We start from the raw sequence: 214,586 nt of genomic DNA, 5'->3' as shown, positions 1-214,586 counted from the left end.
CCTAAACAAGACCAGTCAAAGAAACAGAATAAGATTTTTCACGCAGACACAGCACATACAGACGTATTGTCCTCTGCATGTTTCAACGGACACTTCAGTGTACAAAAATGAGGCTGTGTTATGGACGATCATTCCCTGCACCGGCGATCACCGCACGGGTGAAAATGATCGTGACGACGGATCATATCGCAAAAGCGGGACAAGATCCTCATCCTTTTACACAGTTTTCCGGGTTTTTATCCACAGGGGCTGTCAGCCCGTCCGGAGCGGGATTCAGGCCGGAGTATAACGAATCCCGGCAGGAGAATACAGCGGGAAGATCCCGTTTGGGGATAAGTTTTGGTGAATTATCCTCAGGCAGAAAATCAGTGGTCCGGATCGGGGTATCGATCGAATATTCACAGATCGCTGATCGATCCTTGCGCTTTGCCGGGGAGTCCGTATAATCTTGCACCCTGTGCGTGTTATCTGTGTCTTGATGCAGTAATGTGTACAGGCAGGTTATGGGTAAATGCAATTATGTGCAGAAATCTGTGTTATCGCGCCATCTTTGATTGACGGACAGGCCCGGATTTTATTACAATCTCGCATCTTTCCATATTGATGTTGCGATAAGGCGCAGAGGTCAGCCACTTTCCGTGATGGCCCTTTCAGCAGAAAGATGTGAATCCGACGCTGAATTTACTGTTTGCCGATGCGTTTACTGAATCAGTAATAATTTAAAGTTTAGGTAGAAACCGCTATGAAACGCACTTTTCAACCGTCCGTACTGAAGCGTAACCGTTCCCATGGTTTCCGCGCTCGTATGGCCACTAAAAATGGTCGTCAGGTTCTGGCTCGCCGTCGTGCTAAAGGCCGCGCTCGTCTGACCGTTTCTAAGTAATAAAGCTAACCATCTGACGTGGTTAAGCTCGCTTTTCCGAGGGAGTTACGTTTGTTAACTCCCGAGCATTTCAACTTTGTCTTCCGGCAACCACAACGGGCAAGTACTCCTGAAATAACACTTCTGGGACGCCGTAATGAGCTGGAACATCCCCGCATTGGTCTTACCGTCGCTAAAAAAAACGTGAAACGGGCTCATGAGCGCAACCGCATTAAACGGTTAGCGCGTGAATACTTTCGTCTGCACCAACATGAGTTGCCCGATATGGATTTCGTGCTTCTGGTAAGAAAAGGGGTATCGGAGTTGAGTAATCGCGAGATTACGGAAGCATTGGGTAAGTTATGGCGTCGTCACAGTCGCTTGGCGCACGCTTCCTGATCCTGTTAATCAGAGGTTACCAGCTGGTGATAAGTCCGCTGCTGGGACCGCGTTGCCGCTTCACACCAACCTGTTCGCAATACGGAATTGAGGCATTGCGCAGGTTTGGTATGATAAAAGGCGGTTGGTTAACGGTGAAACGCGTATTAAAATGCCACCCTTTACACGAAGGTGGTGATGATCCTGTCCCACCTAAAAATGATGATAACAGAGAACATTAACGATGGATTCGCAACGTAATCTTCTATTCATCGCTTTGCTACTCGTATCCTTCTTTGCATGGCAGACGTGGGAAAGTGATAAGACACAAGCACTTAACGCGGCTGTTCAGGCAACGCAGCAGACGACAACGCCAAGTGGTGAAAGCAGCGGGCAGAACAAATATATTACGGTCAAAACAGATGTGCTGTCACTGAACATCAATCTGCGCGGCGGTGATATTGATGAAGCTGACCTTTTGGCTTACCCGGCAACCTTAAAATCCGCAGATCCGTTCCGTTTACTGGAAACAACTCCTGAATTTGCTTACCAGGCAATCAGTGGTTTAACCGGTGCGAATGGTCCGGATAACCCGAATAATTACAAAGAACGCCCGCTGTATACCACTGAAAGCGATACTTTTGTGCTGCCGGAAGGTCAGGATGAACTGCGTGTTCCTCTGACTTTTGTTCAGGATGGTGTCACGTATGTGAAAACCTACACCCTGAAGCGCAAAGATTATGCCATCAGTGTTGATTACACCATCAAAAACGACACCTCAGCTCCGCTGGAAATGGCGTTTTTCGGTCAGTTAAAACAGTCTGTGAATTTACCGGAACGTCTTAACAACGGCAGCAGCAACTTTGCGCTGCATACCTACCGTGGTGCGGCGTACTCATCCGAAGAAACCAACTACAAAAAATACAGCTTCAGTGATATCGAAGATAAACCACTGAACATCAACACCAATGTTGGCTGGGTGGCGATGTTACAGCAGTATTTTGCGACAGCGTGGGTTCCTGAGAAAGGGACTACCAATAACTTCTATACGCTGTACAGCGCTAAAACCGGCGATGCATTCATCGGTTATAAGAGTGATGCAATCCGTATCGGGGCAAACAGCGAAGCGAAATATAACGCAACACTGTGGGTCGGACCGGAACTGCAGAACGAAATGGAAGCTGTGGCACCACACCTGGACTTAACCGTGGATTACGGTTGGTTATGGTTTATTTCCCAGCCGCTGTTCAAGTTACTGAAGTTTATCCACAGCTTCATCGGTAACTGGGGCTTCTCCATCATCGTTATCACCTTTATTGTCCGCGGTATCATGTATCCGCTGACCCGTGCGCAATACACCTCTATGGCGAAAATGCGTATGCTTCAGCCGAAGCTGAAAGCAATGCGTGAGCGTATCGGTGATGACAAACAGCGCATGAGTCAGGAAATGATGGCGCTGTACAAAGAAGAGAAAGTGAACCCGCTGGGTGGCTGCTTACCGCTGATTATCCAGATGCCTATCTTCCTGGCGCTGTATTACATGCTGATGGGCTCGGTGGAACTGCGTCACGCACCGTTTATCGGCTGGATCCATGACTTATCCGCACAGGACCCGTACTACATCCTGCCGATTCTGATGGGTGCAACGATGTTTGTGATCCAGAAACTGTCTCCGACAGCGGTCACAGACCCGTTACAGCAGAAGATTTTCACCTTCATGCCGGTGATCTTCACAGTCTTCTTCCTGTGGTTCCCGTCAGGTCTGGTTCTGTACTATATCGTCAGTAACCTGGTGACTATCCTCCAGCAGCAGATTATCTATCGCGGCCTGGAAAAACGCGGTCTTCACAGCCGCGACAAAAAATAAGCCCGTGACCGGCGGGGAATCTCTGCCGGTCTTATAGTATTATTTAAAGGCGGTCATATTGACCGCCTTTATTGTTTATCACACGGTGAGAAAGAGAGAGATGGCCATGAATAACGCTGAAATTCAGAGCACCGATACCATTGTGGCACAGGCAACCCCGCCGGGACGCGGCGGAGTCGGTATTCTGCGTGTGTCCGGCCCGCAGGCGGCACAGGTGGCTCAGATTGTACTGGGGAAACTCCCGAAAGCGCGTTATGCCGATTATCTGCCTTTCCGTGATGAAACCGGCAAAGTTCTGGATCAGGGGATCGCGATTTTCTTCCCCGGCCCGAACTCCTTTACCGGTGAGGATGTGCTGGAGCTCCAGGGACACGGCGGGCCGGTTATCCTCGATTTATTGTTAAAACGTATTCTTCTTATCGATAATATCCGTATCGCCAATCCCGGTGAGTTTTCCGAGCGCGCATTCCTTAATGACAAGCTGGATCTGGCGCAGGCGGAAGCCATCGCCGACCTGATTGATGCCAGTTCTGAACAGGCCGCCCGTTCTGCCATGAATTCATTGCAGGGTGCTTTCTCCGGTGAGGTGCATCAGATGGTGGAAGCACTCACTAATCTGCGGATCTATGTGGAAGCCGCAATCGACTTCCCGGATGAAGAGATCGATTTTCTCTCCGACGGCGTGATTGAAGCCAAACTCGATACCGTGATTGCTGACCTGGAGCGGGTACGCTCTCAGGCACGTCAGGGCAGCCTGCTGCGTGAAGGGATGAAAGTGGTGATTGCGGGTCGCCCGAATGCCGGAAAATCCAGCCTGCTGAATGCCCTGGCCGGACGCGAAGCTGCGATTGTGACTGATATTGCCGGGACCACCCGTGATGTGTTGCGTGAACATATTCATATCGACGGTATGCCGCTGCATATTATCGATACTGCCGGTCTGCGCGAAGCCGGGGATGAAGTTGAGCGGATTGGTATCGAACGTGCCTGGCAGGAAATTGCGCAGGCGGACCGTGTCCTGTTTATGGTGGACGGCACCACGGTGGATGAACAGACCCCGGAGCAAATCTGGCCGGAATTTATGTCTCGCTTACCGGCCGGTATTCCGGTCACCATTATCCGCAATAAAACGGATATCACCGGGGAAATCACCGGCATCACAGAGCGGAACGGTGATACGCTGATTAAACTCTCTGCCCGCGAAGGTCACGGTATTGATTTGCTGCGCGATCACCTGAAAACCACCATGGGATTTGAAGGCAACACCGAAGGTGGATTCCTCGCCCGCCGCCGTCATTTACAGGCACTGAACACCGCCGCAGAGCATCTGATCTCCGGCCACGAGCAGTTAGTGGTTGCCCGCTCCGGTGAATTACTGGCAGAAGAACTGCGCCTCGCCCAGCAGGCACTGAGCGAAATCACCGGGGAATTCACGTCGGACGACTTGCTGGGGCGTATTTTCTCGAGTTTTTGTATCGGGAAGTAAGCTGAAAACTAACACTGATCCGGTTTAACGATTGCCACATTCACTGCCTGTGCCTTACGCCGGGCAGGCAGTGTAATACAGACCAGACAGGTGAAAATCAGTGCAACCCCGGCCCAGCCGGCAGCGGTGAGTTGTTCGCCGACAATAATGGCGGCGAGTGCGGCGGCGACAACCGGTTCCAGTAGTGTAATTGTGGTGGCGGTACTGGCGGGAATACGTGCCAGTGCGTAACCGAAACAGACATAACCCATAAACATCGGCACGCAAGCCATATAAATGCCGACCGCGGCGTTTTGCCACGAATCCAGGAATGGCGCGCCGTAAAGTGCCAACACCGGCATCAGCAGTAACCCCCCGATCCCGAAAATACCGCCCATTGCTGCCCGTGACGGAATGTTGCGCTGCATCAGGCGGCGTGCAGCCCAGGAATAGAGGGCATAAGTAAAGGCGGCGAGTAACCCCAGTATGACGCCGGTCAGTGTGGCAGATGTGTCTGCGGCGGCAATCTGTTCCGTGCCGCCGGAAAGGGAAAGAAGCGCAATACCTGTCAGACCGAGTACAGCGCCGCTCAGCCAGCGCAGTGTCATGCGGGCACCGTCCATGATAATTTCAATGATTGCCGATAAAACCGGTGCTGTTCCGATAGATACCACTGTCCCGATAGTCACCCCGGCCAGTCGCATTGAGCCATAAAAGGCGAGCGGATATACGGCAACAGCAATGGCACCCAATAACAGCAAATGCCATTGCTGCCGGAAAGCGCCGAGGCTGCGGCGGATAGGTGTGATGGCAATCGCAGCCTGGAGCAGCCCGCCGAAACCCATGGCGGCAGCACCGATAGCAATAGCACTGACATCCGGTGCGAAGGTGGCAGAAACCCCGGTGGTTCCCCATAAGAAGGAAGCCAGGATAATGGCTGCAATTCCGGCAAAGTGACCTTTGGGTGTCTGAATCACAGTGCCTCCAGCATGGTTTTTGCCATAGCAGCAGCCTGTAATACCCGTTCACCGTGCTCTTCCAGTCCGGCAAGCACAATTGCACCTTCCAGCAGGAATGTCAGGTGTGTTGTCAGCTGTTCTGCTTTCGCGGTGTCATCCGGCAGCAGCTGATAAAGATTTTTCCGGATAATATCAGCTACTTCAGATTTGTGAGCACACACTTCGCGGCGTTCCTCACTACCGGCCGGAAACTCAGCGGCTGCGTTCAGCAGGCCACATCCCCGAAATCCCCGTTCATAGGCAAACTCAGCATGGTCGTGATAAGCATCAAATATCGCGAGGATCCGCTCTTCCGGAGTTGTTGCCTGTTGCAGGCGGGTGTCATATAACGCCAGCCATTCTTCATGCCGCAGCCGGATGTAAGTGGTCACCAACTCAGCTTTGGAGCTGAAATTGTTATACAGACTTTTTTTGGCGACACCGGCCTTTTTGGTGATCGTATCAATACCGGTTGCCGCAATGCCCTCGTTGTAAAACAAGATGCCTGCGGCTTCCAGTAAACGATCTCTGGCACTGAGCCGGGTCTGTGTTGTGTCGGTGTCTTTCATCCGGAAAATCTCTTGCGATTAAATAGTAGGTATACCAGTATACCTATTAACTTTATATGCACAAGAAATAATCATTGCCGTAAATATATTCAGCTGTTAAACACCGTTGTGACTAAAATCCCTTATTCAGCTGAAAATGTAATGAGAATGTCACTCTTCGCTTTGCACCCGGTGGCGGTGTACCGACAGCAGCAACTCTGATGACAGCATCCATTGCGGCGTTATCCAGTAATTCATAACCGGAAGAGCGGGTAATCGCCGGTGCAAAAGGTTTGCCGTTATCGTCGAGTGAAAATGAGATGGTGCTGATCCCCCGTTGTCCGGCACTGCGGGCCCGGCGGGGGTAATGTTTTTGCTCCTCAATTTTTTGCCGCAGCAGATTAAAGTAATCCTCCTGTGCTTTCCGGTTATCGGCTCCTGCGGTGGCAGAATTTGTCGGGGATACTGCCTGTCCGCCGGATTGCTGAAGTGTTGTTTTATCCTCTCCGGTATCTGCTGTAGTTGTTGTGGTAACAGGTTCTGATTTCTCCGCTTTTTTGTTCACGGCTTTTACTGCCGGTCTTTCTGACGGTGGTTTTGCTGTTTTCACCGGCACTTTCCGGCGGGCGGTTGCCAGTTCTGCCTGTGACGGTGATTCCTGCGGGGGTGGTAATTGTTCCGCTTCCGGTTCTGTTTCCTGATATGCCGGTGCTGCATTCATCTGAATGACAACGGAAGCCACCGGGGTTTGTCCCCGGTTATCAAGTTGATGCAGTTGCGGAGAGGTCACCCGGGGGCTGCTCATGATGAGCAGCCCGGCGACGGAGAAACAAATACCGATTGCGGCAGACGATGTCGTCTGCTGCCATGCTCCGCATTTTTTCCGGTCAAACACGAACGGAGGATGAGGTAATGTTGTTATGCTGTACATAAATCAGAACCTCGCGGAGACATTCAATTTTACAGCCCGGCCTGGTGCCGGCATCATCGAACGGGTGAGCGGGTCGAGGTAATATTCACTGGTCAGGTTGGTGGCGGTCAGTTCCAGAGCAATATCCGGGGTGATTTTATATTTGGCGTAAGCATCCACGGTCAGTACCGAATTCCAGCGCATCGGGTAGTTATTAAAATCGCTGTATTTTCCCGGAACAATACCCATCAGACGTTTCTCCTGGCTGTTTTCCACCGCACTGTGGTAGAGCCAGCGGCTGCCGATTTCTAATGATTCCTGCAATAAACGCCCGCCGAGGTTAAAGGTTACAGAATAATGCGGCTGAATTTGGGTACGCAGGAACCCGCCCGGATAACCCCCGTCAATGCATGACGGGATATCTTTCAGACCTGTCGGGTCCATAAAGGCATGAGATGTTTCATCACAGACTTTATTAGTGAGGTTATAGGTTACACCCAGATCACTGAAGATCCAGCCATGATCATAACGGGCCTGAATTTCAATCCCTTTCAGGATCTGTTTATCCATCTGTGAAAAACGGAAATAGTTATCACGATCAAAGACATTGAGGATATCTGTATGGAAGTAATTCAGCCGGATATCCGCATGACGGTCAGCATGGAGCAGTGATTTTCCGTTAAAAACCACACCGTATTCCCGGGTTACCGCATGTTCCGGTTTATAACGGTAACCGATATGCGGGACAGAGGAACCGGAGAACCCGACAGTATCCTCAAACAGGCTCGGCATACGTACGGTTTCCGCATAGCGGCCATACAGACGCAGATCATCGGTCAGATGAACCGAGGCAGACAGCATCGGTGTCCAGGCGATGGCCTGGCGGCGGGGTTTTTCTTTCCAGGTATGGGTAACGGGTTGCACTTCTCTGTCACCGTGCTGAATAGGATAATTATTATATTCATAGAGATAGGTTTCCTGCCCGGTGTAAGGGTCAATACTCCGTAATGCGGTATCGATATCCGGCCGGTCTTTCTGTTTCAGGCGTCCGTCGCTGGTATCTACCGGCCAGAATTTTTTTTCGCGAACCATCATGCGAACTGCTTTATTGGCCGGGTTATCTCTGTAACGTACTGGCGAAATCGTTTTTCCCCATGTTGCTTGCCTTTCTTCCGGGGTCAGTTCGAACCACATACCCTGCTGCCGTTTTTTATAAGCCTGCGATTCTGTTTCCGTCATATTCCGGAAATAGTTCAGGTAATAACCGGTAACTTCATAGTCTTGTTTACAGTAAGGGTCTTTACGGGCAGCGCACTCGTTGGAGAGATCATCGACACTCCAGTATACGGTTTGTCTGCCGCCGGCACTGAGCGACAGCCAGGAGACCGGCTGCCAGTCCAGACTGACGGATTGCTGATATTCAAAGCGGCGGCCTTTACGGGCGGGAACAGCGAACATAAAGAGTTTATAGTTTTCCAGGCTGGTATTACTGTCCAGATGCTCAAACTGCATATTGGCGGCCAGAGTCACCGACAGTTCCGGGGTAAAAGCAAATTTATTGCTGAAATCCAGCCCGTAACGCTGATTCTGTACATTCAGGGCAGCGGTGTTAATCAGTGTGCCGTCGATTGCCGGGTTGATGGTGCTGATATCCCCTTGTTTATAGCCATCGTCCATGTTTTTCGGGTAGCGCGGCCAGCCGCCGCCGGAGTTGGTATTGCTGGTGGTCAGAGTCGTCCACAGGCGGATATCTGCATCAATATAGGCAAGATGTGCCGGTTGGGATTTCAGGTGAAGATAACCGGCCTGTGCATGCAGGTCAGCCAGCGGCCACTGCGGAATAATATTATCCTCAGCTCGGATCCAGCCCAGCCGTGAAGGCATAATATCGCCGAAATCAGAGCGGGTATCGCGCCAGCTGAGTTGCAGCGCGTGGTCATCATTCAGATACCAGGTATTTTTTATCAGCCAGGATTCCGTTTTTGCCGATGTATTGGGAACTTCATTACCCTTGCGGTAAATACGGGACACAAACGGCATATACGGGTCATAGGTTTTGTCGGATGTTTGCAGAATACCGATATCACTGTCAGACATTTCATCATTATAGTTTTCGCTGTGGCGTTTACCGGCAAAATAGTTTCCCCGGTCACGGTAAGCATAAGCCAGTAACAGATCCATATTTTCCTGACGGGTACCTACTGCCAGACGCCAGGCGTAATCACTGTTATTCAGTGCGGGGGCATTATCCCGGTTTTCCGGGGTTAAGTGGGTGCCGGGGTCGTCAATAATAAGCCAATCGAACTGCATATTATCCACAAGGCGGTAATCTTCCCCGATCCCCAGATTGGGTATCCGGGCTTTGGTGGTGTTACTGCTGTTTTCCAGCATCAGTGCAGCACCAAACTGGTCACCGTTTTTCACCACGTCATTGATGGTGAGTGTTTTCATGGCAACACCGCCGCCTACCGACGTTTTCAGGAGCGGATTAAGGGACGGGCCTTTTTCAATCTCAATTTCACTGATCAGCATCGGGTCGAGGTAATTACGGTTATTGGCACCGTTATAACCCCGGTACACCGTCACGGCCTGTTCGGTGCCATCGATGGTGACCGGTACACGACCCGGCCCCTGTATTCCGCGGATATTGACATCCAGCGCATTACCGTTGCGGGCATCACCGCTGAATACCCCGTTGGCGCCTTTGAGAATATCGGCGGCAGAGGCGCCTTTATAGCGCTCTATTTCTTCTTTGGTGAGGATCAGGGTGGAGACATTTTTGTCATAGATTTTATCTTTGGCGCTGTCAGCAGCAGCCTGTTCATTACGGAGCGTAATGTCGCCCAGTTGCTGATTTTTTTCCTCTGTCGCCAGTCCCGGCAGCGGGATAAATAACACGGGCAGAAGCAGTGTGATTGTTTTATATGGATGACCAGATAATGGTGAATGCGAAGACATAACGATTCCCGGATGATAAAAAATAAATAATCAGAAAGGGTTAAAACAGCCGTTCAAAACGCAGCATGATTTCAGTCTGCCGGTAGGTATAAAGCCACGGTACGGAACTGCGGTTACGGGTGTGGATCAGTGAAAGCTGAGGTGAAATCTGCGCGAATGACGGCGGATAGAGCGCGAGTGTTGTGCTGTACTGTCGGGTGAGATCCTCCCTGGCCTGGCGGTGTAACGGATGTGTGTGGTGATAACGTTTACGGGTGTAAACGGCATGAACAGACTGGGACACAGACGGGTGCCACAGATAGGTCAGGCCGGTATGCAGGGCAGCCGTCCGGTAATGTTTATAGGGATCGTTTTTTTTGTGAACGGTGGTTTCTGCCTGTAAATACAGTGTGGTCGCCGGATGCGGACGCCAGGTTATCTGTGGCATCAGCTGATATTCAGTGCCGTTATGTGAATACAGATAAGGCTGATAACGGTGCTGCCGCAGTGCAGCCAGTCCGCTCAGAGACCACTCCGGGCTGAGTTGCTGATTCAGATACGTTTGTAAACCGTAAGAAGAGGAAAAACGGCGTCCGGCGGAAAAATGCTGCTCCAGCAGCGGGGTCAGTTGCCATAAAGTATGGCGATCCTGATAGTGATAACCCGTTTTAGCGGTCAGCGTTACGGTATTGGCTATCTGATTCGCGGCATCATACCGCGTGGATATCCGGTAGTGCTGCGTCAGAAAATGAGAGCCGGACAGCGGTGTCAGCCTGCGTAAATCCCAGTCGCTGCGCCATTGTAAGACGGCATGGGGGATCTGCGGGATAAGGCTGGCGTAACAGGAACCATCAGGACTGTAGTGCAGGCAGTGTGCTGTCGGCAGCGGGGTCTGATAATAATTATCCGTGTAATGGCTGCCGGCACTGATCATTAATGACCAGCTGAGTGCCCGGGTGAGTTCGGTAATGGTACGGGTAATTTCCGGATAGTGGGGAGAGGTCACCGGCAGGCGCTGACTCAGTTCCCGGAACAAAAGCAAGGCGTTTCCGATCTGACGATCGGCCCGGTAGCTGCGGGCCAGTTCCAGTTGTGCGGCAAAGAAATGAGGTTTCTGTTGCAGAATGGTGTTATATAACCCGATAGCAACCCCCGGGCGCTGATTTAAATAGGCCAGCTTTGCCTGGCTGAAGATAATCAGTAACTGGTCAGCCTGATGTTCCTGCTGATAAACAGATAAGTAATGATAAATCGCTTTGAGGTTATTTTTCTTTAGTGAAAGGTATAAATTCCGTGCAGTATTATTATCTTCTGAATGATTGTTTTTTTGTATAGTTGCAGATGCCGGTAATGAAAAAACAAGTAATAATAAAAAAAAGAATAAATCCGTAAATTAACTTTATCTGCGACGACATATTTATATCCGGTAAACACCGGGAACAGAGAATCTGTTCCCGGTGAAATGTATCAATAATAAATTAAGATTTGGTTCCGCCGAACGCGATATTCTTCGCTTTATCGCTGCTGAATTCAGCATAACCGGCAACCTGCTGTGCATTGTCACCAAAGAAATGCCCGTTGGTTATCCCGCTGACGGTTGTGGTATCAGTACCGGTGGTGCTGACAGATGCGCTACCACCAAAGGCTGAACCACTGACAGTGCCGCTCAGGCTGTAGCTGAGGCCGGTTGAGCTGAGAGAGCCGGTAAAGGTATTGGCATCAAAATCGGTGCTGAATGTACCGCTGATCTGTTCACCGCTGCTGTAGCCGCTGAGTCCTTTAATGCTGTACTGTGCAGTGCCTTCGGATGGCATAGCAGCGGTGATATCTTTCCCTGCGTAATACGCCATATGAGAATCATCGCTGAAATCCGTACCGGAAACCCACTCACCGTAATAAATATCGGCATCTGCTATTTTGGCAAAATTAAAAGAGCCCATATTGCCGTGTGACTGCGGAACAGAGGTGATAACAGAAACTCCGTTATCGTTAGGAACTGCACGGTTTGGCCCCTGCAGCCCGGCAAAGCTGACTTTCATTCCGCCGCGCATGCCGGAATAACCGATTCCCGGTTCTCCGCCCGGTGACGAATGGCCTCGTCCGCTGGATGCTTCTGTTACACCAACAATAATATGAGCGCCATCTGGTGTAGTGGAACTGCCATAGCCCGCATCAGCCTGAGCCTGTACAGCGGAGAATGCGGCACACAGGGTAACCAGTGTCGCCAGCGGGGTTTTCAGGTTAAACATCTTCATAAATTAAACTCCTTATAATTTCATGAATGATCGGGTGAATAAAAAGGTATTTTCCGGCGTGTTTCCGGAAAACAAATAAACGATAAAGGAGAATGAATTTTGTGTAAATGAGAATTATTATCATCCGTTGCAATGGGAATAATTTGATTAGAATGCTAATTAAGTAACGAACTAAAAAATCACTCTTTTTTATTTTTTATGACAGTTTTATTTCAAATATAAGAATGAAAATATGTGATGCACATTCAGAGTTTTTTTGTACGGTAAATCCGGTTATTAATTCATGAAGGAAATTTAAATTCTGATGTTATTTTTTCATTTTATTAATGATTGAATTTCAAAAGCAATAATAATGCATTTAATTAACGGCTGTTATCGCATTTGATTTTGTATTTATGTTTCATACTGTCCGGTATATGAAGGCTAAACAGATAATCTGATGATGAAACACACTCTGACATTTTTGCTGTTAACGGTGCTGATGCTGACCGGCAACCCGGCCGCGGCCGCATGGCCGCAAACCGGAAGAAACGATATTTCTGAGCGTTATGACGTTATTACTCTGACACCTGATATGCCGGTACCCGGCTCAGTCAATAATAATCCTGCAACACAGGGGCTGCGCCTGATCGGGTTACGGCGTGACGGTAACGGGGAGTACACAGAGGTCACCCGCCAGTTTTCCTCCGGCGCGACTAAGCGCATTCATTACAACGGGCGGCAGTACCGGGTCGTCGGGGATGTTTACCGGGCTGATAATCTGTCAGATAGCGGGCAGTGGGATAAAGGGCAGTCTGTGGTGACGGAAGAGTATTACGAAATTCTGGATAAAAACGGAAAGCGGACAGGGAAGGGATTCCGGTTTTCCCGGCGGGACTAAGTGCGGAATTATAAAGCTAACGTTAATTATTTTTAGCTGAAAACCATTAATATATACGCAACAGAGTATGTAAGCGGAGAATCATATGTCGTCAGTCCGGATCCTCAGTGTCGCACAGTGCCATGAGTCACTGCTGAACAGCGCGGAAGCACTGGTTGCGGAACAATGGCCGTTGTTTATGTTAGCCAGTCCGGTCTCCGACCAGTACTGGGATACACTGTATCTTGAGGAAAATCTGCCTTTTCAGCAGGTTGCGGTTGCAACCATTGCCGGAGAAGATCAGGTCGTCGGGCTTCTGAGTGCGATTCCGTTTTATTTTCCGGAAGATGCACCGCTGACTGAGTTGCCGGATGGGGGCTGGGATGCGGTGCTGACCCTGGGGGCAACCGATACCCGGAAACCGACATTTGTATCCGCACTGTCGGTGACCGTTGACCGGGATTTTCGCGGGAGAGGTATCCCGGCACAACTTATCACCGCGCTGAAAGCGGCTGTTGCGCAGGCCGGATTGAAGGGCGTGGTGGTACCGGTACGTCCGACGCTCAAGGCACAGTATCCGTTACAGGATTTCGCGGAATATTGTCAGTGGCAGACGCCGCAGGGTGAGCCGTTTGACCCGTGGATCCGCACGCATGTCCGGCTGGGCGGACAGATTATCAAACCGGCGATGCGTTCGATGGATATCACATCCTCTATTGATAACTGGTCGGAATGGACCAGTATGGCCTTTCCGCACGCCGGTCAGTACATTGTGCCGGGTGCTCTGGTACCGGTTCAGGCCGATCCTGAAACGGACCGGGTCATTTATCATGAGCCGAATCTGTGGATATATCATCCGCTGGCTGAATAGTCAGGGGATCAGGCGTTCCGGGTGGGTATAGATGGTGGCCCGCCCTTTTTTACAGAATCCAACCAGTGTCAGGCGGCAGCGTTTGGCGGTTTCAATCGCCAGCGTGGTTGGTGCGGAAACCGCAAACAAAATTTCCGCGCCGCACTGTGCGCTTTTTTGTACCATCTCATAGCTGGCGCGGCTGGATACCAGTATCACACCGTCTGTCCAGTGTGCTTTTGCCCGCATCCCCAGCAGTTTATCAAGCGCCACATGGCGCCCCACATCCTCACAGCCCCCCAGTAATTTGCCCTGCGGAGAGATCCAGCCTGCGGCGTGGGTGCAGCCGGTCAGTTTTCCTATTTCCTGCACCTGCGGAAGCAGGCTGAGTGCCTCATCAAGGTGACTGAGGGAAAAAGTCTGCGTGAAATCCAGCGGCGGGATCGGACGGAAAATTTCGCTGATTTGCTCGGTACCGCAGATACCGCAGCCGGTACGCCCGGCCATATTACGGCGGCGTTCTTTCAGTCCGGCAAAACGGCGGGCGGATAATTCCACATGGACTTCAAATCCGCCGTGGCAGGCATCAGTGATATCAATCCCGCGGATGTCGGCGGCGGATTCAATAATGCCTTCGGAAAGTGAAAAACCGACAGCAAAATCATCCAGGTTTTTCGGGCTGGCCATCATCACCACATGTGAAATGCCGTTGTACACCAGAGCAACCGGCGTCTCTTCCGCGACCCAGTCATTTTCATTATGCCCGGGTTTGCTTTTTTGTTGCACACTTGTGAGATGCGCACCGCGAATTAGACAATTATGTAACGATTCTATGGAATAAATGTCATCCATCAGATGAATTCCTGCGCTTAATAATACATAATAATAGTATGGGTAAAAGTTTACACCATTCCACCAGGCAATGAACCTGATCGCACGCACCACTGTGCGGATAAAAAGAAAGTTCGCTGTGGCTTATTTTGCAGCGGCATAAGAGCAATGTAATAAGGAGATCTCCATGCAAGTCAGCAGAAGGCAGTTCTTTAAGATCTGCGCTGGCGGTATGGCGGGTACAACGGCAGCGGCTCTGGGTTTTGCCCCGGCGGTCGCTATTGCCGGTTCACGTCAGTATAAGCTTTTGCGCGCACGTGAAACCCGTAATACCTGCACGTACTGTTCCGTCGGCTGCGGGCTGTTAATGTACAGTCTGGGTGACGGGGCAAAAAACGCCAAAGAATCTGTTTTTCACATTGAAGGGGATCCGGATCATCCGGTAAACCGTGGCGCACTGTGCCCGAAAGGCGCAGGTCTGATTGATTTTATCCACAGCGAAAGCCGTCTTAAATATCCTGAAGTCCGCGAGCCGGGCACCAACGAGTGGAAACGTATCTCGTGGAATGAGGCGTTTGATCGTATCGCCCGCCTGATTAAAGATGACCGCGACAGTAACTTTATTGAAAAGAACAGCGATGGCGTCACCGTCAACCGCTGGTTAACCACCGGGATGTTATGCGCATCAGCCGCCAGTAACGAAACCGGATTTGTCACCCAGAAATTTTCCCGCGCCCTCGGCATGCTTGCCGTGGATAACCAGGCGCGTGTCTGACACGGACCTACGGTAGCAAGTCTTGCTCCGACATTTGGTCGCGGTGCCATGACCAACCACTGGGTTGATATTAAAAATGCCAACCTTGTTGTCGTGATGGGCGGAAACGCCGCGGAAGCTCACCCTGTCGGGTTCCGCTGGGCGATGGAAGCCAAAATTCATAACAATGCCAAACTGATCGTCATTGACCCGCGCTTTACCCGTACTGCGGCGGTGGCGGATTTCTATACGCCTATCCGTTCCGGTACCGATATTGCGTTCCTGTCAGGTGTTATTAAATATCTGATGGAAAATGAAAAAATCAACCGTGAGTATGTTGAGGCGTACACCAACGCCAGCCTGATCGTGCGTGAAGATTACGCGTTCGATAACGGTTTGTTCAGCGGCTATGATGCGGAGAAACGTCAGTATGATAAAACAACCTGGAACTACGAACTGGATGAAAGTGGTTTCGCCAGACGCGACACCACATTGCAGCATCCGCGTTGTGTCTGGAATTTACTGAAAGAGCACGTCAGCCGTTATACCCCGGATGTGGTGACCAATATCTGCGGAACGCCGAAAGATGACTTCCTGAAAGTCTGTGAATATATCGGCGAAACCTGCGCGAAAGATAAAACCGCCTCGTTCCTGTATGCACTGGGCTGGACCCAGCATACCGTCGGTGCGCAGAACATCCGTACCATGGCGATGATCCAGCTGTTACTGGGGAATATGGGGATGCTGGGCGGCGGTGTGAACGCACTGCGCGGTCACTCCAATATCCAGGGCTTAACTGACCTGGGTCTGCTGTCGCAGAGCCTGCCGGGTTACCTGACACTGCCGTCTGACAAACAGACGTCGCTGGACAGTTATCTGGCTGCCAACACACCGAAACCAACGGTGCCGGGGCAGGTCAACTACTGGGGTAACTATCCGAAGTTCTTTGTCAGTCTGATGAAAACCTTCTATGGCGACAAAGCACAGAAAGAGAATAACTGGGGCTTTGACTGGCTGCCGAAGTGGGACAAAGGTTACGACGTCCTGCGTTATTTCGACATGATGGATAAAGGGGAAGTCAACGGCTATATCTGCCAGGGCTTTAACCCGTTAGCCTCATTCCCGAACAAAAACAAAGTGGTTAAGGCGCTTTCAAAACTGAAGTTCCTGATCACGGTTGACCCGCTGAATACCGAAACATCGAACTTCTGGCAGAACCACGGCGAGATGAACGATGTTGATCCGGCACAGATTCAGACTACGGTGTTCCGCCTGCCATCCTGCTGCTTTGCGGAAGAGAACGGTTCTATCGTTAACTCCGCCCGCTGGTTACAGTGGCACTGGAAAGGTGCGGATGCCCCGGGCGAAGCGATCAGCGACGGCGAAATCCTCTCCGGTATTTTCCATCGTGTCCGCAAACTGTATGAGTCGGAAGGCGGTAAAGTGCCTGAGCAGGTACTGAACATGACCTGGAACTACTTCGATCGCGATAATCCGACTCCGGAAGAGGTTGCGCAGGAGAGTAACGGTCTGGCGCTGGTCGATCTGAAAGATGCTGACGGCAACGTGATTGTGAAGAAAGGCGAGCAGCTCACCTCCTTTGCTCAGTTGCGTGATGATGGTACCACGGCAAGCGGATGCTGGATTTTTGCCGGCAGCTGGACGCCGCAGGGCAACCAGATGGCACGCCGTGATAACGCTGATCCGACCGGACTGGGTAACACCCTCGGCTGGGCGTGGGCATGGCCGCTGAACCGCCGCGTAATTTATAACCGTGCATCTGCGGACCCGGCGGGTAAACCGTGGGATCCGAAACGCCAGATTCTGGAATGGAACGGCAGCAAGTGGATCGGTATGGATGTGCCGGACTACAGCAACGCCGCGCCGGATTCGGATGTCGGACCGTTTATCATGCAGCCGGAAGGGATGGGCCGCCTGTTTGCTATCGATAAGATGGCGGAAGGGCCGTTCCCTGAGCACTACGAGCCGATTGAAACCCCTCTCGGTACCAACCCGCTTCATCCGGATGTGGTTTCCAACCCGGCTGCCCGTATCTTTAAAGATGACTGGGCGCAGATGGGTAAAGCAGAGGAATTCCCGTATGTCGGTACAACTTACCGGCTGACGGAGCATTTCCACTACTGGACAAAACATGCGCGGTTAAATGCCATTATTCAGCCGCAGCAGTTTATCGAAATCGGTGAGCGTCTCGCGAATGAGAAAGGTATCTCTCAGGGTGATACGGTGAAAGTCAGCTCCAAACGCGGCTATATCAAGGCCAAAGCAGTGGTCACCAAACGCATCCGGACGCTGGATGTGAATGGTCAGAAAGTGGATACCATCGGTATTCCGATTCACTGGGGCTTTGAGGGTGTGGCGGTGAAAGGCTTTATCACCAACACGCTGACACCGTTTGTCGGGGATGCGAACACCCAGACGCCTGAATTTAAAGCCTTCCTGGTTAATGTGGAAAAGGTGTAAGGAGATAAATTATGTCAATGCAATCACAGGACATTATTCGTCGCTCTGCCACCAATTCCCTGACCCCCGCACCTCAGGTGCGGGATTTTAAGGAAGAAGTGGCGAAGCTGATTGACGTGACTACCTGTATCGGCTGTAAAGCCTGTCAGGTAGCCTGTTCGGAGTGGAACGACATCCGTGACAAGATCGGTACCAACGTGGGGGTGTATGACAACCCGCAGGATCTGACCGCCAAGTCATGGACCGTGATGCGTTTTTCCGAAGTGGAAGAAAACGGCAACTTTGAGTGGCTGATCCGTAAAGACGGCTGTATGCACTGTGCGGACCCGGGCTGTCTGAAAGCCTGTCCGGCGGAAGGCGCTATCATTCAGTACGCCAACGGGATTGTCGATTTCCAGTCAGAGCACTGCATCGGCTGCGGTTACTGTATCGCGGGCTGTCCGTTTAACGTGCCGCGTATCAACGAAGAAGATAACCGCGCTTATAAATGCACACTGTGTGTTGACCGCGTGGATGTGGGTCAGGAGCCGGCGTGTGTGAAAACCTGTCCGACCGGGGCGATTCATTTCGGCTCGAAAGAGGATATGCAGGCGCTGGCGGGTGAGCGGGTCACTGAGCTGCAAAGCCGTGGTTACGCCAAAGCCGGTCTGTATGATCCGCAGGGCGTCGGCGGTACGCACGTGATGTATGTGCTGCACCATGCTGATAAACCGCAGTTATATCACGGTCTGCCGGAGAATCCGGAAATCAGTGCGGCGGTGAAATTCTGGAAAGGCGCATGGAAACCACTGGCAGCAGTCGGTTTTGCGGCGACCTTTGCGGCGGCAATCTTCCATTACGTGGGTATCGGCCCGAACCGGGTATCAAAACGCGAGGAAGAAGAGGCCCTGAAAGATATTCAGGATGTTCCGGCAAAGACTGAGCAATCAGCAGGTCAGGAGGAGCAGAAATAATGCAACAGGATGATCGCGAAAAAATTATCCGCCACAAACCCATTGAGCGTGTGAATCACTGGGCTGTGGTCATTTGTTTTCTGTTCACGGCCATCAGCGGGCTCGGGTTTTTCTTCCCGTCGCTTAACTGGTTTATGAACATTCTGGGTACCCCGCAGTTATCACGTCTGCTGCATCCGTTTACCGGTGTGGTGATGTTCTTACTGTTTGTGTTTATGTTCTTCCGTTACTTTAAACACAACTTTATCAACCGTGATGATATCGAGTGGGCGAAGCAGATCGGCAAAATCATGAAAAATGAGGAAGCCGGAGATGTCGGTCAGTATAACCTCGGTCAGAAAGGGGTGTACTGGGCAGCCAGTATCTGCCTGTTCCTGCTGCTGCTGAGCGGTATTGTTATCTGGCGTCCTTATTTTGCGGAGTATTTCTCCATTCCGGTGATCCGCATCGCGCTGCTGGTACACTCAATTTCTGCTATCGGGCTGATTATCACCATTATTGTTCACGCTTATGCGGCAATCTGGGTGAAAGGATCTGTGCGTGCGATGACAGAAGGCTGGGTAACCCGCGGCTGGGCGAAGAAACATCACCCGCGCTGGTACCGTCAGATTGTGGCAAAAGAGCGTGAAGAAGATAAAAAAGGTCAGTGACCGTTTTTAATCTTCTCGTGTGATTATTCAGAAGGCAGGGGTTTCCCCTGCCTTTTCGACATTTTAAGGCAGCCGGTTCATAATAGGGTTTTATTTGCCGGACCGGCTTATCCTCTCCATATCAGAAGAAGAGCAAGATCATGAGTATCCGAATTGTATCCAAAGAAGAGCTGGGACAGGCTCAGAAAAATGAAAAAGGGATTGGCTTTATCCCTGCGGTGCTGTTCCCTAATCTGAAGAATCTGTATCAGCGCCGTGCCGAACGCTTTGATGAGCTGGCCAAAGATAATCCGTTTGCGGATTACCTGGAATTTGCCGCTGAAATCACCCGTGCCCAGCAGAAAGCCCTGTATGACAATCCGCTCAGTATGGATATGGATGCCCTGATGGCTGCGAATATGCCGGGCAAAGCACTGCTCGATTGCCGTACCTTTCAGCGCACTGAACACTGGCGTAAACTGCTGAAAAGCATTATTGCCGAGCTGCTGCCGGTCGCGCCGGATCATGCCCGCCCGACCCTGGAAAACCTGGATAAAGCGTCTGAGAATGAGCTGGAAGATATGGCAACGGCGTTGTTTAATCAGGAGTTTTCTGCTGTTTCACCGGATAAGTCCGTGTTTATCTGGGCTGCATTATCTTTATACTGGGCGCAGATGGCGTCGATGATTCCGGGTAAAGGCCGTGAAGAGCACGGCGAACATCGTCAGTTCTGTCCGGTCTGTGCGGCGATGCCGGTTTCCGGCGTGATCCAGATTGGTACCACACAGGGATTGCGTTATCTGCATTGCGGATTATGTGAAACCGAATGGCATGTGGTCCGGATTAAGTGTACGAACTGCGAACAGACGCGTGATCTGAATTACTGGTCACTGGAAAGTGAACAGGCGGCAGTGAAAGCCGAAAGCTGCGGTGACTGCGGCAGTTATCTGAAAATTATGTCTCAGGAAAAAGACGCGAAAGTGGATACTGTGGCAGACGACCTGGCAACCCTGATCCTGGATGCCCGTATGGAAGAAGAAGGTTTTGCCCGCAGCAGTATTAACCCGTTCCTGTTCCCGAACGAATAAGCCCGGAAGTGAGCCCGCTATGAACGAACGTGCATTATACAGTCAGATACCTGCCATTGACGGGTTATTACATGAAACACCGGTCACCGCGCTGACAGAACAGTACGGCCAGACCTGTATCGTCAGTGTGCTGCGGGAAATGCAGGATGATGCACGTGACGCGATCCGTGAGCGGCAGCAACTGCCGGACTGGCACGATTGCTGGGCAGATGAACTGTCCCGCCGCCTGGACAGCGAGCGGGAGGCACTGCGTCCGGTCATCAACCTGACCGGTACCGTACTGCATACCAATCTCGGCCGTGCCCTCCAGGCGGAAGCGGCTATTGAGGCGGTGACCAATGCCATGCGCTGGCCGGTTACGCTCGAATATTCTCTCGATGATGCCGGACGCGGCCACCGCGACAGCATTGTCGCGGAGCGTCTCTGTCAGCTGACCGGCGCGGAAGCTGCCTGTGTTGTTAATAATAATGCGGCGGCGGTATTACTGGTGCTGGCAACGATGGCGGCCGGACGGGAAGTGATTGTTTCCCGTGGTGAGCTGGTGGAAATCGGCGGCGCTTTCCGTGTGCCGGAAGTGATGAGTCAGGCGGGATGCCGGCTGAGAGAAGTCGGTACCACAAACCGTACTCATCTGCATGACTATAAAAATGCGATCAGCGAGCAGACTGCGCTGCTGATGAAAGTCCACACCAGTAATTATCATATTGAAGGTTTTACGGCTGAAGTTTCCGGACAGGAACTGGCGGAACTCGGCCGGGAACAGAATATCCCGTCAGTGATTGATCTGGGCAGCGGTGCACTGATTGATATGACACTGTGGGGGCTGCCGGAAGAACCGATGCCGCAGCGTTATCTGGCTCAGGGTATTGATATTGTCACTTTTTCCGGCGATAAACTGCTCGGCGGACCGCAGGCGGGCATTATTCTCGGTAAAAAAGCGTGGATTGAGGCAATACAGCGTCATCCGCTCAAACGCGCCCTGCGGGCAGATAAAATGACCCTGGCGGCACTGGATGCCACGCTGCGTCTGTACCGCCGTCCGGAAAAACTGGCGCAGACACTGCCGTCACTGCGTTTGCTGACCCGGTCTGCTGACGATATTTATGATATGGCACAACGGCTTGTGCCGAAAATTCAGGCATATTACGGTGATGAATGGGTGATCCGCGCAGAGCCCTGCTCCTCGCAGATTGGCAGCGGATCACTGCCGGTGGAACGTCTGCCCGGCTGGGCAGTGACGTTTACCCCGCAAAACGGAAAAGGCAGCGCCTTAGCCACCCTGACGCACTCTCACCGTCAGCTGACCATTCCGGTGATCGGACGGGTAAGTGACGGGCGTCTGTGGTGGGATCTGCGTTGCCTTGAAGATGAAAACCGACTTTTACAGGCACTGTTACCATGATTTTTGCTACCGCCGGCCATGTTGACCACGGAAAAACAGCACTTATCCGGGCCGTCACCGGTGTGGATACCACCCATCTGCCGGAAGAAAAAAAAACGCGGAATGACCATCGACCTGGGCTATGCCTACTGGCCGCAGGATGATGATACCGTTATCGGTTTTGTGGATGTGCCGGGCCACGAAAAGTTTCTCGGCAATATGCTGGCGGGCATCGGCGGTATCCGCCATGTGCTGCTGATTATAGCCTGTGATGACGGGGTGATGGCACAAACCCGCGAGCATCTGGCGATTCTGCGCCTGGCGGGACGTCCGCAAATCTCGGTGGTGCTGACCAAAGCGGATCGTGTTCCGGCGGAACGGACTGAAGAAGTCCGGCAGCAAATCACAGAACTGCTGTTATCTGACGGCTGGCCGGAAAGCCCGGTATTTGTCACATCATCCCACAGCGGTGAAGGGCTGGATGCATTGCGGGCACATCTGCGTCTGCACCATCAGCAGCAATCGTCAGACAGCCGGACAGAAAAACGGTTCCGGATGGCGATTGACCGTGTTTTCAGTGTCAAAGGGGCGGGGCTGGTGGTAACCGGTACCGCGCTGGCCGGACGGGTCAGCACCGATGACACATTATGGGTGACCGGCAGTGACAAATCTGTCCGTGTGCGCGGTATTCATGCCCAGAACCGCCCGCAGGAAACAGCACAGGCCGGTGATCGCGTGGCGATCAACCTGAGCGGGGATGTCAGTAAAGAGACGGTTTCCCGTGGTGACTGGCTGCTGAGTGAAAAACCGGTGCAGCCTGCACATCGCATTCTGGCTGAACTTGAAACGGACGAAGGTCTGAAAAGCTGGCAACCGGTGCACATTCACCACGGTGCCAGCCATATTACCGGCCGCGTGTCTCTCCTGAATGACGATAACAGCTATCCGCTGCTGGCGGAAATCACCCTCGATACCCCGCTCTGGCTGGCGGAAGAAGACCGGCTGATTCTGCGCGATATCAGTGCGCAGCGCACAGTAGCGGGGGCACGGGTACTGAATTTATCCTCCCCGCGCCGCGGAAAACGCCGTCCGGAGTTTCTGGCGTGGTTGTCAGAACGGGCAGCAGCACAGGATGACCGGGCGGTTTTATGTTGTGAATTACCGCGCGGAGAGGTATCTCTGCCGGTATTTGCCTGGGCGCGGCAACTGACAGCGGAAAAACTGACGGAATGCACTGATGGTCTGAGTCTGCTGATCAACGATGGTTACGCCCTTTCCGCACAACGGGTTGAAACGGCAAAAGCTGTTCTGCTGGCCACGCTGGAGGATTACCACCAGTCACACAGCGACCAGATGGGCGTCGGGCGTGACAGACTGAAACGGATGGCATTACCGGTGCTTTCTGATGCCATTGTGTTTCCGGTTATTGCACAATTACTGGATGAAAAGCAGATTGTCAGAACCCGCGGCTGGCTGCATCTGCCGGATCACGGGCTGGCGTTTGATCCGGCTCAGAGCGCGCTCTGGCTGAGTGCAGAACCGCTGTTTCAGCAGGAACCGTGGTGGGTGCGGGATCTGGCAGTAAAACTCGGTACCGATGAAACAACCGCCCGTCAGTTTCTGAAAAAAGCCGCGCAGCTTGGTCATATTATGGCGATTGTGCCGGATCGCTATTACCACCGGTCACAACTCACGGAATTTGCGCAGGTGATCCGTGAATATAACCGGTCACATGAAGAAGGTATCGGCGCGGCCCAATTCAGGGATAAATATGGCATGGGGCGTAAGCTGGCTGTACAGATTCTGGAGTTTTTTGACAGGACCGGTTTTACCCGCCGCAGAGGGGACAAACATATTTTGCGGGATGAGGGATTATTTTAATTTTCTTCAAAAAGGATTTCAGGTATGAAGATTGATTTGGAAAAACTCCTCGGTGAGTTTAATAAAAATAAATTTCCAAGCTATTATGTCGGAAAGGCTAAAGCTTATGGATGGGATATAGTATATATCGATATAAAAACTGACGTATTTAATGTCGCACTGGATATCGATATCAGAGGGAATATTTATCTTGTCTTCCGGGATCATGAATCCCGCTGTATTTTTAATGAATTTCTTCATCGTGATTTTGAAGAAAGAGTGATGATTTATAACCAGAAGAGTAATGAGTATGAACTTGGAACAATTCCCGGTCAGGATTTTGATACTCTTTCAATAACGTATGGCGCTATAAGAAATATCATTGAATTTTATAATGATATTTATCAGCATTACCATAATAAAAAACAGCGGAAATCAGCCGGTAATATAGAGTCACTCCTTCGTCAGAAAACAGAAAATGAAACCTGGAATGATGTATACCATTTCTTTAAAGAAAAACGATTATCTGCGCTGGAAACTGTTAAATGGATAAAGGAAAATAACTGTAGCCTCAGCCGGTTTGGCGATGGTGAAATGAAGCTTCTGACAGAAGATGGTGTTTATTTTCAGAAAGCTGATAAAAAACTGACATATGAATTAAGAAGGATATGCTCAGAGAAACATAACACACTGGTATGCATGCCGCATTGTGCTATAGAAGATGGTTTTTGGCATAAGTTCTGGGTTAAATATTGGTTCCGGTGTAAGTTTTTTATTGACCAGCCGGTATATGGCGATTCATTTGTCAGTCGTCCTGAAGGTTTTTATCAGTTTGGTGATGAATTGGTTAATGCCTGGATGGATATATGGAAAGATAAAAATGTCTGCATTGTTACCGGCGATAAATCCCGGCTGGACTGTGAACACTTTATGTTGTCAAATATAAAAAACAAGGAAATCATTCACACTAAGAATACAAATTCTTATGATGATATCGATTTGCTGACAGAACAATGCCTGGAAAAAGAGGATGTTGATGTATTTTTAATCGCATCAGGCCCGGCGGGTACTGTATTATCTGCCCGGCTGGCAGATAATAACAGGATGGCGCTGGATATCGGCCATTTAACGAACAGTTATGATGTGGTCTATGAAGGAAAAGAGAGCCCGGAACAACTGCCTTTTTACTGATAATAAAACAGGCCGCAATTGTGGCCTGTTTTGTACTGTATTTGCTGTCATCAGGCTTTAGTGGCTAAAATGACGCTGGAGGCTTTTATCAGTGCGACAATTTCATTACCTTCATGTAATTCCATTTCATCGCGGCTTTCATTGGTAATAACTGCTGTCAGTGGCAGACCTTTTTCGGTTCTCAGATGAATCGTGCTGTTGACCGCGCCGTTCACCATTTTGCTGATTTTACCGCGGAACTGGTTACGGGCGGAAAAACGCAGACCGCAATCCGGATTTGCCAGGACCACCCACGGCGCTTTAATAATCGCAACAGCTTCTTTTCCTTCGCGGATCCCTAATACGTCACAGCTCTCTTTGGTGATGACGGTTGTCAGAATTTCACCATGCTCAAGTGTTAATTCCACTTCATTATTAACAGCGCCGGCAACAACGCGGGATACTTTACCGGTGAGCTGGTTACGTGCGGAAATTTTCATTGTGTGACCTCTTTCCTTTCAGTGATTAGCCGGAATGGTTAATCTTCCTGTTGTATCACACGATATACGCAGCGGCGAGAACCTGTCAGCAAATATTCGACCCGTTCCACATTTGCATCCAAAACGGTCTGAAACAGTTCGAGTTCAGCACGGCAGAATCCCTGACACATACGGGCGGCAGAGCAGATAGGGCAGTGATTTTCAATAATCAGCCAGCTCCCTTCCGGTTCTTTTTCCCACTGTGCCATATAGCCTTCCTCTGTGCGGATGGCAACGAGGCGGATAATGCGCTCCTCCAGGGTGTCAGCGCCCTGAAGTTTATCAAAATAGTCGCGGCGGGCTTCGTTCTCACGGGCGGTAATAATTTTGCCGATAGCATCCTCACCGAGTTCGCGGCGGATGGTGGTCAGGATTTTGACGGTCAGCTCAGCGTGACAATCCGGAAAGCGTTTGTTGCCCAGCGCGGTCAGATGCCAGCGCTGCACCGGACGGCCGACACCCCGGCATTCGGAATGTGCCTCAACCATGCCGTCCCGGGCCAGCTTGGTAAACTGCTGACGGGCGGCTTCCCCGGTGGTGCCCAGGTGCTCCCCGGCCTCGGATGCCTGCATCGGGCCATGCTTTTTCAGGAGAATAAGCAATTTTTCCCCGACCGATTGTGCGGAACTGAGGTTGCTTTCCAGGTTAGTTCTTGACATATTCTCGTGCCCGGTATCTATTTATCCAAGTTAATTCTTGTTTAATTTATCGTATTCAGCAAAGTATCACAAGACTAAAGGATGGTTCTATGTTGCCTGATGACAGCCGCTGGCGTGATCTCTTTTCAGGGAAAAACGCTGCGATTTCAATCGCTCTCTCGTTCGGTGTTGTTATCCACGCCGTTAATATTTTAATGGCAACCACCATTTTGCCATCTGTGGTTGCCGATATCGGCGGCCTGAATCTGTACGCCTGGAACACCACGTTGTTTGTGGCGGCATCCATTATCGGCTCAGTACTTTCTGCCCGCATGCTGGCCGTATATGGTGCCCGCATCGCCTATCTTCTTTCTGTCATTGCCTTTTTTGCCGGCAGCCTGGCCTGTGCCCTGGCTCCCCGGATGGAAATTATGTTGCTGGGGCGCGCCATTCAGGGCTTCGGCGGCGGTGTTATGTTCGCATTGTCTTATGCCATGATCAATTTAGTGTATGTTCCGGCATTGTGGCCGAGAGCAATGGCACTGATTTCCGGGATGTGGGGAGTTGCCACATTAGTCGGTCCGGCTGTCGGAGGTATTTTTGCCCAGTTAAATGCCTGGCGTTATGCTTTTGGTGTGATGTTGCCGCTGATGGTCGTTTATGGGCTCTTTTTGCTTACGATTATGCCTAAAAAGCAGAATAATGACGGTAACCGGCCACATCTTCCCCTGATCCAGCTGACATTACTGACTGCTGCGGTACTGGTGGTTTCCGCCGGCAGTCTCAGCTCTGATGTATTCCTGAATGTGGGCGGCGTGGTGGTTTCCCTTCTGCTGCTGATTGTACTTGCGGTGATTGAGCAGCGCAGCAGTACCCGGTTATTACCGGAGAATACTTTCCGGCGCGGCAGTCATCATGCCGCGCTGTATGTCACTATCTCTCTGCTGGCTATCGGAATGACCTGTGAAGTGTTCGTACCGTATTTCCTGCAACGTCTGCACGGCCAGTCACCGCTGGCATCCGGTTATATGAGTGCACTGATGGCGCTGGGCTGGACAGTCAGTGAGATCATCAGTGCGGGATGGAAAGGAGCGAAAATGCGGGCGAGTATTCTGCTCGGGCCGATCTTTGTGCTGGCGGGGCTGGTATTGCTGGCGCTGACACTCTCCGTACCGTCCGCCGGAACATGGGCCATTATGTCGCCGATCCTGCTGGGATTATCGCTGGTCGGGTTCGGGATCGGATTCGGCTGGCCGCATCTGCTGACCCGGATTTTACAGGTCGCGGCACCTGCGGATAAAGAGATTGCCGCCGCTTCCATCACCACAGTACAGCTTTTTGCCACGGCACTGGGTGCCGCACTGGCCGGTATGATTGTGAACGTCAATGGTTTCAATGACGGAACACTGACAGGCGTGATGTCTTCAGCCTACTGGCTGATGATGTTACTGGCGATTGCCCCGCTGATTGCGATTTTCACCGCCCGCCGCTGCGCGGCCATTTCTTACGGCTGATTATCCCGTTTCTGATAATAGTGTATGCCGGAATGAGGACTGTATCCCGTTCCGGCCTTTTTTTACACTGACCGGATGTTTTCTGTCAGGGTAATGTCCGTTATGTCTCAGTATCATCTCGAATTTGAAAGGCCAATCATTGAGCTGGAAGAAAAAATCGCTGCATTGCAGTCATTTAAAGAGCGCAGCAGCGATTTGGGGTTTGATCCGGATGATGAAATCGCCTGTCTGCGGAAAAAATGCGAAAAGCTGACGCAGTCGATTTATGCTGATCTCGGCGCATGGGAAATTGTCCGGCTGGCCCGCCACCCGCTGCGGCCCTATACCCTGGATTATATCAGTCTTATTTTTACTGATTTTCAGGCACTTGCCGGTGATCGCGCCTTTGCGGATGATAAAGCTATTGTCGGCGGGCTGGCACGCTTTGAGGGCCGCCCGGTGATGGTTATCGGTCACCAGAAAGGGCGTGATACCAAAGAGAAGTTACTGCGCAATTTTGGTATGCCCTCACCGGAGGGGTACCGCAAAGCACTGCGACTGATGAAAATGGCCGAACGTTTTCATATGCCGGTGCTGATGTTTATTGATTCCGCCGGTGCCTATCCCGGCGTGGGCGCGGAAGAGCGCGGACAGGCGGAGGCGATTGCCCGTAACCTGCTTGAGCTGTCGCGGCTGAAAACCCCGGTTATCTGCACTATCACCGGCGAGGGCTGTTCCGGCGGCGCGCTGGGGATTGGTGTCGGTGATCGTATCAATATGCTGCAATACAGTACCTATGCGGCAATTTCTCCGGAGGGGTGTGCCTCTATCCTGTGGAAAAGTGCGGATAAAGCACCGCTGGCTGCCGAAGCCATGGGGATGACCGCGCCGCGCCTGAAAGCACTGGGTATTATCGATACCATTATTCCCGAACCGGCAGGTGGTGCTCACCGTCACTATCAGCAGGCGGCGGATAATCTGCGTGAGCAGCTGTTGCAGGATCTGGCAGCGTTATCCGCCTTACCGGAAGACGAATTACTGGCGCAGCGCTATCAGAAATTAATGTCTTTCGGCCATTGCTGAAGACAGATTAACCTGTTTGTGATAACAATAGAGCCGGATATCTCTCACAACGGGGACGCTGTCATGGCGGTCGATCTTAATTTGCTGCCGGTTTTTCTGGCTGTGGCGGAACAGGGCAGTTTTACCGGTGCCGCCACCCGGCTGGGGATGCCGTCGTCTAATGTCAGCCGGGCCATCAGACAGCTGGAAACCCAGACCGGCTGCCGTCTTATCGAGCGGACAACACGGCGTATGCGCCTGACGGCACAGGGACAGCAGTTGTATCAGTGCGCCGGAAAAACGGAGTCCATGCTGCGGGAAACCTTTTCACAGATCCGTAATGATGATGTGCTGACCGGCTGTTTCCGGCTGACGGTACCCGGTGAAGGCTGCGGGGAAATGCTGGCGCCGGTGCTGGCCCGTTTTGCCGCACTGCATCCGGATTTGCAGATCCGGTGTGATACCCGGCTGACCCCGGCAGATATTATCAGTGATGATATCGATCTGCTGCTGATCTATCAGCGCGGGGAGATGGCAGACAGCAGTTATCACAGCCGTCTGATTCAGTCATGGTCGTGTGTGGTGGTGGCCGCGCCGTCATTACTGGCCCGGACCGGCGTCCCGGCTTCTGCCGCGGAGCTGACCCGGCTGCCCTGTATTTCCAGCCTGAGTGCCCTGAACGGCCAGCCGTGGGTTTTCCGCAAACCGGACGGCGGATGGCTGACAGTGCGCATCAGCAGCCGCTATCAGGTTAACGGCGCGGCACTGGCCGCCGCCGCCGCCATTGAAGGACTGGGTTTTGCGATTCTGACCGGGCATTTGTGTCAGCAGGCTTTCCGTGACGGCACATTGCAGGCTGTCCGGCTGAATGAAGAACCGGCTCCCATCGAGCTGAGAGCCGTCTATGCCAGCCGCCGTGAATTATCACCTGTTGTCGACAAATTCCTGCATTTTCTCGAAAGTTCGCTGCGGAATCAGACCGAAAATCAGTAGCTGCGGAATACCGTCTGTTTTCCGTCCGCATCATACGCGATCACATCATACGGCTCTTTCATATCCTTATATTCCATGCCGAGGCTGCCGACCGGCATTCCCGGAACAGAAATCCCTTTGGCACTTTCCGGCAGTGTATTAATAGCATCCAGGCTGTCAGCCGGGACGTGGCCAATCACATATTTACCGTTCAGTGTGGCGAGGTGACAGCTCATCAGATTCGCGGAGGCACCGGAATCGAGCATCATTTTCTCCAGCTGTGCCTGCGGAATAATATTGGTTTCCACATCATAACCGGCTTTTTCCACACCCTCCGCCCACTGGCCGCAACAGCCGCAGGTCGGGGATTTATACACGGTGACTGTCCCTTTTGCCGCCATGGCACCGGCAGATAATGTGGTTAATAATAAAGATAACGCCCAAACGGATTTTTTCATCGGTATTTCCTGTAATGAGTCGGATAATAATGATGAGATTAATGGTTTACCTTAGGGGAAGGTCAATACAGGGAACGTATAGTTATACAGAGAAGTGTAAAGGTTCCGGCGCGGGAAATTGCCGGAACCGGGGAATACTATTTTATACGGATAACTATTTTACCGAACGGACCGCGCTGAAGATGAGCAAAAGCCGCCGGAACATCACCGAAAGGATAGACAGTATCGATAACCGGTTTGATTTGATACTGCTCAACCGCGGCACAAAGCCGTTCCAGTGCCCGGCGGTGACCGACCGTGATCCCCTGAAGAGTTGCCTGTTTCAGCATCAGCGGAACGGCAGGCATCACCAGCTCTTCGCTCTGCATAAAACCAATCTGTGCAATGTGTCCGCCCGGCGCGAGTGCCGCCACGGACTGACGCAGATTTTCCCCGCCGATAACTTCCAGAATATGATCTGCGCCGTGACCGCCGGTCAGTGACATTACGGCATCAGCCCATACCGGTGTTGCCCCGGTATCAATAATACGGGTTACACCCAGTGCATTCAGACGGGTGATTTTTTCTGCGGAACGGGTCAGCACAACGGGTTCCGCCCCCATTGCCAGTGCTATCTGTAACCCTGCCAGTGATACACCACCGGTACCCTGGAGTAATACAGTCTGTCCGGGTTGCAGATGCCCGCTCTCTGTCAGGGCAAACCAGGCGGTCAGCCCGGTGATCGGCAGTGTGGAGGCTTCTTCATCTGTCAGTGACGGCGGAACGGCGACCAGCGTTTCCTCATTCAGTACAATATACTCTGCCAGTACGCCGGCCAGCGGGCCGCCGAGTGACATCCCGTGATGTGCCATTTCTGCCGGCGGGGCGTTATCTGTCCACTGTGTCCAGAAATTGCCGATCACCCGTTCACCGGTATGAAACCGGGTGACCTTTTCCCCGGCAGCGACAATCTCTCCGGCCATATCCGAGGCCGGTGTGAACGGCATTTCCGGCAGCTCCGGTAACAATTTTCCGTCGATAACCAGCAGATCGCGGTAGTTCAGGGAGACTGCGGATACGCGGATCAGTACCTCATGATCTCCCGGTACAGGTACCGGGACATCTGCAAGGGTCAGGTTATTCAGTCCGGTGCCGGTCAGTTGCCAGCGTTTCATCATTTTTTGCATAAAAAGCTCCTTTTAATCTGTCCTGCTATTTTATTGGTAACTTTTTTGCGTGTATGCTGATGTTTTGGTGTAGCAATGACTCCTGAAAGTAGACAATTATGGCGAATCTGAATCTGTATTCACAATTGCAAAATATGGCGGCATTCGTGCACACCGTAGAAACCGGCAGCTTTACGGCGGCAGCGGTGCGGATGGGAGTATCCAAATCCGCGACCGGCAAAAGTGTGGCAAAACTGGAGGAACGCCTGGGAGTACGGTTGCTGCACCGGACAACGCGGAGTGTCAGCCTGACGGAAGAAGGGCAGATTTATTATCAGAGCTGTTTATCTGTGCTGGATGAGCTGCATCAGGCGGAATCACTGCTGTCTTCCCGCCGTCAGACAGTTTCCGGAACATTGCGGATCAGTCTGCCGGTCTCCTACGGACGGCTGTATGTGATGCCGGTACTGACACAACTGACAAAATTACATCCGGAATTAAAACTGATAGTCAGCTTTACTGACCGCCGGGTGGATCTGATAGAAGAAAATACGGATATTGCGGTCCGCCTCGGGTATCCGCAGGACAGCACAACACTGGTTGCCCGCCGTCTGGGAACACAGCATGCCGTGATTTGCGCATCACCGGATTATCTTGCCCGTCGTGGTATACCACAGACGGCGGAAGCCCTGGCAGAGCATGATTGTCTGGGATTTATATCCAGGGGGCAGATTCTGCCGTGGCCGGTGATGAACAAAGACGGCACCGTTAACCGGCTGACTATCCGCCCGAAACATATTATCAGTAACGGCGAAGCTTTGCGTGACGCGGCAGCGGACGGAATGGGGATCGCGTATCTGACCACCTGGCTGGCAGCACGGGATATTGAACAGGGGCGGCTGCAGGTACTGCCGGTTGCTACCCCGGAAGATGATGCGCCTGCACCGGTTTTTGCGGTATGGCCGCGCTCACGTGATCTCTCCCCGCGTATCCGCGTAGTGGTGGACGCTTTGCTTGCGGCACACAATCCTGACCCGGAGGTAACAGTATGACTCACCTGACATTACAGATAACAGCAACAGAAACGCGGATTTTTTCTGCGGAGGCTGATGTGCGGCTTCCGCTCGGTGACTGTGTGATGGACGGATTTGTTTTTCAGCATTCGCCGGTGACCGCGTATGAAGCGGAAGTGGCGATTGAACATATTGAAAACCGGATTATCCCGGCACGGGCCGCATTACCGGCAGGCGAGCTTATTTTGCATTGTCCGGACCTGCGGCTAAACTATTTACTTGCCGGTAATAAAACGGATTTCTTATCCACAGAGGAAATAGAACGCGGGTTTAATGAGATCGTGAATGTTATCAGCGGCAGCCCGGTCTCATCAACATCCCTCCCCTCAGATAAGCAGTTCACGGCTTTTTTACTGATTATCCGTGAAATTACGCATCATTGGGGGCTGACAGGGCTGATTCCGGAAATGACCGGAAAAATGATGTGATATAACATGTATACAAAATGACTCTTATCAAAATAAATTATAAAATTTGTACTATTATTTAGTTCCCGTACACCTGTACCGGGAATGACAGGACGACAGAGCTGAACAGATATGAGCATTGCACTGATAAATAAGATTAAATCCGTTTCTTCCCGGTTTTCGGCCGGGTATTTCGGCATGGTTCTGGGGCTTATCGGCACCGGGATGGCGTGGCGCTATGCCGCGGCTGAGCAGGGATATCCGGCATTCATCGGTGAGGTGATTATCGGTGCCGGTTGCGCGGTCTGGCTGGTGCTGATATCCCTGTTTATTATCCGCAGTCTCTGTTTCCCGGAAAAAATGACCGATGAGTTCCGTCATCCGGTAGCCAGTGGGTTTTCCAGCCTGTTACCGGCAACCACCGTACTGGTGGCGATGGGGCTGACGCCTTATTTTCCGCTGTTTTCCACCGGATTATTCGCCCTTGGTGCAGTAGCGCAGCTCTCCTATGCCGCGTGGCTGGTGGGCTCCCAGTGGAAAGGCGAGTACCCGAAAGCAGCAACCACCCCGGTACTTTATCTGCCGACCGTCGCTAATAATTTTATCTGTGCCATGGCGTGTGGTGCGCTCGGGTTTACTGACCTTGGTATTCTCTTTTTCGGCGCCGGGGTGTTCTCCTGGCTGAGCCTGGAACCGGCAATTCTGAAACGTATCCGCAGTGACGGGCTGATGGATGAAAAATCACGTCTCTCTTTCGGTATTCAGCTGGCACCGGCACTGGTGGCATGCAGCGCCTATCTGGCGGTGAATCAGAATCATATTGATTTCTTTGCCAAAATGCTGCTCGGTTACGGGTTATTGCAACTGGTATTTATGATCAGGCTGATCCCCTGGTTTACCCGGCAGGCATTTACCTTATCATTCTGGAGTTTTTCATTCGGCGTATCAGCACTGGCAAAATCCTCTCTGAATATCAGCATGTCTTCAGATAGTGAATTTATCCACCTTCTGGCATTCACTCTGTTTATCTTTTCCAACGCCTTTATTCTGCTGCTGGTGGTGAATTCACTGCGTCTGCTGGTCAGAAAACAAATCACCCGTGCCCGTATCCGCGGGGAAAACTGATATTCAGCCGCCGGTTACCGGCGGTTATCAATTTGATTGTTTATTAATCATCATTCTCATAATGATATCTGCACTGCAAATCACCGGCATCCTGATGTCATCAGTACGAATAGTGAACAATTTCACAAAGTGATCAAAAACTCCGTTATTAATCACATTTTATAACCCTTTTCCCCGTTTATACCCTCTCCTGGTGTGGTTATTGCTTTATCTGTTGATACAGATTGCATGACAGCCGTCTGTTCTCCACAAGAGTCTTAAATAAAAACAGATAGTTATTAACAGAGTCAGATAGTCAAATTCACGTACAGGAGAGAAGAGATGTCTGATCAACAAAACACAGCATCTGATCTTATTTACCAGCTCGAGGATAAACCCCCGTTTTTACAGGCGATTATTGGTGCCGTGACCCATCTGCTGGCAATTTTTGTCCCGATGGTCACACCGGCGCTGATTGTCGGTACTGCCTTACAGTTATCGCCTGAGACCAATGCGTATCTTGTTTCCATGGCCATGATTGCCTCCGGTGTCGGCACCTGGCTGCAGGTAAACCGCTACGGCATGGTCGGCTCGGGGTTATTATCGATTCAGTCCGTTAACTTTTCATTTGTGACAGTGATGATTGCCATCGGAACCAGCATGCGGGCTGATGGTGTTGATGAGGAACTGTTACTGTCCACTATCTTCGGTATCTCGTTTGCCGGTGCGTTCTTAGTTGTGGGATCGTCTTTTATCCTGCCCTATCTGCGCCGGGTGATTACGCCGACAGTCAGCGGTATCGTGGTTCTGATGATCGGGCTGAGTCTGATAAAAGTCGGGATTATTGATTTCGGCGGCGGCTTCTCCGCCAAGTCTTCCGGCACTTTCGGAGATTATCAGAATATCGGTGTCGGGTTACTGGTTCTGCTGGTGGTTATCGGGTTTAACTGCTGCAAAAGTCCGCTGCTGCGCATGGGCGGGATCGCGATCGGGCTGATTGCCGGCTATGTTTGCGCTCTGTTTCTGGGGATGGTCGATTTCAGTCAGATGAGCAAAGCCGCGTTTATCACGATCCCGGTGCCGTTCAAATATGGTTTCTCGTTTAACTTCGCCCATTTCCTGGTCGTCGCCATTATTTATCTGCTCAGTGTGCTGGAAGCGGTTGGTGACCTGACGGCAACCGCACTGGTGTCCGGGCAGAAAATTCAGGGGCCGGAATTCCAGTCCCGTCTGAAAGGCGGGGTAATGGCGGATGGTCTGGTATCTGTGGCGGCATCCGCGATGAGTTCTCTGCCGCTGACCACCTTTGCCCAGAATAACGGGGTCATTCAGATGACCGGAGTGGCTTCCCGCCATGTCGGGAAAATCATTGCGGTTATCCTGGTGATTCTGGGGCTGTTTCCGGGGATCGGCTGGTTTTTTACAACGATTCCGGCACCGGTGCTGGGTGGCGCTATGACACTGATGTTCTCTATGATCGCCATTGCCGGGATACGCATCATTCTGTCGAATGGTTTGCGCCGCCGTGAAACCCTGATTGTGGCGACCTCGCTGGGGCTTGGACTCGGTGTCTCTTATGACCCGGCGGTTTTCCACGTCCTGCCGACATCCCTTTACGCACTGGCAGAAAACCCGATCTGTATGGGTGGTGTGACAGCCATTATTCTGAATTTAATTATTCCGATCAGTAAGGAAACCGAACCGGATGATATTGAAGAATCTGTGAGGGAAGAGGAAGTTTAATTAAAGTCGTCTGACAGCCCGCGTATTTCAGCGGGCTGTCAGTATTATGTATTACTCAATATTCTGGATCTGCTCACGCATCTGCTCAATCAGCACTTTCAGTTCAATGGCGGAACTGGTGATACCGGCATTGATGGATTTTGAGGCGAGGGTGTTCGATTCACGGTTGAATTCCTGCATCATAAAGTCCAGACGGCGGCCGACAGCCTCTTTTTTCTTCAGGATATTATGGGTTTCTTTCACATGCGCATCGAGGCGATCTAACTCTTCCGCCACGTCAATACGCTGTGCCAGCAGGATCAGTTCCTGTTCCAGACGGTTCGGATCCACCTGGATCTGTGCGTCATCCAGTTTGCTTTGCAGGCGCTCACGCTGCCATAACAGGATATCCGGCATCTGTGCGCGGACTTTGCGGACTTCTTCTGTCACACCGTCAAGGCGCTGCTCGATTAAGGTTTTCAGTGCCGCACCTTCACGTTCGCGGGCATCAATAAAGGCCGTGATGGTATCATCGAGTGCTGCCAGCAGTTCTTCACTGATGGTATCCAGATCCTGCTCCTGTGCAGACATCACGCCCGGCCAGCGCAGAATTTCCAGCGGGTTGATTTCCCCTTCGTGACTGTAGTTTTTAACCCAGTTTGCTGCCGCGACCAGCTGTTTTGCCAGCTCTTCATTCATATTCAGCCCGCTTTGCGCGTTGCTGCTCAGGTCAAAACGGAGGTTACACTCCACTTTGCCGCGGGTCAGACGCTGACGCAGACGCTCACGGATCACCGGCTCCAGGCTGCGGAGCTGTTCCGGCAGGCGGATGTAGGTTTCAAGGTAGCGCTGGTTAACAGAGCGGAGTTCCCATGAGGCGGTGCCCCACGGGCGTTTGACTTCCTGACGGGCAAACGCGGTCATACTACGGATCATAATATCTGTCCTGTGATGGATTTATTGCTCTGATTATAGCGCTGTTATGGTGTTAAGGCATAGGCATTCACCGGTTTAAGCCGTATAATGCGCCCCCAACAGTTAACTGAACCGGAGAATCGCTATGAGTCAGTCATCACGTCCCGCTGGCCGGGGAACAGACCAGGTGCGTCCTATTACTATCACCCGTCATTATACCAAACATGCCGAAGGCTCTGTGCTGGTGGAGTTCGGTGACACTAAAGTGTTATGTAATGCCTCCGTTGAAGAAGGTGTGCCGCGTTTCCTGAAAGGTCAGGGACAGGGCTGGATCACTGCCGAATACGGCATGCTGCCGCGTGCGACCAATTCCCGTAATGCCCGCGAAGCTGCCCGTGGCAAACAGACCGGCCGCACAATGGAAATTCAGCGCCTGATCGCGCGTTCGCTGCGCGCTGCGGTTGATCTGACCAAACTGGGCGAATTCACCATCACTCTCGACTGTGATGTTATCCAGGCTGATGGCGGTACCCGTACTGCTGCTATCAGTGGTGCCTGTGTGGCGCTGGCGGATGCGCTGAATCAGATGGTCGCAAAAGGCCAGCTGAAAGCCAGCCCGCTGAAATCCATGGTTGCCGCCGTTTCTGTCGGTATCGTGGACGGCGAGCCGCGTTGTGATCTGGAATATGTCGAGGATTCTGCGGCAGAAACCGATATGAATGTGGTCATGATTGATGACGGACGGATGATTGAAGTCCAGGGCACGGCAGAAGGTGCGCCGTTCAGTCATGATGAGTTGCTGTCGTTACTGGCCCTTGCAAGGGGCGGGCTGGAAACCATTTTTTCCGCCCAGAAGGCGGCATTAGAAAATTAATCAGAAGGCGACGTGATAGTCGCCTTTTTTATGCCTGTGATTCAGGCGCGTTATCCGTAAATCAGAATCAGGAGATCCCGATGAAAGCTTATCAGCGCGAATTTATTGAACTTGCGATGAAAAAACAGGTACTTAAATTTGGTGAATTTACGCTGAAGTCCGGCCGGAAAAGCCCGTATTTCTTTAATGCCGGGTTATTTAATACCGGACGGGATTTGGCGCTGCTCGGACGCTTTTATGCTGCGGCATTGTGTGACAGTGGTGTGCAATATGATGTCCTGTTCGGGCCGGCCTATAAAGGCATTCCGATTGCAACGACGACCGCGGTTGCACTGGCGGAGCATCATGATCTTGATATGCCATACTGTTTTAACCGCAAAGAAGCCAAAGACCACGGGGAAGGCGGAACACTGGTCGGCAGTCCGCTGAATGGCCGGATTGTGGTGGTGGATGACGTGATCACCGCCGGGACAGCAATTCGTGAGTCGATGGAAATCATCAGACAAAATAACGCAACACTTGCTGGTGTAATGCTGAGTCTTGATCGTCAGGAAAAAGGCAAAGGCGAGTTATCGGCGGTTCAGGAAGTGGAACGTGATTACGGTTGTCAGGTATTCTCCATCATCACACTGAATGATTTAATCAGTTATCTGGCGGAAGATCCGCAAATGGATACCTATTTACAGGCTGTACGGGCTTACCGTGAGCAGTACGGTATCGAAATCTGAGCGTAACAGCAGGTAAAAAAAAGCCCTCGCCCAATAAAACGGGCGGGGTGAGTAGTTTAACTAAAAACGGTGTTACTGAAGTTGTGCAAGGATCAGCGGCCAGCGGGCTTCAAATTCCTGTGTCGGCCGGTATTTAAATTCTGAGCGAACAAAACGGGACAGCATACCTTCGCAAAAGGCGAGTAGCTGAGATGCTAACAGGCTTTCGTCATAAGTAAAACCGCTGCCGTCACGGATTCGCTTTTCTTTTAAGACCTGGCGCAACTGAGCTTCGATTCGTTCATACAACTGATTAATTCTGCTCTGTAATTTATCCTGTTCAAACATCAGCGCATGACCGGTCATGATACGGGTCAGGCCCGGATTTTTTTCCGAGAACCCCAAGAGGAGCATCAGAATCAGTTTTATCCGCGAAATGGTTTCTTTCTCATCCTGAAGGATAAGGTTTATCCGCGAAATCAGTGAGTCCTCAATAAATACAATCAGGCTGTCGAACATTTTTGTTTTACTGGAAAAATGACGATAGAGCGCTGCTTCTGAAACCCCTACGCTGGCGGCAAGCTTAGCGGTTGTTATACGCTGACTGCCGTCGCTGGACTCAAGCATCTGCGCAAGCGCCTGCAGGATCTCCTCGCGCCTGTTCTTCTTTTTTGTACTTTCTGCCATGTCAGATAAAACCCCTGCGTTAAAGCAAACACACATCTGCCTGCGGACAGCAGTACAACAGTACCACTGTCAGAAAAGTGACGGAGATAAAACGGCGTTATTAGTATTATTGACGGCCTGAATGGCCAAATCCGCCGGCTCCGCGTTCACTTTCGGTAAATTCTTCAACAATATTGAATTCAGCCTGAACAACAGGAACGATAATCATCTGTGCAATACGTTCGCCCGGTTCAATCGTGAAAGTGGTGTCGCCCCGGTTCCAGACAGATACCATCAGCTGTCCCTGGTAGTCAGAGTCGATTAAGCCCACCAGATTGCCGAGAACCACGCCATGTTTGTGGCCGAGCCCGGAACGCGGCAGCACCATTGCCGCCAGAGACGGGTCTGCAATATGGACGGCAAGACCGGTCGGCAGTAACAGCGTTTGCCCCGGTTTCAGTTCGGTGGCTTCATCCAGGCAGGCACGTAAGTCGAGACCCGCAGAGCCCGGTGTGGCGTAGGCCGGTAACGGAAATTCCCCGCCGATGCGCGGATCAAGAATCTTAATGTCGATTTTTTTGGTCATAGTGTTTCAGTATTTCGTCCAGTAAATGGTGGCTGAGCTCTGATTTGCTCATGTTCGGTAAGCTGATATCGCCGGTATGCCAGTACAGATGCAGGGCGTTGTTGTCACTGTTAAATCCTTGGTTTTCAACAGAAACATCATTGGCGCAAATCATATCGAGCTGCTTTTTCACCAACTTGCCGCGCGCGTATTCTTCCACATTTTGGGTTTCAGCTGCAAATCCAATCACAAACGGACGGTTTTTTTCCAGAGCGCCGACACCGGCGATCACATCCGGGTTTTTCACCATCGTGAAAGTGATTTCGTCGCCCTGTTTTTTAATTTTTTCAGGCGCAACCGCTTTGGCACGGTAATCGGCCACAGCAGCACAGCCGATAAAAATGTCCTGCTGCGGGGCTGTCAGCTGTGCGGCATCATTCATTTCACAGGCACTGCTGACATCAATACGTTTAACACCCGGTGGTGTCGGTAATGTGACAGGCCCGGCTATCAGAGTGACATCCGCACCGCGTGCTGCGGCCGCGGCAGCAATGGCAAAGCCCATTTTACCGGAGCTGTGATTACTGATAAAACGCACCGGGTCGAGTGCTTCGCGTGTCGGCCCTGCGGTGATGGCCAGGCGGATACCGGCCATGTCCTGTTTTTTGCGGAAGTGCTGTTCTGCCCGTGAGACTATCTCTGACGGATCCAGCATGCGTCCCGGGCCGGTGTCACCACATGCCTGGCTGCCGCTGTCCGGCCCCCAGACGGCAAAACCGAGCTGTTCCAGATGCGCGAGGTTCTCCTGAGTGGTCTGCGCTCTGTACATCTGCTGGTTCATGGCCGGTGAAACGGCAATGGCGGCATCTGATGCCAGGCAAATAGTGGTGACCAGGTCATTGGCCATACCGGCACTCAGGCGGGCAATCAGATCAGCGGTGGCGGGCGCGAGAATAATGAGATCTGCCCATTTCCCCAGTTCAATATGGCCCATTGCCGCCTCAGCTGCCGGGTCAAGCACACTTTCCGCAACCGGGAAACCGGAAACGGCCTGAAGTGTGAGCGGGGTGATAAATGCGGTTGCAGCAGGTGTCATAGCGACACGGACAATTGCCCCCCGGTCACGCAGACGGCGGACAATCTCAGGGGCTTTATAGGCTGCGATACCACCACTGATACCCAGAACTATCTGTTTTCCTGTCAGTTCGGACATTGTGTTTTATCCAGTTATTTTTCGGAGACAGGCGATTTTACCACAACACCGCCGTATAGGTAGGGTGCTGTGTATTTATCCAGCTAAATAATGTTTTTTCTTCGGCGTGCCTCGCAAAAATAGGGGGTTTTATGCGGAAAAACAGCCGGAGCTGACATACTTTTTCCGGTAAAACAGGAAAAAAACGGAGAATAAATGGACAACATAACCGGAAATACGGCATTGATGCCGAGAGAGAAACTGATCGCATACGGGGCATCGGTACTGAGTGATTCAGAGTTGCTGGCGATTTTTTTACGTACCGGCACCCGGGATCGGCCGGTCAGGCAGTTTGCTGAGTATCTGCTGGAGGTTTTCGGATCACTTCACCGGTTGCTGACAGCCGGTTATGAGGAATTCAAACCCCTTAACGGGATCGGGGACAGTAAATTTTGTCAGATGCAGGCGATTGTGGAATTGTCCCGGCGCTATTTCAGCAGCCAGTTTCAGGAAACACAATTTCTCAGCAGTGCCTGTACCGTAAAGGCATATCTTAATCAGCGGATGGCCGGGCAGGAGCGGGAAGTGTTTGCTGTGCTTTTTCTCAACAATCAGAACCAGCTTATCCGTTATGAAGAGATGTTTTCCGGTACGGTAAACTGTGTGGAAGTGCATCCCAGAGAGATTTTGCGCCTGGCGCTCAAAGTGAATGCAGTTTCTGTGATTCTGGCGCATAATCACCCCTCCGGTAACGAAAATCCCAGCCGGGCTGACCGTCTGCTGACAAAAAAAATTGTTCAGGCATGTGAGCTGGTGGGGATTAACGTATTGGATCACCTGATTGTCGGGAAATTCAATACGTTTTCGTTTGCAGAACACGAGCTGATCTGAGCAGTTTTTTTCGCAGAAACACACGATCTTTACTGTTCGGGTCTTGAGCGTTTGCGCCGGAAAGCGTATACTACGCCACCTTTGAGGATCTTGGGTTTGGCGAGAAGAGCCTATCTCAGCATATTTTTGCTGGTTGACAGAGCAATTTCCCGGCGAGTCAAAAGTAAGCTGAGATGGGCTCCTAAGCCTGACGAGGCAGCCTCACCCAATACAAAGCTCGAGCTGATTAGATTTTTGGAGAATAGACATGTCCCGAGTCTGCCAAGTTACTGGCAAGCGTCCGATGAGCGGTAACAACCGTTCTCACGCATTAAATGCGACCAAACGTCGTTTTCTGCCGAACCTGCACTCTCACCGTTTCTGGGTTGAGTCTGAAAAACGTTTCGTGACTCTGCGTGTATCTGCTAAAGGTATGCGTATCATTGATAAAAAGGGTATCGAGGCTGTTTTAGCTGATTTACGTACCCGCGGTGAGAAGTACTAAGGAGCTGAAAAATGGCTAAAGGTATTCGCGAAAAGATCAAACTGGTTTCTTCTGAAGGTACAGGTCACTTCTATACCACTACGAAGAACAAACGTACTATGCCTGAAAAACTGGAAATGAAAAAATTCGATCCGGTTGTTCGCAAGCATGTAATGTACAAAGAAGCAAAAATTAAGTAATTTCTGCTTTCTGATTGAAAAAACCCGGCTTCGGCCGGGTTTTTTATTGCCTGTTATCCGGCGGAGGAGAGCTTACAAAGGGTTATCTTTTCATCTGTACTCATTCTTTGAGTCGGATAGTGCAATTTGCTGGTATTTTACAAATTATTGGTGTTTTTACATAAAATGGTATCATTTTTAATGTTAATTAAAGATAAAATCATAGATAAATCGTATACTTATCTTAAATACTGATTGTAAGAGTATTAAAATATTATGATTACTGTATCATTTACGGGTAGTATTGCTTTATCAGAACATACAACGACAAAAGCTGATTTATTTATTATTTTTATATAATTTTTATATGATTACGGAGTTGGTGTGTCAGTGGCCGCCAGAATCTGAATCAGTTTACTTCGCAGACCAAAACGAATGTTGGAATATGATATGAGTAACCCGGTTATTTCGGTCATGATTGCAGTACATAATGCGGAGTCATCAATTCTGGCCGCATTAGAGAGTCTGGATAATGCCCTGAATGAGAATGGTTCTCCGGAGAGGGTTGAAGCGATCATTATTAATGATGGCTCAACAGACAAATCATTAGATATTATCAGTCGTTATCAGCCGCGGAATTTTATTAAAGTTGTTGAAACTGTTGATTTTTCTAATGTCGGTAAAGTCCGGCATTATGCGTATTCATTGTCCCGTGGCGAATATATCACAGCATTAGACAGTGATGATGTACTGAAAAACGGTGCACTGACCCTGGTTATGGATATTATACGGGAGCATCCGTTTGATTTACTGATAACCCGCCTGGATGAACATCATGACCGCAATCCGGTATTAGTGATTGAGGATAAACCGGTTATATCAATCACTCAGGACAGACTGAAAGAATTATATCTGGAACATAAGACGGTTAAAGGCCATTTACTCGGCAGATTTATCCGCCGGGATATCCTGACGGATGATATGTTTCCTGAGATTTTTTGCTATGAAGATGTGGTGATTACCGCAAATGTTATTTGTGCGGCTCAGAATATCCTGATCACTGACACTCAGATCTATTGTTACTATAAGCATCGCGGCAGTTTATCCACAGAGAAAAGTATGAATAAAACCGTCCTTTTCCTGCAGATTGTTTTATCGATGGAAAGTTTTTTCGTTAAAAATTCAAATGAAAAAGTGATGTTTGAAGGGCTGTTTGTTAAAGTCTGTTCTGATTATTTATCACGAAATAATAAACGTAAGCTTCCGCGTTTTGTTATGGAACGGTTCAATGATATCAAAGTATTTCGGTTTTTGTTCAGTTCAAAAGTAAGATTAAGCAGAAAAATAATGTTTTTAAAAATAAAGTCATCGGGAGCATTTTAAATGGTAATGAACAGAGCATTACCAATTATTATTGGTATGTTAATGGCATTCTCGATGGTTATTGCTTCTTTTGCAGATACGTGGTCACGGGATTCTTATTTTATATTGAGTTATTTGTCTGTTATCGTGACAATCTGGCTGGTTTTTTTCAGAAAGATATCACTTTTCCGTGACCGTGCAGCCCTGCTTGTTGCTGCCTCATTTCTGTTGTTTGGTATCTCCCGGGTTGCGTGGTCATTTTTGATGAATGATGACGGGTTGAGTATTTACAAAAGTTATTCTCCGACAGCATCAAGAATTATACTCGGCGCCTTTATCTTTTGTGTTTGTATTTTATTAAAGAATGAACTGAGAAGATTTTTCAGTAATATATATGTATCAGGCGTCATCAAGGTACTGCCGCTTTATATTTTATTGTATGCACTTTATGATATTTTTGTTTTAAATAAAGACAGGGTGGAATTAGATACAAACCGGGCGACAGTTACTGCATATTTGGTCAGCGCAATTTTTTTTGTCAGTCTTCATTTTTGTGCTCAGGTGAAAAATAAATTAAATATTTCATTGTTTTTCACTAATCTGATAGTTTCAAATGCGATCATCATACTGACACAGACCCGTGCGGCGATCGCTGTCTACCTTCTGCTTTCTGTTTTTTATACCGCCATTGTTTTCCGCAAGAGCCTGAGTATTAAAAAGGTTAGTATCGTTGTTGTGCTTCTGCTGATTTTTGCAGGAACATCATATGAGTTCTTATATAAGTCCCGTATTAATGAGGCGATTACGGAAACTCAGGGTTATGATGTGACAAAACCGGGAGGATCACTGGGCGACCGCTATACCATGTGGTACGCTGGGCTGTCTGCGTTTAAGCACGCACCGTTCGGACAATCTTTTCAGGCCCGTAATGACTTTATTTCAGAAAAAATAGCGGCCGGTAATATCAGTGATTCAATAGTGATTTATCTCACCGTACACCTGCACAGTGAGCTGATTGAGGTTCTGTCATTACAGGGGATCATCGGTGGTGTGCTGCTGGTGCTGATTTATCTCTCGCTGTTGTACGCCGGTATCCGGAATAAGAACCTCTTACTGATTATGATTACATTGTGCCTGGGCGGTTATGGCCTGACTGATGTCTTGTTCTTCAGTCGTGAGAGTATTACAGTTTATCTCCTGTGTATTGCCGTGGCGCTGGTGACCGGCGGTAAAGAAGATACCGCAGAGCAGCCACAGCCGATGAATCGCTGAGGAGTTATCTGTGCCTGAATTACCCGAGGTTGAAACCAGCCGGCGCGGCATTGAGCCGCATCTTGTTGGCAATACTATACGTTATGTTGAGGTCCGCAACCGGCGGCTGCGCTGGCCGGTGTCAGAGCAAATTGAGCGTCTGAGTGACCGGCCTGTGCTCAGCGTGCAGCGCCGCGCCAAATATCTGCTGGTCGAACTGCCGGAAGGGTGGATTATCATTCACCTGGGAATGTCCGGCAGCTTACGTATTCTTTTGGAGGAAACGCCGGAAGAGAAACACGATCATGTGGATATGGTGCTGGGTGACGGCAAAATCCTGCGTTATACCGACCCGCGCCGTTTTGGTGCCTGGTTATGGGCAGATGATTTGGCAACCTGTCCGGTGCTGGCCAATCTGGGGCCGGAGCCGCTGAGTGATGATTTTGACGCCGCTTATCTGTTCGCCAAATCCCGCAAACGGAATACACCGGTCAAAAGCTGGCTGATGGATAATAAGATAGTGGTGGGTGTCGGGAATATCTACGCCAATGAATCCCTCTATTTATCCCGTATTCATCCGCTGCGCCCCGCCAAAGATCTGACTGAGGATGAAGTTGTCCGCCTGGTTGCCACCATTAAACAGGTACTGACGGAATCCATTAAACAGGGCGGTACCACGCTGAAGGATTTTTTACAGTCAGATGGTAAACCCGGTTATTTTGCCCAGGAACTGTTTGTGTACGGAAAACAGGGAGAGAACTGCCCGAACTGCGGACAGAAGATAGAAGTGGTGAAAGTCGGTCAGCGGAGCACGTTTTTCTGCCCCGCCTGTCAGCACTGATTACGACTTACCGAGTTTTTGCATCATCGCCTGTGCGACGGACTCCGGCAGAAATGCCGAGACGTCGCCGTCGTGCAGAGCCACATCTTTGATCAGGGATGAGGAAACAAAAGAGAGGTTCTGCGACGGCAGAAGGAAGACACTTTCCAGATCCTGCGCAAAATGGCGGTTCATATTCGCCAGCTGCCATTCATATTCAAAATCAGCAACAGACCTGACACCACGGATCAGCACATTAGCGTTCTGCTTTTTGGCAAAATTTGCCATCAGTTCAGAAAATCCTGTGACTTCCACATTCGGGATGTGCGCACACACATCTTTTGCCAGCGCCACCCGCTCATCGAGAGTAAACATCGGATTTTTACGGCTGCTGTTGGCGATCGCCAGCAGGATGTGATCAAACATTTTTGAGGCGCGCTCAAGAATATCGATATGTCCGCAGGTAATGGGATCAAAAGTGCCGGGATAGATTGCGCGTGTTTTCATGATGCTGACTCATCGTTGTTGCTCAGGGACCACAGGGTGGCATATTTATTAAAGGTATATTGTGCATTCACAAATGCAAGGATAAGCCCCTGTTTACCGTCAAGGAATCCGGCTCTCAGCAGCCAGGTTTTGCAGAATGCACCGGCAGTGTGAGTCAGGACGGAGAGAAAAGAGCAGCGTTTACCGGCCAGATGGCGGGCTTTTGCCCAGTCAGCGGCATAACGCAGCTGTTTTTGCTGAAACTCCGGTAAGTCGCGGCAGGTCAGGTGCAAAACATCACCTTTCAGTGTGATGACATTGGCACCCTGTGTTTCCAGTGATTCATGAACCGCATTACTGTTGTACTGATATTGCTCCCGCGGATATAACCGCAGAACATGATCAGGGTACCAGCCGCTGTGTTTCATAAACCGCCCGAGAAACAGATTACGGCGGGCGAAACGATACACGGTATTTTTCTGTGGTGCGGCAAGTACCTGCTCAACGGCGTGTTTCAGCTCCGGGGTAACCCGTTCATCGGTATCCAGCATCAGGATATAATCCCCGGCGGCATATTGCTGGGCAATCTGCCGCTGGCGGCCGAAGCCCGGCCAGTCCCGGTTTTCATACACCTGCGCGCCGGCATCGCGGGCAATGGTCAGTGTGTCGTCCTGACTGCCGGAATCGAGCACAATGATCTCATCTGCCAGGCCCTGTACGGAGTTCAGGCAATCACCGATAACATCGGCATTGTTTTTGCTGATCATCACAACAGAAAGGCGTTTTTTCTCTGTCATCAGTGGCTCCGCGGCGGCAGATATGGCCCGAGCAATTGCATCAGACGGTGCAGTGCGCCCTGATTTTCATGAAGTACCTCAGCGGCATGACGTCCGCAGTACAGCCGGTAATCCTCATCATTAAGCAGATTACTGACTGCATCACTCAGACTTTGTTCATCCGTAACGGTCAGCAGGGCATCGGCCTGCTGTAATTTACCGCAGATGTTTTTGAAATTGAACGTGTGCGGTCCCATCAGTACCGGCAGTGCGTGTGCAGCGGCTTCCAGCGGATTATGCCCGCCGCGCTCAACCAGGCTGCCGCCGACAAACGCGATATCCGCCAGTCCGTACAGCAGCATCAGTTCGCCCATAGTGTCCCCGACCACGACCTGTGTTTCCGGTGACGGAATGGTATTACTGCTGCGCATCACATAGGTCAGACCGGCTTTTTCGGTCAGTTCCCGAGCTTTGGCAAACCGCTCCGGATGGCGCGGTACCAGGATCAGCAGAAGATTCGGAAAGCGGTTCAGCAGGGTTTTATGAGCACTGAGGATAATTTCTTCCTCGCCTTCATGGGTGCTGGTTGCGATCCAGACCGGGCGGCGGGCGGCCCACTGACGGCGCAGGGTAACGGCTTTGGCGGCCAGTTCCGGCGTGACAGAAATATCGAATTTCAGGCTGCCGGTCACATGCAGTTGCTGGCGGCGCAGCCCGAGTTCAATAAAGCGTTCTCCGTCTTCCTGATTCTGCGCGGCGACCAGCGTGATCCGGTTCAGGATGGTTTTCACGAAACTGCCCGCTTTTTTATAACCGGCAGCCGAGCGTGCAGACAGGCGGGCATTGGCGATCACCAGCGGAATTTTCCGGCGGTGAAGTTCGGTTATCATGTTCGGCCACAGTTCCGTTTCCATTACGATCACCAGTTTCGGCTGAACCGTATTGAAAAACCGTTTCATCGAACCCGGTAAGTCATAAGGCAGATAGACGTGGTAAACATCATCCCCTAATGCTGATAAAACACGCTCTGAACCGGTGGGGGTCATCGTAGTGACAGTGATAGGTAACGTCGGATAATGGTGGCGTAACGCACGGACCAGCGGTACTGCGGCGAGTGTTTCGCCGACAGAAACTGAGTGCAGAATGATGCCGCCGGTGCCGGTTTTCCCTTTACAGAAACCATAACGTTCACCCCAGCGTCTGCGGTAGGCCGGGGAGCGGCGGCTGCGCCATAACAGACGTAACCAGATAAGAGGTTGGATCAGGTAAAGCAGAACCTGGTATACACGCAGTAACATTTTATCAGTTTCGCAGATAAGATTGCGGCAATAGTAGCATAAAACTAACACGAATAGCGCATTAAAAAGCATAAACCCGGTGGTGCCGGGGGCGGAATTACGGTTGTCCGGCACAACACACTGCGCTATCTGTTAATACTGCCGGGAACGATTTATGGTAATCTGTGCCTCAGATATTGATACCTGGTATTCTTTGATTTTTGTCTGATCTTAAATGGAACTCTTATGCAAACAGCATCCGCGCCGGTACAGCGTATTCTGGTAATAAAACTCCGTCATCACGGCGATATGCTGCTGATAACACCAGTGATTAATACACTGAAAGCGAATTACCCGGATGCTGAGGTGGATGTTCTCCTGTATCAGGAAACGGCACCAATGCTCAGCCGTCATCCCGGCATCAGCCATATTTTCGCCATGGACAGAGCCTGGCGTAAAGAAGGAACCTGTAAACGTATCGGGCATGAGTGGCGTTTACTGAAATCCCTGCGTCAGCGCCGTTATGATCTGGTGGTGAATCTGGCCGATCAGTGGTACAGCGCGATCGTGACCCGTTTTACCGGTGCCCGCATCCGTGTCGGGCTGGATTTATGGAAACGGCAGAGTATTTTCTGGAAAAAGTGTTACACCCTGCTGGCAGATACCTCACAGGAATCTGTCACGCATACGGTGGAGCAAAACCTTAACGGATTAACCCCGCTGAATCTGCCGGTGACTGTCAGTCATGTCACGATGGCGTATTCAGAGGAAGACCGGCAGAAGACAGAGCAGCTTTTGCAGCATAAACAGGTGACCGGTGAGTATATTGTGGTGCAGCCGACGTCCCGCTGGTTCTACAAATGCTGGGATGACGACAAAATGAGTGACGTTATCCGCACCCTGGCGGATGAAGGACATCAGATTGTCCTCAGCAGCGGGCCGGATGCGCGTGAAAAAGAGATGGTGGCATCCATCCTGGCGCGGTGTCAGCAGGCAGTGGCAGATGGCCGGATTGTCTCCGTTGCCGGAGAACTGACCCTGCCTCAGCTTGCAGCCCTGATTGATCGCGCAAAACTGTATATCGGCGTGGATTCTGTTCCGATGCATATGGCCGCCGCTCTGAAAACCCCCATGATAGCCCTGTTCGGCCCGACAAAACTGGTGTTCTGGTCGCCGTGGCAGGCAACCGGTGAGATCATTAAAGCATCAGACTACGGCGAACAGCCGGACCCTGATGATGTGGATACCGGGACGGATGAGCGTTACCTGAGTCCGATCCCGGCAGAAGCAGTGATTGCAGCGGCACGGAGATATTTATGAAAGAGATGCGTCTGGCGATTGTCCGTCAGAAATACCGTCCGGACGGCGGCGCGGAGCGTTTTGTATCCCGGGCGCTGGAGGCTCTGGATAATCAAAATCTGGAGCTGAATGTCATCACCCGCTCCTGGCAGGGCGCGGCAGCACCCGGCTGGCACATTCATGTGGTGAATCCGCCGAAATGGGGCCGGATCAGCCGTGAACGGGGATTCGCGAATGCAGCCCGTACCTGCTGGCAAAAAGAAAAATTTGATATTGTGCAGAGCCATGAGCGTATTGCCGGCTGTGATATTTACCGGGCCGGTGATGGTGTGCACCGCCGCTGGCTGTTGCAGCGGGCGCGGGTACTGCCTGCCTGGCGGGCAAAACTGTTATTTGCCTCACCGTACCACCGTTATGTGATGAAGGCGGAGCAGGAGATGTACCATGATCCGCACTTTAAGCAGGTGATTTGTAATTCAGTGATGGTAAAAAAAGAGGTGATGGAAGACTTTGGTTTGTCAGAGTCACAGATAACCGTCATCTATAACGGGATTGATTCTGAGAAATTTCATCCGTTACCGGAAGCTGAGCGCCTTGCGCTGCGGCAGACTTATCAAATCCCGGCAGCGGCAAAATGTCTGGTGTATGTCGGTTCCGGATTTGAACGCAAAGGGCTTGCGGCGGCGATTGCTGCTGTCAGCCGCAATGACGCGTATCTGCTGGTAATCGGTCAGGATAAGGCAGAAAAAAAATATCGTCAGCTGGCCGTGTCTCTGGGGTGTGCTGATCGTATCCGCTTTGCGGGCATGCAGAAACAGACACTGCCGTTTTATCAGATGAGTGACGGGTTGCTGCTGCCGACGCTGTATGATCCGTTCCCGAATGTGGTACCGGAGGCGATGGCCTGCGCACTGCCGGTGATCACCAGCACCACCTGCGGCGGAGCGGAGTTTATCACACAGGGTGAAGAGGGGTTTGTCTGTGATGCGCTCGATATTAACGGGCTGGCAGAGGCGGTATCACAACTCCCTTGTGATCACCTCAGCAGCCGGATGTCGGAATGTGCCCGGCAGCGGGTTTTACCTTATACACCGGCGGCGTTATCACAGCAGCTTATCGATCTTTACGGGCGGGTCCTGGCATAATGAAACAGCATATCTTATTTATTATTGACGGTTTACCGGGCGGCGGCGCTGAACGGGTGGTTCTGAGCCTGAGCCACGGACTGGCTCTGGCCGGTTATGATGTGACGCTGTTATCACTCAGTAATACCCGTGATTATGACATTCCGGAAGGCGTGGATTATCAGGTATCCTCGGACACATACCGGGGATTGTTCCGCCGTCAGACTGAAATCCGGCGTCGCGCCGGAAAGATGGACACTTTTTTATCCGGCCTGTTCGCCCGCAAAGGTAAACCGGTACTGGTGGTGTCCAATCTGCACAAAACCGACCGTATTGTCGCCGCATCACAGGCGCTGGCCGGACTGAATGTCTGGTTCTGTCTTCACGGTATGTTTTCGGCCAGTTATCTGGGTAATAAAACCGGTCTGCGCCGCCGCGTGAAACAGGCGAAAATCCGCAGTGTGTATAACGGACGAAATATTATCGGGGTTTCCGGTGCGGTGTGCCGGGATTTATGTGAAAACGTCGGGGTGACTCCGCAGCAGTGTGTGACTATTTATAACCCGTTTGATGTTGCGGATATTCAGCGCCAGTCGCTGGCTGATAATCCGTATCAGGGGCAGGATTATATGGTGCATCTCGGGCGTTTTCATGAGGTAAAACGGCAGGATAGATTACTGACCGCATTTGCGCTGGCTAATCTGCCGTGCAAGCTGCTGCTGGCGGGGCAGGGCAGTGAGTCGTTTACACAGACACTGAAAAGCCAGGTGGCTGAACTGGGGCTGGAAGACCGGGTGGAATTTATCGGCTTTCAGTCAAAACCGATGCCGATCATCCGTGGTGCGAAAGCGGTGGTTCTGAGTTCTGACAGCGAGGGACTTTCTTCTGTTCTGATCGAATCGCTGATCTGCGGTACACCGGTTGTCAGTACCCGCTGTCCGGGCGGGATCAGTGAAATTATGACCGGTGAACTTACCGCCTGTTTATCCGACCTGACCCCTGTCAGCCTGGCGGAGAAAATCCGCCTGGTTTATGAACATCCGCCGGTGATCACCCCGGAGATGTATCATAAGTTTGAGCAGCAGACGATAGTCAGTCAGTACTGCGACCTGATTCAGCCAGTCCCGTCAACACACGCGTGAGGAGCACAACCATGGCGAAACCCGCTTTTATCATCACCCTTGATACAGAGGGGGATAACCTCTGGGAATCCGGTCCGGCGATCACCACGCAGAATACCCGGTTTTTACCGCGTTTTCAGACACTGTGTGAGAAGTACAGCTTTAAGCCGGTCTGGCTGACCAATTATGAAATGGCAACCGATGATGCCTATATTGAATTTGCGCAGGATGTGATTGCCCGGCAGACCGGAGAGATCGGCATGCATCTGCACGCCTGGAACAGTCCGCCGCTGAAAGCACTGACAGCGGATGATGACCGTTTTCAGCCCTATCTGATTGAGTACCCTGACGATGTGATGAAAGAAAAAATTAATGTCATGACATCGCTGCTGGAAGATAAATTACAGACCAAAATGGTCAGTCACCGAGCAGGCCGCTGGGCATTCAATGAAAAATACGCCCGTTTACTGGCAGAATTTGGTTATCAGACCGATTGTTCCGTGACACCACGGGTGAACTGGGCATATACCCCCGGAGCACCGGCACCCATCGGTAACGGCGGCACCAATTACCTGAACTTTCCGTCTGACGCCTATTTTATGGATCTGAATGATATCCGCCGTGCCGGGGATTCTTCCCTGTTACAGGTGCCGATGAGTGTTCAGTTCCGCCATTCCCCGCTGATGAACGGTCTGAAACAGTTTTACGACAAGTTACGCGGCAAAAAGCGTTCGCCGTCCGTAAACTGGCTGCGGCCGAAAGGCGGGAATCTGGCGCAGATGCAGCAGGTGGTTGATACCTGTCTGGCTCAGGGAAACGATCACATTGAATTTATGCTGCATTCATCTGAGTTTATGCCGGGCGGAAGCCCGACATTCAGGGATGAGGCGGCGATTGACGCACTGTATGATGATCTGGAACAGCTGTTTGCGTATATCGCTCAGCGTGCGGAAGGCATGACGCTGGCGGAGTTTTATCAGCGGAAACTCGCACAGCGTAACGCATCGTAATCTTAACGCGGCATGTGCTCTGCCATTGCGGCGAGCACATCATCCGCACTGACCGATGACAAATCCCCGTCTTTTGCTGTCAGGGCAAACTGTCCTTTACCGTAACCGCCGATAAGTCCCGGATCAGTCGGGCCGTACAGGGTGATATTGGGTTTATCCAGTGCCGCCGTCAGGTGGCTCAGTCCGGTATCCACTGAAATCACGCCTTCCGCACCGGCAATTTCTGCCGCCACACCGGCCAGTGATAATTTCGGTAACACATGCACATGTGTAAATCCGGCAGCCAGACGCTGCGCCCGCTCCTGTTCATGCGGTGCGCCCCATGGCAGACGGATATGCAGACCACTGTCAGACAGCTGTGCAAACAGCGCCCGCCAGTGTGACTCCGGCCAGTGTTTGGCATCGCGGGTGGTGGCGTGCAGGCAGACCAGATACGGCGTGGTCTCTGCCGGTGTGGTGCGGTTATTCAGAAAATGGGCGGCAATCGCATAATCGCCCGGTATCTGCGGTTTTTCATAGCCGAGACTCAGGGAAAAAAGCTGACGGATGCGCTCAACGGCATGCTGTGTCTTACTGACAGCGTGTTTTTCATCATAGAAAAAACTTGCCAGCGGTTCGCGGATACTGTGCCGGTCATAGCCGTGTTTGCGGCCGTGAGCCAGCCGGGTGACCAGCAGGGCACTTTTAATCAGCCCCTGTGCATCAATTACTGCATCATAAGTCTGTGATTGTACGGCTTCGCGGAACTGACGGCGCTCACTGCGGATATCACGGCGGAACCAGTTTTTCCGCCAGCGGCGGATAGCGACCGGGATGACGCGATCAACTGCAGAGTGCCAGCCCGGGATCTGGGCAAACCCCTCTTCAACCACCCAGTCAAAGGTGATATCCGGGAATACCTGCACGGCGTCAGTCAGTGCGGGCAATGTATGCAGCACATCGCCCATCGACGAGGTTTTGACGATTAACACACGGCGCATGGCGGGGAACTCTTCAGCAAATCATCCAGTTCAGACAGAACACGTTCCGGCAGAATATCAATCAGGCTCTGGTGATAGCCCTCATGCGCATCTCCTTTGCGGACTTTGTGATAACCGGTGATCAGGCGGATAACGCGGGCCTTATCTGACAGCGGCGGCGTGAAATCCGGGCTGCTCGGGCCGTATAAGGCGACCAGCGGACGATCCAGTGCGGCGGCCACATGCATCAGACCGGAATCGTTGGTGATAATGGCATGACAACCGGCAATCAGGTTTACCGCCTGCTCCAGCGAGGTTTTTCCGGCCAGATGCAGGCAGTTTTCACGCTGCTCATCACTGAGCATGGCGAGAATATCCTCTCCGGCGGCGTGATCTTTTTCCGAGCCGAACAGGATTATCTGAAAATCACGCTCATCAATCAGTTTCTTCGCTAATTCACCGTAGTGATAATGCGGCCAGCGTTTGGCCGGGCCAAACTCAGCCCCCGGACAAAAACCGATGACCGGGCGGTGATCGCTGATATTAAACGCCGCCATACTTTCGGCGATATCCTCATCCCGCACCACCAGCTTCGGCCACAACAGAGGCTGCGGCAGGGCGGTGGCGGCAGGGACATCCGCTTTATCATATGCGAGGGCAACATAGCGCTGCACCATCAGCGGAAAAGCGGCTTTGTCGAGTTTCCGGTGATCGTTGAGCAGACCATAACGCATCTCGCCCAGCCAGCCGGTACGCACCGGGATCTTCGCAAAAAACGGCACCAGCGCCGATTTTAACGAGTTCGGCAGCACATAAGCACGATCATACTTATTATCACGCAGGGAATGTCCCAGACGGCGGCGCTCGCCGAGAGCCAGAGCGCCGTGGCCGAGTGGCATGGCGATGGCTTCATCCACTTCCGGCATTTTTGCCAGCAGCGGACGGCACCACGCGGGGGCCATCACATCAATTGTTGCCTGCGGATAACGTGTTTTCAGGGTACGGTAAAGGCTTTGTGACATCATCATGTCACCGACCCACGACGGCCCGATCACCAGAATTTTCATGTGCGTTTAATTAATTTCCCTGATTTAACCAAGCCATATATTCACGAACACCTTCGGCGACCGTTTTGAATTCGCCCGGATAACCCGCTGCTCGCAGATTGGTCAGGTCAGCCTGGGTATACGCCTGATAACGGCCTTTCAGTTTTTCCGGGAACGGAATGTAATCGAGAGCACACTGGCGATCAGTGTGGAACCCGGTCACGGCATCGGCGACTGCCTGGAAAGATTCCGCACGGCCGGTACCGCAGTTGAAAATACCGGATTTGGCATTTTTCCAGAACCACAGGTTCACATCCGCCACATCACCCACATAGATGAAATCGCGCAGGAAGTTTTCGCTGCCGGAGAATAATTTCGGGTTTTCGCCGTTTAAAATCTGGTTATTCAGATGGAAAGCGACACTCGCCATGCTGCCTTTATGGCCTTCACGCGGGCCGTACACATTGAAATAACGGAAACCGCAGATCTGAGATTCTGCTTCCGGCAGGATTTCGCGGACATACTGATCAAACAGGAATTTCGAATAACCATACACATTTAATGGTTTTTCGTACTGCCGATCTTCAATAAAGTTATCACTGCGCCCGCCGTAGGTGGCGGCAGAAGAGGCATACAGGAACGGGATCCGGCGATCCAGACAATAATGCAGCAGTTCTTTGGAGTACTGATAGTTATTATCCATCATGTACTTGCCGTCCCACTCGGTCGTGGAAGAACAGGCACCTTCATGGAAAACCGCCTCGACATCTCCGAAATCATCCCCGGCCACAATACCGGCGATAAAATCTTCTTTATCTATGTAATCGGCGATATTCAGATCCACCAGATTGACAAACTTGGTACCGTCTTTCAGGTTATCCACGACTAAAATATCAGTGTAGCCGTCATCATTCAGTGCTTTTACAATATTGCTGCCGATAAATCCGGCGCCGCCGGTGACAATAATCATCACGCATTCCTCTGTTCGGTTCATTTAAGAAAATGAAAAAATCACTGCTTTCATCATAGCATTGATGGGTGTCTGACGTGGATGAAAAAATTGCGGCGGCAGGAAGATCCCATATGCCACCAGGTTGTTTTCCGCCGGTGATCTGTTATACCGTGGATATTATTTATTATGTTATCCGGCCGGACAGTGTCTCCGGACTTTAAAGGAATATGCATGAATACAACCACAGTTTTCCGGTTACCGTTATTATTTGTACTGGCCTATGCTCTTATCCTGAGTGGTTCGCTGATCCTGGTCTCTTATCCGAATATCAGTGCCTATTCCCCTGAATTATCACTGGCAGCCTATTTGTCAAAAATATTTGCATCTCAGCTGATTCAGCTGACCGGGCTTTTCACGCTGACATCCTTATTTTTTTATCATTACCGGATAACACAGCTGAACCGGAAAACCGTGTTGGGTGTTATTGGTCTCACTATTTTTCTGTATGCGGTGAACAGTATTCTCGGCGGACTGAAAATGGAGTGGCTCGGCTATCTGCTGGGGAAAATGCAAAATAATGATCTGGATTTTTCTGATATTGCCCTGATGATGAAAACCACAGATATTTTTCTGTATCTGGCTTCATTTATCTTACTGGGCATAGCAACCCGCCTGGTGGCACATTATTATATTAAAGTCAGCCAGCCGGCGGTTATTCCGGACGGAAAATTGCCGGATATTTATGCATTATTGTTCAGTACCGGGATGGTATACCTGATGTGGATGATCACATTATTCCTGGCGGCACTGATACCGGTCTATTTCCCCGGAGGACTGCCGGACCCGGTATCTGAACATGCTTATACCACGGCGGTGAGTCTGATTATTTCGTGCGCTGTTATTTTTTTCGTTGTCCGTTCCCGTTTCCCGGTTGCGGGAGGCACACTGAAAATCAGGCCGCTGGTCATTTCCGTTCTGCTCAGCACGGTGCTCAGTTTTCTGGCGATGGTGGCCGTCACGGCCGGTACTATTTATATGGTATTAGTCACCGATAATTTCCGGCACTTCGGGGAGACCGGGTTATGGACTATAACGGCGGTCTGTGTCGTGCTGACACTGTGGATAAGCCGTGCTGTCACCGGTGTGATATTCCGCCGGTAACGGGCTGATATAAAAAGGAGTGATACATGCAGGAAGCATCATCCGCGGATAACACATCATTTTTCCGGCTGCCGCTGCTGTTTGTCGTTGTGTTTTTCGCAGCAGAAATGACGTTATTTTTTATTCCGGAGTTTATGGTCAAAACAGCGGCACCATTGTTCAGAGACAGAATTTTATGGGCTCTGAACAGAGTGGTGACCCACCAGGTCTTACTGTTCCCGGTGATTTCTCTTATTTTTTACCGGCAGTGTCTGAACCGGGTGTCCGGAAAAACTGTTATTTTTGTGATAACCGCAGCGCTTCTTTATACCGCAGGAAAGACAGCAGCAGATATCCCGGTAATATCTTTCATATATGATCTTAAAAAGGCGGGAACTCTCACCAATAACGATCAGATATTCTGGTTTCTCTGGTCGGGAAGATATTTGGCTTATATTTTACTGCTCTGCGGATTATCGCTGCTGATTTATTGCCTGCGCCGGTTTTTAACCGGGGATGCTCCCCGTTTTGTGATGACAGCACTCAACACCCGCCGGGTTTATACCGTACTGACAGCCGCCGGAATGACATTCTTATTACAGATGATGCCGCTGTTTATGCAGTTAACCGTCATCAGCCGGGAATGGGCGGTACCGGTGAGCGATAACGCCGGTAATGTGATCCCGGGGTTTATCATTATCGCGGTTATTGCCGTTTTCACATTCAGGCCGGTATTTACTTTTTACGGGGAAAAACTGCATACAGGGCGGTTGCTTGTCCTGATTCTGCTGAACAGCATTATTATGTTCAGCAGTACGTTGATACTGATGGTCTTCTGGCTTATCCCGGTGCTGGAATCATCCATGACATCCGGCGATACGCAGATCATACTGACGGTTGGGCTGGTTATCTCGGTTCTGCTGTCACTGAGTCTCTGCCGCCGGTTCAGCCGGTACTTTTTCCGCAGCTTTCAGGTCAGTGCTGACTGATTCTTTTACCGCAGGCGGTGTTACATCCGGCTGCGGCAGCGCCATACGGATGGAAGACAGGACTTCCGCCACGTTGCCGTTCAGCTGATCTCTTATAACGGCTTCCGCCAGCAGATTGATATAGCGGACGTAAAATTCCCCGCCAATTTCCGCTTTACCCGCGCACTGCTCTGTCATTGGTGTCAGCCACGGTTTTTCCTGCTCTGCGGGTTTAACCGGCACGACCGGTTTCTCCGGCTGTGGTTTCACGGAGGACGGCTTACCGGCATGTGTCAGCATATACCCCGGAGACACCAGCTGAATATCCGGCGGCAGTTGCGGGATAAGCTTATGCAGGGCGCGGACCGTCGACGGATGCGGGTGCCCGATGGCGATCACCGATCCCTGCTTGCGGGCAAGCGCAACGGCGTGGTTCAGTTGTTTGCGGGTTTCTTCCTCTGTCTGCACGTTATCCAGAAAAACCTGGCGGCGCAGCACGCGGACCGGTGTTCCCTGTGCGGCCTGTGTGACTTTGGTGCTGCCGATGGTCACACTGTCGAGAAAGTAAAAACCGGAGCCGGAAAGCGACGTCATCACATGCTGCATGGCGGTCAGATCAGAGGTCATCGCACTGCCCATATGGTTATTCATCCCGGTGGCATACGGCACCCGGGCAATCGCGGCTTTAATCAGGGTATCAATTTCTGCGGCACTCATGGACGGGCGCAGGGTATCGCGTTCCAGCGGTTGCTTGCTGATCGGTGCCATCGGCATATGGATCAGAATTTCACGGCCCTGGCGGTGTGCTTTCTCCGCCATCTCTTTGCCGAACGGGGAGTTCGGCAGGATAGCGATCGAGACCTGCGGCGGCAGTTCCAGGATACGGTTATCATCCTGTTTGCGGTAACCGAAATCATCGATCACAATGGCGAGCTGTGCCGCCGCGGCAGAAAACGTTATCAGTGACGAAGTGATAAAAATTAACGAAGTCAGTAAGATATTTTTGGTTTTCTGCCGGTAAGTCACTGTGTGCTATCTCCCCAGCCAGGGCTGCGGGTTAACCGTCCGTCCCTGGCGCCGGATTTCAAAATAGAGGCCCGGTCTTTCCTGGCCTCCGCTGTTGCCCACCAGTGCAACCGGCTGACCGGCTTTCACCTGATCGCCCACATTCACCAGTGCGCTCTGGTTATATCCGTAAAGGCTCATATCCCCTTTACCATGCTCAACCACCACAACCAGACCATACCCCTGCAGCCAGTCAGCGAGCAGGACACGGCCATCGGCCACGGCTTTTACCTGTGTGCCTTCCGGTGCGCCGATCACCATACCTTTCCAGCGCAGCTCACCGGAGATGCTGTCACCGAACCGGTGCAGCAGCGGACCGCGGACCGGCCAGATCGCCTGACCGGCCGGGCGGCCCAGTCCCCCGGTACGGGACATCAGCGAGCGCTCGTCCTGTGTCGGCGTATAGGTGGAGCCTTTTTTCTTCGCCTGCGCCTGTTTTTCACGGATACGGGCGGCTTCACGGGCTTCGCGTTCCGCACGGGCTTTGGCCTCGCGCTCCGCTTTGGCTATCTTGTTACGCAGCTGGCTTTCGTTTTCCCGCATCACCAGCAAATCTTTCTGATCGGCTTTCAGTGAGCGCTCCAGCTCGGTCAGTGTGGATTTCCGCGCAACCCGGGCACTGTCCAGTTTTTTCTTTTCTGTCTGCTGCTTACCGAGCAGATTTTTCTGCTCTGAACGTTTCTGCTGCTCAGTCTGACGGCGGGCGTGCAGCTGCTGAGTGGTCTCTTCCAGCTCCGCGATGGTTTTTTCCCGCGCGGCACCGATATAGGTGTAATAGGCGAGGATACGCTCATCGCGCTGACCTTCCTCACCTTTGAAAATCAGTTCAACGCCCTGATGGCGTCCCTGACGGAATGCGGCATCGAGTTGTTTTGACAGGAGTTCACGCTGGGCTTTCTGTTTCGAATCTAGCTGTTTGATTTCCGTGCTCAGCGTCGCGATTTCATTCTCGAGCTGTTTCAGGGTTTTCTGAGTGGAATAGAGTTCACGACCGGCAGCAGCGATATCTTTTTCCTGATTTTTCAGCTGGGTTAGCAGACTGGCGCGTTTCCCCTGCTGCTCTTTGACGCTTTTTTCCTTCTCCGCAATATTCAGCTGGAGATTTTTCAGCTCATTTTTACTGGCATCCGCAGTGGTTGTATTGGCGGCAGAAACAGCAAAAGAGACCGGTAACAGCAGTGCTGCCAGCAATGTGCGGACACCGGGAGATACCCGGCGTGAATGTGTGCGGAAAACGTGCTTATGCGCCAATTTATCTGACCCTGCCGTTGCGCCAAAGAAACGATCGTATTTAACTATTCTAAACTACAATTATTCCATGCCATTTAAAGCGTTACCAGTCCTGTTATCCGGGATTTACACTTCGGGACAATCCGGCGGCGGAGATTCACGGTGAATTTGTTGCGTTTGTTTTTTACCTTAACCGTGAATCAATGGTAAATTAACCCCTCTGTCTGACGGAAAAATGAATTTTCGCGGCATACGCCGCAAAATTATGATGAAAACAGCCGTAACCCGGGCAAGACCGGCTGTATTTGAACCGGCACACAGGTATACTTCTGCCCTTTGATCTTTGTTATTAACCAACGGGAGTTATTGTCCCCCATGCTGCAAGAAATTATGCCATTTGTCAGTAAGCACCCTATTATCAGCCTTGTCTGGGTTGCGTTACTGATTTCAGTCATCGTACTGACTGTTAAAGGACTGTTTTCAAAAGTGAAAACGATTCCGCGTTCCACGGCTATCGCACTGATGAATAAAGAAGAAGCGATTGTTGTGGATACCCGTACCCGGGACGATTTCCGCCGTGGTCATATCATTGACGCGGTCAATCTGACACCGTCAGAAATTAAAGACAACAATCTCGGTGAAGTGGAAAAGCACAAAAACCGTCCTGTTATCCTGGTTTCCGCCAACGGTATGGAACTGGTTAAACCGGCTGAAAGCCTGCTCAAAGCGGGTTTTGAACGTGTATTTGTGCTGAAAGACGGCCTCTCCGGCTGGACCGGTGATAACCTGCCGCTTTCCCGCAGCAAAAAGTAATCCGGCAAAGGATGATTGGAACATCCCCTTTGTAACTCACACTCTTTATATGGATATCAAAAGGTAACACTATGTCAGAACAACAAAACACAGAAATGTCTTTCAACATTCAGCGCGTTTACACCAAAGATATTTCTTTTGAAGCGCCGAATGCACCTGCCGTTTTCCAGCAGGAGTGGCAGCCGGAAGTGAAGATGGATCTGGACACCGGTTCAACCAAACTGGCAGATGACGTTTATGAAATCGTTCTGCGCGTCACCGTGACCGCGACCATGGGCGAAGAAACCGCATTTCTGTGTGAAGTTCAGCAGGCCGGTATTTTCACCATCGGTGGTCTGGAAGGAACCCAGCTGGCACACTGCCTGGGTGCATACTGCCCGAATATCCTGTTCCCGTATGCCCGTGAGTGCATCGCCGGTCTGGTCGGCCGTGGTACGTTCCCGCAGCTGAACCTGGCACCGGTTAACTTCGATGCGTTGTTCATGAACTATCTGCAGCAGCAGGAACAGCAGCAGGCTGCGCAGGAAGATACACAGGAAGCATAATGACAGACGCTTCTATGACTGTACTCGGTGCCGGTTCATACGGCACCGCTTTAGCGATCACACTGGCCCGTAACGGGCACCGTGTGGTGCTGTGGGGACATGACCCGGAACATATCCGTCAGCTTGAAGCGGATCGCGCCAACCAGGCATTTCTGCCGGATGTGCCGTTCCCGGATACCCTGATCCCTGAAGCTTCCCTTGAAAAAGCCCTCGCGGCCAGCCGTAATATCCTGCTGGTGGTACCGAGCCATGTGTTCGGGGACGTGCTTAAACGCGTCAAACCGCTGCTGCGGCCGGATGCCCGGATTATCTGGGCGACCAAAGGTCTGGAAGCGGAAACCGGGCGTCTGCTGGGCGAAGTGGTGCGTGAAGTCCTCGGGGATAACATTCCGCTGGCCATGATTTCCGGTCCCTCTTTTGCCAAAGAGCTGGCTGCCGGCCTGCCGACGGCGATTGCTGTCGCGGCGACAGAACCTGCCTTTGCGGATGAGGTTCAGCAGCTTTTCCACTGCGGCAAAAGCTTCCGTGTCTATAAAAACCCGGATTTTATCGGGATTCAGCTCGGCGGTGCCGTGAAAAACGTCATTGCGATTGGTGCGGGGATCTCTGACGGAATGGGGTTTGGTGCTAATGCGCGAACTGCGCTTATCACCCGTGGCCTGGCAGAAATGACCCGCCTGGGTGTGGCATTAGGCGCAGATCCGTCTACCTTTATGGGAATGGCCGGTCTGGGTGACCTGGTGCTGACCTGTACCGACAACCAGTCCCGTAACCGCCGTTTCGGCATGATGATGGGGCAGGGCGTAAGTGTTGATGAAGCACAGGAACGCATCGGCCAGGTCGTGGAAGGATACCGTAATACCAAAGAAGTCCGTGCGCTGGCAGAGCGTGCAGGTGTGGAAATGCCTATCACCGAGCAAATCTATCAAATACTCTACTGCAATAAAGATGTGCTCGAAGCTGCCCGTGCCCTGTTGGGGCGTGCCACCAAAGAAGAAGGTGAGCACTTTTAATCCCGTTTTTTATCCGAAGTCTGTGAGGTAATTATGTCCTACGAAGAACTGGAAGAAGTCTGGAGCTATATAAAGCAGGAAGCACGGGACTTTGCTGATTGCGAGCCGATGCTGGCCAGTTTTTTCCATGCGACATTACTCAAGCATGAAAACCTGGGCAGCGCGCTCAGTTTCATGCTGGCCAATAAACTGGCAACCCCGACCATGCCGGCGATTTCTGTCCGTGAAGTGGTGGAAGATGCCTATCACAACGATCCGCAGATGATTAAATCTGCTGCAATGGATATCAAAGCTGTTCGCCTGCGCGATCCGGCAGTGGATAAATACTCTACGCCTCTGCTCTACCTGAAAGGTTTTCACGCTTTACAGGCTTACCGCATCGCTAACTGGCTGTGGAATCAGAACCGTCGTGCGCTGGCAACGTATCTCCAGAACCAGGTTTCAGTAACATTTGGTGTGGATATCCATCCGGCCGCAAAAATCGGCCACGGCATTATGTTTGACCACGCAACCGGCATTGTCATCGGTGAAACGGCCGTGGTGGAAAACGATGTCTCCATCCTGCAATCCGTTACCCTCGGCGGTACCGGCAAAACCGGCGGCGACCGCCACCCGAAAGTCCGCGAAGGCGTGATGATTGGCGCAGGTGCCAAAATCCTCGGTAATATCGAAATCGGACGCGGTGCCAAAATCGGCGCAGGCTCCGTGGTACTGCACCCGGTTCCGGCACACACTACCGTTGCAGGCGTACCGGCAAAGATAGTTGGTAAACCGGGGTGCGAAAAACCCTCTCTGGATATGGATCAGCACTTTAACGGGTGTGAGGGGATTTAATTTTCTGATTCAGCAGCCAAAAGTAAAAAAGACAGCCAAGGCTGTCTTTTTTGTGTCTGAAATACAGAACATATTAATCCCGCAATAACGCCCCTGCATAATCCAGTTGCCGCCAGGCTTCAAATACAATCACAGCGACGGTATTGGATAAATTCATACTGCGGCTGTCCGGCAGCATCGGCACACGGATTTTCTGATCAACCGGCATATTATCCAGAACATAAGGTGGTAACCCGCGGGTTTCCGGCCCGAACAGCAGATAATCTCCGGCCTGATAGCTGACATTACTGTGACGGGGTGTCCCTTTGGTCGTCAGTGCAAACACCCGGTTGCCGGTCGGCGACTGTGCATTATCAGAACTCAGCCCCTCACTTTCGAGAAAGGCATAATAATCATGGTGATGCTTGATATCAGCAAACTCACTGTAATCCAGCCCGGCCCGGCGCAGGCGTTTATCATCCCAGGTAAATCCCAACGGATGGATCAGATGCAGCCGAAAGCCGGTATTAGCACATAACCGGATTATATTGCCGGTATTGGGTGGTATTTCTGGTTCGAATAAGACGATGTTGAGCATGGTATTTACCATAAATTCTTAAGAAAGAATATTAAGCCATTTTTTGAAAATTTTATTTATATCGAAATCAGTAGCTCTTTCTTTTGAAAGTAAAGAATATTTATGTAGAGAATCAGGATTATTCATGAAAATCTCCATTTTTTTTGAAAATGAATGAATATCTCCATTATTCACAAGAAAACCGTAATCACCATTTTTTAATATTTCACGTGGTCCAGTAGGACAGTCGTAGGATATACATGGCAATCCACATTCCATCGCTTCTACTAATACCATTCCGAACCCTTCAAACCGGGAAGGAAATACAAAAAAAGAGTAATTAGGATAAATATCTTGAATATTATTAACACTACCTTTTAATAAAATATTCTTTTCAAGAGAAAGGCTTTTTATTTTAGAATCTAATTCTTTTTTGCAGCTTCCATCTCCATAAATATCTATAGACCAATCTTTTTTTAGGTCATAAGGAAGAGCATTAAAGCTATCAATTAATAAATCAAAACCTTTCTGATACTCTAAGCGACCAACAGCAATTATTTTTTTTTTGTGACAAATCTGTTGTGCGACTATCTTTAAAACTAGATGGATTTTCAATTTTAACAACATTAGAATGTTTTTTCTTGTAAAAATTAATGTCATTATCAGTTAGTGCAACAATGGTTTTATATTTTTTATATATTAAAGAACGTAGTAAACGAATACTTGATCTATAATAGTGGCTATATACATGTTCTACAACAATACTATTTTTTTTTGATAGTACGTAAGGAAATGCTAAAAAAGCCATAGGAAAACTATTAACGATAAGAGTATAATCTTTGCACTTATATAAATATTTACAAAGAGAAAAACTTGATTTTAAATGTCTTACTAAGCGAGATATACTGCCTGGCTTTCCTGTGTAAGGCTTTTTATTTATATATTTAATACTTATATTTTTGTCTATATCATAATTTATATATTCATTAGATTTGTATAGTGATATTATTTCTATATCAAATCCACTATTATAAAACTTATTAGCTATAATAGTGTTTACTCGTTCTATACCACCAATATAGGTAATATCTGCGATTAAGAATTTTATTTTTTTATTCATAGTACTTATCTTTTTTGTAATGTATGTGATGCTTAACTATTCCATTCAATATATATGTTCCCATAAAGTAAATTCTTGATATAAAGTTAACATCATTGTATCGTAATACGATCCACTGATTATATATCTCTTTTATTTTGTTTGAAGAAAGTGATTTTCCTGATTTTCTATATATTGCATCATTACATAAGTAATTGCACGCAATAATATTATTTTTTTTTGAGAATGCTTAACCAGAAACAATAGTCCTCTTTTTTTCTGTAAGGAAATCGTAATTCACTTATGCAGCTATAATGTAACATTACAGTTAAGCAGCCAATATTACATTTTTTAAGTAAATCTTTATATGAAATATGATTTGGAGATTTCATATGTCCGGTGATTTTTCTATTACTATCACATATAGAATAATTTCCATATGAAAACAAAAGATTATTCTTTTCCATATAGATAAGTTGATTTTTTAGTTTATTTGGTAGCCATAAATCATCACTATCTAAAAATGTAATATAGGATCCCTGTGCAATATCTAAGGCTGAATTTCTTGCACCTGCAGCACCTTTATTTTGTATATTTGATATTAGTTTTATACGAGGATCACTATACTGTTTTATTATCTCAATGCTTTTGTCTGTTGAATGATCATCAGAAATAATCAGCTCAAATTTAGTGAAAGTTTGATTTAGTACGGATTCGATTGAATCTGAGATAGTTGATTCAGCGTTAAAGCAAGGCATTATAATACTAATTTTCGGTGAAGACATATTTTACCTATCAAAAATTGTAGTATAAGGGGTTACCCCTAAACCAGAATTATTAGAGGATAAATTTGTAAAAATTGTCCTTTCATATAATGAAATAAATAAGCCCATAATGAAGAATACAATAAAATAGCGAGTTATTACATTTTTAATAGACATTAATAGTATGGGAATGGATAGAAATGATAAAAAAGAAAAAATATCAGATAGGCGGTTAAATATATGAATCTGTGTGGAAGCAGCATTAGCTAAAATAGAACCCACACTCAAATATATAATAATAGAATAATTCTTATTTAATGAGTATATTTCACGGGAGTATATTACCACTAAAATTGGAACTATGCATTTTATAAGGACACCTAAACCAGTATTTATTTTGGCTTCACCACCAAATTTGGTATTGATATAGTATCCATATTTTGTCATAGCAAAAATATCACTACTCATTATTGTTGTTAGTATATTGGTATTTAGTATTATAATGGAAAATATTATAGTGAATAAAATTAAAAAATTCCTTTTTATAGGAATAAAAGAAAAAAGTGGAAATGCTAAGATAGAAATAACAGAAAAATGGAATGATGAACCAACAATAGTTAATACAGTGAATAAAATAAATCTTTGGCGAGCATAAAGACTTATAGCTACTGCTATAAAGCTAATAGCGATAGCTTGACGAAGTAGTGAGTATGATAATAAATAGAAAGAACATACAAGTACAAGTATACTGATAGCAAAGTATTTCTTACTAATCATTACTGAGCTCAATATAATATTAAAATATATTATAAATCCAGATATTATAAAAATGTATTGGGAGTTTAAATTCAGATAAACCACAATGAAATTTATAATATAATAGCCAAATTCAGTAGTAATGCCTCCATTTCGAGCATGTTCCAGTATACCTATATAGCTGAAGTAATCAGTACCAATACCATATCGAAGTGATGCAGGTATTAGTAATGTTAAAAATATACAAAGGGGAAGGAATATATTTGTTTTTTTCAATATTGAATAAAGAAATGAAAAGAAAAAACTTAGGATTAGTATTGAATTATATATAATATAAGTTGAAAACATTATTCTTCCCTTATTTTTCAAATTTTGATTTTTCAGGGAGTATATGTTTAAAAGCATTTGATAACTCAGATTTGACTAAGTCAAAATCAGGTATGTTCGCATCATTGATTACAATTAACCTATTGTTTTTTTCTTTTATTTTAGAACATATAAAACTACATGTATGAGTATCTAAACCCGTATAGATAGAGCCTTTTATGACATTTTTTGCTATAAAATTACCTTCGGCTAATTGCCAATATCTAAATATGTACTGACTAACATTATCATCTTCTCTGAATCTACTTTTACAAGTTTTATCTAAGAGTTCTTTCTCTTCTTTCCATACTTTTTCGAATGTTGATTTATTAAATGCAGTTGGAAGATGAGTATCTTTGAATCCAACAAATTTAGGCCAAGGTAGTAAAGCAAAGCTACGCAATAAATTTTTACCATAACACAAATTGAACCACTTCAATTTATTGTTTTTTATAACTGTATTTTTGTTAAAATGGTTATTAATTACATTTACACAATTCATTACAATATGCGATATTCCACCGGGTACTATAGGGTTCAGTATAGCGCAGTCTTTGGGGGTATTTTTATGGAAAAAGTAATTACGATCAATCGTGTTGGTTATGAACATATCATCATTAAAATATACAAAATTATCACTTAAATCATTTATTCTATGCAGGTTTAGTTCTATTGTATGAGAATTAAATGTAGGAAGGTATTCTTTTGGAATGTATTCATCATGAGTAACAAAATTTAATTTTGGATGAGATGTATCTAGCCAATCAGGCTTATGTCCACATGTGATAAAATGTATTTTTCTTACCCATGGAGCAAATTTTTCTACACCACGAAACCAATATTTTAATAATTCAAAGTCACGAAATCTAATTTCTTGAGAATCACCTGATGTTATTTTATTTGAGTAGTGTGCATATTGCTTAAGCCAATTTTTATCAGAACCATCGACCCAAATAATAACAAAATCTATATCTAAACTCATTTTTTAAATTACTCAATTAGTATTTTTTATTATGGATATATTTTATAATTCCATGCTGATAAATTACTTTAGGTGGAATCATGAAATTGGAGCCATAGGTTAAAGTCAGGTATCTTTCAACATTATTTGGACATGGATATTCACGCCCTTCAAAAGTAATTGAACTTAATGGGAATATAATTTCAGTAGGGTAATTGTATGCTTTGAGTCCCATGTCACAGCTATAATCATAGCCTTTATTATATGGTGTTTTTTTGCAATAACTAATATAAGCTCTATTTAATAAACTTAACATATTATAGTTTAAAAAAATCTTCCCAAATAAAGATATTGTTTTTTTGTAAATTGTTTTGTTATTATATCTACGTTGATAGTATATTTTATATAAGGTTTTTATTATCGTTCCGAAGAATGAGTATTTAGGGATTTTATCCATAGGAAATATATCAATATACAGGCCAGAGTGAGATGTATTATTGTGGTTGTATTCATTACCATTTTGGTCTGTCCATAATAAAAATGTATTATTAATCCTTAATTTAGATGGGACGGGATGAATCTTGTAGTTTTTATCAGTAATATAGTTTTGTAGAAAATATTTATCTTTATTGAGATCATTATGTGCAATTTTTATAAATAGTTCATAATTTTCTCTTGTCATACAAATATCTATATCTTCATCCCACGCTATGAACTTACCATTTCTTTTAGCACCGAGTAATGTTCCTGAATCAATCCAGTATTCAATGTTATTTTTTTTTACAAATTCTATCTATTTCAATTAGTCCATCAATAATAACTATATGGGCATCTTTTAAAGTTGATAGTTCATTTAATAGTATTGCGTTTTCCACGTTGTTTTTTCCTCCATAAAAAATGGAATATTGATATTCTAATTATTAACGTTATCGTATCGATTGTAATTAGTAATAACATTAGGTTACTGATGGTTAGTAATGAACACATATATAGTATAATAATTAGTAATATATATATCATTGAACTAATTACTACAGTGTAGTTTGGGATGTACGGCTTATCTATTATTGAAAATGCAGAGTAACCATATAAAATTGAAATAGTATTAATGGGAATCATTACAAGGAAGTAATTAAAAATATAAATTGAAGGCTTGTATTCCTCACCAAATATATTAATAAAGAACCAGGGGGATATTATATATCCTATAAAAGCACCTATGATAGATAGAAAAAATAATAATATAACTATCTTCATAAACAATGTATGGTTCTTATTTCTTGCCATGTAAGGATACATGGCATTAGATAATGGTACTACCAAACTAATCGCAGCATTATAAATTTTTTCTGCTACTCCGTAAATCGCGGCACTATATGGGCTAATGAATGTACCTATAATTATACCGTTAGATGTGGTTGATAAATTAACCGCTAGCCTAGAAATAAAAAAGCTAAAACTATCTTTAAAGCTATTTTTAATATCTATTAAACTTATTTTTACTAAGGAATAACCCTCTTTTTTTGTAAATTTAAAATAAAGTAATGTGGTTATAAAATTGCTTACTAGCGTACAAAATAAGATTGAATTGATATTTTTAAAGAAAGGAACAAATATAAATATGAATATAAAGTAGCTAACCTTACTGATAGAAGCAAGTATAGTGATAGACTTCATTTTTTCTATACCAAGGAAAAACCACTGAATCTGAAAGGCGAATGATAGTATTATTAATCCTATAATAATATACGTAAAGTGGTCTATTTGATTAATTTCTTTAGAGATAGATAGATATGTAGTCGTACATAATATTGCGGCAATTGCTAATAGTGATTTTATTAAAATAACAGAGCTCAAATATCTATTTACATTTTTTTTATTATCTCTATTTGTTGAAATATAATATGGACCAGAAAGACCAAAACCAAAATCAGTTAACACATTAGCCATACTATAGGATGATATTAATATTACCAATATTCCGAAAGAATTAACATCTAAAACTCTAGTTAAATAAGGTATTGTAATTAAAGGTAATATTAAGTCTAGGATTTTTATAATGCTAAGAAAAAAAGTATTCTGTATTAGACTATGTTTTACTATTTTTTTAACGGAGAACACAAGAGGTTATCCTAATAATATCATGATAATTTTCTATATTATCCATTTCACCCGCAACACCAGATGAAACTTCATAAGTTTTCATGTTTAATTCATGAATCATAGACATAGGGATATTATCCCAATAGAGTTTTGAATTATTTAGATTTGTTACATCAGTAAATTTTGGTAGCTCAGCCAAAATTTTTGCTGATTCAGCTGGTTTCCAGTAAGAAATGCCTAACAAAGAGGGAGCTGTTGGCTCTCTGATATCGATTCGTTCGATATATCCATTATTACCTAATACAGGAATCCACTCATGTTCAGGTGTTGTGCGTTTTACAGTATAATAAAGGCTATATTCGCTTTTGATAAAAATATTTTTTAGTAGCACAACATCAGCATCAATAACCAGGGTATCATTAAAATAATCGGCTATTTTCAAAAATGAATATATATTATTGTACTTTTCATAGTATTCATTATGCATCAGTGTGCAACCATATTTTTCTTTCAGATATTCAAACTGGTGTGCAAGATAACCGGTAACAATAACTATTTCAGTAATACCAAATTCTGACAGATATTGAATTGTTCTTTCAATATTAGGTATTCCGCCAATAGGTAGAAGAGCTTTATGTGTTTTCTTTGTTATATCACCAAACCGGGAACCAAGACCAGCAGCTAAGATCACAGCATTCATTTTGCTAAAACTTCCTTTGATTGCAGATTTGTAATAAGTGCTCCGGCTATAATAATAGCAGAAAGTACTAATAATAAAGGTGATAACTCGTAACCTAATAATGGGCCAAGAAGAATTGCCCAGGCAGAATAACTAATATTTAGCCCCATTGCTTTTATTGGACCTAATTCACCTATTGCGCGATAATAGAACAGATATGAAAGGGCACCAAAAATTGCAATTACAGCCATTGTCAATATCAGAGAATTACTCAGAATGATATCAGCGACAGCGAGTGCTTCTGTTTTAAAGAATAATGCAATTATCAGGAAGTAAATAACGGATGAGGTTAATTGCCTGAGAAATAATGCAATTTCATAGCTGAGGTTGTTTTTTAAGGCATAAGAACAAATGGTACTTTCCAGTCCCCAGCCAACTGCACAGCCTAGTGAAAATAAAAATCCAAGTAATGATATCTGGTTAAAACTATCAAGGTTTAGGCCAATATATGCAGTGGTAATAATAACCAGTAAAAGCCCCAGGAAATTTAAAAAAGTTGTTTTTACTCTCAGAAATATATAAGCAAACAAGCAACCTAATGCCGGGTAAATAGTGGATATGGTAGCAGCTATTGAAGCATTACTGTAATAGATGCCTAAAATATAACAGCTCATACCGATAGGGCCACCACTGAGAGCAGCAAGGCAGATTATGTAACTATCTCTTTGTTTCAGGGAATTAATTAATTTTTTACTTCTTCCTGATAGTGTTATGAAAGAAAATAACCATAACGATGAGAATAGATCATGAAGGAAGGCAATGCAAATAGAGAAAAGGATAGCGTATTTTAGTGTATCTACAGATGATATATTATAGTCTACCAATATTGTATCAAGCGCCCAGAGGACTCCTGATGCTAAACCAATAATAATAGATTTATTCAGTAGTTGCATATTTTTTCCTATGGAGATTCATTTGTTTTTGACATTTTTCATATCTGTCAATACCGTAGGTTCCAAATAAATTTTCATTTTTTTCTTTGATTAAAGTCCATATTGACCATAGAAAATTTTGGCATGCTTTATAAATTAATATTTTTTCTTTTATAGTTTCTGATTCAGAAGAATATTCGTTTAAATAATGATTTAAAAAAATATTCTCATCGCTATCAGATAAATGTGATTCTTCACAAAGGGCAGCAATATCCCAGATACTGTCATTCATTCCGGAATATTCCCAGTCGATGAGGTAATAACCATTTTCGTTATAGATGAAATTTTCAGGGACGGGGTCATTATGGCAAGGACAAATATGCAAACCTAATTCATTCAATCTTTCTTCTAAATATAAAAAATAAGATTCAGTTTCTGTAAAATCAGGATAGTTGATCTGACTTTTATTTAGGTCGCTCAGGTAACGTTTATATTCTTCAAAAACATTGAAATGATTTTCAAATTTTATATCTGACTGATGTAAAGTACGTAGTAATAATGCTGTATTTTCCAGATTTACATCTTTATTTATTATTTTTGGTGTTAGTGTAACTGCGTTATTTATATATTCAGTTATTTTTATACCATTGTCAGTATTGTAATAATATAACTTAGGGTTTATGCCCAGTTCAGTAGCCAACTCACAGTTAGCCCTCTCATTTCCTCTGTTAATCAAAACATTAGTATTTTCGCCCGGGAGTCTGACAACTGTTTTCGTATTTTGTGTTTCACAATAATAGTTTGTATTTGTCATTCCGCCGATTTTTTCTATTTTGACCGGAGGTTCAGCTATTGCTGAATGTACAATATCTGCAATAGTTGTATGGATATCATCTGCCATAAATAAATGTCAGCCATCATATTTATTAAAAGAATAGCTACCGCACTGGGTTACCGCTCCCAGAGTGCGCTATTGCGAGTTTATCTTACTGATTCTATTGAGGAATCGAGCCAGTAAGAGTTGTAGTGTGTTACGGAGTGCTGATTTTTCAATATCTTGGGAGGTGATTTATACCCAATCAATCAGCGCCGTTTATATTTGCTGCCAAAGGCTAGTCCGATTACCCGGACAGGTCAAGCATGATAACACTCGCGGGTCTTTCATTAAACGAACTTTATCCGGTTTAATCAGGGATTTTTTTTCTTTAAATCTGCTGTTTTTGTGTTAGCAGCAGAAAAAGTGTTACTTTAAGCCATAGCTATGGTTTATTACTTTTTCTAATCGATATATGCATAATCACAGCAGAAATATTTTATTACATCATATTGATGTTACTTGTTATTTCTGCTTAAGAAAGAATAGTTACCGGGGCGGGTTCCCCGGTAACTACAGAGCGTTTCAGCGCGGGTGCAGAGGCAGCCAGATTTCCAGCCTCAGTCCGCCGAGCGGGCTGTCATTGGCAGTAACTTTGCCGTTGTGCTGGCTGATCGCGGTGCTGACAATCGCAAGCCCCAGCCCGGTGCCGCCGGATTCCCGGTCGCGGGCTTCGTCAGTGCGGTAGAACGGCCGGAAGATATGTTCGCGATCTTCCGGGCTGACGCCCGGGCCGTCATCATCCACCACAATGCTGATGCCTTTGGTATCGGCACTGAATGCCACCTGGATGTGCTGGTTTGAGTAACGCAGCGCGTTACGGACAATGTTCTCAAATGCGCTGCCGAGTGCGGACGGGTTGCAGTAAATCGTCCACGGGCCCGGCGGGGAGGTGATCTCCAGCGTTTTATGGCGCTGTTCCGCCTCAAACTTCGCATTGTCGAGAATGTCATCCCACAGCTCATTGGCCTTGATGTTCTGACGCAGCAGCTCGTTTTTGTGCTGGCTGCGGGAGAGCACGAGCAGGTCGTTGATCATACCGTCCAGGCGGTGGGTTTCGGTTTCGATACGTTCCAGTTCTTTACTCTCACCATGACGGCGGCGCAGCAGTGCCGTGGCCAGCTGGAGCCGGGTGAGCGGGGTGCGCAGTTCGTGGGAGATGTCGGATATCAGCCGCTGCTGTGCATTGACCATACGTTCAAGGGCGCTGATCATCTGGTTAAAGCTGTTACCCGCCGCAAGGAACTCCTGTGGCCCAGCTTCCAGTTCCGGATGCTGGCGCAAATTACCTTTGGCAACATCATCCGCTGCGTTTTTCAGTTTTCGTGCCGGTTTTGCCAGGCTCCACGCCAGCCAGAGCAGCAGCGGGGTGCTGATCAGCATCGTGGCGGCCAGTAACAGGAACGGGCGGTCGATCAGGAAGTTGATAAAGTCAGACTGTGCAGTGTTTGCCGGACGGATAAGGTAAAGCTGATAGCGGTCTTCGCCGTCACGAACCTCAAACGGGCCGAGCAGCTCAATGCGGCCGTAACGTTTCTTTTTCGGGTTGTCAGTATTATCTGACTGGCCCATAAAGTTGCGGATGACCTGAGAATCATTGCGGATAGGCCCGATAATCCGGCCTTCGCTGGTAACAATAATCAGGCGCTTGTCCGGCGGTGTCCATTTTACCAGGGCGCGGGTCAGCCGCCGCCACCAGAGCAGGTCATTGGCCGGGTCCTGTGCGAGATCAGATTCAATATGTTGCTGCAGCATCATCCCCTGCCGGTACTCGTTCTCCTGGAGCGGCATCAGCTGCCGGGAGTCGAGTTTCGGTACCATGAGCACCAGTAACAGCACCAGTGCCAGGGTAAACCAGAAGATGGCGAAGATCCGCGCCGTCAGGCTGCTTATCATGTTGCAGATACCATTAAGTAGCCGCGGCCGCGTAAGGTTTTAAACCATGGCAGGCCGTCTGTGCGCTCCGGTAATTTACGGCGCAGGTTGGAAATGTGCATATCAATGGCGCGGTCAAACGGGGTCAGGCGTTTGCCCAGCACTTCCTGGCTTAAGTGTTCACGGCTGACCACCTGGCCGAGATGCTGTGCCAGCAGGTAAAGCAGGGTGAACTCGGTTCCGGTCAGATCCAGTACTTCGTCACCGAAGCTGGCTTCCTGGCGGCCCGGGTTAAGCTGGAGTTTATCCACCATCACCACGGAAGAGTTGCTGCCGCTGTCGCTCTGCTGCTGTTGCTCACTCCAGTTGGAGCGGCGCAGAATCGCGCGTATACGCGCCACCAGCTCGCGATCGTTAAACGGTTTAGGCAGATAGTCATCCGCGCCGAGTTCGAGTCCCAGAACGCGGTCAAGGTCGCTGCCGCGGGCGGTCAGCATAATCACCGGGGTCTGGTAGTTCTGGCGCAGTTCTTTCAGGGTTTCAATCCCGTTTTTGCGCGGCATCATAATGTCGAGCAATAACAAGTCTATGGAATCGTCAAGGAGGGTCAGTGCCTGCTCGCCGTCATGTGCAATGACAACGTTGAACCCTTCCATATCGAGTAATTCTTTTAACAGCGAGGTTAATTCGCGGTCATCATCAACAAGCAGTATTTTATTCATTATTCACGTCCTCCACGTGCAAAATACGACAACAAACGTTTCTATTCCATGACTTTACGTTCTTTTACATGCTCTGACGCATGTTTGCAGCCGGGTGCGTATAGTTAATTCCAACGGGTCAGGTGACGCAGACTCAGAAGTTTAAGGAGTTACTATGGGTAAGATAGCAACAATCACTTTAGCGTCAATGTTTGTGATGCAAAGTGCGCCCGGACTGGCGCAGGATTCGGAAAGTGATAGCTGCGTTGCCCCGGTGCAGAGTCACAGTCAGTATAAAGGTATAACGACATCAGGGGGAGATGGTTATACCTCTATGTTGACCGGTATCCGGTTAACGGAAGAACAACGGATGCAGTTGCGGGATCTGATGCACAATTATCGTGATCAGTTACGGAATGTCCGTAATCTCGCAGAAGATGATATCGCGCTGTATGAGCTGGTAAAGGCCGAAAAGTTTGATGAAACGGCGGTACGTAACCAGCTGGAGAAGGACATGCGCAAGCGGCTGGATTACCAGGTTGAGATGATACGGGTTCACCATCAGATGTATCAGTTACTCAACCCGGAGCAGAAAATGCAGTTGGATGCCAATTTTGAGCCGGAGAGTATCCATACTTCATCCGCCTCATCCGCGCAAAATACGCCGGAATGAATTTGTCAGAAATAATTTGTCAGAAGTCATTTGTCAGAGTAGTGAAGTCAGTAGAGTCGTTAAGTAGCACCCAAGAAGTTTTTCCTTGCCATAGACACCATCCCTGTCTTTTACAGCCCCTCTTGAGGGGCTTTTTTTAGCTGAATTTCAGGGCAATAAGGTTTGCTGCCAACCGGGGTTCTGAAGAAACAGCCAGGGTGAGTGTTAACGTGTCTTTTTCTGATAAGGTTTCAGTAGTGCTGAAATGGGTTACACGTATTCCTTTCATCGTAATATTGTTCTGATAACACGCGGCCTCCTGATTTGTACTGCGTAAAATAAAGTCAGCTTCCGATGTTATCAGGTAATCACCCGGTGACAGTTGCTGAATAGTCATTTTTCCTTTACTGCTGCCCGGCGCGATAAACAAGATGTCATCGGTATCATTTTGGGATTTCAGCAGCTCAGTGAAACGGATATTCGCCATGCTGGCATGTCCCTGATGCGCAATTTTTGAGATTTCAGTGGCATCAGTAAAGCCAATCTCCGAAAAAAAACGACTGATTTTTTCGTTACTGTTCAGCGGGGTGCTTTCTCCGTTGCCGGAGATGTAATGATATGTCATACGTCCGTATTCTTGATCGCCGGAAGGTGGTTGCGGATAACCGGAGTCAGCACAAAACGTGTAACAAAGGCCGATAGTCTTTTTCTGTTCAGTCATGCTGCAATCCGTACCATCTGATGAAGGATAGTGACCGGGCGGAATATAAAATGGTGTTTCGGTCAGCTCTGTATCACTGCCGGACGGAATATAACGTTCTGTGTTTTCTGACCATGTGTATTGTGTCCGTGCTTCAGAGTCACCGTATATCACGGCCGGATGAATATTGTCAGGTATCCGGAAGTAGTGAGAGAGAGTCGTGAGTCCGTGGTGTGTTTCCGGCTTATGAGGCACGGGTTCGGCACTGTTTCCGGCGCACTGCAAAAAACGCAGGAGCGACTTGAAGATACTGCACTTATTAGATTCCGGTTTCGGAGTTGTTTCTGATGTACGGGGAAGGTTTTTAATCTCTGGGATCATAGTGTATTTTCCGGAAGTAAAAACAGGCATTTTACCGGGAGAGCAGGAAAATAATTGCAGAAAACAATTTACGGGTCTGTATTGCTGTGAAAAAAGTGTTTCGGATACGCTAATTATTTTTCGGGTATCCTTAACGGAAGCCTGATTGCGGAAGCGTGATAACAAAGTGCGGGAAATCGCGATTGAAAATTTGTCAGAAATAATTTGTCAGAAATAATTTGTCAGAGTAGTGAAGTCAGCAGAGTCGTTAAGCAGCACCCGGGAAGTTTTTCCTTGCCTTACAGCCCCTCGCGGGGGGCTTTTTTGTCTTCTGAATCCCCGATGTGAAAAAAGATGAAAAAAAAGCGGCCTTGCGGCCGCTGTAAATGAATCACAACGAGAGATTAAAAGTTATAGCGAACGCCGATATTGCCGTGTACAGGCGATTCTGTTTTGTCGCCGTTACGGTAATCAATTTCCGCATATGCCTGAATCTGCGGGGTGAAACGGACAGTTAACCCGCCGCCGGCTTTCAGGCTGTCACCGGAGAAATCCGTATCAAAGGTATTGCGCTGGTTAATAGTCACATCATTATTGCTGATAAACTCATGCTGCCAGGCCAGTGTTGCATAAGGGGTGATAATCACCTGATTGTTCAGGGTGAAATCTTTACCCGCATGCAGGCCGAGCTCTGATTGCAGGGATTGCTGTGCATCAAATTTTGCCTGCATATTATTATTCAGGTGAACTGATTTACTGTCTGCACGCATATAGCTCAGGCGGGCATACGGTTCTGCCCAGAAGGCTTCCGGCAGGTCAAATGAGTAACCGGCTTCAGCGGATGCCCCGTACGCATTCTGAGAATAATCCCCGCGGATGCTGCTGCGGTTAGTGGAAACTGCACGTAACTCATTGTTGAAATGGTTATATTTCAGTACACCATCGATATACCAGCCGTTGTCCGAAAGCCAGGTGGCGTAACCGCCGGCAGTGATACTGTCGATGCTGCTTTCGCCGCCGCGCTGATGTTTCAGTTTGACATCGTTATAGCCGGTAAAGACGCCGAGCCACAATTTGCCGTTTTCCAGCGGAACAGATTTATCCGCACCCAGCTCAAAACCAGCCTGGTTCAGTTTAAAGTGCGTGTGTCCGGTACCTGCACGGGTTCTGTCACCGGTCAGTCGTACCCAGACACCCGCATCGCCCTGATTATCCCGTAATTCACCACGGCGGAACCGCAGGTTGTCGAGTTCATGATTAAAAATCAGCTGTGGCGCGGCCGCCATGGATAACATGGCATCGGTGGATGGCGTGGTTTTGTCGTCCGGTACGACCGGCGGAACCGGTTTTTCCGGTTCGCCCGGTTCACCGGTGCTGTCATCTTTCGGTGCGGCCAGATACCAGATTTTACCGTCCTGTTCATCACGTTCGTACAGCGAGTACATATAGGTACCGCCATCTACCGCATTGATATTGGTGCCGTCAAGGGCGCTCAGACTGAACTGTGCATTGCTGCTCTCGTCTGTGATCAGGTCAAGACGTGATTCATCCGGACGGGTAATTTCAGCCCCGGAATCCTGAATATTCAGTGCATGATCACCACTGCCGTTACGGATGGTGAGGTAATCACCCTGTTGTTCCGCAATCGCCGTGTTCATATGGAATGTCTGGCTGCCGGAGAGATTATCAATGGTCAGGTGGCTGTATCCGGCGTTGACCGGTGCGACAAACCGCACATGCCCCTGTCCGCTGAGAGAACCGGCAAATGCGGCATTCCCGGTATCACCGGTGATCACCAGCAGGGAGCTGTCCGGGCCGGATAAGATAACGTTTTCCGCATAAGCCCCGGCATCCGCAGCCAGTCTGTCTTCCGCACCGGCGGTGAGTTGCACCTGAGACTGCTGATTAACCGTGGTGACGCCGAGGAGCTGAGCCCCTGCTGCCAGCCAGCTTTTGGCACTGTCATTCAGTGTGGTGTCAGTGGCGGAGGAGCCGCTGTAGATACTTTGCACTGAGGTATCATATAATTCGTTATCAATGGCTTGTCCGCCACCTCTGATGATCTGGGCGCCGCCATTTTTTATCTGGTTGAATTCCGCAATACCGGCAGTGGCGGCTGCATCCTGACTGAAAATATATTGCTGTCCGCCGTCAACCGTTGTATTGGTTGCTTTGGAGTCATCAACAACATATTGCCGTGCCCCGGCATTCACCAGTGTATTATCTGCGAAACCACTGTTATGCAGTTGTTGTAATCCGCCGTCATTAATAATGGTGCTGTCGGCAAATCCGCCGGATCTCAGCATCTGGAAGCCGCCGTTATTCACAACCGTATTCAGGGATTTACCGTCCTGCTGGACATATTCATAACCGCCTTCATTAACCAGAGTACCGGTCGATTCTCCGCCCAGGTAAATAAATAATTTTCCGCCGCTGTTGACGGTATTATTTTCAGATTTACCCGTATCATCGGCTTTTCCGGTATTACTGACATAGACGGTTCCGCCGTTGAGTTCGGAATCTTTTAATGTTCCGCCGTCCAGAACACGAACTAAGGCACCACTCTGAATATCAATATTACTGCCGGTTGCAGGTGCTCCCGGATGGTAACCGTTTACTGCAATTTGTGTGGTTTTACTGATCCAGACTTCTGCACCACTCTGAACCTGTGAATTTTCAAAAAGACCGATAACGCTAAGTTTGCTGCCGCTCAGCATTGTGAGATTTTCAGCAATACCGACAAAATCCGATGGCAGCCCTTCTACCATGGCGCCTATTTCGTAACATTCGTCAGCTGTCATTTCACCGGTCAGCGGCGGAGTGCCAGCCAGACCGACATGAAGCTGACCGTCACAAAATGTGGCTGCCGTGACGAATGACGGCACTGATGAACATAGGACTGCAAGAACAGAAAGATGCAGAATCTTCTTTTTTGTTTTCATTAGATTAGTTATTCCCTGGTGTCGGTAAATATAAAGACAGCCATTTCGTCAGTTTGAAATGACAAATTCTTAAGTGGTAATTTTTATTTATGAGAGAAGTATCTTATTTAGGATTTGTTTAAGCAATGGGGGGCAAAATGCATATTTAAGTGAGTTTTTTAATATTCTCAGATGGTGAGGAATAGTAATTCATGCTGTAAATAAAGATAATCTGATGGTTTATTTATTTATTTAGTCAGGATAAAACTCTTTATTTACATATTATATTGGTAAATCAATTATCTAAGCTCCATATTTGATTTGAGCAGGCCAATGAAGATACCCGTGTCACGAGTAATAATGGCGATGTAATAAATATTGGTCAGATATGTCAGAATGTTACTGATACTCTTCGTTTGAAATTCGCCATAAGTTAAATTAAATAATTTCAAAAGTATATTATATAAATTTCTATTGTATTATTTATGTCATAATATGATTTCAGAAATAAATAGTTACTATTTGTTTTTATTAATTACATAATGTACGGGAAATCCGGATATATATTTTCACCCGGATATGATTTTAATTTCAGATCCCGCCTTTGATACCTGATGTTCCTGTTACGCATTATTTGTGAAAAAAATGTTTCAGATACGCTAATTATTTTTTGTTTTTCGGGTATCCTTAACGGGGATGCCGGGTAATATTCCGGTCGCAGAGATTCTGTGTTCCCGGAGTCTCAAAATGACAAAAAAATCCGCAAAAGGTAGGTGCATCCGGCGGAACCTTATCTTACTATAGGATTAGGTGAATCAATTCAGCTATAGGTTACAGCAGTGAATTCCCGAAGCCTGATCGTGGAAGCGTGATAACATGCCGCTCAGGTTTACATATATTACATCTGCAAATCAGAGGTCATCATGAGCAAGAAGATCAAACGAATCGGTGTGCTGACAAGCGGCGGTGATGCGCCGGGCATGAATGCCGCAATCCGCGGTGTTGTCCGCGCGGCGCTGTCAGAAGGGCTGGAGGTTATCGGGATTTATGACGGCTATCTCGGGCTGTATGAAAACCGGATGAAACAGCTCGACCGCTTCAGTGTCTCTGATGTGATCAACCGCGGCGGTACGTTCCTCGGGTCGGCGCGTTTCCCTGAATTCCGTGATGACAAAGTGCGGGAAACCGCGATTGAAAATATGCGCAAAAATGGTATCGACGCGCTGGTGGTTATCGGCGGGGACGGTTCCTATCTCGGTGCCAAAAAACTGACAGAAGCAGGTTTCCCGTGCATCGGCCTGCCGGGCACGATCGATAACGACGTGGCGGGAACCGATTACACCATCGGCTATTTTACCGCGCTGGAAACCGTGGTTGAAGCTATCGACCGCCTGCGTGATACCTCCACATCCCATAAACGTATTTCTATTGTCGAAGTGATGGGGCGCTATTGCGGTGACCTGACACTGTCCGCTGCTATCGCCGGGGGCTGTGAATTTATCGTTCTGCCGCCGAATGAAGTGGAATACAGCAGTGATGAACTGATTGCAGAAATCAAAGCCGGGATTGATAAAGGCAAACGTCATGCGATTGTGGCGATCACCGAACATGTCACCGATGTGTATGAGCTGGCACGGCAGATTGAGGCGACAACACATCACGAAACCCGTGCAACAGTACTGGGGCATATTCAGCGCGGCGGTTCGCCGGTAGCGTATGACCGCATCCTTGCATCCCGTATGGGCGCGTATTCTATTCAGTTACTGCTGGAAGGTTACGGCGGCCGCTGTGTCGGTATCCAGAATGAAAAACTGGTTCATCACGATATTATTGATGCGGTGATGAATATGAAGCGGGTGTTTAAGAAAGACTGGTATGAGACTGCGAAGAAACTCTACTAAAAAATCCTCGTCATCCTTCAGTCCGTGGCCGTGTTGGCTGCGTTTGTCCACCCCGGTCACATACTGGTGTATGTTCCCGGGGATGTCCTCACTTTGCCGCCTTGCCACAGACTGAATGATTCAGAGGATTGCGCGAATTGTCCTTCAGCCTGTGGCGGTGTTGGCTTCATTCATCGCCCGGGTCACATACTGGTGTATGCTCCCCGGACTCTTCATTTTGCCGCCTTGCCACAGACTGAATGATTTAGAGGATTAAGCGAATTGCCTTTCAGCGAGTGACCGCGTTGGCTTTATTCATCGCCCGGGTCATATACTGATGTATGCTCCCGGGGATGTCCTCACTTTGCCGCCTTGCCACAGACTGAATGATTCAGAGGATTGTGCGAATTGTCCTTCAGCCTGTGGCGGTGTTGGCTGCGTTTGTCCACCCCGGTCACATACTGGTGTATGTTCCCGGGGCTCTTAGTATTGCCAGCGTGATATGATACGGTTTGCTGGCTGGTAACATCGGCCGGCAAATTATCCCTTTATATTGGGTGAATAATACACCGATAGGTATATCATGAAAAAGAAACTACTGTATCTAATCAGGTCGCAATTACCTTTCTCTATAAATAAGCTGCCGATGTAAAATTTTTCACCATGAGCAAAGATGATAAGATAAGAACTGCCGATTATAAATACTGATATCAAGTATAATAATTCCAGGAATAACGGTCTCTTCAGAGTGAAGAATACTCTTGCTTTTCGTATCAATAAGAAAATTATAATAGATATTATATAAAATAATATGAGCTTAATCCATCCGAATGGAGCTGTTGATAATGTATTGAAATCAGTCATTTATTTTTTTTGCTTTTGGATAAGTGAAAAGACATAAAAATGCCAACAGAAAGCTGCTGATCCTTATTGTCATTTCATTTCCATAGCGGATAAATAGCCCGCCTGCTGTAAAATCTTTACCTATCCCGAAAATTAAAAAAATATCACGCCTAATCCAATTGATAAATAGGCACCTATTAAGTTAAGCGATTTAATATTTTTCTTTGAAATAATTTTGTTCAGAGCTAAAACAAATAAAATTAAAAAGAAAGATACAAGGTAAAAAAATATTAATTCAATCCATCCAAAAGAAAATAGTTTATTGATATCATTCATTTTTTATTCTCTTTATTTATTTCATATGCGGAATAAAATGTTACGCAGGGTACTTTGGTATGCTTCACTGAATGAATAATCTAATTCGTGTTGGCTCATTCATCACCTGAGTCTGTTGATAAACCGTTTCTCTGCTGTGCATTTTCCGGGCAAATGCCGTGACTGATAATATCACCATAACCTAAATTTTCAAAGACTACAGCCTGGCGACTCAATACCGGATGCATCAGAGTGAAAGGATATGGTCTGCATAGTGACAGATACAAAAAAAGCGGCGATTTCGCCGCTTTTTGCTGTCCGGTGGCCGGGAATTATTTTGCAGCTTTCGCTGCCGCTGCGGCTTTGACGATCACGCCGAAAGCATCTGCTTTCAGTGATGCGCCGCCGACTAATGCACCGTCGATATCCGGCTGAGTGAACAGCTCTGCGGCATTCTTATCATTCACAGAACCGCCGTACTGGATAATAACCTGCTCTGCCACTTTCGCATCTTTCTTCGCGATATGGCTGCGGATAAATTTGTGGACTGCCTGTGCCTGTGCAGGGGTGGCGGATTTGCCGGTGCCGATAGCCCAGATAGGCTCATAGGCAATGACCGCGCCGAGGAAAGCGTCTGCACCCTGAGTGTTCAGAACAGCATCAATCTGGCGTGCGCAGACTTCTTCGGTTTTACCCGCTTCATTTTCCGCTTCGGATTCACCGATACACAGTACCGGGGTCAGACCCAGTTTTTTCAGGACAGCAAATTTCTCTGCCACTAATTCATCACTTTCACCGTGGTAAGTACGGCGTTCGGAGTGGCCGATAATGATGTAGTGTGCGCCGATGTCTTTCAGCATCTCAGGAGATGTTTCGCCGGTGAACGCGCCGGAGAGATTCAGACCGGTATCCTGGGCACCCAGTACAATGGAAGAGCCCGCCAGAACCTGTTTGGCCTGAGAGAGATAAATTGCCGGTGGTGCGATCGCAACATCACACCCGGTGACATTACCGATTTCATGACGCAGAGCGGTGATCAGCTCGTGAACCATTTTACTGCTGCCGTTCAGCTTCCAGTTACCCATGACTAAGGGATGTCGCATTGTATTTCCTCCTGCCGGAATAAGTTAAATGACTTAAGCTTTATTACCATTGTCCGCGCAGAGCGGCGAACAGGCAAACAGAGAGACAGTATAGTGAAACCGGCGCGAAATAGCTTTGCTTTTCGGCCACTGTTACTGTGTCGTATCACTATTAGATAGCGAAAGCTTAATCGGTTCAATAGCGAAAGTTACCCCATTTATCTCATCAACTACCAGAAGATAGCGTAATGCACCGAATTGAGAGGCATAAGTCCCGGTTTTGAAATCCGTTGCCAGTGCTCTGCTCAGGGCGGTATCAATATTGCTTTGATTAAGTGTCGGTTCAAACTGAATAATCAGCGCCTTAATATAGGCCAGCATCAGAGCACGGTTGGCTTTTTCCGCCGTACTGTCAGCGCCCGGCAACAGGGTCAGCTGGAGGCTTTTGATTTTTTCACTGTCGCGTTCGAGAACGGCAGAGGAGTAAATATAAGGGCTGATGCGGGTTGCCGCCCGCAGATAGCTGGCGGTAATGTCGTTTGAGGCCACGACTTTGTATTCCCGTAATGGCAGCGACGGGTTGTTGCGGTTAAACTGTTCGCGCATAACGGGGATGGTGATGCCGAAGGCCGGTGCATCCGCCTGAAGCCAGAGTGTTTCCGGTGAGCAGGGGATGGGGATAAGTACCGCGTCACCTGCCGCAGCCGGTATGGCGGGCAGCAGTGTGCATCCTGCTGTCAGGGCGGTCAGTACGGTTTTTTTGACTGCGTTCATAGCGACTCCCTGTGGTCCGTCTGCAATATAACCAGTGTACACGATTAGGAAAGAGAAATGACACTACAACAATGGGCGTTTTCGTTTCACGGGCGGATCGGCCGCAAAGCATTTTGGGCGGGGATCGGCGTGTGCGGCGCAGTGCTGTTTCTCCTGATGTCATTGCAGGGGCTGTTTCAGTTACCTGTTGAAGTGATTATGGTGCCGGTGCTGGTGGTGATGTATCCCGCCGCCGCGATTTTTACCAAACGCCTGCATGACCGCAACAAGCGCGGCGGCTGGGCGTTAATGCTGGTGATGGCGTGGGCACTTACCACACCGGACTGGAGCCTCGCCGGTGATTTCTGGCAGTGGGGACTGGGGCGTTTTCTGCCGATTTTTATCGTGATGATAATGGTGCTCGACTGCGGTGTGTTTAAAAGCCTTGATGAAGGTAACCGTTTCGGGGAGAGCACGCAGCCGGTGGATAAAATCGACAGCCTCTGAAGCAGAGACAGCGGGAAAACCCGCTGTCACAGGCTCACCAGTATTGCTCGCTGGTGATATGACCGGGCTTGCGGCGCAGGTGTTTGCGCATCTCCCGCTCTGTTTTCAGCAGATTCTGTGTATCTTTTACCATTTCCGGGTTACCGCACAGCATCACATGGCTGTTGCCGGCGGTCAGCGGTAATCCGGCTGCCGCTTCCAGCTCACCGGTGCGGATTAGCGCCGGTACCCGGCCATGCAGTGAGCTTTCCGCATGCTCCCGGCTGACGACCGTCACAATCCGCAGTTTGTCACTCCCGATTTTTTTCTGTAATTCCTGCATCAGCGGCAGATAGCTCAGGTCGGCGGCATAACGCACGGCATGTACCAGCACAATATGACGGAACCGCTCCAGATCCCTGCCGTATTGCAGAATGGATAAAAACGGACCGATGGCGGTGCCGGTGGAGAGCATCCAGAGGGTATCGCAGTCCGGTACCTCATCAAGCACAAAAAATCCGGATGCTTCATCGGTGATGAGCAGTTCATCTCCCGGGGTCAGTGCTGCCAGACGCGGGCTGAGTTTACCGTCGCCGACGGTGACCAGGTAAAATTCAAGATCATCATTATCCGGTGCATTAACATAAGAATAAGCGCGCTGTATGCGTTCACCGCTGATTTCCAGGCCGAGTTTGGCAAATTGTCCCGCGGTAAACGGGCGGACAGGTGCCTGAACATGCAGGCTGAATAAAGTGTCAGTCCAATGTGTGACACGTGTGACACGTCCTGTGATCCAGTTTGACATGCATAACCTCCGTCAGTCGCAGAGTCATCGTTATTAATATGTAAACCAGTGTAATGAGCCGGCGGGGAAAAATGTATCGATTAAATGCGTCAGAGGATCCTGTCGCATGAATACGATAAATCAGGATGAAGTGTACAGTTTAGTTGCCGGAAACAGCATAAAAACGGTCGTTTGGTAACAAAAATAAATGTGTGAACTGTCTCCCAAAATTTTTTTAATTTGCTATTTTATACAGTATCGCAAGTATGACTGATTCCGGCCGTAATTATCACTGCCGGAATTGTGCTGTGCCCTCCCGGTAACAATGTAAAGACTGACAATAAAAATGAAAAAACTGGAAAACTTTCATCTGCTGGTAATGCTGATTGCGCTGATTGCTGTCGGGCAAATGACGCAAACGGTGTATGTGCCGGTAATAACAGATATTGCACTGGATTTCGGTGAACCTGCGGGTGCCGTTCAGAGCGTGATGGCCGCGTATTTATTTACCTATGGCGCATCCCAGCTTATTTACGGGCCGATCTCAGATAAAATCGGCCGTCGTCCGGTGATCCTCACCGGATTATTTATTTATGTACTCTCCACGACCGTCGCGCTGTTTTCGCCGAACCTGACCATGCTGATCATTGCCAGCGGATTACAGGGGCTGGGCACCGGTGTGGCCGGGGTGATGGCGCGGACCATGCCGCGTGATTTATATACCGGGATTTCCCTGCGTTATGCCAACAGCCTGCTGAATATGGGGATTCTGGTCAGCCCGCTGATCGCTCCGATGCTCGGCGGTGCGCTGGCGTTTTTCTTCGGCTGGCGCGCCTGTTATGCGTTTCTGCTGCTGCTCGGCCTGGCAGTGGGCTACAACATGTGGCATAAACTGCCGGAAACCCGTCCGCCGATGAAAGAGAAACCCAAAATGTGGGCCTCTTTCCGTCTGCTGCTGACCAACCGGACATTTGTACCGTATCTGGCGATGCTGATTTGCGGTCTGGCCGGGGTGGCGGTGTTTGAGGCATCCAGCGGCGTGCTGATGCGTGACGGCCTGGGCCTGAGCAGTATGGCGGTGAGTATTCTGTTTATTCTGCCGATTCCTGCGGCATTTTTCGGTGCCTGGTTTGCCGGACGGGACAGTAAATCGTTCAGCTTTCTGGTGTGGTGTGCCGTGATTTGCTGCCTGGCAGCCGGGGCACTGATGTGGATACCCGGGCTGATGGGGGTGATGAATGTCTGGACATTACTGATCCCTGCGGCACTGTTCTTCTTCGGGGCGGGGATGCTGTTCCCGCTGGCAACCACGGCGGCCATGGAGCCGTTCCCGTATCTGGCGGGGGCAGCCGGTGCGCTGGTGGGCGGATTACAGAATGTGGGTTCCGGTGTCGCCACCTGGATTTCGGCGATGATGCCGCAGGGCGGACAAGGCAGTGTCGGTCTGCTGATGCTGGCGGTATCTGTGATTATGATGTTGTGCTGGCTGCCGCTGGCTCACCGGTTGCAGAATCAGCAGCCGATGGCATCCTGAGTCAGACTTCCGATAATAAGAAAACGGGCACCGCGGTGCCCGTTGTTCTGTTTCGCAACAGAGTAGTGATCACTGATGCAGTTTATGTTTTTGCAGAAACTGTACGCCTTTGTCCGGAAAATCAGTAAATAACCCTTCTGCTCCGGCCTGAATATAAATAGCATCAAATAACTGTTCAGTGTTCTCCGCATACGGCGGCAAGGCATCCGTCCGGACAGTAAACGGATGGATCATCAGTTGCGAAGCGTGTGCCTCTTTTGCCATCGGCGTCAGAGTGATGTGGCCCGGTGTGGACTCTTTGCTGATGAGCATATGATAATCAGGCCCGATACCATCAGCATATGCTGCGATTTTACTCATCGCACCGGGAGCCATCATCCAGTCATAGTTATAGTTGACCCATTTGCCTTCCGCATTCTGCTCAAAGGTTTCCTGCCAGTCGGTGTAAGCGATCAGCTGTATCAGCATCAGATCCATCTTCATTTCCGGCATCAGTTCATTTTTGATGCGCTTTAATTCATTCGGATCGAAACACTGAAGAAATACCCCGGAATCTTTAGTCTGGTAGCCGTAGGCTTTCAGCACTTCCAGGGTTTTACGGGTGATATCTTTACCTTCCTGACGGTGGAACCACGGCGCTTTGATTTCCGGGTAAATCCCGGTGTTTTTTCCGGTGGAATGATTCAGACCCTGAATGAACTCAAGTTCTTCCTGGAAGGTATGAATACGGAAATCTGATTTTCCCATCGGAAAACGACCCGGATATTTTTGTACCGCTTTACCGTTTTCGATTTCAAACCCCTCAGTAAATTTCAGGGATTTAATTTCTGCGAGGGTAAAATCGATGGCGTAGTAACGGCCATCCTTACGTGCGCGATCCGGAAAGCGTTTTGCCACATCGGTAACACGGTCGAGATAATGATCATGCAGGACGATGAGTTCATCATCTTTGGTCATCACCAGATCCTGTTCCAGATAATCAGCACCCTGCGCATATGCCATCGCTTTGGCCGGCAGGGTATGTTCCGGCAGATAGCCGCTGGCACCGCGATGTGCAATCACAATCTTATTGTCTGCCGCAAAAGCGGCAGAGCCGCAGAGTATGGCACCCGCGAGGGCACTGACAAGATAAAACTGACGGGATATATTCATCGGTCTGTCTCCGCTTAGGCTTTATTGCGGGCGATTTCATCGTGGTGTTTCTTCTCACCACGCATCACCACAACTAACAGGATCACAGCGAGCACACTGCCGCCAATCATGACACCGAAACCGCCATCCCAGCCGAAATAATCCACAGTAAAGCCGACGATGGCACTTGCTGCCACTGAGCCGCCGAGGTAGCCGAATAACCCGGTGAATCCCGCGGCTGTACCGGCTGCTTTCTTCGGTGCAAGCTCCAGGGCGTGCAGGCCGATCAGCATGACCGGGCCGTAAATCAGAAAGCCGATGGTGATCATACACGCCATATCAATAGCCGGATTTCCCGGCGGGTTGAGCCAGAAGACCACAGTAGCGATAGTCACCAGTGTCATAAAGAACACCCCGGTTGCGCCCCGGTTTCCTCTGAAGACTTTATCTGACATCCAGCCGCACAGCAGCGTGCCCGGTATCCCCGCCCATTCATACAGGAAATAGGCAAAAGAATAGCCTTTGATATCGAAATGTTTGACCTCCTGGAGATAGGTCGGTGACCAGTCCAGCACGCCGTAACGCAGCAGATAAACAAAGACGTTAGCAAAAGCGATGTACCACAGTAATTTATTCGGCAGAATGTACTGCATAAAGATCTGTTTTGCCGTCAGTTCAACTTCGCTGTTCTCTGTATAATCATCAGGATAGTCGTTTTTGTACTCTTCAATTGGCGGCAGGCCACAGGATTGCGGAGTGTCCCGCATCAGGGCAAAGGCGATGATTGCCACCAGGATGGCCGCAAATGCCGGCATATAAAACGCCGCTTTCCAGTCACCGAACCAATACATCCCCAGCAGCATCAGCATCGGCGGTAAGCCGCCGCCGACGTTATGGGCGCAGTTCCAGATTGATACAATCCCGCCGCGTTCTTTCTGTGACCACCAGTGAACCATGGTGCGTCCGCACGGCGGCCAGCCCATCCCCTGGAACCATCCGCAGATAAACAGGAGGATAGCCATCATCCAGACGGAAGAGGTTGCCCAGTCGCAAAAGCCCATGATTAGCATGACAGCGGAGGCAAGGATAAGTCCGGTCGGGAGAAAATAGCGCGGGTTAGCCCGGTCAGAAAACGATCCCATGATAAATTTGGAAAGACCGTAAGCAATGGAGATCGCAGATAATGCCGTACCCAGCTCGCCTCTGGAGAATCCCTGCTCCATCAGGTTGGGGAAGGCTAGGGCAAAATTTTTCCGGACCAGGTAATAAGCGGCATAACCGAAAAAGATACCCATAAAGATTTGCCAGCGCAGACGGCGGTATACCGGATCAATTTGGTCAGCACTGAGCCGCTGAATATGTGGTGCGGGTTTAAACAGGCTTAGCATAGACATCTCCCTCGCTAAGTATTCGTCAGTATTTGATGGCGAAGTTTACCGGAATGGCAGCGGTTACCTTCATGTGTTTTCCTTTGCGCTCACAGAATATTCGTTTTAATTCGTTATTACTGTGAATTTCAGCACAGGCAGTTACATTTTGATTACAGTTAGTGGTTTTTTGTGATCACCAACTGCTTTCCGGGAATTTAGTCTGCGGATAGGTATATTTACCGGGTCGGGCGGTTCTTTGTTCTGATACTTATTGTTATTTTCGCGCATAAAAAACCGCCGGTATTAACCGGCGGCAGAGTGTTAAAACGAAAGGGGAAAGGGAATCAGTTATGATCTTCCCAGTCCTGTGCGCGGGTAACGGCTTTCTTCCAGCCGCTGTAACGGACATTCCGTTCTGTTGTTTCAATGCCCGGACGGAACGTTTTCTCGATGGTGGATTTGGCTTTGATTTCTTCCGGGTCCTGCCAGAATCCGGTGGATAACCCGGCCAGCAGTGCCGCACCCAGTGCAGTACTTTCGCGGATCAGCGGGCGCTCTACGGGCGTGCCCAGAATATCGGACTGGAATTGCATCAGGAAATTGTTGGCCACCGCGCCGCCGTCCACACGCAATGCTTTCAGGCGGGTACCGGCATCGGCCTGCATGGCTTCCAGCACGTCGCGGGTCTGATAAGCGATAGACTCCAGGGTGGCGCGGATCAGGTGATTGCTGTTCACACCCCGTGTCAGGCCGAAAATCGCACCGCGTGCATACGGGTCCCAGTATGGGGCGCCCAGACCGGTAAATGCAGGAACCACATACACACCGTTACTGTCTTTGACTTTGGTGGCGAAGTATTCGGAATCCGTGGCATCGGCAATGATTTTCATCTCATCGCGCAGCCACTGAATGGACGCTCCGGCGACAAATACCGCGCCCTCAAGAGCATAATTCACTTCACCGCGCGGGCCGCAGGCAATGGTCGTCAGCAGGCCGTGTTCAGACAGCACCGCTTCTTTGCCGGTGTTCATCAGCAGGAAGCAGCCGGTACCGTAGGTGTTTTTCGCCATACCCGGCTGAACACACATCTGACCGAACAACGCTGCCTGCTGGTCACCGGCAATACCGGCGATAGGAATACGGGTGCCGCCTTTTCCGCCGATGTTGGTTTTGCCGTAGATCTCCGATGAAGCTTTCACTTCCGGCAGCATGGCACGCGGGATACCGAACAGGTCGAGGATTTTCTGATCCCATTCCAGCTTACGGATGTTATACAGCATGGTGCGCGACGCATTGGTGTGATCGGTGACGTGCACACGTCCCTGAGTCATGCGCCAGACCAGCCAGGTATCGACGGTACCGAACAGTAATTCGCCTTTCTCTGCTTTCTCCCGGGCACCCTCGACATTATCGAGGATCCACTTCACTTTGGTGCCGGAGAAATACGGGTCAACCACCAGACCGGTGTTTTCCCGGATATAGCGGACCATCTCTTCATCTTGTTTGAGGCCGGTGCAGTAATCTGATGTCCGGCGGCACTGCCAGACAATCGCATTGTAAACCGGTTTGCCGCTCTCTTTTTCCCAGACAATGGTGGTTTCACGCTGGTTAGTGATACCGATAGCGGAAACTTCGTCCGGGTGCACGTCTGTTTTGGCGAGCACTTCTGTTAAGACGGAGCTTTGTGTTGCCCAGATTTCCATCGGGTCATGCTCCACCCAGCCCGGTTTCGGGTAAATCTGGGTGAATTCGCGCTGCGCGATATCGACAATATCAGCATTACGATCAAAAAGTACCGCCCGTGAACTGGTGGTTCCCTGATCCAGTGCGACGATATACTTTTTTTCACGAGTGATTGTTTCTGTTGTCATAATTAAACCTGTTTTATTTCTGAGTGAACAAACACGCGATAACGTAAGAGTACGCGATTCGCTGCGGTGTTATTTTTCTTCCCTGACATCACACACTTCACACGGCAGATGACGGCCGATCAGTTTGCGGTAACCAAATGCACCGAGTAATCCGCCGACGATCGGCGCAAACATCGGCACCAGGAAATACGGGATATCACGCCCGCCGGTGAAGGCAATATCTCCCCAGCCTGCAAGGTATGCAACGACTTTTGGGCCGAAGTCACGGGCAGGGTTAAGGGCGAAGCCGGTCAGCGGACCAAAGGAGCCGCCGATGACCGCAATCAGCAGACCAATCAGCAGTGGTGCCAGCGGACCACGCGGCACACCGTTGCCGTCATCGGTCAGCGCCAGGATAAGGCAGACGAGGATAGCGGCGATCACCACTTCGATAAAGAATGCCTGACCCACGCTGACCGGTGCTGCCGGATAAGTGGAGAAAACACCGGCGGTAAAGAGGCTTTCCTGTGAGCCGCGCACAATATGATGCACCTGATCATAATCGAGGAACACATTGTAATACATAGCATAAACGAGAGCAGCAGCGGCAAAACCGCCGAGGAATTGTGCCACGATATACGGGAGCACTTTGCGGCGATCAAAGCAGGCAAACAGCCAGAGTGCGAGTGTCACGGCCGGGTTAAGGTGTGCGCCTGAGATCCCGGCTGTCAGATACACCGCCAGTGCCACACCCAGACCCCAGATGATACTGACTTCCCATAATCCCAGTTGTGCACCGGCGATACGGACCGCGGCCACACAACCTAAACCAAAGAAGACCAGCAGTGCTGTACCCAGGAATTCGGAGAGACATTGTCCGAAGAGGGTCGGAGATTTTATTAGACTCATAGTATCAATCCTGATAGTGCAAAATTAGGGGGAAATAAGTGCAAATTATTAACAAATGATGTTATTCGTGTATCAGACGTATGTCTTAGTGTGAATTTATCGTTAATGAGCGGAAACGAGAAATAACGAAATCAAAAACTGTGCATTCCGTCAACAAATTGAGCGATTTCGCTTATTTTATAACAAGCAATCAACATTCAGACTGATAACAGCCGGATTCTGTTCTGCTGCATTATGGGGAATACACGGGATGTGACTGGACACATGGATAACACCTACTTACAATCAGAGCATCGCTTACAAGGAGGACGCAAGATGTCATTTGAAGTATTTGAAAAGCTGGAAGCAAAAGTCCAGCAGGCTATCGACACCATCACCCTGTTACAGATGGAAATCGACGAATTAAAAGAAACGAACAACAACCTGAACCGTGAAGTACAGAATGCTGCCGGTGCACGTGAGTCGCTGGTGCGTGAAAACGAACAGCTGAAGCAGGAGCAGGCAGGCTGGCAGGAGCGTCTGCGGGCGTTGCTGGGTAAGATGGACGACGTCCAGTAAATTACATTACGCGTCATCCTTCGCCCTGTGGCTGTGTTGGTTTCGCTCAGCTCCCCGGTCACATACTGGTGTATGCTCCCGGGGCTCTTCGCTTTACCGCCTTGCCACAGAACGAATGATTTAGCGTAATCGCGGTTTTGATGCTGTGGCTGTGTTGGTTTCGCTCAGCTCCCCGGTCACATACTGGTGTATGCTCCCGGGGCTCTTCGCTTTACCGCCTTGCCACAGAACGAATGATTTAGCGTAATCGCGGTTTTGATGCTGTGGCTGTGTTGGTTTCGCTCAGCTCCCCGGTCACATACTGATGTATGCTCCCGGGGCTCTTCGCTTCACCGCCTTGCCACAGAACGAATGATTTAGCGTAATACAGATGTTGTTGCACGGCGGCGCTGGCTTTGTTCGTCCGCCACGGTCACATACTGGTGTATGCTCCCGGGGTCGTCCTCACTTCGCCGCCTTGCTGCAAAACGAATGATTTAGTGTAATGCGCGGTTTTTGCATTGCGTTATAACGACAAAAGGGCGGATATTCCGCCCTTTTTGCTGTCTGTGTGTCTGATGAGGATTACGCTTCAGTCAGCGCGTCTTCATCGTCATCATCTTCGTCTTCGTCCGGAAGTGCCAGCGGGATATCTGACAGAATGATCCCGGTATTATCGGCATACAGATAATCACCGGAGAAGAATGTCACACCGCCGAAATTGACGCGGATATCGCTGTCACCGATGCCTTCTGAACCGCATCCGGCCGGAATGGCAGCCATCGCCTGGATTCCGATATCCATCTCTGCGAGGTCATCCACCTGACGCACCGCGCCGTACACCACAATACCTTCCCAGCCGTTCTGCACAGCCAGTGCCGCGAGTTCTGCATCAATCAGCGCGCGGCGGACTGACCCGCCCCCGTCAATGAGGAGAATACGGCCCTCTCCCTCTTCTTCCAGGAGATCAAAAAGTACGCCGTTATCTTCAAAGCATTTTACGGTGGTGATTTGCCCCGCAAATGATGAACAGCCCCCGAAGTTGGAAAACAGGGGTTCGACGACATTCACATTTTCCTGGTAAATGTCACAAAGTTCGGAGGTGTCGAAGGTATCATTTTTCATAGGATTTTACGTCTGGTTGCTGCCGGATATAATCAGTATAGCCCTTTCGTACGGTTGTTTGCAAAATCAACAGCGGACCGCTTTCCGATCTGAATCAAGAAAGCGGCAGATTCCTCAATAATCCGGGTTACAGACGCTGGCAGATGAGCCCCGCAGAAAACAGGATATTAACCAGCAGTGCAGCTTTCACCATCTGTTCCAGCAGCGGACGCATACCCGCTGCTGTCATATCGCCCAGCACACGTCTGATATGCATAAACAGAACCGGAGCCGCGAGCAGGAACAGCCAGCTGTACCAGCCGTGCAGATAGAGCAGGGTGAAAAGAATCAGGCACAGGAAGGCAACGGTGATCACCGCCGCATGATAATAGCGGGATTTCAGCGGGCCGAGGCGGACAGCCAGGGTGTTCTTCCCGGTGAGGATATCATTTTCGATATCGCGCATATTATTGATATTCAGCACGGCAACAGACAGCAGTCCGCAGGCGGTCGCCGGCAGAATGGTCAGCGGGCTGAAAAAACCGGCCTGAAGGTAATAGGTGCCTATGACACTCAGCCAGCCGAAAAAGATCAGAACAGAAATATCCCCCAGCCCGAGGTAGCCGTAAGGTTTTTTGCCGACGGTATAAGTGATTGCAGCGATAATGGCCGCCACACCTAATCCCAGAAAACCGACAATATCTTCCGGTTTCTCACAGGCGACAATAATCAGCGCCAGCCCGGACAGACAGGCAAGGGTAACGGTCAGAATCAGCGCTTTTTTCATCTGAGCTGCGGTGATCACACCTTTTTGCATACCACGCAGCGGCCCGAGGCGTGCGTCGGTATCGGTGCCTTTTACCGCATCGCCGTAGTCATTTGCCAGATTCGACAGGATCTGCAAAATCCCGGTAGTGATAAGGGCGAGCAGGGCAACAGGGAATTTAAAGTGGCCGGTCCAGTAAGCCAGCGCGGAACCGGTAATAATTGCGATCACCCCGAGAGGTAATGTTTTGGGCCGCAGGCTTTCCAGCCAGGCTTGGGTACGGCTGATGGCCGGTGAAGGGGTGACTGACATTGAAACTCGCTTACTTTTCAGAATGTAATAATAATGACAAAAATAATAACGCAGACTGACGGGTAGCATACACCCGTACAGTCTGAATAATATTATGTCTGATTATTATCGAATTACAGAATAAAGCGACTTAAATCTTCATCTGCGACCAGCTGATCCAGATGATCTTTCACATATTCCGCATTGATCTCAACGGATTGCCCCTGTTTTTCACTGGCATCGTAGGAAATTTCTTCCATTAATCGTTCCAGCACCGTATGTAAACGACGGGCACCGATATTTTCGGTGGTTTCGTTGACCTGCCACGCGGATTCAGCAATTTTACGGATACCGTCCGGTGTAAAGGTGATATCCACACCTTCGGTGGCCATCAGTGCTTTGTACTGAACAGTCAGTGACGCATTCGGTTCAGTCAGGATGCGCTCGAAATCTTCAGTGGTCAGTGCCTGTAATTCCACACGGATAGGCAGACGGCCCTGTAATTCCGGGATCAGATCTGACGGGCTGGAAACCTGGAATGCGCCGGAGGCGATAAACAGGATATGATCGGTTTTCACCATGCCGTGCTTGGTGGAGACAGTACAGCCTTCAATCAGCGGCAGCAGGTCACGCTGAACCCCTTCGCGGGAGACATCAGGCCCGGAGGACTGGCCGCCGCGCTTACAGATTTTATCGAACTCATCGATAAACACGATACCGTGCTGTTCAACGGCTTCGATGGCCTGCTCTTTCAGCTCTTCCGGATTCACCAGTTTGGCGGCTTCTTCCTCAATCAGCAGTTTGAAGGCCTCTTTGATCTTCATCTTGCGCGGTTTTTGTTTCTGTCCGGCCAGATTCTGGAACATCGACTGTAACTGGCTGGTCATCTCTTCCATGCCCGGAGGCGCCATGATTTCCACACCCATCGGTGCGGCAGACACTTCGATTTCAATGTCTTTATCATCCAGCTGCCCTTCGCGCAGTTTTTTACGGAATGCCTGACGGGCCGCAGACGGTTCAGCCTGGGTATCAGCCTGACCCCAGCTGTTTTTTGCCGGCGGGATCAGCACATCGAGAATGCGTTCTTCAGCCATTTCCTCTGCACGGAAACGGTTTTTCTCGATGGATTGCAGACGCACCATTTTGACAGCGGAATCGGTCAGATCGCGGATGATAGAATCCACTTCTTTACCGACATAACCCACTTCGGTGAATTTGGTGGCTTCCACTTTGATAAACGGCGCATTGGCCAGTTTGGCAAGACGACGGGCAATCTCGGTTTTACCGACACCGGTCGGGCCAATCATCAGAATATTTTTCGGGGTGACCTCGTGACGCAGCTCTTCATTGAGCTGCATACGGCGCCAGCGGTTACGCAGCGCGATAGCAACAGCACGTTTGGCTTTATCCTGGCCGATAATATGGTTATCGAGTTCGCTGACAATTTCGCGTGGAGTCATTTCGGACATAACGTCGATCCTTATGCTTTTGAAGATAATTCTTCAAAATTCAGATTGTGGTTGGTGTAGATACAGATATCACCGGCAATAGTCAGTGCGCGCTCCGCGATTTCCCGGGCACTCAGATCGGTGGTTTCCAGCATGGCGCGGGCTGCTGCCTGGGCGTACGGGCCGCCGGAACCAATGGCAATCAGGTCATTTTCAGGCTGAACGACATCACCCTGGCCGGTGATAATCAGCGATGCGGTTTCATCGGCAACGGCCAGCAGTGCTTCCAGTTTGCGCAGCATGCGGTCGGTACGCCAGTCTTTGGCGAGCTCAACGGCGGCTTTTGTCAGGTGTCCCTGATGGAGTTCAAGTTTGCGTTCAAACAGTTCAAAGAGGGTAAAGGCATCCGCGGTACCACCGGCGAAACCGGCAATGACTTTGTCGTGATAGAGGCGGCGGACTTTGCGGACATTACCTTTCATGACGGTATTACCCATTGTCGCCTGCCCATCACCACCAATTACGACCTGGCCATTACGGCGAACACTTACGATTGTTGTCATGAATCAGCCCCTGGTTATGCTAAAGGATAGAGAAAGGCCGCCGGGTATATTCCCGGCAGCACAGAATTAACTTCAGATATGGGGGGAGGGCTGAAGGATTTCAACCCCCGGCAGCGCGAAGAATACAATTTGTTACGCCGGCATCAGCGGCGCGGCTTTTCACGGATTGTGCAGCGGATTTCTCATACGGGCCGAGCATCACACGATACCAGCCGCCGCCCTGTGAGACCCGGCTTTCGATACCGGAGAAGGCAAGACCGGCACGGACTTCTTCTGCCTGGCCGCTTTCACGGAATGAGCCGCACTGGATTAACCAGCGCTCAGGTGCGGCCTGCGGTTTTTCCTGCACCGGTTTTGGTTTCTCCGCCGGTTTTTCAGCCGGTTGCGGTGCCGGACGGGTTTCCGGCTGCATACGCAGCTGCGGAGCCTGACCGGTGACCACCACCTGAGAGCGCGGAACCGCACCGTTTGCCGGGACTTCCTGTAACTGAACCGGAGCCTGCTGCATATCAGACTGCATCTGTTCCAGCAGTTGTCGCTGTTCCTCCGTCAGTTTTGCACCCGGATCAATACGGTTGGCCGGTGCCTGCGGGTTGGAGTAATACTGCTCCGGTACCCCGGCTTCCCGGTTTTCCAGTTCTTTGATATAGCGCCAGCGTTCCTCCGGGATCGGCGGGAGCCCGTTACCGGTACTCTGCTGATGCGCAGGGGGAACAATGCTGTCAGCGGTGGTCTGACTTTTTTTGTTATAGACCAGATAGAACAGGCCGCCGACAAAAAGAACCACCAGTGCCACGGCGATCACCAATGTGGTGAACGGCAGGCCTTTCGCCTGACTTTTCTTCCGTGATTTACTTTTTTTACGCGGCGCAGAGCGGCCGCGTCCCACATAATCTCGTTGTGCCACTGTTTCAATTCACTAATGAGTCGGTTAAGGAAACATATTATTCAGCGTTACATGTTACTTAACCTTATGGTCTTTGCCTAGCTTTTAGGCGCGCAGGCACTCTCTCTGATGATTAAATCAGAATCCAGCAGGCGTGAACCTTTTGCCACGGTGTGTCCCTGTAACTGTTCCAGCAGCAGTAAAAAAGACTGGCGGCCGATTTCATAACGGGGTTGTGCGATAGTCGTCAGCGTCGGTGAACAGTATTGTGCAGCCGGTAAATCATCAAAACCGACAACCGAGAGATCCTGCGGCAGCGTCAGCCCCTGTTTTCTGGCCGCCCAGATCGCGCCGATAGCCATGATATCGTTATGACAGAAAACAGCCGTCGGCGGTTCCGGCAAAGCCAGCAGCTGTGCCGCACACTCAGCCCCGCTTTCGTGGGTGAAATCGCCGCGCACCAGATACTCTTCCCGCACCGGCATACCCATGCGGCGCATCGCCTGAATATAGCCTTCAATGCGGTACTTACACAGCGGCAGCTCTTCCGGCCCGGAAATACAGGCGATCCGGGTGTGTCCCAGTGACTGTAAATAATGCGTGGCATTAAAGGCGGCGGTCAGGTTATCAATATTTACCGTCGGCAGTTCCAGCTCCGGGGCAAATTCGTTGGCCATCACCATCGGCGGGAAGTGACGTTGTTCATCATGACGGCTGTCAAACGGCACATCGGAACCGAGCAGTACCATGCCGTCGATTTGTTTGGTAATAATCAGATTCAGAAAAGTATGTTCCGGCTTGTGCTGATACCGGCAGTCGCCGATCAATACCAGATAGCCGTGTTTGGCGGCAATCTCTTCGATACCGACGATGATATCGGTAAAAAACGGGTCACCGATGTCCGGTACAATCACCAGAATGGTGCGGGATTCATTACGCTTCATACCACGGGACAGATTGTGCGGGTAATATCCCACTTCCAGGACGGCATTTTCCACTTTCTGCCGGGTCTGCACGGACACTTTTTCCGGATTCATCAGTGTCCGCGACACGGTTGCGGTTGAGACGCCCGCGGCTCTGGCAACATCTTTCATTGTCGCGCCGGTATCGTTGCGGCGTGGTTCCATCATTAATTCCTTTGGTTACCCTGTAAGTGTATCGATTGCGCGGTTTTTGTGATCATTATGGTCCGCTGTATTTTTCACATACGTGCTTTTCACATACCTGTGAAAAACCGCCTGAGCTTCTTAAGTGAAATTCAGACGGTTTATTAATCATTCTATTAACGGCTATTCTAAGCCCTTTGTAAAATTAATCTGTTACCTGGTTTGCATAAAACTGTGAGATATCTCAATTTTTTGAGATAGCGCACGTACGGTAAGGCCTCAGACTCAGCCGTCAGTCGGATCGACATCCACATTCCAGCGGACTTTCCGGCTCTCCGGCATCTGCTGAATATAAGGGATAGCCTGTGCGACAATTTTCTGTAACTGACTGCGTGACGGATGCTGTAACAGCAACTGCCAGCGGAAACGTCCGCCGCGTTTGGCCTGAATGGCAGGCAGCGGCCCCATCAGCCAGAAATGCTCATCCCGCAGCGGATGGGATTCGAACAACTGCCGCACGGTTTGCAGAAATGCATTTGCCCGCTGGTTATTCTGATCTTCAGCACGGATCATCACCTGGCTGGTGTAAGGCGGCAGGCAGACACTCTGCCGCTCATTCAGCGCCTGTGCGGCAAAGGCGGCGTAGCCTTTTTCCAGCAGCACCGTCAGCAGCGGGTGCTCCGGATGGTGAGTCTGCAAAATCACCTCACCGCGTTTACCGGCACGTCCCGCCCGGCCGGAGACCTGAGTGTAGAGTTGTGCAAAACGCTCCGCCGCACGGAAATCCCCGGAGAACAGTGCGCCGTCCACATCCAGCAGGGCGACCAGGGTAACATCCGGGAAGTGGTGACCTTTGGCCAGCATCTGGGTGCCGATCAGGATACGGGCACCGCCCTGATGCACATCCGCGAGGTGCTGCTCCAGTTCGCCTTTGCGGCTGGTGGTATCGCGATCCAGCCGTGTAACCGGCACATCCGGAAACAGCGGAGCGATGCTCTCTTCAAGCTGTTCGGTACCCAGCCCGACCGGCACCAGTTGTGTGGAGCCGCACTGCGGACACTGTTTCGGTACCGGACGCTGGCTGTCGCACTGGTGGCAGCGCAGCATGCGGTGGTTCTGGTGCAGGGTGTAAAAATGATCGCAGCGCGGGCATTCTGCTATCCAGCCGCACTCGTGGCACAGCATCGCCGGGGAAAAGCCGCGCCGGTTGAGGAACAAAATGACCTGATTATCCGCTGCCAGATGATGGCGGATACGTTTGATCAGCGGCGGCGACAGTCCGGCAGTGAGCGGGAGCCCTTTCAGATCGAGCAGATGCTGATCAGCAAGCTGTGCATTTCCCGCCCGCTGCGTCAGCGGCAGCACTTTGTATTTTTTCTGCCGGACATTAAACAGGGTTTCCAGTGACGGCGTCGCGGTGCCCATCACAATCGGAATGTCATTTTTCTTGGCGCGGAACACGGCCAGATCGCGGGCGTGATAACGCCAGCCGTCCTGTTGTTTATAGGAGCCGTCGTGCTCCTCATCAATAATAATGATGCCGAGCGAGGTAAACGGCGTGAACAGCGCGGAGCGGGTACCGATAACAATTGCCGTTTCCCCGCGTTTCGCCCGCAGCCAGACCGCCAGCCGTTCGCTGTCATTCATGCCGGAGTGAAGAATATCCACCGGTGCCTGAAAACGTGCGCGGAAGCGGGCGATGGTCTGGGGTGTCAGGCCGATTTCCGGCACCAGTACCAGTGCCTGACGGCCTTCGGCCAGCACATTTTCCAGCACACTGAGATACACCTCGGTTTTCCCTGAACCGGTCACACCGTCCAGCAGCCAGGGGGAAAACTGATGCTGTTCTGCACGGATCGCCCCCACGGCAGTGGCCTGTTCAGTATTGAGTTTCAGGCGTTCACCGGTGACCGCAAATCCCGGCTGCCAGGGTTTGTTGTCCGGCTGCACATCGTTCAGGGTGATCAGGTTTTTCTTTTTCAGTCCCTGTAATGCGCTGTCGCTGAGCTCAAATTCTGGGGTCTGATGGCGGTAAACCGGCTGACGGCGCAGGCAGGCCAGTGCCTGCTGCTGTTTCGGGGAGCGTTTGAGTGTGTGGATATCAATCTCACATCCTTCCGGGGTAACCTCCCAGCGCCACAGCGGTGCAAAGGCCGCTTCTTTACCCTGGCGCAGCAGGATCGGCATGGCATGAAACAGCACCTCGCCCAACGGGTAGTGATAATACTGTGCCGCCCAGTTCAGCAGCGGCCATAAATCGCCCGGAAACAGGGTATCGTCATCCGGACAGGCAATGACCGGCTTGAGTTTCTCCGGGCTGAAGGTACTGGTTTCGGCCAGTTCAGCCACAATACCGACGGCCTGTTTCTGCCGTCCGAACGGCACGATCACCCGCGCCCCCGGCACCGGGCGGGGCATATCATCAGGCAGTAAATAATCAAATGTTTGTGTCAGTGGTACTGGTAATATCACCCGGACGACTGTCATTATAATGTCCATCATCGGCAGAGCGCCGGCGCGTAAAAAATACACAGCGGCGAAAAAGGTACAAAAGTGTCTGAATAATCACCGGATTTCAGCTTTTCCCCGGTAAAAACAGGGAAATTATCCGTAAAACAGAACTCAGAATACCACGAAAAGACAGCGGATTTCATTGCATGGTTCCGGGATTTTCTGTATGATCCGCCGCCTTTGGTAATTAAAATACCAGCGATAACTTATCATCAACACGACGTGTGGTGTCCGGCAAAAAGGCCCGGATAGCGACACGGCCTTAACCGAGGTTTTCCCCATGAAAAAAGGTATTCATCCTAACTACGCAGAAGTCACTGCAACCTGCTCTTGCGGCAACGTAATGAAAATTAACTCAACCGCAGGGCACGACTTCAACCTGGACGTCTGTGGCGAATGCCACCCGTTCTACACCGGTAAACAGCGTGACGTTGCAAGCGGCGGCCGTGTTGATCGCTTCAACAAACGCTTCAGCGTTCCTTCTGCGAAGAAATAATGGCACAGCGCGGCATGCCGCGCTCTGTTCCATAAAAAACGCCCTGAATGAAAATATTTCACAGGGCGTTTTTTTATGTCTGTTTCCGGGGTGATAAGTCGTATAACACGCGGATAAAACTCAATATTCCCACGTATCCGGGTCGACCCCATGCTGGCGCATAATTTCTTTCGCCACTTCCGGGATTTCATCGCTGCGTTCTTTGCGCAGGTCATCATCATCGGGCAGTGGCTGTCCGGTAAAAGCATGCAGAAATGCTTCACATAACAGTTCGCTATTGGTGGCATGACGCAGGTTATTCACCTGGCGGCGTGTGCGCTCATCCGTTAAAATTTTAAGCACTTTCAACGGGATAGAAACTGTAATCTTCTTTACCTGCTCACTTTTTTTGCCATGCTCAGCATAAGGGCTGATATATTCGCCGTTCCATTCAGCCATGGATTACCTTGTTATCTTAGTCAGTTTGAGGAGGGTCGGGCGCAGAATTGTGCCAGACAGATATCGGTATTATCCCACTTGTATATATAACCGTAAAGCAGGATGGATGTCCAGACATATTGACGTCTAAATAAACCGCGGATATGCTGATAACTCGTTCGGTTACTGACAGGGAAAGAGGTATGGCACGCAAACCCGCGACAGCGGCAATTCATAACGGACTTAATGAAGAGAACCAATTCGGCTGTGTCATACCGCCGGTGTATCTCTCGTCGACTTACAATTTTCCGGCTTTCGGCAGCCCGCGTGAACATGACTATTCACGGCGCGGCAATCCCGGCCGGGATATCACCGGCCGCACACTGGCTGAGCTGGAAGGCGGTGCCGGGGCGGTGGTCACCAGCAGCGGGATGTCAGCACTGCATCTGCTGTTCACGGTATTTTTATCACCCGGGGATGTGATTGTGGCGCCGCATGACTGTTACGGCGGTACTTACCGGCTGCTCGACAGCTGTCAGCAGCGCGGCCATTTTATTGTCCGTTTTGCGGATATGAACGATGAGGCGTCACTCAGTGCCGCACTGGCAGAAAAGCCGAAACTGGTACTGATTGAAACGCCGGGTAATCCGCTGCTGCGGATCACGGATATCGCGGCGGTCAGTGAAAAAGCACATCAGGCCGGGGCACTGGTGGCGGCAGATAACACATTTCTCAGTCCGGCATTACAGCAGCCGCTGGCGCTGGGTGCGGATTTTGTCATTCATTCCTGCACCAAATACCTGAACGGACATTCTGATGTGGTGGCCGGTGTGGTGATCGCCGCAGATGCGGAACACTGTGAAACGCTGGCGTGGTGGGCGAATAATATCGGTGTGACGCTGGGGGCGTTTGACAGCTATCTGCTGTTGCGCGGTATCCGCACCCTGATCCCGAGAATCACCTTACAGGAAAAAAATGCCCGCATCCTGGCGGATTATCTGGTGCGTCAGCCGCTGGTGAAGAAAGTGTATTATCCGGGACTGGAGACGCATCCCGGACATGAACTGGCCGCAAAGCAGCAGAAAGGATTCGGTGCAATGCTCAGTTTTGAAATTAATGGTGATGAAGCTGCAATTTCCCGCTTTTTATCTCACCTGTCTCTCTTTACACTAGCAGAGTCATTGGGCGGGGTGGAAACACTGATTTCCCATGCCGCGACGATGACACATGCGGGAATGCCGGAGCAGGCACGGCATGCAGCGGGAATTTCAGACAGCTTATTACGTATTTCTGCGGGGATTGAGGACAGCAGTGATTTGATTGCTGATCTGGATCGCGCATTTCAGTCAGTGACTAAGGGGTAAGGGTAATCATGAGTGCGTTGGCGATTGATGAATCAGTAAAAGGGCGTCAGTTACATAAATTCGGCGGCAGCAGCCTGGCAGATGCAAAATGTTATCTGCGGGTGGCGAATATTATGGCGAACTACAGTGAGCCGGATGACCTGATGGTTGTATCTGCCGCGGGCAGTACCACCAACCAGCTGATTAACTGGGTCAAACTGAGTCAGAGTGATCGTGCTGCCGCAGAACAGGCGCGGCAGACCCTGCAACGCTATCAGACAACCCTTATCAGTGACTTACTGCCGGAAGTTCAGGCCAATGTCCTGATTTTCCAGTTTAATGATGATATTCAGCGCCTGGCGAAACTGCTGGAAAATCCGCTGAATGATGTGATTTACGCGGAAGTGACCGGTCACGGGGAAATCTGGTCTGCCCGTCTGATGGCTCAGGTACTTCAGGAGCAGGGTATGGCCGCACAGTGGCTGGATGCCCGGACATTCCTGTGTGCGGAGCGGGCGGCGCAGCCGGAAGTGGATACCGCGCGGTCGCAGCCGCTGCTGGCAGAACTGCTGGCGCTGCATCCGGGTAAACGTCTGGTGGTGACCGGGTTTATCTCCCGTAACGCTGCCGGGGAAACCGTGCTGCTCGGCCGTAACGGCAGTGACTATTCCGCCACCCAGGTCGGGGCACTGGCCGGAGTGAAAAAAGTCACCATCTGGAGCGATGTTGCCGGGGTGTACAGCTCCGACCCGCGCAAAGTCAAAGATGCCTGTCTGCTGCCGCTGCTGCGTCTGGATGAAGCCAGTGAACTGGCACGTCTCGCCGCACCGGTGCTGCATACCCGCACATTACAGCCGGTGTCCGTCAGTGATATCGATTTACAGCTGCGCTGCAGCTATCAGCCTGAACAGGGTTCGACAAAAATTGAGCGTGTGCTGGCATCCGGTACCGGGGCGAAAATCGTGACAAACCATGATGAGGTTTGCCTGATTGATATCCGCCTGCCGGCCGGGGATGACGCCAAAGCACGTTATAAAAGTATTGATCTGCTGCTTAAACGCAGCCAGATCCGCCCGCTGGCCGTTGGTCTGCATAATGATGACAATCTCATTCAGCTCAGTTATACCGCTGAAGTGGCGGACAGCGCTCTGCATGTGCTGGAAAGCGCCGGTCTGCCGGGCACTCTGACCCTGCGTGACGGCTTCTCGCTGGTGGCGCTGGTCGGGGCCGGGGTCTGTAAAAATTTGCTGCATTATCATCGTTTTTATCAGCAGCTCAAAGATCAGCCGGTGGAATTTATCTGGCAGGCGGAGGACGGCATCAGCCTCGTGGCGATTCTGCGTACCCGTCAGACCGGACATGTGATTCAGGGTCTGCACCAGAGCCTGTTCCGTGCGGAAAAACAAATCGGTCTGATGGTCTTCGGCAAAGGGAATATCGGCAGCCGCTGGCTGGAGCTGTTCGCGCGTGAGCAGAGCAATCTCTCTGCCCGCAGCGGGTTTGAATTTATCCTGGCCGGTGTGGCGGACAGCGAACGGGCACTGCTCAGCTATGACGGGCTTGATCCGAGCCGTGCACTGGCTTTCTTTAATGAAGAAGCGGAGCCGGTGGCAGATGAAGACACGCTGTATCTGTGGATGCGTAACCATCCGTTTGATGACCTGGTCATTATCGACCTGACCGCCAGCAAAGCACTGGCGGAAAGCTACGCCGATTTTGCCGCGTACGGTTTCCATGTTATCAGTGCCAACAAAATTGCCGGGGCGGCCAAAACCCGGGATTACCGTCAGATCCGCGATGCTTTCCGTAAAACCGGGCGTCACTGGCTGTACAATGCCACTGTCGGTGCCGGACTGCCGATCAACCATTGTGTGCGCGATCTGCATGAAAGCGGTGACAGCATCCTGGCGATCAGCGGGATCTTCTCCGGTACACTTTCCTGGCTGTTCCTGCAATTCGACGGTACCGTACCGTTCAGCGAGCTGGTGGAGCAGGCCTGGCAGCAGGGATTGACCGAGCCGGACCCGCGTATTGATTTGTCCGGCCAGGACGTAATGCGCAAGCTGATTATCCTTGCCCGCGAAGCCGGATATGAAATTGAGCCGGAAGATGTCCGTGTGGAATCCCTGGTGCCGGAAGCGGCACAGGAAGGCACCACCGATCACTTCTTTGAGAATGTCACGGCACTGAATGAACAGATGGCCTGCCGGCTGGAAGCCGCCCGCGAAATGGGCATGGTGCTGCGCTACGTGGCCCGCTTTGATGCTAACGGCAAGGCACGGGTCGGCGTGGAAGCGGTCCGGCCTGAACATCCGCTGGCGTCATTACAACCGGGTGATAACCTTTTTGCGGTGGAAAGCCGCTGGTACCGTGATAATCCGCTGGTGATCCGCGGGCCGGGTGCCGGACGGGATGTCACCGCCGGGGCGATCCTGTCAGATTTAAACCGTCTGGCACAGTTACTGTAATTCGTCGGATTGTGATAACTAACGGGGTTAAATAATCTTAAATATCCTGCAGGCAGAACAAAAGATGACTATAACGGGAATTATCTTATTACGTTAAAGATACAGGATTGATATAAATAACGCATGGTGATGTTTCATAACGGACATATAACCATTATGGATGATGGCTGTGACAGGATGTCATGGTAAGGATATGCACCGGATGTGCTTCTTCTGACAGGATGTCAGTCTGAGGACAGAAACAACCCCGGCGGGATGCAATTAACGGATTTAATTGCATCCCGTTACTATTTTCACTTCCCTGCTGTTTTCCCGCTGACATTAAACGTTTCTGCTGATTTTTTTCCCGCCGGACTGAGGATTTTTGCTCAGGCTGAATCGTTACTATTTTTGCCTTAATTCGCGATATCTGTCTGTAACGCTTGTTTTTCCATTTCATTATGCTGCCGGGACGGATTTTTACCCGATAATGCGGTGACAGCCGGTGTGCCGCATGATGTCTGTGCGGCAATTAAATCTGATAAAGTCCTTTCAAAGCGCGTTTTTTTTGATATGAATATAGGGCAGAGATAAATGCAAGGGAACGGCGTCACAAAATAAGAATTAATCCGTCGTATGAAATCACTAAGATGTACAGGACAGAGAACTGCCGGCTGAAAGTTCCTCACCGGCGGTCATAGGATTCTGCCGTCAATAAGGGTCAGGGGTCGTATGAATCAACAATATTCCGCAATGCGCAGTAACGTCAGTATGCTGGGAAAACTTCTCGGAGACACGATCAAAGAGGCTCAGGGTGAACATATTCTCGAAAAAGTAGAATCCATCCGTAAGTTATCCAAAGCGTCACAGGCAGGGAATGAAATCCAGCGGCAGAAGCTGCTGATGACACTGCAAAATCTATCCAATGAAGAACTGCTGCCGGTTGCCCGTGCATTTAACCAGTTCCTGAATTTAACCAACGTGGCGGAGCAGTATCACAGCATTTCGCCGCATGGTGAGGCGGCCAGCAATCCGGTCGCTCTGGCGGCGCTGTTTGATCAGCTGAAAGCCAAAAACTTTACCAATGAAGAGATGCGCAAGGCCGTGGATGAGCTTTCCATTGAGCTGGTGCTGACCGCGCATCCGACCGAAATTGCCCGCCGTACGCTGATCCATAAACTGGTGGCGGTGAATACCTGCCTGGCACAGTTGGATCACGATGATCTGGCTGATTATGAGCATGATCGTATTATGCGCCGTCTGCGTCAGTTGGTGGCACAGGCCTGGCACACTGATGAAATCCGCAAAGACCGTCCGACACCGCTTGATGAAGCGAAGTGGGGTTTTGCTGTGGTGGAAAACAGTCTGTGGGAAGGTGTCCCGGCGTTTCTGCGCGAATTTAATGAGCAGCTTGAGGCGTCACTGGACTATAACCTGTCTGTGGAAGCCACGCCGATCCGCTTTACCTCCTGGATGGGCGGTGACCGCGATGGTAACCCGAATGTGACCGCAGATATCACCCGGCGCGTGCTGACTCTCAGCCGCTGGAAGGCCGCCGATCTTTTCTATAATGACATTCAGGTGCTGGTTTCCGAGCTTTCCATGAGTGAATGCACGCCGGAGCTGCGTGAGCGCGTGGGTGAGGATGCAGCCGAGCCGTATCGTGTGATCACCAAACAGCTGCGCGCGCGTCTGAAAAGCACACTGGACTATCTGGAGCGTTGTCTGGCCGGTGAACCGGCTATCAAACCGGACAACCTGCTGACGGACAACGAAGAGTTATGGGAGCCGCTGTATCTCTGCTACCGCTCGCTGGTTGAGTGCGGCATGAAGATTATTGCCAACGGCCAGCTGCTGGATACATTGCGCCGTATCCGCTGCTTTGGTCTGCAACTGGTGCGTATTGATGTGCGTCAGGAAAGCACCCGTCACACAGAAGCACTGTCTGAACTGACACAGTACCTCGGCCTCGGGAATTATGCTGACTGGCCGGAAGAGGAAAAGCAGGAGTTCCTGCTGCGTGAATTGCAGTCAAAACGCCCGCTGGTACCGCAGAACTGGCAGTGCAGCAATGAAACGCGTGAAGTCTTTGATACCTGCCGGGTGATTGCCGAATCACCGGAAAATTCTGTCGCTTCCTATGTGATTTCGATGGCGAAAGTGCCGTCAGATGTTCTGGCCGTTAAACTGCTGCTGAAAGAATCCGGCAGCCCGGTCACTCTGCCGGTCGCACCGCTGTTTGAAACCCTGGATGACCTTAATAATGCAGAGAGTGTCATCACCCGTCTGCTGAGCATCGACTGGTACCGTAACCTGATTAGTGATCGCCAGATGGTGATGATCGGTTACTCCGACTCCGCCAAAGATGCCGGTGTTATGGCGGCGTCCTGGGCACAGTACCGCGCCCAGGATGCACTGATTAAAGTCTGTGCCCGCGAAGGTGTGACACTGACTCTGTTCCACGGCCGCGGCGGCACCATCGGCCGCGGGGGCGCACCGGCACATGCCGCACTGCTCTCACAACCGCCGGGAAGCCTGAAGGGCGGCCTGCGCGTGACAGAGCAGGGTGAGATGATCCGCTTTAAATTCGGTCTGCCGCAGGTCACTATCAGCAGCCTGGCGATGTATGCCAGCGCCAGCCTGGAAGCGAATCTGCTGCCGCCGCCGGAGCCGAAACCGGAATGGGCGGCGGTGATGGATCGCCTGTCTGAAGTGTCCTGTGAGATGTATCGTGATTACGTGCGCGAACAACCGGATTTTGTCCCGTATTTCCGTGCGGCCACCCCGGAGCAGGAACTGGGCAAATTACCACTGGGCTCCCGTCCGGCAAAACGTCGTCCGACAGGCGGCGTGGAAACACTCCGTGCGATTCCGTGGATTTTTGCCTGGTCACAAAACCGTCTGATGCTGCCGGCCTGGCTGGGTGCGGGCGCGGCACTGAAAACAGCCGTGGATGAAGGCAACCGGGCCATGCTGGAAGTGATGTATTACCAGTGGCCATTCTTCAGAACCCGTATCGGTATGCTGGAAATGGTGTTCGCCAAGGTTGATTTATGGCTGGCGGAATACTATGACCAGCGCCTGGTCGAGCCGCGTCTGTGGCCGCTGGGGGCAAAACTGCGCGAACAGTTATCAGAGGATATTAAGAGTGTCCTGATGATTTCCAAAGATGAGCAGTTAATGGCTGACCTGCCGTGGATTGCGGAATCTATCGCTTTGCGTAACGTGTATACCGATCCGCTCAACGTTTTACAGGCTGAACTGCTGCACCGTTCACGCGAATGTGATCAGTCTGACCCGCAGGTGGAACAGGCACTGATGGTGACTATCGCAGGTATTGCCGCCGGTATGCGTAACACCGGCTGATATTATCAGCACGTCTTTTTTACCCCGGATGGCCGCTTTTATCAGCGGCCATTTTTTTTGACATTTTCCTGGCGGAAAAGGGTTATATGTTATCTAATTTAATATTATATAATAATATATATTATTGATGCCTATAACTGAGGTGACAAATGTCCTACTACAAAGATGTGATCAAAGATATCGCCGGCAACATGCAGGAATTACACAAAAATATTCCGGATGTGATGGGTGCGTTTATGACCATCATGCAAAGCAGCACGGCTGACGGTGCACTGGATAAAAAAACCAAAGAGCTGATTGCCGTGGCGATTGCCGTTGCCAACCGGTGTGACGGTTGTATTGGTTTTCACACTAAAACACTGGTTGAACTGGGGGTTACAGAACAGGAGTTATCTGAAGCACTGGGTATTGCTATCGGTATGGGCGGCGGACCATCCGTGATGTATGCGGCGAATACGCTGAAGGCATTTAAAGAGTTCTCATAAAGATATCGTTCTTTTGATACGGGTTACAGGCGAAAGTGTGTAACCCGTATTTTTTACCGGGAGAAAACGGGGGTTTCTTAAAATACGGTAACCGGTTCATTCCTTACTATCTGTTTGTTTTTAATTCAATAAGGAAAGGAATCATGTCAGTAAGTGCAATCGCTCAGCAACCGGTTCGTGAGACACCGATTACAGGGGAAAGCCGGAATATTTTTCAGACGATAGCGGATAAGTTTGTCTCGCTTGTGAACAGCCGCAAGACATTCTCCACGGGATGCAGCACACAGCAAGATCATAATATACAAAAAGCGTGTGAAAGGCTGGCTGCTCTGACGCTGGTTGAACCGGAGCGCTATACAACAGATGCTATGGCGCGGGGTGCAGAAAAACTCGGTATGGCATTGCCGGATAGTAAGGTTTCTGTCGGCATTAAAGCGGATATCTCTGGTGCTGCGCCTATCGGTAAATTATCTGTCCTGAAAACAACAGAGTATTCCGCACAGGAATTGCATGACATGCTCAGCAAACATTTGGATCAACCCGGAGCTTCGCAGGAGATGCGTGGAAAAATACAGACGACACTGAATATGGTTAATATAGGTATCAGCAGTGATGACATCAAAGATAAAGCATACTCTGACATGGTTGAACGTGGAGTGAATAAACTGAAGAGTGTTATCAGCACCGATATACTGAAGGAACATCGCAGGAATGAAATTGGCGGTGGTAAAGTATTAGATCATGACATCGTTAAAGAACTTGAAAAAATGAGCAATAGTTTATCTTCGTAATAAGAAAATTAAACAGGATACTGATATTCTGATACTTACTGATTAAGTACCGGAAAGGCCGGAACATATATAGTTTCGGTCTTTCCTTCATTGCTTCATATTTTTTCACTCTGAGAAAATGGCGCTTTTTTAAAATACGGCAACAGTTTCATTCCTTATTATTTATTTTTTTTTAATTAAATAGGGAAGAAATCATGCAATTAAAAGGAATAGTGCAGCAAATAATGGGTGAAAAATCTGTAAATCAGGTTACAGAGCAAGTCCGCGGTACTTTTCAAAAGGCAGAGGATAAGTTTGTCTCAGTTGTTAACAGTTGCAAGACATTCTCCACGGGATGCAGCACACAGAAAGATCATAATATTATGAAAGCGTGTGGTGCATTACTGGCGAAAACGCTGGTGAAACAGGAATACTATACAGAGGGATTCACCGGTAGCTGCGTAAAAAAACTGGGTATGACGCTGCCTGATAAGATTTTAGCCAGAAGTAAAACGGGTGTACCCGGCAGTGCGTCTATTAGCAGATTATCTGTGCTGAAAGCATCAGAGTGCTCCGCACAGGAACTGTATGATATGTTGAGCAAACAACTGAAGAAACCGGACACTGCACCAGAGATGCAGAAAAAAAATACGGGCGGTACTGGGGATGGCAGAAAATTACTCAGGCAGTATATATATCAGGGAAACAGAGGTCGTTAAGCGCTATGTGGATGAAATAAAAAAAGGCGTTATTTCTGACATATTGGTGGCACATGATATTAATCATATTGAACACAACCCTGTATTAGATGCATATGATGTTGCCACGTTAGAGTCGATGCAAAATAGTTGATGAAATAAGCACTGACCTATACTTTTTTACTGTCTTAAAGCGCCCGGTGAAATCACCCGGGCGTTTTATTGAGTGCGGTGTTATCAGAAACGCACCCGGAACCCGAGATCAGCACTCACCGGTGTTTCACTCTTATTACCGTTCAGATAATTAATTTCTGTATAGAATGCGGCCTGCGGAGTGATCTGTGCATCCAGTCCCAGACCGTATTTACCGGTGCTGCCGGAGAAATCGTTGCTGAAGGTATTGGCGCGGTTGATGGTCACATCATTCTCTTTGGTGAATTCATGAACCACTGCCAGGCGGACATACGGTTTCAGTACCGCACTGCTGACATCAAAGGATGTGGAAGCCAGAGCCCCGGCTTCACCCTGAAAACTGTCCGCACTGTGAATATCAGCACGCATACCGTTACTCAGTTCATAATCCGCGCTGCCGATCCGGGCATATTGCAGTCTGCCGTATGGCTGTACGGTCAGGGCAGGCAGGATTTCATAGTTAAATCCGCTTTCGATAGTGGCAGTAAAGGCATTCTGATGATAATCGCCACGGGCGGCACTGCCGTTTTTCATCCGGCCGTTATTGCTGTTATCCAGACGGTTGCCTTTGAGCATAGTATCTGCGTAGAAACCGCTGTCGTGCAGATATGTGGCATAAAGACCACCGTGCCAGCTTTCAACCGTACCGTTGCCGTAATCAGAGGTGCTGACTTTACTGCGGCTGAAGCCGGTGAACACACCAACCAGTACGGTGGCATCATTCAGGCGGAGTGGTTTATCCACACCGATCTGCATGCCGTCGAGTTTATTTTTAAACGCAGTATCGTTTTTGTCATTCAGGCGCGTGTTGTCATGCAGATAACGGGTCCATAATCCGTAGCTGTGCTGCGGGTTACTGTAGTAATTCCCCAGACGCTGCTGCAGGGAAACGGATTCAGCCTGTAATACCTGACGCGGCGCTGCCGCCATTGCCATTACATTTTTGGCGCTGTAACTCAGGACGGGTTTGGTGCCGCCGTTATTGCCGCCGGTATTACCGTTGTCGGTATCTTTATCGCCTTTGCGCTTGCCCTGTAAGTACCACTCTGTGCTTTCGCCGGATTGGGTTTTCTTCAGGGAATACTGATAAGCACCGATTTCAGCAGTCTCATCTTTATTCAGCAGACGGAACGCGGCATCACCGCTGTTAACGGACACAACCGTGTGGCGGGTGGCGCTTTTCGGTTCTTTACCGGAGTCCGCAAATTCAATACCGAAATTACCGGTGGCTTTATTGCTGACAGTAATATGATCGCCCCAGCCGTCCGCCATCTGCGTGGAGATATAAAAATCACCCTGTCCGGTTAATGTACCGATCTTCAGGTGATTTTGCTGAGCCGCCGGAGAATAAGCTTCCAGGGCAACCATGCCGCCCTTCATATTCAGGGTATTAATGGTGGTGACCAAATCCGCACCTAATTTATCCGGCATCGGGGCAAAATCGTCGACATCCGCACCGCCGGTCCAGGCCGGGCCGATTTCCAGTAATCCGGCATTATCAACGGTTTCAAATATCACATTCCCCGGTACGGCAGGGTTATTTGTTGTCACATCAATTTCTTGTTCATTGGTATTGTTCGCGAAAACTTCCGCACTTTTTTCAATCACCAGTGTGCCCGTTGAACGGGTATCTTCGCTGAAACTGACCTCACCGCCGGATTTGATCACTGCGCCGTTCAGTATACTGGTTGCATTTAGTGAAAGCTGTCCGCCGTTTTCAATGATGAAATCTGTTCCGGTCACGTTGCGGTTTAAATGCAGATGCTGATTATCCCGGACAATAACACCGGATTTATTTTCGGTAATCACATCATCCTGAATATCCGCCATTGCCCCGGCAGAATACCCTGCAATAGCTGCTTCAATTAAACAAACTAATACTAATTTTTTCATGTGGTTCTGACCTGCTGATACCCGTGACGATTCTGTCACGCTGAGAGAGTGTGAAATATAAAAACTTTCTTATGAATTGACCGGGTATTTTCAGCTGTTCAGACTGACAGGAGAATGCGGATTTTTACGTAAAAAACAGCAACAAAAGATAAAAAGTAATATATGTTACGGCGGGTGCATTGTGCGGTTATTTCAGGTGCGGGGATGAAAAAAACAGGAGTAATGCAAAATAATTTAACGATACCACTGATTACTCAATGATATCGTTATCTTTTCTATGCCACACAGGCTGCCGGGCGGACACCCAGGGTGTGGCAGATAGCGTAAGTCAGTTCCGCGCGGTTCAGGGTATAAAAATGGAAGTCTTTTACACCCTCACGGCTGAGCAGTTTCACCATCTCCATTGCCACGGAAGCACCGACCAGTTTGCGGGATTCCGGGTCATCATCCAGTCCCTCAAACATGGTACCGAGCCAGCCCGGGATGCGGACATTGGTCATGCCGGCGAAGCGCTGTAACTGTTTAAAGTTAGAGACCGGCAGAATGCCCGGCACAATCTCCACATCAATCCCTGCTGCCGCACAGCGGTCACGGAAGCGCAGATAGGTGCTGACATCAAAGAAAAACTGCGTGATAGCGCGATCTGCACCGGCATCAATTTTCTTTTTCAGACTAATCAGATCCGCCTGCGCACTGCGTGCCTCCGGGTGTACTTCCGGATAAGCGGCGACGGAAATATCAAAATCGGCGACTGATTTTAACAAACTGACCAGGTCAGCGGCATACATATCCGGTTTACTGCTGCTGTCAGGCAGATCACCGCGCAGTGCCACAATATGGCGGATACCGTTATCCCAGTAATCTTTGGCGATGGTTTTCAGCTCATCGCGGGTGGCATCAATACAGGTCAGATGCGGAACCGCAATCAGCCCGGTTTTCTCTTTGATACTTTTAATCACTGAGTGAGTGCGATCCCGCTCACCGGAGTTCGCCCCGTAAGTGACGGAGACAAATTTTGGTTTCAGTACACTGAGGCGTTCGATGGACTGCCACAGGGTCTTTTCCATTTCCGGTGTGCCCGGCGGAAAGAATTCAAAGGATACGGCCACACGACCGGCCAGTTCTGCCAGGTTCTGATTCAGTGCTTCGTGCTGGTCTATATGTAAAAAACTCATCGCTGCCCCCCGCAGTCGTCCGTGGCGCAAATACCCTTATTCATTCAAACTGCAGGTTCGTTGGCTGCATCCTGAATGACGTTGGGTATATATCCCGGCACGTCATTGTTTAAGTGTCTATACGTTTAGACGTCTGGATGTAGATTACGGGATGAGTTGGTTAAACGTCAACCACTAATTGTCACAGTGCGGGTGAGGTTTTCTCACGCACTGTATGAAAGTTCGTCATGATGAGGGAAAAGCAGCGGACAGGCAGGCTGTCCGCTGAGAAGGTTATGCCGGGTCTTTACAGCAGAAATGGGTGACAAGCTGGGTCAGCAGCTCGCGGGTCGGCTCAATAAAGCGGGTTTCGAGAAATTCATCCGGCTGATGTGCCTGTTCAATTGAACCGGGGCCGAGTACCAGCGTCGGGCACAGATCCTGAATAAACGGCGCTTCCGTACAGTAATTCACGGTCTGTGCTTTTTCACCGAGCAGATTTTCAATCACGCCGACCATTTTGTGATCCGTCGGGCAGGCGTAACCCGGAATCGGCGCGTGCAGTGCCTCAATGGCCAGACGCCCCGGCCAGCGTTGTTTCACCGGTTCCAGCGTTGCATTGAGCATATCATCGATATCACTGAGGGTCATTCCGGGCAGCGGGCGGATATCCATATGTAATTCACAGCAGCCGCAGATACGGTTTGCTGCATCACCACCGTGAATATGACCGAAATTCATGGTCGGATACGGAATGACAAACGCCGGATTATTGAATTTTTCCTTCAGCTCATTACGCAGTGACATTAGGTGAGTGATCGACTCATTCATCAGCTCAATCGCATTCACGCCGCGCTCCGGATCACTGGAGTGACCGGACTGGCCGGTGATACGGATAGCATTGGAGAGATGACCTTTGTGCGCCCGCACCGGTTGTAACGACGTGGGTTCACCGATAATGGCAAAAGACGGGCGGATAGCAGCATTGGCGGCAAAATAGCGCGCTCCGGCCATGGTGGTTTCTTCATCCGCCGTGGCGAGGATATAGAGCGGGTGCTGCAAATCTTTCACGCTGATATCGCGCAGCGCATCGAGGATAAAGGCGAAGAAACCTTTCATATCCGCCGTTCCCAGCCCGTACAGCTTGTTGTTCTGCTCGGTCAGTGTGAAAGGATCTTTGCTCCAGCGTCCTTCATCAAACGGTACGGTATCGGTGTGGCCGCACAGCAGCAGACCGCCGTCACCGTCGCCGAGACTGGCAAGCAGATTGAATTTGCCGCGTGTTTCCGGAACGGGTTGTACTTCGACATCAAATCCCAGGGTTTCAAACCAGGTCGCCAGCAGATTGATCACAGTTTCATTGCTCTGATCCGATTCCGCTTCCGTGGAACTGATGGAGGGTGCCGCGATGAGCTGACGATAAATCTCAATAAATGCAGGTAATTTAATATTCACTGTTGACAGCCTTTAGTCATAATAGTATCAATATTCATGCAGTTTATGTGAATAAAAATACATTGTTTGTGTTTCAGGTACAAGGTGAAGATAACTTATGTTGAAAACGCTGATTATCGGTGCCAGCGGATATACCGGAGCGGAACTCGCGGCTTATATCCAACGCCACCCGCAGACGGAGCTGACCGGCCTGATGGTATCCGCCAACAGTGCGGATGCCGGAAAATGTTTTTCGGATCTGCATCCGCAGTTCAGAGGCCTGGTGGATTTACCGCTGGAGCCGCTGACCGACCCGGCTGCCGTTGCACAAAATACGGATGTGGTATTCCTGGCAACCGCCCATGAAGTCAGCCATGACCTTGTGCCGGTTTTCCTTGCGGCAGGTTGCGCGGTATTTGATCTTTCAGGTGCTTACCGTGTTCAGCAGGATAATTTTTATCCACAATACTACGGATTTGAACACAAACATACCGCCTTATTGGCACAGGCGGTGTACGGGCTGGCGGAATGGCAGCATGACAAAATCCGCACCGCGCAGCTGATTGCGGTGCCGGGCTGTTATCCGACGGTCTCCCAGCTGGCACTGAAACCGCTGCTGGATAATGACTTACTGGATCTGACCCAATGGCCGGTTATCAATGCCACCAGCGGCGTGAGCGGCGCCGGGCGTAAAGCCGCACTGAATAACAGTTTTTGTGAGGTGAGTCTGCAGCCCTACGGGCTGTTTACTCACCGGCACCAGCCGGAAATTTCTGCACATCTCGGCACACCGGTGATCTTTACCCCGCATCTCGGCAATTTTAAGCGCGGAATTCTGGCAACCATCACCTGCAAACTGAAAAGCGGTGTGACCGCAGAACAGGTCAGCGCGGTTTATCACAAAGCCTACGACGACAAGCCGCTGGTAAGAGTCTATGACAGCGGTGTACCGGCACTGAAAGCGGTCACCGGCCAGCCGTTCTGCGACCTGGGCTTTGCCGTGCAGGGAGAACATCTGATTGTCGTTGGTGCAGAGGATAACCTGCTCAAAGGCGCTGCGGCTCAGGCGGTTCAGTGCATGAATATTCGTTTTGGCTTTAATGAAACGCTGTCACTGCTGCCACAGTAAGCAGACAGCACGACTTACTCTTTTATCTGACGGAAAACGGAAATGGAACCATTAGTCATCAAATTAGGCGGTGTGTTACTGGACAGCGAAGAAGCGCTGGGGCGTCTGTTTACTGCGCTGGCCGCATACCGGGCGTCGAATGATCGCCGCATTGTCATTGTTCACGGCGGCGGCTGCGTGGTGGATGAACTGATGGCGAAATTACAGTTACCGGTAGTGAAAAAACAGGGACTGCGGGTCACCCCGGCGGATCAGATCGACATTATCACCGGGGCGCTGGCGGGTAGTGCCAACAAAACACTGCTGGCGTGGGCGACCCGTTATCAGCTTAACGGCACCGGTTTGTGTCTCGGCGATGGTAAGAGTGTGAAAGTCACACCATTAAACGACGAGCTGGGCCATGTCGGCAAAGCGGCACCGGGCAATCCGGTACTGCTGAACCTGTTACTGAGCAATGGTTTTTTGCCGGTCGTCAGTTCCATCGGTATCACGGAAGACGGGCTGCTGATGAACGTGAATGCTGACCAGGCGGCCACCGCCATTGCGGAAACGCTGGGCGCGGATCTGGTACTGCTGTCGGATGTCAGCGGTATCCTGGACGGCAAAGGGCAAAAAATTAAGGCACTCGATGGCGTACATGCACAGAAACTGATCGACGACGGCATTATCACCGACGGCATGATTGTGAAAGTGAATGCGGCGCTGGAAGCCGCCGCCACACTGGGACGTCCGGTGGATATCGCCTCCTGGCGTCACGCGGATCAGCTGCATTTATTATTTGATGGCGAAGCCATCGGCACGCGGATTTCCGCGTAATCCGGATTATCAGCACATTGGCAGAATCATTCCGCTGCGGCGGATAACATTTACTGAAAGGACAGGGTTATGACAGAGGCAAAAAAGACAGGCATTAAAAAAATCGTACTGGCTTACTCCGGCGGTCTGGATACATCGGCGATTATTCCGTGGCTGAAAGAGCATTATGATAACTGTGAAGTGGTGGCATTTGTCGCCAATATCGGCCAGAGCGCGGAAGATCTCGACGGTGTCGAGCAGAAAGCGCTGAACTCCGGGGCATCTTCCTGCTATGTCGTCGATCTGCGCGAAGAATTTATCAAAGATTTTGTCTATCCGGTGCTGAAAAGCGGCGCTCTGTATGAGGGTAAATATCTGCTGGGTACCTCTATGGCGCGGCCGATTATCGCCAAAGCACAGGTTGAGCTGGCACTGAAAGTCGGTGCGGATGCGTTGGCACACGGTGCGACCGGTAAAGGGAATGACCAGGTGCGCTTTGAGGGAACCTATACCGCCCTTGCACCGCAGCTGAAAGTGATTGCGCCGTGGCGCGAGTGGGATTTACGTTCCCGTGAGGCGCTGCTGGATTACCTGAAAGTCCGTAATATCCCGACCACCGCATCTCTGGAAAAAATTTACAGCCGTGATGAAAACGCATGGCATATCTCCACCGAGGGTGGTGTGCTGGAAAGTCCGTGGAATCAGTCCAATGCAGATTGCTGGGTATGGACTGCTGATCCGCAGGAAGCCCCGGATCAGCCGGAACTGGTCACTGTCACCATTAAGGCCGGTGAAGTCACCGGGGTGAACGGCAAAGCACTGTCTCCGTATAACTGCCTGAATGCCCTGAATGAACTGGGCGCGAAACACGGCATCGGCCGGATCGATATTGTGGAAAACCGGCTGGTGGGAATGAAATCCCGCGGCTGTTATGAAACCCCGGGGGGCACCATTATGATGGCGGCACTGCGCGGACTGGAAGAGATCATTCTCGATCGCGACAGCTTCAAATGGCGTCAGCAGATCGGACTCGAAATGTCCTATGTGGTGTATGACGGCCGCTGGTTTGCCCCGCTGCGTAAATCTATTCAGGCAGCAGCAGATTCCCTGGCGGAAGAGGTCAGCGGCGAAGTCGTGCTGAAACTGTATAAAGGCCGGGTTACGGCGATTCAGAAACAGTCTGCCAACAGCCTTTACTCTGAAGAATTCGCCACATTCGGTGAAGATGACGTGTATGACCACAGCCATGCGGGCGGCTTTATCCGTCTGTATTCACTCTCCTCGCGGATCCGTGCGCTGAAAGCACAGAAATAACCGGCGGGAGACAGGGAGATTATGCACAGGGACGTGCATCAGACTGATTTATCATTAAAAACAGAAAGAAAGGGAAAAAGTATGGCACTGTGGGGCGGACGCTTCAGTCAGGAAGCAGATCAACGGTTCAAACAATTCAACGACTCGCTGAGATTCGATTATCGTCTGGCGGAGCAGGATATCACCGGCTCTGTGGCCTGGTCGAAAGCACTGGTGACTGTCAATGTGCTGACCGCACAGGAGCAGGCGGCACTGGAGCAGGCACTGAATGAGCTGCTGGCGGAAGTACAGGCCGACCCGCGGGCTATTCTGCGCAGTGATGCGGAAGATATTCACAGTTGGGTGGAAGGCAAACTTATCGCTAAAGTCGGCGATCTGGGGAAAAAACTCCACACCGGACGCAGCCGTAACGACCAGGTGGCCACGGATTTAAAATTGTGGTGCAAAGAGGCGGTCAGCCAGATCCTCGCGGCATTGCAGGAATTACAGCAGGCTCTGGTGCTGACGGCAGAACAGAATCAGGATGCGGTGATGCCGGGCTATACGCATTTACAGCGGGCGCAGCCGGTGACCTTTGCCCACTGGTGCCTGGCGTACAGTGAAATGCTGGCGCGGGATGAAAGCCGTGTCCGCGATGCTCTGGCGCGTTTTGATTACAGCCCGCTCGGCTCGGGCGCACTGGCCGGAACCGCGTATGCCATCGACCGGGAACAACTGGCCGGCTGGCTGGGATTCGCGGGTGCGACCCGTAACAGCCTCGACAGTGTGTCTGACCGTGATCATGTACTGGAACTGCTCAGCGATGCGGCGATCAGCATGGTGCATCTCTCCCGTTTTGCTGAAGACATGATTTTCTTCAACAGTGGTGAAGCGGCGTTTATTGAATTATCTGACCGCGTCACTTCCGGCTCCTCCCTGATGCCGCAGAAAAAGAACCCGGATGCCCTTGAGCTTATCCGCGGTAAATGCGGACGGGTACAGGGCGCACTGACCGGTATGATGATGACACTCAAAGGTCTGCCGCTCGCTTATAACAAAGATATGCAGGAAGACAAAGAAGGGCTGTTTGATGCTCTCGATACCTGGCTGGACTGCCTGCATATGGCAGCGCTGGTGCTGGAAGGTATTCAGGTAAAACGTCCGCGCTGTGAGGAAGCGGCCAAACAGGGCTATGCCAATGCGACAGAACTGGCGGATTACCTGGTGGCAAAAGGTGTTCCGTTCCGCGAGGCGCATCATATTGTCGGTGAAGTGGTGGTCGGTGCGATAGCAAAAGGCGTGGCACTGGAAGAAATGCCGCTGACAGAATTACAGGAATTCAGCCCGGTGATTGCTCTGGATGTGTATGACATCCTGTCACTCCAGTCCTGTCTGGAAAAACGCTGCGCGAAAGGTGGTGTCTCACCGGAGCAGGTGGCCGCGGCTATCAGTGAAGCTAAAATCCGGCTGAAGTTAGTGTAATACTATGGATTAGTAACACCATGGATTAGTAACACCATGGATTAGTAACACCATGGATTAGTAATACCATGGATTGCCCCCGGATCACCTGCTGTTGCCCGTGATCCGGGGTTTTTATTATCATCATCAGTATATTTTTTGCATATAACGCGAAGGCCAGATGTCGGCCGGTGATACATTCAGGAAATCCGCAATAATCTTTTCGCCTTTCGGCCAGCGCCGGGCAAGGGCATTATTCAGTGTTGCCGACCGCAATCCGGCATTACGCGAGAGTGCCGACAATGACGTTCCTCTTTTTTTGATGGCGGCAATAATATCCGCCGGATGCCAGTCTTGTGCTTTATTCATATTTATACCTTTATTAATTAATCTGACTAAATTTGGTGAGTATTTAATATCATGCTAATTAGTGATATTAATGCCGAAATTAAAGAGTAGATTAAATTATAAATTTTAAAATACGAGTAAATTGAGGGGTTGAAATTTCATTTTACTATGCTAAACATTAAAGTGATTTAACCAATACTTACTTGCACAGGGAATAATATGAATATTCAAAGTATCGCAATGGAAGAATTATGTAATCGTCTGACAAATGACTTTTCTCAGTATTTTGATTGGAATGATATGGGGATTAATTATTCCAGAGTTAACCTTTCGGATAAATCAGTCAATGTGTTATCGAGTGACTATGACTGGCTGCTGACATTCTGGGGGGATGATATGGATTTACGTATCGGAGAACGCCTGAGTGCAGGCATTCAGTATTGGAGTAACTACAGTGATGAGTACAGAACTGTTTTACAGAAAGGGAAAAACAGTACTTTTAAAGTGGATTTCTGTACAAAGCATGGTGATTTATTCGAGATTGTGTCTATTAACTCAGGAAAGAAATTATCTGTCGCAGACATGATGGCTATTTATAAATGGAAACCAACTATTTCTGATTATGCAGATCGGCTCTGGCAAAAAAAAGAAGATTTAATTTTGCCATTACGGGCAGAGGTAAATAAATCAGTTAATGAAAGTGAATTAGTAAATAATGATTCCACTGATATTTTAGATATCCACCAGTATATGCGCTTCGGTAATATCCGTTTTACCCGTAAAGAAGTTCTGACTATCCGGTTATTATTATCTCATCGTAAAGTAAAAGAGATCAGTGCAGTGCAGGGATGTTCAGAAGCATCAGAGCATAAACGTATTCAGCGCATAAAAGAAAAACTGGGTTGCCCGCATGCATCGTCCGGCGGGGTATTTAATGCGCTGAAAGAAAACGGGATCACACTGGCGTGTCTGGATACGCTGGTAAGCCTGCCGTAAACCATCTGTACAAATAACAACGCAACAGAGCGGGCTGCCGGGCAGCCCGTGAGATTGCAGACAAAGCAGGATAAAACGTGGTTTTTCCTGCTTTGTGTTATCAGCCGAAAATCAATAAATTGATTTTCCTGGTTTATTTTTACAACCACTGTCGGTCGTCGCCAACCCCTGCGGGTTTGTCAACGGCCTGACGGGCTGCCGGGCAGCCCGTCTTTATCAGGATCAAAGGGAATTGATAATGAAATGGAGATACCGGCTGGGTGCCGTGGCAGGGAATGCACTGGAGTATTACGATATCGCAGTTTTTGCGGCAATCTCCGTATATCTCAGCGCTGAGCTTGAAAGACTGGGTTATGAATCAGCAACTGAAATGGTCTGGGGAATATTTGCATTACGTTTTCTGGCACGTCCGATCGGCGGCTATATTATCGGACGTTATGCGGACAGGGCGGGGAAAAAGGCGGCATTGGTTTTAACCAGCCAGATTACCGGCGTTGCGACATTATGTATGGCATTATTACCAGTTCATTTACTGGGCTCTTATACACCGGTTGCTATTCTGTTGTTGCAAATGGTGTTGTCTTTCAGCTTTGCCGGGGAAAACCCGTCGCTGATGACATATTTATTCAGTGATGCAAAGAGAAATGAATATGCCAGAATTTCCGCTCTGATTGTCGGCAGCTCTGTTACCGGGGTTATCGTATCTCTCGGGTTGGTGTTATTACTGGAGAGCATGCTGTCACCGGAGATGATGCAAACTGTCGGCTGGCGGATCCCGCTGCTGGTCGGGGTGCTTAATATTATTATGAGTTTCTGGTTCCGCACCAGGTTACCTGCACTGCCGGTGCAATCTGTTATCACAAAGCGTGTTGACGGCCTGCGGGCATTACTGATTTTCCTGATGACCGTGCCGGGGTCTGCGGTATTCTATTCTTATAATATGTCTTCTTCACTTGTACGGGATCATATCGGAGCTGAATCCCTGAAAAGCAGTTATGCAATTTTTTCATCCTGTTTATATCTGTGTTGTATTCTGACCTGCGGGTGGCTGACGGATAAATACAGCTCGGCAGAAAAAGTGTTTAAAAGCGCATCAGCGGCACTGGTCATTTTTTCTGTCCCGCTTTATTTCTTACTCAGCAGCGAACAAACCGGCCTGGTCATTACTGCTCAGTTGATCCTGACCATTAATGCATCCTGTATCTCCTGCACACTGGCATCGGTGATTGCCGGTATTTCCCGTGGTCACACCACCACATTAAGCCTGGGATATAACCTTGCATCCACCCTGATCGGCGGATTTACCCCATTAATTATCGGCTGGCTGGTAGCATATGACCTGACATATGCCGGTGTGTATATCGCCGCCTCCGGCCTGACCGTCATGCTTTCTTACCGGTTAATGCGGAATGCCCCTGCCAAAGCTTGTGCGGTATGATGGTTATCAATGTGTTTTCATTGTTAATCACGGTTGGGAATATGGACGATTTTCTGAACCGCCTGGAAAAACATACATGGCTTTTCCGTGCGGGCAGTTATGGCATGGGGCTGTTGTCAGTGGCGCTTATATTTTTATTACGCAGTAATCTTTATCTGATTGTGCCGGCAATCGGTGCTATGGCGGCGGCATTTTACTTGTTTATGCTGCACAGGCAGTCTTATGTCACCGGGCTTATCGCAAAAGCCGGGGGAGTGACAGCATTTCTCGCACGGGAAGTTTCACCGGAAGAATGGCCGGTTTACCGGGATCTTGCGGACCTGACAGGGATCCGGCGTGAATTTGATGCCTGGTGTGCGCAACAGCCTGTGCCGGTAACTATCGGAGCCGCAGAGCAGGAACTGGGCGTGATAATGGCAGAAACGTACGGCATTGAGCGGGAAGTACGGGATGACGCTTACTCACTGAAATCCATCATAACAGGACAGGAGCACCGCCAGTCAGAATTGACGCTGCTGAGTACCGCCTTATTTATGTCGGGCGGTATACTGTTGTTCTGTGGTTTAGCTGTTTTACGGCCGGAATTTCTCAATGGCCTGCTGGTCGGTCTGCTATTACTAATTACCGCCATGGTGGTTTACTGGCTGACCCGGTACCGGGAAAAACAGCTCACAATGCAGATGCTGTCTTCTCCGGTGACCACCGCAACCCTGGACATACTGATGAGTGTGGCGGTGTCCGCAGATATTCATGATACTTTTTGTGACTATATGCGCACAGTACCGAAACCGGTCACCATCGGCAGTGCCACTGACTGGCTGACAGCGGAGCAGAAACGACGGCAGCGCTGACAAAAAAGAGGCCCGTTCTGATTTTCAGGATAAAAATTCGCTTAATAATCTAACTGCGTTATGATAGTTATCAATTGATTTTATCTATTAATCGCAGACGGAGACACAGGCATGAATATCCGGGATTTGGAATATCTGGTGGCACTTTCTGAGCATAATCACTTTCGCCGTGCGGCGGATGCCTGCCATGTCAGCCAGCCGACACTGAGCGGGCAGATCCGCAAGCTGGAGGATGAGCTGGGAGTGATGCTGCTGGAGCGGACCAGCCGTAAGGTCCTGTTTACCCAGCAGGGAATGCTGCTGGTGGATCAGGCCCGGACCATCCTGCGTGAAGTGAAAATCCTTGAGGAAATGGCCTCTCTTCAGGGGGAAAGCATGGCGGGACCGCTGCATATCGGTCTGATCCCGACCATCGCCCCGTATCTGCTGCCGCATATCATTCCGGAACTGCACCGGTTATGGCCGAAACTCGAGATGTATCTGCATGAAGCTCAGACACATCAGTTGCTGGCGCAACTGGACAGCGGCAAACTCGACTGCGCGATTCTGGCGCGGGTAAAAGAAACCGGCAGCTTTATTGAAGAACCGCTGTTTAATGAGCCGATGAAACTGGCGATTTATGATGAGCATCCGTGGGCATCACGTCAGGAAGTGGAAATGCACGAGCTGGCCGGCGAAAAACTGCTGATGCTGGAAGACGGGCACTGTCTGCGTGACCAGGCGATGGGATTCTGTTTCCAGGCGGGCGCACGGGAAGATACCCACTTCCGGGCAACCAGTATGGAAACGCTGCGTAATATGGTGGCCGCGGGCAGCGGTATCACGTTACTGCCGGATCTGGCGATTCCGCCGGAGCACAAACGCGATGGTGTGTGCTATCTCTCCTGCACCAATCCGGAGCCGTTCCGTGAAGTAATTCTGGTTTATCGTCCGGGATCACCTCTGCGCAGCCGTTACAGTCAGCTGGCAGAGGCTATCCGTGCAAAAATGAGTGCTTATTACCAGCAGGAGCCCGCTGTTTAAAATAAGCGGTTAAGCCCGTTCAGTGCGGCAACCCGGTAAGCTTCGGCCATGGTCGGGTAGTTGAAGGTGGTATTAACGAAATAATCGATGGTATTACCTTCACCTTTTTGTTCCATAATCGCCTGGCCGATATGGATAATCTCAGCCGCACGCTCGCCGAAGCAGTGGATCCCCAGAATCTGCCGTGTTTCACGGTGGAACAGAATTTTCAGACTGCCGGCATCCAGCCCGGCGATTTGCGCCCGGGCCAGATGTTTGAATTGTGCCCGGCCCACTTCATACGGAACCTTCATCGCGGTCAGCTGCTGTTCTGTTTTGCCGACTGAGCTTATCTCCGGAATGGTGTAAATTCCGGTCGGGATATCCTCAATCAGATGCAGCGGGGCATCGCCGTCATGAGTGATGGCCCGGGCGGCAATCCGCCCCTGGTCATAGGCCGCCGAGGCGAGGCTCGGGTAGCCGATAACATCCCCGACCGCATAAATCGCCGGATTGCTGGTCTGATAGGTATCATTAACACTGATAAGACCACGGCTGTCAGCCGTGATCCCGACATGCTCAAGACCGAGATTATCGGTGTTACCGGTGCGGCCGTTGGCAAAGAGCAGACAGTCTGCTTTTACTTTTTTTCCGGAGCGGAAGTGAATAATCACGCCGTCACCGGTGCCCTCAATCCGCTCATACTCTTCATTCTGGCGGATAACCACGCCGTTATTCCAGAAGTGATAGGTGAGTGCGTCCGACATCTCCTGGTCGAGAAATGCCAGTAACCGGTCGCGGGTGTTAATTAAATCCACTTTGACACTCAGACCGCGGAAAATCGAGGCATATTCACAGCCGATAACCCCGGCACCATAAATGATGACATGGCGGGGTTCGTGCGTCAGTGACAGAATGGTATCGCTGTTATAGATACGGGAGTGGCTGAAATCGACATCCGGCGGGCAGTACGGCCGGGAGCCGGTGGCGATAACCACATTATCCGCACGGAGAATATCGCAGCTACCGTCGCTGTAGCGCACACAGACATCACCTTCTTCGGTGAATTTTGCTTCGCCGCAGAACATTGTGCAGCCGTTACGCTCGTAAAAGCCGCGCCGCATGCCGGTCTGCTGGGTAATGACCCGCCCGGCGTGTGCCAGGATCTCTGAAAATGACGATTTCAGAATCCGGGAGTTATCACTGTACAGCGGATTCTGGTTAAATTCGATAATACGGCTGACGGCGTGGCGCAGCGCTTTGGAAGGAATCGTTCCCCAGTGGGTACAGCCGCCGCCGACGTCGTTATAACGCTCAATCACGGCAACCCGTTTTCCCTGCTTCACAAGTCCCATTGCCACACCTTCGCCACCCGGGCCGGAGCCGATGACAATGGCGTCAAACTGGTTCTGTTGCATATGAGAAATAACCTGTTTATACATAAATTAACAACATCATCTTAACATCAGATGCAAAATCAGCCTATGATTAGTAAGGTTTACAGGTCACAGTTCGGAAAATCTTTTTTTCAGGAATTTCACCGGCCATAAGCTAATCATCACTGAAAAAAGTATTAAGTTTGTTATATTGATCCGTCTGAATAAATTGAGAGTCTGAATTCCGTGAGTAACGTGATTGGTGTAAGAGCAAAACAAAAAGAAAAAACCCGCCGGGCCCTGATTGAAGCGGCTTTCAGTCAGCTGAGCGCCGAGCGCAGCTTCACCAGTCTGAGCCTGCGTGAGGTCGCCCGCGAGGCCGGAATCGCTCCGACGTCTTTTTACCGTCATTTCAAAGATGTGGATGAACTGGGGCTGACCATGGTGGACGAGAGCGGACTGATGCTGCGCCAGCTGATGCGTCAGGCACGGCAGCGTATCGCCAAAGGCGGGAGTGTGATCCGGACATCAGTTGCGACATTTATGGAGTTTATCGGTAATAACCCCAACGCTTTCAGGTTATTATTACGTGAGCGCTCCGGGACATCCTCAGAATTCCGCGCGGCAGTCGCACGGGAAATCCAGCATTTTATTGCAGAGCTGGCAGACTATCTGGAACTGGAAAGTAAAATGCCGCGTCAGTTTACTGAATTGCAGGCAGAATCGATGGTAACCATCGTATTCAGCGCCGGTGCGGAAGCTCTGGATATTGATTTGGAAAAGCGGGCGTACCTGGAAGAGCGGCTGGTATTACAGCTGCGGATGATCGCCAGAGGCGCGTATTACTGGTATCGCCGCGAACAAGAGAAAATGCATGACCCCGATTATACCCCTTTAATTTAGCACACATCACCAAGGAGAACGTTATGACGGAACAGTATCGCCGTGACAAAGGAACCTTACTGCTCGCTTTTATTGTCGGGCTTTCAGTACACGGTACTTTTTCAGCACTTTTTAATTCCGCAGTCCATTTTTCGGTTTTTCCGGTTCTGGCATTGTGTCTTGCGGTCTATTGTTTCCATCAGCGCTACCTCAACCAGATGCTGCCGGAAGGCATGCCCAAGCTGGTGACCGGCACGTTCTTCCTGGGTCTGTTCGCCTATAACGCCCTGATGCGTGCGGAATATCCGGAAGCCGGATCAAACTACTTTTCTGCCGTCTTTATTGTGATTATCGCATTGTGGCTCTACCGGGCGATGAAACAGCGCCGTGCCACCGGACAGGATGAAGTAACGGAGTAATCGCGTCAGAAAGATAAAGATGCAGAAGAAGCCGGTCACTGACCGGCTTCTTTGTATCCGTGTCAGGCACGGCAGGGAAACGGGATCACGCGGTGTGCCATCCGCTGTGTAAACTGCTGATTATGAGAGGCAACAATCATCGGCAGATTCAGCTGTGTGAGAATATCTTCCAGCCGCTGAATATTTTTCTCATTCAGGCCGTTGGTCGGTTCATCCAGCAGGAGAACTGACGGTGACATTGCCAGTACACCGGCCAGTGCGGTAAAGTTTTTTTCACCGCCGGAAATTTCAGTCACAGCGCGGTCTTTCAGCCGGACAATATCCAGCATCTCCAGGCACTGTAAGGCGCGTTCCCTTGCTGCCTCCTGTGTCATTCCCATATTCAGCGGGCCGAACATTACATCATCCAGCACACCCGGACCGAACAACTGATCATCAGGATGCTGAAACAGCAATCCCAGCGGGCCGCGAACCTCTGTGAAGTCGTCCTCAGAGTGACGGGACTTGCCGAAAACCGAAATATTCCCGGTAAACGGGATAAAACCTAACAGAGTGTGCAGCAGAGTAGATTTCCCGCTGCCGATATCACCGCACAGAAAAAGCCGTTCTCCGGCGTTCAGTTCAAAGTTCAGATCCTGAATTATGGGTACATTGTTGCGGCTGACAACCAGATTGCTGACCTGAATCAGGGGATTTTGGGACGTCATTAACAGACCTTTTTGTATTAACAGAAGACGGGCGTGCGTAAAAACCCCGGGCTTTCAGCGCCATTTCAGTGGTTTCCGCTTTGTGCATCGCTTTGATCAGCAGCAGGGCGACTAATTGGGACAGCATGGTAAATGTCCGTTTATTCATCCCTTTACGGAATCCCCGTGCTTTCATGGCAGTTTCAAGCTGTTGTTTGGTCTCACTGAAAATCGCGATATAGCGGATCGTCAGAATAAACAGCTTAATCAGCTTGTCGGGCAGGGGATAACGCTTCACGGCACATGCCAGATCGATATCTGTCATGTTTGTCAGCATCGCAGAGACAAACAGCAGAATCGCATTCATTTTCAGCGTGATTTGCAGGGCGAGAAACACGCCTGCCGGGGATTGCACAATGCCCTGGCTCTCAATTTTCCACGGCAGTGTCAGCCAGACAAACAGGATAAAAATATTCAGTTTCAGCACGGTCAGCAGTGAACGGCCCAACTGACGGCGGCGGCAGACAATAAACAGCAGAAAAGCACCCGACAGACCGGCAATAAGCCAGTCGGTCTGCCGGATACCGCTGAGCAGAAAAGCCCAGAGAACCGCAAGAAGCAGGCGCCGGTGAGGAGGCAGCCAGTTATCCATAGGTATGTTGCCCGTGCTGATTAACCATCAGGGCGGCCGGACGCATTTTTGCCAGCGCCAGCAGGATCCCCACACTGATCAGGGAGTCGGTGACAAAAATCGGCAGGTGCCCGATAAACAGGAGCCAGACCAGATCGATATAAGACTTACCGCTGTCCAGCACCAGTGCCAGCGAGGTCAGACACACCGTACCCAGGGTGCCGATAACCCCGGCCATCACACCGAGATACACCAGACGCCCCTGACTCAGCCCCGGGCGCAGGGAATTACGGAACAGGTAATAAACCAGCAGCGCCGGAATGGAAATATTACACAGGTTAACCCCGAGAACCGCGAATCCGCCGAAGGAGAAAAACAGTACCTGCAGCGCGAGGGCAATCAGGAATGCCGGGAAAACCGCCCAGCCGAGGAACAATCCCGCAAGCCCGTTTAAGATCAGATGCACACTGCTGACCCCTATCGGCACATGAATAGTTCCGGCGACAAAAAACGCAGCCCCGAACAGGGCTGCCAGTGACAGACGCGAAGTATCCAGCTGACGGATGCCGATAGCAACCCCGGCGGCCGCGACCACACCGGCTCCGGCCAGTACAGGAAGATGTAATACGCCTTCAGATAAATGCATGTCTTCCTCCTGTTATGCGGCGTTTTTAGCGGCCTGCTTAGTTAACTCACGGGCACGGAAGAATGCGATCACACCGAAAATACCCACGATATAACCCACACCACCGAGAATATTCTGCAGATAAATTTTATTCTTCAGCTGATCAATATCCTGGCGGATCTGAATATAGCCGGAAGAAGAATCACTGCTGCCGGTGCCGGCTGTTGCGGAAATAACCGGGACTTCCGTTTCCACTTTGTGCCCTTCATCACCTTCAACATAGAGAATATAATCGCCGGTTGCCGGTACTTCGATTTTGAAATAGCCTTTCTCATCGGTCTTACCGGATATTTCATCATCTTCATGGCCTTTCAGATAAGTACCGACATAGGTATCTTTTGCCGGAGACATATCAGAATAATAAGACTGCCCGCTGATAACATTACCTTCCAGCTGTGCAACCACATGCATGGAATGAGCTTGTGCTGTTGTTGCCAACAGCACCCCGTTAATCAGTAAAATGGCAAATAAATAAACAGATTTCATAACGTTTAATTACTCAGCGTCAAAAGATAAAACATATTCCAGCTGCTGGAATCCGTACTCTTTATTATCCGGAGTATCCAGTTTGTATTCGGCGTAAACTTTATTGGCGCCTTTTTCAGCTTTGAATTTTGCCAGACCGTCTTTATTGGTTAACACACCCGGATCTTCTTCACTTTTGGCAATCTTCATGCCTTCCAGCGGCTGACCATCTTTCAGAGCTTTGATTTCAAACTCCTGACCGGCGACAGGTTTGGTCATCGGTACCAGTTCATAAGGGGTGTTAAAGACTTTCGTGGCATTATCATCCCACTTCACGATGTTTTTACTGAATTTAATCGGATTTTTGCTGAATTCCGCGTCCGGTACTTCAATTTTATTTTTTTCAACGGTACGGCCGTTCTTTAATTTACTCCAGACGCCGTTGTCGTAGCCTAATAAGATAATCGACGCATTCTCAGGCATGACGAAGTAAGCTTCACCATCTTTATACGTCGTACTGACTGTTTCAACTTTACCATCCTGCATAACAGCCTGAACCGGTTTTAATTTATTTTCCGGATAGGTTTCTGTCGGGTTGTGACCAAAGCGGACAACATAATCAGAGCCGTCAGTTTGTTCTATCCAGATATTATGTGCACTTGCCTGAAAACTGCCAAATAACAGAGCGGCTGAAATTAACGTTATTTTCTTCAGAGACATAAAAATACCTTTCGATTAAGTTACGGGATTATTTACGGCCGAGTATAGAGCAGTGAAAATAAAAATAAGACCTTAAATTCAGAAGAATAATTAATATCAGGAGCGGCTCACAGTAAATTGTTAAATATTTATTTACCACAAACGTATTTTTTAATAGGACAGGGCAGGTTGTTAATTTATTGCATGAGGGTTATTTTTTGTCTTTGAAATGTTATGAGTGTAATGAATATTAGTTGAATGAATATTTACAGAATTTAAATATCACTTTATGACGTATTTTTCGTCATCAGGGGCCGGGCTCAGCAGATCATTCTGACGGAGAAAGAAAATCGTGAAAACTGCAGGTGATCATAAAGGAATTAGTGCGTTAAACTCATAAAGTAAAAAAGTTCCTGATCATTGATCAAGAACTTTTCGGAGAAACGCGTAACAACTTATCTGCGCCGGATCAACAAAACACCGCTTTCCATGTGCGGGGTGTACGGAAACTGATCAAACAGCGCCAGCCGTACGACATCATGTGTCTGGTTCAGTGTTTCCAGATTTTCACATAATGTTTCCGGATTACAGGAAATATACAGAATCCGCTCGTAGCCCTGAACCAGTTTAACGGTTTCGGCATCCAGCCCGCTGCGCGGCGGATCGACAAAAATGGTATTGCATTCATAAGAAGACAAATCAATTCCGGCAAGACGGTTAAACTCACGCACTCCCTGCATCGCCTGTGTGAAATCTTCTGCGGACATACGGATAATCTGCACATTATCAATATGGTTAGCATCGATATTATATTGTGCGGCAGCGACGGACGGTTTGGCGATTTCTGTTGCCAGTACGCGGCGGAAATTACGCGCCAGCGCCAGTGAAAAATTACCGTTACCACAATACAGCTCCAGTAAATCGCCCTGTGATCCTTCTGTTGCCGAAAGTGCCCACTCCAGCATATGAATATTGACCGCCGCATTCGGCTGCGTGAAGCTGTTTTCCACCTGACGGTAAATCATCTCTTTACCTGCGACCGGCAGAACTTCATCAACATAATCATTATCCAGCATGATTTTTGTTTTTGACGCGCGGCCTATCAGCTGTAAATCAAAGCCCTGTGACTGTAATTGTGCCCGCAGTGTTTTGGCGGCTTCTGTCCAGCTGTCATCAAGTTTTTTATGATAGAGCAGGGAGACAATAATTTTGTTGCTTCGTGTCGACAGATAATCAATCTGAAAAAGTTTGTGGCGCAGCAGATGAGTTTGTTTCAGTAACGGCAAAATAGCCTGCATCATGTCATTAATTAGCTGACTTGCGGCAGGGAAGGTATCTATCCGGATACGTTGTTTGGTCTGCTGATCAAACATGATATGCCAGAGGTCATCCCCTTCATGCCAGATACGGAATTCGGCCCGCATCCGGTAGTGTGAAACCGGTGACGCAAATACGTGAGCATCCGGCGCCTGAAAAGGTTGCATCATTTTTTGCAGACTTCTTGCCTTCTCTGCAAGTTGTTCTTCATAATTTTCAATGGGTAACGTATTATGCATGGCGCGTTGATCCGTTTTGCTGATCACAAAAAATGTTCGTGTCTTAGTGATTAAAGTGTTCCGCCCGACAATTCAGACATCTTATTCTGGACAGATTTTAAGGCCGGATCGTAGCATGATAATTCGGTTTCTTCATAAGAATGAAAAGGGAATCCGGTGAAATTCCGGAACTGGCGCGCAGCGGTAATGGTAAAGCAACACGATGACACTGTTATAAATGACGGGAAGTCGTTGCAGGGAATTGAGAAATACCCTCCTGAGTCCGAAGACCTGCCGAAGATTTGTCGTCCGTCCTGCTGACGCTACAAAGCAGACGGGTGGCATCCTCTTTATATATATGTGGGTGCTCAGGAAAAATGAAAATGACCTCGCCTTATGCGCTGTCCGCTGTCGGACTGGCCGTGTTTTCCGCATTATCTTTTAGCGCTTCTGCTAATACTAATGATGATCAGATAATTGTTTCCGCTAACCGTTTTCAGCAGCCGGTTTCGTCCGTGCTGGCGCCGGTAACCGTTGTGACCCGTGAAGAGATAGATAAATGGCAGTCGAATTCTGTTGTCGATATTCTGCGTCGTTTGCCGGGTGTGGATGTGACTCAGAGTGGCGGATTAGGTCAGAACAGTACCGTATCGGTACGCGGGACAGATGCAAAACATTTACTGGTATTAATAGATGGTGTCCGTCTGAATAATGCCGGTATTTCCGGTCAGCCGGATCTGAATCAGTTCCCGGTGGCACTGGTACAGCGGGTTGAGTATATCCGTGGTGCACGTTCTGCGGTATATGGTTCGGATGCTATCGGCGGTGTGCTGAATATCATTACTATCCGGGATGATATCGGTTCAAATATCACAGCGGGTATTGGTTCTCACGGCTACCAGAATTATACCGGAACCACCCAGCAACAGATTGGCGAAAATACCCGGGTAACAGCCGCAGCGGCGTATACCTATTCTAAAGGATTTGATATCCGCCGTGATTATGACGGTTATGCCACACCAAGCGGCCGTGACTATGGCTTTATGAATAAAACCTACTGGCTGGATGTGCACCACAAACTGGATGATCGGTTTGCAGTATACGGACGTGCATATGGTTATGATAACCGCAGTAAATATTTCGGATTTAAATCTGAGATGTGGTCGTTACCTGCTGATCCGGCAAGTGACCGCCGTGAGTTAGAAAACCGGACATATGATGCAGGCCTCACATTTAATCAGGGGGATTATTCTTCTCAGCTGGTCATGAGCTACAGCCGGGTTAAAGACTATAACTATGATAACCGTTATGGCCGTTATGGTGATGGCGCAACCCTGGACAACTCGAAACAGTATTCTGCACAGTGGGGCAATAATTACCGTGTCGGATATGGCAGCATCAATGCCGGTATTGATTATCAGAAACAGGAAATGGAACCCGGTACGGCAATGATAGCTGACAGTAAATCCATTTCTGATACCGGTTTCTATCTGACAGGACAGCAGGAAATAGATAAAGTTATTCTTGAGGCTGCGGTCCGCTCTGACCATCATTCGGAATTTAACTGGCATACCACCTGGCAGACCAGTGCCGGATGGGAGTTTGTCGATGGTTACCGGGTTATCGGTTCTTATGCAACAGGATTTAAAGCACCAACACTGGGGCAGTTATATGCCAATACGACATTTGACTGGGGAACCATCGTTGGTAATAAGGATTTAAAACCGGAGGAAAGTGAGCAATGGGAATTAGGACTGGAAGGAAATACCGGGCCACTTTCCTGGCAACTGACCGGCTACCATAATGATATTAAAAATCTGATCGATTACGAGATGGGCTCACCGAATACCTATATAAACCGCAGTAAAGCTAAAATCAAAGGTGCCGAGTGGGTGGGGGAATTTGATACCTGGATTTTCCATCATCAGATGACCTATCAATACCTGGATGCAAAAGATAAAGATACCAATAAGCGTCTGGCGCGCCGTGCGCAGCAGCAGGTTAAGTATCAGCTGGATTGGACGGTGTCGGATGTTGATATGGGACTGACGTATCAGTATATCGGTAAACGTTATGATGATGCGGCGAATAAGCAAAAACTCGGCGGCGTCAGTATTTTTGATATCACCGCCGCATATCCGATCACTGACCATCTGACAATTCGTGGTAAAGTAGCTAACCTGTTTGATAAAGACTACGAGACTGCGTATGGCTATCGAACCGCTGGCCGCGAATACTTCCTCACAGGAAGCTACAACTTCTGATCTGAAAACCCGCCCGACAGTGCTGCTGTTTGATTCCGGCATGGGCGGTTTATCTGTGTATCAGGAAGTAAGAAATTTACTTCCTGATCTCCGCTATATCTATGCATTCGATAATGAGGCATTTCCTTATGGTGAAAAAACCGAAGCCTTTATTGTCGATCGTGTGACTAAGATTGTCCGCCAGATTGCTCAGCAGCATCCGCTGGCAGTGATTGTCATTGCCTGTAATACCGCCAGCACCATTACACTGCCTGCGCTGCGTGCAATGTCCGATATTCCGGTGGTCGGTGTGGTTCCGGCGATCAAACCGGCGGCAAAACTGACACGTAACGGCCTGGTCGGGCTGCTGGCAACACGGGCTACGGTAAAACGGGCTTACACCCGGGAACTGATTGACCGGTTTGCCTCTGAGTGCCGGGTATCACTATTAGGATCGGCGGAGCTGGTCGAACTCGCAGAACGTAAGCTGTATGGTGAGGCAATTCCGGCAGGCGCTCTGGAAACTATTCTTGCGCCGTGGCGGAATATGAAAGAGCCGCCGGATACGGTGGTATTAGGATGTACGCACTTCCCGCTGATCGCCGAAGAGCTGAAATCCGCATTACCGGACGGCACCCGGCTGGTGGATTCCGGTGCGGCGATTGCCCGCCGCGTGCAGTGGTTAATCAATAATAGTGAAAAACCTCATTACTTAACGGATGAAGAAAATGTGGCGTATTGTCTGCGGGATGATGAAACCACACAGAAATTACAGCCTGTTTTGCAGCAATTGGGACTTGAATCGCTGAAAAAACTGACAATTACAGGGTGATTTGCTGTAATAATCAGCAGTCAGCACATTTTTATAAATTACCCCTTGCGGTCAGATGAAAACTCCCTATAATTCGCATCCGTTGTCACGGCACAGGACGCTGAGTCCGCTGAGATAACAAGGTGAAAAGTCTGAAATAAATACTTGACACCGAATGAGGAAAGCGTAATATACGCAGCCTCGCAACAACGCAGAAGACCGGCAACGGCAGCGAATGTTGCAACTGCTCTTTAACAATTTATCAGACAATCTGTGTGGGCACTCGCAGGACATATCACAAAAAATATATTTTTGAGAAGTCTTGAAGAGTGACCAATACAGCAGCTTAGAAATAAGCAGCAGTAAACAGTTTAATTCTTTGAGCATCAAACACTTTTAATTGAAGAGTTTGATCATGGCTCAGATTGAACGCTGGCGGCAGGCCTAACACATGCAAGTCGGGCGGTAACAGGGAGAAGCTTGCTTCTCTGCTGACGAGCGGCGGACGGGTGAGTAATGTATGGGGATCTGCCTGATGGAGGGGGATAACTACTGGAAACGGTAGCTAATACCGCATAATGTCCACGGACCAAAGCGGGGGACCTTCGGGCCTCGCACCATCAGATGAACCCATATGGGATTAGCTAGTAGGTAAGGTAACGGCTTACCTAGGCGACAAATCCCTAGCTGGTCTGAGAGGATGATCAGCCACACTGGGACTGAGACACGGCCCAGACTCCTACGGGAGGCAGCAGTGGGGAATATTGCACAATGGGCGCAAGCCTGATGCAGCCATGCCGCGTGTATGAAGAAGGCCTTCGGGTTGTAAAGTACTTTCAGTCGGGAGGAAGGTGTTAAGGTTAATAACCTTGACAATTGACGTTACCGACAGAAGAAGCACCGGCTAACTCCGTGCCAGCAGCCGCGGTAATACGGAGGGTGCAAGCGTTAATCGGAATTACTGGGCGTAAAGCGCACGCAGGCGGTTGATTGAGTCAGATGTGAAATCCCCGGGCTTAACCCGGGAATTGCATCTGATACTGGTCAGCTAGAGTCTTGTAGAGGGGGGGTAGAATTCCATGTGTAGCGGTGAAATGCGTAGAGATGTGGAGGAATACCGGTGGCGAAGGCGGCCCCCTGGACAAAGACTGACGCTCAGGTGCGAAAGCGTGGGGAGCAAACAGGATTAGATACCCTGGTAGTCCACGCTGTAAACGATGTCGACTTGGAGGTTGTGCCCTTGAGGCGTGGCTTCCGGAGCTAACGCGTTAAGTCGACCGCCTGGGGAGTACGGCCGCAAGGTTAAAACTCAAATGAATTGACGGGGGCCCGCACAAGCGGTGGAGCATGTGGTTTAATTCGATGCAACGCGAAGAACCTTACCTACTCTTGACATCCAGAGAACTTAGCAGAGATGCTTTGGTGCCTTCGGGAACTCTGAGACAGGTGCTGCATGGCTGTCGTCAGCTCGTGTTGTGAAATGTTGGGTTAAGTCCCGCAACGAGCGCAACCCTTATCCTTTGTTGCCAGCGCGTGATGGCGGGAACTCAAAAGGAGACTGCCGGTGATAAACCGGAGGAAGGTGGGGATGACGTCAAGTCATCATGGCCCTTACGAGTAGGGCTACACACGTGCTACAATGGCGTATACAAAGGGAAGCGACCCTGCGAAGGCAAGCGGAACTCATAAAGTACGTCGTAGTCCGGATTGGAGTCTGCAACTCGACTCCATGAAGTCGGAATCGCTAGTAATCGTAGATCAGAATGCTACGGTGAATACGTTTCCGGGCCTTGTACACACCGCCCGTCACACCATGGGAGTGGGTTGCAAAAGAAGTAGGTAGCTTAACCTTCGGGAGGGCGCTTACCACTTTGTGATTCATGACTGGGGTGAAGTCGTAACAAGGTAACCGTAGGGGAACCTGCGGTTGGATCACCTCCTTACCTAGTTGATTTGGAATGTGAGTGTTCACACAGATTGTCTGATAGAAAGAAGCAGATACCGGGAATAGGCTTGTAGCTCAGGTGGTTAGAGCGCACCCCTGATAAGGGTGAGGTCGGTGGTTCAAGTCCACTCAGGCCTACCAAAACCGAATTGATACTGCGTTATGAAAAGACTCGTTTACCTTAGTAAACTTCGCCTTTCCATGCCTTGTCTCAATGCGGTTTCCTCTTTTCATGATGAAAAGACACACCCCGGAAAAACCAAATAATGGGGCTATAGCTCAGCTGGGAGAGCGCCTGCCTTGCACGCAGGAGGTCAGCGGTTCGATCCCGCTTAGCTCCACCATTATCTGATATCTGAAAAATAATTCAGAGTTTACCGGAAACGGTATGCTGTGAATTATTATGCTCTTTAACAATCCGGAACAAGCTGAAAAATTGAAACAATCAATATTATCACCGAGGTAATATTGATGAGTCTCTCAGCCGAACAACTTTGAACGTGTTCTTCAGTGTAAGACGCGGCGAGCGAAGTGATTTCGCGAAGGCCGGAGCGCAGTGAGCGCAGCATACATCAGTATGTGAGCATCACGAGCACCGCCCGACAAAGAAATCGCAAAGCGCAGTCCGTCGGTTCATATAAGACACCTTCGGGTTGTGAGGTTAAGCGAATAAGCGTACACGGTGGATGCCTAGGCAGTCAGAGGCGATGAAGGACGTGCTAATCTGCGATAAGCGCCGGTAAGGTGATATGAACCGTTATAACCGGCGATTTCCGAATGGGGAAACCCAGTGTGATTCGTCACACTATCATTACCTGAATACATAGGGTAATGAAGCGAACCGGAAGAACTGAAACATCTAAGTACCCCGAGGAAAAGAAATCAAACGAGATTCCCCCAGTAGCGGCGAGCGAACGGGGAGCAGCCCAGGACCTTAATCAGTATCAGTGTTAAGAGAACAGTCTGGAAAGGCTGGCCACAGCAGGTGATAGCCCTGTATCTGAAAGCACTGGTGTTGTGAGTCCGATGAGTAAGGCGGGACACGTGTTATCCTGTCTGAATATGGGGGGACCATCCTCCAAGGCTAAATACTCCTGACTGACCGATAGTGAACCAGTACCGTGAGGGAAAGGCGAAAAAGAACCCCGGCGAGGGGAGTGAAAAAAGAACCTGAAACCGTGTACGTACAAGCAGTGGGAGCACCTTTATGGTGTGACTGCGTACCTTTTGTATAATGGGTCAGCGACTTATATTCTGTAGCAAGGTTAACCGAATAGGGGAGCCGCAGGGAAACCGAGTCTTAACTGGGCGTCTTAGTTGCAGGGTACAGACCCGAAACCCGGTGATCTAGCCATGGGCAGGTTGAAGGTTGGGTAACACTAACTGGAGGACCGAACCGACTAATGTTGAAAAATTAGCGGATGACTTGTGGCTGGGGGTGAAAGGCCAATCAAACCGGGAGATAGCTGGTTCCCCCCAAAAGCTATTTAGGTAGCGCCTCGTGAATTCATCTCCGGGGTAGAGCACTGTTTCGGCTAGGGGGTCATCCCGACTTACCAACCCGATGCAAACTGCGAATACCGGAGAATGTTATCACGGGAGACACACGGCGGGTGCTAACGTTCGTCGTGAAGAGGGAAACAACCCAGACCGCCGGCTAAGGTCCCAAAGTCATAATTAAGTGGGAAACGAAGTGGGAAGGCTCAGACAGCCAGGATGTTGGCTTAGAAGCAGCCATCATTTAAAGAAAGCGTAATAGCTCACTGGTCGAGTCGGCCTGCGCGGAAGATGTAACGGGGCTAAATTATGCACCGAAGCCGCGGCAGCGATATGTGAATATTGTTGGGTAGGGGAGCGTTCTGTAAGCCTGTGAAGGTGTGCTGTGAGGCATGCTGGAGGTATCAGAAGTGCGAATGCTGACATAAGTAACGATAATGCGGGTGAAAAACCCGCACGCCGGAAGACCAAGGGTTCCTGTCCAACGTTAATCGGGGCAGGGTGAGTCGACCCCTAAGGCGAGGCTGAAAAGCGTAGTCGATGGGCAACGGGTTAATATTCCCGTACTGGTGGTAACTGCGAAGGGGGGACGGAGAAAGCTAAATCATCCGGGCGACGGTTGTCCCGGTTTAAGCGTGCAGGTGGACTGACCAGGCAAATCCGGTCGGTTGTTAACACTGAGGCGTGACGACGAGCCACTACGGTGGTGAAGTGATTGATGCTCTGCTTCCGGGAAAAGCCTCTAAGCTTCAGGTTACCATTAATCGTACCCGAAACCGACACAGGTGGTCAGGTAGAGAATACTCAGGCGCTTGAGAGAACTCGGGTGAAGGAACTAGGCAAAATGGTGCCGTAACTTCGGGAGAAGGCACGCTGGCATTAGGTGAAGTGATTTACTCACGGAGCTGAAGCCAGCCGCAGATACCAGCTGGCTGCAACTGTTTATTAAAAACACAGCACTGTGCAAACACGAAAGTGGACGTATACGGTGTGACGCCTGCCCGGTGCCGGAAGGTTAATTGATGAGGTTAGCGCAAGCGAAGCTTCTGATCGAAGCCCCGGTAAACGGCGGCCGTAACTATAACGGTCCTAAGGTAGCGAAATTCCTTGTCGGGTAAGTTCCGACCTGCACGAATGGCGTAATGATGGCCAGGCTGTCTCCACCGAGACTCAGTGAAATTGAACTCGCTGTGAAGATGCAGTGTACCCGCGGCAAGACGGAAAGACCCCGTGAACCTTTACTATAGCTTGACACTGAACATTGAGCCTTGATGTGTCAGGATAGGTGGGAGGCAATGAAGTGTGGACGCCAGTCTGCACGGAGCCGACCTTGAAATACCACCCTTTAACGTTTGATGTTCTAACCCAGACCCGTAATCCGGGTCGGGACCGTGTCTGGTGGGTAGTTTGACTGGGGCGGTCTCCTCCCAAAGAGTAACGGAGGAGCACGAAGGTTGGCTAAGCATGGTCGGACATCATGCGGTTAGTGCAAAGGCATAAGCCAGCTTGACTGCGAGAGTGACGGCTCGAGCAGGTACGAAAGTAGGTCTTGGTGATCCGGTGGTTCTGAATGGAAGGGCCATCGCTCAACGGATAAAAGGTACTCCGGGGATAACAGGCTGATACCGCCCAAGAGTTCATATCGACGGCGGTGTTTGGCACCTCGATGTCGGCTCATCACATCCTGGGGCTGAAGTAGGTCCCAAGGGTATGGCTGTTCGCCATTTAAAGTGGTACGCGAGCTGGGTTTAGAACGTCGTGAGACAGTTCGGTCCCTATCTGCCGTGGGCGCTGGAAGATTGAGAAGGGGTTGCTCCTAGTACGAGAGGACCGGAGTGAACGCACCACTGGTGTACGGGTTGTGATGCCAATTGCATTGCCCGGTAGCTAAGTGCGGAAGAGATAACCGCTGAAAGCATCTAAGCGGGAAACTTGCCTCGAGATGAGTCTTCCCTGACCCTTTAAGGGTCCTGAAGGAACGTTTGAGACTAAGACGTTGATAGGCTGGGTGTGTAAGTGCAGCGATGTATTGAGCTAACCAGTACTAATGAACCGAGAGGCTTAACCTGACAACACCGAAGGTGTTTTGAGTTGAGAGACGAAAGAAACCGATTTTTCAGCATAGTGAAGAGACAACAGAGTCATTCATTATGAAAAGCTTGTTTTGGATTAAACGAATTTGCCTGGCGGCCGTAGCGCGGTGGTCCCACCTGACCCCATGCCGAACTCAGAAGTGAAACGCCGTAGCGCCGATGGTAGTGTGGGGTCTCCCCATGTGAGAGTAGGGAACCGCCAGGTTATTATTTAAAGTCTGTGCAAAAGCGCAGATTTTTGCTGATATGGCTCAGTTGGTAGAGCACACCCTTGGTAAGGGTGAGGTCCCCAGTTCGAATCTGGGTATCAGCACCATTAATTTAGTTCGGCAGAAAGAAAACGAATTTGCCTGGCGGCCGTAGCGCGGTGGTCCCACCTGACCCCATGCCGAACTCAGAAGTGAAACGCCGTAGCGCCGATGGTAGTGTGGGGTCTCCCCATGTGAGAGTAGGGAACCGCCAGGTTTTATATTTAAAGAAAGCCACTCATCTGAGTGGCTTTTTTGCATTTCTCTCCGTCAAAAATACAAATTCCCGCAATGCTGGGATCCGCGTCTGCGGACTGATAAACTAGCTGCCATATTTGTCAGATGAGTTTTTCATTATGTCCCTCAAACCTGCTGATTCACTCCGTCAGTTACATACATTTGGTATGGAAGCCAACGCCCGTCATATTGACATCGCGGAGACCGTTTCTGATCTCTGCCGGTTATGGCAGGCTGCACAAACAGCAAAATCGCCTTTTCTGTTATTAGGTGGCGGCAGCAACGTACTGTTTACTGCTGATTTTAATGGCTCTGTCGTCGTTAACCGGATTCCGGGCAGGACTGTCCGGGAAACGCCTGATGCCTGGCTTATCGAAGCAGGTGCCGGTGAAAACTGGCATGAATTGATCCGCTGGATGCTGGCGAACGGTATTTACGGGATGGAGAATCTGGCATTGATCCCGGGATGTGCCGGTACGGCACCGATTCAGAATATCGGGGCATACGGAACCGAATTTAAAGATGTATGTGACTATGTGGATATTACGTCTCTGTCAGATGGTAAGACAAAGCGCCTGGCTGCAGCGGAGTGTCGTTTTGGTTATCGTGACAGTATTTTCAAACATGATTATCAGCAGGGATATGCCATCACTGCGGTTGGTCTGAAATTACCGAAGACGTGGAAACCAAATCTGAGCTACGGTGATTTGAAATCGCTTGATCCCGCCACAGCCACGCCTCAGCAGGTATTTGATATGGTCTGCCGGATGCGGATGAGCAAACTGCCGGATCCGGCTGTAACCGGCAACGCCGGCAGTTTTTTCAAGAACCCGGTAGTCACTGCTGAATGCGCACAAAAAATTAAAGCGCAATATCCGGACTGCCCGCAATATGTGGCGGATAACGGAATTAAACTCGCTGCCGGCTGGCTTATCGACCAGTGTCGTCTGAAAGGCCATCAGGAAGGTGGTGCGGCAGTTCATATGAATCAGGCGCTGGTATTAATCAATCGCGATAATGCCACAGGGGATGATGTTATCCGTCTCGCACGTTATGTCCGTCAGCAGGTTGCTGCCCGTTTTGGTGTTCAGCTGGAACCGGAGGTCCGTTTTATCGGCGCTGACGGTGAAATCAGTGCCACAGAGGCTATTGCATGAAAGATTACACTGTACCGCTGACGCTGATCGGCATTTTATCGGACGGAGAATTCCATTCCGGAGAACAGCTTGGTGAGCAGCTGGGAATGACGCGTGCGGCAGTTAATAAACATATCCGTACATTACGCGAAATGGGTATAGAAATGGAAACGGTCACCGGCAGGGGCTACCGTCTTTTTGCACCGATGAACCTGTTACAGCCGGAAGTGATCCGAACGCTCCTGCCCGGGCGGAATGTGGAAGTACTGCCGGTTATTGGTTCCACCAACCAGCATATGATGGACAAAGTCGGGGAACTGACGTCCGGGGATGCCTGTGTGGCTGAATATCAGTATGCCGGACGCGGCCGCCGTGGCCGGCAGTGGATCTCTCCGTTTGGCCGTAATCTGTACCTCTCTCTGTACTGGCGGCTGGAGCAGGGACCCGCAGCAGCTATCGGGCTGAGCCTGGTAGTGGGCATAGTCCTTGCGGAAACGCTGCATGAGCTGGGCGCGTCCGGTGTAAAAGTAAAATGGCCGAATGACTTATATCTGAATGATAAGAAACTGGCCGGTATCCTCGTTGAACTTCAGGGAAAAACCGGAGATGCTGCCCATGTGGTTATCGGAATCGGCATTAACCTGACGATGGAAAGCAATGGCACAGATCAGATTGGCCAGCAGTGGATCAATCTTCAGCAGTCCGGCATTCAGATTGATCGTAATGTATTATCTTCGGAGTTTATTAAACATCTCACCGACGCATTACATCTGTTTGAAAAAAGCGGGCTGACGCCGTTTATTGAACGCTGGTATGCTTTTGATAACTATCTCAATCGTGAAGTAAAACTAATTATTGGCGAGCGTGAAGTCGTTGGTGTTTCCAGAGGGATAAACGGACAGGGTGCTTTATTATTAGATCAGTTCGGTGAAATTACTCCCTACATCGGCGGAGAAATATCACTCCGTGGCGTAGATTCAAAAAATAAACCGGCCTGAGCCGGTTTATTTTTAACAGAAAAACTGATTATTTTCTCAGTTTAACATTTGTCACCATGTGATTGGTGCCTTTGGTCATCACCAGGCTGGCCCGCTCTCTGGTCGGCAGAATATTTTCATGCAGGTTAAGGCCGTTGATCTCATCCCAGATAGTTGATGCGATACTGACGGCCTCACTTTCTTCAAGCTGTGCATAGTGATGGAAATAGGAGTTCGGGTCACTGAATGCGCCCTGACGGAATTTCAGGAACCGCCCGATATACCAACTCTTCAGCAAGTCTTCCGGTGCATCCACATAGATAGAAAAATCTACAAAATCGGATACAAAGACATGATGCATCGCTTCCGGATAGTCCATTCCGCTCTGCAGCACATTCAGACCTTCCAGAATCACGATATCCGGCTGCTCAACCACTAACTGTTTATCCGGTATAATGTCATAAGTAAGGTGCGAATACACCGGCGCCAGAACCCGCGGAGTCCCGGATTTCACTTCAGAAACGAAACGTACCAGGTTATGCATATCATAGGATTCAGGAAATCCTTTCTTCTTCATGATACCGCGTTCATTCAGTACAGAATTGGGATGAAGAAAACCATCGGTGGTAATCAAATCCACTTTGCGATGTTCCGGCCAGCGGCTCAGAAGCGCCTGCAATAACCGGGCTGTGGTACTTTTTCCGACAGAGACACTGCCGGCAATACCAATCACATAAGGGACTTTGGCTTCATTTCTGCCGAGAAACTGCTCCAGTACGGCCTGGCGCCGCAGATTAGAGCTGATATAAAAGTTCAGCAGCCGGGACAGCGGCAGATAAATCGCGATCACTTCATCAATCGAGATTTCATCGTGGATACCGCGCAGATCGTCGATTTCCTGCTCAGATAACGTCATCGGAACGGAGTTACGCAGGGTAGCCCACTGACTGCGGCTGAAATGGAGATAAGGGGAGAGCGATTTTTCTTTATACATAAACCAACTGCTGCCTTTATTACGCAGGTTGGACAGGTCATTAATACCTGTACCGGCGGAAAATAATTCGCATCATAGCGAGAGATAGGGGTCAGGCGTAGCAATTTTTTTGAAAAAATGCATTTTTTTTGATGCCGGAGGCATAAATCACATTGCACATGACATAACCAGGTGGTTAAAAATAAGCGAATTATTTACTTTTGCGGTAGTTCATCAGTGTGATTGCTGAGAGTGTGAGTGATAAGTATCGCTGCTAATTTGTACATTACCTATTGAAAAAAACAGCAAAATACGGAAGAATGTCCACTTTGTGAGCAAAAGAACAATTTCAGCGATTTTTTTGTTGCATCCTGCGCAAAGTCTCCATAGAATGCGCAGCACTTGATGCCGGCATAGCTCAGTTGGTAGAGCAACTGACTTGTAATCAGTAGGTCCCGAGTTCGACTCTTGGTGCCGGCACCATTTAACAATTTGGAAAGGTGGGATACCCAAGCGGCCAAAGGGAGCAGACTGTAAATCTGCCGTCACAGACTTCGAAGGTTCGAATCCTTCTCCCACCACCATCCAATGTGAATTATTATCCTTGGTGTTTTACTCAACACTCCTTCGATGTAAAATACCCGGGATTCAGTTACAGCAGATTAAAGTCAGGTAGCCGAGTTCACGCGGGCATCGTATAATGGCTATTACCTCAGCCTTCCAAGCTGATGATGCGGGTTCGATTCCCGCTGCCCGCTCCAAGATGTGCTGATATAGCTCAGTTGGTAGAGCGCACCCTTGGTAAGGGTGAGGTCGGCAGTTCGAATCTGCCTATCAGCACCACTTCCGTTGTTCTCCCTTCCTTGATTTTTTTCCCTGTAAATATCCAGACAAGCAACACTGCTTGGTTGATGTGGTGAAACCACCGATTCCGTGTCTTAGAGGGACAACTAATGTCTAAAGAAAAGTTTGAACGTACGAAACCGCACGTTAACGTTGGTACTATCGGCCACGTTGACCACGGTAAAACTACCCTGACTGCTGCAATCACTACCGTTCTGGCAAAAACCTACGGTGGCAGCGCACGTGCATTCGATCAGATCGATAACGCACCAGAAGAAAAAGCGCGTGGTATCACCATCTCTACTTCTCACGTAGAGTACGATACTCCAAGCCGCCACTATGCGCACGTTGACTGCCCGGGGCACGCCGACTACGTTAAAAACATGATCACCGGTGCTGCCCAGATGGACGGCGCAATCCTGGTTGTTGCTGCAACTGATGGCCCTATGCCACAGACCCGTGAGCACATCCTGTTAGGTCGTCAGGTTGGCGTTCCTTACATCATCGTATTCCTGAACAAATGTGACATGGTTGATGATGAAGAGCTGCTGGAACTGGTTGAAATGGAAGTTCGTGAACTTCTGTCTCAGTACGATTTCCCGGGCGACGATACCCCAATCGTTCGCGGTTCAGCGCTGAAAGCACTGGAAGGCGAAGCTGAGTGGGAAGCAAAAATCGTTGAACTGGCTGGTTTCCTGGATTCTTACATCCCTGAGCCAGAGCGTGCAATTGACAAGCCGTTCCTGCTGCCAATCGAAGACGTATTCTCAATCTCCGGCCGTGGTACAGTTGTTACCGGTCGTGTTGAGCGCGGTATCGTTAAAGTGGGCGAAGAAGTTGAAATCGTGGGTATCAAAGACACGATCAAAACAACCTGTACCGGTGTTGAAATGTTCCGCAAACTGCTGGACGAAGGCCGTGCGGGTGAGAACGTCGGTGTTCTGCTGCGTGGTACTAAGCGTGAAGAAATCGAACGTGGTCAGGTACTGGCTAAACCAGGTTCAATCAAACCACACACCAAATTTGAATCAGAAGTTTATATTCTGAGCAAAGATGAAGGTGGTCGTCATACTCCGTTCTTCAAAGGCTACCGTCCTCAGTTCTACTTCCGTACAACTGACGTAACCGGTGCAATTGAACTGCCGGAAGGCGTGGAAATGGTTATGCCTGGTGATAACATCCAGATGCACGTAACCCTGATCCACCCAATCGCAATGGACGAAGGTCTGCGTTTCGCAATCCGTGAAGGCGGCCGTACCGTTGGCGCGGGTGTTGTAGCGAAAGTTCTGGGTTAATTCCCTGCTGATTATGAAAAAGAGAGCTTCGGCTCTCTTTTTTTATGTCTGCTTTCCGGTGACATCTGACAAAATTTACACAATCGCAATTGTAATAATATTGATTATCATTTACTCTTTAGCGCAGTCAGGAGGAATGATATGTATGTATGCTTGTGTAATGCCATCAGTGATAAAGCTATCCGGAATGCGGTGCGTCAGCATCAGGTTCATTCTATTGGTGAACTGCGCAAAATTATTCCTGTCGGTACTGAATGCGGTAAATGTATCCGCCACGCCAAAGCCGTTATGGCAGAAGAGCATATGGCAGTCCCGGTTGACTGCGTCGCCTGAGTTTTTCCCTGAGTAACTCGTCTGAATTTTGAACTGTATCGCTATTTTGTCACTGTAATCACTCCGTGATTTATTTCCTGTGTCTATACTAAACAGACTGGAAACAAAGGAGGGTACATGAAAGGCGATAAAAAAATGATCTCTCATCTGAACAAATTGCTGGGAAATGAACTGGTTGCGATTAACCAGTATTTTCTGCATGCGCGTATGTTCAAAAATTGGGGTCTGATTAAACTCAATAACAAGGAATATGAAGAATCCATTGATGAGATGAAACACGCCGATGAATACATTGAGCGTATCTTATTTCTGGAAGGGCTCCCGAACCTTCAGGATCTCGGCAAACTTCATATCGGTGAGGATGTCGAAGAAATGCTGAAGTCTGACCTTCAGCTGGAACTGGACGGCGCCAAAGATTTACGTGAGGCAATTGCTTACGCCGATTCCAAACATGATTACGTCAGCCGTGATTTAATGATAAAAATTCTGGCAGAAGAAGAGTCCCACATTGACTGGTTGGAAACCCAGCTGGATCTTATCGCCCGTGTGGGTCTGCAAAATTATCAGCAGGCACAGATGGCGGATGCGGACAGCGAATAAAACAGGTAAATAATCACTGAAGTAAGCAATGTGCATAACCGCCGGCAGGGAAACCCGCGGCGGTTTTTTCTTTTCTGATGTTTTGCAGCGATGCCGGAGATAATTTGCACAAATCCCGGTTTGCGTCTTGCTTTCAGAGCTCATTCACGTATAATGCGCGGGCTTGCCAATTGTGCAAGCCTGGTTGATACCAGCATTGAACGGCATGCTTTTCGCTGTTTATGAAAATATCCCCGATATGGGGATTACATCGAGAACGATTACACTCCCCCGTCAATCGAAATGGGTGCGAGGAGTAATTTTTTACGTTTATAAAATAGTTGGAGCTCTGGTCTCATGCAGAACCAAAGAATCCGTATCCGCCTTAAAGCTTTTGATCATCGTCTGATCGATCAATCAACTGCGGAAATCGTAGAGACTGCCAAGCGCACTGGTGCGCAAGTTCGTGGTCCTATCCCGCTGCCGACCCGTAAAGAGCGTTTTACCGTTCTGATCTCTCCGCACGTCAACAAAGATGCGCGCGATCAGTACGAAATCCGCACTCACAAACGTCTGGTTGACATCGTTGAGCCAACTGAAAAAACCGTTGATGCTCTGATGCGTCTGGATCTGGCTGCCGGCGTTGACGTGCAGATCAGCCTGGGTTAATCAGGTATCAATTGATTGAGAGGTTGAAACAATGATTGGTTTAGTCGGTAAAAAAGTGGGTATGACCCGCATCTTCACTGAAGAAGGTGTGTCAATCCCTGTTACTGTTATCGAAATCGAAAATAACCGCGTTACTCAGGTTAAATCTGATGAAACCGACGGTTATCGTGCTATTCAGGTTACCACCGGCAGCAAAAAAGCTAACCGCGTGAACAAACCTGAAGCAGGACATTTCGCAAAAGCTGGTGTTGAAGCTGGTCGCCTGTTACGTGAATTCCGCCTGTCAGAAGGTGAAGAGTTTACTGTTGGCCAGAACATCAGCGTTGAAATTTTCGCTGACGTTAAGAAAGTTGACGTTACTGGTACATCTAAAGGTAAGGGCTTCGCCGGTACTGTTAAGCGCTGGAACTTCCGTACTCAGGATGCTACTCATGGTAACTCCTTGTCTCACCGTGTTCCGGGTTCTATCGGTCAGAACCAGACTCCGGGTAAGGTATTTAAAGGCAAGAAAATGGCAGGTCAGCTGGGTAACGAACGTGTAACCGTTCAGAGCCTGGATGTCGTTCGCGTTGACGCTGAACGTAACCTGCTGCTGGTAAAAGGTGCTGTCCCGGGTGCAACCGGTAGCAACCTGATTGTTAAACCAGCTGTCAAGGCTTAACGTCGAGGAGATAGGAATGGAATTGGTAATGAAAGACGCGCAAAGCGCGCTGACTGTTTCCGAAACTACCTTCGGGCGTGATTTCAATGAAGCGCTTGTCCATCAAGTAGTTGTTGCGTATGCAGCTGGTGCTCGTCAAGGTACACGTGCTCAGAAAACTCGTGCTGAAGTTACTGGGTCAGGTAAAAAACCATGGCGTCAAAAAGGCACTGGTCGTGCCCGCTCTGGTTCAGTTAAGAGCCCAATCTGGCGCTCTGGTGGTATCACTTTCGCAGCGAAACCACAGGACCACAGTCAAAAAGTTAACAAAAAGATGTACCGCGGTGCGCTGAAAAGCATTTTGTCCGAACTGGTACGTCAGGATCGTCTGATCATTGTCGAAAAATTTGCTGTAGAAGCACCTAAAACTAAGCTGCTTGTTCAGAAATTGAAAGATATGGCTCTGGAAGACGTGATGATTATCACCCACGAAGTTGATGAGAACCTGTTCTTAGCAGCTCGCAACCTGTACAAGGTTGACGTGCGTGATGTCACTGCAATCGATCCGGTCAGTCTGATCGCGTTCGGTAAAGTAGTGATGACTGCTGAAGCAGTTAAGCAAGTTGAGGAGATGCTGGCATGATCCGTGAAGAACGTCTGCTGAAAGTACTGCGCGCGCCGCACGTATCTGAAAAAGCGTCTACCGCGATGGAAAAAACAAATACCATCGTACTCAAAGTTGCTAAAGACGCGACTAAAGCTGAAATCAAAGCTGCAGTTGAAAAACTGTTCGAAGTCAAAGTTGAAGGTGTTAACACTCTGCTGGTTAAAGGCAAAGTGAAGCGCCACGGTCAGCGTTTCGGTCGTCGTAGCGACTGGAAAAAAGCTTACGTCACCCTGCAGGAAGGCCAGAATCTGGACTTCGTCGGCGGCGCTGAATAAGTCGGAGGAGTAAAGAACAATGGCAATTGTTAAATGTAAACCTACGTCTCCGGGCCGTCGCCACGTCGTTAAAGTGGTCAACCCTGAGCTGCACAAGGGCAAACCTTACGCACCACTGCTTGAGAAAAACAACAAGTCTGGTGGTCGTAACAACAATGGCCGTATCACTACCCGTCATATTGGTGGTGGTCACAAGCAAAATTACCGTATTGTTGACTTTAAACGTAACAAAGACGGTATCCCGGCTGTTGTAGAACGTCTGGAATATGATCCAAACCGTTCAGCAAATATTGCTCTGGTATTATACAAAGACGGTGAACGCCGTTACATCCTGGCTCCTAAAGGCCTGAAAGCTGGTGATCAAATCCAGTCTGGTGTTGATGCTGCAATCAAAGCGGGTAACGCTTTGCCAATGCGCAACATCCCGGTTGGTTCTACTGTTCATAACGTAGAAATGAAACCAGGTAAAGGCGGCCAGCTGGCACGTTCTGCCGGTACTTACGTTCAAATCGTTGCGCGCGATGGTGCTTATGTCACTATTCGTCTGCGTTCCGGTGAAATGCGTAAAGTTCCTTCAGACTGCCGCGCGACTTTAGGTGAAGTGGGTAACGCTGAACACATGCTGCGCGTTCTGGGTAAAGCCGGTGCTAGCCGCTGGCGTGGTATTCGTCCTACCGTTCGCGGTACTGCGATGAACCCGGTAGATCACCCACACGGTGGTGGTGAAGGTCGTAACTTTGGTAAACACCCTGTAACACCATGGGGCGTTCAGACCAAAGGTAAGAAGACTCGTAAAAACAAACGCACTGAACACTTCATCGTTCATCGTCGTACTAAGAAATAATTAGAGGATAAGCCATGCCACGTTCTCTCAAGAAAGGTCCTTTTATTGACCTGCACTTGCTGAAGAAGGTAGAGAAAGCGGTGGAAAGCGGTGACAAAAAGCCTGTTAAGACTTGGTCCCGTCGTTCAACGATCTTTCCTAACATGATCGGTTTGACCATCGCTGTCCATAATGGTCGTCAGCATGTTCCGGTTTACGTTACCGACGAAATGGTTGGTCATAAACTGGGTGAATTCGCGCCGACCCGTACTTATCGCGGCCATGCGGCTGATAAAAAAGCCAAAAAGAAATAAGGTAGGAGGAAGAGATGGAAACTATTGCTATGCATCGCCACGCTCGTTCTTCTGCTCAGAAGGTTCGCCTGGTGGCTGACCTGATCCGCGGTAAGAAAGTGTCGCAAGCTCTGGAAATTTTAACCTTTACCAACAAGAAAGCTGCTGGTTTAGTGAAGAAAGTCCTGGAGTCTGCTATTGCTAACGCAGAACACAACGATGGCGCTGACATCGATGATCTGAAAGTAGCGAAAATTTTCGTTGACGACGGCCCAACCATGAAGCGCATCATGCCTCGTGCTAAAGGTCGTGCAGATCGTATTCTTAAGCGCACCAGCCACATCACTGTGGTTGTGTCCGATCGCTGATACCTGGAGACTAGCAATGGGTCAGAAAGTAAATCCAAATGGTATTCGCCTGGGTATTGTTAAACCTTGGAACTCTACCTGGTTTGCGAACACCAAAGAATTCGCTGACAACCTGGACAGCGACTTTAAAGTACGTAAGTACTTAACTAAAGAACTGGAAAAAGCGTCAGTATCCCGCATCGTTATCGAGCGTCCTGCTAAGAGCATCCGTGTGACTATTCACACTGCACGCCCTGGCATCGTTATCGGTAAGAAAGGCGAAGACGTTGAAAAACTGCGCAAAAGCGTTTCAGAAATCGCTGGCGTTCCTGCGCAAATCAATATTGCCGAAGTACGTAAACCTGAACTGGACGCAAAATTAGTTGCTGACAGCATCACTTCACAGCTGGAACGTCGTGTTATGTTCCGTCGTGCTATGAAGCGTGCGGTACAGAATGCTATGCGTTTAGGCGCTAAAGGTATCAAAGTCGAAGTAAGCGGCCGTTTAGGCGGTGCTGAAATCGCACGTACTGAGTGGTATCGCGAAGGCCGTGTGCCTCTGCATACTCTGCGTGCAGACATCGATTATAACACCTCTGAAGCTCAGACTACTTATGGTGTGATCGGCGTTAAAGTGTGGATCTTCAAAGGTGAGATCCTGGGTGGCATGGCTGCAGTTGAACAGGCGGAAAAACCGGCTGCTCAACCTAAAAAACAGCAGCGTAAAGGCCGTAAGTAAAGGAGAGTCGCTGAATGTTACAACCAAAGCGTACAAAATTCCGTAAAGTGCACAAAGGCCGTAACCGCGGTCTGGCAGCAGGCGCGGATGTGAGCTTCGGCACTTATGGTCTGAAAGCTGTTGGCCGTGGTCGTCTGACTGCACGTCAGATCGAAGCAGCACGTCGTGCTATGACCCGTGCAGTTAAGCGTCAGGGTAAAATCTGGATCCGTGTGTTCCCGGACAAACCTATCACTGAAAAGCCTCTTGAAGTGCGTATGGGTAAAGGTAAAGGTAACGTGGAGTATTGGGTTGCCTTAATCCAGCCGGGTAAAGTCCTGTATGAAATGGACGGCGTACCAGAAGAGCTTGCTCGTGAAGCATTCAAGCTGGCAGCAGCTAAACTGCCTATCAAAACCACCTTTGTAACTAAGACGGTGATGTAATGAAAGCGAAAGAGCTGCGCGAAAAAAGCGTTGAAGAGCTGAACACTGAGCTGCTGAACCTGCTGCGCGAACAATTTAACCTGCGTATGCAAGCGGCAAGCGGCCAGTTACAACAGTCTCATCTGTTAAAACAAGTGCGTCGTAATATCGCACGTGTTAAGACTTTATTGACTGAGAAGGCGGGTGCGTAATGACCGATAAAATCCGTACTCTGCAAGGTCGTGTTGTTAGTGACAAAATGGAAAAATCCATTGTTGTGACTATCGAGCGTATGGTGAAACACCCTCTGTATGGTAAGTTCATCCGTCGTACGACTAAACTGCACGTACATGACGAGAACAATGAATGTGGTATCGGTGACGTGGTAGAAATCCGCGAAACCCGTCCACTGTCTAAGACTAAGTCCTGGACCCTGGTTCGCGTCGTAGAGAAAGCTGTACTGTAATTGTACTGCTTTCTGATGTAGAATAAACGGCTCGGCTTTAGAGCCGTTTATTTTTTTCTATCCATAACGAAGATGTGGTGTTATAATGCCGCGCCCTCGTAATATGGGTATTTGGACGGCCTCTCTTTTTAGTAAGAGTGGCTCAGTAGTAGTTGACATTTAGCGGAGCACTAAAATGATCCAAGAACAGACTATGCTGAACGTGGCCGATAACTCCGGTGCACGTCGCGTAATGTGTATCAAGGTTCTAGGTGGCTCGCACCGTCGCTACGCAGCTGTAGGCGACATTATCAAAATTACCATCAAGGAAGCAATTCCGCGCGGTAAAGTAAAAAAAGGTGATGTTCTGAAGGCAGTAGTGGTGCGCACCAAGAAGGGTGTACGTCGCCCTGACGGTTCTGTCATTCGCTTCGATAGCAACGCTTGTGTATTGTTAAACAATAACAGCGAGCAAGTTATCGGTACGCGTATTTTTGGGCCGGTAACTCGTGAACTTCGTAACGAGAAGTTTATGAAAATTATCTCACTGGCACCTGAAGTACTCTAAGGAGCGGAACTATGGCAGCGAAAATCCGTCGTGATGACGAAATTATCGTGCTGACCGGCAAAGATAAAGGTAAGCGCGGTAAAGTAAAACAGGTTCTTTCTTCTGGTAAAGTTATCGTTGAAGGTATCAATCTGGTTAAGAAACATCAGAAGCCGGTTCCGGCCCTGAATCAACCAGGTGGCATCGTTGAAAAAGAAGCTGCAATTCAGGTTTCTAACGTTGCAATCTTCAATGCGGCAACCGGCAAGGCTGACCGTGTAGGTTTTAGATTCGAAGACGGCAAAAAAGTCCGTTTCTTCAAATCTAACAGCGAAACTATCAAGTAATTTTTGGAGTATACGATGGCGAAACTGCATGATTACTACAAAGACGAAGTAGTTAAACAACTGATGACTCAGTTTAGCTACAATTCTGTCATGCAAGTCCCTCGGGTCGAGAAGATCACCCTGAACATGGGTGTTGGTGAAGCAATTGCTGATAAAAAACTGCTGGATAACGCAGCAGCTGACTTAGCAGCAATCTCTGGTCAGAAACCATTGATCACCAAAGCACGCAAATCTGTTGCAGGCTTCAAAATCCGCCAGGGCTATCCAATCGGCTGTAAAGTAACTCTGCGTGGCGAACGCATGTGGGAGTTTCTTGAGCGTCTGATTTCTATTGCTGTACCACGTATTCGTGACTTCCGTGGCTTGTCCGCTAAGTCATTCGATGGTCGCGGTAACTACAGCATGGGCGTACGTGAACAAATCATCTTCCCTGAAATCGATTACGATAAAGTGGATCGTGTTCGTGGTCTTGATATTACTATCACTACCACCGCGAAATCTGATGATGAAGGTCGCGCACTGTTATCAGCGTTTAACTTCCCGTTTCGCAAGTAAGGCAGGGTATTCATGGCTAAGAAATCTATGAAAGCGCGTGATGTAAAACGTGCAAAATTAGCTGAGAAATTCTTCGCAAAACGCGCAGAACTGAAAGCTACCATCTCCGATGTCAACGCATCAGATGACGATCGTTGGGATGCTGTTCTGAAGCTTCAATCTCTGCCACGTGATTCCAGTCCTTCCCGTCAGCGTAACCGTTGCCGCCAAACCGGGCGTCCACACGGTTTTCTGCGGAAGTTTGGCTTAAGCCGTATTAAAGTCCGTGAAGCCGCTATGCGCGGTGAAATCCCGGGCCTTAAGAAAGCTAGCTGGTAATTGTCACCATATTGAATCACGGGAGTAAAGACAGATGAGCATGCAAGATCCCATCGCGGATATGCTGACCCGTATCCGTAACGGTCAGGCCGCGAACAAAGTTGCGGTCACCATGCCTTCCTCCAAGCTGAAAGTGGCGATTGCCAACGTGCTGAAGGAAGAAGGTTATATTGAAGATTTTAAAATCGAAGGCGACATCAAGCCAGAACTGGAACTGACTCTTAAGTATTTCCAGGGTAAGGCTGTTGTAGAAAGTATCCAGCGCGTAAGCCGCCCAAGTCTGCGTATTTATAAGCGCAAAGACGAACTGCCACAAGTTATGGCAGGTCTGGGTATCGCAGTTGTTTCTACATCTAAAGGTGTAATGACTGATCGTGCAGCTCGCCAGGCTGGTCTTGGTGGCGAGATTCTCTGCTACGTAGCATAATTCGGGAGGAAAGAATGTCTCGTGTGGCAAAAGCACCCGTCGTCATTCCTGCCGGCGTAGAGGTAAAACTCAACGGTCAGGTTATTTCGATTAAGGGTAAAAACGGCGAGCTGAGCCGTAATATCCACAACGCTGTAGAAGTTAATCATGCAGACAACCAGTTAACCTTTGGTCCACGTGACGGTTATACCGACGCATGGGCACAGGCTGGTACAACTCGTGCACTGGTTAACGCTATGGTTGTTGGTGTTACCGAAGGCTTCTCTAAGAAGCTGCAACTGGTAGGTGTTGGTTATCGTGCAGCCGTTAAAGGTGATGTAGTAAACCTGTCTGTAGGTTTCTCTCACCCGGTAGAGCACAAACTGCCGGCTGGCGTTACTGCTGAATGTCCGACCCAAACTGAAATCGTACTGAAAGGTGCTGATAAGCAGGTTATTGGTCAGATCGCAGCAGACTTACGCGCCTATCGTCGCCCTGAGCCTTACAAAGGTAAAGGTATTCGCTACGCCGACGAAGTCGTGCGTATTAAAGAGGCTAAGAAGAAGTAAGGTAACACTATGGATAAGAAAGCAGCTCGTATCCGTCGTGCGACCCGCGCACGCCGCAAGCTTATGGAACTGGGTGCAACCCGCCTGGTGGTACATCGTACCCCTCGCCATATCTATGCGCAGGTTATTGCACCAAACGGTTCTGAAACGTTGGTGGCCGCTTCTACTGTTGAAAAAGCTATCAGCGAACAAGTTAAATGCACCGGAAACAAAGATGCCGCAGCTGCAGTAGGTAAAGCTATTGCTGAGCGCGCACTGGAAAAAGGAATCAAAGCAGTATCCTTTGACCGTTCTGGTTTCCAATATCATGGTCGAGTCCAGGCACTGGCAGATGCTGCCCGTGAAGCTGGCCTACAGTTCTAAGGTAGAGGTGTAAGATGGCACACATCGAAAAACAAGCTGGCGAACTGCAGGAAAAGCTGATCGCGGTAAACCGCGTATCTAAAACCGTTAAAGGTGGTCGTATCTTTAGCTTCACCGCACTGACTGTAGTGGGTGATGGCAACGGCCGCGTTGGTTTTGGTTACGGCAAAGCACGCGAAGTTCCGGCAGCAATCCAGAAAGCGATGGAGAAAGCCCGTCGCAACATGAAAACCGTTGCACTTAACAACGGCACATTATTCCACCCAGTGAAAGGCACACACACCGGTTCCCGCGTGTTTATGCAGCCTGCTCACGAAGGTACCGGTATTATTGCCGGTGGTGCAATGCGTGCTGTTCTTGAAGTTGCCGGTGTTCGTAACGTCCTGGCTAAAACTTATGGTTCCACGAACCCAATTAACGTTGTTCGTGCAACACTGGATGCTTTAGACAGCATGAAGTCTCCAGAAATGGTTGCAGCTAAGCGTGGTAAATCCGTCGAAGAAATTCTGGGGTAATGGACCATGGCTAAGACTATTAAAATTACACAAACCCGCAGCTCAATCGGCCGTCTGCCAAAACACAAGGCAACTCTGGTCGGTTTAGGTCTGCGTCATATTGGTCACACTGTAGAACGCGAAGATACACCAGCGGTTCGTGGTATGGTCAATCGTATTTCCTATATGGTTAAGGTTGAGGAGTAACAGATGCAATTAAATACTCTGTCTCCGGCAGCAGGTGCTAAACACGCACCAAAACGTGTAGGTCGTGGTATTGGTTCCGGTCTCGGTAAAACCGCAGGTCGTGGTCACAAAGGTCAGAGCTCTCGTTCTGGCGGTGGCGTACGTCGTGGGTTTGAAGGTGGCCAGATGCCTTTATATCGTCGTCTGCCAAAATTCGGCTTTACTTCCCGTAAAGCGATGGTCACTGCTGAGATCCGTTTATCTGATCTTCAGCTGATCGAAGGCGATGTTATCGATCTTAATGTATTGAAAGCCGCAAACGTTATTGGTCCACAGATTGAGTACGCGAAAGTGTTCCTGTCTGGTGAACTGACTCGTGCAGTTACTGTACGCGGCCTGCGTGTTACTAAAGGCGCTCGTGCTGTTATCGAAGCTGCTGGCGGTAAAATCGAGGAATAAGTAACAGATGGCAAAGCAACCAGGTACAGATTTCCAAAGTGCTAAAGGCGGAATAGGTGAGTTAAAGCGTCGTTTACTGTTTGTGCTCGGCGCACTGATTGTTTTCCGTATTGGCTCTTTCATTCCTATCCCTGGTATTGATGCCACTGTTCTTGCGAAATTGCTCGAGCAACAACAAGGCACCATCATTGAGATGTTTAACATGTTCTCTGGTGGTGCGTTGAGTCGTGCTTCAATCTTTGCGCTGGGTATCATGCCGTACATTTCGGCATCGATTATTATCCAGCTGCTGAGCGTGGTGAACCCGCGTCTGGCGGAGATTAAGAAAGAAGGGGAAGCTGGTCGTCGTAAGATTAGCCAGTACACCCGGTATAGTACGTTAGTCCTTGCGGTGTTCCAATCTGTTGGTATCGCGATGGGCTTACCGAATATGCCTGGTATGCAGGGTCTGGTTATTAACCCGGGCTTTGCATTCTACTTCACGGCTGTTGTGAGTTTGGTGACAGGGACTATGTTCCTGATGTGGCTGGGTGAGCAGATTACTGAACGTGGTATCGGTAACGGTATTTCGATCATTATCTTCGCCGGTATTGTCGCGGGTCTTCCGTCGGCGATTGGCCATACCATCGAGCAAGCTCGTCAAGGCGAACTGCACTTCCTCCTGTTGCTATTGGTTGCAGTCTTGGTATTTGCGGTTACTTGCTTTGTTGTCTTTATGGAGCGTGGTCAGCGTCGTATCGTCGTTAACTATGCCAAACGTCAGCAAGGCCGCCGTGTTTACGCGGCACAAAGTACACACTTACCGTTGAAAGTGAATATGGCGGGTGTAATTCCTGCGATTTTCGCTTCCAGTATTATCCTGTTCCCTGGTACAATTGCATCTTGGTTCGGTGATGGTACTGGCTGGGATTGGCTGACGACAATTTCTATGTATCTGCAGCCAGGCCAGCCGCTCTATGTGTTACTTTATGCCTCTGCAATCATATTCTTCTGTTTCTTCTATACCGCACTGGTATTTAATCCAAGAGAAACAGCAGATAACCTGAAGAAGTCCGGTGCATTTGTACCAGGAATTCGTCCGGGAGAGCAAACGGCCAAGTACATCGATAAAGTAATGACTCGTTTAACTTTAGTTGGCGCGTTATATATTACCTTTATCTGCCTAATCCCGGAGTTCATGCGTGACGCAATGAAAGTACCTTTCTACTTTGGTGGTACTTCCCTCTTAATCGTGGTTGTGGTCATCATGGACTTTATGGCTCAAGTGCAAACTCTGATGATGTCAAGTCAGTACGAGTCTGCATTGAAAAAAGCAAACCTCAAAGGTTATAACCGTTAATTCGGTTTGCTTTAGAAGTTACGGAGAGTAAAAATGAAAGTTCGTGCTTCCGTCAAGAAATTATGCCGTAACTGCAAAATCGTTAAGCGTCACGGTGTCGTGCGCGTGATTTGCAGTGCTGAGCCTAAGCATAAACAGCGCCAAGGCTAATAAAAAGCATATTTTTCTTGCAAAGTTGGATTGAGCTGGCTAAATTAGCCAGCCAATCTTTTTATAAACGTGGTTCTACTGTTTGAGTATCCTGAAAACGGGCTTTTCAGATCAGTATTACCCCAAAATTTTTAGGAGTGCATAGTGGCCCGTATAGCAGGCATTAACATTCCTGATCATAAACATGCTGTTATTGCATTAACTGCAATTTTCGGCATCGGCTTAACCCGTTCACAGGCTATCTGTAAAGCAACGGGTATTGCTGAAGATGTTAAGATCAGTGAGCTGTCTGAAGAGCAAATCGACCAACTGCGTGACGAAGTTGCTAAATACGTTGTAGAAGGTGACCTGCGCCGTGAAGTGACCCTCAGCATCAAACGTCTTATGGACATTGGTTGCTATCGTGGTTTACGCCATCGTCGTGGTCTTCCGGTACGCGGTCAGCGTACGAAGACTAACGCACGTACCCGTAAGGGTCCGCGTAAGCCGATCAAGAAATAATCGGGGAATCTTATAATGGCAAAAGCACCTGTTCGTGCACGTAAGCGTGTAAGAAAACAAGTCTCTGACGGTGTGGCTCATATCCATGCTTCTTTCAACAACACAATCGTTACCATTACTGACCGTCAGGGTAACGCATTAGGTTGGGCAACTGCCGGTGGTTCCGGTTTCCGTGGTTCTCGTAAATCAACTCCATTCGCAGCACAGGTTGCAGCAGAACGTTGCGCAGAGGCTGTGAAAGAGTACGGTATTAAGAATCTGGAAGTTATGGTTAAAGGACCTGGTCCTGGCCGTGAGTCAACCGTTCGCGCATTAAACGCGGCTGGTTTCCGCATCACTAACATTACTGATGTGACTCCGATCCCTCATAACGGTTGTCGTCCTCCGAAAAAACGTCGCGTTTAATCGCCCTCACGTTTTTTAGGATAGTTGGAGAAAGAAAATGGCTAGATATTTGGGTCCGAAGCTCAAGCTGAGCCGTCGCGAAGGAACAGACCTCTTCCTGAAGTCTGGTGTTCGCGCGATTGACACCAAGTGTAAATTAGATCAAGCACCAGGCCAGCACGGCGCCCGTAAACCGCGTCTGTCTGATTATGGTGTTCAGTTACGTGAAAAACAAAAAGTTCGTCGTATGTACGGCGTGCTGGAACGTCAGTTCCGTAACTACTATAAAGAAGCAACCCGCCTGAAAGGCAACACAGGTGAAAACCTGCTGTCCCTGCTGGAAGGTCGTTTAGACAACGTTATTTATCGTATGGGCTTTGGCGCTACCCGCGCAGAAGCACGTCAGATCGTCAGCCATAAAGCTGTCATGGTAAATGGCCGTGTTGTAAACATTGCTTCTTATCAGGTTTCCCCTAACGACGTAATCAGCATTCGTGAAAAAGCGAAAAAACAGTCTCGTATTAAGGCTGCTTTAGAGCTGGCTGAGCAGCGTGAAAAACCAACTTGGTTGGAAGTTGATGCTGCGAAAATGGAAGGTGTGTTCAAACGTATTCCTGAGCGTACTGACCTTTCTGCTGATATTAACGAGCACCTGATCGTCGAGCTTTACTCTAAGTAAGGCTTAGCACCAAAGAGAGGACACAATGCAGGGTTCTGTGACAGAGTTTCTTAAACCGCGCCTGGTTGATATCGAGCAAATCAGTTCGACGCACGCCAAGGTGACCCTTGAACCATTAGAGCGTGGCTTTGGCCATACTCTGGGTAACGCACTGCGCCGTATTCTGCTTTCGTCTATGCCGGGTTGTGCGGTAACTGAGGTTGAGATTGATGGTGTACTCCATGAGTACAGCACTAAAGAAGGTGTACAGGAAGATATCCTGGAAATTCTGCTCAACCTGAAAGGGCTGGCGGTAAAACTTCAGGGAAAAGATGAAGTCATCTTAACTCTGAATAAATCTGGCATTGGCCCTGTGACTGCAGCCGACATCATCCATGACGGTGATGTTGAAATCGTCAAGCCGGAACATGTAATTTGCCATCTCACTGACGAAGGCGCATCTATTAATATGCGCATCAAAGTTCAGCGCGGTCGTGGTTATGTTCCTGCTTCTGCCCGAATTCATTCGGAAGAAGATGAGCGCCCAATCGGTCGTTTGTTAGTAGACGCGTGCTACAGCCCAGTTGAGCGTATTGCTTACAATGTTGAAGCAGCACGTGTTGAGCAGCGTACCGATTTGGATAAATTGGTTATCGAAATGGAAACCAACGGCACGATTGATCCAGAAGAATCAATTCGTCGTGCGGCAACCATTCTGGCCGAACAACTGGAAGCTTTCGTTGACTTACGTGATGTTCGTCAGCCGGAAGTGAAAGAAGAAAAACCAGAATTCGATCCGATTTTACTGCGCCCAGTAGACGATCTCGAATTGACTGTCCGCTCTGCTAACTGTCTCAAGGCAGAAGCAATCCACTACATCGGTGATCTGGTACAGCGTACAGAAGTTGAGTTGCTCAAAACGCCTAACCTTGGTAAGAAATCTCTTACTGAAATTAAGGACGTTCTGGCATCTCGTGGCTTATCTCTGGGCATGCGTCTGGAAAATTGGCCGCCGGCAAGTATTGCTGACGAATAAGATCACAGGTTAAGGTTTTACTGAGAAGGATAAGGTCATGCGCCATCGTATGAGTGGTCGTCAATTGAACCGCAACAGCAGCCATCGCCAAGCTATGTTTCGTAACATGGCCGGTTCTTTAGTTCGTCACGAAATTATCAAGACGACTTTGCCTAAGGCAAAAGAACTGCGTCGCGTTGTTGAGCCGTTGATTACCCTGGCTAAAACGGATAGCGTTGCTAACCGTCGTTTAGCATTCGCCCGTACTCGTGATAACGAAATCGTGGCAAAACTGTTCAACGAGCTGGGACCACGTTTCGCTCAGCGTGCAGGTGGTTACACCCGCATTCTGAAATGTGGTTTCCGTGCTGGTGACAATGCTCCAATGGCTTACATTGAGCTTGTTGACCGCGCTGAGTCCCAGACTGAAGCAGCAGCAGAGTAATCTGTTACTGCGTAAAAAAACCGGGTTTTTAACCCGGTTTTTTTATTTCTGCTAATCCTGCTCTTGAAGTTATACCCTTCATCCCCATATCCCAGCCAATGACATACAACATTTTACTATTCTGATATGATGGCGTCAGGCCAGATAATGTCAGGAGGTTGCCGATGTACCGAATTGGTCAGTTAGCAAAACTTGCAGAAGTGACACCGGACACGATCCGCTTTTATGAAAAACAGGGCATGATGGATCATCAGTCCCGGACGGATGGCGGCTATCGTTTGTATACCGAACAGGATCTGCATCGTCTGCGTTTTATCCGTTATGCAAAACAATTGGGCTTTACTCTGGAAGCGATCACTGAATTGTTATCGATCAGGGTTGATCCTGAACACCATACCTGCCGCGAATCAAAGCAAATTGTCGATGATCGGCTGAAAGATGTGGAAATAAAGTTGGTTGAAATGCAGCGAATGCGGGATTCCCTGAAGATGCTGAGTGATGCCTGTTGCGGAACGGCACATGTCAGTTCACAATGCACCATTCTGGAAATCCTTGAGCAGGGAGCGACAGAGCCCTGTGGCTGTTCAAAAAAAGAGAGTAAACATAATCAATGAGGTTACTATGACGAAATATGCTCATAAGCGCGGCGTGATACAAGATAACGCCCTCGAAGCACTATTATCAGATCCGCTTTTCCGGCAGAGAGTAGAGAAAAATAAGAAAGGTAAAGGGAGTTATAACCGGAAAGAAAAACACAATAAGGCAGGTTACCGGGAGGCCAGTAGTAAGCGATTAGATAATCTTTTACTACTGGCCTTTTAGTTTATTATTTCTTTTGATCTTTTAATAAATCACGGATTTCAGTCAGTAATGTTTCTTCTGCTGATGGAGCCGGCGGCTCAGCAGGTGCTTCTGCCTGCTCACGGCGTAATTTATTCAGCATTTTGATGGCAATGAAGATAGCAAATGCGACGATGACGAAGTCAAAGACGGTCTGCAGGAATACACCATAGTTCAGTACAACAGCAGGCACATCTCCGCTGGCTTCCCGCAGCACAACGGCAAATTGCTTAAAGTCGATCCCGCCGATAAGTAAACCGAGTGGTGGCATGATGACATCAGCAACTAATGAGGACACAATTTTGCCGAATGCCGCACCGATAATGATACCGACAGCCATATCAACGACATTACCGCGCATCGCAAATTCACGAAACTCTTTTATGAAGCTCATACCTTTTTCCTTACCCAAAATGTTAACAAGTTGTCATTCTCAAGTATAAATCAATAGCATTTACTATCAAAATATTAAGTACTTATTTATAAGAAGAACGGACTTGGCTGGAAGAGCTTCTCCACCTCGGGTACGTGGCGTTTGTCAGTAATGAACAGCACAACATGGTCTCCCTGCTCAATACTGTGCTCGGCATTCGCAATAATCACCTGCTCATCTCTGACAATCGCACCAATAATAGTGCCCGGTGGCAGCTTAATATCGGCAATTTTGCGCCCGACGACTTTTGAGGTGTTTTCATCACCATGTGCAATAGCTTCAATAGCCTCAGCGACACCGCGACGCAATGAAGATACACTGACGATATCCGCTTTGCGTACATGTCCCAGTAATGCAGAAATAGTGGCCTGTTGCGGGGAGATCGCAATATCGATAACGCCGCCCTGTACCAGGTCCACATATGCGCTGCGCTGGATTAGCACCATTGCTTTTTTGGCGCCCATGCGTTTGGCGAGCATCGCAGACATAATATTTGCTTCGTCATCGTTGGTCAGGGCAATAAAGACATCAACCTGCTCAATATGCTCTTCTGCTAATAATTCCTGGTCTGATGCATCCCCGTAGAAAACAATAGTGTCATGCAGCAACTCGGCAAGATCTGTTGCCCGATTAGCGTTGTGCTCGATCAGTTTGACGTTATAGTCTTTCTCGATACGCAGGGCCAGACCGGCTCCGACGTTCCCGCCGCCGACAATCATGATCCGCTTATACGGTTTTTCCAGCCGCTGTAATTCACTCATTACCGCACGGATATGTTCGGATGCAGCGACAAAAAATACTTCATCACCGGCTTCAATGATGGTTGAACCCTGCGGACGAATCGGTCTGTCCTGGCGGAAGATAGCCACAACCCGTGTTTCAATGTGCGGCATATGCTCGCGCAGACTGGAAAGGGCGTTCCCGACCAGTGAACCGCCGTAATAGGCTTTTACGGCAACAATACTGACGCGTCCTTCGGCAAAATTCACAACCTGAAGGGCTCCGGGATACTGGATCAGCTTATAGATGCTGTCGATAACCAGCTGTTCAGGAGCGATCAGATGATCTATCGGGATCGCTTCCGGTAAAAATAATTTATCGGCCTCGCGGACATATTCGGAAGATCGGATTCGGGCGATCTTGTTTGGTGTATTGAACAACGTGTAGGCGACCTGGCAGGCGATCATATTCGTTTCATCGGAGTTGGTCACGGCAACGAGCATATCCGCATCTTCTGCCCCGGCTTCACGCAGCACCCTGGGGTGAGAGCCCGCACCGTTTATCACCCGGAGATCGAATTTATCCTGCAACTGACGTAACCGGTCCGGGTTGGTATCCACAACAGTAATATCGTTGTTTTCATCAACTAAGTTTTCTGCCAGTGTGCCGCCGACTTGTCCGGCACCAAGAATAATAATTTTCATATAAATGATCGTCCGGGTTGTTTATCAGGCAGGAAGTGCCTGTTTAACCAGTTTAGCGTAAAAAAATCCGTCTCCGCTCTGAGCATCCGGCAGCATCTGATAACCGGAGGCCGGTGTATCTGTTAACACTGCATCACGATGTAAAGACAGAAAATTATTTATCTGATGAATATTCTCTTCCGGTAATACGGAACAGGTTGCATAGACCAGGGTGCCGCCGGGCTTAAGATACGGCCAGACCGCTTCCAGAATTTCCCGCTGCAGTGCGGCCAGTTCATTAATATCATTATCACGGCGCAGCCATTTTATATCAGGATGGCGGCGGATAACGCCGGTCGCGGAGCAGGGCGCATCAAGTAAAATACGATCGAATGTCTGTGATTCAGCCCATTGTTCCGGATAACGGCCGTCACCGGTCTTAACAACAGCATTTTGCTTAAGCCGTTGTAAGTTCTCATTAACCCGGGTCAAACGCTGCTTATCCACATCGACAGCCATGACGTGAGCGCGGGGCGCTATCTCTAAAATATGGGTTGTTTTCCCGCCGGGTGCAGCACACAGATCTAAAATTGTTTCATAATTCTGCGGATCCAGCAGTAATGCGCAGCCCTGCGCAGAACTGTCCTGAACAGTAACCCAGCCCTCAGCAAATCCCGGCAGATCAGTGACGGGGCAAGGTGCTGCGAGACGCAGTGCATCCGGATATGAAGGATTATAAAAAGCGTCAATATTATTTTCTGCCAGCAGGGCCTGATATGCCTGTGCGGAGTGATGGTTACGGTTAACCCGCAGCCACATCGGCGGTTTTTCATTATTTGCAGTAATAACGGATTCCCAGTTTTCAGGGTAGGCAGCCTGAATACGGGATAACAGCCATTTCGGATGCAGCCAGCGGCTTTCATTATTAGCAAAACGTTCAGACAGAACCTGTTCCTGACGCTGGAACTGACGCAGCACACCGTTAATCAGCCCTTTCAGCTGTGGCTTTTTCAGGGTAACAGCACCATTAACAGTTTCAGACAGTGCGGCGTGTGCCGGGATACGTGTATAACGAAGCTGATAAAAACCGACCAGAATCAGATAATGCAGTACCCGCTGTTTGCCGGTCAGTGGTTTTGCCATCAGCTGCCGGCTGTACCATTCAAGCTCCGGCAGTACCCGCATCACGCCAAAGCACAATTCCTGCAACAATGCTTTGTCTTTCGGGTTGATATCCCGCTGATATTCAGGCAGAAGTGCGCTGAGTGACTGTCCCTGATCCAGGACCTGGCTGATGATACGGGCAGCAATACTGCGTAGGTTATAACTGTTTTTCATTGTGATTCCGGTATGCCGGCGAGTGATAAAGAGAAAGGGTGACCGGCATACCGAACAGGATATGCCGGTTACGAAACAAAATTACAGTAAATTGCCCGGGGTAAACCATTCTTTACGGGAATTCAGGATATCAGCAGCTGACATCGGTTTTTTACCGGCAGGCTGTAACTGTGTGATATTCAGAATACCGTCGGCAGTGGCAACCTGAATGCCGCTTTTATCCGCACGGATAACTGTTCCCGGAGTTGCGGAAGTCTGTTCCGCAATCACTGTGGCCTGCCAGACTTTCACTGGTTGCTCATCAATCACCATATAACTGATTGGCCACGGATTAAAAGCCCGGATACAGCGATCTAACTGAGCGGCAGATAAAGACCAGTCCAGCCGGGCTTCTTCTTTGCTCAGTTTCTCTGCGTAGGTAACCAGGGTGTCGTCCTGTTTTTCAGGACGAAGAGCATTCTGACAGACCAGAGACAATGTATGTAACAGTGCCTGCGGGCCGATACCGGCGAGTTTTTCATACAGTGACGCACTGGTATCTTCTGATGTGATATCACACTCAGCTTTATACAGCATATCGCCGGTATCGAGACCGGCGTCCATCTGCATAATGGTCACACCGGTTTTTGCATCACCGGCCCACAATGCACGCTGGATAGGCGCTGCACCACGCCATGCCGGTAACAGGGAACCGTGAACATTCAGACACCCGAGGCGCGGGATATCCAGCACTGCCTGCGGTAAAATCATCCCGTAGGCCACGACAATCATGATGTCTGCCTGCTGGTCACGTATCCACTGGTGATTTTCGTCTTTGCGCAGTGTGGATGGCTGGAAAACAGGAATATCGTGCTGTTGTGCCAGCTCTTTTACCGGGCCTGCGGTGATTTTTTTCCCGCGGCCGGCAGGGCGATCCGGCATGGTTAAGACGCCAACGACATTATGCTCTGACTGAATCAGGGCATCCAGGTGGCGTGCGGCAAAATCAGGCGTTCCTGCAAAGATAATACGTAGTGAATCTGACACGTTGCTTTCCTGTAAAAATAATAATGCCACAAACAATAACAGTGCCCGTGCGCTGCTGCGGTCTGTGGCAGATAAAGACTGCGGGTATTAAGACCGGGCTCTGAGTCTGTCCAGTTTTTCGACTTTCTGACGGATGCGCTGGCGTTTCAGAGCGGAAAGGTAATCGACAAATAATTTACCTTCCAGGTGATCCATTTCATGCTGGATACAAATTGCCAGCAGATCACCGGTTTCCAGCTCGAAAGGCTCGCCGTTATAGTCCAGCGCCCGGATTTTAACGTGTTCAGCACGCGGCACGAATGCCCGCTGTTCAGGAATCGATAAACAACCTTCTTCGATCCCGGCTTCTCCGGATTTTTCCAGCAGTTCAGGGTTGATCAGCACCAGGCGTTCATTCCGTTCTTCTGACACATCGATCACGATAATGCGCTGGTGGATATCAACCTGGGTGGCTGCCAGACCAATACCTTCTTCGTCGTACATGGTTTCGAACATATCATCGACAATCTTCTGAATGCCGGCATCGACTTTTTCAACCGGCTTTGCAATCGTGCGAAGCCGCTCGTCGGGATAATGTAATACGGTTAATAACGCCATAGATTTTTTCGTGTTCTATCTAAAAAATGGATGGAAATTAATGTCTATTCTAGACAGTTATCCGCCTGATTGACAGTATTGCCCGCAACGGATACGGCATTTTTATTACGGGCTCAGTCAGGATGGCGCAATGGATGAAAGGGAAATTTGGTTACGTCTGGCGTGTATCAGGCGGTTAAGTGCACATCATGCTGTCAGCGCTGCCTCTGTACTGACAGAAACCTGCACGCAGAAAAACGGTGAGATCCGTCAGCAGCTGCATCAGTGCGGACTAACACTGGTGCAGTGTCAGCAATTTATGAATGTGAATACATCCAGGCTGAAAACGGCACTGTTATGGGCTGATTCACCGGGTAACGTGATATTACCCCTGTCATCACCACACTATCCGTTTTTATTAAAGCAGATCTATTCACCCCCGCTTGTGCTTTTTGTGGCAGGGCAGATAGCCGCATTGTCTGACCCGCAGGTCAGTATGGTGGGTAGTCGTGCGGTTACGCATTATGGTGAAAAGTGGGCGGTCTGTTTTACGCGGCATCTTGTGCAGCATAATCTGGTCATCACCAGCGGTCTGGCTGCCGGGGTCGACGGGTGCTGCCATAAAGCTGCGCTGGAATCCGGCGGAAAGACTGTCGCGGTATCAGGCAGCGGGTTGTCTCATATTTATCCTGCGCAGCACAGGCAGCTGGCCGGCGGGATTACAGAAAATGGCGCACTTATCTCTGAATATTTTCCGGATGTTCCGCCGCTGGCTAAAAATTTTCCGCGCCGGAACCGGATAATCAGCGGGTTAAGCCGCCTGCTGATTGTGATTGAGGCCGGGCGGCGCAGCGGGTCATTAATTACCGCACAGTGCGCGCTTGAGCAGGGGCGGGATGTATTTACGTTACCGGCAGTACTCGGTAATCCGGCTTATGAGGGCAACCACTGGTTGTTGCAGCAGGGCGCCTATATTGCGACCGCACCGGCAGATATCACTGATCATCTCGCACTGGATATGCAGTGGCTGGCTCTGCCGCCGGTTCCGGACATGACGGAGGTGGTTGTCCCGCCGGTACAGGAAGAACTGCCGTTTGCACATGTGCTGATTAATGTGGATGATGAACCGACGCCGGCGGATGTTATTGCCGCGCGGTGTGAGCTGCCGGTCACAGAGGTGACAACACAACTGCTGCAGCTGGAGTTATCAGGTAAAATAGCCGTGGTCAGCGGGGGATATATCCGCCTGCATCACTGAACGGTATCGGCGTAAGGTAAATTATCATGTCAAAATCAACGGCGGAATGCTGTCCGGAATGCGGCGGAGAGCTGGTTATCCGCAATGGTGCCCACGGGCCTTTCTTCGGCTGTTCGGCTTATCCGGAATGTGATTATGTCCGTCCGCTGAAAGCCGGTACTGACGGACATATTATAAAAGTGCTGGACGGGCAGCTGTGTCCGCAGTGCGGCGGAACGCTGGTGTTGCGTCAGGGTCGCTATGGTATGTTTATCGGCTGCGGAAATTTTCCGGAATGTGAATATATTGCATCTATCGATTCACCGGATGAAACAACGGTTGCCTGCCCGCAGTGCCATGATGGTAAGTTACTTCAGCGTAAATCCCGGTTCGGTAAAGTATTTTATGCCTGCAACCGCTATCCGGCTTGTCAGTTTTCACTGAACAGCAAACCGGTTGCCGGTGAGTGTCAGTATTGTCACTATCCGCTGCTGGTGGAAAAAAGGACATCAACAGGCGTAAGATTAAATTGTGCGAGTAAAGCCTGCGCAAAACGACAAAAAGAACAGAATGAGAATAATGATGAATCATAATCACACCACAGCAAATTTTGACACAATCATAAAAGCACTGAATAACCATGAGGTCATCGCCTATCCGACAGAAGCCGTATTTGGTCTGGGCTGTGATCCGGATAGTGAACAGGCGGTGATGGCACTGCTGGATCTGAAACAGCGCCCGTGGGAAAAAGGGCTGATTCTGATTGCGGATAACTATGATCAGGTAAAACCGTATATTGATGATTCCCGGCTGACAGCGGAACAGCGTGAAGCGATGTTTGCCTCCTGGCCGGGCCCGGTGACCTGGGTGATCCCGGCAAAATCCACGACACCAAAATGGCTGACCGGCCGTTTTGATTCGCTGGCTGTCCGCGTGACAGATCATCCGGTGGTTAAAGCATTATGTCTGGCATACGGCAAACCGGTCGTTTCCACCAGTGCTAACCTGAGCGGGCTGGAGCCGTGCCGGACAACTGATGAGGTAAATTCTCAGTTTAACCGCCGGATTCCGGTGGTTGACGGGCTGGTCGGCGGGCGGAAAAATCCCTCAGAGATCCGCGATGCACTGACAGGGCAGTTATACCGCCAGGGCTGATAAAACACCAAAAGGACCCGGAATGAAAAAATTTGCCGTTTTTGGCCATCCTATTGCACACAGTCAGTCACCTTTTATTCATCAGGCGTTTGCCGGTCAGTTTGGTATTGAGCTGAGTTATGAACGGATTTTGTCCCCGCTTGACGGATTCAGTCGCAGTGTCTCCGGATTTTTCGCTGCGGGTGGATTGGGAGCAAATGTCACACTTCCTTTTAAAGAACAGGCATATGAACTGGCGGATGAGCTCAGTGAACGGGCACGGGTCTGTGGTGCGGTAAATACACTGTATCTGACAGAAGATAAGCGGCTGGCCGGGGATAATACCGATGGTGAAGGGCTGGTTATTGATTTGCAGCGGCTTATGTTTATCCGGCCCGGTGACCATATCCTGCTGATAGGTGCAGGCGGAGCTGCCCGCGGTGCATTGTTGTCACTATTACAGGCGGGATGTGCCGTTACCGTCACCAACCGGACATTTGGTAAAGCCCAATCTCTGGCAGAGCGGTTTACCGGTTACGGAAAAGTCAGTGCAATGCCGCTCAATGAAACCGGAACCGCCGGATTTTCACTGATTATCAATGCCACATCGTCCGGGGTGGATGGCGCGGTTCCGCAGATCCCGCCGTCATTACTGAACCCGGCTGTCGCCTGTTACGATATGTTTTACCGCACTGGTCTGACACCTTTTCTGCAACTTGCCGCAGATCACGGAGTAACCCGGTATGCTGACGGACTGGGTATGCTGGCCGGTCAGGCGGCTTTCGCATTCCGGTTATGGCATGGTGTATTGCCGGATATCGCTCCTGTACTGACAAAACTCAAAGAGAAGATGGCGTCATGAATCAATCCATTCAGTTTCCGGATCGCGAATCACGGGATGACGACCGGGAATGTATTATTTTTCCGGTGATGATCAATGGTTTTTTATCGGATTGCTGTGTCTCTGTACAATATCTGCAATCCCGTTACGGGACGGCGGGCGGGGAGGACATGCTGACTCTCTTCCGCCGGAACCGGTGGGATCTGGAGGAAGAGTTTGCAGAGTTTATTGAAAAAGGTGAGGCGGATGAACCGCCTTACCGGTTACCCTGTGACAGATAGTTATTTTTCCACATAACATAGTTATTGGCGGAATACTTCAGTCCTTCATATTCCTCCGGTTTCAGCGGACGGACGGCTTTGGCAGGACTGCCGAGATACAGGTAGCCGCTTTCCAGTCGTTTGCCCGGTGAAACCAGACTGCCCGCACCGATGATCACATCATCCTCAACCACCACACCATCCAGCAAAATTGATCCCATACCGACCAGAACACGGTTACCGATAGTGCAGCCGTGCAGCATCACTTTATGGCCAACAGTAACGTCTTCTCCGATAATCAGCGGATGACCGGCCGGATTATCAGCAGTCTGATGAGTCACATGCAAGACGGAGCCGTCCTGAATATTGGTGCGCTGACCAATCTGAATGTAATTGACATCTCCCCGGGCAACAACCAGCGGCCAGATACCGACATCATCAGCCAGACGCACATCACCGATAATGACGGAAGAGTCATCGATCATGACGTTTTGGCCGACAGAAGGGGTTAATGTCAGATAGGGGCGGAGTTTATTCACAATAATTACCTCAGAATATAAATGTATTTTGGCGATCTTAGTCAGAGAGTTTACCGGAGGCAATGCAACTTTCAGGTATAATTGCCGGAAAATACGACATGATGCTCAAAAGACAGACGGTTAATAAGAAAATTCAAAAAAAAGGTTGTGCAAAACGAAAAGCTCCCTATAATGCGCCACCACTGACACGGAACAACGCGATAACACGCGGTTCCGGCAGAAAGAGAAAAAGCGAAAAGTTGAAAAACAACGCTTGACTCGGAGGGGCTGGAAACGTAATATACGCAGCCTCGCAACAACGCAGAAGACCGGCAACGGCAGCGAATGTTGCAACTGCTCTTTAACAATTTATCAGACAATCTGTGTGGGCACTCGCAGGACATATCACAAAAAATATTATTTTTGAGAAGTCTTGAAGAGTGACCAATACAGCAGCTTAGAAATAAGCAGCAGTAAACAGTTTAATTCTTTGAGCATCAAACACTTTTAATTGAAGAGTTTGATCATGGCTCAGATTGAACGCTGGCGGCAGGCCTAACACATGCAAGTCGGGCGGTAACAGGGAGAAGCTTGCTTCTCTGCTGACGAGCGGCGGACGGGTGAGTAATGTATGGGGATCTGCCTGATGGAGGGGGATAACTACTGGAAACGGTAGCTAATACCGCATAATGTCTCCGGACCAAAGCGGGGGACCTTCGGGCCTCGCACCATCAGATGAACCCATATGGGATTAGCTAGTAGGTAAGGTAACGGCTTACCTAGGCGACGATCCCTAGCTGGTCTGAGAGGATGATCAGCCACACTGGGACTGAGACACGGCCCAGACTCCTACGGGAGGCAGCAGTGGGGAATATTGCACAATGGGCGCAAGCCTGATGCAGCCATGCCGCGTGTATGAAGAAGGCCTTCGGGTTGTAAAGTACTTTCAGTCGGGAGGAAGGTGTTAAGGTTAATAACCTTGACAATTGACGTTACCGACAGAAGAAGCACCGGCTAACTCCGTGCCAGCAGCCGCGGTAATACGGAGGGTGCAAGCGTTAATCGGAATTACTGGGCGTAAAGCGCACGCAGGCGGTTGATTGAGTCAGATGTGAAATCCCCCCGGGCTTAACCCCGGGAATTGCATCTGATACTGGTCAGCTAGAGTCTTGTAGAGGGGGGTAGAATTCCATGTGTAGCGGTGAAATGCGTAGAGATGTGGAGGAATACCGGTGGCGAAGGCGGCCCCCTGGACAAAGACTGACGCTCAGGTGCGAAAGCGTGGGGAGCAAACAGGATTAGATACCCTGGTAGTCCACGCTGTAAACGATGTCGACTTGGAGGTTGTGCCCTTGAGGCGTGGCTTCCGGAGCTAACGCGTTAAGTCGACCGCCTGGGGAGTACGGCCGCAAGGTTAAAACTCAAATGAATTGACGGGGGCCCGCACAAGCGGTGGAGCATGTGGTTTAATTCGATGCAACGCGAAGAACCTTACCTACTCTTGACATCCAGAGAACTTAGCAGAGATGCTTTGGTGCCTTTCGGGAACTCTGAGACAGGTGCTGCATGGCTGTCGTCAGCTCGTGTTGTGAAATGTCGGGTTAAGTCCCGCAACGAGCGCAACCCTTATCCTTTGTTGCCAGCGCGTGATGGCGGGAACTCAAAGGAGACTGCCGGTGATAAACCGGAGAAGGTGGGGATGACGTCAAGTCATCATGGCCCTTACGAGTAGGGCTACACACGTGCTACAATGGCGTATACAAAGGGAAGCGACCCTGCGAAGGCAAGCGGAACTCATAAAGTACGTCGTAGTCCGGATTGGAGTCTGCAACTCGACTCCATGAAGTCGGAATCGCTAGTAATCGTAAATCAGAATGCTACGGTGAATACGTTCCCGGGCCTTGTACACACCGCCCGTCACACCATGGGAGTGGGTTGCAAAAGAAGTAGGTAGCTTAACCTTCGGGAGGGCGCTTACCACTTTGTGATTCATGACTGGGGTGAAGTCGTAACAAGGTAACCGTAGGGGAACCTGCGGTTGGATCACCTCCTTACCTAGTTGATTTGGAATGTGAGTGTTCACACAGATTGTCTGATAGAAAATGAGCAGAGAGCGTCTGCGAAGCTGACTAATGTCCCCTTCGTCTAGAGGCCCAGGACACCGCCCTTTCACGGCGGTAACAGGGGTTCGAATCCCCTAGGGGACGCCAGTCTGCGCGGGTGAGTGAAAGTCATCTGCAAATAATGATTAAGCTGATTCAAGAGTCAGCTTAACAATTATGCTCTTTAACAATCCGGAACAAGCTGAAAAATTGAAACAATCAATATTATCACCGAGGTAATATTGATGAGTCTCTCAGCCGAACAACTTTGAAAGTACTCACTTTCGAGGGGAAGCGAGCTAAATAATTTCGCGAAGGCCGGCGCACAGCAAGCGGAGCATACTCAGGTATGTGAGCATTGCGAGCACCGCCCGACAAAGAAATTATGACGCGCAGCGACCCGTACAGAAAGACACTTTCGGGTTGTGAGGTTAAGCGAATAAGCGTACACGGTGGATGCCTAGGCAGTCAGAGGCGATGAAGGACGTGCTAATCTGCGATAAGCGCCGGTAAGGTGATATGAACCGTTATAACCGGCGATTTCCGAATGGGGAAACCCAGTGCAATTCGTTGCACTATCATTACCTGAATACATAGGGTAATGAAGCGAACCGGGAAGAACTGAAACATCTAAGTACCCCGAGGAAAAGAAATCAAACGAGATTCCCCCAGTAGCGGCGAGCGAACGGGGAGCAGCCCAGGACCTTAATCAGCATCAGTGTTAAGAGAACAGTCTGGAAAGGCTGGCCACAGCAGGTGATAGCCCTGTATCTGAAAGCACTGGTGTTGTGAGTCCGATGAGTAAGGCGGGACACGTGTTATCCTGTCTGAATATGGGGGGGACCATCCTCCAAGGCTAAATACTCCTGACTGACCGATAGTGAACCAGTACCGTGAGGGAAAGGCGAAAAAGAACCCCGGCGAGGGGAGTGAAAAAAGAACCTGAAACCGTGTACGTACAAGCAGTGGGAGCACCTTTATGGTGTGACTGCGTACCTTTTGTATAATGGGTCAGCGACTTATATTCTGTAGCAAGGTTAACCGAATAGGGGAGCCGCAGGGAAACCGAGTCTTAACTGGGCGTCTTAGTTGCAGGGTACAGACCCGAAACCCGGTGATCCAGCCATGGGCAGGTTGAAGGTTGGGTAACACTAACTGGAGGACCGAACCGACTAATGTTGAAAAATTAGCGGATGACTTGTGGCTGGGGGTGAAAGGCCAATCAAACCGGGAGATAGCTGGTTCTCCCCGAAAGCTATTTAGGTAGCGCCTCGTGAATTCATCTCGGGGTAGAGCACTGTTTCGGCTAGGGGGGTCATCCCGACTTACCAACCCGATGCAAACTGCGAATACCGGAGAATGTTATCACGGGAGACACACGGCGGGTGCTAACGTTCGTCGTGAAGAGGGAAACAACCCAGACCGCCGGCTAAGGTTCCCAAAGTCATAATTAAGTGGGAAACGAAGTGGGAAGGCTCAGACAGCCAGGATGTTGGCTTAGAAGCAGCCATCATTTAAAGAAAGCGTAATAGCTCACTGGTCGAGTCGGCCTGCGCGGAAGATGTAACGGGGCTAAATTATGCACCGAAGCCGCGGCAGCGATATGTAAATATTGTTGGGTAGGGGAGCGTTCTGTAAGCCTGTGAAGGTGACCTGTGAGGGTTGCTGGAGGTATCAGAAGTGCGAATGCTGACATAAGTAACGATAATGCGGGTGAAAAACCCGCACGCCGGAAGACCAAGGGTTCCTGTCCAACGTTAATCGGGGCAGGGTGAGTCGACCCCTAAGGCGAGGCTGAAAAGCGTAGTCGATGGGCAACGGGTTAATATTCCCGTACTGGTGGTAACTGCGAAGGGGGGACGGAGAAAGCTAAATCATCCGGGCGACGGTTGTCCCGGTTTAAGCGTGCAGGTGGACTGACCAGGCAAATCCGGTCGGTTGTTAACACTGAGGCGTGACGACGAGCCACTACGGTGGTGAAGTGATTGATGCTCTGCTTCCGGGAAAAGCCTCTAAGCTCCAGGTTACCATTAATCGTACCCCGAAACCGACACAGGTGGTCAGGTAGAGAATACTCAGGCGCTTGAGAGAACTCGGGTGAAGGAACCAGGCAAAATGGTGCCGTAACTTCGGGAGAAGGCACGCTGGCATTAGGTGAAGTGATTTACTCACGGAGCTGAAGCCAGCCGCAGATACCAGCTGGCTGCAACTGTTTATTAAAAACACAGCACTGTGCAAACACGAAAGTGGACGTATACGGTGTGACGCCTGCCCGGTGCCGGAAGGTTAATTGATGAGGTTAGCGCAAGCGAAGCTTCTGATCGAAGCCCCGGTAAACGGCGGCCGTAACTATAACGGTCCTAAGGTAGCGAAATTCCTTGTCGGGTAAGTTCCGACCTGCACGAATGGCGTAATGATGGCCAGGCTGTCTCCACCCGAGACTCAGTGAAATTGAACTCGCTGTGAAGATGCAGTGTACCCGCGGCAAGACGGAAAGACCCCGTGAACCTTTACTATAGCTTGACACTGAACATTGAGCCTTGATGTGTCAGGATAGGTGGGAGGCAACGAAGTGTGGACGCCAGTCTGCACGGAGCCGACCTTGAAATACCACCCTTTAACGTTTGATGTTCTAACCCAGACCCGTAATCCGGGTCGGGGACCGTGTCTGGTGGGTAGTTTGACTGGGGCGGTCTCCTCCCAAAGAGTAACGGAGGAGCACGAAGGTTGGCTAAGCATGGTCGGACATCATGCGGTTAGTGCAAAGGCATAAGCCAGCTTGACTGCGAGAGTGACGGCTCGAGCAGGTACGAAAGCAGGTCTTGGTGATCCGGTGGTTCTGAATGGAAGGGCCATCGCTCAACGGATAAAAAGGTACTCTGGGGATAACAGGCTGATACCGCCCAAGAGTTCATATCGACGGCGGTGTTTGGCACCTCGATGTCGGCTCATCACATCCTGGGGCTGAAGTAGGTCCCAAGGGTATGGCTGTTCGCCATTTAAAGTGGTACGCGAGCTGGGTTTAGAACGTCGTGAGACAGTTCGGTCCCTATCTGCCGTGGGCGCTGGAAGATTGAGAGGGGTTGCTCCTAGTACGAGAGGACCGGAGTGAACGCACCACTGGTGTACGGGTTGTGATGCCAATTGCATTGCCCGGTAGCTAAGTGCGGAAGAGATAACCGCTGAAAGCATCTAAGCGGGAAACTTGCCTCGAGATGAGTCTTCCCTGATTCCTAGAGAATCCTGAAGGAACGTTTGAGACTAAGACGTTGATAGGCTGGGTGTGTAAGTGCAGCGATGTATTGAGCTAACCAGTACTAATGAACCGAGAGGCTTAACCTGACAACACCGAAGGTGTTTTGAGTTGAGAGACGAAGAGATTTTTCAGCATAGTGAAGAGACGACAGCGTCATTCATTATGAAAGCTTGTTTTGGATTAAACGAATTTGCCTGGCGGCCGTAGCGCGGTGGTCCCACCTGACCCCATGCCGAACTCAGAAGTGAAACGCCGTAGCGCCGATGGTAGTGTGGGGTCTCCCCATGTGAGAGTAGGGAACCGCCAGGTTATTATTAAGTGAGGATGCAGAGAACTGCGTCAGTCACACAGAGATACGCGGAGCGGTAGTTCAGTTGGTTAGAATACCTGCCTGTCACGCAGGGGGTCGCGGGTTCGAGTCCCGTCCGTTCCGCCAACATTTAGGGGCGTAGTTCAATTGGTAGAGCACCGGTCTCCAAAACCGGGTGTTGGGAGTTCGAGCCTCTCCGCCCCTGCCATTTACTTGATAAGTAATAACTAAAGATCTTTATTTATTAATAGCCCGGTTCGTTATGAACTGGGTTTTTTATTATCTGAATTTTGCCTGTAAACCTTAAATCCTGCCAAATATCCTTCCTTTTAATTATTCCTGTTGTCTGATAATTACCACATTACTGCCTTTTTAAATCACCAATGACCGGCGTTACACCGGTATTACGATCAATTGCCCGATAAGTCCCTGCTGATCACTGTTTTGCAACCAGACAGCGTACAGAGGCTTTGTAATCAGGTCATTATTCACTGGCGTCAGTTCAGGATATGTTTTCTTCCAGTGTGCGGGTAAATACGCTACTGATGATGTGACTGACAGTAATTGTTTGGCCTGAAAAGCAGACGATGTGCTTAGGATCGGTGACTGGCAGCGCGCAAAAACAGCCTCATCGTGCTGCTGAAAATCCGCACTCCATTCCAGGCGGATTAAGGACGGAGGATTCTCTGTCGTCAGCGGCTGTATATTGAATAACTGAAGTGTGATTTCGCCGATAATTTCACTTTTCAGTTCATCCATTTTGGGTTGTTCAGTCGAGATAAGTAAATCAAGTTCGCGTGCATGCAGTTGCTTTACCAGGGATTGCCGGGATGCGATCCGGGTTTCCAGCCGGAGGTCTGTGTGTAACTGATATGTCCGTCCCAGCCAGGGCGTCAGACAGGATTCCCACAATGATGCTGTTGCCCCGATGGACAGCGGATTGTGTGCAGAGGCCTGATTAATTTCTTGTTTTGCCAGTTGCCAGGTATTGATCAGTGCTTCGGCGTAAGGCACTAACCGCTCACCGGCTGCTGTCAGGCGGATATTATTACGGTGTCGGGTAAAAAGATTTGCCCCGAGATTCGTCTCTAACTGCCTGATTCTGAAGCTTACTGCTGATTGTGTCAGGTATAAGGATTCAGCCGCACGCCCGAAGTGACGGGTTTTACTGACTTCCAGAAAGGTTTTCAGTAACTCTGTATCCACTGGTATCTCCAAAAAAATTTGTCGTTATGATTTAAATATTTTGTTTTACAGAATCCTAATGCTATCTAATACTCCGCGCCATAAAGAGTATGTCAGTAGAGAATTAGGAGTGTGTCAGATGGCAGAAAGCTTTATCACGACTAATCGTTTTTTTGATAATAAACATTATCCTCGTGGTTTTTCACGCCATGGTCATTTCACCATAAAAGAAGCTCAGTTACTTGAGCGCCATGGTTTTGCTTTCAACGAACTGGATATGGGTAAACGCGCCCCCCAGACGGATGAAGAAAAGCAGTTTGTTTCTGTATGCCGTGGTGAGCGTATGCCGGAAACAGCAGAAGAAAAAGTGTGGATTAAGTATCTGGAGCGCATTCGCAAACCAAAACGCTTCCACACGCTGTCCGGTGGTAAACCTCAGATCGATCCGTCGGAAGACTATACCGACACAGATGATTAATATCATCAGAAATAATAAGTTAAAAGGGGCATTCGTGCCCCTTTCGCTTTTCAGGAAACCGCCTGCTGAAGTTTATGGATAAATCTGTCCATTACACGGTAACTGAGTGCCTCCAGTATATCGTTTCGTGATACCGCCCCCTCGTCATTCCGCAGATCGGCTATCGTTCTGCTGACACGCAGTATACGGTGCCATGCACGGACAGACAGATTAAGTTGTGTCAGTGCATCCTCAAGAAAACGGGCGTCCTGTGGTGATAACGCACAGACTTCTTCCGTTTCTTTTCCTGATAACGCTGCATTCAGTTTTTCCTGTCCGTTGCGGCGGTACTGCTGCTCACGTGCGGATTGTACCCGCATTTTTACCCGGGCGTGAACCGGCGGATCTTTATCTGTCCGGCTCAGTGTTCCCGGCGGCAGCATAGGGACTTCAATGGATAAATCAAACCGATCCAGAAAAGGCCCTGATATACGGGAAAGATAACGCAGTAATTGCTGAGGACCGCTGCGGTTATGTATCCCCTGATAGTGCCCGGTCGGACTGGGATTCATTGCGGCAATGAGTTGTATCCGTGCGGGAAAGCATACTTTCGCTTTGGCTCTGGAAATGATTATTTCTCCTGATTCGAGCGGCTCACGCAGGGAATCCAGGGTTTTGCGGGAAAATTCGGGTAACTCATCAAGAAACAGAATACCGTGATGTGCCAGCGAGATTTCGCCTGGCCGCGGTATACTGCCGCCGCCGGTAAGTGCAGCAGAAGATGCGGTATGATGTGGTGCTCTGAACGGGCGCTGAGGCCATTTGTTTTGCTCTGATGAGGTTTGGGTCAGACTCTGTATTATCGCCACGTCAAGAGCCTCCTGCGCGGTCAGCGGCGGGAGTAATGTTCCCAGCCGGCTGGCCAGCATTGTTTTTCCTGTGCCGGGCGGGCCGAGCAGGAGTAAATTGTGTCCGCCGGCAGCACTGATCTCCAGAACCCGTTTGGCGTGTTGCTGGCCGGTAATATCATCAATAGTTACAGTGCCGTTATTTTCTGTTTTTTCTGTCAGATGATTGTTTTCTGCCAGTACCTGCTGATGATGAAAAAAAGCCGCAATCTGTAATAAATTATCTGCCATCAGTGCCGAACCGGAAGGTAAAATACATAATTCAGCCTCATGCTGTTTTGAAACTACCGCCTGTCTTCCTGACTGACGGGCGGCCAGTACTGCCGGTAATATTCCGCGGCAAAACCGCAGTTCTCCTGATAAGCCCAATTCCCCCGAAAACTCATAATTTTCTGTCAGTTTTGTATCTATTTGTCCCGACGCTGAGAGTATGGCAACGGCGATAGGAAGATCATAGCGGCCGCCTTCCTTGGGTAAATCTGCCGGTGCCAGGTTGATAGTGACGCGCTTTGCAGGAAATTCAAATCCGCCGTTGATCAGGGCACTGCGAACTCTGTCCCTGGACTCTTTGACTGCTGTTTCCGGTAATCCCACCAGGGTTAATCCGGGCAGTCCGGTGCTGATATGAGCTTCGACAGTGACCAGCGGCGCATCTGTTCCGATCATGGCGCGGGTATAAACAATGGCAAATGACATCAGGTCATCCTGCGGTTGTGTAAACGAATGATCATGATGCAGGCTTTTGGCATCATTTCGCTGCATAATTCTGTTTTTTACGACCTGAACTGACGAAATTTATGTCTGTTGCAAAAAGTGATGTTAATTTTGCGTGTTGTGCCGGAAAAACGACTGAGAGGGGATTAATTTCCGGATTTCAGAATAAAAAAATGCCACGCTTTTTATCGTGAGCCCGGGAAATGATCTTCAGAGGAAAAGTAAATTGTACCGGAGAATGTGCGGTTTTTTTGGCGTTATTCCGGAAGCGGTAATTTTGGCAGAAGAGGATTCCGGTATATTGATAAACGACAGTGAAATATATTAATGTGATTGGCAGTTAACTGAATTATATGGATTTTTATTCTTGCTGTTAAAAAAAAAGACAAATAGCCGTTGTCAGGAATTCGATAACATGATAACTCTAAAATAAAGAGATCAACTGAATACGGCAGACAGAAGAATTTATCCATGAATAAGATTGTCCGGGTTATCAGCCTAATTATCGTGAGCGTGGTGGTGATTATTATCCCACCGTGCGGGGCTGCACTCGGATACGAAAATGGCTGATACGAGCCAGGATCTCACGAGAACCCCGCACCGAAAGGCGCGGGGTTTTTTTTAGCCTTAAAATTATGTTTTTTCACTGAAAAAGAAAACGGCGACTAAGGAGTCACACATGAACGGGGCACAGTGGTTAGTGCAGGCACTACGGACACAGGGCGTTGACACTGTGTTCGGCTACCCGGGCGGGGCGATCATGCCGGTCTATGACGCGCTGTATGACGGTGGTGTGGAGCACGTGCTCTGCCGTCATGAACAGGGAGCGGTTATGGCGGCAATCGGCTATGCACGGGCAGGGCAGAAAACGGGAGTATGTATCGCAACATCAGGGCCGGGGGCGACAAATCTTATCACCGGACTGGCGGATGCACTGCTTGATTCAGTACCGGTTGTTGCTATCACCGGACAAGTAGGTTCATCACTGATTGGTACGGATGCCTTTCAGGAGATCGATGTGCTGGGGCTGTCTTTGTCGTGCACAAAACACAGCTTCCTGGTTGAATCAATTACTGATTTGCCGCGAATTATTACCGAGGCTTTTGCGATTGCCGCAGGCGGGCGTCCGGGGCCGGTACTCATTGATATCCCGAAAGACATTCAATTACAGATTGGTGAATTTACCCCGTATTTTCTGCCGGTGAATGATGCGGAGCCTCTGTCACAGACGGCGCTCTCCCGTGCCCGGCAACTGATGCGGGAGAGCCGGAAACCGGTACTGTATGCCGGCGGCGGTGTCGGTATGTCAGGTGCGGTCGCGCAACTGCGGGCATTTCTGAATGAAACCGGTATGCCGGCAGTGAGCACGCTGAAAGGGTTGGGTGCAGTATCTCCGGATTATCCTCAGTACCTCGGGATGCTCGGTATGCACGGCGCAAAAGCAGCAAATCTGGCGGTGCAGGAAGCGGATCTGCTGATTGCGGTCGGTGCCCGTTTTGATGACCGGGTGACCGGGAAGCTGAATGCATTTGCCCCGCATGCAAAGGTGATTCATGTGGATATCGACCCTGCCGAGCTGGATAAATTACGGCAGACACATGTATCGCTTGCCTGTGATGCAAAACAGGCTCTGCCGTTGCTGTCACAACCGCTGTCGTTAGCCGCCTGGCAGCACCATACCAAGGCTTTGAAAGCAGAACACGCTCCGGATTATTCACATACCGGTGACAGTATTTTTGCTCCGCTGCTGTTATCTCAGGTATCTGCGGCCAAACCTGCGGATTGTGTGGTGACAACGGATGTCGGGCAGCACCAGATGTGGACGGCGCAGCATATGACGTTTGACGGTCCGGAGAATTTCCTGACATCCGGCGGTCTGGGAACAATGGGGTTTGGTTTACCGGCGGCCATCGGGGCGCAGATTGCCCGCCCTGACGCGACGGTGCTGTGTGTTTCCGGTGACGGCTCTTTCATGATGAATGTGCAGGAGCTGACCACGGTTAAACGTAAGCGCCTGCCGGTCAAAATCCTGCTGCTGGATAATCAGCGTCTCGGCATGGTGCGCCAGTGGCAGGAATTGTTTTTCGATAAGCGTTACAGCGAGACGGTGCTGGATGACAATCCTGATTTTGTTGCCCTGGCGCGCTCGTTTGATATCCCCGGGCAGATGGTGACGGAGAAATCCGCACTGCCGTCCGCAATTGAGACCCTGTTACACCATCAGGGCCCGTATTTATTACATGTCGCCATCCGTGAAGAAGATAACGTCTGGCCATTAGTACCGCCGGGTGCGGGTAACGAACATATGATGGAGAGCTCATTATGATGCAGCATCAGTTAGCAATTCAGGCACGTTCGTGCCCGGAAATCCTGGAACGGGTTCTGCGGGTTGTGCGCCACCGCGGATTTAACGTCTGTGCTATGAAAATGGATCTGGCGAAAGGTTCCGAAGGTGATAATGTAAATATTGAGTTAACAGTTTCAAGCCTGCGGCCGCCGGCCCTGCTCTGTACACAGTTAGTCAAGCTGGCGGATGTGGCGGATGTCGAAGTCCTCACAAAAAATACACAAAATTATCAACATATTAGCTGTGCAGTATAAAGGAAAATTACAATGACAAAAAAAGCTGATTTTATTTGGTTCAATGGTGAGATGGTTCCATGGGCAGAGGCAAAGGTTCATGTTATGTGTCATGCCATGCACTACGGAACCTCTGTTTTTGAAGGGATTCGCTGCTATGAGTCTCATAAAGGCCCTGTCGTTTTCCGTCATCGCGAACATATGCAGCGCCTGCATGATTCCGCCAAAATCTATCGTATGCCGATGGAGTATTCCGTTGATGAATTAATGGAAGCCTGTCGTGCGACGCTGCGTAAAAATAACCTCACAAGTGGTTATATCCGCCCGCTGGTCTTTATCGGGGATGTCGGCATGGGAGTTAACCCGCCGCAGGGCTATAAAACCGATGTCATCATCGCGGCATTCCCGTGGGGAGCCTATCTGGGTGAGGAAGCACTGGATGCCGGGATTGATGCGATGGTGTCATCCTGGAACCGTGTGGCGCCGAATACCATCCCGACCGCAGCCAAAGCCGGCGGTAACTACCTGTCTTCGTTACTGGTCGGCAGTGAAGCCCGCCGTCACGGTTATCAGGAAGGGATTGCGCTGGATGTGCACGGTTATATCTCAGAGGGCGCGGGCGAAAACCTGTTTGAAGTGAAAAATAATATTATCTTCACGCCGCCGTTTACCTCTTCCGCGCTGCCGGGCATTACCCGTGATGCGATTCTGACGCTGGCAAAAGAGCTGGGTTATGAAATCCGTGAGCAGACACTATCCCGCGAATCACTTTATCTGGCGGATGAAGTCTTTATGACCGGCACCGCCGCGGAAGTCACACCGGTACGCAGTGTGGACGGTATTCAGGTCGGTATCGGCCGCTGTGGTCCTGTCACCAAAGAAATCCAGCAGGCATTCTTCGGGTTGTTCACCGGTAAAACAGAAGACAAATGGGGCTGGTTAGATCCGGTAAATCCATAATAACGAAACAGATTTACAGGCGGGTCGTTCCCCGCCTGATTTTTGCAAACACGGGAGATTACAATGCCTCAGTACCGTTCGGCGACAACCACACATGGCCGTAATATGGCGGGTGCGCGCGCATTATGGCGTGCGACAGGAATGACAGATGCCGATTTCGGCAAACCGATTATCGCGGTTGTTAACTCATTCACACAATTTGTTCCGGGTCATGTTCACCTGCGGGATCTGGGTAAACTGGTGGCAGAGGAAATTGAGGCCGCCGGTGGCGTTGCCAAAGAATTCAACACGATTGCCGTGGATGACGGTATCGCGATGGGGCACGGCGGGATGCTGTATTCTCTGCCGTCGCGCGAACTGATCGCCGACTCCGTGGAATACATGGTCAATGCGCACTGTGCGGATGCCATGGTGTGTATCTCCAACTGCGACAAAATCACCCCGGGGATGCTGATGGCGTCACTGCGCCTGAATATTCCGGTTATTTTTGTGTCCGGCGGCCCGATGGAAGCCGGTAAAACCAAATTATCTGACCAGATCATCAAACTGGATCTGGTGGATGCCATGATCCAGGGGGCAAATCCCGAGGTTTCCGATGCGGACAGTGAACAAATCGAACGCTCCGCCTGCCCGACCTGCGGCTCCTGCTCCGGTATGTTCACTGCGAACTCGATGAACTGCCTGACCGAAGCTCTGGGGTTATCTCAGCCGGGTAATGGTTCTCTGCTGGCGACGCACGCCGACCGTAAAAATCTGTTCCTCAATGCCGGACGCCGGATTGTGGAAATCACCAAAAAATATTACGAACAGGATGATATCCGTTTTCTGCCGCGCAATATCGCCACCAAAGCCGCCTTTGAGAATGCGATGATCCTGGATATCGCCATGGGCGGTTCAACCAACACAGTTCTGCATCTGCTGGCGGCAGCGCAGGAAGGGGAGGTTGATTTCACAATGGCGGATATTGATCGTCTCTCCCGTGCGGTACCGCATTTATGCAAGGTTGCGCCGAGCACTCAGAAATACCATATGGAAGATGTACATCGCGCCGGCGGGGTTATCGGTATCCTGGGTGAACTGGATCGTGCCGGGTTGCTGCACCGTGAAGTCAGCAATGTGCTGGGAGTGACCCTGCCGGAATTGCTGGCGGCATATGATATTACACTGACGAAAGATGCTGCGGTAAAACAGATGTATTCTGCCGGGCCTGCCGGTATCCGCACAACAAAAGCATTCTCCCAGGATTGCCGCTGGCCGTCCCTTGATGATGACCGCGAAAATGGCTGTATCCGCAGTAAAACGCATGCTTACAGTCAGGATGGCGGGCTGGCGGTACTGTCCGGCAATATTGCCGCAGATGGCTGTATTGTAAAAACCGCCGGGGTGGATGAGGGCAGCTTAACCTTCACCGGTCCGGCAAAAGTCTATGAAAGCCAGGATGATGCGGTAAAAGCGATTCTCGGCGGAGAGGTTGTGGCCGGCGATGTGGTGGTGATCCGCTACGAGGGGCCGAAAGGCGGGCCGGGGATGCAGGAAATGCTGTATCCGACAACCTATCTGAAATCCATGGGGCTGGGAAAAAGCTGTGCGCTTATCACTGACGGACGGTTCTCCGGCGGCACATCCGGGTTATCCATCGGCCACGTTTCGCCGGAAGCGGCTAACGGCGGTCTGATCGGACTGGTTAAAACCGGTGATACTATCGCGATTGATATTCCGTCACGGCAGATTTCCCTGAACGTGGATGAGCAGACACTGGCAGCACGCCGGGCAGCGGAAGAAGCCCGGGGTGAAAAAGCCTGGTCACCGCAGAACCGTGAACGGCAGGTCTCTTTTGCACTGCGTGCATACGCGCTGCTGGCGACCAGTGCGGATAAAGGTGCAGTACGGGATAAAAGTAAACTCGGAGGTTAAGGATGACCGCAAAACAACCATTATCTGCTCAGCCGTCAGCGGCTGAGTATGTGAGAGCGGCTTTCAGCGCCTCCGTTTATGATGTCGCTCAGGTCACGCCGCTGCAACTGATGCCGAAGCTGTCCGCGCGGCTCGGCAATACGATTTCCGTCAAGCGGGAAGACAGACAACCCGTCCACAGTTTTAAGCTGCGCGGTGCGTACGCCATGATTGCGGAACTGACGGAAGAACAAAAACTGCGGGGCGTGGTGACGGCATCAGCCGGAAACCATGCTCAGGGGGTGGCGCTGTCAGCCGGAAAAACCGGGGTGAAAGCCCTGATTGTGATGCCGGTGGCGACTGCTGATATCAAAGTGGATGCGGTTCGCGGGTTCGGCGGTGAAGTGGTTCTCCACGGCGCTAATTTTGATGAAGCAAAAGCGCATGCGCTTGAACTGGCAACCTCTCTCGGCATGACATTTATCCCGCCGTTCGATCATCCTTCGGTGATCGCCGGTCAGGCCACGATAGCCCTTGAACTGCTGCAACAGAATGCCCGTCTCGACAGGGTGTTTGTGCCGGTCGGCGGCGGCGGGCTGGCCGCCGGTGTGGCGGTGTTTATCAAACACCTGATGCCGGATATTAAAGTGATCGGGGTGGAGGCGGAAGAGGCGGCCTGTCTGAAAGCCGCGCTGGATGCCGGACACCCGGTTGAATTACCGAAAGTCGGGCTGTTTGCCGAGGGAGTGGCCGTCAAACGGATTGGTGATGAGACGTTCCGTCTGTGTCAGCAGTATCTGGATGATGTGATCACCGTGGACAGTGATGCCATCTGCGCAGCCATGAAAGATCTGTTTGATGACGTACGGGCAGTGGCGGAGCCTTCCGGGGCACTGGCGCTGGCGGGAATGAAGAAATATATTCAGCAGCACAATATTCAGGGGGAAAATCTGGCGCATGTGCTGTCCGGTGCCAACGTGAATTTCCATGTGCTTCGTTATGTGTCGGAGCGGTGTGAACTGGGAGAGCAGCGCGAAGGTGTGTTTGCGGTGACGATCCCCGAAGAGAAAGGCAGTTTCCTGCGGTTTTGTCAGGCGTTGGGCCCGCGAGTGGTAACGGAATTTAATTACCGTTACAGCGGTTCAGATGAGGCTTCAGTATTTGTCAGTGTCCGTGCGGATGAAGGCCCCGGTGCACGGAAAACCATTCTGGACGGTCTTACCACCGCCGGTTTCAGTGCGACAGATTTATCCGATGACGAAATGGCAAAACTGCATGTCCGCTACATGGTGGGCGGGCGTCCGTCTGTGCCGTTGCAGGAGCGGCTGTTCAGTTTTGAATTCCCGGAAGCGCCCGGCGCACTACTGAAATTCCTGGAAACACTCGGTACTCACTGGAATATCTCGCTTTTCCATTACCGCAGCCACGGTACGGATTATGGCCGCGTACTGGCGGCATTTGAAATACAGGAAGGGGATGTGCAGTTTGAGCAGCATCTGAATGCTCTCGGCTATGATTTCCGTGATGAAACCGGCAATGCCGCCTTTGCCCGTTTTCTTGCCCCGCAGTTATCCGGGGTGGCGCGGCAGTAGCTGCCAGAATGCTCTGATCAGCGGCTCATGCAGCCGCTTGTTCAGTGTGCAGACGCCGAGCTCAAACGGCGCGACCATCGAAATATTATCCAGTTGCAGAATACGGCTGCGGATAGCCTCAGGACTGTTTTCCACCACCACATTCGGGATCAGTGCGATACCGCAGCCCAGCGCCACCATGGACACAATAGCTTCATGGCCGGAAACCGTGGCATAAATCTGCGGCTCCTGAATCCGGTGTGTTTTGAACCATAAATCAATCCGTTTACGCGACGGGCCGTGCTCCGGAATGATAAACGGAATATTTTCCCAGTCAGGTTCCGGCTGTACTGCCTGCTGTCTGACCGGGCACGGCAGCGCGGGTGCGATCAGTGACAGCGGGATTTCGCCTATCTGATGAAAACGGACATTATCCGGCAGTTTTTCCGGTTTACCGGCGATACCGAGGTCGGCTTCCTGTGACTGTACTTTTTCCACCGCATCGGCGGCATCCCCGGTGGTCAGTTTGATTTCCACCTGCGGATGCTCTGCACGGAACTGATCCAGAATCTGCGGCAGATGGCTGTATGCGGCCGTTACAGAACAGAACAGACGTAATTCACCGGTCAGCGACGGGCTCTGGTGATTCAGGGCATGTTGCAGCTGCTGGTATTGCAGCACCGTTTCCTGTGCAAATTTTTTCAGTTGTTCACCGGCGGCTGTCAGCTGAACAGTGCGGTTATCCCGCAGAAATAACGGGTGCCCGAGAGACTCCTCAAGCCGCTGGATCTGCCGTGAAAGTGTTGACGGGCTGATGTACATGGCAGCAGCGGTTTTGCCGAAATGGCAGCTCTCCGCGAGATGTAAAAACAGTCTGAGTTCCCGGATATCCATCACAACCTCTCAGGGGATTATGTTTTAGTCAGTACGTTGCATAAATTGCATCACTATCTTGTGAATATATCAATTTAAGCAATGAAAATCATGACATATAGTCATTATAAATAAAGGGTGTTTATACCCTTATTCATTCAAACCGCAGGTTCGTTGGCTGCACTCAGCCAGCCGGGTCACATACTGATGTATGCTCCCCGTCTGTTTTCCCTTGCCGCCTGCCTGCACTTTGAATGACGTTGGGTATATCACACCGCCGAATAACGAAATCAGTGCTGCAAAGACAGCAATCTGAGCAAACACAATACACGGAGTCACCATGGCGAATTATTTTAATACACTGAATTTGCGCCAGCAGCTGGCGCAGTTAGGCAAATGCCGGTTTATGGCGCGCGAAGAATTTGCGGACGAGGCAGGGTATCTCAAAGGCAAAAAAGTGGTGATTGTCGGCTGTGGTGCACAGGGGCTGAACCAGGGGCTGAACATGCGCGATTCCGGTCTGGATATCGCTTATGCACTGCGTCAGGAGGCGATTGATGAGAAACGTACGTCATGGCGCCGTGCCACCGAAAACGGTTTCACCGTCGGCACGTATGAAGACCTGATCCCGCAGGCTGACCTGGTGGTTAACCTGACGCCGGACAAACAGCACTCTGCGGTGGTTAAAGCGGTTCAGCCACTGATGAAATCCGGCGCGGCACTGGGTTACTCACACGGCTTCAATATTGTCGAAGTCGGCGAAACTATCCGTCCGGATATCACGGTTGTGATGGTGGCACCGAAATGTCCGGGAACAGAAGTACGTGAAGAGTACAAACGCGGCTTTGGTGTACCGACGCTGATTGCGGTGCATCCGGAAAATGATGCCAAAGGCGAAGGCCTGGCGATTGCCAAAGCCTGGGCTGCGGCGACCGGTGGCCATCGTGCCGGTGTTCTGGAATCATCTTTTGTTGCGGAAGTTAAATCTGACCTGATGGGTGAGCAGACTATCCTCTGCGGTATGTTGCAGGCTGGTTCGCTGCTCTGTTATGACAAAATGGTTGCTGACGGTGCAGACCCGGCGTATGCGGGCAAACTGATCCAGTACGGCTGGGAAACCATTACCGAAGCACTGAAACAGGGTGGTATCACGCTGATGATGGACAGATTGTCCAATCCGGCAAAAATCCGTGCTTATCAGCTGTCTGAAACCCTGAAAGTACAGATGAAAACCTTGTTTGAAAAACATATGGATGACATCATTTCCGGTCATTTCTCCTCAACGATGATGGCTGACTGGGCGAATGATGACAAAAACCTGCTGACATGGCGCGAAGAAACCGGCAAAACAGCGTTTGAAAATTACCCGGATTCTGAGCAGAAAATCAGTGAGCAGGAATACTTTGACCACGGTGTTGTCATGGTGGCAATGGTGAAAGCCGGTGTTGAGCTGGCCTTTGAAACCATGATTGATGCGGGGATCATTGCGGAATCCGCCTATTATGAATCACTGCATGAGTTGCCGCTGATCGCCAACACGATTGCCCGTAAGCGTCTGTATGAAATGAACGTGGTTATCTCGGATACTGCGGAATACGGTAACTACCTGTTCTCGTTTGCGGCAGTGCCGTTACTGAAAGATTTTATGGCATCACTGCAACCGGGTGACCTGGGCAAATCCGGCACGGACCACGGCACGGATAACGCGCAACTGCGTGATATCAATGAAGCGATCCGTCAGCATCCGATTGAAACCGTGGGTAAAACCCTGCGTGGTTATATGACTGATATGAAACGTATCGCAGTCGGCGGCTGATAACAGAATAATGATATTATCTCACGGCACCTTCGGGTGCCGTTTTCTGTTTTAATGAGCGGTGTCCGGTTACACTTCTGCTGTGCCTTTCTGCTACAATTCCCTCCTGTTCCAGTATTAAGTCGAGTTAACTGCGCGTATGAAATTAAATCCCGGTCAGCAGCAGGCGGTTGAGTATGTTCGGGGCCCCTGCCTCGTGCTTGCGGGCGCCGGCTCCGGCAAAACCCGTGTGATCACCAATAAAATTGCTCATCTTATCCGCAATACCGGCTATCAGCCGCGGCAGATTGCGGCGGTGACTTTTACCAATAAAGCCGCGCGGGAAATGAAAGAGCGTGTGGCTCAGACGCTGGGCCGTAAAGAGACCAAAGGGCTTATGATCTCGACATTCCATACGCTGGGGCTGGAAATCATCAAGCGGGAATACAAAGCGCTGGGAATGAAAAGTAATTTCTCTCTGTTCGACGATCAGGATCAGCTCGCACTGCTCAAAGAGCTGACGTTTGATCATCTGGAAGAAGACAAAGATTTGCTGAAACAACTGATCAGTCAGATCTCCAACTGGAAAAATGCCCTGCTGACGCCGGAACAGGCAAAAGGGCTGGCGCGATCAGAGCGCGAACAGACATTTGCCGAGTGTTACCGCCGTTATGAGCTGCATCTGAGCAGTTGCAATGTGCTTGATTTCGACGACCTTATTACTAAACCGACGCTGTTGTTTGCCCGTGATGAGCAGGTGTGCGAACGCTGGCAGCAGCGTATCCGTTATCTGCTGGTGGATGAGTATCAGGATACTAACACCAGTCAGTATCAGCTGGTGAAGCTGCTGGTCGGCAAACGTGCGAATTTTACTGTCGTGGGTGATGATGATCAGTCAATTTATTCATGGCGCGGCGCACAACCGAAAAACCTGGTGCAGCTGAGTAAAGATTTTCCGGAACTGCGGGTCATCAAGCTGGAGCAGAATTACCGCTCGTCCGGCTGTATTCTGAATGCGGCGAATATCCTGATCGCCAATAACCCGCATGTGTTTGAAAAGCAGCTATTTTCAAACCTCGGTTATGGTGATCCGATGAAGGTGATCACGGCAAATAATGAAGATCATGAAGCGGAGCGGGTGGTCGGGGAGCTGATTGCCCATCACTTTATCAATAAGACCGATTATAAAGATTACGCGATCTTATACCGCGGTAATCATCAGTCGCGGATCTTTGAAAAAATGCTGATGCAAAACCGGATCCCGTACCGGATTTCCGGCGGAACCTCTTTCTTCTCCCGTCCGGAAATCAAGGATCTGCTGGCGTATCTGCGGGTGCTGACCAACCCGGAAGATGACAGTGCTTTTCTGCGCATCGTGAACACACCGCGCCGGGGAATAGGACCGGCCACTATCCAGAAGTTGGGTGAGTGGGCCAATACGCGGGACAAAAGTTTGTATCAGGCCAGTTTTGATCTTGGTCTGGGGCAGACGCTTTCCGGTCAGGGACTGGCGGCACTGACGAATTTTACCGGCTGGCTGGCCGATGTGGAAAAATTGGTTGAGCGCGAGCCACTGATCGCAGTGCGTGATTTATTGCATGGTCTGGATTATCAGAGCTGGCTGTTTGAAACGTCTGCCAGCCCGAAAGCCGCTGAGATGCGGATGAAAAACGTCGATCAGCTGTTCAGCTGGATGGCGGAAATGCTGGAAGGCGATGATCTTAATGAGCCGATGACGCTGGCACAGGTTGTCACCCGCTTTACCCTGCGTGACATGATGGAACGTGGTGAAGAGGCGGAAGAGCTGGATCAGGTTCAGCTGATGACGCTGCATGCCTCAAAGGGGCTGGAATTTCCGTATGTTTTCCTGGTGGGAATGGAAGAGGGAATTCTGCCGCATCAGTCCAGTATCGATGAGGATAATGTGGATGAAGAGCGTCGTCTGGCTTATGTGGGGATTACCCGTGCGCAGAAATCCCTCTTTTTTACTCTGTGCCGTGAGCGCCGCCAGTACGGTGAACTGATCCGCCCGGAACCGAGCCGGTTTCTCTATGAACTGCCGCAGGATGATCTGCACTGGGACGACGGCAAAAAAGTGGTGAAAACCGCCGAGGAGAAACAACAGACCGGGCTGCGCGGTGTGGCCGGGCTGAAGGCGATGCTGGCAAAGAAAAAGGAAGAAAACGGATGAGGGAATCACTCAGAGCAAAAATGATCGCGGTATGTGATGATAAAATACTGAAAAAAGGTGAAAATACAGGTTTATCGTTTTACGCGTTTTTTGCCAATAAAAATGATGATCCGGAATTACTGATGGAAGCCGCTACGTGGTGGATTATGACCCGTAAGTTGGATCACTTTGAAAAGGCTCATAAAATTAAAGCCCTGATAATGTCCGAAAACGGATAATCAGGGCTTATTATCTGTCAGCCGAGGGTGGATGGCTTCTGTTCTTCCAGCATCAGTGACCACTGCACATAACTCTGCCACTGAATTTCCTGCTGTAATGCTTCTGCGCGCAGCGGATGTGATTGCTGCCAGCCGACCGGCAGTGTGACAATCAGCCCTTCGGCAGATGCCCGGATGCGCAGCGACGGCAGGGTGTCATCACGGCGGCGGCTGGCAAAAATAATCGCCAGACGCAGCAGGCGACACAGGCAGCCGGCTTCACGAGGCGTCAGTGCATTTTGCTGATTGAGAGAATGGATATCTAACGGGCCACTCTGATTGCGCAGCAGCACCGCTAACAGCCGGCGCTGTGCCGGTGTGAAACCGGGTAAGTCCAGATTGCTGACCAGATAACCGGCATGCTCCGGACCTTTGCGGAAATCAACACTCAGCCCGATTTCATGGATCAGCGCGGCGCTGCTGAGCAGTTCACGACAGCGGATATCCAGTTGCCAGGCGGTTGCCACCTGCTGAAAAAAATGATCCGCTAACTGGCGGACCCGTTTTCCCTGATCCGCATCGATCTGAAAGCGTTTCTGAATATTTTTCAGTGTCCGGGTGCGGATGTCCTGCTCTACCGGCAATTCCAGCATACCGTAGACCAGCCCTTCCCGCAGTGCACCACCGGCGAGGGTCATACCGTCAATGCCGAGTGTGTCGAAAATCGCGATAAGAATGGCCAGCCCGCTCGGAAACACAAGTGCCCGTTCCAGCGTCAGTCCTTCAATCTCCAGTTCTTCAAGTTTACCGCACTCAATCGCTTTGCGTTTCAGCTGTTGCAGCTTCGGCAGGGTGATTTGTTCATCCATGCCCTGAGCAATCATGATTTCCTGGAGTGCCTGGACGGTGCCGGATGCCCCGACACACACCTGCCAGCCCTGCGCCAGAAGGGCAGGAGCGACCGGTGCGATAATATCTCGGGCAGCCTGTTCGGCACCGGCGAAATTTTCTGTGGTCAGGGAACGATCGGTAAAATAGCGTTCCAGCCAGGTGACACAACCCATCTCCAGACTGAACAGTTCCGTGGTTTTGGTGCCGCTGCCGGTCACCAGTTCGGTACTGCCGCCGCCGATATCAACCACCAGACGTTTGTCTGACCCGCCGGTGGTATGAGCGACGCCCTGATAAATCAGGCGGGCTTCTTCCTCGCCCCGGATAACCGTGACCGGATGGCCGAGGATCTCCGCAGCTGTTTCCAGAAATTCACCGGCATTTTTGGCCAGACGCAGGGTAGCGGTTGCCACCACACGGATCTGGGAATCCGGGATATCCTGCAGATGTTCTGAAAACAGGCGCAGGCACTGCCAGCCGCGGGCCATTGCTGCCGGTGACAGGATATTATCTTTATCCAGCCCGGCCGCGAGACGCACTTTGCGTTTTACCCGCGACAGTACCTGAATACTGCCCGCGATCTCCCGTACCACCAGCATATGAAAGCTGTTGGAACCCAGATCGATGGCAGCATAAAGCGAGGACGATCTCAGCATGTCAGCCTTCAGCGTTTGGTTCGGTTATTGTTATGACGCGGCCCGTTGCTGTTGCGGCGCGGCATATTGCGGCGGTTCTGACCACCTCCGGTGCGCGGCGGACGGCGGCGGCGCTTCGGCACCGGCAGCTCAGTCAGCAGTGCATCGCTGTTGTATTTACTGACCGGAATCGGATGTCCGGTATATTCCTCGATTGCAGGCAGGTTCAGTGCGTACTCTTCACAGGCCAGGCTGATGGAGTGACCACTTTCCCCGGCACGTCCGGTACGGCCGATACGGTGAACGTAATCTTCACAGTCATCCGGCAGATCATAGTTAAAGACGTGCGTGACGGACGGGATATGCAGACCACGGGCCGCAACATCCGTTGCCACCAGAATATCCAGATTACCGTGAGTGAAATCTTCAAGAATACGCAGGCGTTTTTTCTGCGCCACATCGCCGGTCAGCAGGCCGACACGGTGACCGTCAGCGGCCAGGTGTGCCCAGATATCTTCACAGCGGTGCTTGGTATTGGCGAAAATAATGCAGCGATCCGGCCACTCTTCTTCCAGCAGTGTCTGGAGGAGGCGCATTTTTTCTTCATTGGACGGATAGAATAACTCTTCTTTGATCCGGTGACCGGTACGCTGTTCCGGCTCAATTTCAATGTATTCCGGGTTGTTCATCTGTTCAAACGCCAGCTCGCGGACACGGTAAGAGAGTGTCGCGGAGAACAGCAGATTCATACGCTCGGCACATGGCGGCATATGACGGAACAGCCAGCGGATATCTTTGATAAAGCCGAGATCGTACATACGGTCTGCTTCATCGAGAACCACAACCTGAATGGCGCTCAGGTCAAGACGACCCTGTTTGGCGAAGTCGATTAAGCGCCCTGTGGTGCCGATAATCACATCGACGCCTTCATCCAGCACTTTGATTTGTTTGTCGTAGCCGTCACCGCCGTAAGCCAGGCCGGTTTTCAGCCCGGTAAGTTGTGACAGAGGCTCAGCATCTGAGTGGATCTGTACCGCGAGTTCGCGGGTCGGTGCCATAATCAGCGCACGCGGCTGATTGATTTTACGGCCTTCCGGTGCCGGATGAGTGAGTAGATGATGAAACGTTGACGTCAGAAATGCCAGCGTCTTCCCTGTTCCTGTTTGTGCCTGTCCTGCAACATCCCGGCCGTTGATCGTCAGGGGAAGTGTCAGCGCCTGAATAGGCGTGCAGTTATAAAAGCCCTTAGAATCAAGTGCTTCTACCACTTTAGTATGCAAGGCGAAGTCAGAAAACTTCTTGTCTGTTAAATGTGTTTTGCTCATATTTAGGTAGAATATCAGTTTAATGTTGCGTTACGGAAGTCTATCCGCTGAAATAGGTAAATCCTATCATTAATTAATGTTAGACTAACCGGGTATCGTACAAATTTTGGAGTGGAACAATGAGCGATAAAATTATTCACCTGACTGATTCCGTTTTCGAACAAAGCGTCTTAAAAGCAAACGGCCCTGTGCTCGTTGATTTTTGGGCAGCCTGGTGTGGCCCGTGTAAAATGATTGCCCCTATTCTAGACGAAATCGCCGATGAATATGCAGGTAAAATCACCATCGCAAAACTGAACATTGATGATAACCCGCAGACTGCGCCACAATACGGCATCCGCGGTATCCCGACATTGCTGCTGTTTAAAGACGGTGCGGTGAAGGCAACGCAGGTTGGTGCGGTATCCAAAACCCAGCTGAAAACGTTTATTGATAACAATATCTGATAGCCGGTTTCAGTCTGTATCGCTAAGATGTCCTGCGGGAACGTGAATTAATCCTTGTTCACCCGCTGGACGTCTTCTCTGAAGCATGATAAGTTAGCGCCAGCTGATCAGGTATCGCCCGAACTCTTCTGACAGCATAGCATACTGACAACTCTGTAGTGTCTGAAAGTCTGTTATCTCCGGATACATCAAGGTATCCGATAGTCCGGTCCCTGTGTCCGGTTATCCCTCGGAGATAAATCTAATTTGCGGGAATGTCACCCAATTTGTTCTCCCAAATAGGATGTGCATCACATCTTGCCCTGTGCCGGGTGTTCACAGTCAGCCTTGCAGACGATTACCTGGAAATGCAAAAATATTCGTATTAACAGTGAAAATCGGTTTTGTAAAAAATTAACCTGGTAACGATAACGTTACCGTATTATTCACGTTCATAATTCGAGATACACCCCGAGTCAAAGAACCCACCATTATGAATCTTACCGAATTAAAGAATACGCCGGTATCAGAGCTGATTACTCTTGGCGAAAATATGGGGCTGGAAAACCTGGCCCGCATGAGAAAACAGGACATCATCTTCTCTATCCTTAAGCAGCACGCGAAGAGCGGCGAGGATATTTTCGGTGACGGTGTGCTGGAAATATTGCAGGACGGCTTCGGTTTCCTCCGCTCCGGTGACAGTTCATACCTCGCAGGTCCTGATGATATCTACGTTTCTCCCAGCCAAATCCGCCGCTTTAACCTTCGTACCGGTGATACCATTTCAGGTAAAATCCGGCCGCCGAAAGAAGGCGAACGTTATTTTGCCCTGCTGAAAGTTAATGAAGTCAACTTCGACAAACCTGAAAACGCCCGCAGTAAAATCCTGTTTGAAAACTTAACTCCGCTGCACGCAAACCGTCGTCTGCGTATGGAGCGCGGTAATGGTTCAACAGAAGATTTAACCGCCCGTGTTCTTGATCTCGCCGCACCTATCGGCCGTGGTCAGCGTGGTCTGATTGTGGCACCGCCGAAAGCCGGTAAAACCATGCTGCTGCAGAATATCGCGGCCAATATCGCACATAACTATCCTGACTGTGTGCTGATGGTTCTGCTGATCGACGAACGTCCGGAAGAAGTGACCGAGATGCAGCGTCTGGTTAAAGGTGAAGTTATCGCATCCACCTTTGATGAACCGGCTGCGCGTCACGTTCAGGTCGCGGAAATGGTTATCGAAAAAGCCAAACGTCTGGTTGAGCATAAAAAAGATGTCATCATTCTGCTCGACTCTATTACCCGTCTGGCCCGTGCCTACAACACCGTCGTACCGTCCTCCGGTAAAGTACTGACCGGTGGTGTGGACGCCAACGCCCTGCATCGCCCTAAGCGTTTCTTCGGTGCTGCACGTAACGTGGAAGAGGGCGGAAGCCTGACTATCATCGCAACGGCACTGGTTGATACCGGGTCGAAGATGGATGAAGTGATCTACGAAGAGTTTAAAGGTACAGGTAACATGGAATTACACCTGTCCCGTAAGATTGCAGAAAAACGTGTCTTCCCGGCGATTGATTACAACCGTTCCGGTACACGTAAAGAAGAGCTGCTGACTACTCAGGACGAACTGCAGAAAATGTGGATCCTGCGCAAAATCATCCATCCGATGGGTGAGATTGATGCGATGGAGTTCCTGATTAACAAACTCGCGATGACGAAGACCAACGAAGAGTTCTTCGACTTCATGAAACGCTCGTAGCTGTTTGACGACACTTTATTACTGACGCCGCATATATTGTGGCGTTTTTTTTTTACCGGTCATGCATGAAACCCCCGTATTACAGGGTGTGGTATGTTTCTTGCATGTATTATTTGCCTGGTTATGGCAGGTTCTGCACGGTGATGTCCGCCGGCAGGGATAATAAAAATATCTGAAAGGGTTGCTGTGAATCTCACTATGTTAACTGAACTCCTAATCATATTTGTGTTCGCCACCGCTACGGTCTTTGTTGCCCGTAAGGCCGGCGTCGCTGTCGGTTTGGTGGATAAACCCAATTTCCGCAAAAAGCATCAGGGGCTGGTTCCGTTAGTCGGCGGAATTTCTATTTTTATCAGCGTCTGTTTTGCTTTTCTCATCAGTGATGAGTTTATTGCGCATAAATTTATTTATCTCGGATGTGCCGGTGCACTGGTGCTGGTCGGCGCGCTTGATGACCGGTTTGATCTCAGTGTGAAACTGCGTGCCGGTGTTCAGGCGGTGGTCGCCATCATTATGATGGTATTCGCCAACCTGAAACTCGACAGCCTGGGTTATGCATTCGGGCCGTGGGAACTGACACTCGGGCCGTTCAGCTATGTCCTGACCCTGTTTGCGGTATGGGGCGCGGTGAATGCGTTCAATATGGTGGATGGTATCGACGGGCTGCTCGGCGGGCTTTCCTGCGTCTCTTTCGGCGCGCTGGGTATTCTGTTTGCCCTGAGCGGTAACAGTGGTCTGGCATTCTGGTGCTTTACGTTTATCGCTGCCATTCTGCCGTATATCTGCTTTAACCTGGGGCTGTTCGGCCGCCGCTTTAAAGTGTTTATGGGGGATGCGGGCAGTACATTGATCGGATTCACCATTATCTGGCTGCTGACATCGGCATCACAGGGCGGGGAGCCGCATGCGATCAATGCGGTGACGGCACTGTGGATTATCGCTATTCCGCTGATGGATATGGTGGCCATTATGTACCGCCGTCTGCGTAAAGGAATGAGCCCGTTCTCACCGGATCGCCAGCATATTCATCACCTGATTATGCGTTCCGGGTTTACGTCCCGTGAATCCTTTGTGGTGATAACCCTTGCTGCAGCCGTATTGGCAGCTATCGGTATTACCGGACAGGTCCTCAGTTTTGTCCCTGAATGGGTGATGCTGGTTCTGTTCCTGCTTGCTTTTATTATGTACGGCTACTGCATAAAACGCGCCTGGAAAGTGGCCCGTTTTATCAAACGCCACAGACGCCGCGTGCGTCGTAAGTCGGTCACTCACTAAATTTTTAACCACAGAGGCACATGTTGATATGCGTTCAGAAAATACTCCGGACCCGCAACAAACGCAGTATGACCAGGAATTAGATATCCGCGCGTTATTTATGTCGTTATGGCGCGGAAAATTATGGATAGCCGGAATGGCGGTTGTGTTTGCGCTGGTTGCACTGGGTGCCAGTTATTTTATGCAGCAGAAGTGGAACTCCACGGCGATTACCGACTATCCGACAGTTAATAATTTAGGCGGATATTATTCGCAGCAGCAATTTATGCGCAATCTGGACACGCATCTGAATGCCGCACAGGAATCTTCCGCACTGCTGCCGATCCCGAATGAGGCTTACCAGGAGTTCATTACCCAGGCGGCCTCCTACGATACCCGCCGGGATTTCTGGTTACAGACGGATTACTACAAGTCCCGTATGGAAAATGATGCCAAAGCGGATGCGGCATTGCTGGACGAAATGATTAATAACATCACACTGACCCCGCGTGATGACACGAAGAAACTGGTGAATGACACACTGACCCTGACGGCGGAATCCGCGGCCGATTCTGCAAAACTGCTGAATCAGTATGTGGATTTTGCTAATGCGCGTGCGGCTCAGAATCTGAATGATGAGCTGAAAGGCGCATGGGCAACCCGGACGCAGTCACTTAAAGCGCTGGTCAAACGTCAGAATATGGTGGCGGAATCACTGTATCAGCGTGAAACCGGACAGCTGAAAAATGCTATCACAGCGGCACAGAAACAGGGGATCAGCCGCAGCCGGACAGATGTACCGGCGGAAGAACTGCCGTCATCCCAGCTGTTCCTGTTAGGAACGCCGATGTTACAGGCGCGTCTGGAGACACTGGAAGCGGCCGGACCGGAGTTTGACAAAGACTACGAGCAGAACATTGCCATGCTGTCGACGCTGAATGTCGGTCCGGCGCTGGAAGATAACTTCCGTGCCTACCGCTATCTGCGGACACCGGATGAGCCGGTAAAACGTGACAGCCCGCGCCGCGCCTTCATGATGATTATGTGGGGCTTTATCGGTGCACTGACCGGTGCCGGTGTGGCACTGGTTCGCCGCCGTCCGTAAACGGCAGCGGCAGAATAACCGGCCGGGGCGCTGTTCCCGGCCTGTTTTAAGGCGGGTAACCGCCACCGGCCGGAAAGCCGGATATCATATAAAATAAAAGAGAATCTCAGTGAAAGTATTGACTGTATTTGGTACCCGTCCGGAAGCCATCAAAATGGCGCCGCTGGTACATGCGCTGGCAGCGGATCAGGCTTTTGAGGCAAAAGTCTGTGTGACCGCGCAGCATCGTGAAATGCTGGATCAGGTATTACACCTTTTTGAGATCACACCGGATTATGATCTCAATATTATGCGCCCGGGACAGGATTTAACAGATATTACCTGTCGTATTCTTGAAGGTTTAAAGCCGGTTCTGGCCGACTTTAAACCGGATGTCGTTCTGGTTCACGGCGATACCGCAACCACCATGGCAACCAGCCTGGCGGCGTTCTACCAGCGTATCCCGGTCGGCCATGTGGAAGCCGGTCTGCGTACCGGAAACCTGTACTCGCCGTGGCCGGAAGAGGCCAACCGCAAAATTGCCGGACATCTGGCGATGTACCATTTCGCGCCGACACAAAACTCGCGCGAAAACCTGCTGCGTGAAGGGATCAGCGACAATCATATTTTCGTCACCGGTAATACGGTGATTGATGCGCTGCTCGCGGTCCGTGACCGTATCATGCAGGATAAAGCCCTGCTGGCACAGCTGGATGCACAATATCCGTTTATCGATAGCAGCAAAAAAATGATTCTGGTTACCGGCCACCGCCGTGAGAGTTTCGGCGGCGGGTTTGAGCGGATTTGCCATGCCCTGGCGGAGATTGCCACGACGCATCCGGAAGTACAGATTGTCTACCCGGTTCACCTCAATCCGAATGTTAGTGAGCCGGTAAAACGGATTCTGCATGATATCAGCAATATTGTGCTGATCAGTCCGCAGGATTACCTTCCTTTTGTCTATCTTATGAACCATGCTTATATGATCCTGACTGATTCCGGCGGAATTCAGGAAGAAGCACCGTCATTAGGTAAACCGGTTCTGGTGATGCGCGATACCACCGAACGTCCGGAGGCGATTGACGCCGGGACTGTTCGTCTGGTCGGCACCGAAACCGGCACTATCGTTCGTGAAGTAACGCGATTGCTGACCGATCCGGCGGCTTATCATGAGATGAGCCGTTCACATAACCCTTACGGGGACGGAAAAGCGTGCCAGCGTATTCTTGAAGCATTGAAAAACAATCAGGTGACATTATGAGTTTTGAAACTATTTCTGTTGTCGGTCTGGGTTATATCGGTTTACCAACAGCGGCAGCTTTCGCTTCCCGTCAGAAGAATGTGGTTGGTGTGGACGTTAACCAGCATGCGGTTGATACCATTAACCGTGGTGAAATTCATATTGTGGAGCCGGACCTGGGCGCGGTTGTGAAAACAGCGGTGGAAGGCGGTTTCCTGAAAGCGTTCACCAAACCACAGCCTGCGGATGCATTCCTGATTGCCGTACCGACACCATTTAAAGGTGATCACGAGCCGGATCTGGCTTTCGTGCAGTCTGCGGCGGAATCTATCGCCCCGGTACTGAAAAAAGGTGACCTGATTATTCTGGAATCCACCTCACCGGTCGGTGCGACTGAGCAGATGGCAGAGTGGCTGGCAGCGGCACGTCCCGATCTGACTTTCCCGCAGCAGGCGGGTGAAGAATCGGATATCGATATCGCCTATTGCCCTGAGCGTGTACTGCCGGGTCAGGTGATGGTTGAACTGATTAAAAACGACCGTGTGGTCGGCGGGATGACCCCAAAATCCTCAAAACGCGCCAGTGAACTCTATTACATCTTCCTGGAAGGTGAGTGTGTCATCACTAACGCACGTACCGCTGAGATGTGCAAACTGACCGAAAACAGCTTCCGCGATGTAAACATTGCGTTTGCGAATGAATTATCACTGATTTGTGCTGATCAGGGCATCAATGTCTGGGAACTTATCAGCCTGGCAAACCGCCATCCGCGTGTGAATATTTTACAGCCGGGTCCGGGTGTCGGCGGCCACTGTATCGCGGTTGACCCGTGGTTTATCGTGGCACAAAACCCGAAACAGGCCCGTCTGATCCACACTGCGCGTCTGGTTAACGACGGCAAACCACTGTGGGTAATTGATCAGGTAAAACAAGCGGTTGCTGATTGTCTGACTGAAACCGGCAAACGTGCTAACGAAGTCACCATCGCCTGCTTTGGTCTGGCATTCAAACCAAACATCGACGATCTGCGTGAAAGCCCGGCGGTTCAGGTCACCAAAATGGTCGCTGAGTGGCATGCAGGGAAAACCCTGGCCGTTGAGCCGAACGTGCATGAGCTGCCGAACAAACTGAAAGGTCTGGCAGAGCTGGTCTCTATCGAAAAAGCAATTACTGATGCGGATATCATTCTGCTGCTGGTGGATCATACCCCGTTCAAAGGTATTCCGGGCAGCCAGATCCCGCAGAAATGGATCATCGATACCAAAGGAGTATGGCGTTGAAACGTATTTTAGTGACAGGCGGAGCCGGTTTTATCGGCTCTGCGGTTGTGCGTCATATTATCCGTGACACCGCAGACAGCGTGGTGGTGGTTGATAAACTGACCTATGCCGGTAACCTCGAATCACTGGCACCGGTGGCAGACGATTCCCGCTATGCCTTTGAGCAGGTGGATATTTGTGACCGCGCGGCGCTTGACCGTGTGTTTGCACAGTATCAGCCTGATGCGGTGATGCATCTGGCGGCGGAAAGTCATGTGGATCGCTCTATCGACGGCCCTGCTGCGTTTATCGAAACCAACATTGTGGGTACTTACACACTGCTGGAAGCGGCACGCCATTACTGGACTGCTCTGGATGCGGAGAAAAAATCCGCATTCCGTTTCCACCATATTTCCACCGATGAAGTGTACGGTGACCTGGAAGGGCCTGACGGCTTTTTCACCGAAACCACACCGTATGCGCCGAGCAGCCCGTACTCTGCGTCGAAAGCCTCCAGTGACCATCTGGTACGCGCCTGGCAGCGGACTTACGGCTTCCCGTCCGTCATCACTAACTGCTCGAATAACTACGGGCCGTACCATTTTCCGGAAAAACTGATTCCGCTGGTTATCCTCAATGCGATTTCCGGCAAACCGCTGCCGGTCTACGGCAAAGGTGAGCAGATCCGTGACTGGCTGTTTGTGGATGACCATGCCCGCGCCCTGTATACCGTGGTGACACAGGCAGCTATCGGTGAAACCTACAATATCGGCGGTCATAACGAACGCAAAAATATTCAGGTGGTGGAAACTATCTGTGATTTGCTGGAAGAGCTGCATCCGCAGAAACCGGCCGGTGTCGGGCAATACCGTGACCTTATCACCTATGTGACAGACCGTCCGGGGCATGATCTGCGTTATGCGATTGATGCTGACAAGATTGCGCATGATCTTGGCTGGCGTCCGCAGGAAACGTTTGAATCCGGCATCCGCAAAACGGTGGAATGGTATCTGAATAATGAAACCTGGTGGCGCCGGGTGCAGGACGGCTCGTATGCCGGACAGCGTCTGGGACTGGGACAGGATAAGTAAGAGGCTGGTATGAAAGGAATTATTCTGGCGGGCGGCTCCGGAACACGGTTGCACCCGATTACCCGCGGGGTGTCAAAACAGCTGCTGCCGATTTACGACAAACCGATGATCTACTATCCGCTGTCCGTGCTGATGCTGGCCGGTATCCGCGAGGTTCTGATCATCTCCACGCCGGAAGATTTACCGTCATTCCGCCGCCTGCTGGGTAACGGTGATCAGTTCGGTATTTCCCTGAGTTATGCCGAACAGCCGTCGCCGGATGGCCTGGCGCAGGCCTTTATCATCGGTGAGGAATTTATCGGTGGCGACAGTTGCAGTCTGGTGCTGGGGGATAATATTTTCTTCGGTCATGCGTTCAGTCCGAAACTGAAAAGCGTGGCGGCCCGTACGCACGGCGCAACGGTATTCGGTTACCAGGTGATGGACCCGGAACGTTTCGGTGTGGTGGAATTTGATGATGAATTCCGCGCGCTGTCGATTGAGGAAAAACCGGTTCATCCGAAATCCAACTGGGCGGTTACCGGGCTCTATTTCTATGATAATCAGGTCGTTGATATCGCGAAGCAGGTAAAACCATCTGAGCGCGGCGAACTGGAAATCACCAGTATCAACCAGATATATCTGGAGCGCGGTGAACTGAATGTTGAGCTGCTTGGACGTGGTTTTGCCTGGCTGGACACCGGTACACACGACAGCCTGATTGAAGCCAGCACCTTTGTGCAGACCGTTGAAAAACGTCAGGGCTTTAAAATTGCCTGTCTGGAAGAGATTGCCTGGCGCAACGGCTGGCTGAATGACGAACAGGTGGCGGAATCCGCCCGTCAGCTGGCGAAGACCGGTTATGGTCAGTATCTGAAGAACTTACTCCATGTCCGTCCGCGCCAGTATTGAGCATCTCGTCTGGGAAAGTGACTTTTTTGCCCTGAAAACGGCAAAACTGGCATTTTCCCCGGACGCAGCACCCCTGTCTGCGGCTGATTTTGCGCCGTATGACCTGGTGCAGGCCAAAATCAGTGCCGGGGATAACGCGGCACTGGACGGTTTATCGGCGCTTGGCTTTTCCCTTGCGGAAAGTGAAGTGGATTTTGCATTGTCACTCAAGAGTGGCACAGAAAATGCAGTATCTGACTGCACACTCTGTTATGCGGATGAAACGGATATCCCGGTCATAAAACAGGCAGCGGCACAGGTTTTCAGTCAGAGCCGTTTCCGTGCGCCGTGGTATCAGCCGGATGACAGTGCCCGGTTTTATGCGGTGTGGGCGGAAAAAGCGGTACGCGGGACATTTGATAAAGATTGTCTGCTGATCCGCAATAAAAATAATGAGATTGCCGGGTTTGTCACTCTCCGTCAGACAGATGAACACAGCGCCCGCATCGGGCTGCTGGCGGTACTGCCGGGCAATCAGGGTCAGGGTATCGGCCTGAAATTAATGTCGGCGGCGCAACAGTGGTGTGCAGAACATCACTGCCGGGTATTACGGGTGGCAACACAGCTCAGTAATCTTGCGGCAATGCGCCTTTATACAAAAAGCGGTGGTGCGGTTGACAGCACTGCCTACTGGTTATACCGAGGATGCAATGATTCCATTTAATAAACCACCTGTAGTCGGCACTGAAGTTGAATATATGCAGCAGGCCATGCAAAGCGGCAAGCTGTGCGGTGACGGTTCGTTCACCAAAAAATGCGAAGAGTGGATGGAAAAACGGTTCGGCAGCGCCAAAGTCCTGCTGACCCCATCCTGTACCGCCTCGCTGGAAATGGCTGCGATTCTGCTGGATATTCAGCCGGGTGATGAAGTCATCATGCCGAGCTATACCTTTGTTTCCACCTCTAACGCCTTTGTGCTGCGCGGTGCGAAAGTGGTGTTTGTCGATATCCGTCCGGACACCATGAACATCGATGAAACCAAAATCGAAGCGGCTATCACAGATAAAACCAAAGCGATTGTGCCGGTGCATTATGCAGGCGTGGCTTGTGAAATGGACACCATCATGGCGCTGGCGAAGAAATATAACCTCTATGTGGTGGAAGACGCCGCGCAGGGCGTGATGTCAACATACAAAGGCCGCGCGCTGGGCTCTATCGGCCATATCGGCTGCTACAGCTTCCACGAAACCAAAAACTACTCCTCCGGCGGTGAGGGCGGTGCCACGCTGATTAACGATCCGGCGATGATTGGCCGTGCGGAAATTGTCCGCGAGAAAGGCACCAACCGCAGCGAGTTTTTCCGCGGACAGGTCGATAAATACACCTGGCGTGATATCGGTTCCAGCTACCTGATGTCTGATTTACAGGCTGCGTATCTGTGGGCCCAGCTGGAAGAAGCAGAGAAAATCAACGAACGCCGTCTGGCATTCTGGCAGATTTACTATGATGCACTGACCCCGCTGGCGCAGGATGGCCTGCTGACCCTGCCGGTGGTGCCGGAAAATCTGGAACAGAACGCGCACATGTTCTACATCAAACTGAAAGATGTGGCTGAGCGCACCGCATTCAGCGAGTACATGAAAGCAAACGACGTGCTGACCGTATTCCATTATGTGCCGCTGCACAGCTGCCCGGCCGGTATGGAATTCGGCCGTTTTGACGGTGAGGATATCTTTACCACCCGTGAAAGCGAGCGCCTGGTACGTCTGCCGATGTTCTACAACATGACAGAAGACGAGCAGCAGCGCGTGATCCATCTGATTAAGGGCTTCTTCGCGTAGTATGTCCTTAGCCAAAGCTTCTGTCTGGACCGCAGGCTCCACCCTGATCAAAATCGGGGCGGGGCTGCTGGTCATTAAATTAATGGCGCTGACATTCGGCCCGGCCGGTATCGGCCAGGCGCTGAACTTCCGCCAGCTGATTACGGTGCTGGGGGTATTGTCCGGTGCCGGTATTTTTAACGGCGTAACCAAATATATTGCCGAGCACCGTGATGACGCGGAAAAACGCCGCGCGGTATTAGGCACGTCCTCAACCCTGATTCTGGTGTTCTCGACACTGCTGGCGATTGTGTTCCTGCTGTTCAGCAGACCGATCAGTATGGCGCTGTTTGATGGTAATGACGCCTATCAGGATGTGGTTGCCGCGGTAGCCTTTATCCAGATGGGGATTGCTTATGCCAACTATTTTCTGGCGATTATCAAAGGCTATCGTGATGCATCCGGGAATGCGCTGGCACTGATCGCAGGCAGTCTGATCGGCGTCACGGCGTATTACCTCTGCCAGCACTGGTGGGGCTATGACGGTGCACTGGCCGGGCTTGCACTGGTACCGGCGCTGATTATTATTCCGGCTTTCGCCATGCTGCTGCGCCGCCGCCACTTCCCGCTTTCTGAGCTGAAACCGGCCTGGGACCGGGCAATCGCATCCCATCTGGGGAAATTCACACTGATGGCGCTGATGACCGCAGTTACTCTGCCGGTGGCGTACATCATGATGCGGAACCTGCTGGCCTCCCGCTACAGCTGGGAGGAAGTGGGGATATGGGGCGGTGTGACCAGTATTTCGGATGCGTATCTTCAGTTTATTACCGCGTCGTTCTCTGTGTATCTGCTGCCGACATTATCGCGGTTACAGGAAAAAAGTGATATCCGCCGTGAGATTATTAAATCGCTGAAATTTGTGTTACCGGCGGTGGCTGCGGCCAGTTTTATGGTCTGGCTGCTGCGCGATTTTGCTATCTGGCTGTTGTTCACTGATCAATTTACCGGGATGCGCGACCTGTTTGCCTGGCAGCTGGTCGGTGATGTCCTGAAAGTGGGTGCTTACGTCTTCGGGTATCTGGTGATTGCCAAAGCCGCGCTACGGTTTTATATCCTCACGGAAGTGACACAGTTTGCGTTACTGACGCTGTCCGCGTACTGGCTGATTCCGGCACACGGTGCGGTTGGTGCGGCGCAGGCGTATATGCTGACATATATTATCTACTTCCTTTTGTGTTGTAGCGTATTTCTGATCTATTGCAGGCGAGCATGACAACTTTAATTCACGTTTTAGGATCTGATATCCCGCATCATAACCAGACCGTGCTGCGCTTCTTCAATGATGTGCTGGCACCGCAACTGCCGCGTGAGGAAATGCCGGAGTTTATGGTTGTTTCTACCGCCGGGCAGCTTCTGGCGCAATATCCCAACCTGGAACTGGATGTCTGGCCGGATAAAAAAAGCCTGGCGAATGCCGTCACTGCCAAAGCAAAAAGTGACCGGCAGTGCCGCTTTTTCTTCCATGGTCAGTTTAATGCCCTGATATGGCTGGCGTTATTATCAGGCAAAATTAAACGTCATCAGTTTTACTGGCATATCTGGGGCGCGGATCTGTATGAGGATTCCCGTCAGCTGAAATTCAGACTGTTTTATCATCTGCGCCGTCTGGCACAAAAGCGGGTCGGCCATGTGTTCGGCACGCGCGGGGATTTAAACTATTTTGCCCAGCTCTGCCCGAAGATACCGGCTGAGCTGCTCTATTTCCCGACGCGGATGGACCCGTCACTGACGGTTTTAACGCCGCCTGAGCCTCGTGGTGACGATAATATGATGATCCTGCTGGGTAACTCGGGTGATCGCTCAAACCGCCACAAAGAGGCGCTGACACGCATCCGTGAGCAGTTCGGGGAGAAGGTGAAAATCATCATCCCGATGGGCTATCCGGAAAACAACGGGGACTATATTGCCGAAGTGGATGCTTTCGCGCAGCAGTTGTTCCCTCATCAGCAGGCAGAGATCCTGAAAGACAAAATGGATTTTGATATCTATCTGAACCTGCTGAAACAATGCGATCTCGGCTATTTTATCTTTAACCGCCAGCAGGGGATCGGCACACTCTGTCTGCTGATCCAGTTCGGTATTCCGTTTGTGATAAGCCGTCAGAACCCGTTCTGGCAGGATATGACCGAGCAGCAGGTGCCGGTGCTGTTTTACGGTGATGACGTGACACCGGACGTCGTGGCGCAGGCCCGGGAGCAGCTGTTTGCGCTTGACCGTGAAAAAATCGCCTTCTTCAGCCCGAATTTTGTGCAGGGCTGGGAGCAGGCACTGGCGACCGCGCAGGAGAAACAGGCATGAGTCAGTTTGATTTTATCGGGCTGTTTGCCGTCTGGTTTATCTCGCTGGCCTTTATTCTGCTGCTGACCTACCGCGAATTCCGCCGGGTCCGCTTCAGTTTTAATATCTTTTTCTCGATGTTGTATCTGCTGACATTCTTTTTCGGTTTTCCGTTTACCTTTGCCCTGGTTTTCCAGTTTGATGTGCAGGTGGTGCCGCCGTCCGCGCTGTTACAGGCGCTGCTGGCGTCAGTCAGTTTCTATGCGATTTATTATGTGGCATATAAAACCCGGCTGCGCAAACCCGATACGGTTTACAGTGGTGCACCGTTGTTTTCCATGAACAAAACCGAAACCCGGCTCACCTGGTTGCTGCTGGCGGCGATTGCTATCGGGACGGCGGGGATTTTCTTTATGGAAAACGGGCTGTTGCTGTTTAAACTGAAAACCTACAGTCAGATTTTCTCGAGTCAGGTCACCGGTGTGGCCTTAAAGCGCTTTTTCTACTTCTTTATCCCCGCGATGCTGGTGGTATTTTTCCTCAAACCGACATTTCAGCGCTGGATTTTCTTCCTGATCGCCACGGTGGCGTTCGGGATTATGACCTATGTGATTGTCGGCGGCACCCGCGCGAATATCATTATTGCATTTGCGCTGTTCCTGTTTATCGGGATTGTGCGCGGCTGGATTTCGCTGTGGATGCTGGTCAGCGCCGGAGTCTTCGGCGTGGTGGGAATGTTCTGGCTGGCGCTCAAACGCTACAGTCTGGATGTCAGCGGGGCAGAGGCGTTTTATACGTTCCTCTATCTGACCCGCGATACCTTCTCGCCGTGGGAAAACCTCGGCCTGCTGCTGAATAACTACGACAAAATTGAGTTTCAGGGACTGGCGCCGATCATCCGTGATTTTTATGTCTTTATTCCGTCCTGGCTGTGGCCGGACCGGCCGGATACCGTGCTCAATGCGGCGAACTATTTTACCTGGGAAGTGCTGAACAACCATTCCGGGCTGGCGATTTCACCGACGCTGATCGGCTCACTGGTGGTGATGGGCGGCTTCTGGTTTATCCCGCTCGGTGCGGTGGTGGTCGGGCTGATTATCAAATGGTTCGACTGGCTGTATGAACTGGGCAAACGGGAGACAAACCGTTATAAAGCGGCCATTCTGCATGCATTTTGCTTCGGCGCGATATTTAACATGATTGTACTGGCCCGCGAGGGAATGGATTCATTCGTTTCCCGCGTGGTGTTTTTCTGTCTTATTTTTGGCTTTTGTCTGGTGGCGGCGAAATTACTGTACTGGCTGTTCGAAACGGCCGGGCTTATCCGCCATTATGTGATTTCAAAGGGCAAACGCACCCGTCTTTCATCGTAAGGAATTAGCATGGAACCGTTATCTTCTGATGCCGGCAGCGCGGAAAATATCCCGCAGTATTCTATCCGTAACCACCCGATTCAGGGCTTCCGGAATCAGGCGCATTTTCTGGATTATCTGTGTAAGGACGGGCAGGTCAGAACCGGCACGCTGGTGGCGATCAATGCCGAGAAAGTCATGACCGCCGAACAGGACGAGGCTCTGCACACACTGCTGAGCAATGCGGAATACCTGTATGCGGACGGAATCAGTATTGTCCGTGCTATCCGCCGCAAGTACCCGCAGGCGGATGTGACGCGGATTGCCGGAGCAGATTTGTGGGAAGGACTGATGGAACGCGCCGGGCAGGAAAACACCCCGGTCTTTCTTGTCGGCGGCAAGCCGGAAGTGCTGGCGGAAACCGAAGCAAAACTGAAATCGCAATGGAATGTGAATCTGGCTGGCACACAGGACGGCTATTTCACCGCAGAACAGCGTGATGCCCTGTTTGAGCGTATCCGTGACAGCGGCGCGAAAATCGTGACGGTGGCAATGGGCTCGCCGAAACAGGAAATCTTTATGCGCGACTGCCGTAAGATCCACCCGGATGCTCTGTATATGGGAGTGGGCGGTACTTACGACGTCTTTACCGGTCATGTGAAGCGTGCGCCTAAAGTGTGGCAGAATATGGGACTGGAGTGGCTTTACCGCCTGTTATCACAACCGACCCGTTTCCGCCGTCAGCTAAAACTGCTGAAATTTCTGGGTTATTACTACGGTAATAAATTATAATTGCCCCTGTCCGGGCGGCTTTTTGCGGGAAAATGCTCTCTTTATCAGCAAAGCGGGCAAAGACTGAGCAAACAATACATTTGTGAAAAAAAGCACTGGACAGACGCATGAGAAATCCGTACTATCCTCTCCCGCAACGGCGCAAAGCGCCCGTAGCTCAGCTGGATAGAGCGCTGCCCTCCGGAGGCAGAGGTCTCAGGTTCGAATCCTGTCGGGCGCGCCATTATGCGTGTAAGAGTTACGGTATAGTATTTCGTTGTTGTAAGTAGTAAAATGTTGCGATGTTATGGTGGCTATAGCTCAGTTGGTAGAGCCCTGGATTGTGATTCCAGTCGTCGTGGGTTCGAGTCCCATTAGCCACCCCATTTAATAACATGTAACATGACTGTAGTGATGAACCTGCGAGGGTGGCGGAATTGGTAGACGCGCTAGCTTCAGGTGTTAGTGTTCTTACGGACGTGGGGGTTCAAGTCCCCCCCTTCGCACCATCATCATGAAAAGTCAGCCTTTCGGCGAGTAGCGCAGCTTGGTAGCGCAACTGGTTTGGGACCAGTGGGTCGTAGGTTCGAATCCTATCTCGCCGACCATATTCAGAGAAAGCCCCGCTTACAGCGGGGCTTTTTCGTTTCTGCGGTTTCCGTTTTTCCTGTCCTGTTTTTTCCTGCCGTTTTTCTCTGTTGCTGTTCCGCGTTACTGTTCCGCAGCTGATTTTTATCTCTTCTGTGCTGATGCTATTGTGGTGTTCAGGCAGACAACATTACATACGCTACTGTAAAACAACCGGTTCCGGTGGCATCTGATAATTTATATGTAAATCATATGGTTATATTGGTTGTATAGATTGGGCGACAATAGCCATAGTGCTTGTCGTCAAAAAGAGACATATAATTCATTGATATATAATGATTTAAATATTGATGTCAGAAAACGTCGCAAAACAGAGACACTGCGGACAGAATTGCATCAGTGATTAACAACAGGGAAGCAGGGAAGAAAAAATAAACCCACGGGAACCGTGGGAAATCGAGAAGGCGTAAAAGTTGGCACGTGTTGTGCATTACATCAGGTGTAGATGCTCATCTCATTTCTTATGTTTGCGTAAGCTTCATAAACCCGGAGATGATGCAGAGCTAAATTCGGTGCCTATTGTCCGGGTTATCGATGTAAAAGATCCCGAAATCTTTACATCAGCAACAGGACGTAACGTTGAGTGAGGCACCATCCGTCTGTAGACCTGATTGTATTTTATACACCTATCGCTGTGCGATAGGTGTTTTTTTATGTCTCATTCTTGCCATCAATTATCTGTTCCGTCAATCTCTTTCATAATGTTCCGGTATAAAAAAAGCCAATCCGGCAGGATTGGCTCAGGCCGTTGACAAACCCGCAGGGGTTGGCGACGATCGACAGAGGTTGTAAAAATAAACCAGGAAAATCAGTTTATTGATTTTCGGCTGATAACACAAAGCAGGAAAAACCACGTTTTATCCTGCTTTGTCAGCAATCTCAGCCAATCCGGCAGGATTGGCTCTGTATCACAAGAAATAAACTGTCTGTGTTTATTCGCCGGTTGTTTTTTCATCCGGCAGTGTCAGTGTATTCAGCAGGGCGTTACGGCGGATCATGGCTGACTCCTCATACTTTTTCTGCTTATCCAGCACATCAGCCAGCCAGGCGGCATCATGTCCATCCTGACGGACGCTCAGGGCTGATTTAAAGTATTTTTCCGCATCTTCCCAGCGTGTTTCCTGCATAGCCAGCTGGCCGAGGGTGCTGTTGAGCAGCGGCTGCTCAGCATTTTCCTTCTGCATCTGGTTCAGTACTTTGCGGATAGCTTTCGGGTTGTCTGTCCGGATCTGCGGCAGCAGCATCAGCAGACGCTGATCTTTCTGACGTTTCAGTCCGTCGAGCACCACCGCTTCCGCATCCGCCATATCATTCCCGGCGATAAAGTGCTGCGCGGCAGCCACGGCCATATCCGGGTTGTGGCGCAGATGGCGGCTGAGATTCTTCCACCAGTGACGCAGTGCATCGCTGCCGTCCTGATCCGCAACCTGCTGCATTACTCCGAGCCAGGCGCGGGTTTCCGTTTGTTCTGTCTGCTCATCGGTAAACTCACCGGATTTTTTCATCTGCGGCAGAATGGCGATCAGGGATTTCCAGGCACCGGAACGGGCATACACCTGTTCTGCCAGACGCAGTACTTCCGGATGGCGCGGGGCAATTTCAAGCAGATTGTCGATCGCAGTTCTCGCACCCGCAATTTCATTACGGCTCAGCAGAATACGGGCGCGTGTGATATCAACCGGTAACTGATGACGCCCGGCCAGCTCAGAAGCCCGCTCCAGGTACTGATTAGCACGGAGATTATCTCCCCGCTGCTGTGCAGCTTCCGCGGCCAGCAGATAGTTAACCAGCGGTTGTTCTGCGTTATCTGCACTGCGGCTCAGTAATTTTTCCACCTGACGGAAATCCCCTTCCGCCAGTTTGAGCAGAGCGTCGTTGGTCAGCGCACGGGCACGGTTACGTTTATGACCGCCAAACCAGCCGAGAGTACGGGAGCTGCCGCTTTTCAGGCGACGCCAGCCCCAGCCCAGCAGCATCAGAACGGCCTGTAGTCCGAGAAAGCAGATCACCAGGCCGGTAACACTGGTTTCAATATCAAAATCATCGGTCTGGATCAGAACATAGCCCTGATGCCCGGCCACCAGCGGGCCGATAATGATTCCGGCAATCAGGATAAGGAACAGAATAAAGACTTTAAACATCTGTTATCCCTCCTGCTGTGGTGCTGCTTCCGGCTGTGCAGGTGCAGCAGCAGGGGTTTCCTGCGGTGTCTCTGCCGGTGCCGGCGTCGGTGTTTCATCATTGAGCAGGCGGCGGATACGGGTCTGTACCAGTTTATCCAGCAGCGGCTGGCTGGTCAGGCTGTCCGGGGCACTCATTGAGATCGGTTGTGCTGCCAGGGCATCCACTTCGGCCAGGAAAGCGGTGTTAGTCGGATCGTTATCAGAGAAATACGCACGGACCCAGGTGGAAACGGCATCCAGTGACTGTTTGTAGCTCTCTTCCTGGTGACGCGGTACCGCCTGTGCGGCGATCAGCAGCTGGGCGCGGATATTTTCACGCACATAAATATCCTGATTCGGTGCCAGCAGCGGTGCGGACGTGCTGTCGCGGCGGCGGATAGTGATGAAATCACTCATAAACCCTTTCCAGCTTTTGGTCAGGTTGGTACGCCAGTCCGCCACGGAGGAGGTCAGCCCCTCGCTGTCGCTGCTGTCCATCGGCGCACCGTCACGGCTGCCGTCATCCAGACGCAGATTATCCACCTGACCGGCAAGCTGGTTCAGGCGCAGAATTGTGCCGTCAAAATCGATCTGACTGACGGCAGACAGTGCGGTGATATCATTGCGCAGCGCGGTACGCACATCCAGCAGGCCCGGATCATTCATTTCAGCCAGGCTGGCATCGGCATTTTTCAGCAGCACCATGGCGGTGACCACATCCTGGTCATTCCACAGTTTGCGCTCTGCCATTTTG

Annotated in this window: 205 protein-coding genes, 14 tRNA genes, 7 rRNA genes, 2 pseudogenes and 1 riboswitch (1 of these 229 running past the window's edge); of the genes and pseudogenes, 149 read left to right on the top strand and 79 right to left on the bottom strand. The window is 50.0% G+C overall.

The features are described from left to right. Nucleotides 1-742 precede the first annotated feature (742 nt). The 5 genes from rpmH to mnmE all read left to right on the top strand — a co-directional run bounded on the left by rpmH (nt 743) and on the right by mnmE (nt 4,593). Nucleotides 743-883, top strand: coding sequence for a 50S ribosomal protein L34 (rpmH, locus tag JC793_RS19470; RefSeq protein ID WP_000831330.1), 141 nt, complete (start codon nt 743-745; stop codon nt 881-883). A gap of 18 nt (nt 884-901) precedes the next feature. Next, nucleotides 902-1,261 (top strand): ribonuclease P protein component, encoded by a 360-nt coding sequence (gene rnpA, locus JC793_RS19465; RefSeq protein WP_071592722.1) that lies wholly within the window; start codon nt 902-904, stop codon nt 1,259-1,261. Continuing rightward, nucleotides 1,225-1,482 (top strand): membrane protein insertion efficiency factor YidD, encoded by a 258-nt coding sequence (yidD, locus tag JC793_RS19460; RefSeq protein WP_015422368.1) that lies wholly within the window; start codon nt 1,225-1,227, stop codon nt 1,480-1,482. Before rnpA ends, yidD begins: the two co-directional genes overlap by 37 nt. A gap of 2 nt (nt 1,483-1,484) precedes the next feature. Next, on the top strand, nt 1,485-3,107 hold the full coding sequence (gene yidC / locus JC793_RS19455; RefSeq protein WP_046892837.1) for a membrane protein insertase YidC: 1,623 nt from the start codon (nt 1,485-1,487) through the stop codon (nt 3,105-3,107). A gap of 121 nt (nt 3,108-3,228) precedes the next feature. Then, nucleotides 3,229-4,593, top strand: a complete 1,365-nt coding sequence (gene mnmE / locus JC793_RS19450; protein ID WP_108657563.1) for a tRNA uridine-5-carboxymethylaminomethyl(34) synthesis GTPase MnmE — start codon at nt 3,229-3,231, stop codon at nt 4,591-4,593. 8 nt (nt 4,594-4,601) lie between these two features. On the opposite strand, the gene JC793_RS19445 is transcribed toward mnmE, so the two are convergent. The 7 genes and pseudogenes from JC793_RS19445 to JC793_RS19420 form a co-directional block, all read right to left on the bottom strand. After that, nucleotides 4,602-5,549, bottom strand: a complete 948-nt coding sequence (locus tag JC793_RS19445) for a DMT family transporter (protein ID WP_218427057.1) — start codon at nt 5,547-5,549, stop codon at nt 4,602-4,604. Next, the gene (locus JC793_RS19440) at nt 5,546-6,139 is read right to left on the bottom strand and encodes a TetR/AcrR family transcriptional regulator (RefSeq protein ID WP_218427055.1); all 594 of its coding nucleotides are present in this window, start codon (nt 6,137-6,139) and stop codon (nt 5,546-5,548) included. The genes JC793_RS19445 and JC793_RS19440 overlap by 4 nt, the downstream gene beginning before the upstream one ends. Nucleotides 6,140-6,251: 112 nt before the next feature. After that, on the bottom strand, nt 6,252-7,049 hold the full coding sequence (locus tag JC793_RS19435; RefSeq protein ID WP_218427053.1) for an energy transducer TonB: 798 nt from the start codon (nt 7,047-7,049) through the stop codon (nt 6,252-6,254). 3 nt (nt 7,050-7,052) lie between these two features. Next, entirely contained in the window at nt 7,053-9,986 is a 2,934-nt protein-coding gene (locus tag JC793_RS19430; protein ID WP_218427051.1) for a TonB-dependent receptor domain-containing protein, read from the bottom strand. 40 nt (nt 9,987-10,026) lie between these two features. Further along, a complete protein-coding gene (locus tag JC793_RS19425) occupies nt 10,027-11,007 on the bottom strand; it encodes a surface lipoprotein assembly modifier (protein ID WP_247717293.1) in 981 nt (326 codons plus the stop codon). A 60-nt stretch (nt 11,008-11,067) separates the two neighbouring features. Then, a pseudogene (locus JC793_RS19870) lies at nt 11,068-11,217 on the bottom strand (surface lipoprotein assembly modifier); the annotation flags it as partial. A 226-nt stretch (nt 11,218-11,443) separates the two neighbouring features. Then, entirely contained in the window at nt 11,444-12,220 is a 777-nt protein-coding gene (locus tag JC793_RS19420) for a Slam-dependent surface lipoprotein (protein WP_218427049.1), read from the bottom strand. Between the two features lie 439 nt (nt 12,221-12,659). On the opposite strand from JC793_RS19420, the gene JC793_RS19415 reads away from it, so the two are divergent. Together JC793_RS19415 and JC793_RS19410 are read left to right on the top strand one after the other, a co-directional pair. Further along, nucleotides 12,660-13,100: a hypothetical protein gene (locus JC793_RS19415; protein ID WP_247717292.1), complete on the top strand. Its 441-nt coding sequence runs from the start codon at nt 12,660-12,662 to the stop codon at nt 13,098-13,100. Nucleotides 13,101-13,185: 85 nt separating this feature from the next. Continuing rightward, entirely contained in the window at nt 13,186-13,950 is a 765-nt protein-coding gene (locus tag JC793_RS19410; protein WP_218427047.1) for a transferase, read from the top strand. Here the strand turns inward: JC793_RS19410 and fdhD are convergent, their stop codons facing one another. After that, nucleotides 13,951-14,781: a formate dehydrogenase accessory sulfurtransferase FdhD gene (gene fdhD / locus JC793_RS19405; protein ID WP_218427045.1), complete on the bottom strand. Its 831-nt coding sequence runs from the start codon at nt 14,779-14,781 to the stop codon at nt 13,951-13,953. It abuts the gene before it with no gap. A 166-nt stretch (nt 14,782-14,947) separates the two neighbouring features. Here fdhD and fdnG point away from each other — a divergent pair, with 166 nt between their 5' ends. From fdnG to JC793_RS19370, 7 genes and pseudogenes are all read left to right on the top strand, one after another. Continuing rightward, nucleotides 14,948-17,995 (top strand): formate dehydrogenase-N subunit alpha, encoded by a 3,048-nt coding sequence (gene fdnG / locus JC793_RS19400; protein ID WP_141651469.1) that lies wholly within the window; start codon nt 14,948-14,950, stop codon nt 17,993-17,995. 11 nt (nt 17,996-18,006) lie between these two features. Continuing rightward, nucleotides 18,007-18,948 (top strand): formate dehydrogenase subunit beta, encoded by a 942-nt coding sequence (gene fdxH / locus JC793_RS19395; protein WP_046892846.1) that lies wholly within the window; start codon nt 18,007-18,009, stop codon nt 18,946-18,948. Continuing rightward, nucleotides 18,948-19,598 (top strand): formate dehydrogenase cytochrome b556 subunit, encoded by a 651-nt coding sequence (gene fdoI / locus JC793_RS19390; protein ID WP_004240169.1) that lies wholly within the window; start codon nt 18,948-18,950, stop codon nt 19,596-19,598. Before fdxH ends, fdoI begins: the two co-directional genes overlap by 1 nt. A gap of 140 nt (nt 19,599-19,738) precedes the next feature. Then, nucleotides 19,739-20,665 (top strand): formate dehydrogenase accessory protein FdhE, encoded by a 927-nt coding sequence (gene fdhE, locus JC793_RS19385; RefSeq protein WP_052926484.1) that lies wholly within the window; start codon nt 19,739-19,741, stop codon nt 20,663-20,665. Nucleotides 20,666-20,684: 19 nt separating this feature from the next. Further along, a complete protein-coding gene (selA, locus tag JC793_RS19380; protein WP_218427044.1) occupies nt 20,685-22,067 on the top strand; it encodes an L-seryl-tRNA(Sec) selenium transferase in 1,383 nt (460 codons plus the stop codon). Then, nucleotides 22,064-23,927 (top strand): annotated as a pseudogene (gene selB / locus JC793_RS19375) (selenocysteine-specific translation elongation factor). Before selA ends, selB begins: the two are co-directional and overlap by 4 nt. A gap of 24 nt (nt 23,928-23,951) precedes the next feature. Further along, nucleotides 23,952-25,097, top strand: coding sequence for a GT-D fold domain-containing glycosyltransferase (locus JC793_RS19370; protein ID WP_243846935.1), 1,146 nt, complete (start codon nt 23,952-23,954; stop codon nt 25,095-25,097). A gap of 50 nt (nt 25,098-25,147) precedes the next feature. Here the strand turns inward: JC793_RS19370 and JC793_RS19365 are convergent, their stop codons facing one another. Beyond that, a complete protein-coding gene (locus JC793_RS19365) occupies nt 25,148-25,576 on the bottom strand; it encodes a TOBE domain-containing protein (RefSeq protein ID WP_004236685.1) in 429 nt (142 codons plus the stop codon). Nucleotides 25,577-25,614: 38 nt separating this feature from the next. Beyond that, on the bottom strand, nt 25,615-26,274 hold the full coding sequence (locus JC793_RS19360) for a helix-turn-helix transcriptional regulator (protein ID WP_166708880.1): 660 nt from the start codon (nt 26,272-26,274) through the stop codon (nt 25,615-25,617). 89 nt (nt 26,275-26,363) lie between these two features. On the opposite strand from JC793_RS19360, the gene JC793_RS19355 reads away from it, so the two are divergent. From JC793_RS19355 to JC793_RS19345, 3 genes are all read left to right on the top strand, one after another. After that, nucleotides 26,364-27,767 carry an MFS transporter gene (locus JC793_RS19355; protein ID WP_166708879.1) on the top strand — a complete coding sequence of 468 codons (1,404 nt, stop codon included), beginning with the start codon at nt 26,364-26,366 and terminating at the stop codon, nt 27,765-27,767. A gap of 102 nt (nt 27,768-27,869) precedes the next feature. Continuing rightward, the gene (gene accA, locus JC793_RS19350) at nt 27,870-28,829 is read left to right on the top strand and encodes an acetyl-CoA carboxylase carboxyl transferase subunit alpha (protein WP_218427042.1); all 960 of its coding nucleotides are present in this window, start codon (nt 27,870-27,872) and stop codon (nt 28,827-28,829) included. 63 nt (nt 28,830-28,892) lie between these two features. Continuing rightward, entirely contained in the window at nt 28,893-29,801 is a 909-nt protein-coding gene (locus JC793_RS19345; protein WP_218427040.1) for a LysR family transcriptional regulator, read from the top strand. Here the strand turns inward: JC793_RS19345 and JC793_RS19340 are convergent. Then, nucleotides 29,795-30,238 carry a DUF411 domain-containing protein gene (locus JC793_RS19340; protein ID WP_243846933.1) on the bottom strand — a complete coding sequence of 148 codons (444 nt, stop codon included), beginning with the start codon at nt 30,236-30,238 and terminating at the stop codon, nt 29,795-29,797. The genes JC793_RS19345 and JC793_RS19340 overlap by 7 nt on opposite strands. Nucleotides 30,239-30,375: 137 nt before the next feature. Next, entirely contained in the window at nt 30,376-31,404 is a 1,029-nt protein-coding gene (locus tag JC793_RS19335) for a zinc-dependent alcohol dehydrogenase family protein (protein ID WP_166708875.1), read from the bottom strand. 98 nt (nt 31,405-31,502) lie between these two features. Here JC793_RS19335 and JC793_RS19330 point away from each other — a divergent pair, with 98 nt between their 5' ends. From JC793_RS19330 to JC793_RS19315, 4 genes are all read left to right on the top strand, one after another. Next, the gene (locus tag JC793_RS19330; protein WP_166708874.1) at nt 31,503-32,435 is read left to right on the top strand and encodes a LysR family transcriptional regulator; all 933 of its coding nucleotides are present in this window, start codon (nt 31,503-31,505) and stop codon (nt 32,433-32,435) included. After that, the gene (locus JC793_RS19325; RefSeq protein ID WP_166708873.1) at nt 32,432-32,884 is read left to right on the top strand and encodes a hypothetical protein; all 453 of its coding nucleotides are present in this window, start codon (nt 32,432-32,434) and stop codon (nt 32,882-32,884) included. The genes JC793_RS19330 and JC793_RS19325 overlap by 4 nt, the downstream gene beginning before the upstream one ends. Before the next feature lie 111 nt (nt 32,885-32,995). Further along, nucleotides 32,996-33,988: a dicarboxylate transporter/tellurite-resistance protein TehA gene (gene tehA / locus JC793_RS19320; protein ID WP_052926493.1), complete on the top strand. Its 993-nt coding sequence runs from the start codon at nt 32,996-32,998 to the stop codon at nt 33,986-33,988. Between the two features lie 321 nt (nt 33,989-34,309). Continuing rightward, complete coding sequence (locus tag JC793_RS19315) at nt 34,310-35,710, top strand: nucleobase:cation symporter-2 family protein (RefSeq protein WP_166708872.1); 1,401 nt, start codon at nt 34,310-34,312, stop codon at nt 35,708-35,710. Between the two features lie 51 nt (nt 35,711-35,761). Here JC793_RS19315 and JC793_RS19310 read toward each other — a convergent pair whose 3' ends face one another. Next, a complete protein-coding gene (locus JC793_RS19310) occupies nt 35,762-36,625 on the bottom strand; it encodes a YicC/YloC family endoribonuclease (RefSeq protein WP_046892861.1) in 864 nt (287 codons plus the stop codon). Between the two features lie 124 nt (nt 36,626-36,749). Here JC793_RS19310 and rph point away from each other — a divergent pair, with 124 nt between their 5' ends. Next, nucleotides 36,750-37,478 carry a ribonuclease PH gene (gene rph, locus JC793_RS19305; protein ID WP_004236673.1) on the top strand — a complete coding sequence of 243 codons (729 nt, stop codon included), beginning with the start codon at nt 36,750-36,752 and terminating at the stop codon, nt 37,476-37,478. 80 nt (nt 37,479-37,558) lie between these two features. After that, the gene (gene pyrE / locus JC793_RS19300; RefSeq protein WP_166708871.1) at nt 37,559-38,206 is read left to right on the top strand and encodes an orotate phosphoribosyltransferase; all 648 of its coding nucleotides are present in this window, start codon (nt 37,559-37,561) and stop codon (nt 38,204-38,206) included. Between the two features lie 72 nt (nt 38,207-38,278). Here the strand turns inward: pyrE and slmA are convergent, their stop codons facing one another. From slmA to coaBC, 3 genes are all read right to left on the bottom strand, one after another. Next, nucleotides 38,279-38,872, bottom strand: coding sequence for a nucleoid occlusion factor SlmA (gene slmA / locus JC793_RS19295; protein WP_046892863.1), 594 nt, complete (start codon nt 38,870-38,872; stop codon nt 38,279-38,281). Nucleotides 38,873-38,978: 106 nt separating this feature from the next. Then, nucleotides 38,979-39,437, bottom strand: a complete 459-nt coding sequence (dut, locus tag JC793_RS19290) for a dUTP diphosphatase (protein ID WP_004236669.1) — start codon at nt 39,435-39,437, stop codon at nt 38,979-38,981. After that, nucleotides 39,415-40,629 (bottom strand): bifunctional phosphopantothenoylcysteine decarboxylase/phosphopantothenate--cysteine ligase CoaBC, encoded by a 1,215-nt coding sequence (coaBC, locus tag JC793_RS19285; protein ID WP_166708869.1) that lies wholly within the window; start codon nt 40,627-40,629, stop codon nt 39,415-39,417. The genes dut and coaBC overlap by 23 nt, the downstream gene beginning before the upstream one ends. A gap of 195 nt (nt 40,630-40,824) precedes the next feature. Here coaBC and radC point away from each other — a divergent pair, with 195 nt between their 5' ends. The 6 genes from radC to mutM all read left to right on the top strand — a co-directional run bounded on the left by radC (nt 40,825) and on the right by mutM (nt 45,595). Next, nucleotides 40,825-41,499, top strand: coding sequence for a RadC family protein (gene radC / locus JC793_RS19280; protein ID WP_166708868.1), 675 nt, complete (start codon nt 40,825-40,827; stop codon nt 41,497-41,499). Between the two features lie 247 nt (nt 41,500-41,746). Then, nucleotides 41,747-41,983, top strand: coding sequence for a 50S ribosomal protein L28 (gene rpmB / locus JC793_RS19275; RefSeq protein WP_015422374.1), 237 nt, complete (start codon nt 41,747-41,749; stop codon nt 41,981-41,983). An 11-nt stretch (nt 41,984-41,994) separates the two neighbouring features. Continuing rightward, complete coding sequence (gene rpmG, locus JC793_RS19270) at nt 41,995-42,162, top strand: 50S ribosomal protein L33 (RefSeq protein WP_004236665.1); 168 nt, start codon at nt 41,995-41,997, stop codon at nt 42,160-42,162. 429 nt (nt 42,163-42,591) lie between these two features. After that, complete coding sequence (locus tag JC793_RS19265; protein ID WP_243846931.1) at nt 42,592-43,524, top strand: glycosyltransferase family 2 protein; 933 nt, start codon at nt 42,592-42,594, stop codon at nt 43,522-43,524. A 540-nt stretch (nt 43,525-44,064) separates the two neighbouring features. Beyond that, nucleotides 44,065-44,775, top strand: a complete 711-nt coding sequence (locus tag JC793_RS19710; protein WP_230059893.1) for an O-antigen ligase family protein — start codon at nt 44,065-44,067, stop codon at nt 44,773-44,775. Between the two features lie 10 nt (nt 44,776-44,785). Further along, the gene (gene mutM / locus JC793_RS19255; RefSeq protein ID WP_166708865.1) at nt 44,786-45,595 is read left to right on the top strand and encodes a bifunctional DNA-formamidopyrimidine glycosylase/DNA-(apurinic or apyrimidinic site) lyase; all 810 of its coding nucleotides are present in this window, start codon (nt 44,786-44,788) and stop codon (nt 45,593-45,595) included. Here mutM and coaD read toward each other — a convergent pair whose 3' ends face one another. The 3 genes from coaD to waaA are packed head-to-tail and all read right to left on the bottom strand — an operon-like array spanning nt 45,596 to nt 48,134. Beyond that, a complete protein-coding gene (coaD, locus tag JC793_RS19250) occupies nt 45,596-46,081 on the bottom strand; it encodes a pantetheine-phosphate adenylyltransferase (RefSeq protein ID WP_107679562.1) in 486 nt (161 codons plus the stop codon). Then, on the bottom strand, nt 46,078-46,857 hold the full coding sequence (locus JC793_RS19245) for a glycosyltransferase family 2 protein (protein WP_166708864.1): 780 nt from the start codon (nt 46,855-46,857) through the stop codon (nt 46,078-46,080). The genes coaD and JC793_RS19245 overlap by 4 nt, the downstream gene beginning before the upstream one ends. Then, entirely contained in the window at nt 46,857-48,134 is a 1,278-nt protein-coding gene (gene waaA / locus JC793_RS19240; RefSeq protein WP_052926518.1) for a lipid IV(A) 3-deoxy-D-manno-octulosonic acid transferase, read from the bottom strand. The genes JC793_RS19245 and waaA overlap by 1 nt, the downstream gene beginning before the upstream one ends. A gap of 225 nt (nt 48,135-48,359) precedes the next feature. Between waaA and rfaQ the strand changes: the two genes are divergently transcribed. The 4 genes from rfaQ to JC793_RS19220 are packed head-to-tail and all read left to right on the top strand — an operon-like array spanning nt 48,360 to nt 52,667. Further along, nucleotides 48,360-49,433: a putative lipopolysaccharide heptosyltransferase III gene (gene rfaQ / locus JC793_RS19235; protein WP_166708863.1), complete on the top strand. Its 1,074-nt coding sequence runs from the start codon at nt 48,360-48,362 to the stop codon at nt 49,431-49,433. Further along, the gene (locus JC793_RS19230) at nt 49,430-50,557 is read left to right on the top strand and encodes a glycosyltransferase family 4 protein (RefSeq protein ID WP_166708862.1); all 1,128 of its coding nucleotides are present in this window, start codon (nt 49,430-49,432) and stop codon (nt 50,555-50,557) included. Before rfaQ ends, JC793_RS19230 begins: the two co-directional genes overlap by 4 nt. After that, nucleotides 50,557-51,678, top strand: coding sequence for a glycosyltransferase (locus tag JC793_RS19225; protein ID WP_166708861.1), 1,122 nt, complete (start codon nt 50,557-50,559; stop codon nt 51,676-51,678). The genes JC793_RS19230 and JC793_RS19225 overlap by 1 nt, the downstream gene beginning before the upstream one ends. Nucleotides 51,679-51,689: 11 nt before the next feature. Next, on the top strand, nt 51,690-52,667 hold the full coding sequence (locus tag JC793_RS19220) for a polysaccharide deacetylase family protein (RefSeq protein ID WP_166708860.1): 978 nt from the start codon (nt 51,690-51,692) through the stop codon (nt 52,665-52,667). Nucleotides 52,668-52,669: 2 nt separating this feature from the next. Here JC793_RS19220 and rfaC read toward each other — a convergent pair whose 3' ends face one another. Genes rfaC through rfaD form a run of 3 tightly spaced genes read right to left on the bottom strand, consistent with a single transcriptional unit; the run spans nt 52,670 to nt 55,642 of the window. Then, nucleotides 52,670-53,647 carry a lipopolysaccharide heptosyltransferase RfaC gene (gene rfaC / locus JC793_RS19215; protein ID WP_166708859.1) on the bottom strand — a complete coding sequence of 326 codons (978 nt, stop codon included), beginning with the start codon at nt 53,645-53,647 and terminating at the stop codon, nt 52,670-52,672. Then, a complete protein-coding gene (gene rfaF, locus JC793_RS19210; protein WP_166708858.1) occupies nt 53,632-54,693 on the bottom strand; it encodes an ADP-heptose--LPS heptosyltransferase RfaF in 1,062 nt (353 codons plus the stop codon). The genes rfaC and rfaF overlap by 16 nt, the downstream gene beginning before the upstream one ends. A 10-nt stretch (nt 54,694-54,703) precedes the next feature. Then, complete coding sequence (gene rfaD, locus JC793_RS19205) at nt 54,704-55,642, bottom strand: ADP-glyceromanno-heptose 6-epimerase (RefSeq protein WP_166708857.1); 939 nt, start codon at nt 55,640-55,642, stop codon at nt 54,704-54,706. A gap of 213 nt (nt 55,643-55,855) precedes the next feature. On the opposite strand from rfaD, the gene JC793_RS19200 reads away from it, so the two are divergent. Then, entirely contained in the window at nt 55,856-56,785 is a 930-nt protein-coding gene (locus tag JC793_RS19200) for a hypothetical protein (protein WP_247717291.1), read from the top strand. 26 nt (nt 56,786-56,811) lie between these two features. Continuing rightward, the gene (locus tag JC793_RS19195) at nt 56,812-57,753 is read left to right on the top strand and encodes a hypothetical protein (protein ID WP_166708856.1); all 942 of its coding nucleotides are present in this window, start codon (nt 56,812-56,814) and stop codon (nt 57,751-57,753) included. Here JC793_RS19195 and JC793_RS19190 read toward each other — a convergent pair. Together JC793_RS19190 and envC are read right to left on the bottom strand one after the other, a co-directional pair. After that, on the bottom strand, nt 57,688-58,758 hold the full coding sequence (locus JC793_RS19190; protein WP_247717290.1) for a divergent polysaccharide deacetylase family protein: 1,071 nt from the start codon (nt 58,756-58,758) through the stop codon (nt 57,688-57,690). The genes JC793_RS19195 and JC793_RS19190 overlap by 66 nt on opposite strands. Nucleotides 58,759-58,764: 6 nt before the next feature. Beyond that, the gene (envC, locus tag JC793_RS19185) at nt 58,765-60,048 is read right to left on the bottom strand and encodes a murein hydrolase activator EnvC (RefSeq protein ID WP_166708855.1); all 1,284 of its coding nucleotides are present in this window, start codon (nt 60,046-60,048) and stop codon (nt 58,765-58,767) included. Between the two features lie 354 nt (nt 60,049-60,402). Between envC and JC793_RS19180 the strand changes: the two genes are divergently transcribed. From JC793_RS19180 to cysE, 4 genes are all read left to right on the top strand, one after another. Beyond that, nucleotides 60,403-60,840, top strand: a complete 438-nt coding sequence (locus JC793_RS19180) for a rhodanese-like domain-containing protein (protein WP_036413461.1) — start codon at nt 60,403-60,405, stop codon at nt 60,838-60,840. Nucleotides 60,841-60,911: 71 nt separating this feature from the next. Continuing rightward, entirely contained in the window at nt 60,912-61,385 is a 474-nt protein-coding gene (secB, locus tag JC793_RS19175) for a protein-export chaperone SecB (RefSeq protein WP_046892880.1), read from the top strand. Continuing rightward, nucleotides 61,385-62,398 carry an NAD(P)H-dependent glycerol-3-phosphate dehydrogenase gene (gene gpsA, locus JC793_RS19170; protein ID WP_025152358.1) on the top strand — a complete coding sequence of 338 codons (1,014 nt, stop codon included), beginning with the start codon at nt 61,385-61,387 and terminating at the stop codon, nt 62,396-62,398. The genes secB and gpsA overlap by 1 nt, the downstream gene beginning before the upstream one ends. A 33-nt stretch (nt 62,399-62,431) precedes the next feature. Beyond that, on the top strand, nt 62,432-63,232 hold the full coding sequence (cysE, locus tag JC793_RS19165; RefSeq protein ID WP_046892881.1) for a serine O-acetyltransferase: 801 nt from the start codon (nt 62,432-62,434) through the stop codon (nt 63,230-63,232). A gap of 73 nt (nt 63,233-63,305) precedes the next feature. Here the strand turns inward: cysE and trmL are convergent, their stop codons facing one another. From trmL to cpxR, 13 genes are all read right to left on the bottom strand, one after another. Further along, nucleotides 63,306-63,809, bottom strand: a complete 504-nt coding sequence (gene trmL, locus JC793_RS19160; RefSeq protein ID WP_025152359.1) for a tRNA (uridine(34)/cytosine(34)/5-carboxymethylaminomethyluridine(34)-2'-O)-methyltransferase TrmL — start codon at nt 63,807-63,809, stop codon at nt 63,306-63,308. An 18-nt stretch (nt 63,810-63,827) separates the two neighbouring features. Further along, complete coding sequence (locus tag JC793_RS19705; RefSeq protein WP_247717376.1) at nt 63,828-64,415, bottom strand: glycosyltransferase; 588 nt, start codon at nt 64,413-64,415, stop codon at nt 63,828-63,830. After that, nucleotides 64,306-64,908: a glycosyltransferase family protein gene (locus JC793_RS19700; RefSeq protein ID WP_247717289.1), complete on the bottom strand. Its 603-nt coding sequence runs from the start codon at nt 64,906-64,908 to the stop codon at nt 64,306-64,308. The genes JC793_RS19705 and JC793_RS19700 overlap by 110 nt, the downstream gene beginning before the upstream one ends. Nucleotides 64,909-65,117: 209 nt before the next feature. Next, a complete protein-coding gene (locus tag JC793_RS19150; protein ID WP_247717288.1) occupies nt 65,118-65,672 on the bottom strand; it encodes a glycosyltransferase family 2 protein in 555 nt (184 codons plus the stop codon). 3 nt (nt 65,673-65,675) lie between these two features. After that, a complete protein-coding gene (locus JC793_RS19145) occupies nt 65,676-66,755 on the bottom strand; it encodes an EpsG family protein (protein WP_218427038.1) in 1,080 nt (359 codons plus the stop codon). Nucleotides 66,756-66,765: 10 nt separating this feature from the next. Next, nucleotides 66,766-67,755: a Stealth CR1 domain-containing protein gene (locus tag JC793_RS19140; protein WP_166708851.1), complete on the bottom strand. Its 990-nt coding sequence runs from the start codon at nt 67,753-67,755 to the stop codon at nt 66,766-66,768. A gap of 16 nt (nt 67,756-67,771) precedes the next feature. After that, the gene (locus JC793_RS19135; protein WP_489886182.1) at nt 67,772-68,446 is read right to left on the bottom strand and encodes a LicD family protein; all 675 of its coding nucleotides are present in this window, start codon (nt 68,444-68,446) and stop codon (nt 67,772-67,774) included. A 137-nt stretch (nt 68,447-68,583) separates the two neighbouring features. Next, a complete protein-coding gene (locus JC793_RS19130) occupies nt 68,584-69,855 on the bottom strand; it encodes an oligosaccharide flippase family protein (protein WP_166708849.1) in 1,272 nt (423 codons plus the stop codon). Next, the gene (locus JC793_RS19125) at nt 69,842-70,537 is read right to left on the bottom strand and encodes an NTP transferase domain-containing protein (RefSeq protein ID WP_166708848.1); all 696 of its coding nucleotides are present in this window, start codon (nt 70,535-70,537) and stop codon (nt 69,842-69,844) included. The genes JC793_RS19130 and JC793_RS19125 overlap by 14 nt, the downstream gene beginning before the upstream one ends. Beyond that, a complete protein-coding gene (locus JC793_RS19120) occupies nt 70,534-71,469 on the bottom strand; it encodes a DMT family transporter (protein WP_166708847.1) in 936 nt (311 codons plus the stop codon). Before JC793_RS19120 ends, JC793_RS19125 begins: the two co-directional genes overlap by 4 nt. Then, complete coding sequence (locus JC793_RS19115; protein WP_166708846.1) at nt 71,453-72,349, bottom strand: choline kinase family protein; 897 nt, start codon at nt 72,347-72,349, stop codon at nt 71,453-71,455. The genes JC793_RS19120 and JC793_RS19115 overlap by 17 nt, the downstream gene beginning before the upstream one ends. Before the next feature lie 498 nt (nt 72,350-72,847). Then, the gene (gene cpxA, locus JC793_RS19110; protein ID WP_046892892.1) at nt 72,848-74,218 is read right to left on the bottom strand and encodes an envelope stress sensor histidine kinase CpxA; all 1,371 of its coding nucleotides are present in this window, start codon (nt 74,216-74,218) and stop codon (nt 72,848-72,850) included. Continuing rightward, nucleotides 74,215-74,919 carry an envelope stress response regulator transcription factor CpxR gene (cpxR, locus tag JC793_RS19105; protein ID WP_046892893.1) on the bottom strand — a complete coding sequence of 235 codons (705 nt, stop codon included), beginning with the start codon at nt 74,917-74,919 and terminating at the stop codon, nt 74,215-74,217. The genes cpxA and cpxR overlap by 4 nt, the downstream gene beginning before the upstream one ends. Nucleotides 74,920-75,073: 154 nt before the next feature. On the opposite strand from cpxR, the gene JC793_RS19100 reads away from it, so the two are divergent. Next, entirely contained in the window at nt 75,074-75,571 is a 498-nt protein-coding gene (locus JC793_RS19100; protein ID WP_052956656.1) for a Spy/CpxP family protein refolding chaperone, read from the top strand. Nucleotides 75,572-75,707: 136 nt separating this feature from the next. Here the strand turns inward: JC793_RS19100 and JC793_RS19095 are convergent, their stop codons facing one another. Then, complete coding sequence (locus JC793_RS19095) at nt 75,708-76,505, bottom strand: hypothetical protein (RefSeq protein WP_218427036.1); 798 nt, start codon at nt 76,503-76,505, stop codon at nt 75,708-75,710. A gap of 509 nt (nt 76,506-77,014) precedes the next feature. Next, complete coding sequence (locus JC793_RS19090) at nt 77,015-79,495, bottom strand: autotransporter outer membrane beta-barrel domain-containing protein (RefSeq protein ID WP_247717287.1); 2,481 nt, start codon at nt 79,493-79,495, stop codon at nt 77,015-77,017. A 959-nt stretch (nt 79,496-80,454) separates the two neighbouring features. On the opposite strand from JC793_RS19090, the gene pfkA reads away from it, so the two are divergent. After that, nucleotides 80,455-81,432 (top strand): 6-phosphofructokinase, encoded by a 978-nt coding sequence (pfkA, locus tag JC793_RS19085; RefSeq protein ID WP_032098022.1) that lies wholly within the window; start codon nt 80,455-80,457, stop codon nt 81,430-81,432. A gap of 1,469 nt (nt 81,433-82,901) precedes the next feature. On the opposite strand, the gene tpiA is transcribed toward pfkA, so the two are convergent. Then, complete coding sequence (gene tpiA / locus JC793_RS19080) at nt 82,902-83,672, bottom strand: triose-phosphate isomerase (protein WP_072125143.1); 771 nt, start codon at nt 83,670-83,672, stop codon at nt 82,902-82,904. Between the two features lie 132 nt (nt 83,673-83,804). Next, nucleotides 83,805-84,425: a DUF1454 family protein gene (locus JC793_RS19075; RefSeq protein WP_218427032.1), complete on the bottom strand. Its 621-nt coding sequence runs from the start codon at nt 84,423-84,425 to the stop codon at nt 83,805-83,807. Nucleotides 84,426-84,482: 57 nt separating this feature from the next. On the opposite strand from JC793_RS19075, the gene JC793_RS19070 reads away from it, so the two are divergent. Continuing rightward, the gene (locus JC793_RS19070) at nt 84,483-84,911 is read left to right on the top strand and encodes a DUF805 domain-containing protein (RefSeq protein WP_052925882.1); all 429 of its coding nucleotides are present in this window, start codon (nt 84,483-84,485) and stop codon (nt 84,909-84,911) included. 34 nt (nt 84,912-84,945) lie between these two features. On the opposite strand, the gene fpr is transcribed toward JC793_RS19070, so the two are convergent. After that, nucleotides 84,946-85,695, bottom strand: coding sequence for a ferredoxin--NADP(+) reductase (fpr, locus tag JC793_RS19065; protein ID WP_107679533.1), 750 nt, complete (start codon nt 85,693-85,695; stop codon nt 84,946-84,948). A 325-nt stretch (nt 85,696-86,020) separates the two neighbouring features. Between fpr and emrD the strand changes: the two genes are divergently transcribed. Further along, entirely contained in the window at nt 86,021-87,208 is a 1,188-nt protein-coding gene (emrD, locus tag JC793_RS19060; RefSeq protein ID WP_182106245.1) for a multidrug efflux MFS transporter EmrD, read from the top strand. A 69-nt stretch (nt 87,209-87,277) separates the two neighbouring features. Here the strand turns inward: emrD and glpQ are convergent, their stop codons facing one another. From glpQ to JC793_RS19040, 4 genes are all read right to left on the bottom strand, one after another. Next, nucleotides 87,278-88,360, bottom strand: a complete 1,083-nt coding sequence (gene glpQ / locus JC793_RS19055; RefSeq protein ID WP_218427030.1) for a glycerophosphodiester phosphodiesterase — start codon at nt 88,358-88,360, stop codon at nt 87,278-87,280. Between the two features lie 14 nt (nt 88,361-88,374). After that, on the bottom strand, nt 88,375-89,727 hold the full coding sequence (gene glpT, locus JC793_RS19050) for a glycerol-3-phosphate transporter (RefSeq protein ID WP_218427028.1): 1,353 nt from the start codon (nt 89,725-89,727) through the stop codon (nt 88,375-88,377). 326 nt (nt 89,728-90,053) lie between these two features. Next, a complete protein-coding gene (glpK, locus tag JC793_RS19045; protein WP_166708836.1) occupies nt 90,054-91,580 on the bottom strand; it encodes a glycerol kinase GlpK in 1,527 nt (508 codons plus the stop codon). Between the two features lie 69 nt (nt 91,581-91,649). Next, nucleotides 91,650-92,468: an MIP/aquaporin family protein gene (locus JC793_RS19040; protein WP_046892905.1), complete on the bottom strand. Its 819-nt coding sequence runs from the start codon at nt 92,466-92,468 to the stop codon at nt 91,650-91,652. Between the two features lie 315 nt (nt 92,469-92,783). Between JC793_RS19040 and zapB the strand changes: the two genes are divergently transcribed. Next, complete coding sequence (gene zapB / locus JC793_RS19035; RefSeq protein WP_004236611.1) at nt 92,784-93,026, top strand: cell division protein ZapB; 243 nt, start codon at nt 92,784-92,786, stop codon at nt 93,024-93,026. Between the two features lie 564 nt (nt 93,027-93,590). Here zapB and rraA read toward each other — a convergent pair. The 7 genes from rraA to priA all read right to left on the bottom strand — a co-directional run bounded on the left by rraA (nt 93,591) and on the right by priA (nt 101,656). After that, nucleotides 93,591-94,130 (bottom strand): ribonuclease E activity regulator RraA, encoded by a 540-nt coding sequence (rraA, locus tag JC793_RS19030; protein WP_046892906.1) that lies wholly within the window; start codon nt 94,128-94,130, stop codon nt 93,591-93,593. A gap of 127 nt (nt 94,131-94,257) precedes the next feature. Beyond that, a complete protein-coding gene (locus JC793_RS19025) occupies nt 94,258-95,187 on the bottom strand; it encodes a 1,4-dihydroxy-2-naphthoate polyprenyltransferase (RefSeq protein WP_046892907.1) in 930 nt (309 codons plus the stop codon). Between the two features lie 113 nt (nt 95,188-95,300). Further along, nucleotides 95,301-96,635, bottom strand: coding sequence for an ATP-dependent protease ATPase subunit HslU (gene hslU / locus JC793_RS19020; protein WP_046892908.1), 1,335 nt, complete (start codon nt 96,633-96,635; stop codon nt 95,301-95,303). 11 nt (nt 96,636-96,646) lie between these two features. After that, complete coding sequence (gene hslV / locus JC793_RS19015; protein ID WP_046892909.1) at nt 96,647-97,177, bottom strand: ATP-dependent protease subunit HslV; 531 nt, start codon at nt 97,175-97,177, stop codon at nt 96,647-96,649. Nucleotides 97,178-97,277: 100 nt separating this feature from the next. Further along, nucleotides 97,278-98,084 carry a cell division protein FtsN gene (gene ftsN, locus JC793_RS19010; protein ID WP_054425138.1) on the bottom strand — a complete coding sequence of 269 codons (807 nt, stop codon included), beginning with the start codon at nt 98,082-98,084 and terminating at the stop codon, nt 97,278-97,280. 77 nt (nt 98,085-98,161) lie between these two features. Next, nucleotides 98,162-99,190 (bottom strand): DNA-binding transcriptional regulator CytR, encoded by a 1,029-nt coding sequence (gene cytR / locus JC793_RS19005; protein WP_046892911.1) that lies wholly within the window; start codon nt 99,188-99,190, stop codon nt 98,162-98,164. A gap of 264 nt (nt 99,191-99,454) precedes the next feature. Further along, nucleotides 99,455-101,656: a primosomal protein N' gene (priA, locus tag JC793_RS19000; protein ID WP_218428506.1), complete on the bottom strand. Its 2,202-nt coding sequence runs from the start codon at nt 101,654-101,656 to the stop codon at nt 99,455-99,457. A gap of 304 nt (nt 101,657-101,960) precedes the next feature. Between priA and rpmE the strand changes: the two genes are divergently transcribed. Continuing rightward, the gene (gene rpmE, locus JC793_RS18995; RefSeq protein WP_107679525.1) at nt 101,961-102,176 is read left to right on the top strand and encodes a 50S ribosomal protein L31; all 216 of its coding nucleotides are present in this window, start codon (nt 101,961-101,963) and stop codon (nt 102,174-102,176) included. A gap of 120 nt (nt 102,177-102,296) precedes the next feature. Here the strand turns inward: rpmE and metJ are convergent, their stop codons facing one another. Continuing rightward, a complete protein-coding gene (gene metJ, locus JC793_RS18990; RefSeq protein ID WP_004236602.1) occupies nt 102,297-102,614 on the bottom strand; it encodes a met regulon transcriptional regulator MetJ in 318 nt (105 codons plus the stop codon). Between the two features lie 182 nt (nt 102,615-102,796). Here metJ and metB point away from each other — a divergent pair, with 182 nt between their 5' ends. From metB to JC793_RS18960, 6 genes are all read left to right on the top strand, one after another. Continuing rightward, the gene (gene metB / locus JC793_RS18985; RefSeq protein WP_218427026.1) at nt 102,797-103,957 is read left to right on the top strand and encodes a cystathionine gamma-synthase; all 1,161 of its coding nucleotides are present in this window, start codon (nt 102,797-102,799) and stop codon (nt 103,955-103,957) included. Nucleotides 103,958-103,965: 8 nt separating this feature from the next. Continuing rightward, nucleotides 103,966-106,404, top strand: coding sequence for a bifunctional aspartate kinase/homoserine dehydrogenase II (locus JC793_RS18980; protein ID WP_046892913.1), 2,439 nt, complete (start codon nt 103,966-103,968; stop codon nt 106,402-106,404). 711 nt (nt 106,405-107,115) lie between these two features. Then, nucleotides 107,116-109,749 (top strand): phosphoenolpyruvate carboxylase, encoded by a 2,634-nt coding sequence (gene ppc / locus JC793_RS18975; RefSeq protein ID WP_218427024.1) that lies wholly within the window; start codon nt 107,116-107,118, stop codon nt 109,747-109,749. A gap of 149 nt (nt 109,750-109,898) precedes the next feature. Then, the gene (locus JC793_RS18970) at nt 109,899-110,234 is read left to right on the top strand and encodes a carboxymuconolactone decarboxylase family protein (protein ID WP_046892916.1); all 336 of its coding nucleotides are present in this window, start codon (nt 109,899-109,901) and stop codon (nt 110,232-110,234) included. A 143-nt stretch (nt 110,235-110,377) separates the two neighbouring features. Beyond that, the gene (locus JC793_RS18965) at nt 110,378-111,025 is read left to right on the top strand and encodes a hypothetical protein (RefSeq protein WP_218427022.1); all 648 of its coding nucleotides are present in this window, start codon (nt 110,378-110,380) and stop codon (nt 111,023-111,025) included. Between the two features lie 194 nt (nt 111,026-111,219). After that, nucleotides 111,220-111,723, top strand: a complete 504-nt coding sequence (locus JC793_RS18960) for a hypothetical protein (RefSeq protein WP_218427020.1) — start codon at nt 111,220-111,222, stop codon at nt 111,721-111,723. A 216-nt stretch (nt 111,724-111,939) separates the two neighbouring features. On the opposite strand, the gene JC793_RS18955 is transcribed toward JC793_RS18960, so the two are convergent. The 3 genes from JC793_RS18955 to argE all read right to left on the bottom strand — a co-directional run bounded on the left by JC793_RS18955 (nt 111,940) and on the right by argE (nt 116,396). Continuing rightward, on the bottom strand, nt 111,940-113,787 hold the full coding sequence (locus JC793_RS18955) for an autotransporter outer membrane beta-barrel domain-containing protein (protein ID WP_218427018.1): 1,848 nt from the start codon (nt 113,785-113,787) through the stop codon (nt 111,940-111,942). 275 nt (nt 113,788-114,062) lie between these two features. After that, nucleotides 114,063-114,962, bottom strand: coding sequence for a methylenetetrahydrofolate reductase (gene metF / locus JC793_RS18950; protein WP_112549958.1), 900 nt, complete (start codon nt 114,960-114,962; stop codon nt 114,063-114,065). A gap of 273 nt (nt 114,963-115,235) precedes the next feature. After that, nucleotides 115,236-116,396, bottom strand: coding sequence for an acetylornithine deacetylase (gene argE, locus JC793_RS18945; protein ID WP_046892918.1), 1,161 nt, complete (start codon nt 116,394-116,396; stop codon nt 115,236-115,238). 97 nt (nt 116,397-116,493) lie between these two features. On the opposite strand from argE, the gene argC reads away from it, so the two are divergent. The 4 genes from argC (at nt 116,494) to argH (ending at nt 121,074) form a co-directional block, all read left to right on the top strand. Then, complete coding sequence (gene argC / locus JC793_RS18940) at nt 116,494-117,504, top strand: N-acetyl-gamma-glutamyl-phosphate reductase (protein ID WP_218427016.1); 1,011 nt, start codon at nt 116,494-116,496, stop codon at nt 117,502-117,504. A 42-nt stretch (nt 117,505-117,546) separates the two neighbouring features. Beyond that, nucleotides 117,547-118,320 (top strand): acetylglutamate kinase, encoded by a 774-nt coding sequence (gene argB, locus JC793_RS18935; RefSeq protein ID WP_218427014.1) that lies wholly within the window; start codon nt 117,547-117,549, stop codon nt 118,318-118,320. A gap of 69 nt (nt 118,321-118,389) precedes the next feature. Next, on the top strand, nt 118,390-119,613 hold the full coding sequence (locus JC793_RS18930) for an argininosuccinate synthase (RefSeq protein WP_218427012.1): 1,224 nt from the start codon (nt 118,390-118,392) through the stop codon (nt 119,611-119,613). Nucleotides 119,614-119,694: 81 nt separating this feature from the next. Further along, nucleotides 119,695-121,074, top strand: coding sequence for an argininosuccinate lyase (gene argH, locus JC793_RS18925; protein WP_166708829.1), 1,380 nt, complete (start codon nt 119,695-119,697; stop codon nt 121,072-121,074). A gap of 126 nt (nt 121,075-121,200) precedes the next feature. Here argH and JC793_RS18920 read toward each other — a convergent pair whose 3' ends face one another. Beyond that, nucleotides 121,201-121,422, bottom strand: a complete 222-nt coding sequence (locus JC793_RS18920; RefSeq protein ID WP_112549961.1) for a helix-turn-helix domain-containing protein — start codon at nt 121,420-121,422, stop codon at nt 121,201-121,203. Between the two features lie 198 nt (nt 121,423-121,620). Between JC793_RS18920 and JC793_RS18915 the strand changes: the two genes are divergently transcribed. The 4 genes from JC793_RS18915 (at nt 121,621) to oxyR (ending at nt 125,709) form a co-directional block, all read left to right on the top strand. Then, nucleotides 121,621-122,397 carry a helix-turn-helix transcriptional regulator gene (locus JC793_RS18915; protein ID WP_218427011.1) on the top strand — a complete coding sequence of 259 codons (777 nt, stop codon included), beginning with the start codon at nt 121,621-121,623 and terminating at the stop codon, nt 122,395-122,397. A gap of 238 nt (nt 122,398-122,635) precedes the next feature. Beyond that, nucleotides 122,636-123,835 carry an MFS transporter gene (locus JC793_RS18910; protein ID WP_218427009.1) on the top strand — a complete coding sequence of 400 codons (1,200 nt, stop codon included), beginning with the start codon at nt 122,636-122,638 and terminating at the stop codon, nt 123,833-123,835. 41 nt (nt 123,836-123,876) lie between these two features. Next, nucleotides 123,877-124,686: a hypothetical protein gene (locus JC793_RS18905; RefSeq protein WP_218427007.1), complete on the top strand. Its 810-nt coding sequence runs from the start codon at nt 123,877-123,879 to the stop codon at nt 124,684-124,686. Nucleotides 124,687-124,797: 111 nt separating this feature from the next. Further along, nucleotides 124,798-125,709, top strand: coding sequence for a DNA-binding transcriptional regulator OxyR (gene oxyR / locus JC793_RS18900; RefSeq protein ID WP_046892926.1), 912 nt, complete (start codon nt 124,798-124,800; stop codon nt 125,707-125,709). On the opposite strand, the gene sthA is transcribed toward oxyR, so the two are convergent. After that, nucleotides 125,706-127,106: a Si-specific NAD(P)(+) transhydrogenase gene (sthA, locus tag JC793_RS18895; RefSeq protein WP_046892949.1), complete on the bottom strand. Its 1,401-nt coding sequence runs from the start codon at nt 127,104-127,106 to the stop codon at nt 125,706-125,708. The genes oxyR and sthA overlap by 4 nt on opposite strands. Nucleotides 127,107-127,310: 204 nt before the next feature. Between sthA and fabR the strand changes: the two genes are divergently transcribed. Further along, complete coding sequence (gene fabR, locus JC793_RS18890) at nt 127,311-127,967, top strand: HTH-type transcriptional repressor FabR (RefSeq protein ID WP_046892927.1); 657 nt, start codon at nt 127,311-127,313, stop codon at nt 127,965-127,967. Nucleotides 127,968-127,990: 23 nt separating this feature from the next. Then, on the top strand, nt 127,991-128,365 hold the full coding sequence (locus JC793_RS18885) for a YijD family membrane protein (protein WP_107680723.1): 375 nt from the start codon (nt 127,991-127,993) through the stop codon (nt 128,363-128,365). A 62-nt stretch (nt 128,366-128,427) separates the two neighbouring features. Here JC793_RS18885 and JC793_RS18880 read toward each other — a convergent pair whose 3' ends face one another. From JC793_RS18880 to trmA, 6 genes are all read right to left on the bottom strand, one after another. After that, entirely contained in the window at nt 128,428-129,072 is a 645-nt protein-coding gene (locus JC793_RS18880) for an energy-coupling factor ABC transporter ATP-binding protein (RefSeq protein WP_247717286.1), read from the bottom strand. Beyond that, nucleotides 128,987-129,703, bottom strand: a complete 717-nt coding sequence (locus JC793_RS18875; RefSeq protein ID WP_218427005.1) for an energy-coupling factor transporter transmembrane component T family protein — start codon at nt 129,701-129,703, stop codon at nt 128,987-128,989. Before JC793_RS18875 ends, JC793_RS18880 begins: the two co-directional genes overlap by 86 nt. Next, complete coding sequence (cbiM, locus tag JC793_RS18870; RefSeq protein WP_046892931.1) at nt 129,696-130,328, bottom strand: cobalt transporter CbiM; 633 nt, start codon at nt 130,326-130,328, stop codon at nt 129,696-129,698. The genes JC793_RS18875 and cbiM overlap by 8 nt, the downstream gene beginning before the upstream one ends. A 12-nt stretch (nt 130,329-130,340) precedes the next feature. Further along, nucleotides 130,341-130,853, bottom strand: coding sequence for a nickel ECF transporter (locus tag JC793_RS18865; protein WP_046892932.1), 513 nt, complete (start codon nt 130,851-130,853; stop codon nt 130,341-130,343). A gap of 9 nt (nt 130,854-130,862) precedes the next feature. Continuing rightward, the gene (locus JC793_RS18860) at nt 130,863-131,552 is read right to left on the bottom strand and encodes a DUF4198 domain-containing protein (RefSeq protein WP_218427003.1); all 690 of its coding nucleotides are present in this window, start codon (nt 131,550-131,552) and stop codon (nt 130,863-130,865) included. A gap of 434 nt (nt 131,553-131,986) precedes the next feature. Continuing rightward, complete coding sequence (trmA, locus tag JC793_RS18855) at nt 131,987-133,087, bottom strand: tRNA (uridine(54)-C5)-methyltransferase TrmA (RefSeq protein WP_107680718.1); 1,101 nt, start codon at nt 133,085-133,087, stop codon at nt 131,987-131,989. 107 nt (nt 133,088-133,194) lie between these two features. Further along, nucleotides 133,195-133,379: riboswitch (cobalamin riboswitch) on the top strand. 64 nt (nt 133,380-133,443) lie between these two features. Between trmA and btuB the strand changes: the two genes are divergently transcribed. From btuB to birA, 11 genes are all read left to right on the top strand, one after another. Further along, nucleotides 133,444-135,330 (top strand): TonB-dependent vitamin B12 receptor BtuB, encoded by a 1,887-nt coding sequence (gene btuB / locus JC793_RS18850; RefSeq protein WP_218427001.1) that lies wholly within the window; start codon nt 133,444-133,446, stop codon nt 135,328-135,330. Then, nucleotides 135,275-136,141 (top strand): glutamate racemase, encoded by an 867-nt coding sequence (gene murI / locus JC793_RS18845; RefSeq protein WP_218426999.1) that lies wholly within the window; start codon nt 135,275-135,277, stop codon nt 136,139-136,141. Before btuB ends, murI begins: the two co-directional genes overlap by 56 nt. 376 nt (nt 136,142-136,517) lie before the next feature. Further along, nucleotides 136,518-138,063, top strand: a 16S ribosomal RNA gene (locus JC793_RS18840). A gap of 66 nt (nt 138,064-138,129) precedes the next feature. After that, nucleotides 138,130-138,206, top strand: a tRNA-Ile gene (locus tag JC793_RS18835). Nucleotides 138,207-138,333: 127 nt separating this feature from the next. Continuing rightward, nucleotides 138,334-138,409 (top strand) — tRNA-Ala (locus JC793_RS18830). Nucleotides 138,410-138,724: 315 nt separating this feature from the next. Then, nucleotides 138,725-141,631, top strand: a 23S ribosomal RNA gene (locus JC793_RS18825). Between the two features lie 113 nt (nt 141,632-141,744). Beyond that, a 5S ribosomal RNA gene (gene rrf, locus JC793_RS18820) occupies nt 141,745-141,860 on the top strand. A 35-nt stretch (nt 141,861-141,895) separates the two neighbouring features. Continuing rightward, nucleotides 141,896-141,971, top strand: a tRNA-Thr gene (locus tag JC793_RS18815). A gap of 33 nt (nt 141,972-142,004) precedes the next feature. Further along, nucleotides 142,005-142,120, top strand: a 5S ribosomal RNA gene (gene rrf / locus JC793_RS18810). The 16S, 23S and 5S rRNA genes sit together here with 3 tRNA genes alongside, the layout of an rRNA operon. A gap of 139 nt (nt 142,121-142,259) precedes the next feature. Continuing rightward, on the top strand, nt 142,260-143,297 hold the full coding sequence (murB, locus tag JC793_RS18805; RefSeq protein ID WP_218426997.1) for a UDP-N-acetylmuramate dehydrogenase: 1,038 nt from the start codon (nt 142,260-142,262) through the stop codon (nt 143,295-143,297). Beyond that, nucleotides 143,294-144,274 carry a bifunctional biotin--[acetyl-CoA-carboxylase] ligase/biotin operon repressor BirA gene (gene birA / locus JC793_RS18800; RefSeq protein ID WP_166708820.1) on the top strand — a complete coding sequence of 327 codons (981 nt, stop codon included), beginning with the start codon at nt 143,294-143,296 and terminating at the stop codon, nt 144,272-144,274. Before murB ends, birA begins: the two co-directional genes overlap by 4 nt. A 28-nt stretch (nt 144,275-144,302) precedes the next feature. Here the strand turns inward: birA and coaA are convergent, their stop codons facing one another. Continuing rightward, nucleotides 144,303-145,247 (bottom strand): type I pantothenate kinase, encoded by a 945-nt coding sequence (coaA, locus tag JC793_RS18795; protein WP_166708819.1) that lies wholly within the window; start codon nt 145,245-145,247, stop codon nt 144,303-144,305. Nucleotides 145,248-145,633: 386 nt separating this feature from the next. Between coaA and JC793_RS18790 the strand changes: the two genes are divergently transcribed. The 37 genes from JC793_RS18790 (at nt 145,634) to JC793_RS18610 (ending at nt 163,136) form a co-directional block, all read left to right on the top strand. Beyond that, nucleotides 145,634-145,709 (top strand) — tRNA-Thr (locus JC793_RS18790). Nucleotides 145,710-145,725: 16 nt separating this feature from the next. Beyond that, nucleotides 145,726-145,810: transfer RNA gene (locus JC793_RS18785), tRNA-Tyr, on the top strand. 102 nt (nt 145,811-145,912) lie between these two features. Further along, nucleotides 145,913-145,987, top strand: a tRNA-Gly gene (locus JC793_RS18780). Nucleotides 145,988-145,993: 6 nt separating this feature from the next. Further along, nucleotides 145,994-146,069 (top strand) — tRNA-Thr (locus JC793_RS18775). Nucleotides 146,070-146,179: 110 nt separating this feature from the next. After that, complete coding sequence (gene tuf, locus JC793_RS18770; protein WP_166706867.1) at nt 146,180-147,364, top strand: elongation factor Tu; 1,185 nt, start codon at nt 146,180-146,182, stop codon at nt 147,362-147,364. Nucleotides 147,365-147,505: 141 nt separating this feature from the next. Beyond that, nucleotides 147,506-147,697, top strand: a complete 192-nt coding sequence (bfd, locus tag JC793_RS18765) for a bacterioferritin-associated ferredoxin (RefSeq protein ID WP_046895375.1) — start codon at nt 147,506-147,508, stop codon at nt 147,695-147,697. A gap of 117 nt (nt 147,698-147,814) precedes the next feature. Beyond that, on the top strand, nt 147,815-148,297 hold the full coding sequence (gene bfr / locus JC793_RS18760; protein ID WP_046895374.1) for a bacterioferritin: 483 nt from the start codon (nt 147,815-147,817) through the stop codon (nt 148,295-148,297). Nucleotides 148,298-148,633: 336 nt separating this feature from the next. Beyond that, complete coding sequence (gene rpsJ / locus JC793_RS18755; RefSeq protein ID WP_001181005.1) at nt 148,634-148,945, top strand: 30S ribosomal protein S10; 312 nt, start codon at nt 148,634-148,636, stop codon at nt 148,943-148,945. Nucleotides 148,946-148,976: 31 nt separating this feature from the next. Further along, nucleotides 148,977-149,606 (top strand): 50S ribosomal protein L3, encoded by a 630-nt coding sequence (gene rplC / locus JC793_RS18750; RefSeq protein ID WP_004238634.1) that lies wholly within the window; start codon nt 148,977-148,979, stop codon nt 149,604-149,606. Between the two features lie 16 nt (nt 149,607-149,622). Next, nucleotides 149,623-150,228 carry a 50S ribosomal protein L4 gene (rplD, locus tag JC793_RS18745; protein WP_046895372.1) on the top strand — a complete coding sequence of 202 codons (606 nt, stop codon included), beginning with the start codon at nt 149,623-149,625 and terminating at the stop codon, nt 150,226-150,228. Further along, nucleotides 150,225-150,527, top strand: a complete 303-nt coding sequence (gene rplW / locus JC793_RS18740; protein ID WP_004238631.1) for a 50S ribosomal protein L23 — start codon at nt 150,225-150,227, stop codon at nt 150,525-150,527. The genes rplD and rplW overlap by 4 nt, the downstream gene beginning before the upstream one ends. Nucleotides 150,528-150,546: 19 nt before the next feature. Next, nucleotides 150,547-151,371 carry a 50S ribosomal protein L2 gene (gene rplB, locus JC793_RS18735; RefSeq protein ID WP_004238630.1) on the top strand — a complete coding sequence of 275 codons (825 nt, stop codon included), beginning with the start codon at nt 150,547-150,549 and terminating at the stop codon, nt 151,369-151,371. Nucleotides 151,372-151,385: 14 nt separating this feature from the next. Further along, nucleotides 151,386-151,664 (top strand): 30S ribosomal protein S19, encoded by a 279-nt coding sequence (rpsS, locus tag JC793_RS18730; protein ID WP_015422335.1) that lies wholly within the window; start codon nt 151,386-151,388, stop codon nt 151,662-151,664. Nucleotides 151,665-151,678: 14 nt separating this feature from the next. Beyond that, the gene (gene rplV / locus JC793_RS18725; protein WP_004238627.1) at nt 151,679-152,011 is read left to right on the top strand and encodes a 50S ribosomal protein L22; all 333 of its coding nucleotides are present in this window, start codon (nt 151,679-151,681) and stop codon (nt 152,009-152,011) included. A 16-nt stretch (nt 152,012-152,027) separates the two neighbouring features. After that, nucleotides 152,028-152,729 carry a 30S ribosomal protein S3 gene (gene rpsC / locus JC793_RS18720; RefSeq protein ID WP_107680714.1) on the top strand — a complete coding sequence of 234 codons (702 nt, stop codon included), beginning with the start codon at nt 152,028-152,030 and terminating at the stop codon, nt 152,727-152,729. A 14-nt stretch (nt 152,730-152,743) separates the two neighbouring features. Then, a complete protein-coding gene (gene rplP, locus JC793_RS18715; protein ID WP_006535500.1) occupies nt 152,744-153,154 on the top strand; it encodes a 50S ribosomal protein L16 in 411 nt (136 codons plus the stop codon). Beyond that, the gene (rpmC, locus tag JC793_RS18710) at nt 153,154-153,345 is read left to right on the top strand and encodes a 50S ribosomal protein L29 (protein WP_004238624.1); all 192 of its coding nucleotides are present in this window, start codon (nt 153,154-153,156) and stop codon (nt 153,343-153,345) included. The genes rplP and rpmC overlap by 1 nt, the downstream gene beginning before the upstream one ends. Beyond that, nucleotides 153,345-153,599 carry a 30S ribosomal protein S17 gene (gene rpsQ / locus JC793_RS18705; RefSeq protein ID WP_015422334.1) on the top strand — a complete coding sequence of 85 codons (255 nt, stop codon included), beginning with the start codon at nt 153,345-153,347 and terminating at the stop codon, nt 153,597-153,599. Before rpmC ends, rpsQ begins: the two co-directional genes overlap by 1 nt. A gap of 175 nt (nt 153,600-153,774) precedes the next feature. Continuing rightward, on the top strand, nt 153,775-154,146 hold the full coding sequence (gene rplN / locus JC793_RS18700) for a 50S ribosomal protein L14 (protein WP_015422333.1): 372 nt from the start codon (nt 153,775-153,777) through the stop codon (nt 154,144-154,146). Nucleotides 154,147-154,157: 11 nt separating this feature from the next. Beyond that, nucleotides 154,158-154,472, top strand: coding sequence for a 50S ribosomal protein L24 (gene rplX, locus JC793_RS18695; protein ID WP_004238623.1), 315 nt, complete (start codon nt 154,158-154,160; stop codon nt 154,470-154,472). Nucleotides 154,473-154,487: 15 nt separating this feature from the next. Next, a complete protein-coding gene (gene rplE, locus JC793_RS18690) occupies nt 154,488-155,027 on the top strand; it encodes a 50S ribosomal protein L5 (RefSeq protein ID WP_046895371.1) in 540 nt (179 codons plus the stop codon). Nucleotides 155,028-155,039: 12 nt separating this feature from the next. Continuing rightward, nucleotides 155,040-155,345, top strand: a complete 306-nt coding sequence (gene rpsN, locus JC793_RS18685; protein WP_004238619.1) for a 30S ribosomal protein S14 — start codon at nt 155,040-155,042, stop codon at nt 155,343-155,345. 34 nt (nt 155,346-155,379) lie between these two features. Then, on the top strand, nt 155,380-155,772 hold the full coding sequence (gene rpsH / locus JC793_RS18680; RefSeq protein ID WP_004242248.1) for a 30S ribosomal protein S8: 393 nt from the start codon (nt 155,380-155,382) through the stop codon (nt 155,770-155,772). Between the two features lie 14 nt (nt 155,773-155,786). After that, nucleotides 155,787-156,320, top strand: coding sequence for a 50S ribosomal protein L6 (rplF, locus tag JC793_RS18675; RefSeq protein ID WP_046895370.1), 534 nt, complete (start codon nt 155,787-155,789; stop codon nt 156,318-156,320). A gap of 9 nt (nt 156,321-156,329) precedes the next feature. Then, nucleotides 156,330-156,683 (top strand): 50S ribosomal protein L18, encoded by a 354-nt coding sequence (rplR, locus tag JC793_RS18670; RefSeq protein ID WP_046895369.1) that lies wholly within the window; start codon nt 156,330-156,332, stop codon nt 156,681-156,683. 14 nt (nt 156,684-156,697) lie between these two features. Then, entirely contained in the window at nt 156,698-157,198 is a 501-nt protein-coding gene (rpsE, locus tag JC793_RS18665) for a 30S ribosomal protein S5 (RefSeq protein ID WP_004238615.1), read from the top strand. A 6-nt stretch (nt 157,199-157,204) separates the two neighbouring features. Beyond that, nucleotides 157,205-157,384, top strand: a complete 180-nt coding sequence (rpmD, locus tag JC793_RS18660) for a 50S ribosomal protein L30 (protein ID WP_004238614.1) — start codon at nt 157,205-157,207, stop codon at nt 157,382-157,384. A 3-nt stretch (nt 157,385-157,387) separates the two neighbouring features. Next, a complete protein-coding gene (rplO, locus tag JC793_RS18655; RefSeq protein ID WP_004242249.1) occupies nt 157,388-157,822 on the top strand; it encodes a 50S ribosomal protein L15 in 435 nt (144 codons plus the stop codon). A 7-nt stretch (nt 157,823-157,829) separates the two neighbouring features. Continuing rightward, nucleotides 157,830-159,161: a preprotein translocase subunit SecY gene (secY, locus tag JC793_RS18650; protein WP_004238612.1), complete on the top strand. Its 1,332-nt coding sequence runs from the start codon at nt 157,830-157,832 to the stop codon at nt 159,159-159,161. A 33-nt stretch (nt 159,162-159,194) separates the two neighbouring features. Then, complete coding sequence (gene rpmJ, locus JC793_RS18645; protein WP_015422332.1) at nt 159,195-159,311, top strand: 50S ribosomal protein L36; 117 nt, start codon at nt 159,195-159,197, stop codon at nt 159,309-159,311. Between the two features lie 144 nt (nt 159,312-159,455). Beyond that, a complete protein-coding gene (gene rpsM / locus JC793_RS18640; RefSeq protein WP_004242250.1) occupies nt 159,456-159,812 on the top strand; it encodes a 30S ribosomal protein S13 in 357 nt (118 codons plus the stop codon). 15 nt (nt 159,813-159,827) lie between these two features. Further along, nucleotides 159,828-160,217 (top strand): 30S ribosomal protein S11, encoded by a 390-nt coding sequence (rpsK, locus tag JC793_RS18635; protein ID WP_003863312.1) that lies wholly within the window; start codon nt 159,828-159,830, stop codon nt 160,215-160,217. Nucleotides 160,218-160,254: 37 nt separating this feature from the next. Next, complete coding sequence (rpsD, locus tag JC793_RS18630; protein WP_015422331.1) at nt 160,255-160,875, top strand: 30S ribosomal protein S4; 621 nt, start codon at nt 160,255-160,257, stop codon at nt 160,873-160,875. A gap of 25 nt (nt 160,876-160,900) precedes the next feature. After that, complete coding sequence (locus JC793_RS18625) at nt 160,901-161,890, top strand: DNA-directed RNA polymerase subunit alpha (RefSeq protein WP_004238609.1); 990 nt, start codon at nt 160,901-160,903, stop codon at nt 161,888-161,890. Nucleotides 161,891-161,927: 37 nt separating this feature from the next. After that, nucleotides 161,928-162,314, top strand: a complete 387-nt coding sequence (gene rplQ / locus JC793_RS18620) for a 50S ribosomal protein L17 (RefSeq protein WP_015422330.1) — start codon at nt 161,928-161,930, stop codon at nt 162,312-162,314. Nucleotides 162,315-162,478: 164 nt separating this feature from the next. Further along, nucleotides 162,479-162,928: a Zn(2+)-responsive transcriptional regulator gene (gene zntR / locus JC793_RS18615; RefSeq protein ID WP_046895368.1), complete on the top strand. Its 450-nt coding sequence runs from the start codon at nt 162,479-162,481 to the stop codon at nt 162,926-162,928. 7 nt (nt 162,929-162,935) lie between these two features. Then, nucleotides 162,936-163,136: an alternative ribosome-rescue factor A gene (locus JC793_RS18610; RefSeq protein ID WP_025154662.1), complete on the top strand. Its 201-nt coding sequence runs from the start codon at nt 162,936-162,938 to the stop codon at nt 163,134-163,136. Between the two features lie 4 nt (nt 163,137-163,140). On the opposite strand, the gene mscL is transcribed toward JC793_RS18610, so the two are convergent. The 5 genes from mscL to def form a co-directional block, all read right to left on the bottom strand. Next, entirely contained in the window at nt 163,141-163,548 is a 408-nt protein-coding gene (gene mscL / locus JC793_RS18605) for a large-conductance mechanosensitive channel protein MscL (protein ID WP_046895367.1), read from the bottom strand. An 86-nt stretch (nt 163,549-163,634) separates the two neighbouring features. Continuing rightward, nucleotides 163,635-165,011 (bottom strand): Trk system potassium transporter TrkA, encoded by a 1,377-nt coding sequence (gene trkA, locus JC793_RS18600; RefSeq protein ID WP_046895366.1) that lies wholly within the window; start codon nt 165,009-165,011, stop codon nt 163,635-163,637. A 24-nt stretch (nt 165,012-165,035) separates the two neighbouring features. Further along, a complete protein-coding gene (gene rsmB / locus JC793_RS18595; RefSeq protein WP_218426995.1) occupies nt 165,036-166,328 on the bottom strand; it encodes a 16S rRNA (cytosine(967)-C(5))-methyltransferase RsmB in 1,293 nt (430 codons plus the stop codon). An 81-nt stretch (nt 166,329-166,409) separates the two neighbouring features. Beyond that, the gene (gene fmt / locus JC793_RS18590; protein ID WP_218426993.1) at nt 166,410-167,354 is read right to left on the bottom strand and encodes a methionyl-tRNA formyltransferase; all 945 of its coding nucleotides are present in this window, start codon (nt 167,352-167,354) and stop codon (nt 166,410-166,412) included. 87 nt (nt 167,355-167,441) lie between these two features. After that, complete coding sequence (def, locus tag JC793_RS18585; protein ID WP_046895363.1) at nt 167,442-167,951, bottom strand: peptide deformylase; 510 nt, start codon at nt 167,949-167,951, stop codon at nt 167,442-167,444. A 130-nt stretch (nt 167,952-168,081) separates the two neighbouring features. Between def and dprA the strand changes: the two genes are divergently transcribed. From dprA to JC793_RS18560, 5 genes are read left to right on the top strand one after another with little or no spacing between them, the layout of a single operon-like run. After that, entirely contained in the window at nt 168,082-169,188 is a 1,107-nt protein-coding gene (dprA, locus tag JC793_RS18580; RefSeq protein WP_166708815.1) for a DNA-processing protein DprA, read from the top strand. Between the two features lie 26 nt (nt 169,189-169,214). Continuing rightward, nucleotides 169,215-169,760 (top strand): DNA topoisomerase family protein, encoded by a 546-nt coding sequence (locus tag JC793_RS18575; RefSeq protein WP_046895407.1) that lies wholly within the window; start codon nt 169,215-169,217, stop codon nt 169,758-169,760. Further along, a complete protein-coding gene (tsaC, locus tag JC793_RS18570) occupies nt 169,750-170,322 on the top strand; it encodes an L-threonylcarbamoyladenylate synthase type 1 TsaC (RefSeq protein ID WP_218428502.1) in 573 nt (190 codons plus the stop codon). Before JC793_RS18575 ends, tsaC begins: the two co-directional genes overlap by 11 nt. A 22-nt stretch (nt 170,323-170,344) precedes the next feature. Further along, nucleotides 170,345-171,163, top strand: a complete 819-nt coding sequence (gene aroE / locus JC793_RS18565) for a shikimate dehydrogenase (RefSeq protein ID WP_218426991.1) — start codon at nt 170,345-170,347, stop codon at nt 171,161-171,163. After that, the gene (locus JC793_RS18560; RefSeq protein ID WP_218426989.1) at nt 171,160-171,423 is read left to right on the top strand and encodes a DUF1488 family protein; all 264 of its coding nucleotides are present in this window, start codon (nt 171,160-171,162) and stop codon (nt 171,421-171,423) included. The genes aroE and JC793_RS18560 overlap by 4 nt, the downstream gene beginning before the upstream one ends. Here the strand turns inward: JC793_RS18560 and JC793_RS18555 are convergent. Then, nucleotides 171,399-171,944, bottom strand: coding sequence for a gamma carbonic anhydrase family protein (locus JC793_RS18555; protein ID WP_218428500.1), 546 nt, complete (start codon nt 171,942-171,944; stop codon nt 171,399-171,401). The genes JC793_RS18560 and JC793_RS18555 overlap by 25 nt on opposite strands. Nucleotides 171,945-172,003: 59 nt before the next feature. Here JC793_RS18555 and JC793_RS18550 point away from each other — a divergent pair, with 59 nt between their 5' ends. The 7 genes from JC793_RS18550 to JC793_RS18520 all read left to right on the top strand — a co-directional run bounded on the left by JC793_RS18550 (nt 172,004) and on the right by JC793_RS18520 (nt 177,796). Then, complete coding sequence (locus tag JC793_RS18550; protein ID WP_025154650.1) at nt 172,004-172,198, top strand: hypothetical protein; 195 nt, start codon at nt 172,004-172,006, stop codon at nt 172,196-172,198. 230 nt (nt 172,199-172,428) lie between these two features. Beyond that, a 16S ribosomal RNA gene (locus tag JC793_RS18545) occupies nt 172,429-173,974 on the top strand. Nucleotides 173,975-174,054: 80 nt separating this feature from the next. After that, a tRNA-Glu gene (locus tag JC793_RS18540) sits at nt 174,055-174,130 on the top strand. A 321-nt stretch (nt 174,131-174,451) separates the two neighbouring features. Beyond that, a 23S ribosomal RNA gene (locus tag JC793_RS18535) occupies nt 174,452-177,364 on the top strand. A 107-nt stretch (nt 177,365-177,471) separates the two neighbouring features. Continuing rightward, nucleotides 177,472-177,587 (top strand): 5S ribosomal RNA (gene rrf / locus JC793_RS18530). A gap of 50 nt (nt 177,588-177,637) precedes the next feature. Next, nucleotides 177,638-177,714: transfer RNA gene (locus tag JC793_RS18525), tRNA-Asp, on the top strand. A gap of 6 nt (nt 177,715-177,720) precedes the next feature. Continuing rightward, nucleotides 177,721-177,796 (top strand) — tRNA-Trp (locus JC793_RS18520). A 185-nt stretch (nt 177,797-177,981) separates the two neighbouring features. Here the strand turns inward: JC793_RS18520 and hdfR are convergent. After that, a complete protein-coding gene (gene hdfR, locus JC793_RS18515; protein WP_112549635.1) occupies nt 177,982-178,794 on the bottom strand; it encodes an HTH-type transcriptional regulator HdfR in 813 nt (270 codons plus the stop codon). 118 nt (nt 178,795-178,912) lie between these two features. Between hdfR and JC793_RS18510 the strand changes: the two genes are divergently transcribed. Next, on the top strand, nt 178,913-179,251 hold the full coding sequence (locus tag JC793_RS18510; protein WP_004234373.1) for a MaoP family protein: 339 nt from the start codon (nt 178,913-178,915) through the stop codon (nt 179,249-179,251). Between the two features lie 50 nt (nt 179,252-179,301). Here JC793_RS18510 and JC793_RS18505 read toward each other — a convergent pair whose 3' ends face one another. Next, complete coding sequence (locus JC793_RS18505; protein ID WP_218428499.1) at nt 179,302-180,834, bottom strand: YifB family Mg chelatase-like AAA ATPase; 1,533 nt, start codon at nt 180,832-180,834, stop codon at nt 179,302-179,304. 489 nt (nt 180,835-181,323) lie between these two features. On the opposite strand from JC793_RS18505, the gene ilvL reads away from it, so the two are divergent. From ilvL to ilvA, 6 genes are all read left to right on the top strand, one after another. Beyond that, a complete protein-coding gene (gene ilvL, locus JC793_RS18500) occupies nt 181,324-181,422 on the top strand; it encodes an ilv operon leader peptide (protein ID WP_079549161.1) in 99 nt (32 codons plus the stop codon). 109 nt (nt 181,423-181,531) lie between these two features. Continuing rightward, the gene (gene ilvG, locus JC793_RS18495) at nt 181,532-183,178 is read left to right on the top strand and encodes an acetolactate synthase 2 catalytic subunit (protein WP_166708811.1); all 1,647 of its coding nucleotides are present in this window, start codon (nt 181,532-181,534) and stop codon (nt 183,176-183,178) included. Further along, nucleotides 183,175-183,453, top strand: a complete 279-nt coding sequence (gene ilvM, locus JC793_RS18490; RefSeq protein WP_004234381.1) for an acetolactate synthase 2 small subunit — start codon at nt 183,175-183,177, stop codon at nt 183,451-183,453. The genes ilvG and ilvM overlap by 4 nt, the downstream gene beginning before the upstream one ends. Before the next feature lie 12 nt (nt 183,454-183,465). Continuing rightward, nucleotides 183,466-184,392: a branched-chain-amino-acid transaminase gene (gene ilvE, locus JC793_RS18485; protein ID WP_046894200.1), complete on the top strand. Its 927-nt coding sequence runs from the start codon at nt 183,466-183,468 to the stop codon at nt 184,390-184,392. Between the two features lie 63 nt (nt 184,393-184,455). Next, on the top strand, nt 184,456-186,306 hold the full coding sequence (gene ilvD / locus JC793_RS18480) for a dihydroxy-acid dehydratase (protein ID WP_218426987.1): 1,851 nt from the start codon (nt 184,456-184,458) through the stop codon (nt 186,304-186,306). Between the two features lie 2 nt (nt 186,307-186,308). Continuing rightward, on the top strand, nt 186,309-187,877 hold the full coding sequence (gene ilvA, locus JC793_RS18475; RefSeq protein WP_218426985.1) for a threonine ammonia-lyase, biosynthetic: 1,569 nt from the start codon (nt 186,309-186,311) through the stop codon (nt 187,875-187,877). Here the strand turns inward: ilvA and ilvY are convergent. Further along, the gene (gene ilvY / locus JC793_RS18470; RefSeq protein ID WP_054424112.1) at nt 187,854-188,750 is read right to left on the bottom strand and encodes an HTH-type transcriptional activator IlvY; all 897 of its coding nucleotides are present in this window, start codon (nt 188,748-188,750) and stop codon (nt 187,854-187,856) included. The two genes, ilvA and ilvY, sit on opposite strands and share 24 nt — an antisense overlap. Nucleotides 188,751-189,069: 319 nt before the next feature. Between ilvY and ilvC the strand changes: the two genes are divergently transcribed. From ilvC to JC793_RS18455, 3 genes are all read left to right on the top strand, one after another. Beyond that, a complete protein-coding gene (gene ilvC, locus JC793_RS18465; RefSeq protein ID WP_166708809.1) occupies nt 189,070-190,545 on the top strand; it encodes a ketol-acid reductoisomerase in 1,476 nt (491 codons plus the stop codon). Nucleotides 190,546-190,684: 139 nt separating this feature from the next. After that, on the top strand, nt 190,685-192,715 hold the full coding sequence (gene rep / locus JC793_RS18460) for a DNA helicase Rep (RefSeq protein ID WP_218426984.1): 2,031 nt from the start codon (nt 190,685-190,687) through the stop codon (nt 192,713-192,715). Next, complete coding sequence (locus tag JC793_RS18455; RefSeq protein WP_046894206.1) at nt 192,712-192,933, top strand: DUF6500 family protein; 222 nt, start codon at nt 192,712-192,714, stop codon at nt 192,931-192,933. Before rep ends, JC793_RS18455 begins: the two co-directional genes overlap by 4 nt. A 17-nt stretch (nt 192,934-192,950) precedes the next feature. Here JC793_RS18455 and gppA read toward each other — a convergent pair whose 3' ends face one another. Both gppA and rhlB read right to left on the bottom strand, forming a co-directional pair. Further along, nucleotides 192,951-194,459, bottom strand: coding sequence for a guanosine-5'-triphosphate,3'-diphosphate diphosphatase (gene gppA / locus JC793_RS18450; protein ID WP_166708807.1), 1,509 nt, complete (start codon nt 194,457-194,459; stop codon nt 192,951-192,953). An 8-nt stretch (nt 194,460-194,467) separates the two neighbouring features. Then, a complete protein-coding gene (gene rhlB, locus JC793_RS18445) occupies nt 194,468-195,763 on the bottom strand; it encodes an ATP-dependent RNA helicase RhlB (RefSeq protein ID WP_046894208.1) in 1,296 nt (431 codons plus the stop codon). A gap of 119 nt (nt 195,764-195,882) precedes the next feature. Between rhlB and trxA the strand changes: the two genes are divergently transcribed. The 18 genes from trxA to JC793_RS18355 all read left to right on the top strand — a co-directional run bounded on the left by trxA (nt 195,883) and on the right by JC793_RS18355 (nt 211,630). Beyond that, nucleotides 195,883-196,209, top strand: a complete 327-nt coding sequence (gene trxA, locus JC793_RS18440) for a thioredoxin TrxA (RefSeq protein ID WP_046894209.1) — start codon at nt 195,883-195,885, stop codon at nt 196,207-196,209. A 472-nt stretch (nt 196,210-196,681) separates the two neighbouring features. Continuing rightward, a complete protein-coding gene (gene rho / locus JC793_RS18435) occupies nt 196,682-197,941 on the top strand; it encodes a transcription termination factor Rho (protein ID WP_046894210.1) in 1,260 nt (419 codons plus the stop codon). 198 nt (nt 197,942-198,139) lie between these two features. Beyond that, a complete protein-coding gene (wecA, locus tag JC793_RS18430; RefSeq protein ID WP_107680510.1) occupies nt 198,140-199,216 on the top strand; it encodes a UDP-N-acetylglucosamine--undecaprenyl-phosphate N-acetylglucosaminephosphotransferase in 1,077 nt (358 codons plus the stop codon). Nucleotides 199,217-199,244: 28 nt separating this feature from the next. Further along, nucleotides 199,245-200,300: an ECA polysaccharide chain length modulation protein gene (gene wzzE, locus JC793_RS18425; RefSeq protein ID WP_054424121.1), complete on the top strand. Its 1,056-nt coding sequence runs from the start codon at nt 199,245-199,247 to the stop codon at nt 200,298-200,300. A 109-nt stretch (nt 200,301-200,409) separates the two neighbouring features. After that, nucleotides 200,410-201,540, top strand: coding sequence for a non-hydrolyzing UDP-N-acetylglucosamine 2-epimerase (wecB, locus tag JC793_RS18420; RefSeq protein WP_052926753.1), 1,131 nt, complete (start codon nt 200,410-200,412; stop codon nt 201,538-201,540). After that, nucleotides 201,537-202,799, top strand: coding sequence for a UDP-N-acetyl-D-mannosamine dehydrogenase (gene wecC, locus JC793_RS18415; protein ID WP_054425268.1), 1,263 nt, complete (start codon nt 201,537-201,539; stop codon nt 202,797-202,799). Before wecB ends, wecC begins: the two co-directional genes overlap by 4 nt. After that, nucleotides 202,790-203,869: a dTDP-glucose 4,6-dehydratase gene (gene rffG, locus JC793_RS18410; protein WP_218426983.1), complete on the top strand. Its 1,080-nt coding sequence runs from the start codon at nt 202,790-202,792 to the stop codon at nt 203,867-203,869. Before wecC ends, rffG begins: the two co-directional genes overlap by 10 nt. Nucleotides 203,870-203,878: 9 nt before the next feature. After that, nucleotides 203,879-204,760 (top strand): glucose-1-phosphate thymidylyltransferase RfbA, encoded by an 882-nt coding sequence (gene rfbA / locus JC793_RS18405; protein WP_218426982.1) that lies wholly within the window; start codon nt 203,879-203,881, stop codon nt 204,758-204,760. Next, the gene (gene rffC, locus JC793_RS18400; protein WP_218426981.1) at nt 204,738-205,463 is read left to right on the top strand and encodes a dTDP-4-amino-4,6-dideoxy-D-galactose acyltransferase; all 726 of its coding nucleotides are present in this window, start codon (nt 204,738-204,740) and stop codon (nt 205,461-205,463) included. The genes rfbA and rffC overlap by 23 nt, the downstream gene beginning before the upstream one ends. Next, nucleotides 205,450-206,580, top strand: a complete 1,131-nt coding sequence (gene rffA, locus JC793_RS18395; RefSeq protein WP_046894217.1) for a dTDP-4-amino-4,6-dideoxygalactose transaminase — start codon at nt 205,450-205,452, stop codon at nt 206,578-206,580. The genes rffC and rffA overlap by 14 nt, the downstream gene beginning before the upstream one ends. A 1-nt stretch (nt 206,581) precedes the next feature. Beyond that, the gene (gene wzxE, locus JC793_RS18390) at nt 206,582-207,835 is read left to right on the top strand and encodes a lipid III flippase WzxE (RefSeq protein ID WP_107680514.1); all 1,254 of its coding nucleotides are present in this window, start codon (nt 206,582-206,584) and stop codon (nt 207,833-207,835) included. Then, nucleotides 207,832-208,920, top strand: a complete 1,089-nt coding sequence (locus JC793_RS18385; protein WP_218426979.1) for a TDP-N-acetylfucosamine:lipid II N-acetylfucosaminyltransferase — start codon at nt 207,832-207,834, stop codon at nt 208,918-208,920. The genes wzxE and JC793_RS18385 overlap by 4 nt, the downstream gene beginning before the upstream one ends. Further along, nucleotides 208,917-210,272 (top strand): ECA oligosaccharide polymerase, encoded by a 1,356-nt coding sequence (gene wzyE, locus JC793_RS18380; protein ID WP_046894220.1) that lies wholly within the window; start codon nt 208,917-208,919, stop codon nt 210,270-210,272. Before JC793_RS18385 ends, wzyE begins: the two co-directional genes overlap by 4 nt. A 9-nt stretch (nt 210,273-210,281) precedes the next feature. Further along, nucleotides 210,282-211,043, top strand: a complete 762-nt coding sequence (wecG, locus tag JC793_RS18375) for a lipopolysaccharide N-acetylmannosaminouronosyltransferase (protein WP_046894221.1) — start codon at nt 210,282-210,284, stop codon at nt 211,041-211,043. Between the two features lie 146 nt (nt 211,044-211,189). Beyond that, a tRNA-Arg gene (locus JC793_RS18370) sits at nt 211,190-211,266 on the top strand. 66 nt (nt 211,267-211,332) lie between these two features. After that, a tRNA-His gene (locus tag JC793_RS18365) sits at nt 211,333-211,408 on the top strand. 36 nt (nt 211,409-211,444) lie between these two features. Further along, nucleotides 211,445-211,531: transfer RNA gene (locus tag JC793_RS18360), tRNA-Leu, on the top strand. A 22-nt stretch (nt 211,532-211,553) separates the two neighbouring features. Then, nucleotides 211,554-211,630, top strand: a tRNA-Pro gene (locus JC793_RS18355). 972 nt (nt 211,631-212,602) lie between these two features. Here JC793_RS18355 and JC793_RS18350 read toward each other — a convergent pair. Together JC793_RS18350 and hemX are read right to left on the bottom strand one after the other, a co-directional pair. Beyond that, nucleotides 212,603-213,811 (bottom strand): heme biosynthesis HemY N-terminal domain-containing protein, encoded by a 1,209-nt coding sequence (locus JC793_RS18350; RefSeq protein ID WP_218426977.1) that lies wholly within the window; start codon nt 213,809-213,811, stop codon nt 212,603-212,605. Between the two features lie 3 nt (nt 213,812-213,814). Beyond that, nucleotides 213,815-214,586, bottom strand: partial view of a uroporphyrinogen-III C-methyltransferase gene (hemX, locus tag JC793_RS18345; protein WP_218426975.1) — the 3' portion only. It continues 581 nt past the right edge of the window; only the last 772 of its 1,353 coding nucleotides appear in the window; its start codon lies beyond the right edge, outside the window — the gene reads right to left on this strand; its stop codon occupies nt 213,815-213,817.

The organism is Morganella morganii (genome assembly GCF_019242955.1).
Classification (GTDB): domain Bacteria; phylum Pseudomonadota; class Gammaproteobacteria; order Enterobacterales; family Enterobacteriaceae; genus Morganella; species Morganella sibonii.
The sequence above is the reverse complement of the archived record's forward strand: the minus strand, read 5'-3'. Positions and strand labels throughout refer to the sequence as shown.

Bases quoted from the DNA above. Each gene is read 5' to 3' on its own strand.
- rpmH (WP_000831330.1), top strand. From the start codon at position 743: ATGAAACGCACTTTTCAACCGTCCGTACTGAAGCGTAACCGTTCCCAT.
- yidD (WP_015422368.1), top strand. From the start codon at position 1,225: ATGGCGTCGTCACAGTCGCTTGGCGCACGCTTCCTGATCCTGTTAATC.
- yidC (WP_046892837.1), top strand. From the start codon at position 1,485: ATGGATTCGCAACGTAATCTTCTATTCATCGCTTTGCTACTCGTATCC.
- JC793_RS19440 (WP_218427055.1), bottom strand. From the start codon at position 6,139: ATGAAAGACACCGACACAACACAGACCCGGCTCAGTGCCAGAGATCGT.
- JC793_RS19435 (WP_218427053.1), bottom strand. From the start codon at position 7,049: ATGTACAGCATAACAACATTACCTCATCCTCCGTTCGTGTTTGACCGG.
- JC793_RS19430 (WP_218427051.1), bottom strand. From the start codon at position 9,986: ATGTCTTCGCATTCACCATTATCTGGTCATCCATATAAAACAATCACA.
- JC793_RS19420 (WP_218427049.1), bottom strand. From the start codon at position 12,220: ATGAAGATGTTTAACCTGAAAACCCCGCTGGCGACACTGGTTACCCTG.
- JC793_RS19415 (WP_247717292.1), top strand. From the start codon at position 12,660: ATGATGAAACACACTCTGACATTTTTGCTGTTAACGGTGCTGATGCTG.
- JC793_RS19410 (WP_218427047.1), top strand. From the start codon at position 13,186: ATGTCGTCAGTCCGGATCCTCAGTGTCGCACAGTGCCATGAGTCACTG.
- fdhD (WP_218427045.1), bottom strand. From the start codon at position 14,781: ATGGATGACATTTATTCCATAGAATCGTTACATAATTGTCTAATTCGC.
- fdxH (WP_046892846.1), top strand. From the start codon at position 18,007: ATGTCAATGCAATCACAGGACATTATTCGTCGCTCTGCCACCAATTCC.
- fdoI (WP_004240169.1), top strand. From the start codon at position 18,948: ATGCAACAGGATGATCGCGAAAAAATTATCCGCCACAAACCCATTGAG.
- fdhE (WP_052926484.1), top strand. From the start codon at position 19,739: ATGAGTATCCGAATTGTATCCAAAGAAGAGCTGGGACAGGCTCAGAAA.
- selA (WP_218427044.1), top strand. From the start codon at position 20,685: ATGAACGAACGTGCATTATACAGTCAGATACCTGCCATTGACGGGTTA.
- JC793_RS19370 (WP_243846935.1), top strand. From the start codon at position 23,952: ATGAAGATTGATTTGGAAAAACTCCTCGGTGAGTTTAATAAAAATAAA.
- JC793_RS19365 (WP_004236685.1), bottom strand. From the start codon at position 25,576: ATGAAAATTTCCGCACGTAACCAGCTCACCGGTAAAGTATCCCGCGTT.
- JC793_RS19360 (WP_166708880.1), bottom strand. From the start codon at position 26,274: ATGTCAAGAACTAACCTGGAAAGCAACCTCAGTTCCGCACAATCGGTC.
- JC793_RS19355 (WP_166708879.1), top strand. From the start codon at position 26,364: ATGTTGCCTGATGACAGCCGCTGGCGTGATCTCTTTTCAGGGAAAAAC.
- accA (WP_218427042.1), top strand. From the start codon at position 27,870: ATGTCTCAGTATCATCTCGAATTTGAAAGGCCAATCATTGAGCTGGAA.
- JC793_RS19345 (WP_218427040.1), top strand. From the start codon at position 28,893: ATGGCGGTCGATCTTAATTTGCTGCCGGTTTTTCTGGCTGTGGCGGAA.
- JC793_RS19340 (WP_243846933.1), bottom strand. From the start codon at position 30,238: ATGAAAAAATCCGTTTGGGCGTTATCTTTATTATTAACCACATTATCT.
- JC793_RS19335 (WP_166708875.1), bottom strand. From the start codon at position 31,404: ATGCAAAAAATGATGAAACGCTGGCAACTGACCGGCACCGGACTGAAT.
- JC793_RS19330 (WP_166708874.1), top strand. From the start codon at position 31,503: ATGGCGAATCTGAATCTGTATTCACAATTGCAAAATATGGCGGCATTC.
- JC793_RS19325 (WP_166708873.1), top strand. From the start codon at position 32,432: ATGACTCACCTGACATTACAGATAACAGCAACAGAAACGCGGATTTTT.
- tehA (WP_052926493.1), top strand. From the start codon at position 32,996: ATGAGCATTGCACTGATAAATAAGATTAAATCCGTTTCTTCCCGGTTT.
- JC793_RS19315 (WP_166708872.1), top strand. From the start codon at position 34,310: ATGTCTGATCAACAAAACACAGCATCTGATCTTATTTACCAGCTCGAG.
- JC793_RS19310 (WP_046892861.1), bottom strand. From the start codon at position 36,625: ATGATCCGTAGTATGACCGCGTTTGCCCGTCAGGAAGTCAAACGCCCG.
- rph (WP_004236673.1), top strand. From the start codon at position 36,750: ATGAGTCAGTCATCACGTCCCGCTGGCCGGGGAACAGACCAGGTGCGT.
- pyrE (WP_166708871.1), top strand. From the start codon at position 37,559: ATGAAAGCTTATCAGCGCGAATTTATTGAACTTGCGATGAAAAAACAG.
- slmA (WP_046892863.1), bottom strand. From the start codon at position 38,872: ATGGCAGAAAGTACAAAAAAGAAGAACAGGCGCGAGGAGATCCTGCAG.
- dut (WP_004236669.1), bottom strand. From the start codon at position 39,437: ATGACCAAAAAAATCGACATTAAGATTCTTGATCCGCGCATCGGCGGG.
- coaBC (WP_166708869.1), bottom strand. From the start codon at position 40,629: ATGTCCGAACTGACAGGAAAACAGATAGTTCTGGGTATCAGTGGTGGT.
- radC (WP_166708868.1), top strand. From the start codon at position 40,825: ATGGACAACATAACCGGAAATACGGCATTGATGCCGAGAGAGAAACTG.
- rpmB (WP_015422374.1), top strand. From the start codon at position 41,747: ATGTCCCGAGTCTGCCAAGTTACTGGCAAGCGTCCGATGAGCGGTAAC.
- rpmG (WP_004236665.1), top strand. From the start codon at position 41,995: ATGGCTAAAGGTATTCGCGAAAAGATCAAACTGGTTTCTTCTGAAGGT.
- JC793_RS19265 (WP_243846931.1), top strand. From the start codon at position 42,592: ATGAGTAACCCGGTTATTTCGGTCATGATTGCAGTACATAATGCGGAG.
- coaD (WP_107679562.1), bottom strand. From the start codon at position 46,081: ATGAAAACACGCGCAATCTATCCCGGCACTTTTGATCCCATTACCTGC.
- JC793_RS19245 (WP_166708864.1), bottom strand. From the start codon at position 46,857: ATGACAGAGAAAAAACGCCTTTCTGTTGTGATGATCAGCAAAAACAAT.
- waaA (WP_052926518.1), bottom strand. From the start codon at position 48,134: ATGTTACTGCGTGTATACCAGGTTCTGCTTTACCTGATCCAACCTCTT.
- rfaQ (WP_166708863.1), top strand. From the start codon at position 48,360: ATGCAAACAGCATCCGCGCCGGTACAGCGTATTCTGGTAATAAAACTC.
- JC793_RS19230 (WP_166708862.1), top strand. From the start codon at position 49,430: ATGAAAGAGATGCGTCTGGCGATTGTCCGTCAGAAATACCGTCCGGAC.
- JC793_RS19225 (WP_166708861.1), top strand. From the start codon at position 50,557: ATGAAACAGCATATCTTATTTATTATTGACGGTTTACCGGGCGGCGGC.
- JC793_RS19220 (WP_166708860.1), top strand. From the start codon at position 51,690: ATGGCGAAACCCGCTTTTATCATCACCCTTGATACAGAGGGGGATAAC.
- rfaC (WP_166708859.1), bottom strand. From the start codon at position 53,647: ATGCGCCGTGTGTTAATCGTCAAAACCTCGTCGATGGGCGATGTGCTG.
- rfaF (WP_166708858.1), bottom strand. From the start codon at position 54,693: ATGAAAATTCTGGTGATCGGGCCGTCGTGGGTCGGTGACATGATGATG.
- rfaD (WP_166708857.1), bottom strand. From the start codon at position 55,642: ATGATTATTGTCACCGGCGGCGCCGGATTTATCGGCAGCAATATTGTA.
- JC793_RS19200 (WP_247717291.1), top strand. From the start codon at position 55,856: ATGAATACAACCACAGTTTTCCGGTTACCGTTATTATTTGTACTGGCC.
- JC793_RS19195 (WP_166708856.1), top strand. From the start codon at position 56,812: ATGCAGGAAGCATCATCCGCGGATAACACATCATTTTTCCGGCTGCCG.
- JC793_RS19180 (WP_036413461.1), top strand. From the start codon at position 60,403: ATGCTGCAAGAAATTATGCCATTTGTCAGTAAGCACCCTATTATCAGC.
- secB (WP_046892880.1), top strand. From the start codon at position 60,912: ATGTCAGAACAACAAAACACAGAAATGTCTTTCAACATTCAGCGCGTT.
- gpsA (WP_025152358.1), top strand. From the start codon at position 61,385: ATGACAGACGCTTCTATGACTGTACTCGGTGCCGGTTCATACGGCACC.
- cysE (WP_046892881.1), top strand. From the start codon at position 62,432: ATGTCCTACGAAGAACTGGAAGAAGTCTGGAGCTATATAAAGCAGGAA.
- trmL (WP_025152359.1), bottom strand. From the start codon at position 63,809: ATGCTCAACATCGTCTTATTCGAACCAGAAATACCACCCAATACCGGC.
- JC793_RS19705 (WP_247717376.1), bottom strand. From the start codon at position 64,415: ATGTTGTTAAAATTGAAAATCCATCTAGTTTTAAAGATAGTCGCACAA.
- JC793_RS19700 (WP_247717289.1), bottom strand. From the start codon at position 64,908: ATGAATAAAAAAATAAAATTCTTAATCGCAGATATTACCTATATTGGT.
- JC793_RS19150 (WP_247717288.1), bottom strand. From the start codon at position 65,672: ATGTCTTCACCGAAAATTAGTATTATAATGCCTTGCTTTAACGCTGAA.
- JC793_RS19145 (WP_218427038.1), bottom strand. From the start codon at position 66,755: ATGTTTTCAACTTATATTATATATAATTCAATACTAATCCTAAGTTTT.
- JC793_RS19140 (WP_166708851.1), bottom strand. From the start codon at position 67,755: ATGAGTTTAGATATAGATTTTGTTATTATTTGGGTCGATGGTTCTGAT.
- JC793_RS19125 (WP_166708848.1), bottom strand. From the start codon at position 70,537: ATGAATGCTGTGATCTTAGCTGCTGGTCTTGGTTCCCGGTTTGGTGAT.
- JC793_RS19120 (WP_166708847.1), bottom strand. From the start codon at position 71,469: ATGCAACTACTGAATAAATCTATTATTATTGGTTTAGCATCAGGAGTC.
- JC793_RS19115 (WP_166708846.1), bottom strand. From the start codon at position 72,349: ATGGCAGATGATATCCATACAACTATTGCAGATATTGTACATTCAGCA.
- cpxA (WP_046892892.1), bottom strand. From the start codon at position 74,218: ATGATAAGCAGCCTGACGGCGCGGATCTTCGCCATCTTCTGGTTTACC.
- cpxR (WP_046892893.1), bottom strand. From the start codon at position 74,919: ATGAATAAAATACTGCTTGTTGATGATGACCGCGAATTAACCTCGCTG.
- JC793_RS19100 (WP_052956656.1), top strand. From the start codon at position 75,074: ATGGGTAAGATAGCAACAATCACTTTAGCGTCAATGTTTGTGATGCAA.
- pfkA (WP_032098022.1), top strand. From the start codon at position 80,455: ATGAGCAAGAAGATCAAACGAATCGGTGTGCTGACAAGCGGCGGTGAT.
- tpiA (WP_072125143.1), bottom strand. From the start codon at position 83,672: ATGCGACATCCCTTAGTCATGGGTAACTGGAAGCTGAACGGCAGCAGT.
- JC793_RS19075 (WP_218427032.1), bottom strand. From the start codon at position 84,425: ATGAACGCAGTCAAAAAAACCGTACTGACCGCCCTGACAGCAGGATGC.
- JC793_RS19070 (WP_052925882.1), top strand. From the start codon at position 84,483: ATGACACTACAACAATGGGCGTTTTCGTTTCACGGGCGGATCGGCCGC.
- fpr (WP_107679533.1), bottom strand. From the start codon at position 85,695: ATGTCAAACTGGATCACAGGACGTGTCACACGTGTCACACATTGGACT.
- emrD (WP_182106245.1), top strand. From the start codon at position 86,021: ATGAAAAAACTGGAAAACTTTCATCTGCTGGTAATGCTGATTGCGCTG.
- glpQ (WP_218427030.1), bottom strand. From the start codon at position 88,360: ATGAATATATCCCGTCAGTTTTATCTTGTCAGTGCCCTCGCGGGTGCC.
- glpT (WP_218427028.1), bottom strand. From the start codon at position 89,727: ATGCTAAGCCTGTTTAAACCCGCACCACATATTCAGCGGCTCAGTGCT.
- glpK (WP_166708836.1), bottom strand. From the start codon at position 91,580: ATGACAACAGAAACAATCACTCGTGAAAAAAAGTATATCGTCGCACTG.
- JC793_RS19040 (WP_046892905.1), bottom strand. From the start codon at position 92,468: ATGAGTCTAATAAAATCTCCGACCCTCTTCGGACAATGTCTCTCCGAA.
- zapB (WP_004236611.1), top strand. From the start codon at position 92,784: ATGTCATTTGAAGTATTTGAAAAGCTGGAAGCAAAAGTCCAGCAGGCT.
- rraA (WP_046892906.1), bottom strand. From the start codon at position 94,130: ATGAAAAATGATACCTTCGACACCTCCGAACTTTGTGACATTTACCAG.
- JC793_RS19025 (WP_046892907.1), bottom strand. From the start codon at position 95,187: ATGTCAGTCACCCCTTCACCGGCCATCAGCCGTACCCAAGCCTGGCTG.
- hslU (WP_046892908.1), bottom strand. From the start codon at position 96,635: ATGTCCGAAATGACTCCACGCGAAATTGTCAGCGAACTCGATAACCAT.
- hslV (WP_046892909.1), bottom strand. From the start codon at position 97,177: ATGACAACAATCGTAAGTGTTCGCCGTAATGGCCAGGTCGTAATTGGT.
- cytR (WP_046892911.1), bottom strand. From the start codon at position 99,190: ATGGAACCACGCCGCAACGATACCGGCGCGACAATGAAAGATGTTGCC.
- priA (WP_218428506.1), bottom strand. From the start codon at position 101,656: ATGACAGTCGTCCGGGTGATATTACCAGTACCACTGACACAAACATTT.
- rpmE (WP_107679525.1), top strand. From the start codon at position 101,961: ATGAAAAAAGGTATTCATCCTAACTACGCAGAAGTCACTGCAACCTGC.
- metJ (WP_004236602.1), bottom strand. From the start codon at position 102,614: ATGGCTGAATGGAACGGCGAATATATCAGCCCTTATGCTGAGCATGGC.
- metB (WP_218427026.1), top strand. From the start codon at position 102,797: ATGGCACGCAAACCCGCGACAGCGGCAATTCATAACGGACTTAATGAA.
- JC793_RS18980 (WP_046892913.1), top strand. From the start codon at position 103,966: ATGAGTGCGTTGGCGATTGATGAATCAGTAAAAGGGCGTCAGTTACAT.
- ppc (WP_218427024.1), top strand. From the start codon at position 107,116: ATGAATCAACAATATTCCGCAATGCGCAGTAACGTCAGTATGCTGGGA.
- JC793_RS18970 (WP_046892916.1), top strand. From the start codon at position 109,899: ATGTCCTACTACAAAGATGTGATCAAAGATATCGCCGGCAACATGCAG.
- JC793_RS18965 (WP_218427022.1), top strand. From the start codon at position 110,378: ATGTCAGTAAGTGCAATCGCTCAGCAACCGGTTCGTGAGACACCGATT.
- JC793_RS18960 (WP_218427020.1), top strand. From the start codon at position 111,220: ATGCAATTAAAAGGAATAGTGCAGCAAATAATGGGTGAAAAATCTGTA.
- JC793_RS18955 (WP_218427018.1), bottom strand. From the start codon at position 113,787: ATGAAAAAATTAGTATTAGTTTGTTTAATTGAAGCAGCTATTGCAGGG.
- metF (WP_112549958.1), bottom strand. From the start codon at position 114,962: ATGAGTTTTTTACATATAGACCAGCACGAAGCACTGAATCAGAACCTG.
- argC (WP_218427016.1), top strand. From the start codon at position 116,494: ATGTTGAAAACGCTGATTATCGGTGCCAGCGGATATACCGGAGCGGAA.
- argB (WP_218427014.1), top strand. From the start codon at position 117,547: ATGGAACCATTAGTCATCAAATTAGGCGGTGTGTTACTGGACAGCGAA.
- JC793_RS18930 (WP_218427012.1), top strand. From the start codon at position 118,390: ATGACAGAGGCAAAAAAGACAGGCATTAAAAAAATCGTACTGGCTTAC.
- argH (WP_166708829.1), top strand. From the start codon at position 119,695: ATGGCACTGTGGGGCGGACGCTTCAGTCAGGAAGCAGATCAACGGTTC.
- JC793_RS18920 (WP_112549961.1), bottom strand. From the start codon at position 121,422: ATGAATAAAGCACAAGACTGGCATCCGGCGGATATTATTGCCGCCATC.
- JC793_RS18915 (WP_218427011.1), top strand. From the start codon at position 121,621: ATGAATATTCAAAGTATCGCAATGGAAGAATTATGTAATCGTCTGACA.
- JC793_RS18910 (WP_218427009.1), top strand. From the start codon at position 122,636: ATGAAATGGAGATACCGGCTGGGTGCCGTGGCAGGGAATGCACTGGAG.
- JC793_RS18905 (WP_218427007.1), top strand. From the start codon at position 123,877: ATGGACGATTTTCTGAACCGCCTGGAAAAACATACATGGCTTTTCCGT.
- oxyR (WP_046892926.1), top strand. From the start codon at position 124,798: ATGAATATCCGGGATTTGGAATATCTGGTGGCACTTTCTGAGCATAAT.
- sthA (WP_046892949.1), bottom strand. From the start codon at position 127,106: ATGCAACAGAACCAGTTTGACGCCATTGTCATCGGCTCCGGCCCGGGT.
- JC793_RS18885 (WP_107680723.1), top strand. From the start codon at position 127,991: ATGACGGAACAGTATCGCCGTGACAAAGGAACCTTACTGCTCGCTTTT.
- JC793_RS18880 (WP_247717286.1), bottom strand. From the start codon at position 129,072: ATGACGTCCCAAAATCCCCTGATTCAGGTCAGCAATCTGGTTGTCAGC.
- JC793_RS18875 (WP_218427005.1), bottom strand. From the start codon at position 129,703: ATGGATAACTGGCTGCCTCCTCACCGGCGCCTGCTTCTTGCGGTTCTC.
- cbiM (WP_046892931.1), bottom strand. From the start codon at position 130,328: ATGCATTTATCTGAAGGCGTATTACATCTTCCTGTACTGGCCGGAGCC.
- JC793_RS18865 (WP_046892932.1), bottom strand. From the start codon at position 130,853: ATGAAATCTGTTTATTTATTTGCCATTTTACTGATTAACGGGGTGCTG.
- JC793_RS18860 (WP_218427003.1), bottom strand. From the start codon at position 131,552: ATGTCTCTGAAGAAAATAACGTTAATTTCAGCCGCTCTGTTATTTGGC.
- trmA (WP_107680718.1), bottom strand. From the start codon at position 133,087: ATGCATAATACGTTACCCATTGAAAATTATGAAGAACAACTTGCAGAG.
- btuB (WP_218427001.1), top strand. From the start codon at position 133,444: ATGAAAATGACCTCGCCTTATGCGCTGTCCGCTGTCGGACTGGCCGTG.
- murI (WP_218426999.1), top strand. From the start codon at position 135,275: ATGGCTATCGAACCGCTGGCCGCGAATACTTCCTCACAGGAAGCTACA.
- murB (WP_218426997.1), top strand. From the start codon at position 142,260: ATGTCCCTCAAACCTGCTGATTCACTCCGTCAGTTACATACATTTGGT.
- birA (WP_166708820.1), top strand. From the start codon at position 143,294: ATGAAAGATTACACTGTACCGCTGACGCTGATCGGCATTTTATCGGAC.
- coaA (WP_166708819.1), bottom strand. From the start codon at position 145,247: ATGTATAAAGAAAAATCGCTCTCCCCTTATCTCCATTTCAGCCGCAGT.
- tuf (WP_166706867.1), top strand. From the start codon at position 146,180: ATGTCTAAAGAAAAGTTTGAACGTACGAAACCGCACGTTAACGTTGGT.
- bfd (WP_046895375.1), top strand. From the start codon at position 147,506: ATGTATGTATGCTTGTGTAATGCCATCAGTGATAAAGCTATCCGGAAT.
- bfr (WP_046895374.1), top strand. From the start codon at position 147,815: ATGAAAGGCGATAAAAAAATGATCTCTCATCTGAACAAATTGCTGGGA.
- rpsJ (WP_001181005.1), top strand. From the start codon at position 148,634: ATGCAGAACCAAAGAATCCGTATCCGCCTTAAAGCTTTTGATCATCGT.
- rplC (WP_004238634.1), top strand. From the start codon at position 148,977: ATGATTGGTTTAGTCGGTAAAAAAGTGGGTATGACCCGCATCTTCACT.
- rplD (WP_046895372.1), top strand. From the start codon at position 149,623: ATGGAATTGGTAATGAAAGACGCGCAAAGCGCGCTGACTGTTTCCGAA.
- rplW (WP_004238631.1), top strand. From the start codon at position 150,225: ATGATCCGTGAAGAACGTCTGCTGAAAGTACTGCGCGCGCCGCACGTA.
- rplB (WP_004238630.1), top strand. From the start codon at position 150,547: ATGGCAATTGTTAAATGTAAACCTACGTCTCCGGGCCGTCGCCACGTC.
- rpsS (WP_015422335.1), top strand. From the start codon at position 151,386: ATGCCACGTTCTCTCAAGAAAGGTCCTTTTATTGACCTGCACTTGCTG.
- rplV (WP_004238627.1), top strand. From the start codon at position 151,679: ATGGAAACTATTGCTATGCATCGCCACGCTCGTTCTTCTGCTCAGAAG.
- rpsC (WP_107680714.1), top strand. From the start codon at position 152,028: ATGGGTCAGAAAGTAAATCCAAATGGTATTCGCCTGGGTATTGTTAAA.
- rplP (WP_006535500.1), top strand. From the start codon at position 152,744: ATGTTACAACCAAAGCGTACAAAATTCCGTAAAGTGCACAAAGGCCGT.
- rpmC (WP_004238624.1), top strand. From the start codon at position 153,154: ATGAAAGCGAAAGAGCTGCGCGAAAAAAGCGTTGAAGAGCTGAACACT.
- rpsQ (WP_015422334.1), top strand. From the start codon at position 153,345: ATGACCGATAAAATCCGTACTCTGCAAGGTCGTGTTGTTAGTGACAAA.
- rplN (WP_015422333.1), top strand. From the start codon at position 153,775: ATGATCCAAGAACAGACTATGCTGAACGTGGCCGATAACTCCGGTGCA.
- rplX (WP_004238623.1), top strand. From the start codon at position 154,158: ATGGCAGCGAAAATCCGTCGTGATGACGAAATTATCGTGCTGACCGGC.
- rplE (WP_046895371.1), top strand. From the start codon at position 154,488: ATGGCGAAACTGCATGATTACTACAAAGACGAAGTAGTTAAACAACTG.
- rpsN (WP_004238619.1), top strand. From the start codon at position 155,040: ATGGCTAAGAAATCTATGAAAGCGCGTGATGTAAAACGTGCAAAATTA.
- rpsH (WP_004242248.1), top strand. From the start codon at position 155,380: ATGAGCATGCAAGATCCCATCGCGGATATGCTGACCCGTATCCGTAAC.
- rplF (WP_046895370.1), top strand. From the start codon at position 155,787: ATGTCTCGTGTGGCAAAAGCACCCGTCGTCATTCCTGCCGGCGTAGAG.
- rplR (WP_046895369.1), top strand. From the start codon at position 156,330: ATGGATAAGAAAGCAGCTCGTATCCGTCGTGCGACCCGCGCACGCCGC.
- rpsE (WP_004238615.1), top strand. From the start codon at position 156,698: ATGGCACACATCGAAAAACAAGCTGGCGAACTGCAGGAAAAGCTGATC.
- rpmD (WP_004238614.1), top strand. From the start codon at position 157,205: ATGGCTAAGACTATTAAAATTACACAAACCCGCAGCTCAATCGGCCGT.
- rplO (WP_004242249.1), top strand. From the start codon at position 157,388: ATGCAATTAAATACTCTGTCTCCGGCAGCAGGTGCTAAACACGCACCA.
- secY (WP_004238612.1), top strand. From the start codon at position 157,830: ATGGCAAAGCAACCAGGTACAGATTTCCAAAGTGCTAAAGGCGGAATA.
- rpmJ (WP_015422332.1), top strand. From the start codon at position 159,195: ATGAAAGTTCGTGCTTCCGTCAAGAAATTATGCCGTAACTGCAAAATC.
- rpsK (WP_003863312.1), top strand. From the start codon at position 159,828: ATGGCAAAAGCACCTGTTCGTGCACGTAAGCGTGTAAGAAAACAAGTC.
- rpsD (WP_015422331.1), top strand. From the start codon at position 160,255: ATGGCTAGATATTTGGGTCCGAAGCTCAAGCTGAGCCGTCGCGAAGGA.
- JC793_RS18625 (WP_004238609.1), top strand. From the start codon at position 160,901: ATGCAGGGTTCTGTGACAGAGTTTCTTAAACCGCGCCTGGTTGATATC.
- rplQ (WP_015422330.1), top strand. From the start codon at position 161,928: ATGCGCCATCGTATGAGTGGTCGTCAATTGAACCGCAACAGCAGCCAT.
- zntR (WP_046895368.1), top strand. From the start codon at position 162,479: ATGTACCGAATTGGTCAGTTAGCAAAACTTGCAGAAGTGACACCGGAC.
- JC793_RS18610 (WP_025154662.1), top strand. From the start codon at position 162,936: ATGACGAAATATGCTCATAAGCGCGGCGTGATACAAGATAACGCCCTC.
- mscL (WP_046895367.1), bottom strand. From the start codon at position 163,548: ATGAGCTTCATAAAAGAGTTTCGTGAATTTGCGATGCGCGGTAATGTC.
- trkA (WP_046895366.1), bottom strand. From the start codon at position 165,011: ATGAAAATTATTATTCTTGGTGCCGGACAAGTCGGCGGCACACTGGCA.
- rsmB (WP_218426995.1), bottom strand. From the start codon at position 166,328: ATGAAAAACAGTTATAACCTACGCAGTATTGCTGCCCGTATCATCAGC.
- def (WP_046895363.1), bottom strand. From the start codon at position 167,951: ATGGCGTTATTAACCGTATTACATTATCCCGACGAGCGGCTTCGCACG.
- dprA (WP_166708815.1), top strand. From the start codon at position 168,082: ATGGATGAAAGGGAAATTTGGTTACGTCTGGCGTGTATCAGGCGGTTA.
- JC793_RS18575 (WP_046895407.1), top strand. From the start codon at position 169,215: ATGTCAAAATCAACGGCGGAATGCTGTCCGGAATGCGGCGGAGAGCTG.
- tsaC (WP_218428502.1), top strand. From the start codon at position 169,750: ATGAATCATAATCACACCACAGCAAATTTTGACACAATCATAAAAGCA.
- aroE (WP_218426991.1), top strand. From the start codon at position 170,345: ATGAAAAAATTTGCCGTTTTTGGCCATCCTATTGCACACAGTCAGTCA.
- JC793_RS18560 (WP_218426989.1), top strand. From the start codon at position 171,160: ATGAATCAATCCATTCAGTTTCCGGATCGCGAATCACGGGATGACGAC.
- JC793_RS18550 (WP_025154650.1), top strand. From the start codon at position 172,004: ATGCAACTTTCAGGTATAATTGCCGGAAAATACGACATGATGCTCAAA.
- JC793_RS18510 (WP_004234373.1), top strand. From the start codon at position 178,913: ATGGCAGAAAGCTTTATCACGACTAATCGTTTTTTTGATAATAAACAT.
- JC793_RS18505 (WP_218428499.1), bottom strand. From the start codon at position 180,834: ATGTCATTTGCCATTGTTTATACCCGCGCCATGATCGGAACAGATGCG.
- ilvL (WP_079549161.1), top strand. From the start codon at position 181,324: ATGAATAAGATTGTCCGGGTTATCAGCCTAATTATCGTGAGCGTGGTG.
- ilvG (WP_166708811.1), top strand. From the start codon at position 181,532: ATGAACGGGGCACAGTGGTTAGTGCAGGCACTACGGACACAGGGCGTT.
- ilvM (WP_004234381.1), top strand. From the start codon at position 183,175: ATGATGCAGCATCAGTTAGCAATTCAGGCACGTTCGTGCCCGGAAATC.
- ilvE (WP_046894200.1), top strand. From the start codon at position 183,466: ATGACAAAAAAAGCTGATTTTATTTGGTTCAATGGTGAGATGGTTCCA.
- ilvD (WP_218426987.1), top strand. From the start codon at position 184,456: ATGCCTCAGTACCGTTCGGCGACAACCACACATGGCCGTAATATGGCG.
- ilvA (WP_218426985.1), top strand. From the start codon at position 186,309: ATGACCGCAAAACAACCATTATCTGCTCAGCCGTCAGCGGCTGAGTAT.
- ilvY (WP_054424112.1), bottom strand. From the start codon at position 188,750: ATGGATATCCGGGAACTCAGACTGTTTTTACATCTCGCGGAGAGCTGC.
- ilvC (WP_166708809.1), top strand. From the start codon at position 189,070: ATGGCGAATTATTTTAATACACTGAATTTGCGCCAGCAGCTGGCGCAG.
- rep (WP_218426984.1), top strand. From the start codon at position 190,685: ATGAAATTAAATCCCGGTCAGCAGCAGGCGGTTGAGTATGTTCGGGGC.
- JC793_RS18455 (WP_046894206.1), top strand. From the start codon at position 192,712: ATGAGGGAATCACTCAGAGCAAAAATGATCGCGGTATGTGATGATAAA.
- gppA (WP_166708807.1), bottom strand. From the start codon at position 194,459: ATGCTGAGATCGTCCTCGCTTTATGCTGCCATCGATCTGGGTTCCAAC.
- rhlB (WP_046894208.1), bottom strand. From the start codon at position 195,763: ATGAGCAAAACACATTTAACAGACAAGAAGTTTTCTGACTTCGCCTTG.
- trxA (WP_046894209.1), top strand. From the start codon at position 195,883: ATGAGCGATAAAATTATTCACCTGACTGATTCCGTTTTCGAACAAAGC.
- rho (WP_046894210.1), top strand. From the start codon at position 196,682: ATGAATCTTACCGAATTAAAGAATACGCCGGTATCAGAGCTGATTACT.
- wecA (WP_107680510.1), top strand. From the start codon at position 198,140: ATGTTAACTGAACTCCTAATCATATTTGTGTTCGCCACCGCTACGGTC.
- wzzE (WP_054424121.1), top strand. From the start codon at position 199,245: ATGCGTTCAGAAAATACTCCGGACCCGCAACAAACGCAGTATGACCAG.
- wecC (WP_054425268.1), top strand. From the start codon at position 201,537: ATGAGTTTTGAAACTATTTCTGTTGTCGGTCTGGGTTATATCGGTTTA.
- rffG (WP_218426983.1), top strand. From the start codon at position 202,790: ATGGCGTTGAAACGTATTTTAGTGACAGGCGGAGCCGGTTTTATCGGC.
- rfbA (WP_218426982.1), top strand. From the start codon at position 203,879: ATGAAAGGAATTATTCTGGCGGGCGGCTCCGGAACACGGTTGCACCCG.
- rffC (WP_218426981.1), top strand. From the start codon at position 204,738: ATGTCCGTCCGCGCCAGTATTGAGCATCTCGTCTGGGAAAGTGACTTT.
- rffA (WP_046894217.1), top strand. From the start codon at position 205,450: ATGATTCCATTTAATAAACCACCTGTAGTCGGCACTGAAGTTGAATAT.
- wzxE (WP_107680514.1), top strand. From the start codon at position 206,582: ATGTCCTTAGCCAAAGCTTCTGTCTGGACCGCAGGCTCCACCCTGATC.
- JC793_RS18385 (WP_218426979.1), top strand. From the start codon at position 207,832: ATGACAACTTTAATTCACGTTTTAGGATCTGATATCCCGCATCATAAC.
- wzyE (WP_046894220.1), top strand. From the start codon at position 208,917: ATGAGTCAGTTTGATTTTATCGGGCTGTTTGCCGTCTGGTTTATCTCG.
- wecG (WP_046894221.1), top strand. From the start codon at position 210,282: ATGGAACCGTTATCTTCTGATGCCGGCAGCGCGGAAAATATCCCGCAG.
- JC793_RS18350 (WP_218426977.1), bottom strand. From the start codon at position 213,811: ATGTTTAAAGTCTTTATTCTGTTCCTTATCCTGATTGCCGGAATCATT.